The organism is Arthrobacter sp. Cza30 (assembly GCF_059090765.1).
The window spans coordinates 1-229121 of sequence record NZ_JBNHGA010000005.1 but is presented as its reverse complement, the minus strand read 5'-3'; the positions used below and the strand labels follow the sequence as shown (position 1 = coordinate 229121).

General features: G+C 67.3%; 203 protein-coding genes and 5 tRNA genes (1 of these 208 running past the window's edge). 120 read left to right on the top strand and 88 right to left on the bottom strand.

Features of this window, described 5'->3' with window-relative positions; all coding sequences use genetic code 11:
* The 5 genes from AC5RVZ_RS18320 to murA (AC5RVZ_RS18300) form a co-directional block, all read left to right on the top strand.
* Positions 1 to 695, top strand: the 3' portion of a protein-coding gene (locus tag AC5RVZ_RS18320) for a F0F1 ATP synthase subunit gamma (protein ID WP_494067179.1). 199 nt of this gene lie to the left of the window's left edge; the window shows 695 of its 894 coding nt (coding positions 200-894); its start codon lies beyond the left edge, outside the window; it ends in the stop codon at positions 693 to 695.
* A 59-nt stretch (positions 696 to 754) separates the two neighbouring features.
* Positions 755 to 2218, top strand: coding sequence for a F0F1 ATP synthase subunit beta (gene atpD / locus AC5RVZ_RS18315; RefSeq protein WP_494000119.1), 1464 nt, complete (start codon positions 755 to 757; stop codon positions 2216 to 2218).
* Between the two features lie 5 nt (positions 2219 to 2223).
* Complete coding sequence (locus tag AC5RVZ_RS18310) at positions 2224 to 2520, top strand: F0F1 ATP synthase subunit epsilon (RefSeq protein ID WP_493979723.1); 297 nt, start codon at positions 2224 to 2226, stop codon at positions 2518 to 2520.
* A 6-nt stretch (positions 2521 to 2526) separates the two neighbouring features.
* Complete coding sequence (locus AC5RVZ_RS18305) at positions 2527 to 2958, top strand: DUF2550 domain-containing protein (RefSeq protein WP_493989254.1); 432 nt, start codon at positions 2527 to 2529, stop codon at positions 2956 to 2958.
* 104 nt (positions 2959 to 3062) lie between these two features.
* Positions 3063 to 4343: a UDP-N-acetylglucosamine 1-carboxyvinyltransferase gene (gene murA, locus AC5RVZ_RS18300; RefSeq protein ID WP_494067178.1), complete on the top strand. Its 1281-nt coding sequence runs from the start codon at positions 3063 to 3065 to the stop codon at positions 4341 to 4343.
* 103 nt (positions 4344 to 4446) lie between these two features.
* Here murA (AC5RVZ_RS18300) and AC5RVZ_RS18295 read toward each other — a convergent pair whose 3' ends face one another.
* Both AC5RVZ_RS18295 and nucS read right to left on the bottom strand, forming a co-directional pair.
* The gene (locus AC5RVZ_RS18295; protein ID WP_136787594.1) at positions 4447 to 4650 is read right to left on the bottom strand and encodes a cold-shock protein; all 204 of its coding nucleotides are present in this window, start codon (positions 4648 to 4650) and stop codon (positions 4447 to 4449) included.
* 324 nt (positions 4651 to 4974) lie between these two features.
* On the bottom strand, positions 4975 to 5670 hold the full coding sequence (nucS, locus tag AC5RVZ_RS18290) for an endonuclease NucS (protein ID WP_494000115.1): 696 nt from the start codon (positions 5668 to 5670) through the stop codon (positions 4975 to 4977).
* A 98-nt stretch (positions 5671 to 5768) separates the two neighbouring features.
* Here nucS and AC5RVZ_RS18285 point away from each other — a divergent pair, with 98 nt between their 5' ends.
* Complete coding sequence (locus AC5RVZ_RS18285) at positions 5769 to 6095, top strand: Rv1322 family protein (RefSeq protein ID WP_494000114.1); 327 nt, start codon at positions 5769 to 5771, stop codon at positions 6093 to 6095.
* Between the two features lie 7 nt (positions 6096 to 6102).
* Here AC5RVZ_RS18285 and AC5RVZ_RS18280 read toward each other — a convergent pair whose 3' ends face one another.
* Positions 6103 to 7422, bottom strand: coding sequence for an AI-2E family transporter (locus AC5RVZ_RS18280; RefSeq protein WP_494067177.1), 1320 nt, complete (start codon positions 7420 to 7422; stop codon positions 6103 to 6105).
* A 349-nt stretch (positions 7423 to 7771) separates the two neighbouring features.
* Here AC5RVZ_RS18280 and AC5RVZ_RS18275 point away from each other — a divergent pair, with 349 nt between their 5' ends.
* The 8 genes from AC5RVZ_RS18275 (at position 7772) to AC5RVZ_RS18240 (ending at position 17931) form a co-directional block, all read left to right on the top strand.
* The gene (locus AC5RVZ_RS18275; protein ID WP_494067556.1) at positions 7772 to 9535 is read left to right on the top strand and encodes a DUF8094 domain-containing protein; all 1764 of its coding nucleotides are present in this window, start codon (positions 7772 to 7774) and stop codon (positions 9533 to 9535) included.
* A gap of 78 nt (positions 9536 to 9613) precedes the next feature.
* Positions 9614 to 10576 carry a tetratricopeptide repeat protein gene (locus tag AC5RVZ_RS18270; RefSeq protein WP_494067176.1) on the top strand — a complete coding sequence of 321 codons (963 nt, stop codon included), beginning with the start codon at positions 9614 to 9616 and terminating at the stop codon, positions 10574 to 10576.
* On the top strand, positions 10577 to 11689 hold the full coding sequence (locus AC5RVZ_RS18265; RefSeq protein ID WP_494067175.1) for an NADH:flavin oxidoreductase/NADH oxidase: 1113 nt from the start codon (positions 10577 to 10579) through the stop codon (positions 11687 to 11689). It abuts the gene before it with no gap.
* Positions 11690 to 11737: 48 nt separating this feature from the next.
* Entirely contained in the window at positions 11738 to 12676 is a 939-nt protein-coding gene (locus tag AC5RVZ_RS18260; protein WP_494067174.1) for an ABC transporter ATP-binding protein, read from the top strand.
* Positions 12658 to 14229, top strand: a complete 1572-nt coding sequence (locus AC5RVZ_RS18255) for a transporter (RefSeq protein WP_494067173.1) — start codon at positions 12658 to 12660, stop codon at positions 14227 to 14229. The genes AC5RVZ_RS18260 and AC5RVZ_RS18255 overlap by 19 nt, the downstream gene beginning before the upstream one ends.
* A gap of 91 nt (positions 14230 to 14320) precedes the next feature.
* Positions 14321 to 14629 carry a DUF3039 domain-containing protein gene (locus AC5RVZ_RS18250; RefSeq protein ID WP_493979734.1) on the top strand — a complete coding sequence of 103 codons (309 nt, stop codon included), beginning with the start codon at positions 14321 to 14323 and terminating at the stop codon, positions 14627 to 14629.
* A gap of 87 nt (positions 14630 to 14716) precedes the next feature.
* The gene (locus AC5RVZ_RS18245) at positions 14717 to 16147 is read left to right on the top strand and encodes an MFS transporter (protein ID WP_494067172.1); all 1431 of its coding nucleotides are present in this window, start codon (positions 14717 to 14719) and stop codon (positions 16145 to 16147) included.
* Positions 16144 to 17931 (top strand): DEAD/DEAH box helicase, encoded by a 1788-nt coding sequence (locus AC5RVZ_RS18240; RefSeq protein WP_494067171.1) that lies wholly within the window; start codon positions 16144 to 16146, stop codon positions 17929 to 17931. Before AC5RVZ_RS18245 ends, AC5RVZ_RS18240 begins: the two co-directional genes overlap by 4 nt.
* A 326-nt stretch (positions 17932 to 18257) precedes the next feature.
* Here AC5RVZ_RS18240 and AC5RVZ_RS18235 read toward each other — a convergent pair whose 3' ends face one another.
* Positions 18258 to 18878 (bottom strand): isochorismatase family protein, encoded by a 621-nt coding sequence (locus tag AC5RVZ_RS18235; protein WP_493979737.1) that lies wholly within the window; start codon positions 18876 to 18878, stop codon positions 18258 to 18260.
* Complete coding sequence (locus AC5RVZ_RS18230) at positions 18875 to 20206, bottom strand: nicotinate phosphoribosyltransferase (protein WP_494067170.1); 1332 nt, start codon at positions 20204 to 20206, stop codon at positions 18875 to 18877. Before AC5RVZ_RS18230 ends, AC5RVZ_RS18235 begins: the two co-directional genes overlap by 4 nt.
* A gap of 201 nt (positions 20207 to 20407) precedes the next feature.
* Between AC5RVZ_RS18230 and clpS the strand changes: the two genes are divergently transcribed.
* From clpS to AC5RVZ_RS18170, 12 genes are all read left to right on the top strand, one after another.
* Positions 20408 to 20740, top strand: a complete 333-nt coding sequence (clpS, locus tag AC5RVZ_RS18225) for an ATP-dependent Clp protease adapter ClpS (RefSeq protein ID WP_493979739.1) — start codon at positions 20408 to 20410, stop codon at positions 20738 to 20740.
* Positions 20741 to 21316: a DUF2017 domain-containing protein gene (locus tag AC5RVZ_RS18220; protein ID WP_494067169.1), complete on the top strand. Its 576-nt coding sequence runs from the start codon at positions 20741 to 20743 to the stop codon at positions 21314 to 21316.
* A 207-nt stretch (positions 21317 to 21523) separates the two neighbouring features.
* Positions 21524 to 22480 (top strand): glutamate racemase, encoded by a 957-nt coding sequence (gene murI, locus AC5RVZ_RS18215; RefSeq protein ID WP_494067168.1) that lies wholly within the window; start codon positions 21524 to 21526, stop codon positions 22478 to 22480.
* Positions 22477 to 23271, top strand: a complete 795-nt coding sequence (locus AC5RVZ_RS18210; RefSeq protein WP_494067167.1) for an MBL fold metallo-hydrolase — start codon at positions 22477 to 22479, stop codon at positions 23269 to 23271. Before murI ends, AC5RVZ_RS18210 begins: the two co-directional genes overlap by 4 nt.
* Before the next feature lie 137 nt (positions 23272 to 23408).
* The gene (gene rph, locus AC5RVZ_RS18205; protein WP_493979743.1) at positions 23409 to 24197 is read left to right on the top strand and encodes a ribonuclease PH; all 789 of its coding nucleotides are present in this window, start codon (positions 23409 to 23411) and stop codon (positions 24195 to 24197) included.
* 52 nt (positions 24198 to 24249) lie between these two features.
* Entirely contained in the window at positions 24250 to 24861 is a 612-nt protein-coding gene (gene rdgB / locus AC5RVZ_RS18200; protein ID WP_494067555.1) for an RdgB/HAM1 family non-canonical purine NTP pyrophosphatase, read from the top strand.
* A 514-nt stretch (positions 24862 to 25375) separates the two neighbouring features.
* Complete coding sequence (locus tag AC5RVZ_RS18195; RefSeq protein WP_494067166.1) at positions 25376 to 26908, top strand: HNH endonuclease; 1533 nt, start codon at positions 25376 to 25378, stop codon at positions 26906 to 26908.
* 126 nt (positions 26909 to 27034) lie between these two features.
* Positions 27035 to 27694, top strand: a complete 660-nt coding sequence (locus AC5RVZ_RS18190; protein ID WP_494067554.1) for a DedA family protein — start codon at positions 27035 to 27037, stop codon at positions 27692 to 27694.
* A gap of 452 nt (positions 27695 to 28146) precedes the next feature.
* Positions 28147 to 28536 (top strand): GntR family transcriptional regulator, encoded by a 390-nt coding sequence (locus tag AC5RVZ_RS18185; RefSeq protein ID WP_494067165.1) that lies wholly within the window; start codon positions 28147 to 28149, stop codon positions 28534 to 28536.
* Entirely contained in the window at positions 28533 to 29459 is a 927-nt protein-coding gene (locus AC5RVZ_RS18180) for an ABC transporter ATP-binding protein (protein ID WP_494067164.1), read from the top strand. The genes AC5RVZ_RS18185 and AC5RVZ_RS18180 overlap by 4 nt, the downstream gene beginning before the upstream one ends.
* 23 nt (positions 29460 to 29482) lie before the next feature.
* Positions 29483 to 30145: a hypothetical protein gene (locus AC5RVZ_RS18175; RefSeq protein WP_494067163.1), complete on the top strand. Its 663-nt coding sequence runs from the start codon at positions 29483 to 29485 to the stop codon at positions 30143 to 30145.
* A gap of 110 nt (positions 30146 to 30255) precedes the next feature.
* On the top strand, positions 30256 to 31272 hold the full coding sequence (locus tag AC5RVZ_RS18170; RefSeq protein ID WP_494067162.1) for a 3'-5' exonuclease: 1017 nt from the start codon (positions 30256 to 30258) through the stop codon (positions 31270 to 31272).
* Positions 31273 to 31312: 40 nt separating this feature from the next.
* Here the strand turns inward: AC5RVZ_RS18170 and AC5RVZ_RS18165 are convergent, their stop codons facing one another.
* Both AC5RVZ_RS18165 and AC5RVZ_RS18160 read right to left on the bottom strand, forming a co-directional pair.
* Positions 31313 to 32239, bottom strand: coding sequence for an SDR family NAD(P)-dependent oxidoreductase (locus AC5RVZ_RS18165; RefSeq protein WP_494067161.1), 927 nt, complete (start codon positions 32237 to 32239; stop codon positions 31313 to 31315).
* A 4-nt stretch (positions 32240 to 32243) separates the two neighbouring features.
* The gene (locus AC5RVZ_RS18160; RefSeq protein ID WP_494067160.1) at positions 32244 to 33458 is read right to left on the bottom strand and encodes an ADP-ribosylglycohydrolase family protein; all 1215 of its coding nucleotides are present in this window, start codon (positions 33456 to 33458) and stop codon (positions 32244 to 32246) included.
* A gap of 146 nt (positions 33459 to 33604) precedes the next feature.
* On the opposite strand from AC5RVZ_RS18160, the gene AC5RVZ_RS18155 reads away from it, so the two are divergent.
* The 4 genes from AC5RVZ_RS18155 to AC5RVZ_RS18140 all read left to right on the top strand — a co-directional run bounded on the left by AC5RVZ_RS18155 (position 33605) and on the right by AC5RVZ_RS18140 (position 40340).
* Complete coding sequence (locus AC5RVZ_RS18155) at positions 33605 to 34657, top strand: MIP/aquaporin family protein (RefSeq protein ID WP_494067159.1); 1053 nt, start codon at positions 33605 to 33607, stop codon at positions 34655 to 34657.
* Between the two features lie 91 nt (positions 34658 to 34748).
* The gene (locus tag AC5RVZ_RS18150; protein ID WP_494067158.1) at positions 34749 to 35909 is read left to right on the top strand and encodes an exonuclease SbcCD subunit D; all 1161 of its coding nucleotides are present in this window, start codon (positions 34749 to 34751) and stop codon (positions 35907 to 35909) included.
* Complete coding sequence (locus AC5RVZ_RS18145; RefSeq protein ID WP_494067157.1) at positions 35906 to 38944, top strand: AAA family ATPase; 3039 nt, start codon at positions 35906 to 35908, stop codon at positions 38942 to 38944. Before AC5RVZ_RS18150 ends, AC5RVZ_RS18145 begins: the two co-directional genes overlap by 4 nt.
* Positions 38945 to 39026: 82 nt before the next feature.
* The gene (locus AC5RVZ_RS18140; RefSeq protein WP_494067156.1) at positions 39027 to 40340 is read left to right on the top strand and encodes an MFS transporter; all 1314 of its coding nucleotides are present in this window, start codon (positions 39027 to 39029) and stop codon (positions 40338 to 40340) included.
* A gap of 86 nt (positions 40341 to 40426) precedes the next feature.
* Here the strand turns inward: AC5RVZ_RS18140 and AC5RVZ_RS18135 are convergent, their stop codons facing one another.
* A complete protein-coding gene (locus AC5RVZ_RS18135; protein ID WP_494067155.1) occupies positions 40427 to 41140 on the bottom strand; it encodes an IclR family transcriptional regulator in 714 nt (237 codons plus the stop codon).
* A 341-nt stretch (positions 41141 to 41481) separates the two neighbouring features.
* Between AC5RVZ_RS18135 and AC5RVZ_RS18130 the strand changes: the two genes are divergently transcribed.
* Positions 41482 to 42864 (top strand): MFS transporter, encoded by a 1383-nt coding sequence (locus tag AC5RVZ_RS18130; RefSeq protein WP_494067154.1) that lies wholly within the window; start codon positions 41482 to 41484, stop codon positions 42862 to 42864.
* Positions 42865 to 42960: 96 nt separating this feature from the next.
* On the opposite strand, the gene AC5RVZ_RS18125 is transcribed toward AC5RVZ_RS18130, so the two are convergent.
* Positions 42961 to 43629 (bottom strand): phosphoribosyltransferase, encoded by a 669-nt coding sequence (locus AC5RVZ_RS18125; RefSeq protein ID WP_494067153.1) that lies wholly within the window; start codon positions 43627 to 43629, stop codon positions 42961 to 42963.
* Positions 43630 to 44072: 443 nt separating this feature from the next.
* Between AC5RVZ_RS18125 and AC5RVZ_RS18120 the strand changes: the two genes are divergently transcribed.
* Positions 44073 to 45614: an MFS transporter gene (locus tag AC5RVZ_RS18120; protein ID WP_494067553.1), complete on the top strand. Its 1542-nt coding sequence runs from the start codon at positions 44073 to 44075 to the stop codon at positions 45612 to 45614.
* 5 nt (positions 45615 to 45619) lie between these two features.
* On the opposite strand, the gene AC5RVZ_RS18115 is transcribed toward AC5RVZ_RS18120, so the two are convergent.
* The 5 genes from AC5RVZ_RS18115 to AC5RVZ_RS18095 form a co-directional block, all read right to left on the bottom strand.
* Positions 45620 to 46468: a Rieske (2Fe-2S) protein gene (locus AC5RVZ_RS18115; protein ID WP_494067152.1), complete on the bottom strand. Its 849-nt coding sequence runs from the start codon at positions 46466 to 46468 to the stop codon at positions 45620 to 45622.
* Between the two features lie 180 nt (positions 46469 to 46648).
* On the bottom strand, positions 46649 to 47746 hold the full coding sequence (gene hpaD / locus AC5RVZ_RS18110) for a 3,4-dihydroxyphenylacetate 2,3-dioxygenase (RefSeq protein WP_494067151.1): 1098 nt from the start codon (positions 47744 to 47746) through the stop codon (positions 46649 to 46651).
* Between the two features lie 31 nt (positions 47747 to 47777).
* The gene (gene hpaE / locus AC5RVZ_RS18105) at positions 47778 to 49307 is read right to left on the bottom strand and encodes a 5-carboxymethyl-2-hydroxymuconate semialdehyde dehydrogenase (RefSeq protein ID WP_494025654.1); all 1530 of its coding nucleotides are present in this window, start codon (positions 49305 to 49307) and stop codon (positions 47778 to 47780) included.
* Between the two features lie 110 nt (positions 49308 to 49417).
* Entirely contained in the window at positions 49418 to 50107 is a 690-nt protein-coding gene (locus AC5RVZ_RS18100) for a GntR family transcriptional regulator (RefSeq protein ID WP_494067150.1), read from the bottom strand.
* The gene (locus tag AC5RVZ_RS18095; RefSeq protein ID WP_494067552.1) at positions 50083 to 51555 is read right to left on the bottom strand and encodes a fumarylacetoacetate hydrolase family protein; all 1473 of its coding nucleotides are present in this window, start codon (positions 51553 to 51555) and stop codon (positions 50083 to 50085) included. Before AC5RVZ_RS18095 ends, AC5RVZ_RS18100 begins: the two co-directional genes overlap by 25 nt.
* Positions 51556 to 51878: 323 nt before the next feature.
* Between AC5RVZ_RS18095 and AC5RVZ_RS18090 the strand changes: the two genes are divergently transcribed.
* Positions 51879 to 53699: a DUF222 domain-containing protein gene (locus AC5RVZ_RS18090; RefSeq protein WP_494067149.1), complete on the top strand. Its 1821-nt coding sequence runs from the start codon at positions 51879 to 51881 to the stop codon at positions 53697 to 53699.
* A 93-nt stretch (positions 53700 to 53792) separates the two neighbouring features.
* Here the strand turns inward: AC5RVZ_RS18090 and AC5RVZ_RS18085 are convergent, their stop codons facing one another.
* From AC5RVZ_RS18085 to AC5RVZ_RS18060, 6 genes are all read right to left on the bottom strand, one after another.
* Positions 53793 to 54788 (bottom strand): serine/threonine-protein kinase, encoded by a 996-nt coding sequence (locus AC5RVZ_RS18085; protein WP_494067148.1) that lies wholly within the window; start codon positions 54786 to 54788, stop codon positions 53793 to 53795.
* 87 nt (positions 54789 to 54875) lie between these two features.
* Positions 54876 to 55682 (bottom strand): alpha/beta fold hydrolase, encoded by an 807-nt coding sequence (locus tag AC5RVZ_RS18080; protein WP_494067147.1) that lies wholly within the window; start codon positions 55680 to 55682, stop codon positions 54876 to 54878.
* Between the two features lie 2 nt (positions 55683 to 55684).
* Positions 55685 to 56017 carry a biotin/lipoyl-containing protein gene (locus AC5RVZ_RS18075; protein WP_493979765.1) on the bottom strand — a complete coding sequence of 111 codons (333 nt, stop codon included), beginning with the start codon at positions 56015 to 56017 and terminating at the stop codon, positions 55685 to 55687.
* On the bottom strand, positions 56010 to 56984 hold the full coding sequence (locus AC5RVZ_RS18070; RefSeq protein ID WP_494067551.1) for an alpha-ketoacid dehydrogenase subunit beta: 975 nt from the start codon (positions 56982 to 56984) through the stop codon (positions 56010 to 56012). The genes AC5RVZ_RS18075 and AC5RVZ_RS18070 overlap by 8 nt, the downstream gene beginning before the upstream one ends.
* Before the next feature lie 118 nt (positions 56985 to 57102).
* The gene (locus tag AC5RVZ_RS18065) at positions 57103 to 58149 is read right to left on the bottom strand and encodes a thiamine pyrophosphate-dependent enzyme (protein WP_494067146.1); all 1047 of its coding nucleotides are present in this window, start codon (positions 58147 to 58149) and stop codon (positions 57103 to 57105) included.
* A gap of 181 nt (positions 58150 to 58330) precedes the next feature.
* A complete protein-coding gene (locus AC5RVZ_RS18060; protein ID WP_494067145.1) occupies positions 58331 to 59737 on the bottom strand; it encodes an amino acid permease in 1407 nt (468 codons plus the stop codon).
* A 100-nt stretch (positions 59738 to 59837) separates the two neighbouring features.
* On the opposite strand from AC5RVZ_RS18060, the gene AC5RVZ_RS18055 reads away from it, so the two are divergent.
* Positions 59838 to 60311 carry an Lrp/AsnC family transcriptional regulator gene (locus AC5RVZ_RS18055; protein ID WP_493979767.1) on the top strand — a complete coding sequence of 158 codons (474 nt, stop codon included), beginning with the start codon at positions 59838 to 59840 and terminating at the stop codon, positions 60309 to 60311.
* Here AC5RVZ_RS18055 and AC5RVZ_RS18050 read toward each other — a convergent pair.
* The gene (locus AC5RVZ_RS18050) at positions 60250 to 60825 is read right to left on the bottom strand and encodes a hypothetical protein (RefSeq protein ID WP_494067144.1); all 576 of its coding nucleotides are present in this window, start codon (positions 60823 to 60825) and stop codon (positions 60250 to 60252) included. The two genes, AC5RVZ_RS18055 and AC5RVZ_RS18050, sit on opposite strands and share 62 nt — an antisense overlap.
* A gap of 73 nt (positions 60826 to 60898) precedes the next feature.
* Positions 60899 to 61696 carry a hypothetical protein gene (locus tag AC5RVZ_RS18045; protein ID WP_494067143.1) on the bottom strand — a complete coding sequence of 266 codons (798 nt, stop codon included), beginning with the start codon at positions 61694 to 61696 and terminating at the stop codon, positions 60899 to 60901.
* 258 nt (positions 61697 to 61954) lie between these two features.
* Here AC5RVZ_RS18045 and AC5RVZ_RS18040 point away from each other — a divergent pair, with 258 nt between their 5' ends.
* The 6 genes from AC5RVZ_RS18040 (at position 61955) to AC5RVZ_RS18015 (ending at position 68716) form a co-directional block, all read left to right on the top strand.
* Positions 61955 to 62662: an NUDIX hydrolase gene (locus AC5RVZ_RS18040; RefSeq protein ID WP_494067142.1), complete on the top strand. Its 708-nt coding sequence runs from the start codon at positions 61955 to 61957 to the stop codon at positions 62660 to 62662.
* 106 nt (positions 62663 to 62768) lie between these two features.
* Complete coding sequence (nadA, locus tag AC5RVZ_RS18035) at positions 62769 to 64097, top strand: quinolinate synthase NadA (RefSeq protein WP_494067141.1); 1329 nt, start codon at positions 62769 to 62771, stop codon at positions 64095 to 64097.
* Complete coding sequence (gene nadB / locus AC5RVZ_RS18030; protein WP_494067140.1) at positions 64094 to 65800, top strand: L-aspartate oxidase; 1707 nt, start codon at positions 64094 to 64096, stop codon at positions 65798 to 65800. Before nadA ends, nadB begins: the two co-directional genes overlap by 4 nt.
* Entirely contained in the window at positions 65797 to 66699 is a 903-nt protein-coding gene (gene nadC, locus AC5RVZ_RS18025) for a carboxylating nicotinate-nucleotide diphosphorylase (protein ID WP_494067139.1), read from the top strand. Before nadB ends, nadC begins: the two co-directional genes overlap by 4 nt.
* Positions 66696 to 67838 carry a cysteine desulfurase family protein gene (locus AC5RVZ_RS18020; protein ID WP_494067138.1) on the top strand — a complete coding sequence of 381 codons (1143 nt, stop codon included), beginning with the start codon at positions 66696 to 66698 and terminating at the stop codon, positions 67836 to 67838. The genes nadC and AC5RVZ_RS18020 overlap by 4 nt, the downstream gene beginning before the upstream one ends.
* A gap of 98 nt (positions 67839 to 67936) precedes the next feature.
* Positions 67937 to 68716, top strand: a complete 780-nt coding sequence (locus AC5RVZ_RS18015) for a hypothetical protein (RefSeq protein WP_494067137.1) — start codon at positions 67937 to 67939, stop codon at positions 68714 to 68716.
* 91 nt (positions 68717 to 68807) lie between these two features.
* Here AC5RVZ_RS18015 and AC5RVZ_RS18010 read toward each other — a convergent pair whose 3' ends face one another.
* The 6 genes from AC5RVZ_RS18010 to AC5RVZ_RS17985 form a co-directional block, all read right to left on the bottom strand.
* Positions 68808 to 69266, bottom strand: a complete 459-nt coding sequence (locus AC5RVZ_RS18010) for a MarR family winged helix-turn-helix transcriptional regulator (RefSeq protein WP_494067136.1) — start codon at positions 69264 to 69266, stop codon at positions 68808 to 68810.
* Positions 69259 to 70368: an LLM class flavin-dependent oxidoreductase gene (locus tag AC5RVZ_RS18005; RefSeq protein ID WP_494067135.1), complete on the bottom strand. Its 1110-nt coding sequence runs from the start codon at positions 70366 to 70368 to the stop codon at positions 69259 to 69261. Before AC5RVZ_RS18005 ends, AC5RVZ_RS18010 begins: the two co-directional genes overlap by 8 nt.
* A gap of 120 nt (positions 70369 to 70488) precedes the next feature.
* Complete coding sequence (locus AC5RVZ_RS18000; protein ID WP_494067134.1) at positions 70489 to 71628, bottom strand: FUSC family protein; 1140 nt, start codon at positions 71626 to 71628, stop codon at positions 70489 to 70491.
* Between the two features lie 32 nt (positions 71629 to 71660).
* Positions 71661 to 74963, bottom strand: a complete 3303-nt coding sequence (locus AC5RVZ_RS17995) for an efflux RND transporter permease subunit (RefSeq protein ID WP_494067133.1) — start codon at positions 74961 to 74963, stop codon at positions 71661 to 71663.
* A gap of 42 nt (positions 74964 to 75005) precedes the next feature.
* Positions 75006 to 76499, bottom strand: a complete 1494-nt coding sequence (locus AC5RVZ_RS17990; RefSeq protein ID WP_494067132.1) for a malate:quinone oxidoreductase — start codon at positions 76497 to 76499, stop codon at positions 75006 to 75008.
* A 231-nt stretch (positions 76500 to 76730) separates the two neighbouring features.
* Positions 76731 to 78410 (bottom strand): ABC transporter substrate-binding protein, encoded by a 1680-nt coding sequence (locus AC5RVZ_RS17985; RefSeq protein ID WP_494067131.1) that lies wholly within the window; start codon positions 78408 to 78410, stop codon positions 76731 to 76733.
* Between the two features lie 127 nt (positions 78411 to 78537).
* Between AC5RVZ_RS17985 and AC5RVZ_RS17980 the strand changes: the two genes are divergently transcribed.
* Both AC5RVZ_RS17980 and AC5RVZ_RS17975 read left to right on the top strand, forming a co-directional pair.
* Positions 78538 to 80268 carry an ABC transporter ATP-binding protein gene (locus AC5RVZ_RS17980; protein ID WP_494067130.1) on the top strand — a complete coding sequence of 577 codons (1731 nt, stop codon included), beginning with the start codon at positions 78538 to 78540 and terminating at the stop codon, positions 80266 to 80268.
* Positions 80258 to 80569 (top strand): hypothetical protein, encoded by a 312-nt coding sequence (locus AC5RVZ_RS17975; protein WP_494067129.1) that lies wholly within the window; start codon positions 80258 to 80260, stop codon positions 80567 to 80569. Before AC5RVZ_RS17980 ends, AC5RVZ_RS17975 begins: the two co-directional genes overlap by 11 nt.
* Before the next feature lie 13 nt (positions 80570 to 80582).
* Here the strand turns inward: AC5RVZ_RS17975 and AC5RVZ_RS17970 are convergent, their stop codons facing one another.
* The 5 genes from AC5RVZ_RS17970 to bcp all read right to left on the bottom strand — a co-directional run bounded on the left by AC5RVZ_RS17970 (position 80583) and on the right by bcp (position 85310).
* Entirely contained in the window at positions 80583 to 81548 is a 966-nt protein-coding gene (locus AC5RVZ_RS17970; protein WP_494067128.1) for an ABC transporter permease, read from the bottom strand.
* Entirely contained in the window at positions 81549 to 82550 is a 1002-nt protein-coding gene (locus AC5RVZ_RS17965; RefSeq protein ID WP_493979914.1) for an ABC transporter permease, read from the bottom strand.
* Positions 82551 to 82700: 150 nt separating this feature from the next.
* A complete protein-coding gene (locus AC5RVZ_RS17960; protein WP_494067127.1) occupies positions 82701 to 84392 on the bottom strand; it encodes an ABC transporter substrate-binding protein in 1692 nt (563 codons plus the stop codon).
* Positions 84393 to 84666: 274 nt separating this feature from the next.
* Positions 84667 to 84751, bottom strand: a tRNA-Leu gene (locus AC5RVZ_RS17955).
* Positions 84752 to 84836: 85 nt separating this feature from the next.
* Positions 84837 to 85310: a thioredoxin-dependent thiol peroxidase gene (bcp, locus tag AC5RVZ_RS17950; protein WP_494067126.1), complete on the bottom strand. Its 474-nt coding sequence runs from the start codon at positions 85308 to 85310 to the stop codon at positions 84837 to 84839.
* A 113-nt stretch (positions 85311 to 85423) separates the two neighbouring features.
* Between bcp and AC5RVZ_RS17945 the strand changes: the two genes are divergently transcribed.
* Together AC5RVZ_RS17945 and AC5RVZ_RS17940 are read left to right on the top strand one after the other, a co-directional pair.
* Positions 85424 to 85882, top strand: coding sequence for a MarR family winged helix-turn-helix transcriptional regulator (locus AC5RVZ_RS17945; protein ID WP_494067125.1), 459 nt, complete (start codon positions 85424 to 85426; stop codon positions 85880 to 85882).
* 102 nt (positions 85883 to 85984) lie between these two features.
* The gene (locus AC5RVZ_RS17940; protein ID WP_494067124.1) at positions 85985 to 86395 is read left to right on the top strand and encodes a hypothetical protein; all 411 of its coding nucleotides are present in this window, start codon (positions 85985 to 85987) and stop codon (positions 86393 to 86395) included.
* A 68-nt stretch (positions 86396 to 86463) separates the two neighbouring features.
* Here AC5RVZ_RS17940 and AC5RVZ_RS17935 read toward each other — a convergent pair whose 3' ends face one another.
* From AC5RVZ_RS17935 to AC5RVZ_RS17895, 9 genes are all read right to left on the bottom strand, one after another.
* Positions 86464 to 86868 (bottom strand): GlcG/HbpS family heme-binding protein, encoded by a 405-nt coding sequence (locus tag AC5RVZ_RS17935; protein WP_494067123.1) that lies wholly within the window; start codon positions 86866 to 86868, stop codon positions 86464 to 86466.
* Positions 86869 to 86894: 26 nt separating this feature from the next.
* Positions 86895 to 87938: an aldo/keto reductase gene (locus AC5RVZ_RS17930; protein ID WP_494067122.1), complete on the bottom strand. Its 1044-nt coding sequence runs from the start codon at positions 87936 to 87938 to the stop codon at positions 86895 to 86897.
* A 132-nt stretch (positions 87939 to 88070) separates the two neighbouring features.
* Positions 88071 to 88844 (bottom strand): cysteine hydrolase family protein, encoded by a 774-nt coding sequence (locus AC5RVZ_RS17925; RefSeq protein WP_494067121.1) that lies wholly within the window; start codon positions 88842 to 88844, stop codon positions 88071 to 88073.
* Between the two features lie 11 nt (positions 88845 to 88855).
* Positions 88856 to 89647, bottom strand: a complete 792-nt coding sequence (locus AC5RVZ_RS17920) for a gluconate 2-dehydrogenase subunit 3 family protein (protein WP_494067120.1) — start codon at positions 89645 to 89647, stop codon at positions 88856 to 88858.
* A gap of 52 nt (positions 89648 to 89699) precedes the next feature.
* Positions 89700 to 91355, bottom strand: a complete 1656-nt coding sequence (locus AC5RVZ_RS17915; protein WP_494067119.1) for a GMC family oxidoreductase — start codon at positions 91353 to 91355, stop codon at positions 89700 to 89702.
* Positions 91356 to 91392: 37 nt separating this feature from the next.
* The gene (locus AC5RVZ_RS17910; protein ID WP_494067118.1) at positions 91393 to 92577 is read right to left on the bottom strand and encodes a sugar ABC transporter substrate-binding protein; all 1185 of its coding nucleotides are present in this window, start codon (positions 92575 to 92577) and stop codon (positions 91393 to 91395) included.
* Between the two features lie 64 nt (positions 92578 to 92641).
* Positions 92642 to 93679, bottom strand: coding sequence for an ABC transporter permease (locus AC5RVZ_RS17905; protein WP_494067117.1), 1038 nt, complete (start codon positions 93677 to 93679; stop codon positions 92642 to 92644).
* A 3-nt stretch (positions 93680 to 93682) separates the two neighbouring features.
* The gene (locus AC5RVZ_RS17900; protein ID WP_494067116.1) at positions 93683 to 94780 is read right to left on the bottom strand and encodes an ABC transporter permease; all 1098 of its coding nucleotides are present in this window, start codon (positions 94778 to 94780) and stop codon (positions 93683 to 93685) included.
* Complete coding sequence (locus tag AC5RVZ_RS17895; RefSeq protein ID WP_494067115.1) at positions 94780 to 96360, bottom strand: sugar ABC transporter ATP-binding protein; 1581 nt, start codon at positions 96358 to 96360, stop codon at positions 94780 to 94782. The genes AC5RVZ_RS17900 and AC5RVZ_RS17895 overlap by 1 nt, the downstream gene beginning before the upstream one ends.
* A gap of 299 nt (positions 96361 to 96659) precedes the next feature.
* Between AC5RVZ_RS17895 and xylA the strand changes: the two genes are divergently transcribed.
* Genes xylA through AC5RVZ_RS17880 form a run of 3 tightly spaced genes read left to right on the top strand, consistent with a single transcriptional unit; the run spans position 96660 to position 100377 of the window.
* A complete protein-coding gene (xylA, locus tag AC5RVZ_RS17890; protein ID WP_494067114.1) occupies positions 96660 to 97847 on the top strand; it encodes a xylose isomerase in 1188 nt (395 codons plus the stop codon).
* Positions 97848 to 97897: 50 nt separating this feature from the next.
* Entirely contained in the window at positions 97898 to 99337 is a 1440-nt protein-coding gene (locus AC5RVZ_RS17885; protein ID WP_494067113.1) for an FGGY family carbohydrate kinase, read from the top strand.
* Complete coding sequence (locus AC5RVZ_RS17880) at positions 99334 to 100377, top strand: aldose epimerase family protein (RefSeq protein ID WP_494067112.1); 1044 nt, start codon at positions 99334 to 99336, stop codon at positions 100375 to 100377. Before AC5RVZ_RS17885 ends, AC5RVZ_RS17880 begins: the two co-directional genes overlap by 4 nt.
* A 49-nt stretch (positions 100378 to 100426) precedes the next feature.
* Here the strand turns inward: AC5RVZ_RS17880 and AC5RVZ_RS17875 are convergent, their stop codons facing one another.
* Positions 100427 to 101644, bottom strand: a complete 1218-nt coding sequence (locus tag AC5RVZ_RS17875) for an ROK family transcriptional regulator (protein ID WP_494067111.1) — start codon at positions 101642 to 101644, stop codon at positions 100427 to 100429.
* A gap of 131 nt (positions 101645 to 101775) precedes the next feature.
* On the opposite strand from AC5RVZ_RS17875, the gene AC5RVZ_RS17870 reads away from it, so the two are divergent.
* A complete protein-coding gene (locus AC5RVZ_RS17870) occupies positions 101776 to 102843 on the top strand; it encodes a Gfo/Idh/MocA family protein (protein ID WP_494067110.1) in 1068 nt (355 codons plus the stop codon).
* Between the two features lie 102 nt (positions 102844 to 102945).
* Here the strand turns inward: AC5RVZ_RS17870 and AC5RVZ_RS17865 are convergent.
* From AC5RVZ_RS17865 to AC5RVZ_RS17845, 5 genes are all read right to left on the bottom strand, one after another.
* A tRNA-Lys gene (locus AC5RVZ_RS17865) sits at positions 102946 to 103018 on the bottom strand.
* A 111-nt stretch (positions 103019 to 103129) separates the two neighbouring features.
* Positions 103130 to 104206 carry a PQQ-dependent sugar dehydrogenase gene (locus AC5RVZ_RS17860; protein ID WP_494067109.1) on the bottom strand — a complete coding sequence of 359 codons (1077 nt, stop codon included), beginning with the start codon at positions 104204 to 104206 and terminating at the stop codon, positions 103130 to 103132.
* A 3-nt stretch (positions 104207 to 104209) separates the two neighbouring features.
* Positions 104210 to 104779 carry a hypothetical protein gene (locus tag AC5RVZ_RS17855; protein WP_494067108.1) on the bottom strand — a complete coding sequence of 190 codons (570 nt, stop codon included), beginning with the start codon at positions 104777 to 104779 and terminating at the stop codon, positions 104210 to 104212.
* A gap of 156 nt (positions 104780 to 104935) precedes the next feature.
* On the bottom strand, positions 104936 to 105361 hold the full coding sequence (locus tag AC5RVZ_RS17850; protein ID WP_494067107.1) for a hypothetical protein: 426 nt from the start codon (positions 105359 to 105361) through the stop codon (positions 104936 to 104938).
* A gap of 144 nt (positions 105362 to 105505) precedes the next feature.
* Positions 105506 to 105661: a hypothetical protein gene (locus AC5RVZ_RS17845; RefSeq protein WP_494000036.1), complete on the bottom strand. Its 156-nt coding sequence runs from the start codon at positions 105659 to 105661 to the stop codon at positions 105506 to 105508.
* A 72-nt stretch (positions 105662 to 105733) separates the two neighbouring features.
* On the opposite strand from AC5RVZ_RS17845, the gene AC5RVZ_RS17840 reads away from it, so the two are divergent.
* The 8 genes from AC5RVZ_RS17840 (at position 105734) to AC5RVZ_RS17805 (ending at position 117814) form a co-directional block, all read left to right on the top strand.
* Complete coding sequence (locus AC5RVZ_RS17840) at positions 105734 to 106651, top strand: LysR family transcriptional regulator (protein ID WP_494067106.1); 918 nt, start codon at positions 105734 to 105736, stop codon at positions 106649 to 106651.
* Between the two features lie 141 nt (positions 106652 to 106792).
* A complete protein-coding gene (ilvD, locus tag AC5RVZ_RS17835) occupies positions 106793 to 108496 on the top strand; it encodes a dihydroxy-acid dehydratase (RefSeq protein WP_494067105.1) in 1704 nt (567 codons plus the stop codon).
* Positions 108497 to 108850: 354 nt separating this feature from the next.
* Positions 108851 to 110752, top strand: coding sequence for an acetolactate synthase large subunit (locus AC5RVZ_RS17830; protein ID WP_494067104.1), 1902 nt, complete (start codon positions 108851 to 108853; stop codon positions 110750 to 110752).
* A 2-nt stretch (positions 110753 to 110754) separates the two neighbouring features.
* The gene (gene ilvN / locus AC5RVZ_RS17825; protein WP_493979937.1) at positions 110755 to 111267 is read left to right on the top strand and encodes an acetolactate synthase small subunit; all 513 of its coding nucleotides are present in this window, start codon (positions 110755 to 110757) and stop codon (positions 111265 to 111267) included.
* Between the two features lie 35 nt (positions 111268 to 111302).
* Complete coding sequence (ilvC, locus tag AC5RVZ_RS17820; RefSeq protein ID WP_493941723.1) at positions 111303 to 112328, top strand: ketol-acid reductoisomerase; 1026 nt, start codon at positions 111303 to 111305, stop codon at positions 112326 to 112328.
* 219 nt (positions 112329 to 112547) lie between these two features.
* The gene (gene serA / locus AC5RVZ_RS17815; RefSeq protein ID WP_494067103.1) at positions 112548 to 114137 is read left to right on the top strand and encodes a phosphoglycerate dehydrogenase; all 1590 of its coding nucleotides are present in this window, start codon (positions 112548 to 112550) and stop codon (positions 114135 to 114137) included.
* A gap of 165 nt (positions 114138 to 114302) precedes the next feature.
* The gene (locus tag AC5RVZ_RS17810; RefSeq protein WP_494067102.1) at positions 114303 to 117116 is read left to right on the top strand and encodes an ABC transporter permease; all 2814 of its coding nucleotides are present in this window, start codon (positions 114303 to 114305) and stop codon (positions 117114 to 117116) included.
* Positions 117113 to 117814: an ABC transporter ATP-binding protein gene (locus AC5RVZ_RS17805; protein ID WP_494067101.1), complete on the top strand. Its 702-nt coding sequence runs from the start codon at positions 117113 to 117115 to the stop codon at positions 117812 to 117814. Before AC5RVZ_RS17810 ends, AC5RVZ_RS17805 begins: the two co-directional genes overlap by 4 nt.
* Positions 117815 to 118090: 276 nt before the next feature.
* On the opposite strand, the gene AC5RVZ_RS17800 is transcribed toward AC5RVZ_RS17805, so the two are convergent.
* Positions 118091 to 118987: a type IV toxin-antitoxin system AbiEi family antitoxin domain-containing protein gene (locus AC5RVZ_RS17800; protein ID WP_494067100.1), complete on the bottom strand. Its 897-nt coding sequence runs from the start codon at positions 118985 to 118987 to the stop codon at positions 118091 to 118093.
* A 376-nt stretch (positions 118988 to 119363) separates the two neighbouring features.
* Between AC5RVZ_RS17800 and metG the strand changes: the two genes are divergently transcribed.
* Positions 119364 to 120923 carry a methionine--tRNA ligase gene (gene metG / locus AC5RVZ_RS17795; RefSeq protein WP_494067099.1) on the top strand — a complete coding sequence of 520 codons (1560 nt, stop codon included), beginning with the start codon at positions 119364 to 119366 and terminating at the stop codon, positions 120921 to 120923.
* A gap of 2 nt (positions 120924 to 120925) precedes the next feature.
* On the opposite strand, the gene AC5RVZ_RS17790 is transcribed toward metG, so the two are convergent.
* Together AC5RVZ_RS17790 and AC5RVZ_RS17785 are read right to left on the bottom strand one after the other, a co-directional pair.
* Positions 120926 to 121444 carry a hypothetical protein gene (locus AC5RVZ_RS17790; RefSeq protein WP_494067098.1) on the bottom strand — a complete coding sequence of 173 codons (519 nt, stop codon included), beginning with the start codon at positions 121442 to 121444 and terminating at the stop codon, positions 120926 to 120928.
* A gap of 228 nt (positions 121445 to 121672) precedes the next feature.
* The gene (locus AC5RVZ_RS17785) at positions 121673 to 123079 is read right to left on the bottom strand and encodes an APC family permease (protein WP_494067097.1); all 1407 of its coding nucleotides are present in this window, start codon (positions 123077 to 123079) and stop codon (positions 121673 to 121675) included.
* Positions 123080 to 123262: 183 nt separating this feature from the next.
* On the opposite strand from AC5RVZ_RS17785, the gene AC5RVZ_RS17780 reads away from it, so the two are divergent.
* Positions 123263 to 123589: a cupin domain-containing protein gene (locus AC5RVZ_RS17780; RefSeq protein WP_494067096.1), complete on the top strand. Its 327-nt coding sequence runs from the start codon at positions 123263 to 123265 to the stop codon at positions 123587 to 123589.
* Between the two features lie 49 nt (positions 123590 to 123638).
* On the opposite strand, the gene AC5RVZ_RS17775 is transcribed toward AC5RVZ_RS17780, so the two are convergent.
* Both AC5RVZ_RS17775 and AC5RVZ_RS17770 read right to left on the bottom strand, forming a co-directional pair.
* Positions 123639 to 126155, bottom strand: coding sequence for an ABC transporter permease (locus tag AC5RVZ_RS17775; protein WP_494067095.1), 2517 nt, complete (start codon positions 126153 to 126155; stop codon positions 123639 to 123641).
* A 2-nt stretch (positions 126156 to 126157) separates the two neighbouring features.
* Positions 126158 to 126931, bottom strand: a complete 774-nt coding sequence (locus AC5RVZ_RS17770; protein WP_494067094.1) for an ABC transporter ATP-binding protein — start codon at positions 126929 to 126931, stop codon at positions 126158 to 126160.
* Between the two features lie 223 nt (positions 126932 to 127154).
* On the opposite strand from AC5RVZ_RS17770, the gene AC5RVZ_RS17765 reads away from it, so the two are divergent.
* On the top strand, positions 127155 to 128276 hold the full coding sequence (locus AC5RVZ_RS17765) for an LCP family protein (protein ID WP_494067093.1): 1122 nt from the start codon (positions 127155 to 127157) through the stop codon (positions 128274 to 128276).
* 210 nt (positions 128277 to 128486) lie between these two features.
* On the opposite strand, the gene AC5RVZ_RS17760 is transcribed toward AC5RVZ_RS17765, so the two are convergent.
* From AC5RVZ_RS17760 to AC5RVZ_RS17750, 3 genes are all read right to left on the bottom strand, one after another.
* Complete coding sequence (locus AC5RVZ_RS17760) at positions 128487 to 129311, bottom strand: DUF2382 domain-containing protein (protein ID WP_494067092.1); 825 nt, start codon at positions 129309 to 129311, stop codon at positions 128487 to 128489.
* A gap of 240 nt (positions 129312 to 129551) precedes the next feature.
* Positions 129552 to 130253, bottom strand: coding sequence for a response regulator (locus AC5RVZ_RS17755; protein WP_494067091.1), 702 nt, complete (start codon positions 130251 to 130253; stop codon positions 129552 to 129554).
* 87 nt (positions 130254 to 130340) lie between these two features.
* Entirely contained in the window at positions 130341 to 131522 is a 1182-nt protein-coding gene (locus AC5RVZ_RS17750; RefSeq protein WP_494067090.1) for a sensor histidine kinase, read from the bottom strand.
* 124 nt (positions 131523 to 131646) lie between these two features.
* Here AC5RVZ_RS17750 and AC5RVZ_RS17745 point away from each other — a divergent pair, with 124 nt between their 5' ends.
* From AC5RVZ_RS17745 to AC5RVZ_RS17735, 3 genes are all read left to right on the top strand, one after another.
* Positions 131647 to 132711, top strand: coding sequence for a 3-isopropylmalate dehydrogenase (locus AC5RVZ_RS17745; protein WP_494000022.1), 1065 nt, complete (start codon positions 131647 to 131649; stop codon positions 132709 to 132711).
* A gap of 64 nt (positions 132712 to 132775) precedes the next feature.
* Entirely contained in the window at positions 132776 to 133879 is a 1104-nt protein-coding gene (locus AC5RVZ_RS17740) for a branched-chain amino acid aminotransferase (protein ID WP_494067089.1), read from the top strand.
* A gap of 126 nt (positions 133880 to 134005) precedes the next feature.
* Positions 134006 to 134380 (top strand): DUF1304 family protein, encoded by a 375-nt coding sequence (locus AC5RVZ_RS17735; RefSeq protein ID WP_494067088.1) that lies wholly within the window; start codon positions 134006 to 134008, stop codon positions 134378 to 134380.
* 82 nt (positions 134381 to 134462) lie between these two features.
* On the opposite strand, the gene AC5RVZ_RS17730 is transcribed toward AC5RVZ_RS17735, so the two are convergent.
* Positions 134463 to 135083, bottom strand: coding sequence for a hypothetical protein (locus AC5RVZ_RS17730; RefSeq protein WP_494067087.1), 621 nt, complete (start codon positions 135081 to 135083; stop codon positions 134463 to 134465).
* Positions 135084 to 135146: 63 nt separating this feature from the next.
* Positions 135147 to 135545, bottom strand: a complete 399-nt coding sequence (locus AC5RVZ_RS17725; protein WP_494067086.1) for a DUF7793 family protein — start codon at positions 135543 to 135545, stop codon at positions 135147 to 135149.
* Positions 135546 to 135774: 229 nt separating this feature from the next.
* On the opposite strand from AC5RVZ_RS17725, the gene AC5RVZ_RS17720 reads away from it, so the two are divergent.
* Together AC5RVZ_RS17720 and AC5RVZ_RS17715 are read left to right on the top strand one after the other, a co-directional pair.
* The gene (locus tag AC5RVZ_RS17720) at positions 135775 to 136566 is read left to right on the top strand and encodes an MBL fold metallo-hydrolase (RefSeq protein WP_494067085.1); all 792 of its coding nucleotides are present in this window, start codon (positions 135775 to 135777) and stop codon (positions 136564 to 136566) included.
* Between the two features lie 63 nt (positions 136567 to 136629).
* Positions 136630 to 137403, top strand: coding sequence for a fumarylacetoacetate hydrolase family protein (locus tag AC5RVZ_RS17715; RefSeq protein WP_493986890.1), 774 nt, complete (start codon positions 136630 to 136632; stop codon positions 137401 to 137403).
* Positions 137404 to 138022: 619 nt separating this feature from the next.
* On the opposite strand, the gene AC5RVZ_RS17710 is transcribed toward AC5RVZ_RS17715, so the two are convergent.
* Positions 138023 to 139336, bottom strand: coding sequence for a UDP-glucose dehydrogenase family protein (locus AC5RVZ_RS17710; protein ID WP_494067084.1), 1314 nt, complete (start codon positions 139334 to 139336; stop codon positions 138023 to 138025).
* Positions 139337 to 139693: 357 nt separating this feature from the next.
* Between AC5RVZ_RS17710 and gltX the strand changes: the two genes are divergently transcribed.
* The 7 genes from gltX to AC5RVZ_RS17675 all read left to right on the top strand — a co-directional run bounded on the left by gltX (position 139694) and on the right by AC5RVZ_RS17675 (position 146227).
* Positions 139694 to 141193: a glutamate--tRNA ligase gene (gltX, locus tag AC5RVZ_RS17705; protein ID WP_494067083.1), complete on the top strand. Its 1500-nt coding sequence runs from the start codon at positions 139694 to 139696 to the stop codon at positions 141191 to 141193.
* A 142-nt stretch (positions 141194 to 141335) separates the two neighbouring features.
* Positions 141336 to 141407 (top strand) — tRNA-Gln (locus tag AC5RVZ_RS17700).
* Between the two features lie 63 nt (positions 141408 to 141470).
* Positions 141471 to 141543: transfer RNA gene (locus tag AC5RVZ_RS17695), tRNA-Glu, on the top strand.
* Positions 141544 to 141593: 50 nt separating this feature from the next.
* Positions 141594 to 141669, top strand: a tRNA-Glu gene (locus AC5RVZ_RS17690).
* 99 nt (positions 141670 to 141768) lie between these two features.
* Positions 141769 to 143559 (top strand): dynamin family protein, encoded by a 1791-nt coding sequence (locus AC5RVZ_RS17685; RefSeq protein WP_494067082.1) that lies wholly within the window; start codon positions 141769 to 141771, stop codon positions 143557 to 143559.
* Positions 143556 to 145166, top strand: coding sequence for a GTPase (locus AC5RVZ_RS17680; RefSeq protein ID WP_494067081.1), 1611 nt, complete (start codon positions 143556 to 143558; stop codon positions 145164 to 145166). Before AC5RVZ_RS17685 ends, AC5RVZ_RS17680 begins: the two co-directional genes overlap by 4 nt.
* Before the next feature lie 23 nt (positions 145167 to 145189).
* Positions 145190 to 146227 carry a thiamine-phosphate kinase gene (locus AC5RVZ_RS17675; protein ID WP_494067080.1) on the top strand — a complete coding sequence of 346 codons (1038 nt, stop codon included), beginning with the start codon at positions 145190 to 145192 and terminating at the stop codon, positions 146225 to 146227.
* Here AC5RVZ_RS17675 and AC5RVZ_RS17670 read toward each other — a convergent pair whose 3' ends face one another.
* The 3 genes from AC5RVZ_RS17670 to rfbB form a co-directional block, all read right to left on the bottom strand.
* Positions 146228 to 147733 carry a sugar transferase gene (locus AC5RVZ_RS17670; protein WP_494067079.1) on the bottom strand — a complete coding sequence of 502 codons (1506 nt, stop codon included), beginning with the start codon at positions 147731 to 147733 and terminating at the stop codon, positions 146228 to 146230.
* Positions 147734 to 148238: 505 nt separating this feature from the next.
* A complete protein-coding gene (locus AC5RVZ_RS17665) occupies positions 148239 to 149663 on the bottom strand; it encodes a sugar nucleotide-binding protein (RefSeq protein WP_494067078.1) in 1425 nt (474 codons plus the stop codon).
* Positions 149660 to 150658 carry a dTDP-glucose 4,6-dehydratase gene (rfbB, locus tag AC5RVZ_RS17660; protein ID WP_494067077.1) on the bottom strand — a complete coding sequence of 333 codons (999 nt, stop codon included), beginning with the start codon at positions 150656 to 150658 and terminating at the stop codon, positions 149660 to 149662. The genes AC5RVZ_RS17665 and rfbB overlap by 4 nt, the downstream gene beginning before the upstream one ends.
* 91 nt (positions 150659 to 150749) lie before the next feature.
* Here rfbB and rfbA point away from each other — a divergent pair, with 91 nt between their 5' ends.
* The 5 genes from rfbA (at position 150750) to AC5RVZ_RS17635 (ending at position 156450) form a co-directional block, all read left to right on the top strand.
* A complete protein-coding gene (gene rfbA / locus AC5RVZ_RS17655; RefSeq protein ID WP_494067076.1) occupies positions 150750 to 151610 on the top strand; it encodes a glucose-1-phosphate thymidylyltransferase RfbA in 861 nt (286 codons plus the stop codon).
* Positions 151611 to 151740: 130 nt separating this feature from the next.
* Positions 151741 to 152745: a glycosyltransferase family protein gene (locus AC5RVZ_RS17650; RefSeq protein WP_494067075.1), complete on the top strand. Its 1005-nt coding sequence runs from the start codon at positions 151741 to 151743 to the stop codon at positions 152743 to 152745.
* Positions 152742 to 153860: a glycosyltransferase family 2 protein gene (locus AC5RVZ_RS17645; protein WP_494067074.1), complete on the top strand. Its 1119-nt coding sequence runs from the start codon at positions 152742 to 152744 to the stop codon at positions 153858 to 153860. The genes AC5RVZ_RS17650 and AC5RVZ_RS17645 overlap by 4 nt, the downstream gene beginning before the upstream one ends.
* 61 nt (positions 153861 to 153921) lie before the next feature.
* Positions 153922 to 155136, top strand: coding sequence for an O-antigen ligase family protein (locus AC5RVZ_RS17640; protein WP_494067073.1), 1215 nt, complete (start codon positions 153922 to 153924; stop codon positions 155134 to 155136).
* A 345-nt stretch (positions 155137 to 155481) separates the two neighbouring features.
* Positions 155482 to 156450: a polysaccharide biosynthesis protein gene (locus AC5RVZ_RS17635; RefSeq protein WP_494067072.1), complete on the top strand. Its 969-nt coding sequence runs from the start codon at positions 155482 to 155484 to the stop codon at positions 156448 to 156450.
* 557 nt (positions 156451 to 157007) lie between these two features.
* Here AC5RVZ_RS17635 and AC5RVZ_RS17630 read toward each other — a convergent pair.
* From AC5RVZ_RS17630 to AC5RVZ_RS17615, 4 genes are all read right to left on the bottom strand, one after another.
* On the bottom strand, positions 157008 to 157868 hold the full coding sequence (locus AC5RVZ_RS17630) for a glycosyltransferase (protein WP_494067071.1): 861 nt from the start codon (positions 157866 to 157868) through the stop codon (positions 157008 to 157010).
* A gap of 357 nt (positions 157869 to 158225) precedes the next feature.
* Positions 158226 to 159353 carry a glycosyltransferase gene (locus AC5RVZ_RS17625; protein ID WP_494067070.1) on the bottom strand — a complete coding sequence of 376 codons (1128 nt, stop codon included), beginning with the start codon at positions 159351 to 159353 and terminating at the stop codon, positions 158226 to 158228.
* A gap of 114 nt (positions 159354 to 159467) precedes the next feature.
* Positions 159468 to 159920 carry a VanZ family protein gene (locus tag AC5RVZ_RS17620; RefSeq protein ID WP_494067069.1) on the bottom strand — a complete coding sequence of 151 codons (453 nt, stop codon included), beginning with the start codon at positions 159918 to 159920 and terminating at the stop codon, positions 159468 to 159470.
* 80 nt (positions 159921 to 160000) lie between these two features.
* Entirely contained in the window at positions 160001 to 160720 is a 720-nt protein-coding gene (locus tag AC5RVZ_RS17615) for an IclR family transcriptional regulator (protein ID WP_494067068.1), read from the bottom strand.
* A 148-nt stretch (positions 160721 to 160868) separates the two neighbouring features.
* On the opposite strand from AC5RVZ_RS17615, the gene leuC reads away from it, so the two are divergent.
* The 7 genes from leuC (at position 160869) to AC5RVZ_RS17580 (ending at position 168948) form a co-directional block, all read left to right on the top strand.
* A complete protein-coding gene (gene leuC, locus AC5RVZ_RS17610) occupies positions 160869 to 162335 on the top strand; it encodes a 3-isopropylmalate dehydratase large subunit (RefSeq protein ID WP_494067067.1) in 1467 nt (488 codons plus the stop codon).
* A 15-nt stretch (positions 162336 to 162350) separates the two neighbouring features.
* Positions 162351 to 162950, top strand: a complete 600-nt coding sequence (gene leuD / locus AC5RVZ_RS17605; protein WP_494067066.1) for a 3-isopropylmalate dehydratase small subunit — start codon at positions 162351 to 162353, stop codon at positions 162948 to 162950.
* Between the two features lie 303 nt (positions 162951 to 163253).
* On the top strand, positions 163254 to 164363 hold the full coding sequence (locus AC5RVZ_RS17600) for a hypothetical protein (RefSeq protein ID WP_494067065.1): 1110 nt from the start codon (positions 163254 to 163256) through the stop codon (positions 164361 to 164363).
* Positions 164364 to 164660: 297 nt separating this feature from the next.
* Complete coding sequence (murA, locus tag AC5RVZ_RS17595; RefSeq protein WP_494067064.1) at positions 164661 to 165977, top strand: UDP-N-acetylglucosamine 1-carboxyvinyltransferase; 1317 nt, start codon at positions 164661 to 164663, stop codon at positions 165975 to 165977.
* 6 nt (positions 165978 to 165983) lie between these two features.
* The gene (locus AC5RVZ_RS17590) at positions 165984 to 166769 is read left to right on the top strand and encodes a lysophospholipid acyltransferase family protein (RefSeq protein ID WP_494067063.1); all 786 of its coding nucleotides are present in this window, start codon (positions 165984 to 165986) and stop codon (positions 166767 to 166769) included.
* Positions 166766 to 167800 carry an NAD(P)H-dependent glycerol-3-phosphate dehydrogenase gene (locus AC5RVZ_RS17585; protein ID WP_494067062.1) on the top strand — a complete coding sequence of 345 codons (1035 nt, stop codon included), beginning with the start codon at positions 166766 to 166768 and terminating at the stop codon, positions 167798 to 167800. The genes AC5RVZ_RS17590 and AC5RVZ_RS17585 overlap by 4 nt, the downstream gene beginning before the upstream one ends.
* An 11-nt stretch (positions 167801 to 167811) precedes the next feature.
* Positions 167812 to 168948, top strand: coding sequence for a D-alanine--D-alanine ligase family protein (locus tag AC5RVZ_RS17580; protein WP_494067550.1), 1137 nt, complete (start codon positions 167812 to 167814; stop codon positions 168946 to 168948).
* Positions 168949 to 168988: 40 nt separating this feature from the next.
* Here AC5RVZ_RS17580 and AC5RVZ_RS17575 read toward each other — a convergent pair whose 3' ends face one another.
* Positions 168989 to 169333 (bottom strand): DUF3515 family protein, encoded by a 345-nt coding sequence (locus tag AC5RVZ_RS17575; RefSeq protein ID WP_494067061.1) that lies wholly within the window; start codon positions 169331 to 169333, stop codon positions 168989 to 168991.
* A 269-nt stretch (positions 169334 to 169602) separates the two neighbouring features.
* Here AC5RVZ_RS17575 and AC5RVZ_RS17570 point away from each other — a divergent pair, with 269 nt between their 5' ends.
* The 4 genes from AC5RVZ_RS17570 (at position 169603) to rsmD (ending at position 174500) form a co-directional block, all read left to right on the top strand.
* Complete coding sequence (locus AC5RVZ_RS17570) at positions 169603 to 170634, top strand: LCP family protein (protein WP_494067060.1); 1032 nt, start codon at positions 169603 to 169605, stop codon at positions 170632 to 170634.
* Positions 170635 to 170782: 148 nt separating this feature from the next.
* Positions 170783 to 171721 (top strand): DAK2 domain-containing protein, encoded by a 939-nt coding sequence (locus AC5RVZ_RS17565; RefSeq protein WP_494067549.1) that lies wholly within the window; start codon positions 170783 to 170785, stop codon positions 171719 to 171721.
* A complete protein-coding gene (locus AC5RVZ_RS17560; RefSeq protein ID WP_494067059.1) occupies positions 171711 to 173906 on the top strand; it encodes an ATP-dependent DNA helicase RecG in 2196 nt (731 codons plus the stop codon). The genes AC5RVZ_RS17565 and AC5RVZ_RS17560 overlap by 11 nt, the downstream gene beginning before the upstream one ends.
* Positions 173907 to 173909: 3 nt before the next feature.
* A complete protein-coding gene (gene rsmD, locus AC5RVZ_RS17555; protein WP_494067058.1) occupies positions 173910 to 174500 on the top strand; it encodes a 16S rRNA (guanine(966)-N(2))-methyltransferase RsmD in 591 nt (196 codons plus the stop codon).
* Here rsmD and AC5RVZ_RS17550 read toward each other — a convergent pair.
* Positions 174483 to 175253 carry a spermidine synthase gene (locus AC5RVZ_RS17550; protein ID WP_494067057.1) on the bottom strand — a complete coding sequence of 257 codons (771 nt, stop codon included), beginning with the start codon at positions 175251 to 175253 and terminating at the stop codon, positions 174483 to 174485. The two genes, rsmD and AC5RVZ_RS17550, sit on opposite strands and share 18 nt — an antisense overlap.
* Before the next feature lie 3 nt (positions 175254 to 175256).
* Positions 175257 to 176498 (bottom strand): aminotransferase class I/II-fold pyridoxal phosphate-dependent enzyme, encoded by a 1242-nt coding sequence (locus AC5RVZ_RS17545; RefSeq protein WP_494067056.1) that lies wholly within the window; start codon positions 176496 to 176498, stop codon positions 175257 to 175259.
* A 63-nt stretch (positions 176499 to 176561) separates the two neighbouring features.
* Here AC5RVZ_RS17545 and coaD point away from each other — a divergent pair, with 63 nt between their 5' ends.
* The 6 genes from coaD to mutM all read left to right on the top strand — a co-directional run bounded on the left by coaD (position 176562) and on the right by mutM (position 180644).
* Entirely contained in the window at positions 176562 to 177044 is a 483-nt protein-coding gene (gene coaD, locus AC5RVZ_RS17540; RefSeq protein WP_494067055.1) for a pantetheine-phosphate adenylyltransferase, read from the top strand.
* Between the two features lie 59 nt (positions 177045 to 177103).
* A complete protein-coding gene (gene galU, locus AC5RVZ_RS17535; protein WP_494067054.1) occupies positions 177104 to 178036 on the top strand; it encodes a UTP--glucose-1-phosphate uridylyltransferase GalU in 933 nt (310 codons plus the stop codon).
* Positions 178037 to 178155: 119 nt separating this feature from the next.
* Positions 178156 to 178719, top strand: a complete 564-nt coding sequence (locus tag AC5RVZ_RS17530) for a YceD family protein (RefSeq protein ID WP_494067053.1) — start codon at positions 178156 to 178158, stop codon at positions 178717 to 178719.
* Positions 178720 to 178721: 2 nt separating this feature from the next.
* A complete protein-coding gene (rpmF, locus tag AC5RVZ_RS17525) occupies positions 178722 to 178925 on the top strand; it encodes a 50S ribosomal protein L32 (RefSeq protein WP_127511582.1) in 204 nt (67 codons plus the stop codon).
* A gap of 11 nt (positions 178926 to 178936) precedes the next feature.
* A complete protein-coding gene (rnc, locus tag AC5RVZ_RS17520) occupies positions 178937 to 179656 on the top strand; it encodes a ribonuclease III (RefSeq protein WP_494067052.1) in 720 nt (239 codons plus the stop codon).
* On the top strand, positions 179649 to 180644 hold the full coding sequence (mutM, locus tag AC5RVZ_RS17515; protein WP_494067051.1) for a bifunctional DNA-formamidopyrimidine glycosylase/DNA-(apurinic or apyrimidinic site) lyase: 996 nt from the start codon (positions 179649 to 179651) through the stop codon (positions 180642 to 180644). The genes rnc and mutM overlap by 8 nt, the downstream gene beginning before the upstream one ends.
* 4 nt (positions 180645 to 180648) lie before the next feature.
* On the opposite strand, the gene AC5RVZ_RS17510 is transcribed toward mutM, so the two are convergent.
* The 6 genes from AC5RVZ_RS17510 to AC5RVZ_RS17485 form a co-directional block, all read right to left on the bottom strand.
* Positions 180649 to 181464, bottom strand: coding sequence for a serine hydrolase domain-containing protein (locus AC5RVZ_RS17510; protein ID WP_494067050.1), 816 nt, complete (start codon positions 181462 to 181464; stop codon positions 180649 to 180651).
* 9 nt (positions 181465 to 181473) lie between these two features.
* The gene (locus AC5RVZ_RS17505; protein ID WP_494067548.1) at positions 181474 to 182439 is read right to left on the bottom strand and encodes an NAD-dependent epimerase/dehydratase family protein; all 966 of its coding nucleotides are present in this window, start codon (positions 182437 to 182439) and stop codon (positions 181474 to 181476) included.
* 44 nt (positions 182440 to 182483) lie between these two features.
* The gene (locus tag AC5RVZ_RS17500) at positions 182484 to 185126 is read right to left on the bottom strand and encodes an alpha/beta fold hydrolase (protein WP_494067049.1); all 2643 of its coding nucleotides are present in this window, start codon (positions 185124 to 185126) and stop codon (positions 182484 to 182486) included.
* Complete coding sequence (locus AC5RVZ_RS17495; RefSeq protein ID WP_494067048.1) at positions 185120 to 186145, bottom strand: 3-oxoacyl-ACP synthase III; 1026 nt, start codon at positions 186143 to 186145, stop codon at positions 185120 to 185122. Before AC5RVZ_RS17495 ends, AC5RVZ_RS17500 begins: the two co-directional genes overlap by 7 nt.
* Before the next feature lie 128 nt (positions 186146 to 186273).
* Positions 186274 to 187671, bottom strand: coding sequence for a hypothetical protein (locus AC5RVZ_RS17490; protein ID WP_494067047.1), 1398 nt, complete (start codon positions 187669 to 187671; stop codon positions 186274 to 186276).
* Between the two features lie 155 nt (positions 187672 to 187826).
* Complete coding sequence (locus tag AC5RVZ_RS17485) at positions 187827 to 188837, bottom strand: glycosyltransferase (RefSeq protein WP_494067046.1); 1011 nt, start codon at positions 188835 to 188837, stop codon at positions 187827 to 187829.
* A gap of 214 nt (positions 188838 to 189051) precedes the next feature.
* On the opposite strand from AC5RVZ_RS17485, the gene smc reads away from it, so the two are divergent.
* From smc to AC5RVZ_RS17455, 6 genes are all read left to right on the top strand, one after another.
* Positions 189052 to 192663, top strand: a complete 3612-nt coding sequence (smc, locus tag AC5RVZ_RS17480) for a chromosome segregation protein SMC (protein WP_494067045.1) — start codon at positions 189052 to 189054, stop codon at positions 192661 to 192663.
* 19 nt (positions 192664 to 192682) lie between these two features.
* Positions 192683 to 193459: an alpha/beta fold hydrolase gene (locus AC5RVZ_RS17475; protein ID WP_494067044.1), complete on the top strand. Its 777-nt coding sequence runs from the start codon at positions 192683 to 192685 to the stop codon at positions 193457 to 193459.
* Positions 193456 to 194157 carry an esterase/lipase family protein gene (locus AC5RVZ_RS17470; RefSeq protein WP_494067043.1) on the top strand — a complete coding sequence of 234 codons (702 nt, stop codon included), beginning with the start codon at positions 193456 to 193458 and terminating at the stop codon, positions 194155 to 194157. Before AC5RVZ_RS17475 ends, AC5RVZ_RS17470 begins: the two co-directional genes overlap by 4 nt.
* A 213-nt stretch (positions 194158 to 194370) precedes the next feature.
* Positions 194371 to 195354: a 1-phosphofructokinase family hexose kinase gene (locus AC5RVZ_RS17465; protein ID WP_494067042.1), complete on the top strand. Its 984-nt coding sequence runs from the start codon at positions 194371 to 194373 to the stop codon at positions 195352 to 195354.
* On the top strand, positions 195351 to 196133 hold the full coding sequence (gene surE, locus AC5RVZ_RS17460) for a 5'/3'-nucleotidase SurE (RefSeq protein ID WP_494067041.1): 783 nt from the start codon (positions 195351 to 195353) through the stop codon (positions 196131 to 196133). Before AC5RVZ_RS17465 ends, surE begins: the two co-directional genes overlap by 4 nt.
* Positions 196134 to 196170: 37 nt before the next feature.
* Positions 196171 to 196677 (top strand): flavin reductase family protein, encoded by a 507-nt coding sequence (locus AC5RVZ_RS17455; RefSeq protein WP_494067040.1) that lies wholly within the window; start codon positions 196171 to 196173, stop codon positions 196675 to 196677.
* Positions 196678 to 196699: 22 nt separating this feature from the next.
* Here AC5RVZ_RS17455 and AC5RVZ_RS17450 read toward each other — a convergent pair whose 3' ends face one another.
* Complete coding sequence (locus AC5RVZ_RS17450; protein ID WP_494067039.1) at positions 196700 to 197167, bottom strand: GatB/YqeY domain-containing protein; 468 nt, start codon at positions 197165 to 197167, stop codon at positions 196700 to 196702.
* 49 nt (positions 197168 to 197216) lie between these two features.
* The gene (locus tag AC5RVZ_RS17445; protein ID WP_494067038.1) at positions 197217 to 197951 is read right to left on the bottom strand and encodes a glutamine amidotransferase; all 735 of its coding nucleotides are present in this window, start codon (positions 197949 to 197951) and stop codon (positions 197217 to 197219) included.
* Positions 197952 to 198063: 112 nt separating this feature from the next.
* On the opposite strand from AC5RVZ_RS17445, the gene ftsY reads away from it, so the two are divergent.
* Entirely contained in the window at positions 198064 to 199272 is a 1209-nt protein-coding gene (gene ftsY / locus AC5RVZ_RS17440) for a signal recognition particle-docking protein FtsY (RefSeq protein ID WP_494012982.1), read from the top strand.
* Between the two features lie 87 nt (positions 199273 to 199359).
* On the opposite strand, the gene AC5RVZ_RS17435 is transcribed toward ftsY, so the two are convergent.
* Positions 199360 to 200625: an MFS transporter gene (locus AC5RVZ_RS17435; protein WP_494067037.1), complete on the bottom strand. Its 1266-nt coding sequence runs from the start codon at positions 200623 to 200625 to the stop codon at positions 199360 to 199362.
* A gap of 251 nt (positions 200626 to 200876) precedes the next feature.
* Between AC5RVZ_RS17435 and AC5RVZ_RS17430 the strand changes: the two genes are divergently transcribed.
* From AC5RVZ_RS17430 to AC5RVZ_RS17415, 4 genes are all read left to right on the top strand, one after another.
* Positions 200877 to 202181 carry an ammonium transporter gene (locus AC5RVZ_RS17430; protein ID WP_494067036.1) on the top strand — a complete coding sequence of 435 codons (1305 nt, stop codon included), beginning with the start codon at positions 200877 to 200879 and terminating at the stop codon, positions 202179 to 202181.
* Positions 202178 to 202516, top strand: coding sequence for a P-II family nitrogen regulator (locus tag AC5RVZ_RS17425; protein WP_493999973.1), 339 nt, complete (start codon positions 202178 to 202180; stop codon positions 202514 to 202516). Before AC5RVZ_RS17430 ends, AC5RVZ_RS17425 begins: the two co-directional genes overlap by 4 nt.
* 321 nt (positions 202517 to 202837) lie before the next feature.
* Positions 202838 to 204097, top strand: a complete 1260-nt coding sequence (locus AC5RVZ_RS17420; protein WP_494067035.1) for a DUF222 domain-containing protein — start codon at positions 202838 to 202840, stop codon at positions 204095 to 204097.
* Positions 204048 to 204548: an HNH endonuclease signature motif containing protein gene (locus AC5RVZ_RS17415; RefSeq protein ID WP_494067034.1), complete on the top strand. Its 501-nt coding sequence runs from the start codon at positions 204048 to 204050 to the stop codon at positions 204546 to 204548. The genes AC5RVZ_RS17420 and AC5RVZ_RS17415 overlap by 50 nt, the downstream gene beginning before the upstream one ends.
* Positions 204549 to 204591: 43 nt before the next feature.
* Here AC5RVZ_RS17415 and AC5RVZ_RS17410 read toward each other — a convergent pair whose 3' ends face one another.
* Positions 204592 to 205986, bottom strand: coding sequence for a glucose-6-phosphate dehydrogenase (locus AC5RVZ_RS17410; protein WP_494067547.1), 1395 nt, complete (start codon positions 205984 to 205986; stop codon positions 204592 to 204594).
* Positions 205987 to 206294: 308 nt separating this feature from the next.
* Between AC5RVZ_RS17410 and ffh the strand changes: the two genes are divergently transcribed.
* The 15 genes from ffh (at position 206295) to AC5RVZ_RS17335 (ending at position 217915) form a co-directional block, all read left to right on the top strand.
* A complete protein-coding gene (gene ffh, locus AC5RVZ_RS17405) occupies positions 206295 to 207881 on the top strand; it encodes a signal recognition particle protein (protein WP_494012310.1) in 1587 nt (528 codons plus the stop codon).
* Positions 207882 to 208239: 358 nt separating this feature from the next.
* On the top strand, positions 208240 to 208797 hold the full coding sequence (locus AC5RVZ_RS17400) for an NUDIX hydrolase (protein ID WP_494067033.1): 558 nt from the start codon (positions 208240 to 208242) through the stop codon (positions 208795 to 208797).
* Positions 208798 to 208807: 10 nt separating this feature from the next.
* Positions 208808 to 209521: an alpha/beta hydrolase gene (locus AC5RVZ_RS17395; RefSeq protein WP_494067032.1), complete on the top strand. Its 714-nt coding sequence runs from the start codon at positions 208808 to 208810 to the stop codon at positions 209519 to 209521.
* A gap of 24 nt (positions 209522 to 209545) precedes the next feature.
* On the top strand, positions 209546 to 210796 hold the full coding sequence (locus tag AC5RVZ_RS17390) for an eL24 family ribosomal protein (protein ID WP_494067031.1): 1251 nt from the start codon (positions 209546 to 209548) through the stop codon (positions 210794 to 210796).
* 64 nt (positions 210797 to 210860) lie between these two features.
* Complete coding sequence (locus AC5RVZ_RS17385; protein ID WP_494067030.1) at positions 210861 to 211748, top strand: VOC family protein; 888 nt, start codon at positions 210861 to 210863, stop codon at positions 211746 to 211748.
* 69 nt (positions 211749 to 211817) lie between these two features.
* Positions 211818 to 212303 (top strand): hypothetical protein, encoded by a 486-nt coding sequence (locus tag AC5RVZ_RS17380; protein WP_494067029.1) that lies wholly within the window; start codon positions 211818 to 211820, stop codon positions 212301 to 212303.
* Between the two features lie 229 nt (positions 212304 to 212532).
* Positions 212533 to 212961: a 30S ribosomal protein S16 gene (gene rpsP / locus AC5RVZ_RS17375; RefSeq protein ID WP_494067028.1), complete on the top strand. Its 429-nt coding sequence runs from the start codon at positions 212533 to 212535 to the stop codon at positions 212959 to 212961.
* A complete protein-coding gene (locus tag AC5RVZ_RS17370; RefSeq protein WP_493977361.1) occupies positions 212961 to 213200 on the top strand; it encodes an RNA-binding protein in 240 nt (79 codons plus the stop codon). Before rpsP ends, AC5RVZ_RS17370 begins: the two co-directional genes overlap by 1 nt.
* Positions 213201 to 213310: 110 nt before the next feature.
* Positions 213311 to 213859 (top strand): ribosome maturation factor RimM, encoded by a 549-nt coding sequence (gene rimM / locus AC5RVZ_RS17365; RefSeq protein WP_494067027.1) that lies wholly within the window; start codon positions 213311 to 213313, stop codon positions 213857 to 213859.
* Positions 213860 to 214723: a tRNA (guanosine(37)-N1)-methyltransferase TrmD gene (gene trmD / locus AC5RVZ_RS17360; RefSeq protein WP_494067026.1), complete on the top strand. Its 864-nt coding sequence runs from the start codon at positions 213860 to 213862 to the stop codon at positions 214721 to 214723.
* 210 nt (positions 214724 to 214933) lie between these two features.
* Positions 214934 to 215293, top strand: coding sequence for a 50S ribosomal protein L19 (rplS, locus tag AC5RVZ_RS17355; RefSeq protein ID WP_493941266.1), 360 nt, complete (start codon positions 214934 to 214936; stop codon positions 215291 to 215293).
* A 113-nt stretch (positions 215294 to 215406) separates the two neighbouring features.
* Entirely contained in the window at positions 215407 to 216036 is a 630-nt protein-coding gene (gene lepB / locus AC5RVZ_RS17350) for a signal peptidase I (RefSeq protein ID WP_494067025.1), read from the top strand.
* Positions 216037 to 216041: 5 nt separating this feature from the next.
* The gene (gene lepB, locus AC5RVZ_RS17345) at positions 216042 to 216863 is read left to right on the top strand and encodes a signal peptidase I (RefSeq protein WP_494067024.1); all 822 of its coding nucleotides are present in this window, start codon (positions 216042 to 216044) and stop codon (positions 216861 to 216863) included.
* Positions 216860 to 217558, top strand: coding sequence for a ribonuclease HII (gene rnhB / locus AC5RVZ_RS17340; RefSeq protein WP_494067023.1), 699 nt, complete (start codon positions 216860 to 216862; stop codon positions 217556 to 217558). Before lepB (AC5RVZ_RS17345) ends, rnhB begins: the two co-directional genes overlap by 4 nt.
* A 33-nt stretch (positions 217559 to 217591) precedes the next feature.
* The gene (locus AC5RVZ_RS17335) at positions 217592 to 217915 is read left to right on the top strand and encodes a DUF2469 domain-containing protein (protein ID WP_493999960.1); all 324 of its coding nucleotides are present in this window, start codon (positions 217592 to 217594) and stop codon (positions 217913 to 217915) included.
* Between the two features lie 4 nt (positions 217916 to 217919).
* On the opposite strand, the gene AC5RVZ_RS17330 is transcribed toward AC5RVZ_RS17335, so the two are convergent.
* The 8 genes from AC5RVZ_RS17330 to AC5RVZ_RS17295 form a co-directional block, all read right to left on the bottom strand.
* A complete protein-coding gene (locus AC5RVZ_RS17330; RefSeq protein ID WP_494067022.1) occupies positions 217920 to 218282 on the bottom strand; it encodes a cupin domain-containing protein in 363 nt (120 codons plus the stop codon).
* Between the two features lie 74 nt (positions 218283 to 218356).
* Entirely contained in the window at positions 218357 to 219760 is a 1404-nt protein-coding gene (locus AC5RVZ_RS17325; RefSeq protein WP_494067021.1) for an NAD(P)/FAD-dependent oxidoreductase, read from the bottom strand.
* Positions 219761 to 219771: 11 nt separating this feature from the next.
* Positions 219772 to 220884, bottom strand: a complete 1113-nt coding sequence (locus AC5RVZ_RS17320; RefSeq protein ID WP_494067020.1) for an ABC transporter ATP-binding protein — start codon at positions 220882 to 220884, stop codon at positions 219772 to 219774.
* A complete protein-coding gene (locus tag AC5RVZ_RS17315) occupies positions 220874 to 221671 on the bottom strand; it encodes an ABC transporter permease (RefSeq protein WP_494067019.1) in 798 nt (265 codons plus the stop codon). Before AC5RVZ_RS17315 ends, AC5RVZ_RS17320 begins: the two co-directional genes overlap by 11 nt.
* The gene (locus AC5RVZ_RS17310) at positions 221668 to 222597 is read right to left on the bottom strand and encodes an ABC transporter permease (RefSeq protein ID WP_494067018.1); all 930 of its coding nucleotides are present in this window, start codon (positions 222595 to 222597) and stop codon (positions 221668 to 221670) included. Before AC5RVZ_RS17310 ends, AC5RVZ_RS17315 begins: the two co-directional genes overlap by 4 nt.
* Positions 222597 to 223718 carry an ABC transporter substrate-binding protein gene (locus tag AC5RVZ_RS17305; RefSeq protein WP_494067017.1) on the bottom strand — a complete coding sequence of 374 codons (1122 nt, stop codon included), beginning with the start codon at positions 223716 to 223718 and terminating at the stop codon, positions 222597 to 222599. The genes AC5RVZ_RS17310 and AC5RVZ_RS17305 overlap by 1 nt, the downstream gene beginning before the upstream one ends.
* A gap of 70 nt (positions 223719 to 223788) precedes the next feature.
* Positions 223789 to 224352 (bottom strand): helix-turn-helix domain-containing protein, encoded by a 564-nt coding sequence (locus AC5RVZ_RS17300; protein ID WP_494067016.1) that lies wholly within the window; start codon positions 224350 to 224352, stop codon positions 223789 to 223791.
* A gap of 164 nt (positions 224353 to 224516) precedes the next feature.
* On the bottom strand, positions 224517 to 225137 hold the full coding sequence (locus AC5RVZ_RS17295) for a TetR/AcrR family transcriptional regulator (RefSeq protein ID WP_494067015.1): 621 nt from the start codon (positions 225135 to 225137) through the stop codon (positions 224517 to 224519).
* Positions 225138 to 225280: 143 nt separating this feature from the next.
* On the opposite strand from AC5RVZ_RS17295, the gene AC5RVZ_RS17290 reads away from it, so the two are divergent.
* Complete coding sequence (locus AC5RVZ_RS17290) at positions 225281 to 227755, top strand: GcvT family protein (protein WP_494067014.1); 2475 nt, start codon at positions 225281 to 225283, stop codon at positions 227753 to 227755.
* Positions 227756 to 227821: 66 nt separating this feature from the next.
* On the opposite strand, the gene AC5RVZ_RS17285 is transcribed toward AC5RVZ_RS17290, so the two are convergent.
* The gene (locus AC5RVZ_RS17285) at positions 227822 to 228970 is read right to left on the bottom strand and encodes an FAD-dependent oxidoreductase (RefSeq protein ID WP_494067013.1); all 1149 of its coding nucleotides are present in this window, start codon (positions 228968 to 228970) and stop codon (positions 227822 to 227824) included.
* Positions 228971 to 229121: the final 151 nt, after the last annotated feature.

The window sequence follows — 229121 nt, the reverse complement described above, 5'->3', positions numbered from 1 at the left end:
TGACCACCGAGCCGGAGCAGATCCGCAGGGCCGCCGTGCTCGTGCTGACCTCCGACCGCGGTCTGGCGGGATCGTACTCCGCGTCCGTGCTGAAGCAGGCCCAGGCCCTGACCGAGCTGCTTCATGGAGAAGGCAAGGAAGTCCGCCACTACCTGGTCGGCCGCAAGGCGCAGGCCTACTTCGACTTCCGGAACATTCAGTACCAGCAGGTCTGGACGGGCGGAACGGACGCTCCTGAGTTCGCGACCGCCCGCGAGATCGGCGAGGCACTGCTCTCCGACTTCAACACGCCGTATGAGGACGGTGGCGTAGACGAGCTCCACATTGTCTACACCCGCTTCAAGTCCATGGTTACCCAGGAGCCCGCGGTCATCCGACTGCTGCCGCTGGAAGTCGTGGAAGAAGAGGCCACCGCAGAGACCGATCTGCTGCCGCTGTACGAGTACGAGCCGGAGCCCGAGCAGGTTTTGGATGCACTGCTGCCGCGCTACATCGAGTCGCGCATCTTTGCCGCGTTGCTCCAGGCTTCTGCCAGCGAGCTGGCGGCACGACAGCGCGCGATGAAGTCGGCCAGCGACAATGCCACCGACCTGATCGAGAAGTACACCCGTCTGCGCAACAACGCGCGGCAGGCAGAGATTACGCAGGAACTCACCGAGATTGTCGGTGGCGCGGACGCCCTGGCAGCGTCCTGATAAGTCCCTGCAGCAACAGCACACATAAACCACGCCATCGAAACTGAGAAGTGAGAAAGATGACTGCCCAAACCATCGAGCACGGAGCCGGTTCCGTCGCTACGGGCGCTACCGGCCGTATCGCCCGTGTCATCGGCCCGGTTGTCGACGTCGAATTCCCGGCGGACGCAATCCCCGCAATGTACAACGCCCTCACCGCTGAGGTCACCCTCAACGGCGAGACCCGCACCATTACCTTCGAGACCGCGCAGCACCTGGGCGACAACATGGTCCGCGCCATCTCGCTGCAGGCCACCGACGGACTGGTCCGCGGCACCACGGTCCAGGACCTCGGGTCCCCGATCACCGTGCCCGTGGGCGACGGCGTCAAGGGCCACATCTTCAACGTCCTGGGCGAGCCGCTGGACGTCGAGGCATCCCAGCTGGAGATCACCGAGCGCTGGCCGATCCACCGCAAGGCTCCGAACTTCGCCGAGCTGGAAGGCTCCACCGAGATGCTGGAGACCGGCATCAAGGTGATCGACCTGCTCACCCCGTACATCAAGGGCGGCAAGATCGGCCTGTTCGGCGGCGCCGGCGTGGGCAAGACCGTGCTGATCCAGGAAATGATCACCCGTGTGGCCCGCAACTTCGGCGGTACTTCCGTGTTCGCCGGTGTTGGCGAGCGTACCCGTGAGGGCAACGACCTCTGGGTGGAAATGGAAGAAGCCGGCGTGCTCAAGGACACCGCCCTGGTGTTCGGACAGATGGACGAGCCGCCGGGAACGCGTCTGCGCGTGGCCCTGTCCGCCCTGACCATGGCGGAGTACTTCCGCGATGTGCAGAAGCAGGACGTGCTGTTGTTCATCGACAACATCTTCCGCTTCACGCAGGCCGGTTCCGAGGTCTCCACGCTGCTGGGCCGCATGCCCTCGGCCGTGGGCTACCAGCCGAACCTGGCCGACGAGATGGGCGTGCTTCAGGAACGCATCACCTCCACCAAGGGCCACTCGATCACCTCGATGCAGGCGATCTACGTCCCCGCGGATGACTACACCGACCCGGCTCCGGCGACGACCTTCGCCCACCTGGACGCGACCACGGAATTGTCCCGTGAAATCGCCTCCCGTGGCCTGTACCCGGCTGTGGATCCGCTGACCTCGACGTCGCGCATCCTGGATCCGCAGTACATTGGGCACGACCACTACAACACCGCGGTGCGTGTGAAGCAGATCCTGCAGAAGAACAAGGAACTGCAGGACATCATTGCCATCCTCGGCATTGACGAACTGGGCGAAGAGGACAAGATCGTCGTCGCCCGTGCCCGCCGCATCCAGCAGTTCCTGTCGCAGAACACCTACACCGCCAAGCAGTTCACCGGCGTCGAGGGTTCCACGGTCTCCATCAAGGACACCGTGGAGGGCTTCCGGGCCATCTGCGACGGCGAGCTCGACCACATCGCCGAGCAGGCCTTCTTCAACGTGGGCGGCCTGGACGACGTGGAGCGCCAGTGGGCCAAGATCCAGGAACAGACCGGGAAGTAAGGCCTGTGGCTAATATTTCTGCTGAACTGGAAGTTGAGATTGTTGCCGCGGACCACTTCGTGTGGTCGGGGCCGGCAACAATGGTCAGGGCGCGGACCAGCGACGGCGAGATCGGGATCCTGCCCGGGCACAGCCCGGTGCTGGCGGTCTTGGCCGCCGGCGAGCTGGCCATCGAGCCGGTCTCCGGTGAGCGCATCAACGTGAATGTCGACGGCGGGTTCTTCTCGGTCGACAGCAACCGGGTCGTCATCGTCGCAGACAATGCGACGGTTGGCGACGAGGCTACGGCGGGAACCCGCTAGCCGCCGGTGAACGGTCTCGACGTCACGTTCGCCATACTGGCCGCAGTCTTCCTGCTGCTGGTGTTGGCACTGGTCGCCTTCGGGGTGCGCCGCTACCAGCTGCGGCGCGCCCTGGGCACCTTCGACGCCTCCATCGCCATGCTGCCCGGCAGCTGGCAGATGGGGGTTTGTCGTTATACGGACACGCACCTGGAATGGCTGCGCCTGCTGTCGTTGAGTCCCAAACCGCGCTACCGGTTCCGGCGCAGTTCGCTGGAACTACAGGGCTGGCGGCAGCCGACCGAAACCGAGCGGGCCAAGATCCAGCCCGGTGCGATCGTCGTGATGCTCACGCACGAAAAACAGGATCTGTCGATGGCAATGACCTTCGACGTCTATGCGGGTCTCTCGTCCTGGCTGGAAGCCGGGCCGGTGATCGGCATCGGCACCTGGCGCTGAGATTCCTCTGCGGCGCGGCTCTTCCGGGAGCCGCGCCGTCCGTCTTTAACCGGCACAGCCGTTCATAACCGGCACAGTCCCGCCCCAACCGTAGGATGGTTTCCATGGAGAACGTGATCGTGGTGCACGGCCCCAGCTCGCTCAACGGGCGGGTGGAGGTTCCCGGCGCCAAGAACAGCGTCCTGAAGCTGATGGCCGCGGTGCTGTTGGCCCAGGGCCGTTCCACGATCACGAATGTGCCGGACATTCAGGACGTCTGGATCATGTCGGAACTGCTGCGCCGGCTCGGCTGCGCGGTGGACTACGACGTCGACGCCGCCAGCGTCCACATCGACGTCCCGGCCGCGCCGGCGCACCAGGCAGACTACGACCTGGTCCGCGCCATGCGCGCCTCCATTTCCGTGCTCGGCCCGCTCGTGGCACGCTGCCGGCAGGCGGAAGTGGCACTGCCCGGGGGAGATGCCATCGGCAGCCGCGGCCTGGACATGCACCGGGCCGGGCTGGAACAGATGGGCGCCCACATCAGCATCGATCACGGCTACCTCGTGGCCAAGGCGCCGCAGGGGCTGCACGGGACCCACCACCGCCTGCCGTATCCGTCGGTCGGCGCCACCGAAAACCTGATGATGGCCGCGACCCTGGCCCGGGGAGTGACGGTGATCGACAACGCGGCGCGGGAACCGGAGATCACCGACATCGCGGACCTGCTGGTCTCGATGGGCGCCCGGATCGAAGGGATCGGCTCGCCCACGCTGGTCATCACCGGTGTGGAGAGCCTGCAGCCCGTGAGCCACAGCACCGTGCCGGACCGGATCGTTGCCGGGACGTGGGCCTTCGCCGCTGCCGTCACCGGGGGAACCGTGGACGTAGCCAGGTCCAATCCCGGCCACCTGGCCGTGGTCCTGGACAAGTTGGAACAGGCCGGCTGCCGGATTACCAGCAGGGACGACGGCTTCACGGTGGAAGGACCGGAGCGCCCGCGGCCGATCAACGTCTCCACGCTGCCGTACCCCGGATTTCCCACGGACCTGCAGCCGTTCGTCGTCGCGCTCAATGCCGTCGCGGACGGGCACGGCATGGTGACGGAAAACGTGTTCGAGGCGCGCTGGGGCTTCACCTCCGAACTGGCCCGGCTGGGAGCGGTGGTGCGGCTGGACGGGCACCATGCGCTGATCAAGGGGGTGCCGCAGCTCTCCGGCGCCCCGGTCGAGGCCAACGACATCCGAGCCGGCGCCGCGCTGGTGATCGCGGGGCTGGTGGCCGACGGCACCACCGAGGTCCACGGCGTGGAGCACATTGACCGGGGATACGAGCGGTTCGACGAGCGCCTGCGCGCATTGGGCGGAGACGTGGTCCGGCTGGGACCGCCGAAGCTGCCCGCCTGACGCCGTAAGATCCGACGCCGGAAAACACAGAACCCCTCCGAACGCATCGGAGGGGTTCTGTGAGCGGTGCGGTGCCGTGGACGGCCCGCCTGCCAAGCCGAAGCTAGATGACAGTGACGCCGGTGGCCTGGGGGCCCTTGGCGCCCTGGCCGATCTCGAAGCTCACGCGCTGGTTTTCGTCGAGGGTCTTGAATCCGCCCGACTGGATTTCAGAGTAGTGAACGAAGACGTCGCCGTCGGCCTCATCCGGTGTGATGAAGCCGAAGCCCTTTTCCGCGTTAAACCACTTAACGGTCCCCTGTGCCATTTACATCTCCTCATCGTGGAACAAAAACAAGCCGGCACACCTCGTACCAACCCGGTTACTCCGTGGAAGATCCAAACGACACGGCCTGCGGGCCGGACGCCGTGGAGCTTCACACTCGCAACACGTCTTGCGAGCATGAAAACCACACCTACACAAAGACTGAGTTAAGCATCACACAAGCCCCATGGGCGGTCAACGGTACAAAGGACAATTCAATCTTTTATTAAGCGAGAGTTCGACGCGGGGTTAAGTACCGGCCCGCGGGCGCCGAACCCGGCACCGGCGGCGGGAAAGCGGGCGCTGTTGACACGCCCGCCCGGGGCGTCAGAACAGGCGGGAGTCGGCGTCGTCCACGCCGCGCATCTCGTCGTAATCGAGGGTCAGGCATTCGATGCCCCGGTCGGCGGCAAGCACGCGCGCCTGCGGCTTAATCTGCTGGGCCGCGAAAATGCCCTTGACCGGAGCCAGCAGGGGATCGCGGTTGAGCAGCTCCAGATAGCGGGTCAGCTGTTCCACGCCGTCGATGTCGCCGCGCCGCTTGAGCTCCACGGCCACGGTCCCGCCGTCGGCGTTGCGCGCCAGGATGTCCACCGGCCCGATCGCCGTCATGTATTCGCGCCGCACCAGCGTGTGGCCGGGGCCGAGGCGGTGGATCTGTTCGGCCAGCAGGCGCTGCAGGTCGGCCTCCACGCCGTCCTTGACCAGCCCCGGGTCCACGCCGAGGTCGTGGCTGTACTCGTGCAGGTGCTCGTGGATGCTGATCACCAGGCGGTCGTCGCTCTTGGCATGCTGGACGTGCCAGACTTCGCGGACGCCCGACGAGGCGTCGTCGGCCTCCGGCTCCGCCACCCGGAGATTCGCCGGCGGGCTCATCCAGTTGAGCGGCTTGTAGGAACCGCCGTCGGAATGGATCAGGACGGAGCCGTCCGCCTTCACCATCAGCAGGCGCGTGGCCAGCGGCAGGTGGGCGCGGAGGCGGCCGATGTAGTCAACGGAGCAACGGGCAATGACAAGACGCACAGTAGGCCACTTTACCGGTGCATGCTGCGTGGTCGGTCCGGTGCCGCGGCGGGCGGGCTCGTTCGGTCCGGGCCGCGCCGGTGGGGCAGAATGGTGGCATGCCCCGTTCCAACCGCCCGCGCCGCCGCTCAGGGGCCGGCAGCAGCAAGTGGACGCGGGCCAACGAGCTGGACCTGGACCGCGCCCGCGCGGGCATCCCGGAGCGCCAGAACGCGCCCGACGGCGAATGGAACGTGCGGCGCATCACCCCGTCGAACGCCGCCAAGGAGTACACCTGCCCGGGCTGCAACCGGACGATCGGCCCGGGGATCGAACATCTGGTCGCCTGGCAGGCCGACTCGCTGTTCGGCGGCGAGACGGCGCTGGCCGAGCGGCGGCACTGGCATCCGCGCTGCTGGCAGACCCGCAGTTTCCGCTACCGCTGAGCCGGCCTCAGTTCCGGTCCTGCCGGACGATGAAGACGTCCTTCAGCAGCAACATCACCGATGCCGCGGCCGGAATCGCCATCAGTGCACCCAGAACGCCCATCAGGGAACCGCCGGCAATCACGGCGATCACTGCCACGGCGCCGGGGACGGCCACCGCACGCTGCATGATGCGCGGCGACACGAAGTAGGCCTCGATCTGCAGGTAGGCAAAGTAGATGACGGCGAACAGCAGCGCCGGCTGCCAGCCCACGGTCAGGGCAACCAGCGAGACGAAGCCGCCGGCTATCACGGCCCCGATCAGCGGGATGAAGGCCAGCAGGCCGACGACGAAGGTCAGCAAGGCCGTGAACGGCACCTGAGCAATGGTCATGGCGATGAATGCCACCGCGGCGTTGATCAGCGCCACGCAGGCCTGGCCGATCACGTAGCTGCCCACGCTGCCGGTGATCTCCTCGGACAGGCGCTGCACCTGCCGCCGCTTGGACCGCGGAGCCAGCCGGTAGGCCCAGACCTTCAGCGCCGGGAGGGACGCCAGGAAGTACAGCGTGAGCACCAGCACGATCAGCGCCCCGAACGCGCCTTGGAGCACGGCGCTGCCGACGCCGAGGACGCCGCCGAAGATGCCCGTGACGTTCTCGGAACTGGCAAAGAACCGTTCCAGTTCGATGTCGATCCGCTCCCGGACCTGGAACTGCGCATCGATCGTCTGGAAGATGGCCGAGTTCAGGATGTCCTCGACGTAGCGCGGAGCGTTGGCCACGATCTGCGTGGTCTGGTTGACGATGGTCGGGATCAGGGTGGAGATGAACGCCGCGATCAGCCCGGCCAGGATCAGCACCACAATGATGACGCCGGCCGGACGCGGCAGCCCCTTGCTTTCCAGCCAGCGGACGATCGGATCGAGCCCCAGGGCAATGAAGAGCGCCGCCGCGATCCACGCCAGCAGCTCACCGACGTTGGTCAGCACAAAGTAGAGCAGCAGCGCGAAACCGACGCCGACCGTGGCCATGAATCCGAAGTGGATCGGGTGCCGGGCGGGGGAGAAGTCGGTGCCTGCGGCGCCGTCGCGGGCGGCGGCGGCGGGGGAATCGTCCTCGGGCGGCATCTGAAAGCGGACGCGCGGCCGGGCGCGGGGCATCGACGCGCCGAGGCGCCCGAGGGCGCCGAGCACCGCGTGTCGGCGCGCCGCCATGACCGGCGCAGAGGCCGGGGAGCCGGCCGGCGCGGCGGGATCCGGGACCGGTGCCGCGAGGTCGGCCGGCTGGCCCTCGGCCGGCGACCCGTTGCCGGCGGCGGGCGTGGGGGCATCCCGGGGTTCGCTCACGCAGCATCCTCTCTTCCGCCTGCAGCCGCTGAAGCAGCGGGCGGGCGCACTTGTCACGCGCTAAGCAACAACGGCGCAGGATAGGGGCAATTCTGAGCGAAAGACTACCAGTCCGGTATGGTGTGGCAGCGGATGCCGACGGCAAAAAGGGCAAAAGGCCGTCCGCGGCGGACCACACGGTTCGGCCGCGCACGGACGGCCGAGAGGGTTCGTTACCATAGGGTTATAAAGCATGACCGATGGCGGGCACCCCGGCCGGCCCTGGAGGCTTGGGCGTCCCTGCGGCCCTTCCTTCCTGCAGCGATCGACGATTGGTATTTTTGTGCGTCTTAAGATTTCAGTGGCCCTGATGGTGATCGGCCTACTGGCCATCGCGCTGGGCATCGCCCAGCGGACCGTGTGGGCACCGCCCGAGCGCGCCTCGGCCACCTACACGGCAGCCGATGCGACCGCACCCGTGACCGTCATCGAACCGGAAGTCTTCGGTGTCCACGAAGAAGAAGTGGACGTTTCGGTGGAGGCCGACGGCGAGTTCCTGCTGGCCGTCGGCCGCGCGGGCGACGTCGAGGCCTGGGTCGGAGAGGCGGCGCACACCTCCCTGACCGGCATCGAGGACGGGCAGCTGCAGGGAACCGTGACCGAGGGCGAGGCCAAGGTGCCGAACCCGGCGGGTTCCGACCTGTGGGTGAGCCAGCAGCAGGCCGAGGGCAGCCTCGAGCACCGGTGGCTGGCCCCGGCCGACGGCGAGTGGTCCATCCTGCTGGCCGCGGACGGCACCGAGCCGGCGCCGACGACGGTGACCGTCACCTGGCCGAACGACACCTCGGTGCCGTGGTCGCTGGCCCTGATGATCATCGGCGCCCTGCTGCTGGTGCTCGGGGTGGCGCTGGCCGTGGTGTCCCGCCGTCCGAACCGGCCCGTCCCCGGCGGCGACTCCGACCCCCGGGGCGGCAGCGGCCGGCCGAACGCAGGCGGCCCGGAAACGACCCCGCTGGCTCAGTCCGGCGGCAGCGTTCCGGCTGGCCGTCCCGGCCAGTCCGTGCCCGGGGGCGCGGGCCTGGAGAAGCCCGAACAGGGCGACCGGTCAGCGGGCCGCCGTTCCCTGATGGAACGCCCGAAGCTGGGCCTGCGCGCCGCCGCCGCGGCGGGCGCGGCCATGCTCCTGGCCTCCGGCGCCGTGCTTCCCGCCCACGCAGCCTCGCCGGCCGCCCCGTCCCAGGACGCCGGGGGAGCCGCCGGCCACCCGGTGGTGCTGGAGGGCCAACTGACCCGGATCATGGACTCGGTGGCAAAGGCGGTCTCGGACGCGGACTCGGCGCGGGATTCCGGCAAGCTGAAGCCGCGGGTCGCCGGGGCCGCCCTGACCGTCCGCGAGGCCAACTACAAGGTGCGGGCCGAAAACGGCGAGGCGGCGGCTCCCGTCCCGGTGGCTGCCGGGCCGATCCTGACCTCGATGGTCAGCACGAGTGCCGACTGGCCGCGGACGGTCGTGACGGTCACGGAGGGCGAGGACAATCCGGTGCCGCAGGTGATCGTGCTGGTGCAGCAGGATCCGCGCTCGAACTACCGGATGGTGGGCGCGCTCCAGATGCTGCCGGGCACCACCTTCCCGCAGGTCTCCACCGAGAGCGGCGGGACGCCGGCCGTGGCGCCGGACGCCGGGGAAGGTCTGCTGCACTCGCCGCAGGCGGCGGTGAAAATGGTCGCGGAGAATCTCGACGACGGCAAGCACAAGGACGCGATCGGCAAGAACACCTTCTCCGAGCAGATCCGGGCGTTCCAAAAAGACCAGGTGGAATCCAACGAAAACGCTGACATCTCCTTCAGCCGCAGCGTCGACGACGGCTCGCTGCGGGCGCTGCGCACCGCCGACGGTGGCGCCGTGGTGTTCGGCCACATGGAGTCGGTGATGAGCAGCGTGCCGGCCGAAGCCGGTGCCACCGTGGAACTCTCGCCCGAGTTCGCGGCGCTGGCCGGGGAGGACTCGACCACGGAAGGCGTGGACGTGACCTACGGCGAGTCCGTCTTCCTGTACGTGCCGCCGGCCGGTTCCGACGACCGGCTCACCCTGGTGGGCGTTGCCCAGGGCCTGGTGGACGCCGAGCTGAAGTAGCCCCGGGCCGACCGGGCCGCGCCCGCCGGCCCGGTCGGGAAATTCCGGACGCCGACCGAGACGTATTAGTGTGATGTCATGACCACTCCAACTCCAGGACAGGGCCCCGCGCCGTCTTCCGTCAGCCTCCGCGGCGCCGTCGACCTGTCCGCGCTGAAAAAGCCGCAGCCGCCGGCGGGAGGCATGCCGGCCGCCGCCAACGCGCCGGCAGCGGGTGAAGGCGAAGCTCCGGGCTACATCGTCGAGGTCAACGAGCAGAGCTTCCAGCCGCTCGTCCAGCTGTCCGCACAGGTCCCCGTGATCGTGGAACTGACCGCGTCGTGGAGCGACCTGGCGCAGCAGCTGGCCTCCGCCATGGTGGAGGTGGCGAACGAGTTCGCCGGCCGCTTTGTGCTGGCCCGGGTTGACGTCGATGCCAGTCCCGGCATCGCCCAGGCCTTCCAGCTGCAGAGCGTGCCGGCCGCCGTGGCGCTCCTGAAGGGGCAGCCGATCCCGCTGTTCCAGGGGGCGGCGACGGCCGACGAGCTGCGGCAGTTCGTCAACGAGCTGCTCAAGGTGGCACAGGCCAACGGCGTCACCGGCACCGCGCCCGGTGCGGGGGAGGCCCCGGCCGAGGAAGAGAAGCCGCTGCCGCCGTTGCACCAGGAAGCGTTCGAGGCCATCGAGGCCGGCGACTTTGATCGCGCCGCCGCGGCGTACCAGAAGGCGCTGGCCGAGCAGCCGGCGGACGACGAGGCGCGCACCGGCCTGTACCAGGTCCAGCTGCTGCAGCGGCTGCAGGGGGCCGATGCGGCCGGGCTGCGCGCCGCTGCCGCCGACCGGCCCGACGACCTGCAGGCCCAGCTGGCCGTCGCCGACCTGGACGTCTCGGGCGGCCACGTCGAGGACGCCTTCGCCCGCCTGGTGGGTTTCATCAGCCGCCACGCCGGGGATGAACGGGAGGCCGCCCGGGCCCGCCTCGTGGAGCTGTTCGACGTGGTGGGCAGCACCGACCCGCGGGTGTCCAAGGCACGCCAGGCTCTGGCCAGGGCGCTCTTCTAAATGGCGCAGGCTGTGGCCGGCGGTTTGTTCGAGCCGCTGAAACTGCGCGGTCTGCAGCTCCTGCACCGCGGCTGGGTGGCGCCGATGTGCCAGTACTCGGTGCGGCGCGGGGACGCGCCCGGGACGCCTAACGACTGGCACCTGATGCATCTGGGCCAGTTCGCCGCCGGCGGGGCCGCGCTGATCCTCACCGAGGCGACAGCGGTTGACGCGGCCGGCCGGATCAGTCCCGAGGACACCGGCATCTGGACCGACGACCAGGCCCAGGCGTGGGGCAGGATCACGGAGTTCGTGCACAGCTACGGCTCGGCGGACACCAAGATCGGGATCCAGCTGGCCCACGCTGGGCGCAAGGCGTCGACCTACGCGCCCTTCGCCCCGAAATCCGGCTCCGTGCCGCCCGCCGAGGGCGGCTGGCGGACCGTGGGCCCGACGGCTGCCGCCTTCGGCCGCTACTCGGCGCCCGACGCCCTGGACGAGGCCGGCATCCGGCAGGTCATCGCGGACTTCCGCGACGCGGCGGCGCGTGCCGTCTGGGCCGGCTTCGACACCGTGGAGATCCACGGCGCCCACGGCTACCTGCTGCACCAGTTCCTCTCGCCGCTGGTCAACACCCGCACCGACGGCTGGGGCGGTACGGCCGCCGGGCGTGCCCGTTTGCTGCTGGAGGTGGTGGAGGCGGTCCGCGGCGTCATCCCGGACGCCATGCCGCTGCTGCTGCGAGTCTCTGCCTCCGACTGGTCGGACGGCGGCCTGGAACCGGAGGCCGTGGCCGACGTGGTGGAACAGGCCGCTGCCCGCGGCGTGGACCTGGTGGACGTCTCGAGTGGCGGCGCGGTGCTCGGAGCGAACATCCCGCTGCGGCCGGGATACCAGGTGCCCTTCGCGGCCGCCATCCGGCGCCAAGCCGGCATCCCGACCGGCGCCGTCGGACTCATCACCACGGCCGCGCAGGCCGACTCCATCATCAGGGAAGGCTCGGCGGACGCGGTACTGCTCGCCCGGGCGGCGCTGCGCGACCCGCACTGGTGGCAGCGCGCCGCCGTCGAACTGGGCCACGAACTGGCGTGGGCGCCGCAATACGAGCGTGCCGCGGTGGCGGAGAAATATTAGTCCTTGCGGATGACGTCCCGGTGAACCCCCGGTTGTTAGCGTGGACACATGACTTCGCACCCATCACAACCACCGGTCCAGCAGCCGGACGAGCAGAACAGCAGCGCGGTACCGGTGCCGGGCGGCGCCGCCCCGCACGGGTACCCGGCGCCCGGCCCCACGGCCGCGGCGCCGGCTGCCGCGCCCGCCCAGGCCCCCGTTCCCGCCCAGGCCCCCGTTCCCGCCCAGGCCCCCGTTCCCGCCCTGGCGGTGCGCGGCCTGGCCAAGCGCTTCGGCGACAAGATCGCCGTCAACGGCGTCAACCTGGACGTGCCCGCCGGATCCTTCTACGGGTTGGTCGGGCCGAACGGGGCGGGCAAGACCACCTCGCTCTCCATGGCCACCGGGCTGCTGCGGCCGGATTACGGCCAGGTGTGGGTGCACGGCGTGGACGTCTGGGCCGAGCCGCTGACGGCCAAGCGCCTGATGGGCGTGCTGCCCGACGGCGTCCGGCTGTTCGACCGGCTGACCGGCGAGCAGTTGGTCACCTACGCCGGGCTGCTGCGGGGCATGGACCGGGAGACCGTGGCCGCCCGCGTACCGGACCTGCTGCGCGCCATGGACCTGACCAACGACGCCGGCACCCTTGTGGTGGACTATTCCGCCGGCATGACAAAGAAGATCGCCCTGGCCACCGCACTGATCCATGCGCCGAAGCTGTTGGTGCTGGATGAACCGTTCGAGGCCGTAGACCCGGTCTCCGCGGCGAACATCCGCGACATCCTCCACGATTACGTGGACTCCGGGGGCACGGTGATCGTCTCCAGCCACGTCATGGACCTGGTCCAGCGCATGTGCGACCACGTGGCGGTGATCGCCGGCGGCAACGTGCTGGCCGCCGGCACCGTGGACGAGGTCCGCGCCGGCGCGAGCCTCGAAGAGCGTTTCGTCCAGCTGGTCGGCGGACGGACCCAGGCGGAGGGGCTCGAGTGGTTGCGCACCTCGTAAGGCTGAAGCTGGCGCTGCTGCGCAACGGCTTCAAACGCAGCCCGTGGCAGCTGGTGGGCGTAATCCTCGGCGGCCTGTACGCGATCGGCATGCTGACCCTGCTGATTTCCGGACTGTTCTTCCTCAGCTACACGGAGCCGGACATGGCCCGCATGGTGGTGGTGCTGGGCGGCTCCGCGGCCTTCCTGGGCTGGGCGCTGATCCCGATGATGGCCACCGGCGTGGACATGACACTGGACCCGGCCCGGTTCGTGACCTACGCCGTGCCCATGCGCCAGCTGCTGCTCGGGCTCGCCATCGGCGGCCTGGTCGGCATCCCGGGCGTGGTGACGCTGGTCGCCGCGCTCGGGCACGCGGCCGCCTGGTGGCAGCACCCGGCAGCGCTCGTGGCCGCCGTCCTGTGCGCCCTGGTCGCAACGCTGACGTGCGTGGTGCTCTCCCGCGTGACGACGTCGGCGTCCACAACGCTGGCCAGCTCGCGCCGGTTCAAGGACCTCAGCGGCGTCATCGGCATCATCCCGCTGGTGCTGCTGGGACCGATCATGGTCGGCATCGTCGAGGGGTTCCGCAGCTCGCAGGACTTCCTGCCGGCCCTGACCGAGGGGCTGGCCTGGTCGCCGCTGGGCGCGGTCTGGGCCGTCCCCGGCGACCTGGCCCTGGGCAACTGGGGCGCGGCCGGGGCCCGGCTGCTCATCGCGGTGGCCTTCCTGGCCGTGCTGGCCTGGCTGTGGAAGCTCAGCCTGGCCCGTGCACTGGTCACCCCGCCGTACAACGCCGTGTCCCGGAAAGCCGGCGGCAAACTGGGCTGGTTCTCCCGGATGCCCGGCACCCCTGCCGGAGCCGTGGCGGCGCGCGCGCTCATCTACTGGTTCAAGGATCCCCGCTACGGGGCGTCCCTGGTGTCCATTCCGCTCATTCCGGTGGCGGTCTTCTTCGGCCTCTCGCAGACCGGCGATTTCACCTTCATGCTGTGGCTGGGCCCGATGATCGCCTTCCTGCTGTCCTTCGGCATCTCCGCGGACATCGCCTACGACAACACGGCGTTCGCGCTGCACGTCACCACCGGCGTGAGCGGTCGGGCCGACCGGATCGGCCGGGCCGCGGCCTGCGCGGTGATCGCGCTGCCGGCCACCGTCGTGCTGACCGTGCTGCCGTTCGTGTTCATCGGCGGGTGGCACCTGCTGCCGCCCGTTTCCGGGGTGGCCCTCGGCGTGCTGCTGACCGGCCTGGGCCTGTCCAGCGTGGTCTCGGCCCGCTACACCTACAACGTGCCGCTGCCGGGGGAGAGCCCGTTCAAGACCCCGCCCGGGTCGACCGCCCGGATGATGCTGGTCCAGCTCGGGGGCCTCGGCGTGCTGGTGCTGCTCTCGCTGCCGGAACTGGTGCTGGCGCTGATCGGCGTCTTCACCGGCGACGCGCTGTGGGGCTGGCTGGCGCTGGCTGTCGGCCTCGTGCTCGGGGCGGTCCTGCTGGTGGTCGGCATCGAGCTGGGCGGCCGCTGGTATGACCGCCGGACGCCGGAACTCCTCCAGGCCGTGGCCAAAAACAAATAGCACGCCGGCGCAGCCGCAGCGGCGGGCGACGACGACGGGGGAGCCGGGCTCCGCCGTCGTCGTTCCCGTTTCAGGGGTTAAGATGGGAGGCATGAGTCTTCCCCCGGATCCTTTCGAAAACGACCCCCGCGCGCCGCAGACCCCGGGCGGGTCCACCGCGACGATCGAGCGTGAAGAACTCCGCGAAGAGCTTGAGCCCGGCGACCGCGAACGCTTTGCGCACTACGTCCGCAAGGAAAAGATCATGGAGTCGGCGCTGTCCGGCGAACCGGTGATCGCCCTCTGCGGCAAGGTGTGGGTGCCCGGCCGCGACCCGAACAAGTTCCCGGTATGCCCGGACTGCAAGGCCATCTACGAGGGCCTGCGCCCCGGCGGCGACGATTCCGGCAAGAAGAAGTAGTAACCTTTTCCTCCCCACGTGCGCGGGCGCGTCCGGTGCCCGCCGCGCTTCCCCCTGCCTGCCAAGAAAGTCAGCCCTGGTTTTTTGATGCCCGAATCCACCGCCATCCGCGCGCCCGGCGCCATGTCTGCTGCCTACCGGCCGCTGACCATCGGCCTGCTGACGGTGATCACGCTGGCGGCGTTCGAGGCGGTGGCGGTGGCGACGGCGATGCCCGTGGTGGCGGCCGACCTGGAGGGCAAGTCCGCCTACGGGCTGGCGTTCTCCATGTTCCTGACCGCTTCGCTGCTGGCCAGCGTGGTGGCCGGAGTCTGGTGCGACGCGAAGGGCCCGCGCCCGGCGCTCGCCGCGGGGCTGGTGCTGATGGTCGCCGGCCTGGTCCTGTCCGGGGTGGCCGGGGAATTTTGGATCTTCACCGCGGGCCGCGCCGTGGCCGGGCTGGGCGGCGGCTTCGCGATCGTGGCCGTCTACGTGATCATCGGGCAGGTGTATCCGCAGCGGCTGCAGCCGGTGGTCTTCGGCTGGCTGGCCGCCGCCTGGGTGGTGCCGTCGCTGGTGGGGCCGCTGGCCGCCGGCGTCGTCGCCCAATACATTTCCTGGCGCCTGGTGTTCTACGGCGTGGCGCCGATCTTCCTGCTGGCCGTGCTGGTCATCTGGCCGCAAACCGGCAGCGTGGGAGCCCCGGAGAACCCGACCACGGACAAACGCGGCGGGCGCCTGCAGGCGATGCGGGGCCTGATGCTGGCCGGCGGCGTCTTCCTGGCGCAGTGGGCCCTGTTCGAGGCGGTCGCCGGCGGGTCCGCCGGGAAGCTGGTGCTGATGTACGCGCTGGCGGCCGGCGGAGTGGTGCTGGCGCTGGCGGCGCTGCCCAAGCTGATGCCGCCGGGCACCTTGCGGCTGCGCCGCGGGCTGCCCAGCGTGATCGCCACCCGCGGGCTGATCAACCTGGCTTTCTTCGGCGCCGAGGCGTTCATCCCGCTGATGCTGGTGGCGGCGCACGGCATCTCGCCGGCGACCGCGGGCCTGGCCCTGACGGCCGGTGCGGTCGGCTGGAGCATCGGCTCCTGGCTGCAGGCGCGCGTCGAGACCGCCCGGCATCGGATGCTGGTGATCGGATCCGGTATCCTGACCGCCTGCATGGGGCTGATGGCGCTGGTGTCCGCGCCGTCGGTGCCGCTCCCGGCGCTCATCGTCGTCTGGGCGCTGGCCGGGTTCTCGATGGGCATGGCCTTGTCCACCACGTCCGTGATGGTGCTGAAGCTGTCCGCCCCCCAGGAGCGCGGACGGAACTCCGCGTCGCTGCAGCTGGCCGACCAGCTGGGCGGCGTGGTGGGTACCGCCGGGGCGGGCGGACTGTTCGCGCTGCTGCGGGATCCGGACAACCCGGACTCGGTGGGCGTCTACGTGGTCATTTGGCTGGTGCTGGCCGTGGTGGCGGCAGGCGGGATCGCCACCGGCTGGCGCAGCGCGGAACGGATTGACAACGGACAGGAACAACGGGAGGAGGCCAGCAAATGAGCAACGACACACTATTCGGCGCCGGACCGGTGCTGCCGCCGGCTTACCCGGAACGGGCCGCCTGGGGCACCGCCCCCAAACTGCGCCAGTGGCAGGCCGAGGCCCTGCAGAAGTACTTCGACATGGCCCCGCAGGACTTCCTGGCCGTGGCTACACCGGGCGCGGGCAAGACCACCTTCGCGCTGCGCGTGGCCACCGAACTGGTGGACCGGGGGATCGTCAACCGGATCACCGTCGTCGCCCCCACCGACCACCTCAAGCGCCAGTGGGCGGACGCCGCGGCGCGCGTGGGGCTGGCCATCGATCCGAACTTCAAGAACTCGGACGGTTCGCACGGCCGCGATTTCATCGGCGTCGCCGTCACCTACGCGCAGGTGGCCATGAAGCCGCTGTTGCACCGGGCCAAGACCGAGGCCGCCAAGACGCTGGTGATCCTCGACGAGATCCACCACGGCGGCGACGCCCTCAGCTGGGGCGACGGCATCCGCGAGGCGTTCGAACCCGCCGCCCGGCGCCTGGCCCTGACCGGCACCCCGTTCCGCTCGGACACGGCGGCGATCCCGTTCGTGGAGTACGCCGAGGACAAGGACGGCATCCGCCGCTCGCGGGCCGACTACACCTACGGCTACGGCAGCGCCCTGCGCGACCACGTGGTGCGCCCGGTCATGTTCATGGCCTACTCGGGGCAGATGCGCTGGCGCACCAGTTCGGGGGACGAGTACGCCGCGTCGCTCGGCGAGGCCGCGGTCACCAAGGACATCACGGCGCAGGCCTGGCGCACGGCGCTGAACCCGCAGGGGCAATGGATCCCGTCGGTGCTGGCGGCAGCCGACAAGCGGCTGACCGAGGTCCGCCGGGCCGTGCCCGACGCCGGCGGGCTGGTGATCGCCACCGACCACGAGGACGCGCGGGCCTACGCCGGCCAACTGAAGAAGATCACCGGGGAATCCGCCACCGTCATCCTCTCCGACGACGCCGGCGCCTCCGAAAAGATCGAGACGTTTTCCGCCGGCGACAGCCGCTGGATGGTCGCCGTCCGCATGGTCTCCGAAGGCGTGGACGTGCCCCGGCTCTCGGTCGGGGTCTACGCCACCTCGACGGCGACCCCGCTGTTCTTCGCGCAGGCCGTGGGCCGCTTCGTGCGCGCCCGGAAGCGCGGCGAAACGGCGTCGGTGTTCCTTCCGTCGGTGCCGAACCTGATGGAACTGGCCAACCAGATGGAGCTGGAGCGCGACCACGCGCTGGACCGGCCGGACAAGGACAACGACGAGGGCTTCATTCCCGAAGAGGCCCTGATGGAGCAGGCGAACCGGGAAGAGTCGGCATCGGACGCGCTGACCAAGCAGAAGTTCGAGGCGCTGGATTCCCAGGCGTCCTTCGACCGCGTGCTGTTCGACGGCGCCGAGTTCGGCACCGGCGGAGAGCTCGGCAGCGAAGAGGAACTGGACTTTTTGGGCATCCCGGGGCTGCTGGACGCGGAGCAGGTGGGCATGCTGCTGCGCCAGCGCCAGCAGGAACAGCAGTCGCGCAAACGCAAGCGTTCGGGCGGGGCCGCGGAACCCGAGCCGGCCCCGGCCGTGGTTGACCACCGGCAGCTGACCGAACTGCGCAACCAGCTGGCCAAGAACGTGTCCGCCTGGTCGGCGCGCTCCGGCATGCCGCACGGCGTGGTCCACTCCGAGCTGCGCCGGGTCTGCGGCGGCCCGCCGGTGGCCCAGGCCAACGAGGAGCAGCTGAACAGGCGCCTGAAGAAGCTCCAGGACTGGTTCATCGGCCGGAAGTAGCCGTGTGCGGGCAGCCGGCCTGGCTGCCGGTCGTGGTCGACGCGGGTTTCGGTCGGGGGCCCGCATGGCCGTGGGGCAGCCCGACGCCAGTGACGGCGCAGCGTCCCGCCCGGCCTAAGGCCGAGGTCGGGGGATGGCTGCGAAGTCAGGGCGTATAAACGGTGATCTCGCAGCCCGGCCCTGACCTCGTGGCCTGGACGCCGAGCCTGGCCCGGGAAGGGCCCCTCGGGAGGCTCCGGCCCGAACCTGGGGGTCCCTCGTGGAGGCACGGCGAGAATTCCCGGCGTCCCAGGGGGGACTCCGGGCAGAATCCCCGCGCGAGCCGGTTACTGCTCGATGACGTCGATGCCGTAGTCACTGAATTCGGCCAACGTCTTCTCGACGCGCCCAGCATTGATGCCCGCCGACAGTGCCAGGTTGACGGCGGTGGCGTACCCGGCCTGCGCGGCATCAAGGGCGGTCTGGCGGACGCAGTAGTCGGTCGCCAGCCCGGCCACCACCACCTCGTCCACCCCGTGCTCCTGCAGCCAGTCGTCGAGGCTGGGCATCTCGACCTGCTCTTCCTCCTCGTCGCCCTCGCGCTCCCCGGTGGCCACCTCGTCCGCCGGTGCCAGCAGTCCGTCGAAGCCGGAGTAGCCGGCGTCGTACTGGCCCTTCCGGAAGTAGGCGTCGATCCGGTCGGTGTCCAGGTCGGGATGCAGGTCCGCCCCGCGGGTACCGGCGACGCAGTGCCGCGGCCAGCTGTCCACGAAGTCCGGCTCGTCGGAGAAGTGGCTGCCCGGATCCACGTGCCAGTCTTGGGTCGCGACCACGACGTCGTATTCGTCCGGCCGGGTCTCCAGGTGCTCGCTGATGTCGGCGGCAGTTTTCGCTCCGCCGTCGACGGCCAGGGCGCCTCCCTCGCAGAAGTCGTTCTGGACGTCAACGATGATCAGTGCGCGTGTCATGGCTGCTCCTCGAATTCGGTGGGGATGGCGGCCTCGCCGCGCTGCAGCCGGTTCACGGCGCCGGGCAGCTCGGCCATGGAAGCGGTGTGGCGTTCTGCGGCGCGGCGGACGCCCTCGGCGCCGGTCCAGCCGTCCGCCAGCTTGCCGTTCGTGACGAACTGCTGCAGCAGCGGGCGGTCGTTGCCGTCGTCGAAGGGCGGGTGGCGGATGCCGACCACCTCGGCCGTGGCGGACCCGTGCCCGTCCAGCCGGCGCAGCGCGTATTTGCGTCCGCCGACGGAAATCTTGTTCTTCGAGGCCTTCGCCACCGATACCTGCTCGCCGTTGCTGCCCTCGCGGCTGACCAGTTTGTAGACCATGCTCGCGGTGGGGGCGCCGGATCCGGTGACCAGCGCGGTGCCGACGCCGTAGGAGTCCACCGGAGCCGAGGCGAGGGCCGCGATCGCGTATTCGTCCAGGTCCGAGGTGACGGTGATGCGGGTGTGGTGGTTGCCCAGGTCGTCCAGCAGCTGGCGCACCCACTGGGCCTGGGCGATCAGGTCGCCGGAATCCAGCCGCACGCCGCCCAGCTCCGGACCCGCCAGGTCCACGGCCGTACGGACGGCGGTTTCGACGTCGTACGTGTCCGCCAGCAGGGTGGTACCCACGCCCAGCGAGGCCAGCTGCGCCTCGAAGGCCTGCTGCTCGGTGTCGTGCAGCAAGGTGAAGGAATGGGCGGCGGTGCCCACCGTCTTGACGCCGTACCGGTAGCCGGCTTCCAGGTTGGAGGTGCTGGAGAAGCCGCCGATCACCGCGGCCCGGGCGGCAGCGACCGCCGATTCCTCGTGCGTGCGCCGGGACCCCATCTCGATGCACGGCCGGCTGCCGGCCGCCCCGGTCATCCGCGAGGCGGCGGAGGCGATGGCGCTGTCGTGGTTCAGCACGGAGAGGATGAAGGTCTCCAGCACGCAGGCCTCGGCGAAGCTCGACTCCACCACCAGGATCGGCGAGTACGGGAAGTAGGCCTCGCCCTCGGCGTAGCCGTAGATGTCGCCGGAGAAACGGAAATCGGCCAGCCAGTCGATGGTGCGCGCGTCCACGACGTCGGTGCGGGCCAGGAAATCCAGCTGGTGCTCGGAGAACGTGAAGTGTTCCAGGCCCTCCAAAATCCGGCCGGTTCCGGCCACCACGCCGTACCGGCGGCCTTCCGGCAGCCGCCGGGCGAACGCCTCGAAGACCGAACGCCGGTGCGCTGCGCCGGAGTGCAGGGCGGCCTGGAGCATGGTCAGCTCGTAATGGTCGGTGTACAGGGAGGTGCTGGGGTGCGCCCAGCCGGCTGCAATGTTCACATCCCCGACTCTAATCCTGTTTCGCCCTCCGGGCAGTTTCGTGCCGACGTCGCCGACCGGGCAGTTTCGTGCCGCCGTCGCCGACCGGGCAGTTTCGTGCCGCCGTCGCCGACCGGGCGGTTCCGTGCCGCCGTCGGGCCGGCCGGGCGCTTCCGTGCCCCCGTAAGGCCGGCCGGGCCCGCCCTGCCTACAATGGAAGCCATGACCGTGAGCATCCTTCCCTCCTGCACAACCGTGCTGGACTCGGATATCGAGACGTCCCGCCGCGCGGAATCCGCCGAACTTACTGCTAAGGACACCCCGTGGGTGGTGATCGTGTGGAACGATCCGGTCAACCTGATGAGCTACGTCAGCTATGTCTTCCAAAGCTACTTCGGCTATTCGGAAACCAAGGCCCGCAAGCTGATGCTCGAGGTGCACCAGCAGGGCAAGTCGGTGGTGGCCACGGGCAGCCGTGAGCAGGCCGAGCGGGACACCGTGGCGATGCATTCGTTCGGCCTGTGGGCCACGTACCAGAAGGCGGACCAGGCGTAGATGGCCAAGGCATTCAAGCACACACGCAAGGGAATCACCGGGTTCCTGGAACCCGCCGAGCGGGACCTGATCCGGAAGCTGTTCGCCGACGTCGTCGCCATGCTGGAAGTCGACCGGCAGGACGAGGACCCCCTCGCGGCGATTGTGGGTCTGGACATGGATGCCGCCAAGCCGCGGGACCCCGCGCTGCTCCGGTTGCTGCCGGATGCGGTGGAGAACGACGACGGCGAGGCCCTGGAGTTCCGCAAGCTCACCGAACGCTCGCTGCGGGAGGACAAGCTCGGGGCGCTGCGCGCCAGTGCGCTGCTGCTCGAACAGACGCCGCTGCACCTGACCGACGAGCAGGCCCGGCTGTTCGCCCGGGCCGTGAACGACGTCCGCCTGGTGTTGGCCGAGCGGCTGGAGCTCCGCACCGACGAGGACGCCCAGGCCCTGCATGAGATCGACGACTGGTCCCAGGCCGAGGACCTCGAGACCTATCTGGCGCTGGTCTACAACTTCATGACCTGGCTTCAGGAGACCCTGATGCAGGCGCTGCTGGACGGGCTGGACCACCCGTCGGGCCGGCACCGCTGAGCTGCGCTCCAGCACGCCCATAGGCACCTGTAACCCGAGGCCCCGGAAACGCAGCAGGCCACGCCTTGCTGCGTCCCGGTCGGGAGGCCGCCGCCGCTGGAGTAACACTGTGAGATGGCTAACAGAAGCCGTACGGAAGTTCGCCCAAGCGCCCGCCGACGCCTTATCCTCTAGAGAAATATGAGCCCGGAAGGCAGTGACATCCCGATGTTGATCCAACCCGCAGCTCCGATCGGCATCTTTGATTCCGGGGTGGGTGGGCTGACCGTGGCCCGCGCAGTGATAGACCAGCTGCCCAACGAATCCATCTTGTACGTCGGCGACACCGCAAACGGCCCCTACGGACCGCTGCCGATCGCCGAGGTGCGCGCGAACGCGCTCGGCGTGATGGATGAACTCGTGGACGCCGGCGTGAAGCTCCTCGTGATCGCCTGCAACTCCGCCTCCGCCGCCGTTCTGCGCGACGCCCGGGAGCGCTACACCGCCCGCTACGGCATCCCGGTGATCGAGGTGATCCAGCCGGCCGTCCGCCGCGCGGTCGCGTCCACGCGGAGCGGCAAGATCGGCGTGATCGGCACCTCGGCCACCGTCGGTTCCCGCGCCTACGAGGACACCTTCGCCGCCGCACCGCACCTCGACGTGACCTCCGTGGCCTGCCCACGGTTCGTGGAATACGTGGAGGCCGGCGTGACGGCAGGCCAGGAGCTGCTGTCCACCGCCGAGGAGTACCTGGAGCCGCTCCGGCGCGCCGACGTGGACACGCTGGTGCTCGGCTGCACCCACTATCCGCTGCTGACCGGCGTGATCTCCTACGTCATGGGCGACGGCGTGACACTGGTTTCCAGCGCGGAAGAAACCGCGAAGGACGTTTACCGGTCCCTGGTGTCCCACGATCTGCTGCGGCCGGAGGGGACGCCGGGCCGGCACCACTTCATTGCCACCGGCGACGCCGCGTCCTTCGAGGTGCTGGCGCGCCGGTTCCTGGGGCCGGAGGTGATCGCCGTGGAGCATGTGGAGCACGTGGCGGCGCACTATCCCACCGGCAGCATGGCCAGGATCACCCCCGAGATGGTCGCCGCCGCGCGCGCAGGAGGGCAGGCAGGCCCGAAAGTTTCGCCGTTTGCCGGTGCGTCCGGGCAGTACAACCCGGGGGAGCGGGCATGAACCTGACCATCATCGGCTGCAGCGGCTCGTTTCCCGGGCCGCAGTCCCCGGCGTCGTGCTATCTGGTCAGCGCCCACGACGGCGAGCGGACCTGGCGCATCCTGCTGGACCTGGGCAACGGCGCCCTGGGCACCGCGCAGCGCTACATGGCGTTGGAAGATATCGACGCCGTCTTCCTGAGCCACCTGCACCCGGACCATTGCATGGACCTGTGCGGCCTGCACGTGGCGGTGCGCTGGAATCCCGACGGCTGGACCAAGGGCCGCATCCCCGTGTGGGGGCCGGCCGCCACGGCGGACCGCATGGCCACCGCCTACGGGCTGGAATTGGATCCGGGCATGAAAGAGGAGTTCGACTTCCACGTTTGGGCGGAACGGGAACCGGTGAAGCTGGGCCCGTTCACCATCACGCCGTATCCGGTGCGCCACCCCGTTGAGGAGGCCTACGCGATCCGGGTCGAGGCTACGGAGCCCACGCCCGAGGGGCCGGTCACGCGGGTGCTCGCCTACTCCGGTGACACCGACAGCTGCCCCGAACTGGTCGAAGCGGCCTTCGGGGCGGACATGTTCCTGTGCGAGGCTGCCTTCCACGAGGGACGCGACGACGCCGTCGACGGCGTGCACCTCACCGGAAAGCGGGCCGGCGCCGCTGCCACCGAGGCGCAGGTCCGGCGGCTGCTGCTGACCCACCTGCCCGTCTGGAACGACTCGGTGCGCACCGTCGAGGAGGCCCGCGAAACCTATGTCGGCGATCTCGCGGTCGCGGTGGCCGGCGTCAGCTACGTCGTCTGAGCGGCGGCGGGGCGGTGGCGGCGACGTCTTACGAGCGGCTGCGGCAGAGTCGGCCGAAGACGCCTGAGCGGCAGCCAAGCGGTGGCGGCGGCGTCTTACGCGCGGCCGCGGCCACCGCGAGCCGATAGGGTGGACTCATGATTGATGTTGATCCCGGTTCCGCCATGCCCGCTGCCGCCGCCCGCGCCGACGGCCGGACGCCCGAGCAGTTGCGTCCGATCAGCATCACGCGCGGCTGGTCCAACCAGGCCGAAGGATCGGCGCTAATCGAGTTCGGCAACACCCGCGTGCTCTGCACCGCATCGGTGACCGCGGGCGTGCCGCGTTGGCTGAAGGGCGAAGGACGCGGCTGGGTGACGGCCGAATACGCGATGCTTCCCCGCGCCACCAACACCCGGTCCGACCGCGAATCCGTCAAAGGCAAGATCGGCGGCCGCACGCACGAAATTTCCCGGCTGATCGGCCGCTCGCTCCGCTCGGTGATCGACACCAAGGCGCTGGGGGAGAACACCATCGTCTTGGACTGCGACGTGCTCCAAGCCGACGGTGGCACGCGCACCGCGGCCATCACCGGCGCCTTCGTGGCCCTTGCCGACGCCTTGCACTGGGCGAAAGAGCAGAAGCTGATCGCCCGTTCCGCCCGCCCGCTCACCGATACCGTCGCCGCCGTGAGCGTCGGCATTATCGACGGCGTGCCGATGCTGGATCTTCCCTACGTCGAAGACGTGCGCGCCGAAACGGACATGAACGTGGTGGTCACCGGATCCGGCCAGTTCGTGGAAGTCCAGGGCACCGCCGAGGGCGCGCCGTTCGACCGTGCGGAACTCGACGCGCTGCTGGACCTGGCTCTTGCCGGCACCGCCCAGTTGGCCCAGATCCAGCGGGACACCCTGGCGGAGACGCTGGGAGAAGTCATCCGTGGCTGACACCGGGGCCGCAGGCGCCGGGCCCGGCGGAGCGCCGGACGCCGGGCAGAGGATCGAGCCCCGGCTGGTCTTGGCCACCCGCAACCAGGGCAAGCTGCGTGAATTGCGCGACCTGCTGCGCGGCCAGATCCCGGGGCTGGACGTGGATACCCAGGTGATCGACGCTGCCACGGCAGGGGTCCCGGACGTTGCCGAAACCGGTCTGACCTTCGCAGAAAACTCCCTGTTGAAGGCACGCGCCGTGGCCGAAGCCACCGGACTGGTCGCGGTGGCCGACGACTCGGGCCTGGCTGTTGACGTACTCGGCGGGGCACCCGGCATCTTCTCGGCCCGCTGGGCCGGCAAACACGGCGACGACGAAGCGAACCTGCGCCTGCTGTTGAACCAGTTGTCTGACATCGCGCCCGAGCACCGCGGCGCCGCTTTCATTTGTGCAGCAAGCGTCGTGTCGCCGCGCCTCGAAGCCGTCGAGGAGGGCCGGCTGGCCGGTACCCTGCTGGCAGAACCGCGCGGCGCCGGTGGATTTGGTTACGACCCCATCCTGCAGCCGGTAGGAATGGATCGCAGCTGCGCCGAACTGCGGCCGGAGGAAAAGAACGCCATCAGCCACCGCGGCCAGGCGTTCCGCGCGCTGGTGCCGCACATTGTGGCGGCACTCGGCTAGAAATCGGAGGGCCGTGCCCGCAGGGCAGTCCGGGACCCGCCGCAGCGGAGGGGCCACTATCGGCGGCTTGCGGCGACCGCACACCTGCGGCCTGACCGCATTTGGCGGAGGGTTCTGCATTGTCCGTAACTGTCAGTGGCGGCCGATAGTCTGTTTTCAGTAGCAGTTCAGCACCATCGTTGGCCGCCGGGCAGTGGGTTTGCCGGTGGCGTCTGCGGATCCGTTCAGGGTTCGTGACCGCTCGTAGTCGAGGCCATGCAGTGCGCATGCTGAAGATTGAGACGCTCAGATGTTTGACCCGGCCGTACCCGAACCTCCCGCCGCGGCAGCGCTTGCGCCAAGATCGTCCGTCGCAGCGCCGGGCGCCGCAGCATCACCTCTCACCGCATCGCGCGCCGCAGCCTCGCCCGCCGCAGCCTCGCCTGCAGCCGGTCCGTCTGCCACAGCCCCACCCGCCCCGGTATCACCTGCCGGTAGCGGTTTGTTGCGGGACGCCCGGCCTGCGGCGAGTCCGATGGGTTCTGCCGCCGTTCGCGCTGCGGCCGCTGCCCTCGAGGGCATCGACGTGGGTGCGCCGGACCGGGAACTGGTGGAGGAGCTGACGGCGTTGGAGGGTTTGAAGGCTGCCGCCGCTGCCGCGCAGGCCAGGGTCCAGGTCGCCTTGGAGGAATCGGTGCGTGCCCGTCGTGCCGCCGCCGGGATCCCGAAAGACCGGCAGGGCGCCGGGGTGGCCGCCCAGATCGGGTTGGCCAGGCGCGAGTCCCCGCACCGTGCCGCGGTCCTGCTGAACCTCTCCCGGACCCTGGTGACACAGATGCCGCACACCCTGGCCGCCCTCGCCGCGGGGAGCCAGAACGAATACCGGGCCGAGATCCTGGCCCAGGAGACCGGCTGCCTGTCCCCGGAGCACCGCGTGCGCCTGGACCGGGAACTGGCCGGCAACCGGGAGCGGCTGCACGGGCTCGGGAACCGGGCGCTGCGGGCCGAAGCCAAGCGCCTGGCCTACCGGCTCGATCCCCGCTCGGTGGTGGAGCGGGCGGCGAAGGCCGAAGCGGGCCGGCATGTGTCTTCCCGGCCCGAGCCCGACACCATGGTCTCGGTCCGGACTCTGCTGCCGGTGGTCCAGGGGGTGGCGGTGATGGCCGCCCTGCACCGGGAAGCGGACCGGCTGCGCAGCATGGGCGACCCCCGGTCGCGGGGCCAGCTGATGGCCGATACCGTGTTCGAACGCGTCACCGGGCGCAGCACCGCCGACCCGGCCCGGCTGGAAATCCAGCTGGTGATGACCGACCGCGCCCTGCTCCACGGCCGGAACGAACCGGCCTGGCTGACCGGGCACGGCATCGTCCCGGCCCAGTACGCCCGCAACCTCACCCGCCCGCCACAAGAACCGCCGGCACCGGCACAACCATCGGCCGCCACCACTGGGGGCAGCCCGCCCGGCCGGATCGGGCAGCAGGCGCCGCCGGCCGGGACCGAGCTGGGGTGGAAGACCGCCCGCGAGCAGGCTCAACGCAACAAGGTGTTGAAACAGGCCGCCGTGGAGGACATCTGGGTCCGCCGCCTCTACACCGCGCCGGGGACCGGGCAGTTGTTGGGGATGGATTCGGCCGCACGGAAGTTCCCCGACGGGATGCGCCGGATGATCCAGGCCCGCGACGCGGTCTGCGCCAGGCCCTGGTGCGACGCCCCGATCCGGCACATCGACCACATCGTGCCCTGGGCACACGGCGGTAAAACCACCATGGCCAACGGCCAGGGACTGTGCGAACAATGCAACCAGTCAAAGGAAGCCGAAGGCTGGTCCAGCCGCCCTATTGAGGGAACGCACCACGCGGTGGAGACCACCACCCCCACCGGACACACCTACACCTCCACCCCGCCACCACTACCAAGGACACTCACTGCAGGTGGTGCCTTTAGGTCCGCGTTCGCCGTCGAAGCGGCTCTAAGGGAGTCGACAGGGCGGGCACGGCGTCGTCGACGCTTCCGACTGATGTGTAGGCGCAGTTCCCCACATCCAGCAATGACGGCAATTAACTTATAGCTGCGCGGTTTACGAGCGATCTGCACCTCTTCGGGTGCTTGACCGCCCAGACCCGACCCCCGGTTCGGTCTTGATGGGGGCGGTAAGGCAGACTTGTACACGATGAGCACGCTGATCCCCTCCTTGATGTCCGGTCCCCGCCCTGCCCAGTCCGCAGACGATACCTCTGCCCTCACCGGGGTGGCCGAATGGGCCGTGGGGCTGATGGAAGGCATCGGGGCACCAGGCGCGGGTCTGGCGATCGCGCTGGAGAATCTTTTCCCGCCGCTGCCTAGTGAAGTGGTGCTTCCGCTGGCAGGCTTCACGGCCAGCCGCGGTAACTTCAGCCTTGTCGAGGCGCTGATATGGACCACGCTGGGTTCGATTATCGGCGCGTGGGTGCTTTACGGGCTGGGCGCTTGGCTGGGCCGAGGGCGCATGCGCGCCATCGCCGACAAGCTTCCGCTGATCGATTTGGAAGACGTGGACAAGGTGGAAGCCTGGTTCAACCGCCACGGCTACAAGGCAGTCTTCTTTGGCCGCATGATCCCGATCTTCCGCAGCCTGATTTCCATCCCCGCCGGCATCGAGCGCATGCCCTTGGGCAAGTTCCTCTCACTGACCGCAGCCGGGAGTCTGATCTGGAACAGCATCTTTGTGCTGGCCGGCTTCTACTTGGGGGAGAACTGGCACATCGTGGAGGAGTACGCCGGCGTCTTCCAGAAGATCGTGATTGTTGTCGTTGTTGTTGCGGGTCTGTACTGGTTGACCACCAGGATCCGCAAGCTCAGGAACCGGCGGGCGTAGCCGTAGCTGCTAGGGGCTGATCCTCCCATCGGTCAGCTTTGCTGCCGGCCCTGTAGACCGTCCGCTCCGCCGCCAGCTCCTTCGCACCAGAACTCCTGCCCTAGCCGTTGGTGGCCCACCGGTCCTTAGGGCGACGGACGCCACTCCGCTAACACCCCGCTGCCCTCATGCCATTGGCGGGCAACCGGTGCCAGGCGTCGCCCTCACACCCCTTGACGGGCCCCGCGCCGCCACAGTGGTGCCCTTGAGGTGCACCGCCGCGTGTTGACGAATCCTGCCTGACATTCCCCCCTCGAGCTCGCCTCCGAGCTCCGGGCCGAGCCGGCCGGAAGCCGGCGCCGCACGCCATCCTCGCGTATTGACACGTGCTCCACCCGTTGTATGGTTAACTACATGAGTAATGAACCCCTTCACCGACCAAGCGGTGCAATGGGCCGGGAAAAGAAGCGGCCGTGATCGACGACTCGAAGCCGATCTTCCTCCAGATCGCCGAACGCATTGAGAACGACATTGTGGACGGGACGCTGGCCGAGGAAGGCCAGGTGCCGTCCACCAATGAGTTCGCCGCCTTCTACCGGATCAATCCCGCCACCGCGGCCAAAGGCGTCAACCGCCTGGTCGATGACGGGATTCTGTACAAAAAGCGGGGGATCGGCATGTTCGTAGCCGCCGGAGCCCGCTCCCGTTTAGTGGCCCGCCGGCGCGACGACTTCTACCGCGAGTACGTTCAGCCGATGGCCCGGGAAGCACGAAAACTGGGTATCAGCACCGAACAGCTGACCGCAATGCTCCACCGCACCGAGTCCACCAGCGACATGACAGAGGGAAGCGTGTCCCCATGAACTACCAGAACACACCCGCCATCGAACTGAGGCAGGTGAGCAAGTCCTACCGTGATGCCAAGGCACTGGACAACGTCAGCCTGCGTCTGGAGGGCAACCGGATCTACGGGTTGCTGGGCCGAAACGGCGCCGGCAAGACCACCCTGATGTCGGTGCTCACCGGCCAAGGTCTCCAGAGCAGCGGCGAAGCGCTGGTCTTCGGGCAGCACCCGTATGAAAACGACGCCGTGCTGTCCCGGATCTGCTTCATCCGGGAATCACAGAAGTACCCGGACGATTTCACCCCCCGGCAGGCGTTCAAATCGGCCGCCCTGTTCTTCCGGAACTGGGACCAGGCCTACGCGGACCGGTTGGTCGAGGATTTCCAGCTCCCACCCAAGCGGCGGATCAAGAAGCTTTCCCGCGGCCAGCTCTCCGCCGTCGGCGTGATCATCGGGCTGGCGTCCCGCGCGGAGATAACATTCTTCGACGAGCCGTATCTGGGGCTCGACGCCGTGGCCCGCCAGATCTTCTACGACCGGCTGGTTGAGGACTTCGCCCATCATCCGCGCACCATCATCCTTTCCTCGCACTTGATCGACGAGGTGGCGAACCTGCTGGAGCACGTCGTGCTGATCGACCGCGGCCGGATCGTCATGGACGACGACGCCGAAGCGGTCCGCGGGACGGCCTTCACAGTGTCCGGCAGCGCCGCAGCCGTCAGGTCCTTCGCGGCTGGGCGGGAAGTGCTGCACCGTGAATCGCTGGGCTCGCTGGCCTCGTGGACCATCGACGGCAGGCTGTCGAATGCCGAACGCGTCCAGGCTGCGGAACTCGCTGTGGAGCTGGCGCCGGTGTCGCTCCAACAACTGGTGGTGCGGAAGACCACTGCTGCAACCGATGCCGTCGCCAACGCCCACTCCGAGCTGGAGGTCCTGAAATGAACCGCGTCATCAACGTAGCGCGCATGCAGTTGATCAATAAGTGGACCTTCCTGGGCATCCCCGCCGTGATCCTGCTGGGTTCGTTCCTGGTCACCCTGGCCATCTGGGCGATGATCCCGGCCAGCGGCCAGACGCTACACTCCGGGACGGCGCAAGCGGTGATGTGGTACTTCTTCGCGCTGGGCATCCAATCGCTGACCATGACGTTCCCGTTCTCGCAGGCGATGAGCGTGAGCCGCCGTACCTTCTACCTCGGCACCGTCGGCCTGTTCGCCGTGGTCGCCCTTGCCGTCAGTGTCCTGTACTACCTGCTGGGACTGCTGGAAGTTGCCACCGGCGGCTGGGGCTTCAACGGCCGGCTGTATGCCCTGGGCTGGATCGCCGACAGCAGCCCCGTGGTGCAGATCCTGTTCTACTTCATCGTCATGGTGGCGTTGTTCATGATCGGTTTCTGGTTCGCCACCATCTACAAACGCTGGCAGGCGACCGGGATGTTAATCACATGGGTCGCGATCGCCGTGGTCCTGATCGGCCTGCTCGGCCTGATCGCACGGCAGGGCTGGTGGCCGGCCGTGGGCGGGTGGCTGGTGGCCCAGACCCCGCTGAGCACCTCCGGCTGGACGGCGCTGTTCTGCGCGGCCCTGGCGGGCGGGTCCTACCTGACCCTCCGCCGGGCCACCCCCTGACCCAGCCCTGACCAGCCGGCAGGACGGCGGCCCCAGCGCTCGTGCCGGGGCCGCCGTCGGCGCGTGTTGCGGGCGCAGAACCGTCCGTGCCGTCGCTTAGGGTTGAACGCGTGGCAGTTGACTTCACGGCAATCGATTTCGAGACGGCAAACGGGTTCCGGGGCTCACCATGCTCCGTCGGCTTGAGCAAGGTCCGTGATGGCCGGATCGTCGAGGAAGCCTCCTGGCTGATGCGGCCGCCGGAGGGCTTCGACAACTTCGACCGGCGCAACGTCCAGATCCACGGCATCACCGCGGGCATGGTGGCGGGTAAGCCGCGTTTCGGCGAGATCTTCGCCGACCTGGCAGCCTTCATCGGCTCCGACGTGCTGGTCGCCCACAATGCCGCCTTCGACATGGGCGTGATCCGGTCCGCTCTGGAGGTCTCGGAACTCTCCGGGCCGGCCTACGACTACGCCTGCACCGTGATCCTGTCGCGGCGCAGCTACTCGCTGGTGTCCTATTCCCTGCCGTTCGTGGCCGAGGCCGCAGGCGTGCCGCTGCACAACCACCACGACGCCGTGGCGGACGCGCGGGCCTGCGCCGGCATCATGATCGACATCGCCGGCCGCAACTCGGCCGGCAGCATTCCCGAGCTGCTGACCGCGATGCAGTTGCGCGCCTCGCGCCTGGAGGCCTACCTCCACGGCAGTGCGGCGGTGTCCAAACCCACCCGGACCGCGCTCGAGCGGCAGTCGATGAGTGCGGCCGGGGGTGCGGCGCCGTCGTCGGCCTGGACCTACTGGCCGGACGAGGGGGAGAACCCCGAGCCCAACCACGCTGCCGACGATTCCCACCCGCTGTACGGCCAGACCGTGGTCTTCACCGGCAATCTGGGCCTGTCCCGGCAGGAGGCGAAGAACCGGGCGGCGGAGCTGGGGGCCCGGCCGGCCAGCAACGTCACCCGGAAGACCACCGTGCTCGTCGTCGGCGACGGTTTCGTCGCCTCCGACCTCAAGAGCGGCCGCGTCACCGCCAAGGCCCACAAGGTGCTGCAGCTGCACAGCAAGGGCCAGCAGATCGAGGTGCTCTCCGAAGGCGAGTTTTTGCAGATGATCGGGGGACGCTGGCCCGCGCACAGCGCCTGACCCGCCGTCGTCGACCGGCCGCCCTCGACGGCCGCCGGAGTCAGAGCCGGAGGCGTACCCCGGTGAGTTCCTCGGACAGGTCGATCAGCCGGGAGACGGCGTTGCGCTCGCGGGCGTGCCTCCGCGGCGCGACGACGGCGGTGCGTCCGGTCAGCTGGAACGGTCCGTCCGGTCCCCAGTAGTCGCCGTTGCGGACCTCCTCGCCGGCCGCCGCGTGCACCAGCGGCCGGGCGCCGGCGTCCTTGCCCTGCGCCACCAGCCCGAAGAGCACCCGTTGCCAGCCCGCGGCCGGACGCGACAGCTGCAGGCCCGGCCGGTCCGGGGTGAAGTATTTCCGCGCGTACCCGGGGTGGGCCACCACGGAAGAGACCGGCGACCCCGCCGCCTCCAGCCGGTTCGCCAGCTCGAATCCGAAACTCATCACCGCCAGTTTGGACAGCGCATAGGACCGGTAGCTGGAGTACCGGGCCGGCAGAGCGGCCCGGGAAAAGTCCGGCCGGACCCAGCGGTGACTGATGCTGCCCACATGCACCACGCGGCCGCGGCTGCGGCGCAGCACGGGCATCAGCCCGGCGACGAGCGCGAAGTGGCCCAGGTGGTTGGTGCCGAACTGCAGTTCGAAGCCGTCGGCGGTGAACTGCAGTTTCTGCGAACCGATCACCCCGGCGTTGGCCAGCAGGGCATCGATCCGCCCCCGCTCGGCAAGCTCGCCTGCCGCTTGCCGGACCGAGGCCAGATTGGCAAGATCCAGCTCCTGGAAGTGCACGTCCGCGCCGGGCACCGTGCGGCGGATGGCTTCCATGGCTGCCCGGGCGCGTGCCGCATCACGGGCAGCCATGACCACCGTGGCTCCCGCCGCGGCCAGCTGTTCGCTGGCGAAGTAGCCGAGGCCGGCGCTGGCACCGGTCACGAGGATCGTCTTCCCGTCCTGGCGGGGCAGCGCGGGGGCAGTGCGGCCGTGGTGCACGGGCTCAGCCCTGGGTTTGCGCCAGGAAGCGCTCCGCCATGCCGAGGATGACGTCGGGGGCCTCCAGCGCGGCCAGCCATTCGGCGGGGAGCGCCGCCTCGCCGTAATGGGCGCCCAGGAGGTTCCCGGCGAGGCTGGCGGCCGAGTCGCTGTCGCCGTCGTGATTGATGGCCGCGGCGACGGCCCGGCGGAAGTGGTGCTCCGCCGTCGTGCTGTCCGCCGTCGCCAAGACGGCGTAGAGGGCGATGGCCAGGGCTTCCTCCGCCACCCGGCCCAGGCCCAGCGTGGCGGTCAGCACGGCCGGCTGCACGGGGCCGCGGGCCGACAGCTCGATGGCGGCGCGCAGCCGCCCGGCCAGCTCGGCGGCGGCCGGGTCCTGCTCGGTGCGGGCCAGCATGGCCACGGCGGCGCCGGGCAGCGTGGCCTGTTCGTGCACCAGCAGCCGGATCAGCGTGGCGAACGTTGCCGCGCCCTGGTGCGCCGTCGGATGGCCGTGGGTGAGCGCCGAGCCGTCCGTGGCCAGCCGCTGGACCGTTTGGTCGTCGACGAACGGCAGCAGCCCGAACGGAGCCGACCGGACCACCGTGCCGCAGTCTTTCGAGTCCCGGTTGACCGGGCGCGCCCGCGTTCCCATTTCCCCGGTGGCCAGGCCGGACAGGCAGTCGGCGCCGGGGTCGCGGCGGGCGTGCAGCACCTCCTGTTCGTCGATCCAGCGCGGCTGGGGTTCCGGCGCGTTGTCCGGAAAGCGGCCTTCCTGGGTGGCGTACCAGCGCAGGTAGGCCAGCCAGAGACAGGCGGCTTCGTCGGCGGCGGTACCGGCATTGGCCCATTCCAGCGCCTCGGTCAGCCCGTCGAGGGTATACAGCGTCAGCTGCGTGTCGTCGGAGAAGTGGCCGGGCTCCGCCAGCTGGGAGAAGTCCCGCAGCCCGTCCGCCCCGAAGCGCCCGGCGATCGCGTCGAAGGAGTCGAATTCGACGCCGGCGCCCAACTGGTCCGCCAGGGCGCCTCCGAGCAGGCAGCCGCGCACCCGCGAGGCGAAGTCCGGCACCGCGTGGGCCGTCGTCTCCGGCTGGGTCTCGGGCGGCGGCGGCACGGCGCCGGGAGCCGGCTGGATGGCGCCGGGAGCGGGCTGCATGGTGCCGGGAGGGGGCGGCGCGCTGCCGGCGAAGTCCGGTGCGTCGGCGGAGGGGGAACCGGGGAGCGGGGCATCGTTAGTCACGACTACCAGCTTAGGCGCGGGACCGGGCCTTTCGCCGGGCATCCTTCCCGGGCAGCACCCAGCGTTTTCACAGACCCCAATGCCAGAGTGGAGTAGTTTTGAGTAACCCGCCGGCTGCTGGCCGGCCCTGCAGAAGGACAGTATCCATGGCAGCAGCCCACTCCGCGTCACCGGCTCCGGCCGTCCACGCCGCCCCGCCCCGGCTCGGCGAGGGGCGCAGCTACTCGGCCCGCATCGGCGCCGAAGTGGCAGGTTCGTTCCTGCTCTTTTTCGGCGCCCTGGGGATCGGCATGTTCAATCCGCAGGGCGGCTTCAGCGTTCCCTTCGGCTTCGGCCTGGCCGTCGTTGCCGGCATGCTTGCGTTCGGCCACGTCTCCGGCGGGCACTTCAACCCGGCCATCACGCTGGGCAGCGCGCTCGCGGGCCGGACCTCCTGGAAGTCGGTGCTGCCCTACATCCTGGCGCAGCTGGCCGGCACCTCGCTGGCCGCGGTCGTGCTCTGGGTGATCATGGGCAGCCACCCGGTCAGCGCCCAGTCGGCCGGCGTGTTCACGTCCATCTCCAACGGTTACGCCGGCGGCGACGAACTGGGCTTCTCGATGGCGGGGGTGTTCCTGGCCGAGACCATCGCCACCGGGCTGCTCGTGGCGGTCTACCTCGGTGCCACCTCGTCCCTGGACCGGCTCCGCAGCGCCCCGTACGCGGTCGGGCTTGCGTTCGGCGTGCTGACCGCCGTGATGCTTCCGATTTCCAACGCCGGGCTGAACCCCGCCCGCTCCACGGCCGCGGTGTATTTCGCGGACGGCAGCCCGCTGGCCGAACTGTGGCTGTTCTGGGCTGCCCCGCTGCTCGGTGCGGTGATCGCCGGGCTGCTCTACCGCAGTGCCGAGCTGGTGCCGGGGCCGCGCAAGGCCACCAACGACGGCGATGCACGGGCTGCGTCTTCCGGCGAGCTTGTGGAGGGGAAGACTGCCGCCGGCGGCGGGGCTTCCGCCGGCACGGTGTCGGCCGGATCCGCGGCCGCCGGCTCCGCGGCCACCGGCCCGGCCCCCGGCGGGTCCGCCGCCGGACGTGAGGTTCCTGACGTTGCGGTGGAGGACCAGCCGGACGAGCCGGTGCCGGCGGACGATCAGGGCGCCGCCGAAGCCCGCGACTTCTTTGACCGCAAGCCGAACCGGACACGCCCGGACGGCGAATAACCACACAGCCCCGCGCAACGGCACGTCCCGATTTCGGGACGTGCCGTTGCGCTTGTCCGAAACTGTCCCAGCCGCCGGATAGTTTGGAAATATGAGGTTACTGCACACGTCCGACTGGCACCTGGGCCGTTCTTTCCACGGCGTCGGGATGCTGCAGGCGCAGCACGCATTCGTGGAGCAACTCCTGCAGACAGTGCGCGAGGAGAGCATCGACGTGGTGCTCATCGCGGGCGATGTGTACGACCGCGCGCTGCCCGGTGTAGATGTGGTCAACCTCTTTTCCGATGCCTTGTCGCGCATCCGCGGTGCCGGGGCAACGGTGATCATGACCAGCGGCAACCACGATTCGGCCACCCGGTTGGGCTTCGGCTCCGGCATCTTGGCCCACGGCGGGGTCCATATCCGCGCCCGGCTGGACCAGCTTGCGGACCCGGTGGAGCTGGACCTGGACGGTGCGACCCTTGCCGTGTACGGGATCCCGTACCTTGAGCCGCGGCTGTGCGCGGAGGAGCTGGGCGCGGAGGCTCCCAGCCACACCGCCGTCACGCGGTCGGCGCTGGACCTCGTCCGAGCGGACCTTGAGCAGCGGAGGGCCGGCGGCGCCGTGCATTCCCTGGTCATGGCGCACACCTTTGCCAGCGGCGGCATCACCTCGGACAGCGAACGGGACCTGAGCATCGGGGGAGTGGGAGCGGTCCCGCTGGATTTGTTCGACGGCCTCGACTATGTGGCGCTGGGCCATCTGCACGGGCGCCAGGCGCTGAGCGAAACCGTGCGCTATTCCGGCTCGCCGCTGCCTTATTCGTTCTCCGAGGCCGGACACGAGAAGGGCGGCATCATCCTCGAATTCACCGCGGACGGGCTCGCGTCGGTGGAAAACGTCAGCTGGCCCTCCCCGCGCAAGCTCGCCGTGCTCAAGGGGACCATGCAGGACCTGCTCGAATCGGCGGACCACGCCTGGGCGCAGGACGCCTATTGCCAAATCACGGTCACCGACGACGAACGCCCGGCGAAGGCGATGGAACGGCTGCGGGCGCGCTTTCCCGACACGCTGGTGCTCAACTTCGAACCCGTCTCCGGGCCGCGCCGGGACACCATGAGCTACAGCCAGCGCATCGCCAAGGCCCAGGACGACCTGGAGGTCTGCTGCGGCTTCCTGGACCACGTCCGCTCCCGGCCGGCCGGCGAAGCCGAACGCGCGCTGCTGGCCGATGCGTTGGCCGCCGTGCAGGCAGCGGAGGCCGCGGCATGAGGATCCACCGGCTTCAAATGCAGGCTTTCGGGCCGTTCGCCGCGCGGGAAACCATTGACTTCGACGAGCTGGGAGCGCAGGGGCTGTTCCTGCTCAACGGGCCGACCGGGGCCGGCAAGACCAGCATCCTGGACGCCATCTGTTTTGCGCTGTACGGGTCCGTCCCCGGCGCACGCCAGCAGGGCAAGCGGCTGCGCAGCGACCACGCCGAACCCGGGACCGAGCCGGAAGTCGTGTGCGAATTCTCCGCCCGCGGCAGACGGTTCGAAGTGACCCGCAACCCGCAGTGGGAACGGCCCTCGTCCCGGGCCCGGTCCGGGTCGGTGACGGAGCAGGCGCGCACGCTGTTGCGCGAGAAGATCAATGGGGCCTGGGTCCAGAAAAGCGGCCGCAACGACGAGGCCGCGGCCGAACTGCTGTCCGTCCTGGGCATGAGCCTGGAACAGTTCACCAAGGTAGTCCTGCTGCCCCAAGGCGACTTTGCGGCGTTCCTGCGCGCCGACGCCAGGGAACGCCGGCCGTTGCTGCAGCGCCTGTTCGCGACCGACCGCTATGAGGCGGTGGAGCAGGTCCTGGCGGACGAAGCGGCCAAGGCCCGCTCGGATTACCAGGCCGCGGTGGCAGGATCCGACCACCTGCTCGCGCGGGCAACAGAGGAAGCAGCCCGGCATCTGGCCTCCGACGACATGCCGGACCAGTCAATGCCTGCCGCGGACCTGCTCGCCACGCTTGAGTCCTCGATGGCGTCCGCAGCCGGCTCCGTCCGCGACTTGGCCGAGCGCGGACAAGATGAGCTGGGCCGGCTGCGGGAAACCATCGCCCGGCACGAGCGGGCGCTGGCCGACCACGCGGAATTGGCGGCGCTGGAGAAACTGGCAGCCGGGCACCGCAACGGCGCCGACGGCCACGCCGCGCTGACCGAAACCCTGGCGTCGCACCGGTCCGCGGAACTGCTGGCGTCGCCCATCCGGCACCGGGATCAGGCTGCACTCGCTGTGGAACGTGCCGGTAAAGAATTTTTGGACCGGATCGACGAGGCCGAAGCCCATCCGCTCTTCCCAACATTCGTTTCCCGCCGCCCCGACCCCGATGCCGCGGGACAGGCGCTGCTCGAGGAGGCGGCGGCACAGCTCTCCGCCGAGCTCGGACGAATCCGCGCCCTGCTGCCGGAAGAGCAGCGGTTGCAGGCGGCCGCTGCCGACGTGCGGCGGTTGGAACAGCACGCGGGCCGATTGGCCAAGGACATCGGTGCCGCGGAAACAACCCGGGAACGGCTGGCTGAAGTCGGCCACGGGCTGCAGGAGGAACTGGCCATGCTGTCGGCAGCCTCCGACGACGTCGGCCTGCTCACCGAGCGGCTGGAACAAGCCCGGCAGCTGCGCGACACCGTGGCCGACTACGGCGCCTGCCTGGCCAAGACCGACGAGGCCCGGCGGAACCGCGATGCGGCGCACGCCAGGCAACTTCGGCTCAAGGAAGCCTGGTTGTCGCTGTTGGAACAGCGCCTCGATCAGGCCGCAGCGGAGCTCGCCGCCAACCTTGCAGAGGGAGACCCCTGTCCGGTGTGTGGCGGAACAGAACATCCGCAACCGGCCGCGGCCGCCGGCGGGCATCTGGTCACCCGCGAACAGGAAACAGCAGCCCGGGAGGACCACGCGGCGGCGGAAGCCACGTACTCCAAGGCCCGCGAGGCGTGCGCGGCACTGGAACAGCAACTTTCGGCCCTGGCCTCCCGCGGCGGCGCGACCGACGCCGCCGAAGCGGCCGCCGCCGTCGCCGCCGCCCGTGCCCGTTTGGACGAAGCCGTCGCGGTGAGGGAACGGCGCACAAAACTGCAGGAACGGGCGGCCGCCACGACCGAGCAGCTCGACGAGAACGGCCGGCAGCTGTCGGCTCTGGCCGTGGCCAAGGCCTCCGCCGATTCCGACCTCAAGGCCGGGAGGGAACGCGTGCAGGAACTCGAGCAGAAGCTGCGCGAGGCCGGTCCGGCCGGAGGCAGCCTGCACGAACATGCGGCCTCGCTGTCCCGCCTCGACCAACTGCTGGCCGCTGCCCTGGACGTCTTGGGACAGCACCGCCACTGTGGCAACGCGTTGGAGCAGGCCGACGCCGATCTGGCCTCGGCCATCGGGCAGTCCAGCTTCGCCTCCGAAGACGAAATCCGGGTGTCCCTGCTGGCACCGGCACAGCTGCAGGAACTGCAGCGGCGCCACACTGCCTACGTCGAAGCAGGCCAGCGGCTGCAGGTGCTGGAGTCCTCCGAAGCCGTCGTCCGTGCCCGCACGGCGCTTGAGAAGGGCGAAACGCTGCCGGGGACCGCGGAACTGGACGCGGTACGCGGGGAAGCCGCGGTCCTGGACGGGCTGGTGCAGGAGCACCACGTGCGGCACGGTGTGCTGACTGCGTCGCAGCAACAACTTGCCAGCTACCGCCGGCGTTTCGACGAGGAACAAGTCCGCTTGGCCCCGATCGCGGAACGGCACGAGCTTCTGCAGTCAGTGGCGGACACGGTCAGGGGACTGGGCGAGAACGAACGCAAGATGACGCTCACCACCTACGTCCTGGCTGCGCGTCTCGAGCAGATTGCGGCGGCGGCTTCCGAACGCCTGATTGCCATGACCGACGGGCGGTACACGCTGGTCCACGACGACTCGAAGTCCGGCAACAAGAAGTCGGGCCTGGGATTGCACGTCAGCGACGAATGGACGGGGCAGCGGCGCGACACCTCCACCCTGTCCGGCGGCGAATCCTTTATGGCCTCGCTCGCGCTGGCACTCGGCCTGGCCGACGTAGTGCAGGCAGAGGCAGGCGGCGTGGACATCGAGACGCTGTTCGTCGACGAGGGATTCGGCAGCCTGGATGAGCAGGCGTTGGAACAGGTCATGGATGCGTTGGAGGGACTGCGCGACGGGGGCCGGGTCATCGGCCTGGTCAGCCACGTAGCGGAGATGAAGCAGCGCATCGGCGCTCAGCTCCAAGTCACGAAGGGGCGCCACGGCTCCTCCGTCCGCACCGTGCTCACCGGGGCCGCCTGACCACCGGTATGATGGTTGTGTTATCCGGGTTGTGCGCATCGGGAGGCGGGACGATGCGCGGTTCGAACCAACGGAAAAACCGATGACTGCTTCTGATTCCGGCGCGCCCGCCCAGCAACAAGCCCCCGGCAACGACACCTCCGGCCGCCGACGTCGCAAAACCCGAAACCCCTTCGGCCGCTACGCGCGGCTGGCACGGATGGCCGGAACCTCTTTTCTGGCCATCGGGTTCCTTGCCCGGCTGCCGCTGGCGATGCTCACGGTCGGCGCCCTGACACTGGTCACCGTCAGCACCGGATCCTACGCCTCGGGCGGTTTCGCCGCCGGTGCCGTCGGCATCGGCTCGGCCGCCGGCGCGCCGCTCTTCGGCTATCTTGCCGACCGGGTCGGTCAGCGGCCCGTGCTGCTGGTCGCGGCTGCCGCTCACACGTGTGCCATCGTCGTGCTGCTGACCTGCGTCTACATCGGAGGCAGTGGAGCCGGCCCCGTGGCCGTACTTGCCGCGTCCTTCGCCGTCGGGGCCACCTGTCCGCAGGTCGGCCCGCTGGCGAGGGTGCGCTGGATGGCGATGACCCGCAAAGACAAGCCGGTATTGGACACGGCGCTGTCCTACGAGAGCACCGCCGACGAACTGACGTTTGTGCTCGGACCGGCCCTGGTCGGGCTGCTCGCGGCGCTGATTGCCCCGTGGCTGCCCTTCGTGCTGGCCGCCGCCCTGACCGTTACGATGGTGACCGCCTTCGCCGTCCACCCCACCTACCGTGTGGTCGTCCCGGTGACGCCCGGACTGGTCAAGGCACATCCCGGAGCCGCCGCGGCGGCCTCGCCGGTGCGGATCAACTGGCCGCTGGTCGCCATCCCCGTGCTGGGGATGGTGGCCATGGGCGTGTTCTTCGGCGCAACCCAGAACGCCCTGAGTGCCTTCGGCGGCAGCTTCGGCGCGGCCGACACCGCCGGTTTGCTGTATGCGCTGCTGGGCCTGACGTCGGCCTTCGGTGCGCTGTCCGTGGCCTACTGGCCCGCACGGTGGAAACATTCGAGCCGCTGGGTCGTGTGCGCGGCGGCGATGACGGCGTTCTGCGTCCTGCTGCTGCTGCCCGCCGAAGTGCTGCCGATGATTCTCGTGCTGCTGGTGGTCGGCGTGCCCGTCGGACCCACCATGGTCACCATCTACGGCATCGGAAGCCTGGTCGCTCCGGATGAGCGGCTCGGCACGGTGATGACGCTGCTCGCCAGCGGCGTCGTCCTCGGCTCTGCCATCGGTTCGGCGGTAGCCGGTGCGCTGGCCGAGAACCTGGGACACTCCGGCGCGTTCCTGGTGTCGATTGCCGCCTCAGCCATGCTGCTGGTGCTTGGCTTGGTCGCTGCCGCCGTCGTCCGGCGCCGGGACGCCTGACCGCCGGGACGCCAGACCGCCGCCCGCCTGCTGCCGGGCCGCCCGCCTGTTGCCGCAGCCATCCGCCGCCGCGGGGCGTGGCGGGCTCAGTGCAGCTCCGCCTCGATGACCGCGGCTGAGCGCTTCAGTGCCTCCGCAATTTGCTCATCCGGTGTGTCGGTCCGGATATAGACCACGGCCACGGCAGCCGGGAGCTGGCCCGGGACGGTGACCGGCACGGCCACCGACGAGACGCCGGGGATGACCTCGTCATGGCTGATGGCATACCCGGCGTCCTTGGCGAGCCGCGCCTCCGGGCGGATCGGCTGTCCCGGAGCATGCTGCTCCCACTGGTCCCGGGTCAGGGCCGACTGGATGGCGATGCCCGGGGCTCCCGCCGCGAAGGAATGCCGGGTGCCCGGACGCTGCACCAGCGCCGTCGTATGCCGCGGCTCCACGGTCAGCAGCGTCACGCAGTCGTGCTGGTCCCAGACCGCGATAAAGGCCGTCATCATCAGGTCGTTGGCCAGTGCTGTCAGCTCCGGCAGCGCCGCCGACTGCAGGTCCCGCGAAACACCCCGGGCGAGCGCGGCCAGGCCCGGCCCCGCCTGCACCCTGCCAGCCGAATCGCGCATCAGCAGCGAATGGTCCTCGAGCGTGCGCAGGATCCGGTAGGCGACCGACCGGTGCACCCCCAACGCGTCGGACAACTCGGCGATCGTCATCGGCGACGGCGCCTCCGCCAGGATCTCCAGGGCCCTGATGCCGCGCGACAGGGTCTGCGAGTGGGCCGGGGCGGGTTTGATGGGGGTCTGGCTCATCGGTACATCCTCTGGAAAAGTCCTGCACGGGAGTTGCTCCGGGAACCGGCCAAAGTGTCCTGTGCCGGCCCTCACGACCCATTGTTCTATATCGGGACAAAGCGTCCAACTATAGAACGCGACGGGCGGTGCTGCCCGCTACCGCTAGGCCTGCGGCTGCCCGTGGTCCGCGCGGGGGGCGCCGTTCCTGCAAGGGGGAGCGGTTCTGCCGCAATCCGGTAGACGGGGCGTTATGGAAATGATATGGCGGCGCTATGTGTGGCCCGTCACTGTCCGGTAGTATGGCTCCAGTCACATTACCGACCGTTCGGTAACCGTTCTGTGAACTCAACGGAGAAAATATGTCAACGTCAGAAGAGCTGGCAGGCAACCTCAGCCCAGCAGCCCGCCGTGAAGAGCGCAAGGTGCTCGCCGGCACCTTGGTCGGTACCACCATCGAGTGGTACGACTTCTTCATTTACGCGCAAGCCGCCGGCCTGGTGCTGGCTACGTTGTACTTTGCGCCGCTGTCCCAGGAGAGCGCCGGGCTGGCGCAAATCGTAGCCTGGGCGTCGCTGGGTATCAGCTTCCTGTTCCGCCCGCTCGGCGCCATTGTCGCCGGCCATCTCGGCGACCGAATGGGTCGGAAGCTGATGCTGGTCTTTACGCTGATGCTGATGGGCGTAGCGACGGCGCTGATCGGCCTGCTGCCGACCTACGACCAGATCGGCATCACCGCTCCGATCCTGCTGGTGGTGCTCCGTATCCTGCAGGGCTTCTCGGCCGGCGGTGAATGGGGCGGCGCTGCCCTGATGTCCGTCGAGCACGCGCCGATCAACAAGCGCGGCTTCTTCGGCGCCTACCCGCAGATCGGTGTTCCCTGCGGCATGATCCTGGCCACCGGCGTCATGTGGCTGCTCACGACCGTGATGAGCGAGGAGCAGTTCCTGGCCTGGGGATGGCGTATTCCGTTCCTGTTCTCGATCGTGCTGATCGTGGTCGGCTACATCATCCGGCGCGCCGTGGACGAGTCCCCGGTGTTCAAGGAGATGCAGGACCGCAAGAAGGAATCTGCCGCCCCGCTGCGCCTGCTGTTCCGGCACAACTGGAAGCAGGTCATCCTCACCGCGCTGATCTTCATTGCCAACAACGCCGCCGGCTACCTGCTGATCGCGTTCTTCGCCTCGTACGCCACCAAGGATGTCGAGGCCGGCGGCCTGGGTATGCACCGCCCGTCCGTGCTCCTGGCGACGACCCTGGCGGCCTTCGGCTGGCTGGCCTTCACCATGTACGGCGGCATCCTCTCCGACAAGATCGGGCGAATCCGCACGTTCCAGATCGGCTATGTCTGGGTGCTGCTGTGGCAGATTCCGATGTTCATGCTGATCGACACGGCGAGCATCCTGCTGATGGGCATCGCCATGTTTGTCCTGACCATCGGCCTGGGCCTGTCGTACGGTCCCCAGTCCGCCCTGTACGCGGAGATGTTCCCGGCCAACGTACGTTACTCCGGCGTCTCCATCGGTTATGCCATCGGTGCCATCCTCGGCGGCGCGTTCGCCCCGATGATTGCCGAACTGCTGCTGGGCCAGACCGGCAGCACGATTTCGATCGGCATCTACATCATGGTGCTGTGCGTGATCTCGCTGGTCGCGGTGTCCGTTGTCAAGGAAACCAAGGGCGCGAACCTTCGGGCCATCGACCCTGAGATCGAGCACCTCAAGCGGCATCCCGAGGCGCACTGACCTCTTCCAAGCAGCGCCAGCTCAGGGCAGCGGGCCGCCGTCGGGTAATTGCACCTGGCAGCGGTCTGCTGTTCTTTAACCTGCCGGCGGCAGCCGCTACCGGGGCAGCGCTGCCAGGACCTCGTCGTCGCTGACCTGGCCGAAGTATTGGTAGGCCTCGCCGACGGCCCTGAAGTTGTGCGGCTGGCGCAGGCAGATCACGGCATCGGCCAGTTTCTCGAGCTCGGCACAGGCCTGCGGCGGACCCACCGGCACCGCGACGACAATTTCGCGGGGGTCGCTCTGCCGCACGGCGTTGATCGCGGCCTTCATGGTGGCGCCGGTGGCCAACCCGTCGTCGCAGAGGATCGTGGTCCGGCCGCGGACCTCTGCCGTCCGGCCCTGGAGATACGCTTCCTGCCGCCGCTTCAGTTCCGCACGTTCCCTGTCCTGGACCTCCTGCAGCCGCTGTTCGCTGTAATTGCGGCGGCGCAGTTCTGCCAGTATCGGTTCCACCATGACGACGGCGGTGTGCCCCCCGTGGGCGGCCAAGGCACCGAAGGCGACCTCCGGCTGGCCCGGAATGCCTAGTTTGCGGACGATGAGCGCGTCGAAGTCGGCGGCCAGTTCTTTCGCCAGCACCGCGGCCACCGGGACGCCGCCGCGCGCCAGGCCCAGCACGGTGACGTCATCGCGGCCGCGGTATGCTGCCAGTTCGGCCGCCAGTTGCCGGGCGGCATCGGGTCGATCGGCGAAAGGGGCAGGTGCTCCGCTCAACAGTCCCACGGTTTCAGTATCCTCTTGCGTTTCCCGGGTCGCGAGGGGGAGCGGACGCCCGCCGCGGCGGCGGAACGCAACCTGGCGGGAGATCGGCCGACCCAATGGAGCGGCTATAGCTCAACAGCTCTGAGAGACCGCTTAACCTGCATGGGTAGTTCTCCCCATCGCGGGCCGGTTGTCCGCGGGATATGCTCGTGACAACGGTGGGGCTCGGAACGGGGGCCCGCATCGCTTCGGCCGGACTTGGGTCCGGGCGTGGAAGAGCCGGACCCGCAGGATTCCCCCAACGCCTGCCGCTCCGGCTCTTTCGTTTAACGCGGCTGTCGCCGCGGTTTGGCAGCGGACCCGTCCCGGCGTATGAATGGTAGGTGACCCAAGCCTCCGACTCCGTTCCAGATAACCGTTCCGCGCCCCGACCGGCCAGCCCCGACGGCGTCGAGGCCGGCTTCGTGCCGGACCCCGGCCGTTGGCGGATCCTGGCCGTGCTGCTGGTGGCCATCTTCATGTCGCTGGTGAGCGTCAGCATTGTCAACGTGGTGCTGCCGTCCATCCAAATCGGGCTGGGCGCGTCGGACTCGGACCTGCAGTGGGTGCTCTCCGGCTATGCGCTGACTTTTGGCGTGGTGCTGGTGGCCGCCGGCCGCGCGGGCGATATTTTGGGCCGCGGCCCGCTGTTCATCGCCGGCGTCGCACTCTTCACGCTTTCCTCGGTGGCCGCCGGACTCGCTCCGGACCCGCTCACGCTGAACATCACGCGCTTCGTGCAGGGCCTGGGTTCGGGCCTGCTGAATCCGCAGGCCGTGGGGATGATCCAGCAGTATTTTCGCGGGGCGGAACGCGGCCGTGCCTTCGGGGCGCTCGGCAGCGTGATTGGCGTTTCGGTGGCCATCGGGCCCCTGTTGGGCGGAATGATCATTGAGTTCGCCGGTGTCCAGGACGGGTGGCGCTGGACCTTCCTCGTGAATGTACCGGTCGGGATCCTGGCCATCGTGCTGGCGCTGATGTGGTTCAAGCCGCGGCACACTGCCGTTGACCCTCCCGGGGGAGAAGACCGCGAAGGCGCCGTCGGCGGACGCCGCACCGCCGCGGCCGGAACCGCCACATCCGAAAGCGCCGCACCCGAAAGCGCCGCACCCGGAACCAGGGGGCCCCGGGCAGCCAAGGCCGAACGTGACCTCGATCCCGTCGGGGCCGTGCTGCTGGGCCTGGCCGTGCTGGCGCTGCTGCTGCCCTTCGTCGAACGCGGGACCGGTGCATGGATCTGGCTGCTGCTTCCCGGCGGCGCGGGACTGCTGGCGCTGTGGGCGTGGTGGGAACATTCCTACCGCCACCGCGGGCGCAGCCCGATGGTCGACCTGCGGATCTTCCGCACCCACAGCTTCTCCGCCGGCTCGCTGATCGCCGGCCTGTACTTCATGGGCGTGACCAGCGTCTGGGTGTTGGTGGCGCTCTACATCCAGCAGGGGCTAGGCGGCACCGCACTCGAGGCGGGGTTGATCGGGCTGCCTGCCGCGCTGCTCGGCGCCTATTCGTCGCACTGGTCCGGCAAGCGGGTGCTGGAGCGCGGACGGCAGATGATCGTCGTCGGGATCCTCTGCGCCTTGCTGGGGCTGGCGCTGACCATCGCCGTCATCCAACTGGAGGCAGCCGGGCTGCTCAGCATCTGGTGGATGCTGCTGACGCTGTCCTTCATCGGCATGGCGCAGGGCCTCATTATCACCCCCAACCAGACGCTGACCCTGGCCGACGTGTCGTTGGAGTACGCGGGGAGCGCCGGGGGAGTGCTGCAGACGGCCCAGCGCATCGGCACCGCCGTGGGCATCGCGGTGATCACCGCCGTCGCCTTTTCCGTCCAGGCCCGGTCAGGCTGGACCGAGGCGATCACCGCGGGCCTGGCTGTCACCGCCGCGTCGGTTGTCGCCACGCTCGTCATTGCCGGATCCGACGCCCGCCGGGTCTCCCGGTCCAGGCCGCGGTCTCCGCGGGGCTGAGCCGGTCAGCTCAGCCGGACCTCGACCTGCCCTTCGCGGACGCGTGTTTCGTACGACGGCTGCTCGGAGCTGGCGGGTCCCCTGACGATGCTGCCGTCCACCAGGCGGAACTGGCTGCCGTGCCAGGGGCAGGTGATGCACCCGTCGTCGACCTGTCCTTCTGCCAGCGGTCCGCCCATGTGGCTGCAGACGCTGTCCAGCGCCCTGACGGTGCCATCGCTGCGATACAGGACCAGCGACACGACTCCGGCGTGCGCCAGCTGCGGCCGGCCGTCGGCCAGTTCGCTCTCCGCCAGGACAGGGGTCCACTGGACGGGACCTTTCCGCCACGCTGTGTGGTTGACGTTGACGCCGCGCGCGTAGCTCAGGTGACCGCCCAGGTAGCCGCCGGACATCACCAGCCCGAAGCCGCCCAGCGCGAGCACTTTGGCGAGCCCCCGGCGGTCGCCGCGGCGGGCCAGGAAGGAAGCGGCGAAGCACACGAGCGCCGCCGAGTTTGATGCGGCGTGCACGATGCCGAGCCGGCGGTCCTCGCCCTGGGTATACGACCAGTCGTTGAGCCCTGCCCATGCCGTGGGTGCGGCCGTGAGGATTCCGGCGGCGACCAGGAGGTCGGCCGCGGGCTCGGCACGGCGGCCGCCCACCGTGTCGAGCAGCGTGGACATGGTCCAGGCGCCGATGGGAAAGTCGGTCATGAGCGGATGCAGCGGATGGCCCACGAAGCTGCCGCTGAGGATGTTTCTGACGGGCCGGGGATTAACCAGCCTGCCCACCAGTCCGGCCACGGGCTCGGCAACCTTGTCCAGAGCCTCGGTTCGTTCTATCCGTGCAACGACGGTGCGCAGAATGTTCACGCCGTCCCCCCATCCCCTTGAACGGTCGGCAACCGGGGCCGCCCTGTCGGCCGGGCGCCGGCACCGCGTTTAGGTGCCAGTGTGGCATCCCGCGGCAGGGTGGGCAAGGCTGCAGACGCCGCTGGGCGGCTTCCCTGCGGAAGCCGCCCAGCGGCGTCGTCATGTGGTCGAAGACCGGGACTAGACCTGGTTGCCGATCTTAAAGCCCTTCGACGCCTGGCCGCGGAAGGTGCCGTCCTCGTCGTCTTCCCGGGTGAAGGAGAACCCGTCGGCGCCGATGGTCACCTCCATCTCGGAGTTGTCGGTGCGCTCGATGACTTCCTGCGGGTTGCCGTCGAGGTCGAGGACCAGGGACGCCTCGGTGTACCAGGACGGGACCACGGGGTTGCCCCACCAGTCGCGGCGCTGGTTGTCGTGGACGTCCCACGTGATCACGGGGTTGTCCGGGTCGCCGGTGTAGTAGTCCTGGGTGTAGATCTCCACGCGGTGGCCGTCCGGATCCAGGATGTACAGGTAGAACGCGTTGGACACGCCGTGGCGGCCGGGGCCGCGTTCGATCCGGTCGGACATGCGCAGGGCGCCCATCTTGTCGCAGATCTGGATGATGTTGTGCTTCTCGTGGGTGGAGAAGGCCACGTGGTGCATGCGCGGGCCGTTGCCGCCGGTCAGGGCGGTGTCGTGCACCGTGCCCTTGCGGTGCATCCAGGCTGCGTAGGTCACGCCGTCGGAGTCCTTGATGTCCTCGGTGACGCGGAAGCCCAGGTCTTCCAGGTACTTGCGCCCGCGCGGGACGTCCGGGGTGACCTGGTTGAAGTGGTCCAGGCGCACCAGCTCGCCGGCCGAGTAGAGGTCGTAGCGCATGTGCAGGCGCTCCACGTGGTCCACCTCGTGGAAGAACTCGTACGGGAAGCCCAGCGGGTCTTCCACGCGGAGCGAGTCGCCGATGCCCTTGACGAAGCCTTCCTTGCGGCGCTCGGTGCGGCAGCCCAGCTCCTGGTAGTAGGCCTCGGCGCGGTCCACGTCCTCCGGGGACCGCACGCGGTAGGCGAAGGCCGCCACCGCGGCGATCGGGCCCTTGCGCAGCACCAGGTTGTGGTGGATGAACTCTTCGAACGAGCGCAGGTAGATCGCCTCGTCGTCTTCGTAGGTCACGTGCAGGCCCAGCAGGTCGACGTAGAAGGCGCGCGACTTGGCCAGGTCGGTGACCACGATCTCCATGTAGGCGCAGCGCAGGATGTCCGGGGCCGGAACCGAGGGCTTGGGGATTTCGTTGCTCATAATTCTCTCCTTCGAGCGGTAGGGGTAGGTGTTAGGCGTCCGGGATGGCGGCGGCGTCCTCGGCCTTGCCGAAGACCGGGTTGTGCACCTCGCCGAGGTTGATGTGCACGGCCTGCTGGTCGGTGTAGAAGTCGATGGAGCGGTAGCCGCCCTCGTGGCCCAGGCCGGACGCCTTCACGCCGCCGAACGGGGTGCGCAGGTCGCGGACGTTGTTGGAGTTCAGCCACACCATTCCGGCCTCGACGTTCTGGGCGAAGTTGTGGGACCGCTTCAGGTCGTTCGTCCAGATGTAGGCGGCCAGTCCGTACTTGGTGTTGTTGGCCAGTTCGAGGGCCTCCTCGTCCGTGTCGAACGGGGTGATAGCCACGACCGGCCCGAAGATTTCCTCCTGGAAGATCCGGGCGTCCGGTGCCACGTCGGCGAAGACGGTCGGCTGGATGAAGTTGCCCTCCGGGAACTCCGCGGGGCGGCCGCCGCCGGCGGTCAGGCGGGCCTCCTGCTTGCCGATCTCCACATAGGACATGACCTTCTCGAAGTGCTCCGGGTGGACCAGAGCGCCGACCTCCGTCGTTTCCTCGTGGGGTAGGCCGACCTTGACCCGCTTTGCCTGGGCGGAGTAGCGCTCGACGAATTCGTCGTAGATGCTCCGCTGCACCAAGATGCGCGAGCCCGCAGTGCAACGTTCGCCGTTGAGGGAGAAGACGCCGAAGATCGTCGCGTCGATGGCCGCCTCCAGGTCGGCATCCTCGAAGACGACGGCGGGGGACTTGCCGCCCAGCTCCATGGACAGGCCCTTCAGGTACGGGGCCGCGTTCGCGAAGATGATCTGGCCCGTGCGGGACTCGCCCGTGAAGGAGATCAGCGGAACGTCCGGGTGCTTGACCAGGGAGTCGCCAGCGAAGCCTTCCTCGCCGTAGCCGTGGACGATGTTGAAGACGCCCTCGGGCAGGCCGGCCTCTTCGAAGATCCCCGGCCACAGGGACGCGGAGAGCGGGGTGAACTCGGCCGGCTTCAGGACTACGGTGTTGCCGGTCGCCAGCGCCGGGCCGAGCTTCCAGGACTCCAGCATGAACGGCGTGTTCCACGGCGTGATCAGGCCCGCGACGCCGATGGGCTTGCGGTTGACGTAGTTGGCCTGGCGGCCGGGAACCTTGAAGGCGTCGTCGTGCTGGGCGACGATGAGGTCGGCGAAGAAACGGAAGTTCTCCGCCGCACGCTGGGCCTGCCCCAGGGCCTGCTTGATGGGCAGCCCGGTGTCGAAGCACTCCATTTCGGCCAGTTCCTGGCCGCGGGACTCGACGATGTCGGCGACCTTGTGCAGCACGCGGGAGCGCTGGCGCGGCAGCATGGTGGGCCAGGGGCCGTTCTCGAAGGCGTCCTTGGCGGCGGCAACGGCCGCGGCGACGTCGGCTACCTTGCCGGAGGCAGCCTTGATGTACGGCTTGTTGGTGACCGGGTCCAGCACGTCGAAGGTGTCGCCGTCGATGGAGTCGACAAGCTTGCCGCCGATGTAGTGCTGCAGGTGGGTGGGCAGGTTGTCCGGGACAAAGTGCTCGGCCATGATGGTCCTTTCCATGGGGGTTGAATGGTCGGTAGTCGGTGAGGTCTGGGCTGTGTGTGGTGCTTGGCCGCCGACGACGGCGGGGTGTCGCCGTCGGCTGCGGGTACGGCCTACAGGGGCGAGGGCGGCAAGCCGTCCGCGGCCAGGTAGGCGTTGAGCGTGTTGGTCCGGTGTGCCCGGGCCGCCTTCTCCACCTCGCCGGTGCTGGCACCGGCGTCGATCAAATCCAGCAGATGCTCGTGTTCCTCGACGGAGGAGCGGGCGCGGCCGGGGATGTGGCTGAAGCTGGAGGCCCGCATGGCGTTGAGCCGGTTCCAGCCCCGGTGCACCAGGTCCAGGATGTGCGGGTTCGGGCAGCGTTCGTACAGCCCGGCGTGGAACCGGTCGTTGAGCTGGGTAAACCGGCGCGGATCGAAGTCCTCCAGGCAGCGGCGCAGCTCGGCGTTGACCGCGCGCGCCTCGGCCAAGTCGACGGCGGAGAGCAGCGGCGCGGCCAGGGCCGTCGCCGCGCCCTCGATCACGGCCAGCGTCTGCATGGTGTGCAGGTACAACTCGGCGTCGACGGCCGCGACCGTCGCCCCGATGTTGCGCTCGAACGTCACCAGGCCCTCTGCCTCCAGCCGCCGGATCGCCTCGCGCACCGGCACGGTGCTGCAGCCTAGCTCCGCGGCGATGGTCCCGAGGACCAGCCGGTAGCCGGGCACCAGCTCGCCCTTGGCGATCCGCTCGTGCAGCAGCTCGTAGGCCTGTTCCGACTTGCTGGGGGCCAGGGTGGTCACTTCGGCTGCTCCGCGACCCATGCCTCGTAGCGTGCCCGCCATTCGGCGTTCATCGGGAACAGGCCTTCGATCTTGTGGCCTTCCTTGACCATCTCGAAGACGAAGCTGTCCTGGCGTTCCTGTTCGACGACCTCGTCCGCGATCTCGGCGGCCAGGGCCGGCGGGATCACGAGGATGCCGTTGTCGTCGGCGACGATGATGTCACCGGGCTGGATGGTGGTGCCGCCGCAGGCGACCGTCACGTCGGTGTCCCAGGGCACGTGCTTGCGTCCCAGCACCGCCGGGTGGGCGCTGTTGTAGAACGTCGGGATGTCCAGCGCCGCCACCTCGGAAAGGTCGCGGACGCCGCCGTCGGTAATGATGGCCTCCGCGCCGCGCACCTGGGAGCGCAGGGCGAGGATGTCGCCGAGGGTGCCGGAGCCCTTCTCGCCGCGGGCCTCCATGACCAGGATCTCGCCCGGGCCAAGCGCGTCGATGATGCGCTTCTGCGCGTTGTAACCGCCGCCGTGTGACTTGAACAGGTCCTCGCGGTTGGGCACGTAGCGCAGCGTACGGGCGGTGCCGATGACCTTCTGGCCCGGCTTGGTGGCCAGCAGGCCGTCGACGCTGACATTGTTCAGCCCGCGCTTCCGCAGCGCGCCGGAGATGGTGGCGGTGGCGACCGACAGCAGCTTGGCCTTGACGTCCTCGGTCAGCGCGGACTTGCCGGTGATTGCCGGCGCCAGCCCGGCCGCTTCCTCGCTGCCGAAGGCATCGATCCGGTCGGTGTCGGTGATCTTGGGGGTGTTGCCGAAGGACGCGAATTCCGCCTCGCCCTGGGTGACCGTGGTCGACAGGCGGCCGGTGCTCAGCCCGGCGGCTTCGTCCGAGACCTCAACCTCGACGACGTCACCCGGCACGATCACGGAGGAGCCGGCCGGAGTTCCGGTGAGGATGACGTCCCCCGGGTGCAGCGTCATCAGCTGTGACAGGTCGGCGACAATCCGGGCGAAGGAGAAGATCAGGCCCGCGGTGGTGTCGTCCTGGACGACCTCGCCGTTGACCCAGGTGCGGATTCGGAGGGTGTCCGGGTTGACCGACGCCGCGGGCAGCAAGGCCGGGCCGATCGGCGTGAAGCCGTCGCCGGACTTGGAGCGGACGTTGGAGCCCTTGTCCGCGTACTTGATGTCGTAGACGCCCAGGTCGTTGCTGGCGGTTACATGGCCCACATGGTCCCAGGCCTCCTCAACGCTGACGCGGCGTGCCGGCTTGCCAATGATCAGGGCGATTTCGCCCTCGAAGGCCAGCAGTTCGGTGCCCGCGGGGCGCTCCACGGTGCCGCCTGAGAGGGCCAGCGAGGAGGAAGCCTTCATGAAGTAGGAGGGGTGCGCCGGAACCCGTCCGCGCTGTGCCGCCCGGGAGTTGTAGGACAGGTGTACGGCCAGCACCTTGCCGGCGTCCTCCAGGATCTGGGTATCCACCGTTTGCAGCGTGCCCGCGGACTGGGTGACGTTGGCTTCGGACAAAGCATCCTCCTGTGAAGTACGAAATCGTATATGATCCATCATGGCCTGTGGCGGGGGCCACGTCAAGGTACGTGGGTTTTGTTGTTGGTCGGCGGACTCTCGGTCGTTGGTGGCTGTGCCGCGCGCCTTGGTTGGCGCCGCAATGATCAGCGCTCCTTGCCAGTCGGGGCGCACGCCGATTCCCGGCTGGCCGGTTTTCCCTGCCGTTCTTCAAATGTCGTGCCACTATTCCTACACAATGGGCCCTTTTGATGGCTATCGAATGTTTGTACGAATAAAATTGTGGTATGGCTCTTGCACCGTTGGACCGCACCGGGGAGATGGAAGCATCTCTGGACCAGGCGTGTGTCCTGCTGCAAGATGTCGCCGACCGGTTTCCTGCCGAGTTGTCGTCCCTGTCTACCCGGGATCTGGCCAACACGGTGGCGGCGGTCGAGGGCGTTTCGAAGCTGGTGGAGTTCCTGCAGGCGGTCGGCGCCCAGGCGGTGGAGCGGGCGGACATCGCTGCCAACGGGGAACACGCGACGGCAGGACTCGGAGCCAGTACAGGGGCCGGCACAGAGCCCGGTGACGCAGCTTCGGCGACGGAGGGGGCGGGGGAGTGGGCGGACCCGGCGGCGGCGATCAGCACCGGGAGCGGGGACGCCGCTGCCCCGGAGGGGTCCGGGTCGCAGCAGGTGCGGCGCGGCCGCAAGACGGAGTTCGCGAACGCGGCGGAGTATCTGCGCTCCCGGTTGGGGATCGGGATTGTCGAGGCGCGGCGCCGGCTGCGGGTCGGCAAGGCGATCACCGCGCCGGTGCGGTTGGACGGGGAGCCGGGTGCGCCGGCGTTGCCGGTCTTGGCCGAGGCCATGGCCGGCGGGGAGGTCAGCGGCCAGGCCGCGGCCCTGGTGGTCGATTCCCTGGACCGGGCCCGCCACGCCGGCAGCTCGGAGGCGTTGCAGGCGATGGAAGCGTCGCTGGTCCGGCAGGCCGTGGACGCCGATGCCGACACCTTGGTGATGGTGGCCAGGACGTGGGAAACCGCTGTCGACCAGGACGGTGCCGAACCGTCCGAGGAGGAGTTGCGGGCCCGGCAGGGCATGTTCTACCGGGGCCGGCGCCGCGGGCTGCACCAGTTCGTCATCAACACCACCGACGCCCAGTACGAAGCCCTCGCCACCGTGATGAACAGCGCCGCGAACCCGCGGATCCGCCCCGACGCCATCGAAACCGCCGCCAACACTCCTGCCGCGGACAGCCCGTCCGACGCGGGCCCGGCCGGTTCTGGGGAGTCCCGCACCGAAGGTGGCGGAGCCACGGTCGCCGGCACGGCCCGCGGCGGCGGTAACCACCCTGTTTCCGGCACCGGAACCGGCACCGCGCCGAGAGGCAGTGGCGGGGCCGATGCCGCCGATGCGGATGGGACGGACGGGGCCGTTGCGGAGGGCAGCGCGGCTGCCGGATCCGGTCGCCCTGGCGTGGATGGTTCCGCCGGTGTGGATCCGGCCGTGGTGCAGGCGATGGATGATGCGACCCGGGCGCAGAAGCTGCTCGCGGGCCTGGTCGGGGCCTGCCGGATCGCGCTGAACACCGGCAGGCTTCCGGACTCGGGCGGGCACCGGACCCAGGTGATCGTTACCACCGGATACGAGCAGTTGGCCGGGCTGCTCTCCGGCGGCGGCAGCGCGGTCTTCAACGGCCCGGTCTCGGCCACCACGGTGCGCCGGATGGCCTGCGACGCCGAGATCATCCCGGCGGTCCTGGGATCCGAGGGCGAAATTATGGACCTGGGCCGGTCGCAACGGTTCTTCAACCGCGCCATCCGCCGGGCACTGGTCGCCCGGGACAAGGGCTGCGCCTTCCCTGGCTGCAGCATGCCCGCGTTCTGGACGGAGGCGCACCACATCATCCCGTGGTGGGCCGGCGGCCGCACCGACGTGAACAACGGGGTGTGCCTGTGCTTGCTCCACCACGACGTGATCGAGCAAGGCAACTGGGAGATCAACGTCGTCGACGGCATCCCGTGGTTCACCCCGCCGGACTACATCGACCCCCGCCGCAAACCGCTGCGCAACTCCTACTGGCAAACCCACATCCCACCCCAACCACTGCAAGCTGCAACATGACGGCTTGGGCCCTGCGGCGGTGCCAGCTCAACCCATGGGGAGCCGGTTCAACCCTCGCTGTGAGCGTGGTTACCCCACGCTGGGAGCGCAGTTTTAACCGACGCTGGGGGCGCGGTTCGGCGGCGCGGGGATTGCCACGTTCCCGGTGGTGTGCCCACCGGTACGCTCTTCGGTTGCCCCGGCCGTGTCCGATCCGATCACACCGTTCACCAGTGCTGCAGGGGAGGAAAGCACGGAGGCGGAGGCCACAATTTGGTCGGGCAGCGGCCCTTCGGCCAGGTTCCGCAGCCTCAGGGCGACCTCGTGCGCGGTAGGACGAGCCTCCGGGTCACGGCGGGTCATCCGGGTCAGAAGGTCCGCCCACTCGGCGGGGAGGGCGTCCGGAATCTCGGGGTCGCGCAAGAGCCGGGCAAGGGCCGCTTCCATCGGTGTACCGGAGAATGCCTTCTCGCAGGTAAGGCATTCGAGCAGGACCAGCGCCAGCGAGTACACGTCACTGGCCGCGGTGACGGGGTTGCCCAAGGCCTGTTCGGGGCTGAGGTAGTTCGCGGAGCCGATGGTCGCACCCTGGGCGGTGGCCATGGTGGCTTCGACCATCCGGGCGATGCCGAAGTCGGTGAGCTTGGGGTGGTGCCGCGTATCTTCTGTGTGGCCGTTGGCCAGCAGAATATTGGCCGGCTTCACGTCCCGGTGCACGACACCCTGACTGTGGATGTAGTTGAGCGCGTCGGCCAAATCTGCCCCGATCTGCGCGGTCTCCACCTCGGAGAAAGGCCCGCCTTTCAGCCGCCGCCGCAGGTCGGACCCTTCAATCAGTTCCATCACCAGGTAACTGGTGGTCGCGCCATCGTCGGCTGTGTGCAGGCCGGCATCCAGCAAGGTCACCAAACCGGGGTGGTTCAGCGTGGCCAGCAGCAGGGTTTCGGTGTGCTGCCGCCGGTACTCGTCATCGTCCGGCGTCGTCGGTGCGAACATTTTGACCGCCACGTCGCGGCCCAAAGATTCGTCCACGGCCCGGTACACGGACGCTGCCCCGCCGGTGCCTATGAGCTCCCGTGTCCTGTAGCGCCCGCCCAGGAATACCTCCATCAAGCCTCCACGCCCCAGGAATTTACTCTCATCGAGAATTGTACCGACCAAAAGCTCCGTTGACGGCACCGAAAGATGCGCGAACGGTTAATCAGCGAGGAATTCGATGGCGGCGGTCTTGAAGGCCCGGGAGGTCACGGCATTGGCGTGCGTGCGCGCGGGCAGCCACATCAACTCCGCGGCGTCGGAAAGCGCAGCCAACTCCGGCGCGGTGACAGCCAGGTCGTCCTTGTCGCCGGCGACCAGGAGCACCGGCATCCTCGGCACGGCCTCGGTCGGTACGAAGGGTTCGGTCTTGATCGCCTCGATCATGGTCATCAACGCAAAGATGTCGTTCGACGGCACCAGCTTGGCCATCCGCAAGAGCTCAGCGGTGTTGACGTCCTCGATGGGCGTCCCGTCGGCCAGGAAGCGCTGGGCGGCGTGCAGGTCGAAGTCCGCCAGGGGGTCGCTGCTGCCGGGCCCGCCGAGCACCATCCGCCGGACCAGTTCCGGCTGGGTGGCGCCGAACTCCCAGGCCAGCCGAGCTCCCAGGGAGTACCCGATCAGGTCAACCCCGGTGTCGGGATCGTTCTCTTTCAGCGGACGGACCCTGGCGTCCTGGACCAGCTGCAGCAGGTCGGCGCGGATCCGGCTGGGGGCGTAGGCATCCATTTCTTCCGGAGCGGCGCTTTCGCCGTGGCCGGGAAGGTCCACCGTGACCACGCGCCGGCCGGCCTGCGTGAGCGCCGTGATCCACCCGGCGTCCTCCCAGTTGAGCTTGCTGGAGGAGGCGAAACCGTGCAGCAGGATCACCGGACGGCGGGGGCCCTCGGTCCCTTCGGCGGCCTCGTGCACCTGGACGTGCAGGCGCGGGTCGAGGCCTTCTACGGTGTGCTGCGGGTTGTTTCCCATGCTCAGTCCTCGTCGTCGAGCGCCGCCGTCAGGCGGACGCGGCGCTTGGGCGCTTCTTCCTTCGGTACGGTGCCCACAATACCGGCGGTGTCATCGGGAACCTCGAAAACGATTAACGGTTCGCCCACCTTGATGATGTCGCCGGGTTCTCCATGGATTTTCACCACTTTGCCCGCCTGCGGGGAGGGCAGTTCGACGGCGGACTTGGTGGTCTCTACCTCGACCAGCGGGTGGTTGCGCTCGATCTGCTCGCCCTCGGAGACGAGCCATTCCAGCACGGTTGCCTCGATCAGGCCCTCACCAAGATCCGGCAGGGGGAATGTAATTTCAGCCACGGCGATACTCCAATATTCGCTGGATCCCGAACAGGATGCGGTCAATGTTGGGTACGTACTCGTCTTCCAGGTCTCCCGAAGGGTACGGTACGTCGAATCCGGTCACCCGCTCAACAGGTGCCCGCAAGGTGTTGAAGCAGCGCTCGGTAATCAGCGATGCCACTTCCGCACCCAGGCCGGAGGTCAGCGGTGCCTCGTGCACGACGACGGCGCGGCGCGTCTTGGCCACGGAAGCGGCCAGTCCTTCGGCATCGATGGGCTTCAGCCAGCGCAGGTCCAGCACCTCGAGCTCGATGCCGTCCTCGGCGGCGAGCTCGGCGACCTGCAGGCAGCGGGCGACCATGGCGCCCCAGGCGACCAGGGTCAGGTGCTTGCCTTCACGGACGATCCGCGAGCCTTCGGGGGAGTAGCCGTCCGGCTCCGGGGAGGTGTCCACAGGGCCCTTCTGCCAGTAGCGGGACTTCGGCTCCATGAAGATCACCGGGTCGGGCCGCGTCGCCGCGTGCTTGAGCAGGTGGTACGCCTCGTTCGGGCTCGACGGCGAGACCACCTTCAGGCCGGGGACGTGGGCGAACAGCGATTCCAGCGACTCGCCGTGGTGTTCGGGAGCGCGGATGCCGCCGAAGCTGGGTACCCGCAGCGTGATGGGCATCGGCATGGAGCCGCGGCTCCGGTAGTTCATCCTGCCCACCTGGCAGACAATCTGGTTGATCGCCGGGTAGGCGAACCCGTCGAACTGCACCTCGGGGATCGGGTGGTAGCCGGCCATGGCCAGGCCCACCGACATGCCGAGAATGCCGGATTCGGCCAGCGGGGTGTCGAAAACCCGTGCCTCGCCGAACTTCTTCTGCAGGCCATCGGTGATGCGGAAGACGCCGCCGAGCAGTCCGACGTCCTCGCCCAGGACCAGTGCCTTGGGGTTGTCCTCCAGCACCTCTGCCAGCGCGCGGTTCAATGCCTGCTGCATGGAGAGCTGTTCGACGGCGGTGACATGGCCGGGTTCCACCACGTCCACGGATTCCTGCTGGGCGCTGGTTTCTGTGGTGTTGTCGATGGCGGCTTCAAGGTCGCTCAGGGTCTTGTGCTCAGACATGCTCGGACTCCTCCCGCCAGGCGCGTGCCTGGGCCTTCAGCGCGTGTGTGGGTTCCTGGTAGACGAAATCGAACATCTCCGTGCCGGGACGGGAACCAAGTGCCGCCACGCCTTCCCGGATCTGTTCCTCTTCCGCCTTGGCGGCCGCGAGCACCTCGGCGAAGAAGTCCTCGCCGGCGATGCCGTCGGCTTCCAGCCGGGCCCGCATGCGCAGCAGTGGATCCTCGCCGCCGTCGGCGCGTTCCTCGGCCAGGGTGCGGTAGCGGCCGGGGTCGTCGCTGGTGGAGTGCGGGCCCCGCCGGTACGTCATGGCTTCCACGATGGCCGGCCCGTGGCCCGCCCGTGCATGGCCGAGGGCGGCGGCCGTCGCCTGGTAAACCGCCACGGCGTCGTTGCCATCCACCTGGAGGGACGGCATGGCGTAGCCGGCGGCGCGGGCGGCAACGGAACCGCCGGCCACCTGGCGCTCGGTCGGCACTGAGATCGCGAAGCCGTTGTTCTGGATGAAAAAGACGACGGGAGCCTTCATGACTGCGGCGAAGTTCATGGCTTCGTGGACGTCGCCCTGCGAGCTGGCGCCGTCGCCGAAGTAGGTGATGGCCACGCCGAGTTCTCCAGCCGGGGCGCCGGAAAGCGTCTGCCCGTGCGCCCATCCGACGGCGTGCAGCACGGAGCCTGCCACGACGGCTTGGATCGGGGCAAAGCGGGTGGCCTGGGGATCGTAGAGCCCGCCGTGCCAAGTCGCCTTGTGGGTGGACATGTACTCGACCATGTCCACGCCCACCGTCCGCGCCACGCCCATCTCGCGGTAGGTCGGGAAGACGAAGTCGCGGGACATGTCCAGCGCGTACCCGCTGCCCACCTGGGCGGCTTCCTGCCCGAGTTCCGGCGCGTAGCCGGGAATCAGGCCCTGGCGCTGCCACCGGATGGCCGATTCGTCCAGGTGGCGGACCGACACCATCAGCCGGTAGAGCTCCTTGAGGTCCTCGGGGGACAGGTCGGACTGTGCCGACGGGTCCAGGGAAAGAACGCTGCTCATGCCTGCTCCTCCACGTAGTTATGGTGCCGCCGCGTCCCCCGAGGGAGGAGCGCGACGGCGTCAATTGCTTACGGTGACACTAGTCACCCTACGTGGAGTGTGCAATCTGCCATGTAATCACCAAACAGTGTGCACAGTTAGTTGCCCCCGCTGGCGATAGCTATAAGCAAAATGCTTGCTGCTAGCGGCGAGGTGAACTCTCGGCAGGTGTTCGGCGTGCGGCGATTTTTGCAGCTGCAGCTATCGCGGCGATCAGCACCAGGGTCGAGAGCAGCTGGATTCCCGTTGTCGGGGAGAAGAAGCCAAGCACCAGGATTGCGGCCAGCAAGGCAAGGCCCGCGTACGTCATTGCCGGGAAGCCGCGCATCCGGAACGGCAGCTCCGTGCCTTCGCGGTCGGCCCGGCGGCGCAGCACCAGTTGGGACAGCAGGACCATCCCCCAGACCACCAGGCAGGTGGACCCGACGACGTTCAGCAACACCGGCAGGACGCGTTCGGGGAACAACAGCTCGAGCACGGCCGCCACAAAACCAAACGCCACGGACGCCATTACCGCCCTGACGGGAACCCGCCGGGTGCTGAGCCTCCTGAGGGAAGCGGGCGCCTCGTTCCGTTCCGAGAGGGAAAAGATCATCCTGGATGCACCGTACAGGTTGGCGTTGAGCGCCGAGAGCAGCGCTACCGCGGCGACCAGGGTGATGGCCACATCCGCGCCGGGGATCTGGGCGATCGAGAGCACCGCGGCAAAGGGCGATGCCAGCGCCTCCGAATCCCAGGGCACCGTCAACGCGATCACCAGCACCGAGCCGAAGTAGAACACCAGGATGCGCCAGACGACGGTCCGGATGGCCTTCGCCACGCTGACTCCCGGGTTTTCCGTTTCCGCGGCCGCAACGGCGACGATCTCGGTCCCGCCAAAGGCGAAGATCACCACCAGCAGCCCGGCGCCGATGCCGGCGATGCCGTTGGGGGCGAAGCCGTCGTCACCGAAGATGACGCCCAACCCGGGCGACGGGACATTGGGCAGCCAGCCGAACAGCAAGGCGGCGCCGATGGCGAGGAACGCCAGGATGGCGATGACCTTGAAGATGGCGAACCAGAACTCGAATTCTCCGTAGTTGCGCACTCCGAACAAGTTGACCACGGTGAAGACCACCATGAACACCAGCGCGAGCAGCCAGACGGGCAGCGCCGGCCAGACCGTGGCCAGCAAGCCCGCGGCGCCCACTGCCTCGGCCGCGATCACCACCACCAGCTGCAGCCACCAGAGCCAGCCGATGGTGGCGCCGGCGGTGCGGCCCAGCGCCCTCTCGGCGTACGTCGAGAAAGCGCCGCTGCTGGGGTTGGCGGCGGCCATCTCGCCCAGCGCCCACATCACGATGATCACCAACGTGCCCGCGAGCAGGTAGGAGATCAACACGGCCGGACCGGCGGCCTGGATGCCCGCTCCGGAGCCCAGGAAGAGCCCGGCGCCGATGGCGCTGCCCAGTCCCATCATGATCAGCTGGCGCTGCTTCATCCCGTGGCCGAGCCCGGCGGGCGGTCGGGCGCTCGGGTCGCGGTGGTGAGTGGCGGTAAAACGCGGCATCGACTGTCCTGTCGTTTGGCGAAAGCAGCCCGTAAGCTGACAATTTGTCTAGCAGTGTCCCACAACTGGCGGCACCGAACCCGAAAGGACGCACGTCGTCATGCAGATCGACTCTCTCGATGCCGACATCGTCACGCTGTTCACGGAGGACCCGCGGATGTCTGTCCTGGAAGCGTCGCGGGTGCTGAAAGTAGCGCGTGCCACAGTACAGGCCCGGCTGGACAAGATGCAACGTGCCGGCGTGACGGCGGGCTGGGGGCCCCGGCTTTCGCCCGAGGCACTGGGATACGTGGTGCGGGCCTACTGTTCGTTCGTGATCCGCCAGGAGTCCGGGCACGACGCCGTGGCTGCCGCGCTCGCCGACATTCCCGAGGTGCTGGAACTGCACACCGTCTCCGGTGAAAGCGACCTGCTGGCTTGTGTCGTCGCCCGGTCGAACGCGGACCTGCAGCGGGTCCTCGACCAGGTCATGGCGACCAATACGGTGCTGCGTTCGTCGTCCGTGATCGTGCTCAACAGCCACTTCCGGGAGCGAACCCTTCCGTTGGTCCAGGCCGCCGCCGATCCTCGCTGACCCCGGCGGAAAGGGAGGCGCCGCCGTCGTCGACGTCGACGTCCCGGATGACCGCAGCGCGGCCGAGCCCCGCAGCGGTTCCGGCGATCACCGCGAAAATGGCGGGCAGCGGAGCCGTGCCCGGAGCCAGCAGGGCGACGGTTCCCCACGTGAGTGCGGCCAGCCCTGCGGCAAATGCGAGCACGTGCACCCACTGCCGGCGAACAGGGCGCAGCAGCATGCCCAGCAGCAGCGCGAAGGGGGCGCCCAGCAGGGCGGCGAAGAAAAAGCCGATCGTCAGCAATAGGCCCCAGAAGCTCAGGGCAGCGGAGTTCGGCGACGACAGCTGGTCGATGATGCTCAGGGCCAGCGAGATGACGAACCACGCGCCGACGGCGACCAGCCAGCCCTTGATGAAGGCGTAGCGGCCAAGGATGACGCGATGGTGCGGCGGGCGTTCCTTCCTGCCATACCTGCGCCTGAGGATTTCGTTGTTGTCCGGTGGTACGAACCGCCGCCGTCCCCGTGGGTGCATGGCTGAAGCCTAACCCGGGGAGGCCGGCGCCACGCGGGCACGCCGGAATGCCGCTGTGCCTCCATTCGTGGTGTCAGTCGGAGGTTGTCGGCTCCGGCTTTTCCAGTCCGGCGAACGGCGCAAGGTCCCGTCGGAAGTTCTCGATGTCGCGTTCCGACAGCGCGGTGGCGCCGTAACCCAGCGTGATCGATCGAGGTGCCCACCCATGCTCCGCAGCTTCTGCGGCTGCCTTGCCGGACGGGTCGCGGGACACATCCAGCAGGGTGATCGACAGCCACTGGGAATCTGTGTGTGCCGCTCCGCTCCACACCCAGTACTCGTCCGGATCATCGGTTCCGAAGCGCTCACGCTGTTCCCGCTGCCAGGTTTCTTCGTCGCCGTGCGGCGATGACTGGTGATCGAGAACCAGCGCATCGAAACCATGGTTTGCGAGTATCCCGTTCACTATGTCAACGATGCGCTGCCAGTCTTCAGGCGCCGGGGGAGCCGAACCGCTGATGCGGTTGGCGGAGTTGTAGGTGGAATACGCGGACTTGCCGCCGTACCCGTTTCCTTCCTGCGGATACCACCCCGCTTCCCCGTCGCCCCGCCAGCGCAGCCCGTACTCCCTGCCGAGCGCGGATTCCACGTCGGACAAGAGGGCTTCCGCCAGTGATTCGGCCTGCTCTCGGGTAGGCCCAGACAGTATTTCTTCGGCTGAAATGTGGGCGTGGCCCGGATAATCACGCCAGTCCACAGTCGACTCACGACCGCTCGTGTCGATGTAGGTGGTGGTGGGCGAGGCCGAACAACCAACGAGCAGGGCGACGGTCAAAAGCCAAAGACCCATGCGCCCGGGCTGCGCCAGCCGCGTGGGCCGTGCTGTCTGCATCCGAACCCTTCGAACGAGAGTTGCCAATGGCTTCCACGGTAGCGGGGGAGAGAGCAGTTGCGGTACGGACACGCGTTCAGTCGGTGGTCGGTTCCGGCTGGCGGCGAGAGGAGGGCGGGAAGCTTATCCGTGCCGCCATGACCTCGGTGTCGTCACAATTCGCCGACATCGGGATGCGATTGGGTCAACATGACCATAACCCGCTAGGATGAGTTCTAGTCAAAGTGACTTTTACTAGTCTTCAGGGAGGAGAGAGCCATGCCGATCCACGCGGCCAACGTGTCGGAGCGGGCGCAGCAGCCCCCCGAGCTGGCCATTTCCACGGTGATCTTCGCCCTCCGTCCGGACCCGGAGGCGGGTCGTCCCACCTTGTGGCTGCCGCTGGTCCGCCGCACCCGGCAGCCGTTCCGGGACCTGTGGGCGCTGCCCGGCGGACCGTTGAGTGCGGCCGAATCCCTCCAGGACGCCGCGGCCCGGAACCTGGAGGAGACCACCGGCCTGCAGCCGAGCTACCTGGAGCAGTTGTACGCCTTCGGCGGCTTGAACCGCTCACCGGCGCAGCGGGTGGTCTCCATCGTCTATTGGGCGCTCGTGAAGCCGGACGAGGCGGCGCTGGCCCGCGAAACGGAGAACGTGAGCTGGGTCCGCGCCGATGAACTTGGCCAACTGGCGTTCGACCACAACCAGATCGTGGATTACGCGCTGTGGCGGCTGCGGAACAAGGTGGAATACAGCTCCATCGCGTACGCCTTCCTCGGATCCACCTTCACGCTGGCCCAGGTCCGCGAAGTGTACGAGGCCGTGCTGGGCAAGCAGCTGGATCCGGCCAACTTCCGCCGCCAGCTGCGGGCGACGCCGGACATCGAACCGACCGACGAGTACCTGCAGGGCGGCCGACACCGGCCGCCCCGGCTCTACCGCTACACCGGGAGCGCCGCGCAGCTCAGGGGGAGCCCGCCCGCCTAGCCAGCTCGCCAGCCGCCCGCGGCAACCGCCGCCGCACCCGGCCCCAAACCCACAGTCCGCCCCGGAACCCCCCGAACTGACCACCTGCCCCACAACGGAGAACACCATGTCATCGGTCAACAGCACCATCCAGCTGATCACCCGCGAGGAAGCCCTTGCCGGCTCCCGCGCGCCCGCCGCCTCCACCTGCACGCCCGATCTGGCCAAGGGGCCGTGGGCCTTGGACACCGCCGCGGGCAGCGGTGCCTGGGCTCCCTCCTACGGGCCGGGCGCGTCGATGGCCGATCCGGCGCCGGCCGCCACCCCGCGGCAGGGCGAAATCCCGGCAGAATACCGGCTGGCCGGCGACGAGGAGCTCGAGGAGCGGATCCTGGCCGCCAAGGCAAAGCTGGGCGACAAGCTGGTCATCCTCGGCCACTTCTACCAGCGCGACGAAGTGGTCAAGTACGCCGATTTCGTGGGCGACTCGTTCCAGCTGGCGCGGGCCGCCAAGGAAAAGCCGGAGGCCGAAGTCATCGTGTTCTGCGGCGTGCACTTCATGGCCGAAACCGCCGACATGCTCTCCGGAGGAGACCAGGCCGTGATCCTGCCGAACCTGGCCGCCGGCTGCTCCATGGCGGACATGGCGGACATCGACTCGGTGCAGGCCTGCTGGGACCAGCTGGCCGGCGTGCTTGGCACCGGTCCCGATGCCGACGGCAAGGTCCCGGTCATCCCGGTCACCTACATGAACTCGTCGGCCGCGCTCAAGGGCTTTTGCGGAGAAAACGGCGGGATCGTCTGCACCTCCTCCAACGCCGAAACCGTGCTGGAGTGGGCCTTCGAGCGCGCCCACCGGGTGCTCTTCTTCCCCGACCAGCACCTGGGCCGCAACACGGCCAAGGCCATGGGCGTGCCGCTGGAGCAGATGCCCATGTGGAATCCGCGCCAGCCCCTCGGCGGCAACGACGAGGCGACGCTGCAGGAATCGCGCGTGATCCTCTGGCACGGATTCTGCTCCGTGCACAAGCGCTTCACCGTGGACCAGATCGAGAAGGCGCGCGCCGACTACCCGGGCGTCCGGGTGATCGTGCACCCGGAATGCCCCATGCCGGTGGTGGACGCCGCGGATGAATCCGGTTCCACCGACTACATCCGCAAGGCCGTGGCTGCCGCCACCGAAACGACCGTCTTCGCGATCGGCACCGAGATCAACATGGTCAACCGGCTGGCCGCCGAGTACCCGCAGCACACCATCTTCTGCCTCGACCCGGTGATCTGCCCGTGTTCCACGATGTACCGGATCCACCCGGGCTATCTGGCCTGGGTGCTCGAAGCCTACGCCGGAACCGGCCAACTGCCCGGCGGCGAAGTCCTCAACCGGATCACCGTGCCCGATTCGGTGGCCGTCCCCGCCCGCGTGGCGCTGGAACGGATGCTGGCAGCCAGGCCGTGAACCGCGAACCGGTCCGGCGCGTGGCGGTGGTGGGGTCCGGCATCGCCGGACTCTACGCCGCCGCGCTCGCCGCGGAACGCCCGGACACTGCCGTCACCCTGATTACCAAGGGCAGGCTGGCCGAGTCCAACACCTGGCACGCCCAGGGCGGGATCACCGCGGTCACCGCGCAGGGCACCGCGGCCGGGGATTCCGTGGCGGCCCACATCGACGACACCCTCACCGCCGGTGCCTTCATGAACGACGACGACGCCGTCCGCCTGCTGTGCGCAGGTGCGGCGGCGGAAATCGCCACCCTGGAAGAGTGGGGCGTGGCCTTCGACCGGCACGGCGGTGAATTGTCGCTCGGGTTGGAAGGGGCCCACTCGGCGCCGCGGATCCTGCACGCCGGCGGCGACCGCACCGGGGCCGGCATCGCCGACGTGCTGATCTGCGTGGTCCGCCGGCTGGCGGAGGCCGGCAGGCTGGAAATCCTTGAGCACACGATGGTGCGGCGGCTGCTCACGGCCGGCGCGCGCGTGGCGGGCGTAGAGCTGCTGCACGCGGGAGCAGGCGCCGTGCCCGCGCAACTGGACACCGACGTCGTGATCCTCGCGACCGGCGGTGCCGGGCAGCTGTACCCGGCCACCACCAACCCCGCCGCCGCCACCGGCGACGGCGCGGCGCTGGCCTGGGAAGCGGGTGCGGCGCTGGCCGACCTGGAGTTCATCCAGTTCCACCCCACCCTGCTGGACCCCGCGGCGACCGGCGGCAGGGCCTTCATGATCTCCGAGGCGGTACGCGGCGAAGGCGCCGTGCTGGTGGACGCGGCGGGGGAGCGGTTCATGCCGGCGCTGCATCCCGACGCCGAGCTGGCGCCCCGCGACGTGGTCTCGCGCTGCATCCACACTCAGCTCCGGCTGCAGGAGGAAAACGGGCTGGTGCCGCAGGTCTTCCTGGACGCCACCGGGATAGAGCGGGAGAAGGGCGCCGGTTACCTGGCCGCTAGGTTCCCGATGATCGACGCCACCGTCCGGTCGCTGGGCTTCGACTGGACGCGGCAACCGCTGCCGGTGCGTCCGGCCTCGCACTACTGGATGGGCGGCGTGCGGACCGACCACGACGGCCGGACCTCGGTGCCCGGGCTGCTGGCGGTGGGCGAGGTCGCTTGCACCGGCGTGCACGGGGCCAACCGGCTGGCCTCAAACTCGCTGCTGGAGGGCCTGGTTTTCGCCCGCCGCGCCGTGCACGCGCTGGACAGGCCGGAGGCCGTGCCGGTGTTCGGTGCCGTCCCGCTGGACGTCGGGACCCCGCCAGGCCGCACGATGCCTGCCGGGGCACGCGCCGGCCGGCAGGACGCACCGGCCGGAACCACTGCGTGCACCCGGCGGCAGATCCAGGCCGTGATGGCGGCCGCCGCCGGCGTGGTCCGCGACGGCCCGACGCTGCGGGAGGCTGCCCGCCAGCTGGCGCGGTGGCATGTGCCGGTCACGGACGCCGCCTCGGCCGAGGACGCCGCACTGCTGACCGTGGCCCGGCTGGTGGTGGCGGCCGCCGCCGCGCGGCGCGACAGCATCGGCGCCCACTACCGCAGCGATCACACCCACGCCCCGACGCACCGCCGGCACCTGGCCTATGTGAACGCCGCCGCGGTCCCCGCCTCCGCCGCCTTTTCCCCAACGTCTTCCCCCACGTCCCAGCCAGTCCTGCAGGAGCAGCCATGAACCATATCCAGCCGATCGACCGGGCCGCCATGGAGCGGGTCGTCGCCGGGGCGCTCGCCGAGGACGCGCCCTGGGGTGACGTCACCTCCGCCACGCTGATTCCGGCCGACGCCACCGCCACGGCGGAGCTGGCCGCCCGCGAGCCCGGCGTGCTCTCCGGCGGTCCGGTGCTGGCCGAGGTCTTCCGCCAGGTGGATCCGGGCGTGCGGGTGGAGCTGAAGACCGACGACGGCGCCGCCTTCGGGGCCGGGGAGGTGCTGGCCGTCCTGACCGGAAACGCCCGCTCCCTCCTGCTGGGCGAACGGGTGGCCCTGAACCTGCTGCAGCGGCTGAGTGGCATCGCCACCCAGACCGCGGCCTTCGTCCGGGAAGTGGCCGGTACCGGGGCCCGGGTGGTGGATACGCGCAAGACCACCCCCGGCCTGCGGGCGCTGGAGCGCTATGCCGTGCGCTGCGGCGGCGGACACAACCACCGCTATTCGCTCTCGGATGCCGTGATGGCCAAGGACAACCACCTGGCCGTGCTCACCGCCGACGGCAGCCGGGACCTGACCGAGGCGCTGCTCGAGGCGAAGGCCAGGCTCCCGCACACCGTCCACTTCGAGGTGGAGGTGGACAGGGCCGAACAGATCGAGCAGGTGCTGGCCGCGGGCGTGGACACCATCATGCTGGACAACTTCAGCGTGGACGAACTCAGCGCCGGCGTTGCCCAGGTGGCCGGCCGCGCCATCGTCGAGGCCAGCGGCAACGTGCGGTTGGACACCGTCGGCCGAATTGCGCGGACCGGCGTGGACGTCATCTCGTCCGGCGCGCTCACCCACAGTGTGCGGTCGCTTGACCTGGGCCTGGACATCCGCATCGCCGCGGGGCAGACGGCCGGAGGGGCATCGTCGTCGTGATCTATCTGGACGCTGCGGCGACCGCCCCCGTGCGCCGCGAGGTGCTGGAGGCCATGTGGCCGGCACTGACGCAGGACTTCGGCAACCCCTCGAGCCACCACACCGTGGGCGAGGCGGCGCTGCGGGCACTCGATTATGCCCGGGGCAAGGCCGCCGAGGTGCTGGGCTGCCGCCCCGGCGAGATCATCTTCACGTCCGGCGGGACCGAGTCCAACAACCTGGCGGTCAAGGGCATTGCGCTCGCCTCCCCGCGGGGCAGGCATGTGGTCACCAGCGCCGTGGAACACCCCTCGGTGCTGGAGGCCGTCGACTACCTGGCCCGGTTCCATGGCTTCGAGGTCACCCGGGTACCGGTGGACTCCGCGGGCATGGTCCGCGTGGACGAACTGGAAGCGGCGCTGCGCGACGACACCACGCTGTGCACGGTGATGTATGCGAACAACGAGGTTGGCACCGTCCAGCCGGTCGGCCGCATCGGCAGGCTCTGCCGGGCCGCCGGGGTCCCGTTCCATACCGATGCCGTGCAGGCGGCCGGCTGGCTGGACCTGGACGTCGCGGCGCTCGGGGTGGACGCGCTCAGCGTGTCCGGCCACAAGCTGGGCGCGCCCAAGGGCTGCGGGCTGCTGTATGTCTCCGGCCGCGTTCCGCTGGAGCCGGTGCTGCACGGCGGCGGGCAGGAGCGCGGCCGGCGGTCCGGCACGGAGAACGTTGCCGGCGCGGTCGCCGTCGCCACCGCGCTGTCGCTGGCCAACGGCGACCGGGCGGCCGACGCCGACCGGCTCACGGGCTACCGCGACTACCTGATCGACACCGTCCTGCGGGAACTGCCCGGCACCGTGCTGACCGGTCATCGCACCGAACGGCTGCCCGCCAGCGCCTCCTTCTGCTTCCCGGGAACCTCCGGCGAGGCCGTGCTGCTGGAACTGGAACGCCGCGGCGTGGTCTGCTCCAGCGGGTCGGCCTGCGCCGCCGGCTCGGACGAGCCGTCCGCGGTGCTGCTGGCGATGGGAATCGAACCGGCCGTGGCGCAGACCGCGGTGCGGCTGACCTTCACGGCCGGCGTGAAGGAAGCCGAGATCGCCCTGGCGGCCCGCTCCGTCGTCGCCGCGGTCCAGGAGGTCCAGGCGCTGCGGCGCTGAGGTTCGCGCGATGCCCGGGACACGGGGCGCGGTCCTATACCGGACCGGTCCTCCCGCTGGGTACGGTGGAGTCCTCACGGACCTGAGGGGAGCGCAGCATGATCACGCAAAGGATGCTGGGCCGGGGTGCCGCCGCGGCGCTGTGCGTGGCGCTCGCGTCCGGCTGCGGCCTGCTGCCCGTCGACGACGGCGGCGCGTCGGCCGGCGCGAGTGCGTCGCCGTCCGGGGCGGCCGGCGGGAATGCCGCCGGACAACACGCGCCGCCGCCCGGCAAGGACCCCGTGCGGAAAGCGACGATCGACGGCTGGAAGGTATACACCGATCCGGACCGCGTGATCAGTTTCGAGGTTCCCGGCGAGTGGGTGGTGCAGCGGCAGGTCAAGCCCACACAGCCCTCGGACGACGGGCTGCACCTGGACATCCGGGACTCTTCCGGCAAGCTGGCCGCCGAACTGCACACCCGGCTCAAGCTGCCAAAGGCCGCCTGCGAGGGCGGCGTCACCGAACTGCGCGTGCTGGTCAGCGAGCCGGCGAAGGTGCCCGCCGTGGCGTCCGACGACACGGTCGATCCGCTGTTCGTCTACCGGACCCTGCTGGGCCACCGGTACTTCGGGTCGATGGGGCTGACCGACAAAACGGCCGGCGACGGCTTCCAGGCCTGCCTGGTGGAAAACACCGTCAACGGACCGGAACCGGTCGGCACCTACTCCTTCGGCACCGCCGTCCGCCACGGCACCCCGGCCCCCGGCGACGAGACCGGGCTCCTGGATGCCTACGGCCTCATCGCGGAGGCGGAGAGCTACGTCTCCGGCAAGCACTTCAAGACGCTGCAGCAGGTCATCATGACCCTGCAGATCGCCGAAGACCCGCCAGCCTGAGCCGGCCGGAATCCCGCAGGGGGTCCCGGCCGGTGCGCCCGGGCGGCAAAAAACCCGGAGGCCAGCGCGGCAGCGGCAGCCTCCGGGTTTTTCAGTCGTTCGCCAGGCCGGCCCGCAGCTTGTCGGTCAGCTCCTGGAGTTGTCCGAATTCCTCCTCGGACAGCAGCGGGGCGAGCATGGCATGCAGCTGCTTCACGTGCTGCCGGCCGATCTCCTTCTGCAACGCGCGTCCCTCGTCGGTCAGCGAGATCTCGATGCCCCGCTGGTCGTTGCGGGCCGTGCGCCGGAGGACCAGGCCCTTCTTCTCCAAGCGGTCGACCATCCGGCTGAGGCTCGGCTGGCTGATCAACAGCGCCTCGTTCAGCTCGTTCAGCCGGCTCCAGCCGCCCGGGCACCGGCTCAGGTTGAACAGGACGTCGTACTCGCGCATGGCGAGCTTCCTGAACTCGGGCAGCTGCTGCATCCTGCGCATCACCGCCACCTGCGTGCGGAACAGCGATTCCCAGGCCGCCGCCGTCGTCCTGATCTCAGGACCGGACGGATCAGCCATGGGACACCGACTCTCCGGCAGCTTCCCGGGCGTCGCGCGCGGCCTTGCGGCTGGCGTGGGTCGGGGCTTCCGGAACATGCGCCGGCTTGCGGGCGGCGAACTCCTTCTTCAGCACCGGGAGCACCTCTTCGCCGAACAGGTCCAGCTGCTCCAGCACGGTCTTCAGCGGCAGTCCCGCGTGGTCGATCAGGAACAACTGGCGCTGGTAGTCGCCGAAGTAGTCCGCGAAGGCCAGGGTCTTCTCGATCACCTGCTCCGGGCTGCCGACGGTCAGCGGGGTCTGCGCGGTGAAGTCCTCCAGCGACGGTCCGTGGCCGTATACGGGGGCGTTGTCGAAGTAGGGGCGGAATTCGTTGACCGCGTCCTGCGAGTTCTTGCGCATGAAGAATTGTCCGCCCAGGCCCACGATCGCCTGGTCGGCGGTGCCGTGGCCGTAGTGCTCGTAACGCTCGCGGTACAGGCCGATGAGCTGCATGTAGTGCTCCTTCGGCCAGAAGATGTTGTTGGCGAAGAAGCCGTCGCCGTAGTAGGCCGCCAGTTCCGCGATCTGGGGCGTGCGGATCGAGCCGTGCCAGACGAAGGGCGCGACGCCGTCCAGGGGTTGGGGCGTGGACGTGTAGTTGTGCAGCGGGGTGCGGTGCTTGCCCTGCCAGTTGACGACCTCCTCGTCCCAGAGCTTGCGCAGCAGGGCGTAGTTCTCCACCGTCAGCTCCAGCGAGTCCTGGATGTTCTTGCCGAACCAGGGGTAGACCGGGGCGGTGTTGCCGCGGCCCAGCACCAGGTCCACGCGGCCGTCGGCCAGCTGCTGGAGCATGGCGAAGTCCTCGGCGATCTTCACGGGATCGTTGGTGGTGATCAGCGTGGTGGCCGTGGACAGCGTGATCCGCTCGGTCTGCGCGGCGATGTACGCCAGCAGCGTTGTGGGGGAGCTGGAGAAGAACGGCGGGTTGTGATGCTCGCCGATGGCGTAGACATCCATGCCGATGTCTTCGACCTTCTTGGCAATGGCGACCGACGCCTTGATCCGCTCGCGCTCGGTGGGCATGCGGTTGGTGGTCGGGTCCAGGGTGACGTCGCTGACGCTGAATACGCCGAGTTCCATAATGTACCTTTCGTGGTGCTTGCTGCGATCAGTTTACATGCATTTGCATTCACTGGTGTTAACGGCAGGCACGCGGATACATTCCGGGACAGCTTTGTCGGTTCGGTCACCCCGCCCTGGTTACCGCGCCTGGCCGCCCGAGGGGTCCTTCACATGCCGGCCAAGCGCGGCCAGGATGCGTTCCAGGCTGACCGCCACGGATCCCGCCGCCGTCGCGGGGGACTCCGAAGTCACCGAGCCCGCGACTACCCCGGTGAGGCGGTGCTGTGCATCGCGCGCGGCCTCCAGCTTGTCCGGCAGGTCCTCCGCGGTCATGCTCCTGATTGCCTCGGCCGTGGCATCCAGGGCGTTGGCCATCGGCGCCAGCACGGGGTCCGGAAGATGCAGTGTCTCGTCCCAAATCACGGCGCTGAGCACCTCGGTCATGTCCTGGGTATGGAAGGCGGCACGCTCCAGCGTGCGTAAATTCCGCCAATCGGTGTCCAGATCCCGGTCGTGGAACTTGCGCCGCGGATTGGCCTTGCGGCTGCGGTCGGCGGCCTGCACGGCCTGCCGCACCTGGTTGCCCAGGCGGGTGATGCTCTCGCCGTTCGTGGCCCAATCCTTGTGTTCCGGCGGCCAGTTCTCCCGTAGCGCCTCGGCCATGTCCTCCAGCTGCCGGGCGAGGTCGGACTGCAGCTGCTGCAGGCTGCGTCCCACCGCGCTGAAATTCAACGGCGGGAACAGCAGGAAGTTCACCGCGATGCCGACGGCCACCCCCACCGCCATCTGCACCGCATAGCCGAGCGAGTAGTCGCCCGCATTGGACCCGCCCACGAGCAGGACGAACAGCGCGGCCATGGGAACCCATTCCCTGCCGGCCCCGAGCCGCGGCAGCCCCGCGACCAGCACGCCCAGGAACACCAGCAGGCCCACGGTGACGAAGTGCGGGCCGACCGTCAGGAGCAGGAGCATGGCCAGGCCGATGCCCAGCAGCAGCCCGGCCAGCGTCTCCACGGAGGTCTTGACGGAGTCGGCGACGGTGGAATACATGCTGATCAGCGCGCCCAGCGGCGCGTAGTAGGGGTACTGGTCCACTCCGCCGGGCAGCCGCAGGGCGATGAACCAGGCGATGGCGCACGCCAACGCGGTCTTGAACGCCAGCTGGACCCGGCGCCACCCGCCCATCTGCTGGCCGTATTTGCGCAGCGGGGCGGGGAGCCGGTCGGTGAGCCGGTCCAGGCGGCCCGGCCCGGCGGGCATTGTTTCCGGTTCTGGCATGTAAAGCACCTCCAGGTTCCGGGTTAGCCGGATCAGCGTCCGGCCGGAACCAGTTCTGCCTCGAGTGTATTGCGCTGGTGTTCCCGGCGCTCGCGCCGGCCTTCGACCAGCCGGTACAGCACCGGCACCAGCACCAGCGTCAGCGCGGTGGAGGACACCAGGCCGCCGATTACCACCACGGCCAGCGGCTGCGAGATGAAACCGCCCTCGCCGGTCAGTCCCAGCGCCATCGGCGTGAGCGCGAAGACCGTGGCGAGCGCCGTCATCAAGATGGGCCGCAGCCGGCGCCGCGCCCCGTGGGTGATCGCGTCCGCCACGTTCATGCCGGGCCGGCCGTCGTGCGGGCGCCGGTACTGGTTGATCAGGTCGATCAGCACGATCGCATTCGTCACCACGATGCCCACCAGCATCAGCATGCCGATCAGCGACGGCAGCCCCAGCGGGATCCGCGTGATGACCAGCAGCCCGATGGCCCCCGTGGCCGCGAACGGAATGGAGACCAGCAGGATCAGCGGCTGCACCAGGGACTTGAACGTCGCCACCATGATCACGTAGACGATGGCGACGGCGGCCAGCAGCGCCCAGCCCAACTGTTCGAAGGACTCGGCCTGCTGCGTGGCCGCGCCGCCCAATTCCGCCGTCACTCCGGCCGGCAACTCGGTGCCGTCCAGGGCGGCCGCCACCTCGCCGCTGAGGGCACCCAGGTTCTCTCCCTCCGGGGTCACGGAGACGACGGCGGTGCGTTCGCCGCCGCTGGCGCTGATCGACGTCGGCACGTCGGTTTCCTCAACCGTGGCCAGGTCCGTCAGCGGCACCGGCCCGGCCGCCGTGGGCACCTCGACGCCGCGCAGTTCCTCGACACTGGAGAAGTCGCTGCCTTCACCGATCAGCACCGGGAAGTCGGTGGTGCCGATGCGCACGGTGCCGCCGGGCAGCGGGCTGATCGTGGATGCCAGCAGGCCCGCGACCTGCTCCTCGTCCAGCCCGGCGGCCACGGCCTCGGCCCGGTCCACGGACACCTGGACCACCGGCTCGGCCGCCGAGAGGTTGCTGGAGACCTCTGCGGCCCCCGGCACCTCCCGCAGCAGCTCCACCAGCCGGTCGGAGGCGTCCCTCAGCTCCTCCGGCCCGTTCGCGGAGATCTCCACGTCCACGGTGCTGGAGGTGCCGAAGCCCCCGCCCTGGGTGCCGAGCGTGAATGTCGCGTCGCCGGGCAGCTTTTCGACGGCGGAGCGGACCCGGTCGCGCAGCGCCGCCTGGTCGATGCCTTCCTCGGTGATGACGGTGTACTGGGCCACCGAAGCACCCGCGGAGAGGAACGTCCCCAGGCCGCCGCCGGCGTTGCCCATGGTGACCTGGACCGCCTCGATCCCGTCCATCCCGGCCAGCAGCTCCTCGACCGGGGTGGCCGCCTCGTCGGTGGTCTCCAGGCTGGTCCCGGCCGGCATCTCCTGGCGGAGGCTGAAGCTGTTCTGTCCGCTGTCGCCGAGCAGGTTGGTCTGCATCAGCGGCACCATGGCGGCGGTGCCGGCCAGCACCAGCAGGGCGGCCACCGTGGTGATCACCGGGTGCCGCTGCGTGCCGGCGAGCACCGGCAGGTAGCCGCGCTGCAGCAGCGAGCGGCGTTCCTTCTCGGAGGCCGCCGCACGCACTGCGGACGTGTCGGGGTGTCGCTCCGCCGCGGGGGATTTCACGAACCAGTAGGCCAGCACCGGCACGATGGTCAGCGACACCGCCAGCGACGCGAGCAGGGCCAGCGCGGTGGTGATGGCGAACGGCCGGAACAGCTCGCCGGCCAGATTGCCGACGAACGCGATCGGCAGGAACACCGCAACGGTCGTCAGGGTGGACGCGGTGATGGCCCCGGCGACCTCGCGGACCGCCGCCAGGATGGCGTCGCCCTTGGGCTCGCCGTAGTTCAGGTGCCGTTTGATGTTCTCGACCACTACGATCGAGTCGTCCACGACGCGCCCGATGGCGATGGTCAGCGCGCCGAGGGTGAGGATGTTCAGTGAGTAGCCCAGCGCATTGAGGCCGATGAACGTGGCCAGCAGCGACAGCGGGATGGAGATCGCCGTGATCAGGGTGGAGCGTACGGAGAGCAGGAAGACCAGGATGATCAGCACCGCGAAGCCCAGTCCCAGCAGGCCCTCGGTGGTCAGGTCCTTGATGGACGTCTCGATGAACGGGGCCTGGTCGAAGACCGTGGTGATCTGCGCGCCGTCGCCCAGTTCGGCCTCCAGCTCGGGCAGCAGCTCCCCGATGGCGTGGGAGATGGCCACCGTGTCGCCCTCCGGCGTTTTGGTGACGGCCAGGGCCAGCGTGAGCTCGCCGTTGGTCCGGGTGATGGAGGTCTGCTCGTCGTCGGCAATTTCGACGTCGGCCACCTCGCCGATGGTGGCCGGGTCGGCCGGCGCGGGGTCCGGCACCTGGCCGGGCTGGTTCGGGGCGGGCACCGTGTCGGGCACGGGCACCTGGCCCGGCTCGGTCCCGCTGCCCGGCGGGGCGGGCTGGCCCTCGCCGGGGAACTGCCCGGGTGCCCGCCCCGCCTCCGGTGCGGTGGGCGCGGAGGGCTGCTCCGCCGTCGTCGTTTCGGCGGGGGAGAGCGGCAGGTTTTCGATGGCCGCCAGGCTGTCCAGCGGGCTGCCGATCTGCACGGAGAGGCTTTGGCCGTCCTGCTGCACGGCGCCGGCGGGGACCAAGCCGCCGCTGTTGGCCAGGCTGTCCACGATGGCGGAAACGCCGACGCCGGCCTCCGCCATGGCATCGTCGTCCGGCACGATGGCGATGTGCCGGCCCGGGCCGCCGGAGACTTCGGCCCCGCGCACTCCGGGGATGTTCTGCAGCCGGGGCACCGTGAGCCGGTTCAGCTCGGCGCTCAGCTCGCTCAGCGTCAGGTCGGAGGAGACCGCCATGAAGACGATGGGGAAGTCATCGATGCTGCCGGCCAGCGACAGCGGCGAGACGTCGTCGGGCAGTTGCTGGCGGACGTTGGAAATGGCACGGTCCACCTGGCTGCGCGCCCGGTCCAGGTTGGTGCCGTAGACGAACGTCAGGTTGACGGTGGAGAATCCGTTGCGCGACACCGCCGAGGAGGACTCGAGGCCCTCGACGGCGGTGAGCGCGCGTTCGAGCGGTTCGCTGACCTGCTTGTCCACCACCTCCGGCGACGCGCCGGGCATGGAACTGACAACGGTGATCCGCGGGAACTCGAGCGAGGGGATGAGTTCCTGCTTCAGCGAACCCATGGTGATCACGCCGAAGACGGCCACGAAGACCGTAATCAGCGCGATCAACGCACGATTCGCCAGGGACAGCGTTGCCAGCTTGTGCATGGCTTGAAGCTTAGTTCAGCGGTCGTACGGGGCGGACGGGGATCATGCCAGTTCGAGTACCCGGTCGGTGTCGGCGGTGATTTCGGCCAACAGCGAGGGGTTCTCGTTCAGGTTCACGCCGTAGCCGGGGAGCATGTCCTTCAGCTTGGGTTCCCAGCTCTTGAACTCCAACGGGAAGCAGCGTTCCAGCAGGCTGATCATGATCGGCGCTGCGGTTGACGCCCCGGGGGAGGCGCCGAGCAGGGCGGAGATGCTGCCGTCGGCGGACGCGATGACCTCGGTGCCGAACTGCAGGGCGCCGCCCCGCTTCGGGTCCTTCTTGATCACCTGGACACGCTGGCCGGCGGTGATCAGCTCCCACTGGTCTCCGGCAACCTCCGGGTGGAAGGCGCGCAGGGCCTCGTTCTTGCCTTCGCGGGTCTTGAGCACCTCGGTGACCAGGTACTTGACCAGGCCGAAGTTGTCCTTGGCCACGGCCAGCATGGGGACCAGGTTGCCCGGGCGCACGGACGTGGGCAGGTCCAGCAGCGAGCCGGTCTTGAGGAACTTCGGCGAGAAGCCGCCGTACGGGCCGAAGAGCAGGGAGCGCTTGCCGTTGACGAAGCGGGTGTCCAGGTGGGGCACCGACATGGGCGGGGCGCCCACGGAGGCCTGGCCGTAGACCTTGGCGTTGTGGGCGTTGATGACGGTCTCGTCGGTGCAGCGGAGGAACTGTCCGGACACCGGGAAACCGCCGTAGCCCTTGGACTCGGGGATGCCGGAGCGCTGCAGCAGGTGCAGGGCGCCGCCGCCGGCGCCGATGAACACGAAGCGGGCGTTGACCTTGGTTTTTTCGCCGGTGGCGTTGTTCCTGATCTCCAGGGTCCAGCGGCCGTCGGTGTTGCGGGAGACGTCCAGCACTCGGTGGCCGTAGTTCAGTTCCACGCCATGGGCGGTCAGGTAGCCCGCGAGCTTCCGGGTCAGGGAGCCGAAGTCCACGTCGGTGCCGCCGGCGACGCGGGATGCGGCCACGCGCTGCTGCGGATCGCGGCCTTGCATGATCAGCGGCGCCCACTCATTGATGGCGGCGTGGTCTTCGGAGAACTCGATCTGCTCGAACAGCGGTTCCTGCTTCAGCGCTTCGTGGCGGCGCTTGAGGTAGTCCGCATGGTCATCGCCCCAGACAAAGCTCATGTGCGGCAGCGGGTTGACGAATTCGCGGGGCGACGAGATGTGGCCTTCGCGGATCATGTGCGACCAGAACTGGCGCGAGACGTTGAACTTCTCGTTGATGCCCACGGCCTTGGCGGTGGGAACCGAACCGTCCGCCGAGGCGGGCGTGTAGTTCAGCTCGCAGAGCGCGGCGTGGCCCGTGCCGGCGTTGTTCCACGGGTCCGAGGCTTCCAGACCGACCTCGTCCAGGTTCTCGAACAGGCTGATGCTCCAGTCCGGCTGCAGCTGCTTGATGAAGGAGCCGAGGGTGGTGCTCATGATGCCGCCGCCAATCAGCGCGACGTCGACGTTCTTGGATGATCCCGAGGGAATGTTTGCAGTCAACTTCAATCTCCAATAGCAGCTGTGCCAGCAGTTAGAAGCCTAGCGCCCTGCGCCAGCGAGACTAAAATCTGCCGTCATCGATGTGACCCAACAGACAGACGCGGCGGGACCGGCAGCGTTACAATTTTCCGCCGGCCGCGGCCCGTCACCCGCGCACCGGGCGCCGCCGTGCCGGCCCTGTGCGGCCGTGTCGGCCCTGCGCGGCCACACAGCGCGGGCGCCGTCGCCCCGTCAATCCTGCCCCAGCTCGATCTTGTTGTAGACCTCGTCGAGCATCGGGCTGGCCGGGTAGCTCACCACCCGGGGCCCCATGGCCAGGGCGGAGATGGGGAACGCCAGCGGCACCGCGGGGACCGCCCGCGCCAGCTGCTCGTTGATGCTGTGGTAGGCCTGCACGCGGTCCTCGCCCTCGGGGAGGGTCTTGGCACGGGCTATCTTGCTGCGGATCTGCGCGCTGTCGTAGCCGAACTCCATCGACTTGCTGCCGAAGAGCGGGCCCACAAAGTTGTCCGGGTCGCGGTAGCTGCCGCTCATGCCGGACAGGTGGAGGGCATGGCCGGTGGAGCTTTGGATCGTGTCGAGGTAGCCCTCGTCCCAGGGGATCGGCACCGGCTTGATATTGATTCCGACGGCGGTGAGCTGGCGGCTCAGCTCCGCGTACACCTTTTCGGGGGTCGGCAGGTAGGCCCGCGTGACGCCCAGCGGATAGTAGAAGGTGAGTTCGGCGCCGTCGTACCGGGCGTCGGCCAGCAGTTCGCGCGAACGCTCCGGGTTGTACGCGTAGTAGGGGATGGTCTCATTGGTCACGCCCAGGCTGCGCGGGATGAACTGCATGGCCTCCTTGGTGCCCTGCAGGAAGAAGCTGTCGATCAGCGCCTGCCGGTCGATCGCGTGGGCGATGGCCTGGCGCATGGTGATGTCGTCCAGCCCGTCGGCCGCCTGGTTCATGCCGAGGTAGACCACGGAGAACGGGTCTCGCTGCAACACCTGCATGCCCGCCCGCGCCAGGTCAGCGTAAGTGGCCGGGGTGACCAGGTCGTAGCCGTCGATGTCCCCGGCTTCCAAGGCGCGCAACCGCGTCATCGGATGCGGGAGCGCCTCGAACACCACGGTGCGCACGTCGCCGGCGGCACCCCAGTAGCCCGGGTAAGCGGAGAGCACCACGCGGTCCCGCTCCCAGTTGGCAAACGTGAACGGGCCGGTCCCCACCGGGGCCAGGCCGTAGCGGGATACTTTATGGCCGCCGCGTTCCTCCGTCAGCCGGTCGGCCGCCCCGGCCTTCAGCGCCGCCGGCGAGGAGATGGCGAAGGCCGGCATGGCCAGCGATGCGACCAGGCCGGTGAACCGGCGGGTCAGGTTCAGCTGCACTTCCAGCGGGCCCACCACCTCGCAGCTGTGGTAGAGCGATTCGTCCTCGTCCTCTGCGAACGCGCCGAAGACCGACCGGAAGGCCAGCCCGCCTTCCACCGGCCGGGCGCCGCCGGGGAGCCGGTACCAGCGTTCGAAATTGGCGCGGACCGCTTCGGCGTCGAACGCCGTGCCGTCATGGAAGGTGACACCCGGGCGCAACCGGAAGCGGTAGGAGCGGCCGTCGTCCGCCTCGGTCCATTCGGAGGCCAGCCGCGGCGCCGGAACCCCGGTCGCCGGGTCCACCCCGACGAGCGTTTCGAGGATTTGCCGGGTCACCCGGTAGGACTCGGTGTCCAGGGCCAGCGCCGGATCAAGGGTCACCGGGGCGGCGGCAATGCCCATGGTGAAGGTGGTGTCCGCGGGCGAGGCCGTCGGCGGCTCGCTGGCCGGGGCGGTTGACGGGGCGGGCCTGCCCGGTTCCGGGGTGCAGCCGGTGAGCAACACAGCCGCCGCCGCTGCGCCTGCCTTCAGCACGGTGCGGCGCGCGGTGGGTGGTGTCACGCTTCAGGCTCCTCGGGGCAGGCGGGGATGATCCCCAAGTCTAATCGACTCCCGTCCTGGGCCCTGCGCAGCGAATTCCCGATGAGAGATAGGCCACATCCGCAGGTGTTTGGGGCAGGATGGGACCATGACCGAACATGCCGACGACGCGGCCCTGCTCGAGGTACGGGACCTGGCCGTTGCTTTCCGCACCACCTACGGGCAAGTCTCCGCGGTCGAGGGCGCCTCACTGCGCCTGGAACCGGGCAAGACACTGGCGATTGTGGGCGAATCCGGTTCCGGGAAGTCCACCACGGCGATGGCCGTGATTGGGCTGCTGCCGGACAACGGACGCGTGACCGCCGGGAGCATCCGCTTTGACGGCCAGGAGCTCGTGGGGCTGTCGGAGCATCGGATGCGCACCATCCGGGGCCGCCAGATCGGCCTGGTCCCGCAGGACCCGATGTCCAACCTGAATCCGGTCACCAGGATCGGCTCGCAGGTGGCGGAGACCCTGCTGGTTCACGGCATGGCGACCAGGCGGGACGTGGACCGGAAGGTCGTGGAGGTCCTGGAGGCTGCCGGACTGCCCAACGCCAGGGAACGCGCCAAGCAGTATCCGCATGAGTTTTCCGGCGGGATGCGCCAGCGCGCCCTGATCGCCATCGGCCTGGCCTGCCAGCCGCGGCTGCTGATCGCCGACGAGCCGACTTCGGCGCTGGATGTCACGGTCCAGCGCACCATCCTGGACCAGATCGAGTCGATGACCCATGAATTGGGGACGGCGGTGCTGCTCATCACCCACGACCTGGGGCTGGCGGCCGAACGGGCGTCGGAGCTGGTGGTGATGCACCGCGGCAAGGTGGTGGAGACCGGGCCGGCACGGCAGCTGCTGGAGGATCCGCAGCACCCCTACACTCGGGCGCTGGTGAAGGCGGCGCCCAGCGTCGCCGCGGTGCGCCTGATGCCGGGGGCGTTCACCGGCAACGCGGCCGTGCGGGCCGAACGGGCGGAGAAGGTCTTCCAGGAGCATGTCACCGAGGCTCCCGCGGCCGCCGAGGCGCGGAAGACGGACAACATCGTGGAACTGCGCGACCTGACCAAGGTGTACAAGATCCGCGGCCAGGCCGAAGACTTTTACGCGGCGAAGAACGTGACGCTCGATATCCCGCGCGGACACACGGTCGCCATCGTCGGCGAATCGGGCTCCGGCAAGACCACTACCGCCCGCATGCTGCTGAAGCTGATCGAACCGACCAGCGGCACCATGACCTTCGACGGAATGGATGTGGCCAACCTGACCAAGGCGCAGCTGCGGGACTTCCGCCAGCGGGTCCAGCCGGTGTTCCAGGATCCGTATTCGTCCCTGAATCCGATGTTCACCATCGAGCGGATTGTCGAGGAGCCGCTGTCCACCTACAAGCGCGGCAGCGCGAGGGAACGCTCGGTCCGCGTGCGCGAGCTGATGGACGAGGTCGCGCTGCCGCAGAACATGCTGCGGCGCTACCCGTCCGAACTCTCCGGCGGCCAGCGCCAGCGCGTGGCGATTGCCCGCGCCCTGGCCCTGAAGCCCGAACTGATCATCTGCGACGAGCCCGTCTCCGCGCTGGATGTGCTGGTGCAGGCGCAGATCCTGAAGCTGCTGGGCGACCTGCAGGCGGAGCTGGGCCTGAGCTACCTCTTCATCTCCCATGACCTGGCCGTGGTGCGGCTGATCTCCGACTATGTCTGCGTGATGAAGGACGGCGAACTGGTGGAGGCAGCCAGCTCGGAGCAAGTGTTCACCAACCCGCGGCACCCCTACACGCGGCGCCTGCTGGCGTCCATACCGGGCAACGAACTGGACATTCAGGCGGAGGATCCGGAGATTGCGTCCTGAGAACACCGGGCCCGGGGCCGCCCCGGAGCCCGACGACCACCGGCCGGAAGGCTTCGGCTTCCGGACCGGGGTGCGCAGCGCCGCGGTGGCCATCGGCTTCGCGGTCTTCGTGCTGGTGATCGGCACGGTGCTGCTGGCGGTCGGCGCCGTCATCTTCATCGGCGAGGGCAGGTGGGGCGCCCTCTGGTGGCTGGCGGCGCTGGAAGTGCTGTTCATCGCCGGCTTCGCCGCCATGATGCACATGGCGCGCCAGCGACGGCGGCACGACGGCGGGGCCCCGCCGGCCACCCTGGCCGGCTGACCCGCACCTGCCGCTACTTGGCCCGGGTCTTGGGGTCCAGCGCTTCCCGCAGGGATTCGCCCAGCAGCGTGAAGCCCAGTGCGGTGACGGCGATGCACAGGCCGGGCAGGAACGCCAGCTGCGGCGCGATGCCCAGTTCGGCCTGCGCGTAGGTGAGCATGCGGCCCCACTCGGCGGTCTGCGGGCGCCCGCCGCCCAGGCCAAGGAAGGAGAGCGCGGCGGCGTCGATGACGGCGGTGGCCAGCGTCAGCGTGGCCTGCACGATGACCGGTCCCACGCTGTTGGGCAGCTGGTGGTTCATGATGATGGTGCCCCGGCTCAGGCCCAGCGTCTGCGCCGCCAGCATGTAGTCCGCGCTGCGCTGCGAAATCATCGACGACCGCAGCAGCCGGGCGAAGATCGGCAGCTGGGCCACGCCGATGGCGATCATCACCGCGTACGCCCCCTGCCCCAGGATGGCCGCGATGGACACCGCCAGCAGCAGGTTCGGCACCGAGAGCAGGATGTCGACGCCGCGCATGATCACGCTGTCGATCCAGCCGCCGAAGCCGCCGGCGAGGATGCCCAGCAGCATGCCCCCGGCCAGCCCCATCGCGGTCGAGACGACGCCGATCAGCAGCGAGGCCTGCGCGCCCCAGATGAGTTTGCTCAACAGGTCCCCGCCGAAACGGTCCAGTCCGAGGGGAAAGCCTTCCACCTCGCCGAAGCCCGGAATGTGGGTGGGGGTGATGTACGTGCGGCCGGGCAGGTCCTGGCCGCCATAGGGTGCCAGCACCGGCGCCAGCACGGCGGTCAGCACGAACAGGCCCACGATGACGGCGCCGGCGATGGCCTGCGGATTCCGGCGGAGCCGGCGGAACGCGTCCTTCCACAGGCTGGTGCCGCCGGGTCCGACGCTGGCGGGAGCGCCGGGTGCGCCCGGTGGCTCGGGGGTGGTCCGGAGGTCGCCGCCTGACTGCGGCGGAAGTGTTGTGCTCATTTAGACACGCACCCTCGGGTCGATGATGCTGTAGGACACGTCCACGACCAGGTTGATCAGCGAATACAGCACGGCGATGAAGATGATGAATCCCTGCAGGACGGGGTAGTCCAGGTTGAAGATCGCGTCGCGCAGGAACCGCCCGATGCCGTTGAAGGCGAACACCGTCTCGGTCAGCACGGCCCCGGAAATCAGCAGCCCCAGCTGCAGGCCGATGGTGGTGGTCACCGGCAGCATCGCGTTGCGCAGGATGAACCGGTTGCGGATGGTCTTCTGCAGCAGCCCCTTGGCGCGGGCGGTGCGCACGTAGTCGGCATTCTGCACCTCCAGGACGGAGGCCCGGGTGATGCGCACGATGATGGCCAGCGGGATGGTGCCCAGCGCGATCCCGGGCAGCGCAAGGTGCAGCAGCGCATCCCAGGCGGCATCCCATTCGCGGGTGAGCAGACCGTCGAGCACATAGAAGTCGGTGACGTGCGTGGCGTTGATCCTGGGGTTCTGCCGGCCGTCGGTAGGGAACCAGGGCAGCTGGATGGCGAACAGCCACTTGAGGATGAAGGCCAGGAAGAAGACCGGCACGGTGATCCCCACCAGCGACAGCACGACGGAGGAGTGGTCCGGCCATTTGCCGTAGTACCTGGCGGCCTGGTAGCCCAGCGGGATGCCGATGCCGACGGCGATGATGAGGGCGACGATCGTCAGCTCGACCGTCGCCGGGAAGCGGGTGGCGAACTCCGTCAGCACGGGCCGGCCGGTGAGGATCGAGGTGCCGAAATCGCCCTGGAGCAGCTTGCCCATGTAGACGAAGTACTGCTCGATCAGCGGCCGGTCGAAGCCGTAGAGCTCGTTGATCCGTGCCACCGCCTCGGGCGTGGCACGGTCGCCGAGCAGCGCCGTGGCGGGCCCGCCGGGCAGGCTGCGGACCCACAGGAACAGCAGCAGGGAAAGCCCGAAGAGCGTCGGGATGAGCAGCGCGATGCGCTTGATAATGACTCTGAGCACAGCGTCCTTCCGGATCCCGGTCCCGGCGTTGCGCCGGATGCAGTGGAACTTGCCTCTTCGGCAGCAGGCCCGGCGCCGCCCGCGGTTTATTCGGGCCGGGGCGGGCCTGCCTGCCGGGATCCGCGGTGTGCGGACCCCGGCAGGACGGGGCTACTCGCTGAGCTCGATGGCGTTGAACACCTCGTCGTTCACCGGGCTGGCCGGGTAGGAGGTCACCCGCGGGGCGAAGGCGAGCGACGGCGCCGGGTGCGCCAGCGGGATCGCCGGGACGTACTGCGCGATGTCCTCGTTGATCTCCTCGTACAGCGGCGTCGCTTCCTCGATGCTGCTGGTCTCGCGTGCCTTGGACAGCTTGTCGAACAGCTCCTTGTTGTTGAAGCCGAACTCCGGCTTCTCCTGGCCGAAGAAGACCCCGACGAAGTTGTCCGTGTCGTTGTAGTCGCCGGTCCAGCCGAGCAGGTGGATATCGTGATCCGCGCTGGCCTGGATACGGTCCAGGTAGTCAGGGGACCACTTGTCCGGCTGCGCCTCGATGGTGATGCCGACCTCCTCGAGCTGGGCGCTCAGGTTGGTGAACACCTGTTCCGGCGTCGGCATGTACGGCCGGGACACCCCGGTCGGGTAGTTGAACATCAGCTCCAGGCCGTCGCCGAAGCCGGCCTCTTCGAGCAGTGCCCGCGCCTTCTCCGGGTCGTACTCGTAGGTGGTGACGTCGTCGTTGTAGCCGTTGACCGTGTCCGGGACGAACTGCGTGGCGACCTTGGTGCCCTCGGGCAGCGTCTGGCGGACCAGCGCGTCCTTGTCGATCGCGTGGGCGATCGCCTGCCGGACCTTGAGGTCCTTCAGCGCCTCCTGCTCCTGGTTCATGCCCAGATACAGGATGGTGAACGGATCGCGCGCAATGACGTTGAATCCGGCGTCGGCCAGCGACTGCGTGTCGGCCGGCGCAACCAGGTCGTAGCCGTCGATGTCCCCGGCCTCCAGCGCCTGCCGGCGGGCATTGGGGTCTTCGATAATGCGGAAGATGATCTCCTGGACCTGGCCCTGTTCGCCCCAGTAGCCGTCGAATGCGGAAAGCTGCAGGGACTCGCCGACCGACCAGCTGTCGAACTTGAACGGGCCGGTGCCCACCGGGTGGCCCATGGCATATTCGCTCAGCTCCGGAGCCTCCTCCGAACCTCCGACGTCGTCGGCGTTGAACTCCTCCAAGGCGGTGGGGCTCTGCATCGCGAAAGCCGGCAGCGACAGCGCCGGAATGAAACCGGCGAAGGGCTGCGCCAGGTTCACCGTCACCTCGGTGTCGCTGACCGCCTCGCAGGAGTCGTAGACGGCGGTCTCGGGGGAATCCGAGTAGCCGCGGAACAGCGAGCCGTAGTAGTAACTCACCGACTGGGACTGCTGGATCCCCTCGAAGTTGTACCAGCGGTCGAAGTTGAAGCAGACGGCATCGGCATTGAAGTCGGTGTCGTCGTGGAACTTCACGCCCTCCTTGAGCTGAAAGGTGTAGGAGAGCCCGTCGTCGGACATCTCCCAGGATTCAGCCAGCAGCGGTTCAGGGTCCGGTGTTCCTTCCTTGACGCCGACCAAACCCTCGAAGATCTGGCGGCTGACGCGGAAGGACTCGCCGTCGCTGGCGAAGGCCGGATCCAGCGACTTGGGATCCGACGACGCGGCGAACACGAAGGCCGGATTAACCCCCTCCGTCTCGCCCTGCGCTCCGCCGCCGCGCTCGCTCTCGGCACAGCCGGACAGGACGAGTGCGCCGGCGGCCAAGCCGGCAATGACCGCTCCGGCGCGCCGGCCGCTTCGCTGGCCTCCGGAAAAGATGTCAGTAAATGACATGGACTGCTCCTCGGGGACGTGAGGTGTGACGCCGACTTTATGTACGGCAGCCGGCGGAGGCGCGGTGGCGCGTCCGCTTGATGAGAGCTTAGTCACATGTCTGATCGAAAGCATCGGTTTCAGGTTCGGCGGTTGGCCAAAAGCATCACAATTTGGTGACAGGTCCCGCGCGGGATGGCGGTACGACGGCGGTGGAGGCCTCTGCGGCCCGGGACCCGGGGCGGGCCGTGGAACGCCCGGAGCCCCGCAACTGACGCTGCGGGGCTCCTGTTGATGGTGCGCAAGGCGGGACTTGAACCCGCACGTCCGAAGACACTGGAACCTAAATCCAGCGCGTCTGCCAATTCCGCCACTCGCGCATTCGTTCCGGGCAGGCCGGAACAGGAATCAGTCTACCGGCACGGCGGCACTCGTTTGGCGGGGTCTTATACCTCCGGCGGACGCCTAATTGTCCAGGCCGAGGTCGCGGCGCAGCTTGGCCACGTGGCCGGTGGCCCGGACGTTGTACTGGGCGAGCGCTACCTTGCCCTCGGGGTCCACCACGACAGTGGAACGGATCAGGCCCTCGTAGACCTTGCCGTAGTTCTTCTTTTCGCCCCAGGCCGCATACGCCTCGGCTACGGCATGGTCTTCGTCGGCGAGCAACGGGAAGTTCAGCTCTTCCTTCTCCGCGAACTTCACCAGCTTCGGCAGCGGGTCGGGGGAGACTCCCAGCACCGCGTATCCGGCGCCCTTCAGCGAGTCGAGGCTGTCGCGGAAGTCGCAGGCCTGCTTCGTGCAGCCCGGTGTCGAAGCTGCGGGATAGAAGTAGACCACAACGTTTTGGCCACGATAATCGGCCAGCGAGACGGTGTTGCCCGCCGAGTCCTGCAGCGTGAAATCCGGCGCGGTGTCGCCGGTCGACAGTCGTTCGGCCATGGGGGAGCTCCTTAGGGATCCGGGGTTTCACACCAGCATAGCCAAGACAGCCCTCCGGCCGTTCCGACGACGTACGTATACTTGAGTGCATGCCGGATTTGAAGAATTGGCCGATGCCACGGTTGCTCTCCACCGCCGCCCGGCTCGTCGAGCACGAATGGAACGACAAACTGGCCGGCCTTGGCCTGACCCACGCCGGCGTCATTGCCCTTGAGGTGCTGGCCGCCGAGGGGGAAATGACGCAGGCGCAGCTGGCGACCCGCGTCCGGGTCCAGGCGCAGACCATGGGCAAGACCCTGGGCAGGCTGGAAGTCCACGGGCACATCATCCGTGCCCGCAGCGATGTGGACCGCCGGCGGCAGATCGTGCAGATTACCGACGAGGGCAAGCGGGCCCTCAAGCACGCCGCCGAACTGGAGCGGCTGCTCAGCAGCGGCAGCGGCGACCAGATGGATGAGCTCAAGGAGCGGCTGACCGTGATCATCCGCAGGTTGGGCAACAGCCGCTTCGGTATCGGCGCGGCGGAAACCATCGACATCGCCGAGATCGACGGCTACGAGGACGGCGACTGACCCGCCGGCGTCCCGGTCGGCCGGAACCCGGCATCCTAACGGCGTAGCCGGCGCTGCACTAGGCGCTCCGTTGCTGCCAACCGGACGCGGCAGAGCAGGGCCATGGAAAACGCTGCCCCCTTGGCAGGCAGGATTGCCTTGGGCGGAGCTACACGCGGTGCCGGACGGGGATCGCCGTCGAACCCGCAGCCGTTGGCCGACACTTTGACCGGCTACGCGAAGAAGATATTCGGCGTCAAGGCAGACAGCGCGCGGCTGCTGGTCAAGGACGACGACTGCGCGTTCTATGCCGCAATACCGAGCGATCCCGATAAAGGTGATACGTGTGTGGCCGTCAAGAACCCGACATCCGACACAGCTGCTGCCAGCTGTGGTGGCGTCCCCAGTGTGGAGCGGGGCGCCGCTGGCGTAAAAGCGAAGCTGGTTGTCGATGACTACGACGCCGGCAAGGAACTGGCTGAAGGCTGGCGCCGGCTGCACAAAAACCTGCTGGTGTATCCCCTGATCAGGTGACGCCGCGGCATTGATTTGTCCGGTGGTCGGCCGACGCGGTTATCCGGCAGAGGTGAGTCGCAGCGGGTTTAGGAAATGGTGCGGGGTGAAGTAAGAGCGGTCTTGAGGATATGAATGTCTTGTTCAGTGGTTCCTCCCGAGATCCCGACACCGACTCTTTCGCCTCGTTGGAGCTGTACAGGTGCTCCACCGCCGAAGGCGATGAGTTGGCTGCCCGAGTTCACGGCCAGGCCGTAAAGGGGCTGCCCTGGTTGTACTTGCGACGTGAGTTCTTCTGTTTCCACGTTGAACGAGGCGGCGGTGTAGGCCTTGCGGAAGGCCATGTCCAAAGAGTGGAGGGGTGCGCCGTCCATGCGATGGAGAAGCACCGGGTTGCCGTGGATGTCAACGACACTGACGACGATGCGGATTGCCAGTTGTTCGGCTGCTTCTTCGGCGATGGCGGCGATCTTGATGACTTCGTGCAGCATCATGGGGGCCTTCCTGAATATGCTGATCCTTAGTTGTCCTTTTGGGAGGTTTCGGGTGTGGGGGAGGCGGAGCTAATGAGTTGCTGGTGCTTCAGTTCCTGCCACACCTCGACGGGGATCCTCTGACTCAGCCATTGGTAGTTCTGCTCTTGTTGAATGATGGTGCGGGCGCCGAGGCAGACGTTGGTGACGGCAGGGTGGGCGGCGCCAAATTGCAATGCCACCGCGCCCAGAGGCACTCCGTGTCGGTCGGCTACCTCTTGGTAAGCACGGATCTCGCTGAGGGTTTCACGCGTTGCCGGAGCGTAGTCCTTGCGGGCTCCGGGTTTAGGGCCGGTGGCTAAGATGCCCGATCCAAAGATTCTGCCGTTGATGACGGCGATCCCGCGTCGCAGGCAGAGTGGGAGAAGCTCGTCCTGCGCCTCGGTGTTCAGTAAGTTGTAAGTACCGGCGATAAGAATGCAGTCAATGTCGGCTGCTTCTGCCGCTGCCATGCAGACATCGACCTCGTTGACGCCTATGCCCACGGCCCGCACTACCTTTTGGTCCCGCAGGGAAAACAAGGCTTTGAACGCACCGTTTAGGGCTTCCTGAAATCGGCGGGGTTGGTCGGCGCCGTGAGTCCAACGGTCCGTGTCGTGAACCAGGAGCACGTCGAAGTAATCTGTCCCCATTCGCTGCATGCTGTCTTCGACCTGGCGCATCACACCGTCGTAGGAGTAGTCGTATTCCATGCGGAACGGCGGGGTGTTGCACCAGGGGGCGGTACTGAAGGTCCCCGGGCTTGCGGGTTTTAGGGTTCGCCCGACTTTTGTGGCCAAGACGAACGCTTCTCTGTCCTCATCGGCGAGGACATCGGCCAGCCGGTATTCGGCAAGGCCATGGCCGTACATGGGTGCAGTATCGAAGAACCGGACGCCCGCGTCCCAGGCATGACGTACCAGTGCCCGGGCATCCTCTGTGGGCATGGGGGTGCGCATGTTTCCAAGCGCCACTGAACCGAATCCGGCAAGTGTGCAAGACCAGTCGAGCCGACCGAACCTGCGCCATTGCGTGGGATCGTACGGTGCCATGGGTGTCTTCCTCAAGGTGGATCGAGGTGCCGGGTGCCCGGGGAGGTGGTGCCGCGTCGTTGGTCGTGGGGAACCTTTACCGGTTCCTTAGGCGGCGCATTCATAACGGTCCCACCTCCCCTGTACCGCGGTTTAGCGGGCTGAGGCGTCTGCACTTACTGAGGCTTCCTGTCCCGCCGCCAGGGATGAGCGTTCGACGAGGGCAGCGAATTCATCGCTCGACATCACGTCCGCGTACTGAGCCTGGATGTTGCGCAGGGATTCCCAGTACTGTCCGTATCCTTCAGGGGTTTCGTGGTCGAACTCCGGGTTGCGGCCATGGGTATTGAGGGGAATGGCCGTGCCGGAATCGGCCACGACTATCACTTTGTATCCCCGGTCGAAGCCGTCGCGTGCCGTGGTCGGTACGCAGTTGGCCGTCGAGGAGCCGACGATCACGAGGTACTCGGCGCCGTCCTGCTGGAGGTATTCGTTGAAGGCCGTCCCGTAGAAGCTGCTGTTGCGGTGCTTTTGGAAGACGGGTTCGCCCTTTTGGGGCTCGAATCCTTCGCAGAGTGCGCCGTTCCACGTTCCGTGATTGAAAGGCGAATCGGGCTCTCTCCAGGACGGGTACTTCAGCCCCCAGATGCCGATGTCGTAACCCTCGGGGTGCATGCCCCACATGGACCAGACGACTTTGATTCCCTTTTCCCGGGCGAGTTCGATCATTCTCTTGGCCGGCCCGAGGGATTCCTGCCCGGAGGGCGCTCCACCGACACTCTGGATGTAGTCTGCCCCCTCCGGGTCGAGGCAGAGATTCTGGATGTCGAGCGCGTGGACCACGGTCTTGCTCAGATCGATGGTCTCGGGGATGAAGGTGTAGGAGCGGTCGACGTACTTGTTGAGCTTGTCTTCGTAGGCGGTCATTGTCTTTCCCCTTACTTACTGGATTCCTCGGTACGGTCCGATGCCGAAGCCGTGTCGGCGGCTTGGCTGCCGGCGGCGTCTTCGCCACCTTCAGTCACGTTTTGTTCCGAGCCGTGCTTGAAGCCCGGGATCAGTTCTTCCCAGTCGTATTCCTGGACGAAGTACTTGGCCGTGCTGTAGGTGCCGTCCATGGTGTCGCGCAGGTTCTGCGGCCCGTCGAAACCGAGCATCTTCCAACCCATCTGGTCTTTGTTTCCGCCGTAGACCGGGTCAGCGTAGAAACCTTGGCGGACATGCAGGCACAGCGTGTCGAAAAAACTCTTGTCTTCATCGGTGTTTCCCTGGAGCCGCGAGTAGTACACCTCCATGGAGGTCAGCGAGAGCGGCACCGGTTTGGGAGCGCCGCTGACCTGTTCGAGCACCTGGTCCTGGACCTCTGCGGTCGCGTCCTTGAAGGACTCTGCCCGCAACTCGCGCGACCGTCGGTCGAGTTCACGAACCCCTTCGCGGTAGAGCCGCTGCAGATCGGCGATGCGTGCCCGGGCAGACCGCGCTTCTTGACCGGCCAGGGCCAGGAAGCCGGAACCGTCCGCTGCCGCGTAGAGGTAGTCGATGCCTGAGAGGTAACGGTCGATGAAGACAATTACCCTCGCCTCACGTGCCCCGGGATCATGGTCCGTGGGCATCACCCGCGCCGCGGCGGCTTCGATGGTCTCCCACTCGTGGTCGGTGAAGAACAGTTTCTCGTCCGAGTCCGGGTCTATGCGGATGGGGACGATTTCCCAGTCGGCTTTCGAAACCATCTTGTCTTCCTTTCTGTTCTGCGATTCTCTTTACCGGCGGTAGTTTCAGCCGCTAGCTGCGGCCCTTGAGGTAGGTGCCGGCGATGTAGTCGGCGCAGCGCCAGGAGTGGGCCATGATCGTGAGCGTGGGGTTGACGCCCATGGCGGTGGGGAAGCCCGCGCCGTCAACCACGAAGAGGTTGTCCACCGAGTGGGCCTGGCCCCATCCGTTCAGCACCGACTTGCCCGGGTCGGTTCCCATCCGGACAGTGCCCTGCTGATGGCACGCATTGCCGGTGAACTCCTCTCCCAGGTAGACGGGGGTGGTTTTTGTTGCCCCGGCCGCCTGGAGGATTTCCACGTTTTTGTCGATCTGCCATTTGCTCATGGCAATGTCGTTGGCGTGGGGCTTGTTCGTGATCCGCGCTACCGGCAGCCCCCAGGCGTCTTTGACGTTCGGGTCGAGATCGACCCGGTTGGTCTCCTGGGGCATGTCCTGCAGGATGAAGCCGATCTTCATCGAGTAGTCGAAGTAATTCCGGTCGGCGTCTTTCATGGCCTGCCCCCAGGTCGGGCGGCCGGGCATGATCGCGTTGATCGCCTGGCCGATCTGAGTGGTGGCGATGATGCCGCCGCCGATGTGGCCCCTGCTTTCGTCGGTCTCGTAGAAGTGGGTGGAACCGCCGCTTTGGTAGTTTCCCGTCCAGCCGCGCAACGGCTCCTCGATGTCCTTGTCGAACAGTCCGACCGCGAAGATGTATTCGTGGAAGGTGGCGTTCTTGCCGACAAGGCCGGAGTCGTTCGCGAGTCCCTCGGGGAACCGGTTCGATGCGGACAGCAGCATGAGCCGCGACGACTCGATGGCCCCGAGCGCCAAGACAACGACGGCGGCGTCCTGTTCCACCTCATGGCCTTCGGGGTCGATGTAGACGACGCCGGTGGCTCGGCCGTCCTTGCCCAGTTTGACTTCCCGGACGTAACTGTCGGCCCTTACCTCCAGGTTGCCGGTGGCGAGGGCTTCGGGAATGTAGGTCGTCGCCACGCTGGAGCGGGTTTGGGTGGGGTCGCCGTACTGGTTCCAGAAACTGGTCCGGTTCACCGCAGCCCGGCCCAGGGCGTTGCCTTCGGTCAGATGCGACATGGGCAGCGGGAACGAATTGATGCCCAGTTTGTTGGAGCCTTCATAGAATTTCATGCCGAACCTGGTCGGCGGCAACGGGCCGCTGGGGTACGGCTTGCTGCGGAAGCCTTCCCCCCGGTCCGCGCCGGTCAGGCCCGAGATGCCGTAGCTCCACTCAACCTTGGTCAGGTACGGTTCCAAATCCTCGTAGCGGTACGGCCAGTCGGCCAGGCTCGCGCCTTCCAGATCCCCGTGGAGGGAGTGGAAGATGAAGTCCGACTCCCGTGGCCTGGGCATCCAGCCGGCCATGTGGCTCGTCCCGCCGCCGACGTTCGAGGGCACCGGGGAGAAATTGAAGATCCGGGCTTCGGAGTTATCGTCCTGGCGCACCGTTCGTGGCATCAGCTTCACGTCCGGCCACAGGTAGCTGCGGTTCTGGAACTTCAACTCGTCACCGGAGTAGTGCTCCTCCGGGCGTAGCCACGGTCCCTTGTCGAATCCGACGACTTTGTAGCCGGCTTCGCTGAGGACCTTGACGGCGGGTCCACCGCCCGCTCCGAGTCCGACGACGACGGCGTCCACCGGGTCCATTTTTCGATTGCTGCTCACGGTAGAACCTCTCAGTTCGGTGGTTATTGGGAAAGGTTTAGTAGCTTCCCTGGCCCTGCTGGCTCTCCTGCAGGACGGACTGGTGCCACTCGACGTTCGACGCGTCGACGACATCGGTCGGGATGCGGACGAACTGGTTGACTTCCATGCCCAGGACCTCATGCGCGAAGAGGGTTTCGATCATGCTGTGCCCCATCTCGACGCTGTTCACGTCGACGGTGGCGGTGAGCTTGCCGGCCTTGATGGAGTCCATTCCCGAAATCAGGCCGTCGGCACCGATAGTGATGATGCCGTCCTGCCCGTCCCAATGCTTCAGGCCCCGTGCGTCGATGGCCTGGGACGCACCGAGCGCCATGTCTTCGTTTTCGCCGTAGATCGCGTTGACATCGGGGTTCTTGGTCAGCAGGTCCTGCGCGGCCCTGAGACCCTTGTCCCGGACGTAGCCGCCGTCGGCCTGTCCGACGATCTCGATACCGGGGTACTCGGAGATGGCTTTCTTGAAGCCCTGCTGGCGCAGCTTGGTCCAGTCCGATCCGGAGGGCCCCATGATCTGGATGACCTTGCCTTCGCCCTTGAGCTGGTCGCCGATGTACTTTCCAGCGATGTAGCCGGACTGCCAGCGGTCGTCATAGCCGATGTTCGAGACGGTGTTGAGGCCACCGGTGGGGTCCTCAGCCTGGGAAGGATTGGCCAGCTCTTCGGTGGAATTGAACTGGTAGAAGTCGACGCCTTCTTCCTGCCCGCGGCCGTACAGTTCCTGCATGGTGGCGGCGTTGGCGGCCGAGCAGACGAAGACCGCGTCGAAGTCGCGGGCTATATACCCTTGCACGATGCCAAGGGTTTCAGTGCCTGAATGGGCGTCGTTGAGGGCACCCTGGCGCTCCCAGGTCCATTTCACACCGAACCGGTCCTCGTATTCCTTCATCTTGTTGAAGGCAGCTTTTTCGACCTGGGTGTAGAACTCGGAGAGGATCGGGGGAGCAAAGCCGACTTTGATTTCCCGGCCGTCCACCAATTCGCGGATGGCGGCATCGGCGGCCGAGTCCGGGTTGACCGCGGCACCGGCGCCTCCGCCGCCGCCTCCACCGGTGCCGGCCGGCGTCTCGACCGTGGTGCAGCCGGTGAGGATGAGGGCTGCCGTGACTGCTCCGGAAGCGAGGGCGCTGCGGGTCCGGGCGTACCGACGGCGGCCTGTCGGCCGGGTGGTGTCAGTTGTGGACATTGTCTTGCCTTTCATTTTTTGGTGGTCCCCGCAGCAACGGGGAGATCGGGGAAGCTGGTTTCGGCTACACGGTGGCGACGTCGAGCACAACGGCCCGCCGCTGCCGGACGCGGGCGTTGATGATGGCGCTGATCCGGTTGGCGAGGACGGCGACGATGAGAATCGAACCGATGACGATTTTTTGGTAGCTGGACGGAACGCCGGCAAGGTTGATGATGTTGATCGTCGCCGCCAGCGTGATGGCGCCGAGGATGGCTCCCAGGATGCGGCCCCTGCCGCCACTGAGTGCCGCACCGCCGATGACGGCGGCGGCGATGGCTTGAATCTCGTAACCGACGCCGAGGTCCGCCGGGACGTTGGTATTCCGGCCGGCCAGGATGACGCCGGCGATCGCGGCGCATAGCCCGCTGATGACGTAGGCGATGATCCGGACCCGGTCCACCCGCACGCCGGACTGTACGGCACCGGTCCGGCTGCTGCCGACTGAGAAGAGGTGCGTCCCGAGGCGGGAGGATCCCAGGATCCCGCCAAGGAGCAGCGCCACGATGAGGGCGATGACCATGGGCAGCGTGAGCGCTCCGGCCAGCGGGCTCAGCCCGCCGATGACATAGAACTCGGGGACCATGTAGCCGATGATGGGCACGCCCTGGGTCCAGATGTAGAGGATGCCGCCGGCGAAGCCGAGCATTGCGAGCGTGGCAATGAAGTCCGGCAGCCCGACCCGGGTGACGAGCAGGCCGTTGCCGATCCCGATCAAGGCACCGGCAAACAGCGCGGCGAGGATCGCGGCGAACAGTGGCATTCCTGATTTCATCGTCTGGGCCGCTACTCCCGCGCAAAGTGCCATGGCGGCCCCGATGGAGAGGTCGATGCCTCCGGCGATCAGGACGACGGTCATGCCCATGGCCAGGATCATCACCGTAATGCTGCTGTTGAGGATGTTGAACAGGTTTGACGGAGCCAGGAACACCGGCAACGTGAACGCCGCGATCAAACAAGCCAGGACGAGCATGGCCAGCACGCCCAAGGTGGGGTCCAGCAGTATCCGGTCGACGATGCGGCCGATCAGGCTGGTGTTGCGGGTAGGTGTTGAAGTGCTCATGGGTCAGTCCTGCTGCTGTTTGGTCACGTACGGGCGCTGGCGGGCGGCGGGTTTCTGTGCCTGCTGCTGAGCCTCGGCGGGGGGAGCGTCGTGCCGGGGCGGAGCGTCTTCGGGGGGTACGTCGCGCCTTGAGCGTTTGCCCATATTGAGGGCGTATTGCTGTACGCGGCGGTCGAAGACCACCCCGGCGACGATGCAAAGGCCGGTGACGATGCTGAAATAGACGGGGTCGACGCCGTTGAGGCGCAGGCCTTGCTGCAGGGTTGCCAGCAGCAGGCCACCGACGACGGCGGCCCACACGGAACCGCGGCCGCCGGCAAGGCTTACGCCTCCCAGGACGGCACCGGCGATGGCAATGAATTCGTACCCTCCGCCCAGGAAAGCCTGCACAGCGCCAAGGCGGGAGGCAATGAGGACGCCGGCGGCACCGGCCAGCATCCCGGAGACAACGAAAGTGCCCATCCTGACGCGGAGGACGTTGACGCCGGCCACGTTCGCAGCGTCGGCTCCGATGCCGATGGCGTATATGCGCCGGCCGAACACCGTCTTGGCCAGGAAAAGCTGCATGATGACCAAGAGGATTGCGGCGATCCAGAAGGCGCTCGGGATGCCCAGGAAGCGGCCGTAGACGATGTCTGAAAAGCCCGGCGTCGTCACCCCTTGGAGGGGTACCTGTTCTGTCAGGACGATGAGCAGTCCACTGGCGATGTTCAGGGTGGCCAGCGTGACGATGAAGTCGTTGATGCCAAACTTGGTGATAAGCCACCCGTTAAACAGGCCGAATACCGTGCCGGTGGCGACCCCCACGAGGACGCCCACCAGGGTCGGCGCACCGCTAATCAGCGCCCACATGGTCGTACCGGCGCTTAGCCCGGCTACCGTGCCGACGGACAGATCGATGCCGCCCGCGACGATGACGATTGCCACCCCCACGGTAATCAGCAAGACGGGGATGGCGTTGTTGATGTAATCCGTGAGGCTCCCCGGTTGCAGGAAGACAGGCGACATCAGTTGGAAAACGATAACCAGGACGACCAGGGCGACTGCAATGGGAACGCCGCTGGTCGACAGTGTGCGGGACACGGTCCGTTGGAGATTCATCACTCGCTCCTGCCGGCGGATAGCGCCAGAATTCTGTTCTTCACGCCCTCAAAGTTCCCGGCGGCCAGTTCCTGCGGCAACGAGGCCACTGAACCCACGAGCCGGCCTTTTTTCATGACCAGCACACGGTGGCTCAGCTCCAAGAGCTCGGCGATTTCCGAGGCGATAACGATCGCCGCCCCGCCCGCGGCGACAAAATCACGGATGAGGTTGTGAACCTCCACCTTGGCCGAAACATCGATGCCCTGGGTCGGTTCGTCGAAGATCAGCAGTGACGGCTTGGTGTTCAGGCAGCGGGCCACAATGGCCTTCTGCTGATTGCCGCCGCTGAGGTTTCGAATCTTCTCCTTGACGCTTGGGGCGCGGATCGCCAGGCGCTGCCGGTAGTTTTCGGCCTGGGCCATTTCATCGCGGCCCTTAAGCAGGAAACCCAGCTGCGTGACCCCGCCCAGACTGGAGATCGAAATGTTTTCGGCCACGGAAAATTCCGGCAGAATACCCAGCTGCTTGCGGTCTTCCGGGAGCATGGCCAACCCGTGGCGGTATGCCGAGCTGGAATCGCGGAGGCGGAGGGGTCGCCCGTTGAGGTGCATCGTTCCGCTGCTCATCTTGTCCAAGCCCATGATCACCCTGGCCAACTCGGTCCGCCCGGCACCAGCCAGGCCCGTTATGCCTAGAATCTCGCCCTTGCGAACCGACAGCGAGATGTCCTTCAAGACGTGGCTGCGGTGCACATTCTCCAGCCGCAGCACTTCCTCGCCGGCGTCGGCCGCAGTGTGCGGCGGCGTGCCGCTGGCCGCACCGAATTCGCCGGCTGCGACTCCAAACATCATGCCCAGCAGGTCATCGACGTCCGTTTCTGCGATGGCGGCAGTTCCGGCGTTGGCCCCGTCGCGGAAGACGGTGGCGGTGTCCGCCAGACCGAACAGTTCCTCCAGGTGGTGGGTTACCCACAGCAGCGGTACGCCCCGCGCCCTGAGCTTGCGCATGTGCTCGAACAGGTGCCGCTTCTCTTCTTCTTCGAGCCCGGAGGTCGGCTCGTCCAAAATCAGGACGCGGGGGTCGAAGGCCAGTGCCTTGACGATCTCCACCACCCGCTTTTTCAAAGCACCGAACTCCCCAACGGGAAGCTTCAAGTCCTCCCGGGTGAGCCCGAAGTCGGCGGCCAGTTGCTGTACGCGCTCTTCCATGCCCTTGCGGTCAAGCCTGACCTTCAAACCGAGGAATCGGGCATTGACCTCGCGGCCCAGGAAGATGTTGTCCAAGGCCGTGAGCGCCGGCACGAGCGACAGCTCCTGGTGGATGGTCGTGATGCCTGCGTCGAGGGCGTCGCTGGGATGGCGGAACCGCACTTCTTCCCCGGCCAGGGTGACAGTGCCCGCATCCGGGGAGACCACGCCCGACAGCACATTGATCAGCGTGGACTTGCCGGCCCCGTTGCCTCCCAGCAGGGCATGGATCTCGTCGGGCCGGATGTCCAGGCTCACCCCGCGCAGGGCGGTCACGCCTTGGTACTGCTTCACCACGCCTTCAACTTTCAGCAGCGGAGAATGACCGGCAGGTTCGGTGGGGTGCGCCATGGGATCGCTCCTGTTCGTCGCTGGAGGTGAGGCGGCACGTGAAGCTCGGTGTGTGAGCAACATCATGTGAAAACTCAATATAGTAATCAGTCACAACAAATGCAATAGCTTTTTTCCGCTGCCGGGGATGACACGGCTCGTGCCAGCGGCCCGCGCAGGGGCCGCGGGCGATGTCGGGCCGGAGGCGTCGGCGGCTTAGCAGGGTGCGAGCGGCCCGTGCGGCCGGTGACCCGTTGACTTGGGCCGCCGCGGCTAATATGTTGTTGCTCACTATTATTGCTTCATGATGGGAGAGGGCAATGAGGCAGCCGAGCCGCGAAGACAAGTTTTCCTTCGGCCTATGGACGGTGGGATACACGGGGGCCGATCCCTTTGGCGGTCCTACCCGGTCGCACGTTGATGTCGTTGAAGTGGTCGAACGCCTGGCCGGTCTCGGGGCGTACGGCTTGACGTTCCACGACGATGACCTCTTCGCCTTCGGCAGCAGCGAGGGAGAGCGGCAGAAGCAGATTGACCGCCTGAAAGGTGCCCTCGAGGACACGGGCCTTCAGGTTCCGATGGTCACGACGAACCTTTTCAGCCCCCCGGTTTTCAAGGACGGTGGGTTCACCTCCAACGACAGGGCCGTCCGGCGGTTCGCGCTCCGAAAGGTCCTGCGGAACATTGATCTGGCCGCAGAGCTCGGGGCCCGGACTTTCGTCATGTGGGGCGGCCGCGAGGGCGCAGAGTACGACGCCGCCAAGGACGTCCGGGCAGCCCTTGAACGGTATCGGGAAGCGCTGGACGTTTTGGCGGCCTTCGTGACCGATCAGGGGTACGACCTGCAGTTTGCGATCGAGCCCAAGCCCAACGAACCCCGAGGCGACATTTTGCTGCCGACGGTCGGCCATGCGCTGGCGTTCATCGAAACCCTGGAACGGTCCGAACTTTTCGGTGTAAACCCTGAGGTCGGACATGAACAGATGGCGGGCCTGAACTTCACCGCCGGCGTTGCCCAGGCGCTGTACCACGGCAAGCTGTTCCACATCGACCTCAACGGCCAGCGGGGGGTGAAGTACGACCAGGATCTGGTCTTTGGCCACGGCGACCTGCAGAACGCTTTCTCTTTGGTGGACCTGTTGGAAAACGGCGGCCCGAACGGCGGCCGGGCTTACGACGGTCCGCGCCACTTCGACTACAAGCCGTCGCGGACCGAGGATGCCGGGGGAGTGTGGGATTCGGCTGCGGCGAACATGCGGATGTACCTGCTGCTGAAAGAACGGGCCGCCGCCTTCCGCTCGGACCCGGACGTACAGGAAGCGATGAGCGCTGCCCGCGTCACCGAACTGGCGCAGCCGACCCTAGGCGAAGGAGAGTCCTACGCCGAGCTGCTCCAAGACCGTTCCTCGTATGAGGATTTTGCCCCGGAGGGGTATTTTGACGGCTCCGGGTTCGGGTTCGTCAGGCTTCAGCAGTTGGCTATGGAACATCTGCTCAACGCGCGCTGATCTGCCGGAACCGGTGAGGTTTAGGCTCGGCCAACGTATCTGGAGGCATCGTGGCGCTTGTCGCGGGTGTTGATTCTTCGACGCAAAGCTGCAAAGTGGTGTTCCGGGATGCCCGCTCCGGCCGGGTGGTTTCCGCGGGGCGGGCCACCCATCCGGCGGGCACCGAAGTTGACCCGGAGGCCTGGTGGAGTGCGCTGCAGGCGGCGCTGGCCGAGGCGGGAGGTCTTGGCTCGGTCAGCTGCCTTGCCGTAGCAGCACAGCAGCACGGGATGGTGGCCCTCGATACGGAGGGCCGGGTGATCCGGCCGGCTTTGCTCTGGAACGACACTCGCAGCGCGGGCGCTGCCGCTGCCCTGGTGCGCGAAGTGGGCGCCGATGAATACGTGCAAAGGACGGGGCTGATTCCGGTAGCGTCTTTCACCGCGAGCAAACTGCGGTGGTTGCGTGACGCCGAACCCGCCAATGCAGCAAAGGTCGCCGCGGTCGCTCTTCCCCACGACTGGCTCACCTGGCGGCTGCGTGGGTATGGACCGGCCGCTTCAAGTCCGCTTGGGCCGGTCCTTGAAGAACTCAGGACAGACCGGTCGGATGCCAGCGGTACCGGCTATTGGGATCCGGAGGCGAACCGGTACGACATGGATCTGTTCACTTTGGCCCTCGGACATGCTGCCATCGTGCCCCGTGTCCTCCGCCCCCATGAGCCAGCTGGAAAGACACCCGGGGGAGTCATTCTGGGCGCGGGAGCCGGAGATAATGCCGCTGCGGCGCTGGGCCTGAACGCTTCCGGCCAGGAAGCCATCGTTTCGATCGGCACCAGCGGAACCGTGTTCGCCTCGTCCACCGAACTCCACCGGGACAGGACTGGTTCCGTGGCCGGCTTTGCGGACGCTGCAGGCGCCTTCCTCCCGATTGCGACCACGCTCAATGCAGCCCGCATCCTGACGTCGGTCGCCGAGGTGCTGGGCGTCGACAACGACGAGCTCTCGCGTCTCGCCCTGGAGGCACCCGCCGGGGCCGGGGGAGCCGTCTTGATCCCCTGGTTCGAAGGGGAACGCACCCCAAACCTGCCCACTGCGACGGGCAGTCTTCACGGGCTGTCGCTGACCGCAATGACAAGGCCCAACCTTGCGCGCGCTGCCGTTGAAGGGATGCTGTGCAGTCTCGCCGTCGGGCTTGATGCCCTGCGGAAGGCCGGTGCCCGTCCCGAGCGGGTCCTTCTGATCGGCGGGGGCGCGCAGAACCGGGCCGTACGGTCGATTGCCGCACAGGTCTTCGACATGCCGGTCTCGATTCCGGTACCCGGCGAGTACGTGGCCGAGGGTGCCGCGGTGCAGGCCGCCTGGGTCCTGGGTGGAGTACGCCCTGACTGGCCGCCGCACTTCGATGCGGAGCTGCGACCCGATCCGCGGCCTCTTATCCGGGATCAGTATCGCAGCCATGCCGAACCGCAAGAGACGTGGTTCCGCCGTCACAACGAGGGCGCGGCGTGAAGAAGCAGGTGGGCTTCGGCAGGCAGGAGACGGGACTGGTCCTCGCCAATGCGCGCAGCACCCGACTGACGGTGGACCCTTACGGAGCCAGGATCGTCGAACTGCTCCTGCCGGACAGGGGCGGCAGGCTCGAAAACGTGGTGCTGGGATTCGACTCGGTGGACGACTACCGCCGCCACGCGAACTGCTACCTAGGCGCAACGATCGGCCGGACAGCGGGCCGCATTGCGGGCGGCCGTTTCTCCTCAGCAGGGGTCACCTTTCCCGTTGCCGCGAACGAGGGACGGAACCATCTCCATGGCGGACCCAGCCGAAGTTTTGACCGCGTCCTGTGGTCCCGATCGGATACGTCCCCGGAGCCGGCGCAGGACGACTTTGTCAGTTTTGAATACCGCAGCCCCGAAGCCGAAGAAGGCTATCCGGGAAACCTCTCCGCGCGGGTCCGGTACTCACTCTCCGACGCCAACGAGCTGTCGATCCTCTTCACGGCCAGGGCGGATGCGGACACCCCGGTGAATATGACCAATCACGCTTACTGGAATATGGACGGGGACGGGGCGGGGCCCGTCACCGATCAGCAGTTGATGGTTGACGCGGATTACATCCTGGCTACGGATTGGGAGCTCATTCCGACCGGTAGCCACCTGCCGGTCGCCGGGTCGGCTTTCGACTTCCGCAAGCTGAGGCGGATCGGAGCCTTCCTGCCGAAGTCGGGCACCGAGCCGTGGCCGGGCATCGATAACACGTTCCTGTTCAATCCCGGCAGGGACAGCGCCAAGCCCGCGGCAGTACTTTACTCTCCCAAAACCGGACGCATGATGGAGCTGTACACCACGGAATTCTGTCTTCAGATCTATACAGCGAACCGGCTGCCACCGCTGGCCGGCCGCGGCGGAACCGTCTACGGGCCCGGCAGCGGCATATGCCTTGAGCCCCAAAAAATTACCGATTCCAGCCGTTTCCCCGACTTTCCCTCAGTCGTCCTTCCGGCCGGAACGGAGTACCGGCACCTCAGCCGATACCGGTTCTCGACAACATGAAACCGGTCGAGCAGGAGCAGCGCCCCCTCGTCGCGGGACCCGCGCCAGGTCAGGCGACGAAGGAGTAGGCAGCCGGGTCGGCCAGGAGGTCTGCGAATACCAGCTCAGCCGCGCCGACCATGAGAAGATTGGCGCCGAGCTGCGGCCGGGAAATGTGGACGCTCTGGTGTGAAACCGGCAGTGATTCCCGGGAAACGAGGCGCTCCAGCCGCTCCGGATCAGCGGCGTGCAAGGAACCCAGAAAGCCGCCCAGGATGATCAACTCCGGATTCAGGATGTTGATTGCATTGCCAAGGGCAATGGCGAGGTACTCCTGCTGCCGGTCCACAACAGCCCGAACCTTGGCAGAAGTGGACGAAAGCAGCGCCTCCTCCAGTTCGTCCACGTCTGCGGATGCCAATCCGAGGGCGGCAAGCAGGGCATCGCGGGTAACTTCGGACTCCAGGGTGCCTCGGGCGCGGGCAGTATCAAGCCCTCCGCCGCTTCTAATCCGGGTGTGGCCCAGCTCTCCGGCATGACCGGCGACGCCCGTCAGGGCGTGGCCTCCGCTGATGATCCCGCCGCCGATGCCGCTCGCCCCGCCATTGAGATAAATCAGGTCGCTGACCCGCCGGGCGGCCCCAAAGGTCCTTTCGGCAAGAGCACCAAGGCTCGCATCGTTGGCCGCTTTCACGGGATACCCGGTGGCAGTGGCCAGCATTTCGGCAATCGGTTCATCCGTCCACTCCAGATGCGGGGCCAGCCGCACGAGCCCGTCCCGGGTCCGCACCAAACCCGGTACCGCGACGCCGATCCCTGCGATTCGGGTCCCGTCGGTCTTCATTCCCTCAATGATCGCCGCACTGATGTTCACTGCCTCCCGGACGCTGGGAGCCTTGTCCGTCTCGTAGCGGATCCGTTTTTGGACAACCCCGCCCAGGCTGACGGCACCGACGGTCACCGCGTCGATCTCGGGATTGACCGCGATCGCCACCGTCGCCGGGTTGGGGCGCACGACGGCACTCGGCCGCCCGACACCGTTACTTGAGTCAGGGCTGGTTTCCAAGACCAGTCCGAGCTCGGCCAGCTCGCCGACCAAGGCGCCGACTGTCGACCTGTTCAGCCCTGTTTTCCGTGTCAGCTCGGAGCGTGGGACGGGGCCGGCATGATGCACGAACTGAAGAATGGTGGAGAGGTTATGCCGGCGAATGCTGTCGAGGTTGTTCCCCGCCCGCTGGGCCGGCAGCCGCCCGTGACTGGTGCGCGCCGGCGCGTCTGCTGAATTCAACCAAGCCTCCCTGGATTATTGTGGACAAGAAACAACTGCGTAACTTATCGTTCAACCGCAGGCTACTCCGTCCCGCTGCCATCAATTGTTAATTCCTTGAACAAATTATGGCACAAGAGTAATCTTCCGGTATGTCTTACGCCGAAGGTCCTCTGCGGCCCGTCCGGACCGGTTTGGTGGGCTACGGGCTGGCCGGCAAAGTCTTCCATGGGCCCTTCCTCGGTGCCCTTCCGGAGTTCTCCTTGGACGTCATCGCGACGGCCAACCCGGAACGCAGGCTTCAGGCCGCCAGGGACCATCCCGACGCGGAGATTGTTGCAGACGCCAACGAAATGCTGACCGGGGGCCTGGATCTGGAACTGGTGGTGCTTGCCGGCCCTCCCCACACCCATGTGGACCAAGCGCTGGCGGCTCTGGACGCAGGCCTGGCCGTGATCGTGGACAAGCCCTTCGTGCCGACGGTCGGCGACGGCGAGCAACTGATCGAACGGGCAGAACGCGTCGGGAAACCCCTGATCGTGTTCCAGAACCGCAGGTGGGACGGGGACTTCCAAACCGTGCGCAAGGTGCTGGCCGAGGGGCATCTGGGCCGGGTCTATCAGTTTGAATCGAGCTTCGAGCACTGGGCACCCAAAGTCGTCGACCGCTGGCAGGATACGACGCCTCCGCAGCTGGCCGGCGGGATCACCTTTGATTTGGGCAGCCACCTCATCGACCAGGCCCTGGTGCTGTTCGGTCCGGTTGAAGAGGTGCGTGCCGACGTGCGCACCGTACGCGATGGCGGCGGCAACGACGACGTCAGCCTCGTTGAGCTATTCCACTCGAACGGCGTGCGTTCGCGGCTCTGGATGAGCCGGGTGGCGGCACAGGCCGGGCCCCGCTTTCGCGTTCTGGGGACCGAAAACGCCTACGTCAGCTACGGCCTGGACGGCCAGGAGCCTGCCTTGGCGGCGGGTGCAGTCCCAACTGATCCAGGGTTCGGCACCGAGCCCGAAAGCACGTGGGGCACGCTCGGCATCCGGGCGCCGGGCCACCCGGCACCCGTTGCTGTGCCGACCGAACGAGGCGACTACCTTGGGTTTTACCGGGCCGCGGCTCAGTCGATTCGGGGAAGCGGGCCCATCCCGGTCGATCCCAGGGAGGCTTTGGAGGTCGTCCGGGTGATCGAACGGATTCATGAACTCGTGGGGCCTGGCTAGGGAGGCTGCGGCCTGTCACTTCTCCGGACACGTTGCTCAGCCGTCCGCAGAACGGAAAACCCCGCCTGACCAGGCTTGCGCCGGTCAGACGGGGTTTGTCTGTGCACCCCCCGGGACTCGAACCCGGAACCCATTGATTAAGAGTCAATTGCTCTGCCAGTTGAGCTAGAGGTGCAGCTGTCGGTGAGGGTCAGGCGGCGGTCTCCCGGAAGCTTTTTCCCTCGCAACGACATGTAACTCTAGCAGGACATTTCCGCGAATGTGAAATTGAGGCGGCCTTTGTCGCCTACTTCACAGAAACGGCCAGCATCCGGTCCTCGTCGGTGCCGTTGGTGAGCACCCAGAGCCGGCCGTCCGGGGCAGCGGCCACGTCACGCAGCCTGCCGTATTCTCCTTCGTAGAAGGCCTCGGGCTCTCCGGCCTCGGTGCCGTCGAGCTCTACCCGCCACAGCCGCTGGCCGCGCAGCGCAGCGATCCACGCCGTCCCGTCCACCAGTGCCATGCCGCTGGGGGAGGCATCGGCCGTGGACGGCCAGACCACCTTGGCGTCGATGAACCGCTCGTCGCCGGGGGCTCCGGTAACGTCGGGCCAGCCGTAGTTGCCGCCGGGCTCAATCAGGTTCAGCTCGTCGTCCCGGTCGGGGCCGAATTCCGTTATCCAGAGCCGGCCGTCGGCGTCCCACGCCAGCCCCTGCACATTGCGGTGGCCGAAGCTGTAGACCGGGCTGTCACCGAAGGGGTTGCCGGGGGCAGGGTTGCCGTCGGGCGTGACCCGCAGGATCTTGCCGCCCAGGGAGGAGAGATCCTGGGAGCGGGAGGAATCGGAGGCGTCGCCGGTGGCGATGTACAAGTAGCCGTCCGGGCCGAACTTGAGCCGTCCGCCGTTGTGGATCCCGGCTTTGGGAATGCCGGTGACGATTTCCTGCCCGTCGCTGAGCCGGCCCTCGTCCCAGCGGTAGCTGAGTACCCTGTTGTCCTCCGGCGAGGTGAGGTAGACGTAGAGCCGGGCATCGGCGTCGAAATCCGGGCTGGGCTCCAGCCCCAGCAGGCCGGCCTCGCCGGTGGTTTCCAGCGCAGATTCCACGGGCACGGCGGCAACCGTTTCGCCGTCGACCACGTGTTTGATCAGGCCGGTGTCGTTCTCGGAGATGAGTGCGCTGCCGTCGGGCAGTACGGCTATGGACCACGGATCGGCCAGGCCCGAGGCTGCCGCCTCCACGTCCGGGCTGGTCCCGGCGCCGCCGCCGGTGTCCGGCCGGCCGCTGCCGCCGCTGCAACCGGCCAGGACGGTGGACAGCGCCACGGCCAGGGCCAAGGGGGCAAACCGAAGCGGCAGGATGCGCCGATCCGCTTCGTCGTCCATCCGTCAGCCTCGTTTCCGGTTCGCTCCGTCTCCATCCTCGGCCTCGACGGACGGTTCGATGACCGCCTCGCCCGCGTAACCGAGCCATTCGGTCTCATCGTAGAGCGGTTTGTCCGTGACGGCCGCCTGCTCCGCTGCCGCGTCCTCGACATCGGCCGGCACCGGCTCATCGGCGCCGAAGCCGCCGGCGGCCGCCGTGCCGGTGTCGCCGGGGGACTCCGGCATGGTCTCCTCCACCATCAGGTCCTCGTCGGCGGCCGGCGCCGTGCGGCCGCTCGCGGGGTTCCCGCTCGCCGTGCCGGAGGGGGCGGGCGCTAGGTTCAATGGCGTGGTGGCGGCCTCGGAGGGGGCGTGCGTCAGGTTCGCAGGCGTCGATCCCGCCTCGGACGGGCCGTGTGCCAGGTTCGACAGTGCGGGGGCGGCCTCGGAGGCGGCGCGCGTCGGGTTAGTGGGGGTGGGGGCGGCCGGGGAGCCGGCCTCCGGGGAGCGGGACTTGCGGCTAAGCAACCGGCACAGCAGGGCGGTCACGATGGTGGCTGCGAGGGCGGTCCTGATTCCCCATCTCCGGTCCATGGCCTTCACCTTCGGTTGATGGTTGTGCTGCATCCGGTCCCGACGTTACGTGCGGGACAGGGCAGTGTCCATAGCCGCCCGAGGCCGTTCCCGGTGGCGGATCCGTGAGGCGGACCGGGAGGTCGAGGCGATGCTTTGCGGGCCCGGGGCGAGCGGCTAGGCCCGGAAGATCAGCTCCGCCATGAAGCTGTGGAAGTCGGGCTGGTCTTCGGACTGGTCGATCGTGTGGCCCTCGGCGGGCAGCCGGCCTTCGGCCTGGACACCGAACCGGAACGTCCTGCCGGTGCTGGTGCCCACTTCGTATTCCCCGCCGCCGAGCTGGACTGCATGGGACATGTTGGTCATGTTGATCGCGACGGGGGTGCCGCCGGCCGTCAGCGCGGAGCCGTCGAATGGCGCTATGACCAGCTCTTGCGGCCGCCAGCGGTAACCGATCACGTAAAAGTCGCCGGTCCCGCCCTGCGCCCGGTGCGTATCGTCCTGGCGGCCGCTGGCGAAGACGAGGTTGTAGTCGCCGTAGTTGGGAATCTGGGAGTCAAAGATGGCGCTGAGCGCGTCCTTGAGTTCGTCGCTGGTGGGCATGTGGCCTTCGGAAGTGCGTGATCGGGCGGGGGAGCTGGCGCCTGCGGCGCCGGAAGCGCGGGGCGCTGCCGTCAGTCTAAGGAACCGGGCCCACAAAAAAGCGCCTGGCCCATGTGGTGCCCGGCGCTTGAATGAAGGGGGAAGTCAGACGGCGTCGACCGCTTTCACCGGCATGGCCGAGTGGTCGGTCTCCCACGTGTGGCTACGCGGCACCGGGCCGTGGTCGCGGCGGACGACGACGGCGAGGCGCGCCAGGACGGCCGCCATCCCTACTGCGGTCAAGGCAACTGAGACTGTCATGCCACTATTGTCAACCGGGGCAACCGTCAAGTTCAAGCTAATGTTACTTACCTCACTATGTAGTATCTCTTTATGGACATGAGGCGGCTGCAGATTTTGCGGGAACTGGGCGACCGCGGGTCCGTGGTCGCCACCGCCGCTGCGACGAAGATCACATCGTCGGCCGTCTCGCAGCAGTTGAAGGCGCTGCAGCGGGAGGTGGGCGTCACGCTGGTGGAGAAGGCCGGCAGGGGAGTGCGGCTGACCGAGGCCGGGCTGGCCCTGGCCGCAGCCGCCGCGGACGTCTCCGCGGCGATGGAGCGGGCGCAGGCCACCGTGGACGGCTACCGCAGCGGCTGGCAAAACCAAATCCGTGCCGCGTTCTTTCCCAGCGCGGCGGAAATGTTCCTGCCGGGCCTGATGTACCGGCTGCAGGAGATCGAGGGGCTGCACTTCGACCCCTGCCTGGAAGACCCGTCCGTCGAGGGGTTCCTGCCGCTGGCGGCCGACTACGACCTGGTGCTGGCCCACAGCCAGCAGGGCGTCGAGGCCTTCGCCCGCAGCGGCATCACCGTGCTGCCGTTGCTCGACGAACCACTGGACGTGGCCATGCCCGCCGGCCATCCTTTGACGGCACTGGACGTCCTCAGGCCGGAGGACGTGGTGGACCACCCGTGGATCGGCGTCCCGCAGGGCTTTCCGTTCGAGCAGGTGCTGCGCCAGATCGAAGCACGCACCGGCAGGCTCGCCAAGCGCACCACACGCTACGCCGACCTGCGCGTGATGGAGGCCATGGTGGCCGCCGGTCACGGGCTCGCCGTGGTGCCGCGGTTTACCTCCCGGAAGGCGCAGTCCACCCGCGGCTTCGTGATGCGCCCGCTGGAGGGGATCCGCGCCAGCCGGACCATCGTGGTGCTGGCCCGCAGCGACGTGGCCGAGCGCAGCAGCGTGCACCGCGTGATCGGAATGCTGCAGCAGGAAGCGGCGGCGATCGCCAGCCAGCAGGGCTGATGGCGGCCGGAACCGGGCAGCCCGGACCAGGGCTGAGGGTGGCCGGATCCGGGCAGCCCGGGCCGCGGTCGCCGGGCCGGGCGAGGCACCGCCGTCGTAATATGGCCCTGCCATGGCGGCGCGGGTCATAGAATCGATGCCATGAGTGCGGACGCAACCCCAGACATCAAGCCCCGTAGCCGGGTAGTAACCGATGGCATCCACGCCGCTCCGGCGCGCGGCATGCTCCGAGCCGTAGGGATGGGCGACGAGGACTTCGTCAAGCCGCAGATCGGCATCGCCAGCTCGTGGAACGAAATCACCCCCTGCAACCTGTCGCTGAACCGGCTGGCCCAGGGCGCCAAGGAAGGCGTCCACGCCGGCGGCGGTTTCCCGATGCAGTTCGGCACCATCTCCGTCTCCGACGGCATTTCCATGGGGCACGAGGGCATGCACTTCTCGCTGGTCTCCCGCGAGGTCATCGCCGACTCGGTGGAGACGGTCATGATGGCCGAGCGACTCGACGGTTCCGTGCTGCTGGCCGGCTGCGACAAGTCGCTGCCGGGCATGCTGATGGCCGCCGCCCGCCTGAACCTCTCCTCGGTGTTCCTCTACGCCGGCACGATCATGCCCGGCTTCGCGAAGATGGAGGACGGCTCGGAGAAGGAAGTCACCCTGATCGACGCCTTCGAAGCCGTGGGGGCCTGCGCCGCCGGCAAGATGAGCCGCAAGGACCTGGACTCGATCGAACGCGCCATCTGCCCGGGCGAAGGCGCCTGCGGCGGCATGTACACGGCCAACACCATGGCCTCCATCGGCGAGGCCATGGGCATGTCGCTGCCGGGCTCGGCCGCGCCGCCCTCGGCGGACCGCCGCCGCGACAACTTCGCGCACAAGTCCGGCGAGGCCGTGGTGAACCTGCTGCGCAAGGGCATCCGCGCCCGCGACATCATGACCAAGAAGGCCTTCGAGAACGCCATCGCGGTCACCATGGCCTTCGGCGGCTCCACCAACGCCGTGCTGCACCTGCTGGCGATCGCCCGCGAGGCGGAGGTGGACCTGACGCTGGACGACTTCAACCGGATCGGCGACAAGGTCCCGCACCTGGCCGACATGAAGCCCTTCGGCCGCCACGTGATGTTCGACCTGGACAAGATCGGCGGCGTCCCGGTGGTCATGAAGGCGCTGCTGGATGCGGGCCTGCTGCACGGCGACTGCCTGACCGTGACCGGCAAGACCGTGGCCGAGAACCTGGCGGCCATCAACCCGCCGGACCCGGACGGCAAGATCCTGCGCGCCCTGGACAACCCGATCCACAAGACCGGCGGCGTGACCATCCTGCACGGTTCGCTGGCTCCCGAAGGCGCCGTGGTTAAGTCCGCGGGCTTCGACGCCGACGTCTTCGAGGGCACTGCCCGCGTGTTCGAACGCGAGCAGGGCGCCCTGGACGCGCTGGACAACGGGCAGATTAAGGCCGGCGACGTGGTGGTCATCCGCTACGAGGGCCCCAAGGGCGGCCCGGGCATGCGCGAGATGCTGGCCATCACGGGTGCCATCAAGGGCGCCGGGCTCGGCAAGGACGTGCTGCTGCTCACCGACGGCCGGTTCTCTGGCGGCACCACCGGCCTGTGCATCGGGCACGTGGCGCCGGAAGCGGTCGACGGCGGCCCGATCGCGTTCGTGCGCGACGGCGACGTGATCCGCGTGGACATCGCGGCCCGCAGCTTCGACCTGCTGGTCGACGAGGCCGAGCTGGAAGCGCGCCGGGTGGGCTGGGAACCGCTGGCGCCGAAGTTCACCACCGGCGTGCTGGCCAAGTACGTCAAGCTGGTGAACTCCGCCTCCACCGGCGCGTACTGCAGCTGAACCACGACGGCGGGCGCCTCCCTCCGCGGGGCGGGCGCCCGCCGTCGTGCCCCTCCCCGGGCGCAGAGTCCATCCTTTGGACTCAGGTGCCCAAATAGTGAGACGGCGATGTCTCAGGTTGACACTGATATCCGCGTGGCACGAGACTGAAGCCATGCAAAGCGTATCCGTGGTCGTCCTTACCAAGCGCGTGGCGTAACCGCCCGTCTGGCACGACCACGTCACGCGCGAAACCCCATCGGAGCCAACCGGCTCGACGGGGTTTTTTTATTTGCAGAAGAGAACAGGGCCTTCCCCCGCTCGCGGAGGACGGCAAGCACATCAGAGAACATAAAGATCCGCAAAGGAAATCCGATGACTAAGGGATCGCCAATCAGCCCCTCGCTGATGGCCAATAAGGCGCCGGCCTCGTCCGACGCCCTCAAAACCAAAGATGTAGCTGCCTCTGTCTCTTCCGTCGTGGACGGCCTCGGCCCGGTAGTCGGGCCGAACAACATCGTGCCGCCCACGGAAATGACCGGCTCACAAGCCGTTGTCCGTTCGCTGGAAGAACTGGGCGTCGATGACGTCTTCGGGTTGCCGGGCGGGGCCATCCTCCCCACCTACGACCCGCTCATGGATTCGGCCAAGATCAACCACGTCTTGGTCCGTCATGAACAGGGTGCAGGCCACGCCGCACAGGGTTATGCCATGGTCACCGGCCGCGCCGGTGTCTGCATTGTCACCTCCGGCCCGGGGGCCACCAACCTGGTCACCGCCATTGCCGACGCGCACATGGACTCGGTGCCGATGGTGGCGATCACCGGGCAGGTCTCCTCGGCCGTGATCGGCTCGGATGCGTTCCAGGAAGCGGACATCGTCGGCATCACCATGCCGGTCACCAAACACTCCTACCTGGTCACCAAGGCGCAGGAGATTCCACGCGTGCTGGCCGAGGCGTTCCACATTGCCACCACCGGCCGCCCCGGCCCGGTGCTGGTGGACATCACCAAGGACGCCCAGCAGTCCACGATGAGCTTCTCCTGGCCGCCGAAGATCGACATCCCCGGCTACCGCACCGTGGTCCGCGGGCACTCCAAGCAGGTCCGCGAGGCCGCCAAGCTGATCGCCGCGGCGGAGCGCCCGGCGTTCTACGTGGGCGGCGGCGTGATCAAGGCCCACGCGTCGCAGGAGCTGCGCGAGCTGGCCGAACTGGTGGGCGCCCCGGTGGCCACCACGCTGATGGCCCGCGGCGTGTTCCCGGACTCGCACCCGCAGCACGTGGGGATGCCGGGCATGCACGGCTCCGTCTCGGCGGTGACCGCGCTGCAGCAGGCCGACCTGCTGATCACGCTCGGCGCCCGCTTCGACGACCGCGTCACCGGCGTGCTCAGCACCTTCGCCCCGGGCGCCAAGGTGATCCACGCGGACATCGACCCGGCGGAGATCTCCAAGAACCGCACCGCCGACGTGCCGATCGTGGGATCGGTCAAGGAGATCATCCCGGAACTGGCCGAGGCCTGCCGCGAGCGGTTCGCCGCCGAAGGAACCCCGGACCTCTCCGCCTGGTGGGCCACGCTGCACCGGCTGCGCGAGACCTACCCGCTGGGCTTCGCCGAGCCCGACGACGGCCTGATGGCCCCGCAGCAGGTGATCCAGCGGATCGGCGAGCTGACCGGGCCGGAAGGCGTCTACGTTGCCGGCGTGGGCCAGCACCAGATGTGGAGCGCGCAGTTCATCAAGTACGAGCGCCCGCACGCCTGGCTGAACTCCGGCGGCCTCGGCACCATGGGCTACTCGGTGCCGGCCGCGATGGGCGCCAAGGTGGGCAACCCGGACCGCGTGGTCTGGGCCATCGACGGCGACGGCTGCTTCCAGATGACCAACCAGGAACTGGCCACTTGCCGGCTGAACAACATCCCCATCAAGGTCGCGGTGATCAACAACTCCTCGCTGGGCATGGTCCGCCAGTGGCAGACCCTGTTCTACGACGGCCGGTACTCCAACACCGACCTGAACACCGGCCACGACACCGTGCGCGTGCCGGACTTCGTGAAGATGGCCGACGCCTACGACTGCGTGGGCCTGCGCTGTGAACGTCCGGAGGACATCGACGCCACGATCCAGCAGGCGCTGGCGATCAACGACCGCCCCGTGGTGATCGACTTCGTGGTCAGCCCCAACGCGATGGTGTGGCCGATGGTCCCCTCCGGCGTGAGCAACGACCTGATCCAGATTGCCCGCGACATGACCCCCGAGTGGGAAGAGGAGGACTAGGAATGTCCCGCCATACCCTTTCAGTGCTGGTGGAGGACGTCCCGGGCGTGCTGACCCGCGTCGCCAGCCTCTTCGCCCGCCGGGCGTTTAACATCCATTCTCTGGCCGTCGGCCCCACGGAAGCAGACGGGTTTTCCCGCATCACCGTGGTGGTCGAGGCCGAGGGCGACCTGCTGGAGCAGGTCACCAAACAACTGAACAAGCTCATCAACGTCATCAAGATTGTCGAGCTGGTTCCCGAAACTTCCGTGCAACGCGACCACATCCTGGTCAAGGTCCGCGCGGATGCCGCAACACGGCTGCAGGTAACCCAGGCAGCAGACTTGTTCCGCGCCTCCGTGGTCGACGTGTCCACCGACTCGTTGGTCCTGGAGGCCACCGGCACCGCCGATAAGCTCGAGGCCCTGCTTGCAGTGCTGGAGCCGTTTGGCATCCGCGAAATAGTCCAATCCGGAACGCTGGCCATTGGCCGCGGCTCCCGCTCCATGAGCGACCGCGCGCTGCGTTCCGCCTGATTCCTTTCCACGCAATCCCAACAGGAGAAACCTAAGTGACTGAGCTGTATTACGACGACGACGCCGACCTTTCGATCATCCAGGGCCGCAAGGTCGCCGTCATTGGCTACGGCAGCCAGGGCCACGCCCATGCCCTGAGCCTGCGCGACTCCGGCGTCGACGTCCGCGTCGGCCTGGCCGAGGGCTCCAAGTCCCGCGCCAAGGCCGAGGCCGAGGGCCTGAAGGTCCTCTCCGTCGCCGACGCTGCCGCCGAGGCCGACGTCATCATGATCCTTACCCCGGACCAGGTCCAGGCCAAGGTCTACGCCGAGTCCATCGCCGACAAGCTCGAAGAGGGCAACGCGCTGTTCTTCGGCCACGGCTTCAACATCCGCTACGGCTTCATCCAGCCGCCGGCCAACGTCGACGTCGCCCTGGTCGCCCCGAAGGGCCCGGGCCACATCGTGCGCCGCGAGTTCGAGGCCGGCCGCGGTGTCCCGGACCTGATCGCCATCGAGCAGGACTTCACCGGCAACGCCAAGGCGCTGGCGCTCTCCTACGCCAAGGGCATCGGCGGCACCCGCGCCGGCGTCATCGAGACCACCTTCACCGAAGAGACCGAGACCGACCTGTTCGGCGAGCAGGCCGTGCTCTGCGGCGGCGCCTCGCAGCTGGTGCAGTACGGCTTCGAGACCCTGACCGAGGCCGGCTACAAGCCGGAGATCGCCTACTTCGAGGTGCTGCACGAGCTCAAGCTGATCGTCGACCTGATGGTCGAGGGCGGCATCGCCAAGCAGCGCTGGTCGGTCTCCGACACCGCCGAGTTCGGCGACTACGTCTCCGGCCCGCGCGTGATCACCCCGGAGGTGAAGGAGAACATGAAGGCCGTCCTGGCCGACATCCAGAACGGCTCCTTCGCCAAGCGCTTCATGGACGACCAGGCCAACGGCGCCAAGGAGTTCCTGGAGCTGCGGCAGAAGGGCGAAGACCACCCGATCGAGGCCACCGGCCGCGAACTGCGCAAGCTGTTCTCCTGGATTAAGTCCGACGACGACTACACCGAGGGCGTAGCAGCCCGCTAGGTCCATCCGACGGCCGGCGCCCACTGCGGGCGCCGGCCGTCGCGTTTCCGGAGGCGCCGCCGTCGTCGTCACGTTTCCCATGACCCGCCGTTTCACCGGGCCGTGCCGGCCGGCCGGTACCGGTAACAACTGGGGGACAGGGCCGCAGCCGTTCTAGACTGGACCTACCCCCATCTATACGCACGGCCATCACCATGCTTGCAGCGAAGGAACATCCCTGTGGAAAAACCAGTAGTCCTCCTGGCGGAGGAACTCTCCCCAGCGACCATCGAAGCCCTCGGGCCTGACTTCGAGATCCGGCAGACCGATGGAGCCGACAGGTCCCAGCTGCTGACCGCGATTGCCGACGTCGACGCCATCCTGGTCCGCTCCGCCACCAAGGTGGACGCCGAGGCCATTGCCGCGGCCAAGAACCTGAAGGTCATCGCCCGCGCCGGCGTGGGCCTGGACAACGTGGACATCAAGGCCGCCACCCAGGCCGGCGTGATGGTCGTGAACGCCCCGACCTCGAACATCGTCTCCGCCGCCGAGCTGACCGTCGGCCACATCCTAGCCCTGGCCCGCCACATCCCCGCCGCCAACGCCTCGCTCAAGGGCGGCGAGTGGAAGCGCTCCAAGTACACCGGCACCGAGATCTACGAGAAGAAGATCGGCATCATCGGCCTGGGCCGCATCGGCGCCCTGATCGCCGCGCGCATGCAGGCGTTCGAGACCCAGATCCTCGCCTACGACCCGTACGTGACCAGCGCGCGCGCCGCCCAGCTGGGCGTGCAGCTGGTGAGCCTGGACGAGCTGCTGGAGCAGTCGGACTTCATCACCATCCACATGCCGAAGACCCCGGAGACCGTGGGCATGATCGGTGCCGCCGCCTTCGAGAAGATGAAGCCCACCGCGTGCGTGGTCAACGTGGCCCGCGGCGGCCTGATCGACGAAGCCGCGCTCTACGACGCGCTGAAGGAAGGCAAGATCGCCGGCGCCGCCATCGACGTCTTCGTCACCGAGCCGAGCACCGACCTGCCGTTCTTCGAACTGGAGAACGTGGTGGTCACCCCGCACCTGGGCGCCTCCACCGAGGAAGCCCAGGAGAAGGCCGGCATCTCCGTGGCCAAGTCCGTGCGCCTGGCGCTGGCCGGCGAGCTGGTGCCCGACGCCGTGAACGTGGCCGGCGGCGTGATCGCCCCGGACGTCCGCCCGGGCATCCCGCTGATCGAAAAGCTCGGCCGGATCTTCACCGCGCTGACCCACGACTCGGTGACCCAGATCGACGTCGAAGTGGCCGGCGAAATCGCCGAGCTGGACGTGAAGGCGCTGGAACTGGCCGCGCTCAAGGGCGTGTTCAGGGACGTCGTCTCCGAGCAGGTCTCCTACGTCAACGCCCCCGTGCTGGCCGAGCAGCGCGGCATCAACACCCGCCTGATCACCACCACCGAGTCCGAAGAGTACCGCAACGTGCTCACCATCCGCGGCGCCCTGTCGGACGGTTCGCAGATCTCCGTCTCCGGCACGCTGACCGGCCCCAAGCAGATCCAGAAGATCGTGGCGATCAACGGCTACGAGGTGGAAATGCCGATCAGCGAACACGTGATCGTCTTCCTCTACGAGGATCGTCCGGGCGTCATCGGCACCCTGGGCCGGCTGCTGGGCGAGCAGGAGATCAACATCGCCGGCATGCAGGTGGCCCGCAACGACGCCAGCAAGCAGGCGCTGGCCGTGCTGACCGTGGACAGCGCCCTGCCGCAGGACCTGCTGGACCGGCTCAGCGCGGAGATCGGCGCCGTCGTCGCCCGGGAGGTCGACCTGCAGGACTGACCGGCGCCGCACCGTAAAGCCCGCCCGGGGCCTTGCTCCGCGCCCGGGCCGGGCGGGCTTTACGCCTACGCGCGGGTCGATTCCTCGACTGCGCTCACCTCGTGAGAACCTTAATGCCGGGTCAATTCGACCTCTGGCCTTTTTGCTGCCGTATGGAGTGATTCTGTGGAAATCCGGTTCAACGCTGCGTCACGCTTCATGCGCAGCCGTTCGCTCGTGGTGACGGTCGCCGTCCTGATCGCGGCAATGGTGCTTTCCATTTTCGTCCAGGGCCGGGCACAGGCATCGCTGACCCGGATTGTCGACGCCAACACCCGCGGCGTGTACGACATCCTGGTCCTGCCCGAGGGCACCGCCGGCGACGAACTGCGCCAGCCGGACTTCCTCAGCGGCAACGGCGGCATCGGTGCGTCGGATCTGGAGCAGGTCAGGGGGATCGACGGCGTCTCCGTCGCCGCCCCGATTTCGCTCGTGTCCAAGGTGGTCCAGGACATCGAGTTCCCGCAGCTGAAGGCCACCGACTACGTCGGTTACAACCCGAACATCGAGCAGTACCTCAAGGCCCAGGGCATCAAGGACGCGGTGCCGAAGGAAGAGTGGCCGGCTCCGGATTCCGTCTTCAACGAAGAGCCGACCAACTACCGGATCACCGCCAAGGCGGTCAGCTCCGACGGCCTGACGGACACCGTCCTCTTTGAAACAGCCGCCGAAGGCTCCCTGGGCCAGGCGAAGCTGGAGGAGCTGAAAGTACCTGGCGGCACCAGCCTGCGCACCGTGGCGCCCAAGGGCGAAACCGGCATCAAGTTCCCGGACCCGGCCGGCGGCAGCATGCACGGTGACTTCGACACCACCATCGCGCTGCCCATGCTCCCGCAGATCACCGAGACGGTGGTTGCCGTGGACCCGGCGGCCGAATCCGCGCTGCTCGGCGAGGCCGGCGACTTCCTGGCCCCGCTCAAGCAGGCACCGGAACCCACCGACCGCAACGCCCAGGAACTGGGCCAGCACTTCTCCTCGCAGTTCGGCATGGGCATGTTCTCCGAGGGCGGCGAAGGCGCCACCATCGACGGGCACCCGTTCGAGTTCTGGAGCCCGTTCTTCGTCCAGTACCAGAACGCGGTGGAAGCCGGCACGCTGGACGAGGAATCCCAGGTCATTCCCATGGTGGTCCGCTCCGGCACCGACCTGGACCTGACCTACTCGGTCACCATCGAACAACTGGACGACGCCGGCAACACCGTCTCCGAGGTCGGAACCGTCAGCAAGGAGCTGGGGGAGGGCTACCTGCCCTTCGCCTCCAGCAAGCCCTTCCAGCTGCGCTGGCCCGGCGGCGAGGACTACAACTACCTGCTGGGCTCCGGCGGCGTCCAGATGGTCGCCGGCCTGCACCAGCCGCCGGTCTGGACCACCGACTTCATGTCCAACCCGGAGTTCACCGCCGGGGACGCCGCCAGCGACGGGAGCGCGGAGCAGACCGCCACGCCGCAGGGCTGGATCCAGGTCAACAAACTGCCGGAGAAGACCCTCCAGTGGCAGCTGGAACCGGACCAGAGCCAGCGGGAACCGGTGGAAGAGCAGTCCTACCGCAGCACCGTGGATTCCGGCGGCGAATCCGCCACGCCGCTGCCCTTCGTCTACGGCACCTTCGACGCCTCCGCCGTGCGCGAGGCCGCCGGCGACGTGAACTACCTGCCGCTGGGCGGGTACGACCCGACGCCGGTGACCATCACCGAAGACGCCGAGGGCAAGAACGTCGACGACACCGTGATGAAGCCGGGCCTCAGCGGCGCCGGCCTGTCCGTGCAGTCCGCCGGCGCCATCACCGACTTCGCCGGGCTGGCCGCCGTCCGCGGCACCGGCGCCGAGGAGCCGGTCATCGACGCGGTCCGCGTCCGCGTCGACGCCGCCGGCTCCTGGGCCGACGCCGAAGACCAGATCAACGCCGTGGCCGCCGCGATCGAGGACCTCGGCCTGCAGACCCAGGTGGTGGCCGGCTCGGCCCGCGAGGACGTGTCCATCTACGTGCCGGACTACTACAAGGACGCCTCCGGCACGGTCAGCGACCTCGGCACTGTGCAGCAGTCGTGGGTCCGCCAGGGCGCGGCCGGCGAGGTGCAGGGCGCCCTGAGCGCCTCCAGCGCGGCGCTGCTGGCCCTGACCGTCGGCGGCGCGGCACTGCTGACCGCCGCCAGCGCCGTCGCCTTCACCCGCTCCCGCCGGACCGAAGCCGTGACGCTGCGGGCGATGGGATGGAACCGGCGGCGCATCCGCTCCTGGTTCCTGAACGAACTGCTGGTCGGCGGCGTCGCCGTGCTGGTGGTGGCCATCGTTGCCAGCGCCATCAGCCGCAGCGCCGTGACCCTGTGGGTGTCGCTGATCGCGCTGGTCGTATACGGTGCCGCCGCCTTCCTCTCCGCCGCCATGCTCAAGCCGCACCCGGCGAAGGACGTCGAACCGTCCGGGGCGGCCGGCGTGCCGTCGGTGAAGACCCCGCTGCAGTTCGCCGCCCGGCAGCTGAGCACCAACCGGTTCAACACCGTGGCCATCGCGCTGGGCGTCGCGGTGCTCGGTGCCGCGGCCGGAGCCCTGGTGGCGGTGCTGGCGGACATCCCGCGGGCCGCCGGCAGCACGGCGCTCGGTTCGCTGGCCGCCGCACAGCTGAGCGGCCTAAACATCGCGCTGGCCCTGCTCGGCGTGGTCACGGCGCTGCTGCTGGCGCTGATGACCACCCGGTTCGAGGCGCGCCGCAAGCGCGAACAATTTGCCATCCTCGGCGCCATGGGCTGGACGCCCACGCTGCTGCTGCAGGCCCGCCGCGGCGAGGCCGGCATCACCGCCGCCGTCGCCCTGCCGCTGGCGGTCATCGGCGCCGTCGTGACCGCCCTGTTTATTGCACCCCATACCGCGGTGTGGGCCGCTGCCGCTGGCATCGCGGCCGTGCTCCTCTGGTTTGTTTTGATGACAAGGACCCGGAAATGATTGAAGAACCCCTGACCCGCGCCGCCACCAAGGAGCGCACCGCGGACCACGCCATGCCGGTGGAGCTGCGCGGCATTACCATCCGGTACGACGGCGGTGCCGAGCCGCTCGTGATTGCCGAGGACTTCGACCTCGGCCTGGAAGCCGGCACCATGCACTGCCTGGCCGGCCGCAGCGGCTCCGGCAAGACCAGCATCCTCACCGTGGCCGCCGGGCTGCAGCAGCCCACCGCCGGCGAGGTGTTCTGGCAGGGCGACGCCCTCAGCACGATGGACGACGACGAGATCTCCGACCGCCGCCGGGCCCTGATTGGCTACGTGGACCAAGGCGGCGCGCTGATCGACGGCATGAGCGCGCTGGAGAACGTCCTGCTGCCGGCCGTGCCCGACGGCAAGGTGGAAGAGCGCACCGAGATGGCCAAGGACCTGCTGGACCTGGTCGGGCTGGGCCGCCGCATGCGCCACCGTCCGGGCCAGCTCTCCGGCGGCGAACGCCAGCGGGTGGCCATCGCCCGGGCGCTGATCCTGGGCACCAAGGTCCTGGTGGTGGACGAGCCCACCGCCAACCTGGACCGCGAACAGGCCAACAAGATCATCCACATCCTGAAGGACACCACCAAGGACGGCATTGCCGTGCTCGTGGCGTCCCACGACCAGGAACTCATCAAGGCCGCAGACAGCAGCACTCGGATGAACTAGGCGTCCCGCGCAACGTCCCAGGCGGGCCGGCGGCCCGAGGGAACAGGGCACGTCCAATCCTCCGCGCGCGTAAACATGCTGGCGGGCCGGGACGCCGGGAGACCCTGACGTGCCGGCCCTACGATCCAGGCCGGCGCCCGTTCGCCACCGTCACGCGGCCGGATTCCAGGCTCGGTGCCTCCGGTGCAGGGTAAATCCTTCAGTGCAGGGTCCATGCCGCCTGCACTGACCGAAAAACCCTGCACCGGGCAACGGGACGCGCCGTTCGCCGTTGTCCTAAGCAGCCGGGGGCCGACCGCTTGCGTAGACGGCCCGGTTGTATGCCCTGGCGATGCGGTTCCTCAGGGTTGCCTCGTGGTCCAGCTCCGGCCAGCGGACGCGGACAAAGCTCCAGCCGCATTCCATCAGGGCAGTTTCTCGTTTCCGCTCCTCCAGCAGCACAAAGTCAGTCGGCGCCCGGCCGTACTTAGTGTCGCCGTCGAACTCCAGGATCAGCATCAGTTCCGGCCATGCCAGGTCTGCTCGATACCGTCCGCCGGCTGTGTCGATCTCATGCTGCAAAACCGGCGGCGGGAATCCCCATTCGATCACCTTGAGCCGGAGCCTGGTCTCGCCTGCGGATTCGCTCAACTGACTCGCGGCGGCCAACACTCGTCGGGCTTTACGGACATTCGCGTAGCCGGTCTGTTTGTCGAGGATTGCAGCGATTCCATCCCGGCTGGCGCCGCCATGCAGCGCCGAATCTGCAATGACCGTCGCCATGTCAAAAGGCAGAAGCTTGGCACAGTCGACGACGGTGCGTTCCTTGCTGGTCAAGCGGAGGCCGTCCAGCGCCGCCACTTCATGATCGGCAAGCGTCAGCTGGTGCCGAACCGCGCCGGCGGAATTGTCTCCGTGCCTCGTTCCCTGGGCCACGTGGATTTCACCGGGCGCGTTCCAGACATCCATGCCCCACAGCCGGGCAGCCGAGACGTGGGTGTAGACCAGCTCGGAGCGTGTACCAAGATGATGGGCGCGGATCATCCAGACATCGCGATCCCACGGCCTCAAGGTCCGCCAGTACGCTGCCGAGGCATAGACACCGTGCCTTACTCTCACGATGTTCCGCACCCGGAGCGCTGTAGCTATCTCGCTCTCCTCGTAGTTTGAGTGACGCAACTCTGAAAAGGTCATCAGCCTGGCTGGAGGGATCTCCACCAACCGGGGAGCAGAAGGGGCAGGCATGGCACCAACGTGCCCCAACTCCCGCCCGCCGTCGATCCCGGCGGCCCATCTGTGGATAAAGCGCGACGGCGGCGCTGCCGGCGCCCCGGCGGCGGCGCGCCTCGCCTGGCGGCGCTGCCGGCGCCCGGCGTCGGCGTGCCACGCCTCGCCGGGCGCGGCACTGCCCGTGCCCGGCCACGGCCCGCGCTGCTTGCCTGCTTACGGCACCGCTCCAGGCCAACGCCGGCCCCCGCCCCGCGTTCCACTCAGAGCCACGGCCTACCACGCACCCACCGCGGGCGTCGCACATTTCGACACCGCCGAACGCAGAGGGTAATTTCATAGGGTGACCGCATCCGAGCCCAAGCCCCCGTTCTACATCACCACGGCCATCACGTACCCCAACGGCGTGCCGCACATCGGCCATGCCTACGAGTACATTGCGACCGACGCGATGGCGCGCTTCAAGCGCCTGGACGGCTACGACGTCATGTTCCTGACCGGCACGGACGAGCACGGCATGAAGATCGCCCAGACCGCCGCCAAGGAGGGCATGACCCCCAAGGAATTGGTGGACCGGAACACTGCGGCCTACAAGTCGGCCCATCAGGTACTGGAGATCTCCTACGACCGGTTTATCCGTACCACCGATGCCGACCACTACGCCGCCTCGCAGGCCATCTGGAAGAAGATGGAAGAGGCCGGGGACATCTACCTGGGCAAGTACGAGGGCTGGTACTCTGTCCGCGACGAGGCCTACTACGCCGAGGACGAGACCGAACTCCGCGACGACGGCAAGCGCTACTCCATCCAAACCGACACCGAACTGACCTGGACCGAGGAGGAGAGCTACTTCTTCCGGCTCTCCAACTACCAGGACAAACTGCTCAAGCTCTACGAAGAGCACCCCGATTTCGGCGCCCCGCGCAGCCGCTTTAACGAGGTCATCAGCTTCGTCAAGGGCGGCCTGGAAGACCTGTCGATCTCCCGGACCACCTTCGACTGGGGCGTGCCGGTCCCCGGCAACGACAAGCACGTCATGTACGTCTGGGTCGACGCCCTGACCAACTACCTCACCGGCGTCGGCTACCCGGACACGGAGTCGGAGGCGTTCAGGAAGTTCTGGCCGGCCGATGTCCACGTGATCGGCAAGGACATCTCCCGCTTCCACGCCGTCTACTGGCCCGCCTTCCTGATGTCGGCCGGCCTGGAACTGCCTAAGCGCGTCATGATCCACGGCTTCCTGAACAACAACGGCGTGAAGATGTCCAAGTCGCTGGGCAACGTGGTCGCTCCCGCCGAATGGGTGGCACAGTACGGCCTGGACCAGGTGCGCTTTTTCCTGCTGCGCGAGGTTCCCTTCGGCGCCGATGGCTCCTACAACCACGACGCCGTGGTCGGCCGGATGAACGCGGACCTGGCCAACAACCTGGGCAACCTCGCCCAGCGGTCGCTGTCCATGGTGGCGAAGAACTGCGAGGGCAAGGTCCCGCAGCCCGCGACGCTCGCCGCCGAGGACCACGAACTGCTGGCCCGCGCCGAGCGCCTGCTCGAGAAGTCCCGGGCGGCCTACGAGGTCCAGGATTTCCACGGGTCGCTCGAAGCCATCTGGACCGTGCTCGGCGACACCAACGCGTACTTCGCGGAACAGGCCCCGTGGGTGCTGCGCAAGACCGACGTGGAGCGGATGAACACCGTGCTCTACGTGACGCTCGAGGTGCTGCGCATCGTCTCCATCCTGGTCCAGCCGGTCATGCCCACCGCGGCGGGCAAGCTCCTGGACGTGCTGGGACAGGACGACGACGGCGCCCGCGACTTCGCTGCCATCGGCACGGCTTTGGTGCCGGGCACCCCGCTGCCGGCGCCCACGCCGATCTTCCCGAAGTACGAAGAACCGGCCGGGTAGCCTTACCCGCCCGGCAGGAAGCGGCGGGCCGCAGTAGCGGCCATGATCCGCTCCACCCGCTTCTGCTGGTCCACGGCCTTGGCTTCCAGTTCTTGGAAGCGGGTGGCGTCAAGCCGGTGGTCCTTGGGCGCCAGGAGGGTCAGGACCTGCCACATGCACTGCTTGCCGCGCAGGGCGGACAGCAGCGATTCGAGTTCCAGCTGGGCGCCCACCCCGCCCGAAGCGCGCGTGGGGTTGAGCGGGTTCACCTTGCTGGCGATGGCGGCGGCCATCGAGCCGAGCTGCTTGAGCTTGTTGCGCCGGTAGCCGAGGCTGCGGTGCAGGGCCTTCAGTTCCTTGCGCTCTGCGGACACCTCGTCGCGCAGCTTCCGGAACTCGGCCTCCTCCGGTGTTCCCGCCCACGCTTGCCGGACCGCGTCGAACAACTGCACGCCCGCAGCCGAACCCACCAGGTGGTAGTCCAGATAGGCGGCGAGGTTCTCCTGGTCCAGGGTCCCGGTCCGGTGTTTCTTAGCGGCCATGGCCTTCCTTCCTGCTGGCTCTCATCACGCCCGCGGCCGCTCTCATCGGGCCGCCGGCGTCGTCGTCACGGGGACGGCCTCCGCCGTCGTTGTTTCACTGTCCTTACCCACCCATGCACCGGGTCAATCGCCCGAGCGCCGTCAATCGGCAGCTCCGGTCCATCGACTGCTTCGGTCAGGTGCCCGGTGCGGCCAAGCGCCCGGTTCGATCCGTACGCCCCGGTCCCGTCAACCGCCCAGTTCCTCCGGGCTGCGGAACCGCGTCTTCCTGCCGTACGCGCCGCGGTTCCAGAGCCACGTGAGCAGCCAGAGCACCAGGCCGAGGCCGATCAGCACGCCGGCAATCTGGTATTCGATGGGATCCTGCGCCCACGGGCCCACCAGGAAGAGGCAGGTGGCCATGCCGAGGTAGGGCAGCACGGTGGGGGTGCGGAAGTGTTTGCGGCCGACCGGTTTGCGGCGCAGGACCAGCACCGCCAGGTTCACGATCGTAAAGACGCCCAGCAGCAGCAGGGCGGTGGTGCCGCCCAGCGCGGCGACGGTGTCGGTGCCCATCAGGTTGGTGACCACGAAGATCAGGACGAACGCAATGAGCGTGGTGAAGATGATCGAGGCCCAGGGCGAGCGGCGGTTGGGGTGGACCTTGCCCAAGAACCGCGGCAGCACGTCCTGGCGCGCCATGCCGTAGAGCAGGCGGCTGGCCATCAGCATGTTGATCAGCGCCGTATTGGCCACGGCGAACATGGACAGGAACGGGTAGATGACGTCCACCGGGAAGCCCGGCGCGCCGACTGACACGACTTCCAGCAGCGGGGTCGGGCTTTCCGACAGCTGCCCGATCGGCACGATGGCCACCGCGGTGATGGACACCAGCACGTACACGATCACGGTGATGCCCAGGCCGGTCAGCATGACCTTGGGGAAGGTCGTGACCGGATCCTTGGTCTCTTCGGCCATGTTCACCGAATCCTCGAAGCCCACGAAGGAGAAAAAGGCCAGCGAGGTTGCGGCGGTGATGGCCAGGAAGACGCCCTTGTCCTCGGAGGTCTCGAACACCATGACCCGGCTGAAGTCGACATTGCCCTGGCTCATGGCCCAGAAGCCGATGAAGATCACGATCAGCAGGCCGGTGAACTCCACCACCGTCAGGACCACGTTGAACTTCACCGACTCGCTGACGCCGCGGAAGTTGATTCCCGCCAGGACCGCCATGAAGATGATCGCCACCCAGGTCACGCCGGTCTGGTTCCAGTCCAGGTTGAACCCGGCGATGAAGTTCTCACCCAGGAACTTGGCGGCGGTGGAGGCGGAGGTGATGCCGGAACTGAGCACGGCGAACGTCACCAGGAAGGTGAGGAAATGGACGCCGAAGGCCTTGTGCGTGTACAGCGCGGCCCCGGCGGCCTGCGGGTACTTGGTGACGAGCTCCAGGTAGGAGAACGCGGTGATGGTGGCCACGACGAACGCGAGCAGCAGCGGAGCCCACGCCGCGCCGCCCACCTCGCCGGCCACCTGTCCGGTCAGCGCGTAGACGCCCGTGCCCAGGATGTCACCCACAATGAACAGCAGCAGGAGTTTGGGTCCTATGGCCCGTTTCAGCTCCGGTTGCTTTTCGGTTGCGGTGGAACCGCTCATGCCCTTTCCTCCGTCCACACGGCACTCTGCACTGGTCTTGTGCGGCCAACGTAGCATCAGGGCCCGCCGATGTCTCCGCCGCGGCGTCCACCTGTGGGAACGGGAGGCTGTATTGCCGTTCCCCAGGCCTGCGGGTGCGCAGTGAGTAGAGTGTCGCTACCCGCCGACCGGAAGGCCGCTTCGATGACCTACAAGGCCCTGTCCCTTGCCAGCCTGCGTCCCGCCTCGGGAGCCGCCGTCTTCCATGGCAGCGAACACGGCGCCCACGCATCCTTCTTCGTGAACTCGCGCGGTGCCGAACGCCACCGCCATCCCTACGAGGAAATCTTCGTACTGCTCGACGGCGAGATCGACTTCACGATCGACGGCCAGTCCGGCCACGCGGGCGCGGAAACCGTGGTCGTCATCCCGGCGTACGCCTGGCACGAGTTCACGGCCACCACCGCGGACGGCGTGAGGATGGTGAACATCCATCCCGTCGCGGAAGTGCAGACCGAATGGGCCAGATAGCCGCCGTCCCGCGCCGGCCGAAGCCCGGGCTGGGACGGCGGCGTCCCGGCTATACCGTCGCCAGGCCTTCCACGGGGGAGAGGCGGGCCGCGCGGCGGGCCGGCAGCATGGAGGCCAGCAGGCCGGCCACCACGGCCACGGCCAGGACGCCGAGCAGCTGTAGCCATGGGACGTCCGGAACCACGGTGGCGAACGCACCGAGCGCCGACTGCGCGCCCAGCCAGCCGTAGACCACGCCGAGCGCCGATCCGATCAGCGCGGCGACCCCGGCGATGAGCACGGCCTCCAGCGCCAGCATTCCGCGCAACTGCGACGTGGTCAGCCCGAGCGCCCGCAGCAGCGACGACTCCTGCGTGCGCTCCAGCACGGAGAGCGAGAGCGTGTTGGCCACACCCACCAGCGCGATCAGCACCGCCACGCCCAACAACCCGGTGACCACCAGCAGCAGCACATCGATCACCTGGTTGAACGCGGCACGTTCCACGGCGGCGCCGGACACCTGGTATTCGTCCACGTCCAGCCCGGCCGCCAGCTCGGTCCGCAGCTCCAGGAGCGCCCCGGCATCCAGGTCCCGGTCCACGGACACCCACAGCTGCGGCAGCGCGGAGTAGTAGTCCGGGGAGTCGGCGGCGGGCGGCTCCGGCACGCCGATCTCGGCGGCCATGGCGGCGGAGATCAGCGGCGGCAGCGTGCGGCTGTCGGCCTCCACCACGGTCAGTTCCTTCGACCCGCGGCTGCCGGTCACGGTCAGCGTCTCCAGGCCCGAGCCCTGCGGCATCAGAACGGTGTTCCCGTCCAGCTCCAGCGAGCCGTCCTGCAGCAGGCCCAGCTGCTCCGGCGCCAGCTGGTACACGCCCGTCCGCTGGCCGTGCACGTCGGCAAAGCCGCCGTTCGTGACCAGGCCGGCGGCAGCGACGCCGTCGTACGTGACGGCGGTGGCCGCGGCGGTGCCGTCCAGCGGTTCCCCGCCGAGCGTGAGGTGCCCGACCGCCAGGTCCACGGGATACTCCGCGCCCAGCTGCGCGTCGAACGCGGTGCGGGCGGTCTGCGCGCCGGTCATCATCATTGCCACCAGGGTGACGCCGATCAGCAGGGCGGTGGCCGTGGCGGAGGTCCGCCCCGGGTTGCGCACCGCGTTCACCGCGGCCAGCTTGCCCGGCACTCCCGCGGGCCTCGCGAGCGTGCCGACGGCGGTGACCAGCGGCGGCACGAACAAGGTGGCGCACAGCAGCAACCCGATGAAGGAGAGCATGCCGCCGGGCAGGGCGGTCAGCAGGTTCGCGGACAGCGCTCCGAAGGCCAGCAGGACGGCGCCGCCCACCGTGAGCGCGACGCCGATCGCGAGCCGGACCTTGCCTTTGCTGTTGCCGGTGCGCGCTTCGTCGGCCGGGCGCAGGGCGGCCAGCGGTGCCACCCGGGTGGCGGCATGTGCCGGAGCGAGGGCGGCCAGCACGGTCATCAGGACGCCCGCCGCGAGGCCGACGGCGACGGCCGACGGCGGCACCGCCAGCGCGGCGAACTCGGTGTCCGGTTGCCCCTGCAGCACGGCGATGACGCCGGCCATCAGGGCCACCGCCCCCAGCACGCCCAACACGGAGGCTCCGACACCGACCAGCAGGGCCTCCGCCAGCACGGCGTTCCGGATCTGCCCGCGGTCCGCGCCGATGCAGCGCAGCAGCGCCAGCTCGCGGGTCCGCTGGGCGATCAGCACCGAGAAGGTGTTGGCTACCACCAGCGCCGAAACCAGCAAAGCCACCAGCGCGAACGCCAACAGCACAATGGTCAGCTGGTCGCTGCCGCCGGTGAGGCCGGCCACCACGGCCTTGGTCTGCTCCGCGGCCGTGTTCACGGTGGCGTCGCCGAAGCCGGCCTCCGCCAGTGCCGCAGCCACCGAGGCCTGCACCGCGCCGGCAGCGGCGCCCGGGGCCAGATCCAGCTGGATGTTGTGCAGCTGCGCTCCGGCCTCGCCGGCCAGCTGCCGCACCAGGGCGCCACCGGCGAAGAACTGCGCCTGGCCCATCATGAACGGGTCCTTGGACGGCTTCACGATTCCGGAAACCGTCAGCCCGGTCCCTGCGGCGGCGAGGTCCTCGGCGGCCACCATTCCGGCGGCCGGCGCCAGCTCCAAGGTGTCGCCGACCGCCAGCCCCTGCTTCCCGGCCGTTCCGGCGTCCACGGCCACCTCACCCTCCGCCGGCAGGACGCCTTCCACCAGCTCCAGGTGGTTCAGTCCGTCGGGGGCCGTGTTCTGCAGAACCCCGTAGCCGGCGTCGGCCGGGGCTCCGAACGCGACCGGTGCCATCTCCTGCGCGTACACCTCGCCGATGCCCTCGGCGGCAGCCACGGCCTCGACGGCCGCCGCGTCCAGCGGCCGGTCCGGAGGGCCGGACACCACCAGGTCGGCGTTCCGGAAACCGGCGCCGATGCTGTTGCCCAGCGACGCTTCGGTGGACGCGTTGACCATCAGCGTGGCGGTCAGGAACCCCACCGCCATCACCACGGCCAGCCCGACGGCGATGAACCGCCGCGCGTGCTGCCGCACCTGTGCAAGCGCAACCTGCAGCATGGTCAGGCCCCCAGCTTGGCCAGGGCGGCCAGGATCGCGTCGGTGTCGGGCCGGTCCAGTTTGCCGACCAGCGCGCCGTCGTTCATCAGCACCACCCGGTCCGCGTAGGAGGCGGCCACCGGATCGTGCGTGACCATGATGATGGACTGGCCCATCTCCCGGCAGGACCGGCGCAGCAGCGAGAGCACCTCCGCGCCGGACTTCGAGTCAAGGTTGCCGGTGGGCTCGTCGCCGAACACGACGTCGGGGCGGGTCAGCAGCGCCCGCGCCACGGCCACGCGCTGCTGCTGGCCGCCGGACAGCTCGTGGGGCCGGTGCGCGAGCCGGTCGGTCAGGCCGAGCGTTGCGGTGACATAGCGGAACCACTCCTGGTCCACCGAGCCGTTGGCCAGGGAAATCGGCAGCGTAATGTTCTGCTCCGCGGTCAACGTGGGCACCAGGTTGAAGGCCTGGAACACGAAGCCCACGCGCTCGCGGCGCAGTCTGGTCAGCTGGGAGTCGTTCAGCGAGGTAATCTCGGTCCCGCCGATCCAAATGTTGCCCGCATCAGCGCTGTCCAGCCCGGCCAAGCAGTGCATCAGCGTGGACTTGCCGGAGCCGGACGGGCCCATGATCGCGGTGAACGAGCCGGCCTCAAAAGTGGCGTCCACCTCCTTCAGGGCGTGCACGCGGGTGTCGCCGGTGCCGTAGGTCTTGTTCACGCCGCGGGCCGCGGCCGCCGGGGTGGCGCCGCCCGGGGCAGCGGCGGCGGGGGTTTGCTCAGTACTGGTCGTCATACCCTTACGCTATGGAAACGGCGCCTGGTGCGGATCAGCCGCAGGTCTGGTCTCCGCTGCCCGCCGGCTCATACCCAGGGTGGAGGGCACCCGCCCCAGGGTGGAGAACAGCCGCCCCGGTGAGGAGAGCACCCCGCCGACGGGAGGGGCTGTCTGAGCGGGCGCAGCGCTGTCATGCGGTGAAACCTTTGCGCAGCGGTCGGGTAAGCGGGAACATAAAGCCATGAAACTTGCCCGCCTCGCAGCGCTCCCGCTCGTCTCCCTTCTCCTCCTGACCGGCTGCGCGCCGAAGGCCGAGCAGCCCCGCCCGCTGCACTCGGCAACTCCCAGCCCCAGCAAGGTCGAGACCGGTAAGATGCCCGAACCCCTGGCCGAGCTGGCCACGGCCATCTACGAGGGCGGTGACGTGGCGGCCAACAAGATGACTGCCGGTGCGCTCGCAGACCGCACCCCGGTCGAAGCCAAAACCACGGTCAAGGCCGCAACCGGTAAATGGAACGGGCAGGAGATGGCCGTCCTGACCTCCGGCGACGACGTGACCCTCGCCGTCGACAAGGACGGAACGTGGACGGCGGTGGGCGGCTGGTGGCCCTCGCTCGACGTCGACAAAACCGTTCTGGGCGGCAAGCGGCACGTGCTGCTCATAGGCTCCGACGCGCAGAAGAGTAAGGGCGAGAAGGTTCGTGAAGCGCGGGCCGATGCCCTTCAGGTGATCGGCGTGGACGGCAAGGGCGGAGGCGGCATCCTGGGCATCCCGCGGGACCTCTGGGTGGACATGCCGGGCGGCGGCCAGGCGAAGATTAACGCGGCCATGATGCGGGGCGGGCCCAAGGCACAGCAGAAGGTCGTGTCGGACGTGACCGGCCTGAAGGTGGAGGGCTACATCCTCACCGGTTTCAGGCAATTCGAGGACCTGGTCGATGAAATAGGCGGCGTCACCATTGACGCCCCGATCCCGGTGCTGGACGTCAAGGCGGGCAAGGGCAAGCTCGACGGCGAGACGGCGCTGGACTACGCCCGGGAGCGGAAGACCCTGCGCAACGGAGACTTCGGCCGCTCCGCACACCAGGGGGTACTGTTGCTCGGATTCGCCGCCGTGGCCAAGATGAGCGGGCCGGCCGGGCTGGTCGACCTGCTCACCGCCGCCGATCCGCTGGTCGAAACCAACCTGAGCGCGGAGCAGGCGCTGACGCTGGGCGCCTGGGTCTACAAGACCAAGCCGGCCAAGGTAGGGCACCAGGTCCCCGAGCCCGGCTTCGGCTACAGCGCCGACGGCCAGTACATGCTGCCCATGGATGCCAAGACCCGCAAGATCTTCGGTTCCTTCGCCGACGGCAATTTGTAAGCACGCCGTCGAACGGACTTTTGCATCGGACTGGAACAGCTGCTCAGCGATCTCCTGACCGGACAGCCCTGAGGCGATGAGAATGCCTCGCGCTCGCAGTGCTACGGCAGGGGGCTGCCGGCGGCAGGTGGCGCCCCTACTGCCCGGGCAAACGAAAGGCCGGGGCGGGAGTGCTCCCTGCCCCGGCCTTTCGCGTCGGCCAGCCCTGGGCTAGCGACGACGGGTGTCGTTGTCTGTGCCGTCGGTCTCGATGTTTTCCTTACGCACCTCTTCGTCGACCCTGACCTCGTCGGTGACGGTGTCCTTTTCGAGCCGGACCCGTTCCACCGGGACGGTCTCCTTCTCCACAACCGGCCGTTCCTCGTGGAGCGTGACCTCGTGTTCCTCTTCGCTCAGATCGGGGCCCGCCATGGCGTCACCGCGGTTGGCGTCGGTGATCGGTTCGCGTTCGATGCGCACTTCCTCGCGCTGGACCGGAACGGTCGTGGTGACATTTTCGGTGGTGACGTACTTGCGCAGCCTGGCCCGGCCGGTCGCCTGCTTCTCGGTGCCGACATGCAGGCGCTCCTCGGAGCGCGTCATGGCGTCGTCGGTCGTGGGACCGGAGGTGTCCCGGCCCACCGTGCCCGGTGCGTCCTCGGTGTACGTGCCGCGGGCATCGTCGGTATTGGTGTAGTCGGTGTCCCGGCCGCTCGTGGCGTCGGTGTAAGTCCGGCCGCCGCCCAGCTGATAGTGCGCGTAGAGCCGGTCCTCCTCTGCGGGCTCAAGGTAGCCGTCCACGTCAACCCGCGGGGCGTCCTTGATCTGGTCCTTGGTGTAGGGGACCACAATGTCGTTGCCCTCCACGCGGGCGGCTTCGAGCGGGACGAACGATTCCGAGGAGCCGAACAGGCCGGTCTTGGCCGTTACCCACGTGGGGCGGCCGCTGTCATCATCGGCGTAGACCTGGCCGATGGAGCCGATCTTGTCTCCGTCAGTCGAAACGACGTTTCCGCCGCGGCTGAGCAGGTTGTTAATTTGTTCTTGGGCGAGCATGGTATCTCCTTCTCGATCGATGTCTTTTGGAGGGTACGGACGCCCGTGTTGAGCGCTATCCGTGCGGCCCTTAACGATTTAACCTAAGCATGCTTATTAATCTTTGGCAAGGCCTCGGAAGTGTGCAGCCGCAGGCGGGGCAAAGGCTTTCGTAGCCGCCCTGGGCAGGGCGCCGCGGCCGGTCCCACCGCAAGGACGGATGGGAAATCACGTCCGTGCAGGGGCGCGGGCCGGAGCCCGCTACGGGCTGACCACTCCGGTTTCGTAGGCGATCAGCACGGCCTGCACCCGGTCGCGGGCGTTCAGCTTGGCGAGGATGTGCCCCACGTGCGTCTTCACCGTGGCCTCCGACAGGAAGAGCCGTGCGGCGATCTCCGGGTTCGACAACCCCCGGGCGATCAGCGTGAACACCTCGCGTTCCCGCGGGGTCAGCGACTCGACCGCCCGATGGTTCCGGCTGAGGGACGGACTGGGGGTGCGCAGCAGCGGGACCACGTGGTCCAGCAGCCGCCGCGTGGTCGACGGGGCGATGACGGCGTCTCCCCGGTAGACGGTGCGGATGGCTTCCAGCAGCTCCTCCGGCGGCGCGTCCTTGAGCAAAAATCCGCTGGCCCCGGCCTGGATGGCGGCCAGCGCGTATTCGTCGAGGTCGAACGTGGTCAGCACCACCACCTTCAGCTCGGCCCGGTCCGAGCCGCCGGGCTGCGCCGCGGCGTTCTCGAGCAGCCTGGCGGTCGCCTCAATCCCGTCCATCCCCGGCATCCGCACATCCATGAGCACGACGTCGGAGCGCACCGTGGCGAGCGCGGTCACCGCTTCGCGTCCATCGCCTGCCTCGGCCACCACCTCGAGGTCGGGCTGGGAGTTGATCAGCATTTTGAAGCCGCCGCGGACCAGCTGCTGGTCGTCCACCAGGGCAACGCGGATAGGGGAATCGGTCATCGGGATCTTTCTGGGTCGGCGGTCCGGCCGGCTGGCTGCGAAGGCTCCGCCGAAAACGGCGGCCCGGTCCGGCGGGCGTGCCGGGGCTCAGGCTTCGGTGTAGGGGATGAAGGCGCGGACGCGGAATCCGCCGCCGGTTTGCGGAACGGCCTCCACGGTTCCATCGTAAAGCGCCAGCCGTTCGGCCATTCCCGTCAGGCCCTGTCGGCTGCCGGCGGTGGCGGGATCGGCGGCGGCGCCTCGACCGTCGTCGTCAATGTGCAAGCCGAGCCCGCGGGCGGTCCAGTGCAGGTGGACCCGGGCGGAGGCTTCCGGACCGGCATGCTTGAGGACATTGGTCAGGCCTTCCTGCACCACTCGGTAGGCCGTCAGCTCGGCGCCGGCCGGCATCGGGCGCCGTGGCTCGCCGGACTGTTCCAGCTGCACCGTGAGCCCCGAGCGCCGGACGGTTTCCACGAGGGTTTCCACGTCGGCCAGGGTCGGCAGCGGCCGGGTGGACGCGACCTCGTCCCCGCGCAGTACCCCCAGCAGCCGGCGCATGTCCCGCAGCGAGGTTCGCCCGGTGTCCGCGATGGTCGCCAGGGTATTCGTGGCCACCGCCGGGTTCTGCACGCTGGCGTACCGGGCGCCGTCGGCCTGGGTGATGATCACCGAGAGCGAGTGCGCCACAATATCGTGCATCTCGCGGGCTATGTGGCTCCGCTCGTCGGCGGCGGCCAGGTCCCGCTCCTGCTGCCGCTCCACCTCCAGCCGGCGGGCCCGGTCCTCGAGCGCCCGCACCGTGAGCCGGCGGTTTCGCACCAGGTCGCCGAAGGTCCAGCAGACCAGCACGACGGCATCAATGGCCACGAGCGCGATCAGGTAGAAGGGGGCGGTGCCGGCAGTGAGCGGCTCGGTGATCATGTACCGCACCACGTAGAGGGCACCGCCCAGCAGCGCCAGCACCAGTCCGCCCAGGCTCGCCCAGCGCGGCCCGTAGGCTGCCAGCGAGTACACCGTGGCCAGGACAAAAATGTGGGCCGGGACCGGCTCGGCCAGGAGCGCGACGTTCAGCAGTGCGGCAACGGCCATGGCCACGCCGGATTGCCACGGGCGCGTCCGCCGCCAGGCCAGCGGAATGATGAGGAGGGCGGAGAGGGTAAACGGTGCCAGGCTGCCCATCGCCACGTAGGACAGCGGCAGCACGGCGAACGCCGCCAGCATCAGGATCAGGTCGACCTTGCCGGTGTTGGCCTGGAGCCAACGGTAGATGTTGTGGTGCATGCCCATGACGGAAAACTCTAGGCTGTGAAGACCGCGGTCCGCGTCATGCCCAGGTCTGAGCTCGGGCACGAATGTTCACATTCTGGGACGGTTTGCCCAGAATGTGGAATGGTTTCCTAAACTTGAAGCCATGAGCGCAGCAGCGAAGGCATTCTCCCTGGCAGTCATTCCCGGCGACGGCATCGGACCGGAGGTCGTGGCGGAGGCGGTTAAGGTCCTCACGGCGGCCACTGCCGACGGCGGCGCCACCTTCGACCTGACCGAATACCCGCTGGGCGCCGAGCACTGGCTCGCCACCGGCGAGACCCTGCCCGAGGAGACGCTGGAGCGGCTCCGCAAGCATGACGCGATCCTCTTTGGCGCCGTCGGTGCCGCCCCCGGCGACACCCGGATTCCGTCCGGCGTCATCGAGCGGGAAATGCTGCTCAAGCTGCGCTTCTCCCTCGACCACTACGTGAACCTGCGCCCGGCGAAGCTGCTGCCCGGCGTCCCCAGCCCGCTGGCGAACCCGGGCGAGGTGGACTTCGTCGTCGTCCGCGAAGGAACCGAAGGGCCCTACGTGGGCAACGGCGGCGCCCTGCGCGTGGGCACCCCGCACGAAATCGCCACCGAGGTCTCGGTCAACACCGCCCACGGCGTGGAGCGCGTGGTCCGCGATGCCTTCCGCCGCGCGTCGGGCCGACGCAAGAAGCTCACCCTGGTGCACAAACACAACGTGCTGGTCCACGCCGGGCACCTGTGGCGGCGCACTGTGGAGACGGTCGGCGCCGAGTTCCCGGACGTCGCCGTCGACTACCTGCACATCGACGCGGCCACCATCTTCATGGTCACGGACCCGGCCCGCTTCGACGTGATCGTCACCGACAACCTGTTCGGCGACATCATCACCGACCTGGCCGCCGCCATCACCGGCGGCATCGGCCTGGCGGCGTCGGGCAACATCAACATGGACCGCACCGCGCCGTCCATGTTCGAGCCGGTCCACGGCTCGGCGCCGGACATCGCCGGCCAGCAGAAGGCCGACCCCACGGCGGCCATCCTGTCCGTGGCCCTGCTGCTGGAGCACCTGGGCCTCGCGGACGCGGCCGCCCGCGTGCAGCAGGCGGTGGAGCACGACGTCGCAACCCGGGGGAGTGCCTCCCGCACCACTGCCGAAATCGGCGATGCGATCACCGCCGCTTTGGCAGTAGGGTAGTTAACGGTTACTAACCAGAATCATTATTTGACGCACAAGGGCGTGCCCTCACCGCGGAGGAACCATGACTGAACCCCTCGAATTTAGCCAGCAGCTCTCGGAACGTCCGAAGAGCGCCGAGGAGCGCGCCGCCATCTTGGCGAACCCGGGCTTCGGCAAGCACTTTACGGACCACACGGCCGTCGTTGACTACAAGGTCGACGCCGACGGCAAGGGCAGCTGGTCGAATGCGCGGATCGAGCCGTACGGGCCCATCATGATGGATCCGGCCGCCGCGGTGCTGCACTACGGCCAGGAGATCTTCGAGGGCCTGAAGGCCTACCAGCACGACGACGGATCCGTCTGGACCTTCCGGGCCGAGGCCAACGCCGCCCGCCTGAACACGTCGGCGCGCCGGCTGGCCCTTCCGGAGCTGCCGGAGGAAACCTTCATCGAGTCCCTGCGCCAGCTGGTCACCACCGACAAAGCCTGGGTTCCCTCCGGCGACGGCGAAGCGCTGTACCTGCGTCCGTTCATGATCGCCACCGAGGCGTTCCTGGGCGTGCGCCCCGCCCACGAGGTGTCCTACCGCGTGATCGCCTCGCCGGCCGGCAACTACTTCGGCGGCGAGCTCAAGCCGGTGTCCATCTGGCTCTCCGACCGCTACTCCCGCGCCGGCGAAGGCGGTACCGGCGAGGCCAAGTGCGGCGGCAACTACGCCGCGTCCCTGGCCGCGCAGCTGGAAGCCGAAGCCAACGGCTGCCAGCAGGTGCTGTTCCTGGACAAGTTCAACGACAACGCCATCGAAGAGCTCGGCGGGATGAACGTGTTCTTCGTGTTCAAGGACGGCAGCCTGGTCACTCCGGAGCTGAACGGCCACATCCTGCACGGCGTCACCCGTTCCTCGGTGATCGAGCTGGCCAAGGACCGCGGCCTGGACGTGCAGGAACGCAAGATCACCATCGACGAATGGCGCGACGGCGTGGCGGCGGGGGACATCACCGAAGCCTTCGCCTGCGGCACGGCCGCGGTGATCACCCCGATCGGCGAGCTGAAGGCCGACGGCTGGAGCATCGCCTCGCCGAGCGCCCAGTCCGGCGACGTGTCCATGTCCATCCGCCAGGAACTGCTCGGCATCCAGACCGGCGCCGTGGAGGACTCCCGGGGCTGGCTCACCCGCTTGGCCTAACCGCCCCTTGGCCTGACCACCCGTCTGGCCTGACCGCCCGTCTGGCCTGACCGCCCGCCTGGCCTGGGCACCCGCCTGGCTTAAACGCCGCTTCCGTTCGGGCACCGGCCGGGCCACACTGGGTCCATGACGGTGGCGGCGTACGTCCTGGCGGCGCTCTTCGGAGTGATGTTGATTGCCGTTGGCGCGGCGGAGGCCTTCTTCTACCGCGACCAGCGCTTCCACCGTTTGTTCCTCATCCGGCAGGAGGACGTGGGGGCGGTGCGGCTGTGGACCATCAACGTGGGCTTTTACAACATGGTCTGGGGGCTGGGCGCCCTCGCCGGCGTGATCATCGCCGCGGGCGGCAGCCCGGCCACCGGCGAGACCATCATCGTCTTTACGTGCATCGCCCACGTGATCCTCGGGGCCGTGCTCTGGTTCTCGGAACGACGCCTGTGGCAGAGTGCGCTGGCCCAGTCGGTCCTGCCGCTGGTGGTCCTGCTCTTGTTGTACCTCTGAGTCGGGACCACGACGGCGGGGGACACCGTCCGGGCCCGCCCACCTTTCGGGGCCCCTCGGGGAGCCCCGGAAGGTGCTGCGGCTAACGCTTCCGGGCGGCGGCCTTGCGCTCGGCGGCCTTCCGGGCCTTTTTCGAGACCGGCTTCAGCGACTTACGCTCGGCCTCTTCGGCGGCGATCCGGTTCTTGCGGGCGTCCACCAGGTCGTTCCACAGCGCGGTGGCAAAGCTGCCGCCGTCCCGCGCGTAGACCTCGTACGGGAACGAAGCGAAGATCCCGGCCGGCGTCGCCGTCCCCGGGAGTTCCTTCCCGCTCTTGAGCGCGTAGGCGTCGCCGAGCGCCCAGATTTCCGACAGAAAACGGGCCAGGTTCTCGCGGATAAACACATTGGCGTCCGGGGCGTCGGCAGCCTGTTCCAGCAGGGCCTGCAGCCGGGAGGACGCCAGGGCCGTTGCGGCTTCGGCGGCATTCGCGCCGCCCCCGGCGGCGGCCTCGAGTTCTGCGGAGAACTCTTGGACGGCGGTTTCCCAGTCGGTCGTCTCGCGGTTTTTCTGCCAGGTGGGGAACCACACAATGTCCCCGTTGGCGTGGTTATGGATGTGCTGCATCCCGCTGTTGCGCTCGGCCACCGCATGGTCGTGCTCGGCCACGTCATATTCGGCCAGCAAATCGGCCAGGGACGTGGTGTTCTGGGTATCCGCCATGAAGTTTTCCTATCCTGCAGCTGCAAATGGTTCCATCAAGGGCAACCCAGCCGCAGCCCGGACTTATTCCGTCTCCACCGTGGCAAGGCGTCCGGCATGTGTCGCCAGCCACTGACGCGCCTCGGCCTCGCCGTCGAAATATCCCGTCGGGAAGTCATCTTTCGCGAAAATCCGCACGAAGAAGCTGGCGAGCACCCGGTCGACCGCCCCGTTGCCGAGCACCGCGAGGGCAACGCACGGCGTGAAGGTATCGGCGATCAGCCGCGCCTCCGGAGTCACCCAGCGCACGCCGGCCATTTTCAGCAGCACCGCTACCTGCCGGTCTCCGGCGACGTTGAGGAGGTGGTCGACGATGTGCTGCGCGAGCTCGGCTCCGACGCTGAGGCCGCGCCGGACAGTCAGCACCAGGAGGCCATCCCGGCCAAGCTGCACGTCGTACTCTGAGTGGACTTCCGCGAGCACTGATCCCCCATCCGGCCGGGAAGATGCGCGCATCGCCCAGCCCTCGTCCGGCCGCCGTTGGCGGGACTGCAGGTGCCTAGCGTAGCGAACATCGTCAAGCCGCCGGTATTGGCCCGGCAAGTGTGACGGCCGCCATTCGGCCCGGCGCGAATGACGATGGCGGCGCCTTGCCTCCCGGCGGCCGCCTCCCCGGGGCGCCGGCCTGCGGCGCCGGGCGGGGAGTGCGAGGATGAATCCTGTGACCGCTGAACTGAATCCCTCCCTTGTCCGCAGCAGTGAACTGACCCAGTACCGGCTGGCCCCCAACCCGGGGCCGATGAGCCTGGACGGAACCCAGTCCTACCTGATCGCCGCCCCGGGGAACAGGGGAGTGGCAGTTGTCGATCCCGGGCCGCTGGACGAGCAACACTTGGCTGAGCTGGCGGCGGCGGGGGAGGTGGAACTGGTCCTGATCACCCACCACCACATCGACCACACCGAAGCGAGTGAACGCTTCCATGAACTGACCGGTGCTCCCGTGCGTGCCCTGGATAAAGCACTCTGTTACTCCGCCGAACCACTGCGCGACGGCGAGGTGATTCGGGCGGCCGGGGTCGACATCCGCGTGCTGGCCACGCCGGGCCACACGGCGGATTCGGTGAGCTTCCATCTTCCCGACGACGGGCCCCATGGCTCGGTGCTCACCGGCGACACGATCCTGGGCCGCGGCACCACCATCATCGCCTACCCGGACGGCAGGCTCGGCCCGTACCTGGATTCGCTGGCCCGGCTGGAACTCCTTGGTCCGGCGAAGGTCTTGCCCGCGCACGGCGGCACGCTCCCGGACCTGTCGGCCATCTGCCGCGAGTACGCCGACCACCGCAGGCTCCGCCTGGACCAGATCCGCGCCGCCCTGGAGCACCTCGGGGCCGACGCGACCGTCGGCGCGGTCACCGACCATGTCTACGCCGACGTCGACCCGGCCGTCCGCTTCGCGGCCGAATCCTCCGTCGCCGCCCAGCTCGAGTACCTGCGCGGCTGAGCGGTGCAGGTTCGGGCCCGTCCCGTTTGAAACCCGCGGGCAGGAAACCAGTAGGCTGAACCCATGCGCATAGCCCGGTTTGTCCTTGAATCCGACCCCCAGTACGGCATCGTCGAAGGCGAGGAGGGGAGCGAACAGATCACCGTCATCGCCGGCGACCCGTTCTTCAACGGCATCCAGCCCACCGGTGCCCAACACAAGCTTGAGGACGTGCGGTTGCTCGCCCCGATCATTCCGCGCAGCAAGGTGATCGGCATCGGCCGCAACTACGCCGACCACATCCAGGAAATGGGCAACGAGACGCCGGCCGCCCCGCTGATGTTCCTCAAGCCCAACACCTCGGTGATCGGCCCGAACGAGCCGCTGGTCCTGCCCGAATTCTCCGACGAAGTCTCCTACGAGGCCGAACTCTGCGTGATCATCGGCCGGATCTGCAAGGACGTCCCGGTGGAGCGCGTGGACGAGGTCATCTTCGGCTACACCTGCGGCAACGACCTGACCGCCCGGGACGCGCAGCGCACCGACAACCAGTGGGCCCGCGCCAAGGGATTCGACGGCTCGGCCCCGCTCGGCCCGTGGATCGAGACCGAACTGGACACCGAAGACCTGGCCATCCGCGGCCGGCTCGACGGAGAGCTGAAGCAGGACGGCAATACCTCGCAGATGATCTGGGGCGTCAAGGAACTGGTCTCCTACGCCTCCCAGGCCTTCACCCTGCTCCCCGGCGACGTCATCATGACCGGCACCCCCTCCGGCGTCGGCACCATCGAATCCGGCCAGCGCTACGAGGTCGAGATCGAGGGCATCGGCACCCTGTCCAACACCGCCCGCCGCTGATCCCATGCCGGCACGCCGCCGCTCCTTCGGTGTCTTCGCGCTTGGATCGCTGGCCACGTTTTCCGTGGCGGCCCGGGCCACCCACTACTGGGGCGGCCCGGACTGGCTGGCCGGGACGTTCCTGGCGGTCGGCATCCTGTTGGCGCTCTATTACCTCTACCGATACATCCCTAGGGGGCACAGGGCTGGGCGGAGCAGGCGTAGAGAGTCGTGAATCCCGTACGACTTCGTAGGGACTCAGAGATGGCGCGTTAAATGGAGTCCTGGATGTAGTAGTCCTCGCACTCATCAGAGCACCATCTGCGGACCCTGTGATCAGCCAGTGGTCTCTTGCATTGCAGACAACGGTTGCGGTGCTGCCGCCATCTCTTAACTATCGTTGCAGCCAATTTCGATCCCCCAGATCTTTGGCGCTCCCCTGTAGACAGAGCATAGTCAATCGGAGCCAAAAAAGAACCGGTGCGGCGTCAACAGAATTGATCGAAACAAATAATGCTAATTGGACCCGGTCGACCTGATTTGACCCCGGGTACTGCAAGGCAGGTGGGCAGTGACGGAAACCCAGCACTGCTTCAGTGACACGACTGCGGTCGTCAGCCGCCTCGACGAGAAAGCCAGACTACGGCCGTCCGATGCCTTGATAGTTCCACCCCGCCTGGCGCCAGAAGGCCGGCCCTAAGACGTTTCGCCCATCAAGGATGTTCTGTTCGTCAACCAAGCTGCCGATCTCCTCGGGATCCATGCTTCTGTATTGCTGCCACTCAGTCAGCAGGATCAAGGCGTGGGCGCTGTAGACGGCCTTCTTCAGATCTGGTTCGTAGCCAAGTTCAGGGAAGCGTAGCTGCGCTTTAGCCAGGGCCTCAGGATCTGTCACGGTGACAGTCGCTCCCTGCAGTTGCAGTTGTGCCGCGACAGAGAGAGCTGGGGAATCACGGACATCATCCGAATCAGGCTTAAAGGCCGCACCAAGGACGGTGATCCGTTTTCCGATCAGTGATCCGCCACACAGTTCCCGGGTGAGCTCGACGACCCGTGATCGCCGGCGCATATTGATGTCATCAACCTCGCGAAGGAACGTCAGGGCCTGATCGGCGCCAAGCTCGCCAGCCCGGGCCATGAAAGCGCGAATATCCTTCGGTAGGCAGCCACCTCCGAAACCAACGCCAGCATTGAGAAACTTGCGTCCGATCCGGTCATCCAAACCGATAGCATCGGCGAGGGCAGTCACGTCCGCACCTGTTGCAGCGCAGATTTCGGCCATCGCGTTGATGAAGGAAATTTTCGTGGCAAGAAATGAGTTTGCCGCCGTCTTCACAAGCTCGGCCGTCGCGTAGTCCATGACTAGGCGAGGAGTTTTATGGGACAGTGGCGTTGCGTATACCTCATCAAGTGCTTCCGTCGCTGCCCGACCTGCGTCGCTATCGGGCACGCCGTAGACAAAACGATCCGGTGCAAGGGTGTCCTGTACAGCATGCCCTTCACGCAGGAACTCAGGATTCCACGCTAATACTGCACCGGGAGCACCGACGGCGACGTTATCGGCCAATCGAGCCGCGGTTCCGACTGGCACCGTAGACTTACCCACCGCGATGTCGCCCTCGTGCAGGTAGGGAATTAGTTCTGCGAAGGCTGCATCCACAAAGGTGAGGTCCGCGGCATACTCGCCCTTCCGCTGAGGCGTCCCAACACAGACAAAATGGACCTTGGAGCCCTCGGCGGCTGCCATGTTTGTGCTGAAAGTGAGGTTTCCGGTCTCCTGAGCCTCGGCGAGAAGCTCAGGTAAACCGGGTTCAAAGAAAGGTGCACGGCCGCTCTGGAGATCGGCAATTTTGCGTTCATCCACGTCGATGCCCACTACTTCGTGGCCTAGTTTAGCCATTGCAGCAGCGTGGACCGCGCCGAGATAACCGCAGCCAATGACCGATATACGCATGACTTTCCTTAAGAATAGGAAGTTGGGATTAAACCGTTGACAGTATCGCCGCTCCACGCACATGTTTCCAAAACGGACGTTCTGGTCGAATCTGTCCCTAGAACATCGGCCGCTGCCGGCCTTGACTTGTTCAGGCTTCAATTCCTGCGCGAATTGCTTAGATTGTGACAAGCCGCGGCTCCGCAATCTTGACTGCAACCGACGTCTATCAGCGCTGTACGCTTCTGGTGCCTGGCTTGACTACGAAGCTGGTGGGGGACTCCGCGAACGCTGGCCCCTTTACTCAGCACGGGCGAACGCGGGAGACTTTGACCTCGGGCTTCGGCAGCGGCTCGGCAGACTAAACTGGAGCACATCATGACTACTGCTGCTGCCATCCCCACTGTCGACGACGAAACTCCTGTCCGTGTGCGCTTCTGCCCGTCTCCCACGGGCACGCCGCACGTAGGACTGATCCGCACCGCCCTGTTCAACTGGGCCTATGCCAAGCACACCGGCGGCACCATGGTGTTCCGGATCGAGGACACGGATGCCGCCCGCGACAGCGAGGAAAGCTACCAGCAGCTGCTGGAAGCGCTGAAGTGGCTGGGCATCACCTGGGACGAGGGCGTGGAGGTCGGCGGACCGCATGAACCGTACCGCCAGTCCCAGCGCGGCGACATCTACCAGGACGTCATCGCGAAGCTGAAGGAGGCCGGCCACCTCTACGAGTCCTATTCCACCCCGGAAGAAGTCGAGGCCCGGCACAAGGCCGCCGGCCGCGACGTCAAGCTGGGCTACGACAACTTCGACCGGGAGCTGACGCAGGACCAGATCGCCGCGTTCAAGGCCGAGGGACGCGAACCGGTGCTGCGGGTGCGGATGCCGGACGAGGACATCACCTTCACCGACTTGGTGCGCGGGGAGATCACCTTCAAGGCCGGCAGCGTGCCGGACTTCGCCGTCGTCCGTGCCAATGGCAAGCCGCTCTACACCCTGGTGAACCCGGTGGACGACGCGCTGATGGGCATCACTCACGTTCTGCGCGGCGAGGACCTGCTGTCCTCGACTCCTCGCCAGATCGCGCTCTACCGGGCGCTGGTGGACATCGGCGTGGCCCGCTACATGCCGCTGTTCGGCCATCTTCCGTACGTGATGGGACAGGGCAACAAGAAGCTTTCCAAACGCGATCCCGAGTCCAACCTGTTCCTGCACCGGGAACGCGGGTTCATCCGCGAGGGCCTGCTTAACTATCTCTCCCTGTTGGGCTGGTCGCTGTCCGCCGACGAGGACATCTTCACCATCGACCAGATGGTGGAAGGCTTCGACATCCACGACGTGCTGGCCAACCCGGCGCGCTTCGACCTGAAGAAGGCCGAGGCCATCAACGGGACCCATGTGCGCCTGCTTGAGCCCGGTGACTTCAAGCTCCGGTTGATCCCCTATCTGCAGCATGCCGGCCTGGTCGGGGAGTCGTTGACGGAGCGCGAGCAGATGATCCTGGCCGACGCCGCGCCGTTGATCCAGGAGCGGATCACCCTGCTGGGCGAGGCGCCGGAGATGGTGGCGTTCCTCTTCAAGAACGACGACGAGATCGAGATTGCCGACGACGCGCGCAAGGGCCTGCCGGAGAACCTGACGGAGGCCCTGGACGCCGCGCTGGCGGCGCTGGAGCCGCTCGAGGAGTGGACGGCAGAGAACATCCAGGCGGCCCTGCGGTCGGCCTTGGTCGAGGGCCTGGGGCTGAAGCCGCGGCTGGCCTTCGGGCCGGTGCGCACCGCCGTCTCCGGCCGTCGGATTTCGCCGCCGCTTTTCGAGTCCATGGTGATCCTGGGCAAGGACTCCTCCCTGGCGCGGATCAAGGCCTTCCGCGGCTGAGCGCCGCCCGAGCGGCGCGCGGCGGCACTGCCGCGCGTTGCTCGTTTTGCACTTTCGAGCAGGCATCCGGTAAAGTAATTACTCGTGCTGAGGCGCTAGGGAATGGGCAAGAGGCCGATTCCAACGGCTCCGAAAGTGCCAGTGGGATATGGTGTAATTGGCAACACAACGGTTTCTGGTACCGTCATTCTAGGTTCGAGTCCTGGTATCCCAGCGCTACAGTCTCCGCTTCGGCGGAGACTGGATTGTGTGGAGCGAAAACTCCACGCAAACCTACGGCCCCATCGTATAGCGGCCTAGTACGCCGCCCTCTCACGGCGGTAACGCGGGTTCGAATCCCGCTGGGGTCACGGTCCGGCAAGGACAAGGCAGTGCAGGCCTTCAACTGTGCAAGCTATGCGGCCCCATCGTATAGCGGCCTAGTACGCCGCCCTCTCACGGCGGTAACGCGGGTTCGAATCCCGCTGGGGTCACCAACAGCCGGTCCCGGACATCCCGTCCCGGACCGGCTTTTTGTATGCCCCGAAGAATCAGGCCTACGGCCCGTCGTGGCAGGGTTGGCGGCTCCTGCTGGCATGATAGGAACCGTGACAAGCAGGTTGCCCGAGGGCCAGGACAGGGGAGCGGCGGACGCCGTCGTGCTCCTGGAACAAAGCCGCGGCTCGCTTGAAGCGATCCAGCTGCCGCTGGACGTTCCCGGTGCCGCCACAGCCCGCGGCTCCATCGCGGCGGCCATTGCCCAGCTGAACGACTACATCCTGCCCCGCTACCGCACGCTGGAAGCCCCGCTGCTGGCAGTCGTGGGAGGATCCACCGGCGCCGGGAAATCGACGCTCGTGAACGCGGTGGCGGGCTTCCCGGCCACCCGTGCCGGGGCGATCCGGCCCACCACGCGCCAACCCGTCCTGCTGCACCATCCGGGCGACTCGGCCTGGTTTTCGGATCGGCGGATCCTGCCCGGCCTCAGCAGAATCACCGGAAGGCCGGCGACGGACGCCGCCGACAGGCAAGTCCCCAATCCGGAACCGGCCGGAGAACCTGCCGGAACTTCGCTGGTGTTGCTCGCCGACAGCAGCATTCCGGCGGGCATAGCGTTGCTCGATGCACCGGATATCGATTCGATTGCCGACGAGAACCGGCGCTTGGCGGGACAACTGCTGGCCGCCGCCGACCTGTGGATTTTCGTTACCACCGCCAACCGGTACGCCGATGCCGTGCCGTGGGCGCTGCTTCTGGACGCCGCACAGCGGGACATCGAAGTGGCGGTCGTCCTGGACCGGGTGCCGGAAGAAGTTGAGCGTGAAGTCCGCGCCGACCTGGCCGGTCTGCTGCAGCGGCAGGGTCTCGCAGCGGCCCGGCTGTTTGTCATCCTCGAGTCCAAGCTGGACGAACAGGGCATGCTGCCCGCCGGCGCCGTCAACCCCCTCCGGGAGTGGCTCCAAGAACTCGCCGCGGACGCCTCCGGCCGCGCCGCCATCGCCCGGCGCACCCTCGGCGGGGCGGTGCGCTCACTGGCCGCGACGGTCGGGGCGGTCGCCGATGCCGCCGATGATCAGCATGCCGCCGGCCAGCGACTGCGCACGGTCGTGGAAGACGCCTACGAGGCGGCGACCACGCGGGCACTCGCCGCCACGGAGGACGGAACGCTCCTCAGGGGCGAGGTGTTGGCGCGGTGGCAGGACTTTGTCGGCACCGGGGAATTCTTCCGCGGAATCGAGAGCGGCATAGGCCTGCTGCGGGACCGGATCGGCGCGTTCTTTTCCGGCAAACCCGCTCCCTCCGTCGAAGTCGAGGAAGCCATCGAGTCCGGGCTGCAGGCCGTCGTCGTCGAGGCAGCGGCCGCCGGGGCGGAGGAGGCCGACACGCGCTGGCGGACGGACCCGGCCGGGCAGGGGCTGCTCGGACGCGAAGACCTGTCGACCCCCAGCGCGGGCTTTGCGGATGAGGTAGCGCGTGAAATCCGGGCGTGGCAGGCAGACCTGCTGGACCTGATCCGCAGCGAGGGCGAAAGCAAGCGCTTCACCGCACGCATGCTCTCCTTCGGAGTTAACGGCCTCGGGGTAGCGCTGATGGTGGTGATTTTCGCGGCCACCGGAGGGCTGACCGGTTTGGAAATTGGCGTGGCGGGCGGAACGGCCGTGGTGGGCCAGAAGCTGCTGGAAGCGGTCTTCGGCGAGGACGCCGTACGCAGGCTGGCGCGCAAGGCCCGCGCCGAGCTGCAGGAGCGCACGCGCAGGCTCATGCGCGCCGAAGCGGAGCGCTTCCTGTCCCGGATCCCGGACGTGCAGGAGGCAGGGACCCTGCGCGAACTGGCAGGGCGGCTGCAGGCCCTGGGGGCAAAGACGGACATGGGAGCCCCGGATTGAGCCGCCACCGGGGCCAGCCCGAAACCTCCCTGTTGCAGGCACGGCTGGATGCCCTGAACACGGCCGCCGAGCTCGCCGCGGGGGTGCTGCCGGAAGCGGAACTAGCACCCGTCACCGAGGTCCTGGAACGGGCCAGCGCCCGCCGTTCCCTGTCTGCCGAGCACACCGTGGTTGGGTTTTTCGGTGCGACCGGCAGCGGAAAGTCTTCCCTCTTCAATGCCGTATCCGGCACGCGCCACGCCACGGTGGCGGCACGTCGCCCCACCACGTCGGAAGCAATGGCGGGAATTTGGGGAACGGCCGGCAGCGAACCGCTGCTGGACTGGCTGCAGGTGGCCAACCGGCACGTCGTGGAGGACGGGTCCTTCGCCGGGCACGGCGGCCTGATCCTGCTGGACCTGCCGGACTTTGATTCCACCGCCGTCGAGCATCGCGCCATCGTGCAACGGTTCGCGGGCCAGGTCGACGTACTGGTCTGGGTGCTGGATCCGCAGAAGTACGCCGATGCCGCCGTGCACCAGGGATTCCTGCGCCCGCTTGCCTCCCACGATGCGGTGACGCTGGTGGTGCTGAACCAGGTGGACCGGCTGGCCGAGGGACAGCTGCAACCGGTCCTGGGTTCGCTGAGGGAGATTTTGCTGCGGGACGGGCTCGCCCGGGTGGATGTTTACCCGGTCTCCGCGAAGACGGGGACCGGCCTCGACGAGCTAACGGCAGCCATCACGACCTTCGCCGACAAGCGGCAGGCCGCGGCCGAGCGGCTGCTCGCCGACGTCAGAAAGGCAGCCCAGGCCCTGGCCGTCGAACCCGAGGCGGAGCCGGCAGGCGTCAGCAAGGCGGCCAGGAGCGTGTTGGCCGAGCAGTTGGCGCAGGCGGCAGGCGTGGATGCGATCAGCGACGCCGTGGCGACCTCGTACCGGCGGCGGGCGCATGCCCGGACCGGCTGGCCGGCGGTTCGCTGGCTCGGAAAGCTGCGCCGCGATCCGCTCAAGCGGCTCAACCTGGACCGCAAGGACGTGAATCCGCTGCTGAACCGCTCGTCCATGCCGGCGCCGGGCCCCGCCCAGCGGGCGCAGGCCGACAAGGCTATCCGTCAGTTCGCCGACCGCACCGGTGAAGGCGCCGCTGCCCCCTGGCGCGCGGCCATCCGCCGGGCGGCACGATCCGCGGAGGCGACGCTTCCGGACGACTTGGACCAAGCCCTGGTGGGCACCGACCTGCGCTCCGACCGTGCGTCGTGGTGGTGGCCGGTTTTCGGGCTGCTCCAGTGGCTCGCCCTCGCGGCCGCCTTGGCCGGAGCGCTCTGGCTCCTTGGCATCGCTGCCCTGGGCTACCTGCAGTTTGCGGTCCCTGAGACACCAACGGTCGAAGGCTTCCCGGTGCCGACCTTATTGCTGGCCGCCGGGATTCTCGCCGGGGTGGTGCTGGCGCTGGCATCGGGCGTGATCGCTCGGTTCGTGGCCCGTGCCCGGGCCGCAAACGCACGGCGGCGGCTCCGCGACGCGGTTGCGCGGGTGGCGGAAGAGCGGGTGGTCCGGCCGGTCGAAGAGGCGGTGGCCCGGCACCGGGACTTCAGGCAGGCAGTGCTGACGGCGTCCGGCGAATGACGTCCCGGGGAAACCCGCGGGGCATGGAGCCGGCAACAGATGAGATACAAGGGAGAACGCAAAGATTGACCGCTGAACTGACCGTCAACGAGCTGGACGAAGGCTCGCTCCTGGACAGGATTTTCCCGCGCCTCGGCCGCGCCCACGTCCCGGTCGGCCCGGGCGATGACGCTGCCGTTATCGAGGCACCCGATGGGCGCACTGTCATCTCGATCGATACGCTGGTCCAGGACCAGGACTTCCGGCTTGAGTGGCCCTCCGGGTACCGGACGACGGGCTACGACGTCGGATGGAAGTCCGTGGCGCAGAACCTCTCGGACATCAATGCCATGGGAGCCGTGCCGACGTCCCTGGTCATCAGCCTGACCCTGCCCGGAGCGACGCCGGTGGCATGGGTCGAGAGCCTGGCCGACGGCGTGGCTGATGCCCTGAGGAAACTGGGTGCGGACCGGTGCTCCGTCGTCGGCGGTGATCTTGGCCGCGGCGACGCGCTCGTGGTCACCGCTGCCGTCACCGGGGATCTCGAAGGCCGCAGCCCGGTCCTGCGCAGCGGTGCGCGTGCCGGCGACATTGTGACTGTGACCGGCCCCCTTGGTCATGCCGCCGGGGGACTTGCGCTTTTAGAGCACCATGATGGCACGGCCGACCGTTCTAAGCAGTTCAGATCGCTTATTGAACGTCAGGCTAGGCCACGGCCACCTCTTAACCTCGGCCCGCAGGCTGCCAACAACGATGCGACTGCGATGATGGACATCTCCGACGGATTGATCCGGGATGCACTGCGCATCGCGAAGGCCAGCAGGGTCGCCATCGACTTCAATGTTGAAGCATTGCGAAATATGACAGGTCCACTGGCCGCTGCAGCCCAAGCCTTAGACGAGGACCCCATGACTTGGTTACTAGGTGGGGGAGAGGACCACGGCTTGCTGGCGACATTTCCCGCCATAAGACCCATCCCCGAGGGCTTTACTGCGGTTGGCCGAGTGTTTGACGGGGCCCCCAAGGTCACGGTGGCAGGATCACACTCCCAAGCCATCGGGTGGGATCATTTCCTGCGGTGACTAGTAGGCGCCGTCGCCGCCCACGACAGCGCGGGCAGTCCGCCACAGGACCTGGATGTCGCCGGTGAGCGACCAGTTCTCAACATAGAACAGATCCAGCCGAACGCTTTCTTCCCACCCCAGATTGGAACGCCCGCTGACCTGCCAGAGACCCGTCATGCCTGGCTTGACCAGGAAGCGGCGGTGAACTTCGCTCTCATACTGCTCCACTTCCCGCGGGAGAGGTGGCCGCGGGCCGACAAGCGACATATGACCAAGGAGGACGTTTACAAGCTGCGGCAGTTCATCGAGAGAGTATCGACGGATGAATTTTCCAGGTTTGGTCACCCTAGGGTCATCCTTCATCTTGAAGAGGACCTCATTGCCCTCACTGCCCCGGTCCCTGACGAGCTGAGCCAACCGTTCCTCGGCGTCGACGTGCATGGAGCGGAACTTCAGCATCTTGAATGTCTTGCCCCGCAGTCCAACCCGATCCTGCATGAAGAAAACAGGTCCTGGGGAGGCGAGCTTTATTACACCGCCGAGGACGATGAAGACCGGCGATAGGACCAATAGCAGGAGCGAGGAGCCTACAACGTCAAAGGTGCGCTTGGCGGTTTTCTGCCCCGCTTCGTAAGAGGGTGCTTCCACCCCGATGAGGGACAGTCCCGCGACGGGACGGGTATGGATTCGTGGACCAGCAATATCGACCATTGTGGGAGCAACAACCACGTCGACTCTCGTTGGTTCCAGTTCCCAGGTAATGCGCTTAACTACCTTCGCCGGAAGATCATCACTTCCGGTCAAGGCAACGGCGTCTACGTCGTGGGCAAGAACCAAGTTGCTCACGTTTCGCATAGACCCGAGTATCGGGACACCCGAAACGGAAGCCATGTGCTCGTAACGCTTGGGCACACAGCACCCAACGACCGCGAAACCAGAAGCCGGGTTGGCAGACATCTCGGAGGCAACATGTTCAACCGTTCCCGGCGATCCGATGAGGAGTACCCGGCTGCAGAATAGGCCTTTTTGGCGTTTCATCGTCAGCCATCTCCGCCATACAGCGCGACTGAGGAAAAGAGTCAGTAAGCCGAGTGGCAAGGCAACGATCAAGTAACCCCTAGCCAGCTCCAAGCGCAGGAGAAGGGCAGCAATCGCCACGAGCCCGAAAAGCCGCAGAGTGCAGTCAGTTATACGCTTGTACTCCGCGACGGCGTCACCTATCACCCGCTCGTCGTGCGTGCCGTAGATGCTTAGCAACGCGATCCACGTGACAATGAGGACGATGGAAAAAAGTGTGTAACTAATTGCCGCGTGTTCCGGGCCGGGGCGCAACGAAAGGTCTCTGTCTTCAACCCCAAGCCAGAGAAGTTGTGCCCCGAAGACCGACCAAATGATGCATACGCAGTCGGTTGCAAGGAGTCGACGAGCGTATATGGACTTCCATTGCTGTCGTACAGTACGAGCTTTGTTGCTTTTCTGAATTTGCGACGGAGCGGGATGCGCCTCGCCTAACCTCTGGAGCATTCCGCTACTTCGCATACATCAGTTCTCGTCTGCAGAGGAAGCAAGGATGGTGGGTGCGCTGCTGTGTGCCGTATGCTGCGACGCATCATCCACAAGCCTGAGAGCGCAACCAGGAGGCCCAAGGCAAGCCACGATACGACCAAGGTCTGGTGGACGGCCGTGGCGGTTAGGAAGAAACGGTCAAGTTGGTCATCGGATAGACCAGCTTGCCGGCTGGATAGCGAATCTGTAAGGGCAGTGCCGAGCAGTGGTACGAGAATGCTGACCGAGATAGCTCCGCTGATGACGATCTGAAAGATCCGTTTTGTTCTACCTAGCAAGTGCTCCCCCGTGATTTGGTCGTCTAACCCCGTCAGCGGTTAATTTCAAGGTGCGGTTGAACAGCTGACGCCAGTTGAATTTTATGCTGTAGGGGGTGATTTTTACAAAAACGTATAACCCACCCGAGTTTTAATTTAGCTGCTCCAGCCTCCGAGCGCCGTGATCATCCCAAATCCGGTAAGGATCAGGTCTGTAAGTAGGCGCGAAGCGCCCTGGCAGCTGACTGAGCATGAAACCCGGCTTCCTCAATTTTGGTGAGTTTGAGTGTGCTTCTGAGTGGTCGGGGGGCGGCCTTTTTGCCCTGAAAGTATTCTTCCGTGCTGGTGCCGGTGATATCGGTCCGGTTGCGTCCGGTTAGTTCGAAGACGTCGGCGGCGATGTCGGCCCAGGTTTGTGTGGGGCCGGTATTGGTGAGGTTGTAGGTCCCATAGGGTGCACCGGTGTCGAGGAGGTGGCGGATGCCGGCGGCGAGGTCTGGGGCGAACGTCAGCCGGCCTTTTTGATCATTGACCACGGTTGGTCTGATGCCTCTAGCGGCGAGGCCAGCCATTGTGGTTACGAAGTTATTGCCGTCGCCGATGACCCAACTGGTACGCACGATGTAGTGCCGGGGTGTGGTAGCTGCGGCGGTGTCACCGGCGGCTTTCGTCTGTCCGTAGACCCCTAGGGGTGTGAGTGGTTCTTCCTCATCGTGTTCGTCGCGGCTGCCGTCGAAGACATAGTCGCTGGAGATGTGGACGAGGGTGATGTTGTGGTGGGTGGCGATTGCGGCCAGTCTGGCCGTAGCAGTGGCATTGACTGCCCAGGCTATGGCGCGTCCCTCTGGCGTTTCGGCATCGTCGACGGCTGTGAAGGCGGCGGCGTTGATGACGGTTGAGTAGGCCGACCAGTCGCGGCCCGTCATGGCGCCGGTGCTGGCAAGGTCAAACTCCGCCCTGCTAACGAACTCCATGTGCGCATTATCTGCATAGGTGTCTCGCAGGGCACGACCGAGCTGGCCGTTCGCGCCAGTGACGAGGACCTTTTTAGGCAGCATCGGTGCCACCTCGGCCAGTGGGGGATGCGTCCGGTCAGCGTTCGAGACTTCAGCTTGCTCGAGCGGGATGGGCCAACGGATGGCTGCTGTTTCGTCGGCCAGGTTCAGAAAGGTGTACTGATCCCGCGCCTGGGCGGACCAGTGGGCGCTGACCAAGTAGGTATAGGCGGTGCCGGGTTCCAGGGTCTGGAAGGCGTTACCTACACCGCGTGGGACGTACACTGCTTTGGAAGGGCCAAGCTCGGTGGTGTAGACGGTGCCAAAGCTTGGGCCTTGGCGTAGATCAACCCAAGCGCCGAAGATCCGCCCGGTCGCCACGGAGACGTATTTGTCCCAGGGTTCGGCGTGGATGCCGCGGGTGGTGCCGGGCTTTTCGTTGTAGGAGATGTTGTTTTGGACAGGGCCGAAATCCGGCAGGCCGGCGGCAAGCATCTTTGCACGTTGCCAGTTCTCCTTAAACCAGCCGCGGTTGTCGCCGTGGACGGGCAGGTCCAAGACCAGCAAGCCCGGGATCGCTGTGCTCGAGACCGTCAAGGCTTTGCCAAAATCGACGCCGGGAGTCTCCTGGGTCATTGGCCCTGCTCCTGGTAACGAGCCTCCGCGGCGGCCTTTTGCGGCCGCCACCAGGACTCGTTATTCCGATACCAATCGATGGTCACAGCGAGCCCGTCTTCGAAGTTCCCAAAAGACGGAGTCCAGCCCAGTTCGGTACGAATCCGAGTCGAGTCGATCGCATAACGCAAGTCATGGCCGGGACGGTCGGTGACTTGGTCGAAGTCGTCGGAGGCTCGGCCCATCTCCTTGAGGATCAGGGAGATGACCTCCTTGTTGTCCTTCTCGCCGTCGGCGCCAATTAGGTAGGTTTGTCCGGTCTCTCCCTTTTCAAGAATCGTCAGGACGGCGGAGGAGTGGTCGTCGGCGTGAATCCAGTCGCGCACGTTTTCGCCGGAGCCGTAGAGCTTGGGCCGGATTCCGTCGATGATGTTGGTGATCTGCCGGGGGATGAATTTTTCCACGTGCTGATAAGGCCCGTAATTGTTCGAGCAGTTGCTGATAGTAGCTTGCAGTCCGAAGGAACGAACCCAGGCACGGACGAGCAGGTCTGAGCCGGCCTTTGTGGACGAGTACGGGCTGGACGGGTTGTAGGGGGTATTTTCCGTGAACCGTTCGGGGTCGTCGAGGGCGAGGTCGCCGTAGACCTCGTCCGTGGAAATATGATGGAACCGTTTGGCGTGCTTCCGGGCTGCTTCGATCAGCGTGTAGGTGCCTATGATGTTCGTATCCAAAAACGGCCGCGGATCATGTAGGGAATTGTCATTGTGCGACTCGGCTGCATAATGGACGATCGCATCAACCCCGGCGACCAGCGTGTCCACCAAAGTGGTATCAGATATATCCCCCTGCACGAACGTCAGTCGGTCCCCGCCTAGTCCCGCCAATGACGCCCGGTTCCCTGCATACGTCAATTTGTCTAGCACTGTTACGCACAGATCCGTAGCGGAGATCACATAGCGGACAAAATTCGAACCGATGAACCCGGCGCCGCCGGTAACAAGTATCTTCTGCACGTGTCCCAACGATAGTGCATCCGGTGCCAAACCCTGGCCGCGGCAGCATACCGATTTTGATCTGCTGCCAACACAGAAGATCATAGGGAACATGCGAGGAATCATTCTGGCCGGCGGAACCGGATCAAGACTCCACCCGATCACACTTGGAATCAGCAAGCAACTTGTACCGGTTTTCGACAAGCCGATGATCTACTACCCTCTATCAACTCTGATACTGGCCGGGATCAGAGATATTCTGATCATCACAACGCCTCACGATGCAGATCAATTCCAGAGGCTCTTGGGCGACGGTTCACAATTCGGTGTTTCGTTGACGTACACGATTCAGCCTACTCCCGACGGCCTCGCCCAAGCTTTCATCCTCGGCCAAGAGCACATTGGTATTTCCAACGTCGCCCTCATCCTCGGAGACAACATCTTTTACGGTCAGGGTATGGGCGTTCAACTACGGAGATTCGCTGCGATTGAGGGCGGCGCGGTTTTCGGATACTGGGTTGCGGATCCGAGCGCATACGGCGTGGTCGAATTCGACTCGTTAGGCAGAGCAATTTCTCTTGAGGAAAAACCTCAGAATCCCAAGAGCAACTATGCAGTACCTGGTCTCTATTTCTATGACAACGATGTCGTTGAAATTGCCAAGCACCTTGAGCCTTCTGAGCGTGGTGAGCTTGAGATAACAGATGTTAATCGTACATATCTCGCGAACGGCAAGTTAAGTGTCGAGGTATTGCCGAGAGGGTCCGCCTGGCTAGACACTGGTACCTTCGAATCTCTAAACGACGCGTCAAACTACATTCGAACAATTGAGGCCCGCCAAGGACTGAAGATAGGGGCGCCAGAAGAAATCGCCTGGCGCTCAGGCTTCCTCTCGGATGACGACTTGCGGGAACGCGCTGAGCCGCTTGTGAAGAGCGGATATGGATCATACCTTCTAGGATTGCTTGGATAGATATAAGAGTTGGTATTAGCCTGCCTGCCGGAATGTCGTGCTACCCGAGGGGTTTCCATTTCTTACTTATACCAAAGCACCAACAGTCACAGAGAGACCGCAGGCTGCGACGTCTGCTGAAGGAATTTAAATGGCTTCCACTATTGAAACGGTTGCTTGGGGTGTCCAGCCGGGCAGTACTTCGCTAAATCGACCGCAGAAACTTTTTGCCGAGCTATCTCGATTAGGGGTTGTCCAGCAGGGGCCGCATTTCATTTATCATGGCCGAACCCCTGAAGTGGACAATCAAACTAAGGCGTCGTTTCTCAGGCCAGGTCGAGCACTGGATGGCCGGAAACGCGTTGGGGCTATGTCGCCTGTGTTTCTGAACGCTCGCCATGCAGACATAGTATGGGCAGACCTCTACGATGATTGGTCGATTGCTCCCGACATAAGAATAAATTACCGACTGGAAGCCCGTGCCGCGTACCGCAGGGTGGCTTCTTCCCGTCCCGGCGAGCACGGAATAATCACCGTCAATACTGACTATATGGCCCGTAGACTGCGGGGACGGGTAACTGCTGTCGTGCCCAATGGAGTAGACGAGGAGCTCGGGACAATGCGGTTGGGCGGGGACGATCGGGCAAGACTGGTGGTATTGGGAAAACTTTTCACCAACAGAACTGACATCTCGCTGCTCGATAGGCTGATCAACAATCCACTCTTCGAAGAAGTTCTCGTCGGCGGTCCCGGGACAGATCCCGATGTTCTCCGACTGTTACGAAGGGCCCAGGCGAACGCACCTCATAAATTCAAAATTCATGATTGGCTTTCCGAAGCGGAGCTCGCGGCTGCCTGCGGCGAGAGAACCGTGGGCCTAATACCCCATGTAGTTAGCGACTATACCCTCAGCCAAGATCCCATGAAGATTTATACTTTTTTGGCATTGGGAATTCCTATCATTTTGCCCCGAATACTGTGGCCCGAGCACCTGTCAGATGAGTTTGTTTATCGGTGCGGAGTGGGGGACCGCATGGAAAAGCATTTGAACACTTGGCTTGATACGTCTCGTCCCTCGCCGGCTTGGCGCGAGGACTTCGCTCAAGTTAACTCGTGGCGAGCGCGTGGAGAAAGAATTGCGGATCTACTATCGTGAAGCTCGATATCACAATCGTCTTATATGGATATAAGCGGAGCGACTTTCTGAAGACGCTGTACGACGTGCGCGCGGCAGCTGAGCTCATACGAAGAGTGCATGTATTCCTGTCGGCAGATCAGGCGGACTATGAGCAGATTCAGGCGGACATTTCCAGCGCCGAGGTGTTCGTTCCTTTTGATATTGAGCACCGATACGACAACCTGGGCTTCGCGACTGGGCATAACAGACTGCTACGACGCGCTTTCGATAACGGCGCTGCGGCGTGTTTGGTCCTCAATCCCGACGTTACATTCAGCCCGGAAGCCCTGGCATCTCTGCTGGAGAAGACCGCGCAGTACAACGGTGCATTGATGGGGCCCACGCTGGCCCGACTGGAACACGTCGACGACGACACCAAGCCGAGATTCACTGACAGCCTTGGAATCGAGTGGACTTCTAGTGGGAGACATTTTGACATTGGGCAGGGCACACCTTGGAATCTAGATGGGAGCATGACTCGGCGAGTCTCAGGGGTGACGGGTGCATGTATGTTCGTCTCTCGCGCCGTCTACGATCACATCGTGGAAGAGACCGGTCATTTCTTCGATGATCTCTTCCTTGCCTATCGGGAAGACGCTGAGCTTGGAGTGCGGGCTGGGATATGCGGCGTCCCGTCTCTAATTGTCCCGGTCGAGGGCTTCTGCCATGTGCGATCGTCAAGAGGATTCAGTCGGCATAACCCTCTGATCAATCTCTTGGGCGTCCGGAATAGATTTCTTATACTCTGGACCCTAGGTCGAGATCGTCCTGGGAACTGGCTTGTAAGCCGAATCAGGGATGTTGTAGTAGTCGCGGCCACACTTCTTATCGAGCGTGACAGTATTCCTGGTCTGGTGGAAGCACTGCGTATCCGCAGGTATGCCGGCGGCAGCCACCCGAGAGGACGGCACCGAACCTCGATGAGTGTGGACACAAGTGCCAAGGATTTGTCATGGAGTGGAAGAGATGGTTTCAAGGAGAAGGAGTGGAACAGTGATGATAAAGCCACGCTCCAATCCATGATCACTAGGCTTGTGCCAAGAGGATCCAATTTGGCTCCGCGTCTTCAATCACCCCCTAGAAGAAACAGCTAGAATATTGCCTACGACTCAAGAGAATTTGACCGGAAGCGTTTACTCGCGAGCCAGGCTAGCTGTGGCTTGGCTATGGGGCCGCGCAGCAACCGTAGTGTTTTGGAGCAGCACAGTTGCCGTTCTGATCATGCTGCTTGTCCCCTTGATCCGACTTTCAGCCGCCTTCAGCACAATGCGAGTCATCGCGGCGGGAGCTTTTGTAGCATTGGTGCTTCTGTCCGTTCTGCGAAGCGGTTGGATTAGGGCTCTGAACGAACCAATAACAGCAGCCAGCATCTTTACGATTCTCGGAGTTGTCGCGACTGCAAATGCGCCAGATGACAACGAGTGGAAAATCCTCGCGCTTACCTCCAGTGTTATGCTCGGAGGTCTAGCTATGGGCGCAATACTAGCTTCTCAAGGACTCTGGCATCGGATACGAGCGGTCCTGGTAGTGATAGCGATTTTGCAGTCGTTGTATGCCGTTGTTGAGGCGTTAGCTGGCCTCCCTCCTCTTTGGGCAAGTACAATGGAAAGCAGAAGTGGAGAGACTTCTGCCAGCGTTTCACTGCTATTCGAAGGCGCATATCGCGCACAAGGCACGTTCGGGCATCCGCTTCCTCTCGCTTTTCTTATCCTCGTAGCCTTCGCTTTCACACTGCTCAGCGGTTCTGCGGGGTGGGTAAAGGTAGCTGCCACCATCATATTTTTCTCTGGCCTGCTTGCTTCTGGTAGTAGAAACGCACTCCTACTTGCGTGCGGCCTTCTGATACTGCATATCTGTTCGTATTTGTCCCGCAGAACCGTTGTGATTGTTGGTCTTTCCGTGCTGGCCCTTGTAGGCGCCGGCGCTGTAACGCTCATGGCTCCGGCACTCCATAGATTCTTGGAAAGCGGCTCAGTTACTCATCGTCTTGGCGCCCTCAGTGCAATCGAAAAATTGATTCACCGTGATGGGTTTCAGCTATGGCTCGGCGATGGGGCGGGTTCTAGTCCTCGTCTCTATGCCCAGGGTCTCTTGCAATCAGATGGCCTGCAAGCCGTCGACAATCAAATAGTTCAAACTCTTGCTGAGAATGGGGTACTAGGTTTACTTCTTCTCGCCTCGCTGCTGGCTCGTGCTTTATATCGTGCCCGGGGTGAGGTGCGCGTTGCGCTCGTAATATGTGTTTCGCAGTTCTTTATTTTTGATATTATCGTATGGCCTGGTTCTGCAATAATTTTATGGCTGTTAGTTGGGGCCGCTTTTGTTCTTCCTAATGACAAGGTTAAGCCTTTTGACCGAGTTCGTAAGTAGCGCTCCATCTTCATTCGGGGGTTGCAGGTGAGGAACCTCGTCAGATTACGGCGTACGCTCGGTTTGACTCTCGTTCCCATGGCGGGTTTCGCTAGCCCGTTGTTGGCCCTGCCGGCAGTAACCTCTCAATTCGGGGCTAGCGCTTGGGTGGCAGTGGCAATCGGACAGTCGGTGGGGGCAGCGCTGTCTGTCGTGCTCGAACTAGGGTGGGGACTCGTCGGTCCTCAGCGGGTTTCTCGATTGAGGAGGGAATCGCGCCGCCGGGTCTTGGCAGTTTCTCTGTCTAGTAAGGCGATTCTACTCCTTCCAACAATAAGCGTTGCAGCTATTCTGAGTTACAACCTCGTGGACGAATATGAGACTGAATCAGCGATGGTAGCGGTAGGTTCAGTAGCCTTAGGTTTAACTTCGATCTGGTTCTACCTGGGCACTGGATCGGTATCCAAGATATTTCTGGCCGATTCCCTGCCGAAACTGGCATGTGTTACTGCCTCTGCGGTGCTGATTCTCATGGGGGCCCCATTCGCCATCTATCCCCTTATTGGCATTATTGCACCTGCTTTCGTCTCCCCTGTAGTAGTAGCAGCCCTCGAAGGGGTGAAGCCTCGGCACTTTAGGGGCTTCAGCTTAGGGGGGTTTGCCCGTGTAATGCGTGCGCAAAGATCTGCAGTTATTGGACGATCGATCAGTGCGCTTTATATTTCGCTTCCTGTTACTCTCGTGAGCTTAGTTGCTCCGCCAGTAGTTGCATTGTTCGCTGCCGTTGAAAGACTACAGCGCATATATCTGCAGATCGCAGCAGCAGTCCCTAATGCCATGCACAACTGGGTGGGCAACGCGCCGCAGATGACGGACCGCTTGCAGCGAGCGCGAACCGCTATCTGGATTAACGCAGCATTTGGGTTATTTGCAGGAATACTTTTCGCCGTCGCTGCCCCCTATTGCGCTGATTTCGTCTTTGCTGGAACTGTCCATGTTCCCATCGCGTTAAGTGCCATATCAGGTTTCCTTATTTGGATTGTGTGTACGTCAAGGGCCACGGGTTCGTTGGCTTTGGTCGCGACCAACAGGGTTCGCATTATTGCGATGAGTGCACTAGTCGGCGCTTGTGTAGGGATTCCTGGTATTCTCGTCGGGGCAGAATTTTTTGGTGCTGGAGGCGCATTGGCCGGCGAAGTGCTGGCTGAGATGATAGTACTTTCCATCCAACTACACTGGTGTTTGAGACGTCTGACAGGTGCATCCAGCGCATCCGACTTGCCGATCCCTCGCCGGGACCGGGGATCACGCCGCGGGGCTTCGGCGGCCTCGTAGCCGGCCTCCGTGACTTAGCCGCGCGTCCCGGGCGTCGGTCTCGGCTTCGCCCGGCTGTAAGTCCGCGATGCCGCGCATCGCCGCGCCGGGCAGATAACCGACGAATGCCTTCGGGCTGGGCCACGGCGACCGGCTGCGCCCTGGTCATGGTCAGCTGATCGACCGCCAAAAGCAGGGACCCGTGACGTGCGAGGGAGGAAATGATTTCGCGCGATTCGCCCGCCCTGGGCAGTGCCTTGCCTCGTCCAGTAATACGCCGCCTCCAGACATCAAACTAGTACGAGGTGCTGGCATGTCTTGCGGCCGCAGAGTCTGACATCCACGTTACGGCGGACCTGCCGCCGTCTAAGCTCCGGCTAGTCTTGTCCGCATCCGCGATCCTCTGGCGCCCATTGAACACCGGTGACCACACCACGCCCGGATTATGAAGGACGGGGGCAGACATCATGCCGTCCGGCAGGCCAGCAGCCTTTGATTCTTACCTACTCAGGGCTTACGAAAAGGTCCTGGAAGGCACTACTTTGAAGAACCGGGGCACTGCAGCAAGGTTATAGACTCTATTTCGAGTATGAGCTCAGAATCTCGTGGAAGACCTCAAACTGCGACTCCACGTAGGTTTCCAGTTTGTTGTGGGTCTCGGCGAACGATTTAACGTCCGGTTGGCATGCGTGTTCCTTGATGGTCATTCCTAACCGGACAGGATCAGCGTTACTAATGCTTGTCAGTTGATTGTGCACGATAGATTCAATTTCTTCTAGAGCGGGGCTGGTTCGAGTTATGACCCTTCTTCCACAAGCAAGCCCTTGCCACACCTTATTTGCAATTACGGATGCCGCTTTCGGAGAGGATCCAAATATTCCTAGAACGATACTATGATCCCAAATTATTTCGGACAAAAGCTCTTGACGGACCGGGTCCCTAAAATCAATGAGGTGCGAGAGACCCAGATTTGCGGCCTTTTCCTCTATCCTTTTCCTGTCTTTTCCGTCGCCCACAAACGTAGCTAACAGTCCGGAGTCTTTAATGCTAGCTAAGGCATCGAGCACGAAGTCGAGACCGTGTAGGGGAATGTAGTTACCGTAGTAGAGAACTGTCTTTTGCGGAGTTTGTCGCTCATTAGGTACAGCCCATGCGGGTGCACCAACTGGCAGGCTTAATATCTTGGTTGAGCCTATACCTTCAATTTCCTTCGCCCTGTGTCTCGTGTCTATGAGCGCCAAATCTGCCAAGCGTATTGCAATACGATCCAACATGCGATATACACGGGCCTTCAGAGATGAAGGGGAAACTTCCCGCCAGTCCTCGACATTTGTCTCGTACATCCCAACGAATGCGTCGACTACCAGTTTCGCCTTGAAACGTCGTGCTAGGAGCCAGGCAACGGGCGTGTACTGGAGGCTCAACTCGGCCAGAAGCACGACGTCGTAGTCTCCTGGTTTCTTAAGGCTACCGAGTAACAGGTCTACGCTTTGACGGATGAATGATGGGCGATCGTGGCGGCTAACCATGGTGACTTGGTGACCGTGTGCGGCCAAGAAACTACGAATTCGAGCATTGCGCGGATAGCCAGTATCCTCAATGTTGAGGTACAATATCGAAGCCATACAGTCCTACCTTATAGAAAAATTGCAATTTGCAGGCGTGCTTAAGAGAGACTCTGTGTATCGGCGCCAATAAAGTCCTTGAACTACTCATTCCTAAATCGGCTAACACCATTGAGTATCAGAAGGTCCGTAAACGCAGCGAGCGGCCGGTTGGCGCTCATTTCGCTACCATCAATTCTGCGCAAGTCCGTTGCTGACTGCGGCGGCAGCCAGTTGCTCGTAGCTGTTTGCTACTAAGCTCCAAGTGTATTCGCTCTGCGAACGGGTAAAACTTAGATTTGATAATCGAACCTGCAAATCAGGCGTGTTAACTACGTTATCCAACGCTGTTGCAATAGCTTCTGGCGACGGTTCCACAAAGAGCGACTCATCTGACAAGACTTCTCGGTTGTAGACCGTATCCCGCGCGACAACTGGCGCCCCTAAAGCCATAGCTTGAACCAAGGCCGGATTTGTGCCTCCGACGCTATGGCCATGGAAATAGACCCCGGCATGTTGCCAAAGCGAATACAGGCGGTCATCGTCTGAGACGTGTCCCAGCCAGTGTACGTTCTCGCACTTCACATCAAGGTCGCGAGCTCTTTCCTCAAACTCTCCTCCGTATCCAGATGAACCAACTATGACTATCGGGTGGCGCTGAGCTAGGATTTCAGCAGCGGCCAAAAACTCACTGATTGTATTCTCTGGAACGAAACGAGCAACAGCTAAAACGTAGGATCGGGACTTCAAACCGGGCTCAACGGGGAGGAGGTCGGAGGGGTCTCCGCCGTAGGGAATAAAGTGTCCGGACCGATGAAACTCTTGTCTCCATCTTTCTCCTATGGCACGTGCGTCATATATGACGTCGTCTGCAAATTTAGCTGTGAGTCGCGCACCAAGTTTGAAGACCGCTTTCGCAAGCTTTCCCCATTTAGCTCGATCCCATTCTATTCCGTCGACGTTGACTATGGTCGGAATGCCGCGCCATCGCAGCAATGGCAGCCAAAAACCGTTGGCTACGTTCATGATCAAAGCCACATCGGGCTTTTTCCAAGCAGCGTGTAAGCAAGAAGTAAGTCCGTACGTCAATGTGCTTAGAGACTTGGTATCGATGCCGGAGGTCTCTAACGTGCGTATTCTTGAATCAGCTCCAGGGTCACCCTTTTTGGATGCGCCAGGCCGTCCGTAGACAGTGACATCCCATCCACGATCGGCAAATACAGGTGCTATCTTACGGACGGCGGTCTCAAAACCTCCGTAATAGCTAGGATAACCGCGCGTTCCGATGATGGATACGGATGGGGGATTGGCGTGAGTCAACGGCTTTGCTCCTAGGCGCGCAGTAGTGAGGCGGAAGCGCCGCTCTGCAGAAAATTGGTCCCGTACATTCTATGGCAATTCCAGGCACATCTCACGCGTTGCACGTGTATGTAATCACCTGCTCCACTGTGACCCCATGTGTTGCCTCTCGGTTGAGACACTGCGCAGAAGTGACGCAACCACCAACTGGCCTATGATTGCGCCTGTCGTATTGGCCATCACGTCGTAGAGGGAAGCCACTCGGTCCGGAAGGAAATAGTGCTGGCTCAGCTCGATTGCACCCGACACGGCGAAGGTCACGAGCGTGACGAGGTACCACCGACGCAGTGGAATAATCATGGCCAGAAAAAGCCCTAGAGGTATGAACAGGAGGACGTTCGTGCCGAACTCTATTGACGTGTAGTTCACCCACTCGGGAATGCCGTGACCGTGAAGCTTCTGTATGGCCTTGTCCAACAGATCCCGCAATGGGCGGTCGACTTGCGTAGGCCACAGCGCAATGAATGCCAAACCTGCCACATAGATCAGAATGAAGAATGCCGCAGATCCCTTGCGCGTTTCGTACACTCGTTCCGCCTGTACCCTCTAGGAAACCGCCCTGCTCGTATGACGCCGGGCACCGGTAGTCGAATCTACTAGACGTCCTATTAATCTGCAGTTTTCCGCAAGGCTTCGGTCAGTTGGGCGGCGGCGTTGCAGACCACCTCGGCATGCAGCCGGCCGGGTTGCCGGGTGAGCCGCTCGATCGGCCCCGAAATGGAAACGGCGGCAATGACCCGCCCGGACGGACCGCGGACCGGGGCCGAAACCGACGCCACACCGGGTTCGCGTTCGCCCAGGCTCTGGCCCCAGCCGCGGCGGCGCACGCCGGCCAGGACCGTCGGCGTGAAACGCGCCCCATGGAGTCCTTCGAGCAGCCTCTCGTGGTCTTCCCAGGCCAACAGCACCTGGGCGGCGGAGCCGGCCTTCATCGAAAGCTGCGTCCCCACCGGAATGGTGTCCCGCAATCCGATCGGCCGCTCGGCCGAGGCGACGCATACCCGCGAATCGCCCTGCCGGCGGAAGACCTGCGCGCTCTCACCCGTGGCATCGCGAAGGTTCATGAGCACCGGGCCGGCGGCGGCTATGAGCCGGTCTTCGCCGGCGGCCGCGGCCAATTCGACCAGCCTGCTGCCCAGGACGAACCTGCCCTGCATGTCCCGGCTGACCAGCCGGTGGTGGACCAGCGCCAAAGCTAGCCTGTGGACGGTGGGCCGGGCCAGGCCGGTGGCGGCCACCAGTTGGGCCAGGGACGTGGGTCCGGCCTCCAGGGTGTCCAGCACCATGGCCGCCTTGTCAATGACGCCGACACCGCTAGGATTGTCCATAAGCTGATATTCGCATCTCAATATGTGAGATGCAAGTCGATTGACTGGCGGGCGGGCAGCCGCGCTGGAAGAGTTAAAGCACACACTTAGTGCGGGCCTCCCGGCGGGAGAAAAAGCCCGCGTTGGTATTGATGGAGGAGATCTGGCCATGGCCGGTAACACTGCGGGCAAGACGCTCGCCGAAAAAGTCTGGGATGCACACGTGGTGCGCCACGGCGACGGTGAAGGCGCTGCGCGCCAGCCCGACCTCCTCTACATCGATCTTCACCTCGTACATGAAGTCACGTCGCCGCAGGCCTTCGAGGGCCTGCGCCTGGCGGGGCGCGGGCTGCGCCGCCCGGACCTGACCATCGCGACCGAGGACCACAACACCCCCACGCTGGATATCGACAAGCCGATTGCCGACCCGACCAGCCGCACCCAGATCGAGACGCTGCGCACCAACTGCCGTGAATTCGGGGTCCGGCTGCACTCGCTCGGGGACGCCGAGCAGGGGATCGTGCACGTGGTGGGTCCCCAGCTGGGACTCACCCAGCCCGGCATGACGGTGGTGTGCGGCGACTCGCATACCTCCACCCACGGTGCCTTCGGTGCGCTGGCCTTCGGCATCGGGACCTCCGAAGTTGAGCACGTCATGGCGACCCAGACGCTGTCGCTGAAGCCGTTCAAGACCATGGCCATCAACGTCGAGGGCACGCTGCGCCCGGGGGTCACCGCCAAGGACATCATCCTGGCGGTCATCGCCAAGATCGGAACCGGCGGCGGCCAGGGCTACGTGCTGGAGTACCGTGGCTCCGCCATCCGGGCGCTGAGCATGGAAGCCCGGATGACCATCTGCAACATGTCCATCGAGGCGGGCGCCCGCGCCGGCATGGTCGCGCCGGACCAGACCACCTTCGACTACCTGAAGGGCCGTCCGCACGCCCCGGAGGGTGTCGACTGGGACGCCGCCGTCGAAAACTGGCAGACCCTGCGGACCGACGACGACGCGGTGTTCGACGCCGAGGTTTTCCTGGACGCCGATACACTGGAGCCGTTCGTCACGTGGGGGACGAACCCCGGACAGGGCGTTTCCCTGTCGGAAGCCGTGCCGTCGCCCGACGACTTCGCCGACGAGAACGCCAAGGCCGCGGCGGAACGTGCGCTGGCCTACATGGGGCTCGAAGCCGGCACCCGCATGAAGGACATCCCGGTCGACACCGTCTTTCTGGGCTCCTGCACCAACAGCCGGATCGAGGACCTGCGCATCGCCGCGGACATCATCCGCGGCCGGGCCAAGGCGCCGAACGTGCGCATGATGGTGGTGCCCGGATCTGCCCGTGTCCGCCTGGAAGCAGAGGCCGAGGGCCTGGACAAGGTGTTCAAGGAGTTCGGCGCCGAGTGGCGGTTCGCCGGCTGCTCCATGTGCCTGGGCATGAACCCGGACCAGTTGGCGCCGGGCGAGCGCTGCGCGTCCACGTCCAACCGGAACTTCGAGGGCCGGCAGGGCAAGGGCGGGCGGACGCACCTGGTATCGCCGGTAGTTGCGGCGGCCACCGCGGTCAGGGGCACGCTGAGTTCGCCCTCGGACCTGGACCCGGTCAACAACGACGCCGTCTCGCGGCCTGCCGCCTAAGGAGCCTGAAGAATCATGGAGAAGTTCACCACCCATACCGGCATCGGGGTCCCGCTGCGGCAGTCCAACGTGGACACCGACCAGATCATCCCGGCGGTGTACCTCAAGCGAATCACCCGGACAGGCTTCGAAGATGCCCTGTTCGCAGTTTGGCGCAAGCACGAGGACTTCATCCTCAACCAGGAGCCGTTCAGCCGCGGGTCCGTCCTCGTGGCCGGCCCGGATTTCGGGACCGGTTCCTCGCGCGAACACGCTGTCTGGGCGTTAAAGGACTACGGGTTCCGTGTTGTCCTCTCCTCCCGGTTCGCCGACATCTTCCGGGGGAACTCCGGCAAGCAGGGGCTGCTGGCCGCCGAGGTCGCCCAGGATGACATCGAGCTGATCTGGAAGGAACTGGAGAACCACCCGGGCACCGAAATAACGGTGGACCTGGAGTCGAAGACCGTCACCTGCGGAACCATCACGACGCCGTTCGAGATCGACGACTACACCCGCTGGCGGTTGCTCGAAGGCCTGGACGATATCGGGCTGACTCTGAAGCATGAGGCGGAAATCACCACCTACGAGGCCACTCGCCCATCCTGGAAGCCGAAGACCCTTCCCGAAAAGGTCTGAAGGCGATGGCCTGCGCAGCTGGCTCCGTTCCTAGCGCAGGCCTAGAGAATTACATAAAGCGAGGAATCATTGCCGCGGACCGAAGAGCGAATCTCGAGAGCAAGACGGACGCTGTTCCGACTTGAAGAAGCTGTTCCCGTTGTCTCTTGGTCTTTGCTAGTCGTCGTATTGGCCGGTACGAGTTGGGTGTTCTTAGTAAGCCCACTCCAAACCTTAAGCGATGCATGGGAAACTTTTGCAGCTGAGTTGGGTGCAGCGCTCCTCGGATCCGCGGTAACCGCCTTTACGGCAATGGTTCTAGCAATGGTCGCGTTCAGCAGCAAGAGAAAGCGTAGGCGAGCCGAACGCAAGTATTCAGATATGGTTCTACGCTCGCAAGAGCGACGTCGTCTCCACGTGGGAAGGTTCGTTATTGATGAAGTGCTGGTTGTGGCCGCCTGCAGGGAACAGCAACCCTATACACGCCACGTAGAATTCGAATTCGACCAGCTTGATCGGTCGAACCGGCGGGCAGATCCAATTGCATACCCGGTCCTGGCCGCCGGGCGGCTACAGGAGATGATCACGTCTGCGAGACACGCCTCGGTGGCCTTCGTGGACCAGCCTGCCGTTGATCTTCTTAATGCTGGAACAGTGCCCGTCGGGCAACGTGAAGGCGTTACCCGAACCAAATACCGTCTGACACCCGCAGTCACCAATTACTATCTTTGGGCGGCTACAAGTAATTCCTTGGACCGTCCGTTCACAGTGTCCGAAGCGCCCGCGTTCCCAGCTTCGAGTTCTCTGCGGAAAGCATGGGGGATCAGCCCTGATCGACTGGAAGATGTCAGCAAGTTGCCGGCTCCGGCGAAAATCGGCGTCGGTACAGCCGTTATCACAAAAGACAACCAACTTGTTCTCAGCCAGCGGGGCAAGACGTACGCCGCCAGCCAGCATGACTTGTCAATAGACGACTTGCGGAAACCGGTACATTTCGTAGCCGAGGGCATGCTCCCCAGCGACCAAAATCTTATGGGGCGCCTAGATCCGCGTGTCACTGCGCTACGGGGGATGGCCGAGGAGCTTGGCCTGGATTCCAGTGGGACCGGAACTGGAAACGTGATTGATTTGATTGACACCGGCGTCTTCCTTGACACTAAGCGCTGGCAGCCATGTTTCGCGTATCTAGCCCGGATCGACCGGACATTCGATGAGCTAAATACTTTGGTGCATTCAGCCACCGACTACTGGGAGTCTGATCAGCTTGTGCCAATACCCATGGACATACGTGATGGCAACTTTCAGGCCCTTCTACTAGGCCGGCACGAGGCGTTCCGATGGGCATCCAACCACGCACAAGCGGTAGCCTATTTCGCTTGTCTTCACGAGTTCGGGTTCGAAGACTTCAGGACCTTCGTGGCGTCTTACCGCTAGCGGCCAACGTGATTCTGCGCATATCGTGATGAACCAGCAGTGCTGGGTCCCTTCCGAACCAAGATGCATGTGAGCTCCACGACGTCAGGCTGCTTGGGGGTGTGACGAGCGCCGACAGGCGGAACCCTACGCGGTCGCGTCTGCCGGCGCGCCATGCCTCGCTGGGTCCACCCAGGCACTCGACCGGACACTCATGCACACCACCCGTTTATTTCAGACTGGTCACGGATTGCCAATATGCTTAGCTGAGGCCCTGGCGCAGTTCGGCGCTAAACTAGCTTGAGGAAACAGGTATTCATGGCAAGTGTTTTGACCATTCGTGGTGGCGTTCCGTTGGCGGGGAAGGTGTCCGTCCGCGGTGCCAAGAACCTGGTTCCCAAAGCGATGGTCGCGTCCTTGCTCGGCAGTAATGCCTCGGTCCTGCGGAATGTGCCCGAAATCCGGGACGTGGAGATCGTCACCAGCCTGCTCCGCCTGCACGGCGTCGAGGTTTCCAAAGACCCGGTGACCGGTGACCTGACGCTGGATCCGACGAACGTCAAGACCGCCCAGATGAAGGACATCGACGCGCACGCGGGCGATTCCCGCATTCCGATCCTTTTCTGCGGGCCGCTGATCCACGCGATCGGAGAGGCCTTCATCCCCGACCTGGGCGGCTGCCGGATCGGCGACCGTCCCATCGACTACCACCTCGACGTGCTCCGCCAGTTCGGAGCCATCGTGGACAAGCGGCCCGGTGGCATCTCCATCTCCGCACCCAGGGGACTGAAGGGCGCGAAACTCACGCTGCCGTATCCCAGCGTGGGCGCCACCGAACAGGTTCTTTTGACGGCAACCCGGGCCGAAGGCATCACGGAATTGAGCGGCGCCGCCATCGAGCCGGAGATCATGGACCTGATCGCCGTGCTGCAGAAGATGGGTGCCATCATTACGGTCCAGACCGACCGTGTGATCCGGATCGAGGGCGTCACCGAACTGGCCGGCTTCAACCATCGCGCGCTGCCCGACCGCAACGAGGCCGCGTCCTGGGCATCCGCGGCGCTGGTGACGCAGGGAGACATTTACGTCGAAGGTGCCCATCAGGGCGACCTCACCGCCTTCCTGAACACCTACCGCAAGATCGGCGGGGCGTTCGACATCGACGACGACGGCATCCGCTTCTACCACCCGGGCGGCAGCCTGTCGCCGCTGGTGCTCGAGACCGACGTGCACCCGGGCTTCATGACGGACTGGCAGCAGCCCCTGGTCGTCGCGCTCACGCAGGCCGAAGGCGTCTCGATCGTGCACGAGACCGTGTACGAGAACCGGTTCGGCTTTACTGAGGCGTTGATTCGAATGGGCGCCAACATCCAGGTGCACCGCGAATGCCTCGGCAGCATTCCCTGCCGCTTCGGGCAGCGGAATTTCCTGCATTCCGCCGTGATTTCCGGACCCACCCAGCTCTCCGGCGCGGAAATAGACATCCCCGACCTCCGCGGCGGCTTCAGCCACCTGATCGCCGCCTTGGCGGCGGCCGGAACCTCCCGCGTGACCGGCATCGAACTCATCAACCGTGGCTACGAACGCTTCCAGTCAAAGCTGGAGGGCCTCGGCGCGGACTTCGACGTCGAGTAGGCGGACATGGGAGCAGACTCCAAAGAGCGGGTGGTCATTGGTGTCCTCGCCGGCGTTATCCGGCCATTCCTGAACCTGGTCCTCCGGCGCAACTGGACGGGAACGGAGAATTTCCCCAAGGACCGGGGATTCATCGTCTGTCCGAACCACACCACGGAAATCGATCCACTCGTCGTCGGCCATTACGTCTACAACCAAGGCGCCCTGCCGCACTTCCTGGCGAAGGCTTCCCTGTTCAAGATTCCCGTGGTCGGTCAACTGCTGACGGCGGCCCGGCAGATACCGGTGGAGCGGAGCAGTTCGGGCGCAAACCGTTCCCTGGACGTCTCACGCGAGGTGCTCGACGAAGGCGGTGCCGTGATCATCTACCCGGAGGGGACGCTGACCCGGGACCCGGCCCTCTGGCCCATGCGCGGGCGCACCGGGGCGGCGCGGCTCGCGCTGCAGACCGGCGCACCCGTGATTCCGGTGGCGCACTGGGGGGCCAACGAGCTGTTGCCCCGGTATGCGAAAAGGCCCAGCCTTTTTCCGCGCAAAACCGCACACGTCACGGCCGGACCTCCCGTGGACCTGAGCGAATTCAGCGGCTTGCCGATCACCAGGACCGTTCTCGAGGCGGCAACGAATAGGATTATGGACAGCATCACGGCGCTGCTGGCCGAAGTACGCGGCGAGGAAGCGCCTGCCGTCCGCTGGGATCCTTCTGCTCACGGTCAAAGCGCCATAGGCCGGGACTTTGGTTCCGGCGAACCGGTGCATACAGAAGAGCTACCGCCTGAGGAGAAGTCGTGACAGCACGCCCCGACCTGCCTGCCAACATCGCCGTTCTCGGCGCAGGAAGCTGGGGCACTACCTTTGCCAAGGTCGTCGCGGACGCCCATCCCGACGTCGAGGTCAGGCTCTGGGCCCGGCGCGCCGAAGTGGCGGCGGAAATTAACTCCCGGCACCGGAATGCCACGTACCTCCAGGACATCGCGCTGCCGGAGAACATCGTCGCTTCGGAGGACGTAGCCGAAGTCCTCCGCGGCGCTCCGCTGGTGGTGCTGGCTGTTCCCGCCCAGACCCTTCGACCGCAGCTGGCATCCTGGAAGCCGCTGCTCGATCCGGAGGCGGTGGTCGTCTCGCTCATGAAGGGACTGGAGCGCGGGACCGACGCCCGCATGAGCGAAGTCATCAAAGAAGAGCTCGGCCTGTCCGACTCCCACGTAGCCGTCATTTCCGGCCCCAACCTGGCGCTCGAGATCGCGCGGAAGGAACCGACCGCCTCGGTGGTGGCCTGCACGGACGACGACACCGCGCAGTGGATTGCGCGGTTGTGCACCGCCAGCTACTTCCGCCCCTACACGAACTCTGACGTGACGGGGGTGGAGATCGGCGGGATCGTCAAGAACATCATCGCCCTGTGCGTGGGAATCTGCGACGGCAAAGGCATGGGAGACAACACCAAGGCGACGGTCATCACCCGCGGACTGGCCGAGACCACCAGGCTTACCCTCGCCCTCGGGGGAGAGGTCCAGACCATGGCCGGGCTGGCCGGACTCGGCGACCTGGTCGCCACCTGCGCCTCGCCGCTGTCGCGCAACCACACGGCCGGACGGCTCTTGGGCGAAGGCCTGACCCTGGACCAGGTGACGGAACGAATGACCCAAACGGCCGAAGGCATCAAGTCCGGCCGCGCCGTGCTGGATCTGGCCACCAAGATGGGCGTCGACATGCCGATTACCGAGGCAGTGGTTGCCGTCCTGGAGGGGCAGGTCTCCGTTGAGGCGCTGGCGCCGCGCCTGTTGACCCGTGAACTCAAATCCGAAGGTGAACTCCAGTGAACGACGAGACCATGCCCGCCGCTAACGCCCCGTCGCCGGGCCGCAAACCCCGCGTTGCCGTCCTTTTCGGCGGGCGGTCCAGCGAACATTCCGTGAGCTGCGTCACCGCGGCCGGGGTGCTCGGGGCCATCGACAAGGACAAGTACGACGTCGTTCCCATCGGGATTGCGCGTAACGGCCAGTGGGTGCAGGTCGCCGATGATCCGGCCCAGTGGTCGCTCGCCTCGGGAAAAATGCCGGAGATCAGTACGTCCGCCGAACCCGTCGTGCTGGCCAGCAGGCGGGACACGCCGGAACTCATGGTCGCGCCGGCCGCGAAGGTTCCGCAGAGCCTGGGCAACGTGGACGTCGTGCTGCCGCTGCTGCACGGGCCGTTCGGCGAGGACGGAACGCTTCAGGGGCTGCTGGAGATGGCCGATGTCCGCTACGTCGGCGCCGGCGTACTTGCCTCTGCCGTCGGCATGGACAAACACTATATGAAAGTGGTCTTCGAATCGGCCGGCCTCCACGTCGGCCCCTACCAGGTCATCATGGACCGTCAGTGGCAGCAAGACCCGGACGCGGTGCTCGAACGCCTGGGCACCCTTCAGTTCCCGGTCTTCGTCAAGCCGGCCCGGGCGGGTTCTTCCATGGGGATCACCCGGGTGGCCGAGCCAGGCGGCCTCCGCGCCGCCGTGGAAGCCGCCCGCGAACACGATCCCAAGGTTGTTGTCGAAGCCGGCATCATCGGCCGCGAGATTGAAGTAGCGGTGCTGCAAGGCCGGGGAACAGAACCGACGCGCACCAGCCTTCCCGGGGAAATCGCCGTCCAGCCCGGCGAGCACCAGTTTTACGATTTCGAAGCGAAATATCTGGACGGTACGGCCGCCGCCCTCAGCTGCCCGGCGGATTTGCCCGCCGACGCCACGGAAAGGGTGCGCGAACTCGCCGCACAAGCGTTCGACGCGCTCGGCGGAGAGGGGCTCTCCCGGGTTGACTTCTTCTACACACCGGACGGCGAGCTCATTATCAATGAGATCAACACCATGCCCGGGTTTACGCCGATCAGCATGTATCCGCAGATGTGGGCGAAATCCGGACTGCCTTACACCGAGTTGATCGACGAGCTGCTGTACCTGGCCCTCAACCGCAAGACCGGCCTCCGCTAGACAGGCAGGGCGGCCGGCGCGGCGTCGCCGGCCGGGCTGCCTACAGGACGTCGGAAATGCTCAGGCACTCGCGACCCTGCGGAATCTCGGCCGCCGCCGCCGAGATGTCCATCAAGACGGAGCTCTCTGCCACGTCGTCGGGCTTGAACAGCAGTTCGGTGGCAGGGGTGCGCCCGTAGGTCGTGGCCGTCCAGTAGCCGTTCTCGCCTTCGCGCAGGACCCAGTCGACGCCGTCGACCGAGACGCACTGGTCCGTCGTCGGGCCGGGAACCGGCACGCCGCACCGCAGGATCACCTGCGAAGGGTCCCCCCAGGCGGCGGTCGCCTGGCTGCTCGTCTCACGGCGCGGGAAATCAGCGACGTACTGGGGGAGGATGACCATCATCGGGGCGCATCCCGGGTTTGCCGCGTCGGGAGCAGCGTCAACATCGACAACAGGGGAGCAGGCGGTGAGAGTCCCCAGCATTCCCAGCAACAACAGGACAGGCAAATTCCGACGATGATTGGGGAAAACGCGGGTCATGCTGCTAGCGTATCCCGGGCTCTGCAGACCCTTGGGCGGTCCGTGACCCGAGCCACGCCCGATGGTCCTGCGCCGGCAAGCAAGCCGCGGGCTTTATCCTTTAGATAGCCCCTCCCTAGGAAGTGACCTCAATGACTGCTGACCTCGACCAAGAATATCGTCCCCGCCGTGCGAGCAAAAAGCGTAAGAAGGACCCGATTCGTACCGCGTTCTTCGTCTTGGTGGGACTGGTCGTAGTGGCGGTCATTGTCGGTGGTGGCTACATCTTCAATCTCGCCAACACGTTCGACAACAAGTCGCAGGCAATCGAGAGCGCTTTTCCTGAAGACCGGGTGGAAAAGGCCGCAGGCGACAAGTCGATAAACATCCTGCTGCTGGGGTCTGACAGCCGGGGAGATGCTGGAGCCCAAGGTCTGGAAACGTCGGATGGCAGCAGGTCAGACACGATGATGCTGATGCACATCCCCGGGGATCGCGAGGGCGTCTACGTGATGTCGGTGATGCGCGATACCTGGGTCAATATTCCGGGGCAGGGCGAACACAAGATCAATGCGGCCATGTCGTTCGGTGGCGTCCCGCTGGTCGTTCAAACGCTTGAAGGAATGTTTGAAGCGCGGATCGACCACGTAGCGATGATTGACTTCTCTGGTTTCAAGGAGCTCACAGACGCTCTCGGCGGGGTGGAGATCAATAATCCGATCGCATTCACCTCCAGGCATTCTCCGCAGTATTTCCCCGCGGGAACCCAAACGCTGAACGGTGAATCCGCCTTGGCATTCGTTCGTGAGCGTTACGCGTTCAGTGACGGCGACTACCAGCGCGTACGCAACCAGCAGTTGTTCGTGAAGGCCTTACTGTCTAAGTTCTTGACTGCGGAGACTTTGACGAACCCGGTCAAAATCAACAACGTCGTTAACGAATTTTCCCCGTTCGTGAGCGTTGACAGCGAATTCGACGCCATGGCAGCGGGCTCGCTGGGTGTTTCGCTTCGGGATGTACGGTCCAGCGACGTGCAGATGTTTACCCTTCCGACCCTGGGCACCGGCACCTCAGCCGACGGCCAGTCGATCGTCCTGCCGGACGAGGCGGCCATCGCCGAAATTGCCGGCGCGCTGCAGAATGACAGCCTCGGCGAATATCTGAGTACTGCGGACCTCGAGTGAGCCGCGACGCAACCGTTAGCCGGTGAGCGGAGCCGGCTGCGGTAGGCTCAGGTAACGCCGGAGGACTGAGATTGATCGTTGGCGGGCATCGCCGGCGCATGCAGATGGGACCCCTTTGCAGACGAAAATTGCTGCCAATGCCGAAGCGCTGCGCCGCTGGCTGTCCAGGGCCGAGGTCGTCCTCGGCAACCACAGCGACCGCCTGAACGCCATCAACATCTTCCCGGTGGCCGACGGCGACACGGGGACCAACCTCTATCTGACCATCCGGGCGGCGGCGAAGTCGGCCGCCGAAAACCGGACGGCGGACATCGGCGAACTCCTGGCCGGGGCAGGCCAGGCCGCGATGGAAGAAGCGCGCGGCAACTCCGGCACCCTGCTGTCGGTTTTCCTGGCCGCCTTGGCCGAACCCTTGCGGGGAACGACCCGGTTGACGGGGCCGCTGCTGGCCGCGGCCCTCCAACGTGCCGAAATCCGGTGCTGGTCCGCGTTGAGCGATCCCGTTGAGGGAACCATGCTCTCCGTCATCGCCTCGGTCTCGCGGGCGGCGTCGGCGGTACATGCGGCGAAGAACGGCGACGACAGCAACCACGGCCTGGCGGCAACGCTGGAAGCGGTCGTGGAAGAGGCCGTGGCCGCGGTCGTCAGGACGGAGGCCCAGCTCGGGGCACTCGAATCGGCGCACATCGTCGACGCCGGCGCCGTCGGGTTCCTGCTCATCATGGACACCCTGCGGGCCAGCGCCCTGGGCGTGGAACTGCAGCCGGAATTGCTGGACGGCCTGCACGGCTACAACGTGCAGGATCCGCACCTGCACCTGGACCACGTGCACGAAGGCGTCGAGGTGATGTGCACCGTCAACCTCAGCCCCCTCGACGCCGCGACGCTGCGCCTGAAGCTGGATGAGCTGGGCGACTCGGTCATCATGAGCGCCGTGACTGAAATCGAGGGCGGATACCGCTGGCGCGTCCACGCGCACGTGCCGGACGGCGAAGCGGCTTTGGACGTTATCCGGGAGCTGGGTGAACCGATGAACGTCAGCATGACGGAGCTGGCCGGCCCGCCGGAGCAGAACCATGGCGGTTGACCCGGCTGACGAGCTGAGCGTCCCGCTGGAGCGGCGGCTCGGCCAGCGCTCGGCCTCGGCACTCGAAAAGCACCTGGGCATGACGGTGACCGGGGAACTGCTCAACTACTTCCCGCGGCGATACATGAAGCGCGGAGAGCTGACCATGATCGCCGAGCTGCCGATCGACGAGGACGCGACCCTGGTGGCCCGGGTACTGAGCACGAGTTCCCGCAAGATGCGGGCCCGGCGCGGTTCGCTGACCGAGGTCGTCGTGACCGACAATTCCTCGGACATCAGCCTCACGTTCTTCAACGGCTATCAGGCCGAACGGGAGCTGCGGCCGGGGACCATCGCCATGTTCTCCGGCAAGGTGACGTCCTACCGCGGAAACCTCACCTTGACCAACCCCGACTACCAGTTGCTCGAAGACGCCTTCGACTTCGACGCCGAGGAGGCCCTGCGCCCGGTGCCCATGTACCCGGCGACGGCGAAACTGGGCAGCTGGCGCATCAAGGCCGCCGTTGACCTGTTGCTCGACGCCGTGGACTTCGGCCGCCTGGGGGACCCCATCCCGACGGATATCGCCGTCCGGGACGGAATGCTTTCGTTGGCGGAGGCCTACGAACAGATCCACCGGCCCGCAACGATGGAAGCCGCCAACGCGGCCCGGGACCGCTTCCGCTATCAGGAAGCGCTGGTCCTGCAGGCGGCTCTCGGACGGAAGCGGGCCATCGCCGCGGCCGAACAGGCGACCGCACGCCCGGGCCGGAAGGGCGGTATTGCCGACAAGTTCGACGCCCGCCTGCCCTTCGACCTGACCTCGGGACAGCGCGAGGTCGGCGCGACGATCGCGGCGGAGCTGGCCGGAGATTCACCCATGAACCGGCTGCTGCAGGGGGAAGTCGGGTCGGGGAAGACCTTGGTTGCCCTTCGGGCCATGCTGCAGGTGGTCGACTCGGGCGGCCAGGCCGTCCTGCTCGCGCCGACCGAGGTTTTGGCGGGCCAGCATTTCGCATCGATCACCCGGACGCTTGGCCCCTTGGCGCAGGGCGGCATGTTGGGCGGCGACCCCGACGGCACCAAGGTAGTGCTGTTGACCGGCTCGATGACCGGAACGGCCAAGCGCAGGGCCTTGCTCGATGTGGCGGCCGGAGAGGCGGGCATCGTCGTCGGCACCCATGCCCTGCTGTCCGACACGGTGCAGTTTTTTGACCTCGGCCTCGTGGTGGTGGACGAACAGCACCGCTTCGGCGTGGAACAGCGCGACCGCCTCCGGAGCCGCTCGGCCACGCCACCGCACCTGCTGGTCATGACCGCCACGCCCATTCCCCGGACGGTGGCCATGACCGTCTTCGGGGACCTGGAAACATCGGTGCTGACGGAGCTGCCCGCGGGCCGCGCGCCGATCACCACTCACATGGTGGCTCTCCAGGAACATCCTGCCTGGGAGGACCGGATCTGGGAACGTGCCCGCGAGGAGGTCGCCGCCGGCCGGCAGGTCTACGTCGTGTGCCCCAAGATCGGGGATGACGAGCTCGAAGAGGCCGATCCGCCGGACGAGTTGTCAGGGCAGCCGGAGCAACAGCGGCCCATGGCATCGGTGGCCGCCCTGGTCGAGCACCTGAGCGGGCTGCCGGTCCTGGACGGCATCCGGATCGGCATGCTGCACGGCCGGATGGAGCCGGACCAGAAGGCTGCCGCCATGGCGGCGTTCAACGACGCCACGCTGGACATTCTGGTGTCCACCACGGTCATCGAGGTCGGCGTCGACGTGCACAACGCCACCATGATGGTGATCCTGGACGCCGACCGCTTCGGCATTTCGCAGCTCCACCAGCTCCGCGGACGGGTGGGCCGCGGCGGCCTCCCCGGCACCTGCCTGCTGGTCACGCAGCTGGAGCCCGGGCACCCCAGCCGGGAGCGGCTGCAGGCGGTCGCCGCGACCACCGACGGGTTTGAACTCTCGCAGGCAGACCTCCAGCTGCGTCGCGAAGGCGACATCCTCGGGGCGTCCCAGTCCGGCGGCAAATCCACCCTGAAGCTGCTGCGCGTGATCAAGGACGAGGCCGTTATCGCCCGTGCCCGGGAAGACGCCACGGCCATCCTGCAGCGGGACTCCACCCTGGCCCGGTATCCCGAGCTGGCAGCCGCCATCGAGCTGTACCTGAACCCCGAGCGGGAGGCCTTCCTTGAGCGCGGGTAGCCGGTGAGCCGCATCGTGGCCGGCGTGGCCGGGGGACTGACCCTGGCCAGCGTGCCGGGGGAGAACACCCGGCCGACGACGGACCGGGTCAAGGAGGCGCTGTTTTCCCGGCTGGAGTCCTACGACGTGGTGGCCGGCGCCCGGGTGCTGGACCTCTTCGCCGGCTCCGGGGCGCTGGGAGTCGAGACCGCCAGCCGCGGCGCCGCCACGGTGGACCTGGTCGAAGCAGCCGATAAAGCCGCGGGGGTGTGCCGCCGCAACGCCGAGCTGGTCAACGGCAAGCTGGGCCGGAAAACGGCCAAGGTGCACCGCATGAAGGCGGAGCGGTTCCTCGAGGACCTGCCGCCGGGGCACCATTGGGACCTGGTGCTGATGGACCCGCCGTACCCGCTGGCCGAGGACGCGCTCGCCGGCATCCTCGCCTCCTTGTCCGGATTCCTCGCCGACGGCGCGGTCGTCGTCGTCGAACGCTCTTCGCGGTCACCCGAACCAGGATGGCCCGAAGGCCTCGTCCGGTTCGCCGTCCGGAAGTACGGCGAGACCCAGCTCTGGTTCGCCGAACCTGCGGCGGACCCGTCAGCTGCGGGCGAATGAATCGAGCTCCGGGCCGGTGAGGACGGCGGCCGGGTGCGGGCCCGCCGCCAGCAGGGCGGCCGACCATTCCGGCGGCCACGAACCGTTGCGGGCGGCCAGGACGATGTTGCCCGCCCTTCGGCTGCCGAACATGCCGGCCTCGCCCAGCGCCGCCACCGAACCGGCGACCGACGCGAGCTCGGCGATCTGCCGCTTGGCGAACGCCAGCGGCGGATCGTCTCCGACGTTGACCAGCAGCACCCCGTCCGGTTCCAATGCCTCCAGCATCTCCTGGTAGAAGTCCGCCGTGGTCAGGTGCTCCGGGGCATCGTCGCCTGCGAAAACATCCAGCACGATCACGTCGAAGGTGCCCTCGATGTCTCCGAAGGCCAGTTCATGCCGCGCATCGCCGAAGTGGACCGTTAGCTCCGTGCCGTCGGGCATGGGAAGGTGCTCGAGGACGAAGTCCAGCAGCTCCCGCTCCAGCTCGACGGCGACCTGCCGCGAACCGGGCCGGGTGGCCTGCACATACCGGGCCAGCGTCAGGGCCCCGGCGCCCAGGTGGAGGCAACGCAGCGGGACCCCTGCATCGCCCGCCAGGTCGACGACGTTGGCGATCCGGCGCAGGTATTCGTAGAACACGTCGTCGGGATGCCGCAGGTTGACGTGCGATTGCTCCGCGCCGCCTATGCTCAGGACGTAGGACCCCGGCACCCGGTCGTCCTTGTCGATGCCGGCGTGGAGGCCGCTGCCGCGCAGGTAGCGTTCGGCCACGGCTCAGATCCTGTCCGGCAGGGAGGCGAGGCGTTGCGCGGCGTCCTGCAGGACCTCGGTCCGCTTGCAGAATGCGAAGCGCAGCAGCGAGCGGGTGCGCTCGGCGCCCTCGGGGTGGCAGAAGACCGGCACCGGGATGGCGGCCACGCCGATCAGCCCGGGCAGCCGGCGGGCCAGGTCGAGTGAGTCGGTGATCCCCAGCGGCGCCGTGTCCACGTTGACGAAATAGGTGCCCTGCGGTGTGAAGACATCGAAGCCGGCCTGCCGCAATCCGTCGCTGAGCAGGTCCCGCTTGGCCTTCAGGCCGGCGGCGATCCCGCCGTAAAACGAGTCCGGCAGCCCCAGTCCCGCCGCCACCGCGTCCTGGAACGGTGCGCCTGAGCTGTACGTGAGGAACTGCTTTACCGTGCGGACGGCTGCGACGAGGTCCGCCGGGCCGGAGAGCCAGCCGACCTTCCAGCCGGTGAACGAAAACGTCTTGCCGGCCGACGAGATGGTGAGCGTCCGCTCGGCGGCTCCCGGCAGGGTGGCTATGGGGATGTGCGGTGCATCGAAGGTCAGGTGCTCGTAGACCTCGTCGGTGACGATCAGCGCGTCGTAGCGCTCGGCCAGCTCGACGATGCGCAACAGGGCCTCGCGGGAGAAAACGCTGCCCATCGGATTGTGCGGGTTGTTGACCAGGACCATGCGGGTGCGCTCCGAGAAGGCCGCTTCGAGTGAGTCGAGGTCCGGCTGGAAATCGGGTGCGAGGAGCGGGGCCGTGGTGTGCCGGGCTCCGGCCAGGCCGATGATCGCCCCGTACGCGTCGTAAAAGGGCTCGAACGTCAGCACTTCGTCGCCCGGTCCGGTCAGGGCCAGCAGCGTCGCGGCCAGCGCCTCGGTGGCTCCGGTCGTGACGATGATCTCGGTTTCCGGGTCCGGTGACAGGCCGTAGAACCGCTGCTGGTTGGCGGCAATGGCGCTGCGCAGTGTGAGTGTTCCCTTGCCCGGAGCATACTGGTTGGCTCCGCCGCGGATGGCGTCGATGGCGGCGGCGGCGATTTCCGCCGGGCCGTCCTCGTCGGGAAATCCCTGCCCCAGATTGATGGCGCCGGTCCGCGCGGCGAGGGTCGTCATTTCCTCGAAGATGGTGAGGCCGAGGCCGCCGTCGTCGCCGAGGAGGTTCGATCCTGCCGCCGTCCGCTGCCACGGCGCCGGAACGCCGGCCCGCCGGCCGTGGACGAGTTGCCGCATAGCTGTGCTCATGACTCCCAGTATTACCACCGAAGCGTGGTGCACCGCCCGCCCGGATCGACTAGATTCGACTCTATGCGCCGTGCCGTCTGCCCAGGATCCTATGACCCGCTCCACAAAGGCCACGTGGAAATCATTGCCCGTGCCGCCAGCATGTACGACGAGGTCATCGTCGCCGTCTCGACGAACTATGCCAAGAAATACCGCTTCAGCTTGGACGAGCGGCTGACCATGGCCCGCGAGACGCTCTCCTACCTCCGCGGCGTGAGCGTTGAAGCGATGGGTGAAGGCCTGCTGGCCGAGTACTGCCGCAGCCACGGCGCCGGCGTCATCGTCAAGGGCCTGCGCTCGTCGCAGGACTACCACTACGAACTGCCGATGGCCCACATGAACCGGCACCTGGCCGGCATCGAGACGGTTTTCCTCGCCGCGGAGAGCAGCTACACGCACCTGTCGTCGACCTTGATCAAGGAAATTGCCGCGCTGGGCGGGGATATCTCGGAGTTCGTGCCGAAGGCCGTGCTCGCCGGTTTCCGCGCCGCGGAGCAGCCCCGGTAGGCCTGCCCGGATCGCTGCCGGCGGTTGCGGCGGGGCCCGCGTTTGCTAACGTTTGACCCATGCCTCAAGCTCAATCCGTACGAAAAGCCGTTCTGCCCGCCGCCGGGCTGGGGACCAGGTTCCTGCCGGCCACCAAGGCCATGCCGAAGGAAATGCTGCCCGTCGTCGACAAGCCGGCCATCCAATATGTCGTCGAAGAAGCGACGCGCGCCGGCTTGGACGACGTCCTGATGATCACCGGGCGCAACAAGCGGTCCCTCGAGGACCACTTCGACCGGGTCCCGTTTATCGAGCAAACCCTGGCGGACAAGGGCGACGACGACAAGCTGGCCGCGGTGCGGGAATCTTCCCAGTTGGCCGACATCCATTACCTGCGCCAGGGCGACCCCAAGGGGCTCGGGCACGCCGTTCTCTGCGCCAGGCAGCATGTGGGCAACGAGCCCTTCGCCGTCTTACTGGGCGATGACCTGATCGACGAGCGCGACGAGCTGCTCACGGAGATGATCGCGGTCCAGCAGGCGACCGGCGGCTCCGTCATTGCCCTGATGGAAGTCGATCCGGAAGCGATCAGCGCCTACGGGTGCGCGGACATCAGCCGCATCGACGGCGCGGCCCACGTGAAGGTGAACGGCCTGGTGGAAAAGCCCGCCGCCGCCGAGGCGCCGTCGAACCTGGCCGTGATCGGCCGTTATGTCCTGCATCCCGCGGTCTTCGACGTGCTGGAGGAGACCCCGCCGGGCCGCGGCGGAGAAATACAGCTGACGGATGCGCTGCAGGTGCTGGCCGGCTCCGAGGAGGCCGGCGGCGGGGTTTATGCCGTGGTCTTCAAGGGTCGCCGCTACGACACCGGCGACAAGCTCAGCTACCTCAAGGCCGTCGTCTCCCTGGCCACGGAGCGCGAGGACCTGGGACCCGAGTTGCGTTCCTGGATCGTGGACCTGGCAGCACGGATCCAGGCCGAGAGGCCGTTGGAGCTCGCCGGACGGGACTGACGGCCGCGTAGCGCCGCCGGTTTGGGCCCGCGGGAGATCCGGGCTAAGATGATACGTCGGTCGTATGTTCTTTAGGAGTTCTCAGTACTGTGGTCTTGAACCATGATCAAAGTTCGGCCTTGACCCTTGCGGTCAAGGACCTCGGGCGCAGCCCGGGCACCATGCGGACTCTTGAAGAACGTATCGCTGCACCGAAGGATTTCGGGGCAGCACTCATTGGCGTTCAGGAAGGCTCCGACATGGAGTTGGACCTGAAGCTTGAGGCCGTGCACGAGGGAATCCTGGTTTCCGGCACCGTTTCCGTGGCTGTCACGGGCGAGTGCGGGCGTTGCCTGGATCCCATCGCGTACGACCTCGACGTCAAGGTGCAGGAACTCTTCTACTACGAGGAAGCTGAACTCCTCGAGGAAGAAGAACAGGACGAACAGCGGCGGGTTGAGCGCGATCTGATCGATCTCGAACCGGCGCTGCGGGACGCAGTGGTGACCGCCCTGCCGTTCCAGCCGGTGTGCCGGGAAGACTGCCAAGGCTTGTGCCCGGAATGCGGGATGCGCCTTGAAGAGGATCCGGGTCACCACCATGAGGTCGTGGATCCTCGCTGGGCAGCCCTTGCCGGGTTGGCCGGTACGGCCGCCGACGAGGCGTCCGAAAGTAAAGAGTCAGACGAGAGAGAAGAGAGTTAGCCGTGGCTGTTCCCAAGCGGAAGATGTCCCGCTCGAATACGCGCGCACGCCGGTCCCAGTGGAAGGCCACTGCGCCCAACCTGGTCAAGACCGTTGAGAACGGCCGTGTCACCTACAGCCTGCCGCACCAGGCCAAGGTTGTCACCGACTCGGCAGGCACCGCGCTGTTCCTTGAGTACAAGGGCCGCAAGGTAGCCGACGCGTAACAACGTCCGGTATGCCTTCAACTGAAGAGCTTTTGGAGCGTCTCGGCGTTGATATCGACGCCGAGACGCTCCGTCTTGCTTTAACCCACCGTTCCTACGCCTACGAGCACGGCGGACTGCCGACCAACGAGCGCCTGGAATTCCTCGGCGACTCGATCCTGGGCTTTTCCGTGACCGACGCGCTGTACCGGGACAACCCGGACCTGCCCGAGGGCGAATTGGCCAAGCGGCGCTCCGCCGTCGTCTCCACCCGCGCGCTGGCCGGCATCGCGCGCAGCCTGGACGTCGGCCGGCACGTGCTGCTCGGGCAGGGCGAAAAGCTCACTAACGGGGCCGACAAGTCATCGATCCTGGCCGACACGATGGAGGCCCTCTTCGGCGCCGCCTACCTGTGCCAGGGCATCGAAACGGCGCGCCAGCTGGTGATGCGCCTCGTCGGGCCGCTCCTCGCGGACGCCGACGCCTTGGGCGCGGGCACGGACTGGAAGACCAGCATCCAGGAGTTGGCCGCCGCCCGGAAGATGGGCACCGTGACCTACCGGGTGGAGGGATCGGGCCCGGACCACGCCCGGACCTTCGTGGCCACGCTGCTGATCGGCACCACCGAATACGGTCGCGGCACCGGACATTCCAAGAAGGAAGCCGAGCAGGAAGCCGCCGCCACCACGTGGCGGGCGCTGCGTGCCTCGCTGCCCGCATCGGTGACGGAGACCGCCGACTCCGATGCCTGAACTGCCTGAGGTGGAGGTTGTCCGCCGCGGGCTCGCCCAGTGGGTCCGCGGGCGGACGATCACCGGAGTGGACGTCCTCGACGAGCGTTCCATCCGGCGCCACGCCCTCGGAGCCGACGACCTGCGCGGCAACCTCATCGGCGCCCAGGTGGCCGACGTGGCCCGGCGCGGGAAATTCCTCTGGATGCCGCTGCTGGAGACCACGCCGGCCCCTTCGCCGCACCCGGCCGCCGTTGAGGCCGTGCCCGACGAGCCCAAACTCGCCCTGATGGCACACCTCGGCATGAGCGGGCAACTGCTGGTCGAAGACAGCGGGCAGCCCGACGAGAAGCACCTGAAGGTCCGGTTGACGCTCGGTCCGGCCGGCGGGCCCGATGGCCCGCCGATGCCGGCCGAGCTGCGCTTCGTGGACCAGCGGATTTTCGGCGGCATGTTCCTGGCGGACCTGATGCCCACCCCCGACGGCCATGCCGGCGGCATGTCCGAGACCGGCCTGCCGCTGATCCCGGTCGAGGCCTCGCACATCGCCCGCGACCCGCTCGACCCCGCGTTCTCCTTCGAGGCGTTCTACCAGCGCCTGCGTGCCCGCAAGACCGGCATCAAGCGCGCCATCCTGGATCAGGCCCTGGTCTCCGGCATCGGCAACATCTATGCCGACGAAGCCCTGTGGGCCGCGAAGCTGCACTACGCCCGCCCGACCGACACCCTGCGCCGCAAGGAAGCGGAGCGGCTGCTCAGCGCGTGCCGGGACGTCATGGGCAGGGCGCTCGACGCCGGCGGCACCAGCTTCGATTCCCTCTACGTGAACGTCAACGGCGCCTCCGGGTACTTCGAACGGTCGCTGAACGCCTACGGCCGGGAGGGCGAACCCTGCCACCGCTGCGGCGACCTGGGGCTGTCCACGAAGATCCGCAGGGACACCTTCATGAACCGGTCGTCCTACACCTGCCCGGCCTGCCAGCCGAGGCCCCGGAACGGCCGCTGGTAACGGGCTACCGTCCCAGCTCCGCCAGCACCGCGTCCGTGTAGGCGGGCCACGCGTCGGCGGCCCAGGGCCCGAAGTCGCGGTCGGTGAGCGCGATGCAGGCGGCGCCGGCGTCCGGATCCACCCAGAGGAAGGTGCCGGACTGGCCGAAGTGGCCGAACGTTTTCGGCGAGCTCTTGCTGCCGGTCCAGTGCGGCTCCTTGTGGGCGCGGATCTCGAAGCCCAGGCCCCAGTCGTTGCCCTGCTGGCGGCCGAACCCCGGCAGGACGCCGGCCAGGCCCGGGTAGGCCACCTGCGTCGCTTCCTGCACCGTGGCGGCGGCCAGCAGCGACGGCCGCTGGAGTTCGGCGGCGAAGCGGGACAGGTCGTTGGACGTGGAGGTCGCCCCGGCCGCGGGGGAGCCGTTGAGGCTGGTGTCCTTCATGCCGAGGGGAACGAGAACGCCTTCGCGCAGGTAGTCCGCGAAGGCCATGCCCGCGGCGGCCTCGAGCGTCTCGCCGAGCACCTCGAAGCCGGTGTTGGAGTAGAGCCGCCGGTCGCCGGGGGCGAACCTGACGGTGCGGTCGCCGAAGTCGTAGCCGGCGCTGTGCGCCAGCAGGTGGCGGACGGTGGCGCCCTCGGGGCCCGCCGCCTGGTCCAGTTCCAGCGCGCCTTCCTCCACGGCCAGCAGCACCGCATAGGCGCTGAGCAGCTTGGTCACGGACGCCAGCGGGAAGCGCCGCTGCTGGTCGCCATGTGAGGCAACGACGGCGCCGTCTGCCCCGACGACGGCGGTGGCCGCGTTGTCCACCGGCCAGGATTCGATCAGCTTCACGCTTTCCAATGCTTGCTCCTACCTCGTCGTTCCGCCGTAGTGGGCTGCCAGCCGTCGCAGCCCTTCTTCAATGCTGACCTCGGGCACCCAGTCCAGCACCTCGTGGGTGCGGCGCTGGTCGAACCAGTGCGCGGTCGACAGCTGCTCCGCCAGGAAGCGCGTCATGGGCGGTTCGTCGCGGACCAGCCCGCGGGCTCCGGCGGCCGTCCAGGCCCGTTCGATAACGGAGCCGGCACCGCGGGCCAGCCAGCCGGGAACCGACCAGGCGGGCGCCTTCACGCCGGCGGCCCGGCAGATGCCGGCGATCAGTTCGCCGACCGGCCGGGGCTGGCCGTTGGTGATCACCAGGGCCTGGCCGTGGGCGTGGTCCATCCGTTCGAGCGCACGGACAATCGCGGCCGCGGCGTTGTCGATATAGGTGGTGTCGATCAGGGCGGCGCCGTTGTCCAGCAGCGGCAGCCGGCCGGCCCTGGCCCGCGCAATGACGCGTTCCACCAGCTGGGTGTCGCCGGGGCCCCAGACGATGTGGGGGCGCACGGCGGCGACCCGGAAGCCGGGGGAGTCCGCGGCCAGCGCGAGCAGTTCGGCGGCGGCCTTGGACCGGGCGTAGTTGCCGCGGGCCCGGTCCGGGTCCGCCGACCCCGCGCCGGCGCCGGCAATCGCCTCGCCGACATGCGCGACCGAGGGGGAGGACACGAACACCACGTCGCGCACGCCGGCGGACCTCGCCGCCTCGAGCAGGGTGCGCGTGCCGTCGATGTTGGTGGCGACGAACTCGCTCCACGGGCCGGTGAAGGAAACTTTCGCGGCCAGGTGGATGACGGCGTCGACTCCCTCGACGGCCCGGGCGACGGCGCCGGCGTCCGTCAGCGAACCGAGGACGGTCCCGACGGCGGAGCCGACGCCGGCGGCGGGGCGGCGCTGGAAGGTGCGGACGCCGTGGCCCTCCGCCAGCAGCAGCCGGGCCACGGCGGCGCCGAGCATCCCGCTGGCACCGGTGACGAGGACGGTCCGGGTTTCGGCGGCGCTCACGGTGTGGTGATCCGTCCGCCGGCCAGCGCCTTGCCGGCCCACTGGGCCAGGCCGGCGCGGTCGATCTTGGAGTTGTGCCGGATGTCGGTGGGCAGCTCGGGCAGCACCAGGACGGCGGCCAGCTCCAGGCCCGTGGCGCGGGCGACGGCGGTGCGCACCTCATCGCCGAGTGCGTACGGCGCGGTGTCCGGCTTCGAGGACGGCGGCACGGTCTCCAGCACCGCGACCGGGACCTGGGCGCCCGCGGGACCGACGCCGACGACGGCGGCCAGCCGGACGCCGTCGTGCGTTTCCGCGGCCTGCTCGGCGGCCACCGGGGTGGCGACGCCGTTCGCCGTGGTGATGATGTGTGCCAGCCGGCCCTCGACCCACAGGCGCCCGTGGGCGTCGAGGTGGCCCACATCGCCGGTGCGGTGCCAGCCGGGCACGGACGCGCTGTGCCGCTGCGTGATCCAGAGCCGGTCGTACCGGTCCTTGACGTGCGGGGCGCTTACGAGGATCTCCCCGGTGACGTTGGGGTCGGTGGTGGGGAGCTCCGCCACGCTGCCGTCCGGGGCCAGCGCCGCGATGGCCACCGTGGCCCCCGCCACCGGGGTGCCGACGCAGACGCCGTTTCCGAAACCGGCCGCGCGGATTTCCGCCAGGCTGATGTCCGTCACGGGCAGCGCCTCGGTCATGCCGTAGGGGGTGTGCAGCTGGGCCGACGGCATCAGCGACTGCATCTTGGCCAGCAGCGGTTCGGGGATCGGCGCGCCGGCCGAGAGCAGCAGCTTCACGTCGGCGAGGGCCACCCGGTGTTCGTCCGTGAGGCCGTCGGCGGTGGCGAGCACGTTCGCGAGGGCGGCGGGCGAGGCGAAGACGGCGGTGGCGCCGACCGCCGCGGCAGCATCGGCCAGGGCCGCGGCGGTGAGCGTCTTGGGCGCGGTGACGTCCATGTCCGGGGTCACCGAGGTGGCGCCCAGTGCCGGGCCCAGCAGGGCGAACGGCGCGAAGCCGGCCACCAGCGAGGTGCCGGCTTCCAGCCCGTAGGTGTCCTTGAGGGTGTCCCGCATGGCGGCCAGCCGGCGGTGCGTATAGACGACGCCCTTCGCCGGTCCGGTGGAGCCGGAGGTGAAGAGGATGGCGGCGTCGTCGTCGGGCCCGGGGGCGGCGCTCCCGGCGCGGCCGCCGGCCGGGGTAGCGGCAGAGGCGGCGGCGGATTCGAGCAGTTCGGGTACGGTGTGGGCGACGCCGTAGAGCCTGCGCTTGGCCCCGCCGATTTCGGTCACGCTGATCCGCTCGCCCGGCCAGCCGAACAGCCGCGCGGCCGCGAAGGCACGTTCGATGCCGATGATGAACCGGGGACCGGCGCCCTTGATGGCACGGCTCAGGCCGGCGGGTCCCAGCCCGGCGTCGGCCACCACGATGACGGCGCCGAGCTTCAGGCAGGCGTAGATCAGGCTGGTCAGTTCGATGCCGGGCGGCACCAGCAGGTTGACTCGGTCGCCTGCCCGCACGCCGATCCCGGCCAGGCCGTCGGCGAGCAGGTCCACCTGGCCGGCGAGCTCGGCCCAGGACAGCGTCCGCTTTCCTGCCGCCGCGGCGCCCAGCGGGGCCATGTCGACGACGGCGGGGGAGTCGTCGTTCCGGCGTTCGTCGAGTTCGGCGAGCATGGAGCGGAAGGGAGCCGCGACGCGGGGCTCTTGGGCGGCGGCCGCGTGCCCGCCGCCGGCCACGGCGGCGTCGAGCCAGGTGAAAACGGGGCCGGCGATGTCGCGGTCTTCGGGGAGCAGATGTCCGGCGCCTTCGAAGCGGTGCACGTCGGCCTGCGGCAGCCGGTCCAGCAGGTCGCTCAGGTAGCGGTCGGAGAACACCGGGTCCTTGGGGCCCCACAGGATCAGCGCCGGAACGTCCAGGCCGCGGATGCCCTCGGCCACCCCGTTCAGCGCCTCCCAGCTGGGCGCGGCCTCGTCGGCCGGGATGTCGGCCACGAAGTTGCCCACCCCGGTGCGGCGGGCCGCGTGCCGGTAGGGGGCCATGAACGCGGCCCTGACGTCCTTCGCCAACGGAGGATGCGCCAAGGCGTGCGTGACGCGCAGGAAGGCGGCCGACGTCGTCGTGCCCCAGCGGTGCACGGCGGGGTGCAGCGCCAGTTTGAGCGGGGCGGGCAGCCCGAAGCCGGCGGGGTGGACGGCGGTGTTGGTCAGGACGATGCCGGCGAGCTGATCGCGGTGCCGGGTGGCCCAGCCCAGCGAGATCACGCCGCCCCAGTCGTGTCCGACGGTGACGACGGGCCCGGTGATGCCCAGTCCGGCGGTCAGGTCGCCCAGGTCGGTGATCCGGTCCTCGAGCCGGCGGAAGCTGCCGGTGCGTTCGGAGAAACCCATGTCCAGCTGGTCGACGGCGACCACGCGCCACGGCGCCGCGGCGTCACCGGCGGCGTCCAGCAGGCTGCGCCACAAGTAGGACCAGGTGGGGTTGCCGTGTACACACAGCAGCGTGCCAACCGGCTCGATGCCGCGTTCGGCCAGTTGCGGGCCGTTGTCCAGAAGGTGCCAGGCGTGCGCGCTGCCGGCCGGGTCCACGGCGGCGGTGGACGGGACGCGGACGCGGCGGGACCAGGCCGGGTCGACGCCCGGCCAGAGGGGGGTGTCTACCACGCAATCTCCATCATGGTGGTGTTCAGGCCGGAGCCCACGCCCATGCAGAGCACGCGGTCGCCGCTGCCCAGGGTCTGGGCCTCCTGGGCGAGGGTCATCGGCAGCGACGCCGGCCCCACGTTGCCCCACTTCGGGAAGGTGATCGGCACGCGCTCGCGGACCAGGTTGACGGCCTTGATGATCGCGTTGGTATACGAGGTGGAGACCTGGTGTGTGACGTACCGGTCCATGGCGGTCCAGTTCCAGCCGTCGCGGTGGGCCTCGTGCCAGGCGTTGACCACCAGTTCCAGCCCGTTCTCCAGCAGGCCCTTGGTGTCCGTGAACATGCCCGCGGGCCCGCCGACGCACAGCTCGTGGTGTTCGGTGCCGGCGCGGGAGACGCCGCCGAGGATCCGGTGCGAGCCGGGGTGGGCGTCGGCGGGGCCGATCACGGCCGCGGCGGCCCCGCACCCCAACGTCAGCGTGGCGAATTCGCGCAGGTAGTCGGCGCGGGTGGAATCCGGGTGGTTCAGCCGCTCGAAGGTGGTTTCCTGGGTCGGCTGCGCGTCCTCGCCCGCGACGATCAGCGCGTACTTGATCTGCCCGGAATCGATCATGTTGGCGGCCAGGGTTATTCCGTTGACGAAGCCCAGGCAGGCGTTGGCCAGGTCGAAGTTCATGGCCGACGACGGCAGGCCCAGCCCGTGGTGGATTTTCACCGCGACGGACGGCTCGAGGTTCTTGCGGGTGACGGAGGTGTTGATCAGCAGGCCGATCTGGCCCGGCTCGACGCCGGCCTCGGCGAGTGCCTTGGCGCCGGCCTCGATGGCGGCGTCGTCGAATGATGAACCGGGCGACCACCAGCGGCGTTCGGTCACGCCGGCAACACGTTCCAGCAGCTTCCGGGAGAGCTTCAGGCGCTTCAGGCTGGGAGCCAGCCGGTCGTCGAAGTCGGCGGAAGTGACGGCTACCGGGGCCTCCACGCTGGAGACGGCCAGCAGCGCCGTGTTGTCATGTCGAAACGTCGCGTTACCGATCAATATCCAGCCTTTATTCGTCTTCGGGGACGGTCACCTGTAAACGGAAAATCCCCCATTGGTACCCGAACTCTTAACTATGCACCCCGAACCAGCGTTCCGCACATGCAGAGAAGGGCATGCGTGTGTGGTCATTGTCTCTCCGGCTGCCTGTCCCCGTGCCTCGGATCGCCTTGCACACGTTGCTCAGGGGCGCTAAAGCGCGATCCGGGGGGCCGTTCGGATCCGCCTGGCTGCGGGCCGGAATCTCTTGCAATTCCCTTGTTGTTTAAGCGGCGGTCCGCCAGGAAGAGCACCCCGGCAAGCGTGCAGGCGACGGCGGGCCAATAGCTGTAGCGGTAGTCGGCTGCCGGGACGATGGGGAAGTATCCCACCAGGTAGAGGAGCGCCGACCAGCCCAGGGCGGCGACCTGCGGCCCCAGGTACCGTGCCTTGGGGAGTGCCACGATCAGCGCTATCGAGGCGGCGAGCCAAAACCAGGCCTTAAAAAACCAGGGAAAAGTCTTCAGCCCCAACTCAACGACGTAGTCATAGAGAATGTTGTCCGCCTTCGACGGCTCCACGCGGTACTCGGCGGGGACGACCTCCGCGCCGGTACCGACGAATTCCAGCTTGCTGGTGAAGAGGAACCGGGCGTAGGTCTCGGCGCGGTAGTACAGGTAGCGGGCCGGATGCGTCACCACTTCATCAATCCACAGGTCCCGGACCTCCGACTGATAGGCGATCGGTTCAAAGGATTTGCCGGTTGCCCCGCGGCCGTAGCACTTCCAATAAGCATCCCAAATAGCTTCTTCAGCCTGGCATTTTTCGCGGGCGGCAAGCAGTTTGTCTTCCAGTTCCCGGGGGATATCCGCATCCCGTATTTCTTCGGCGGGCACGGTGAAGATGATGTCGTCGAGGAAGACTTGGGATAGCTGGCCGGTGGCTTTGGGCTGGAATGCGGCGTTGAACGCCGCGCCCGTGCCCAGCATCAACACCAGGAACGCCACGGCGGCCATGACATATCCGCCCTGCAAGCGTTGGCGGTTGGCTGTCAGCCGTCTGCGCCGCGTCGGGGATGCGTTGCGCCAGGCCCGGTAGAGGAGGAAGACGAGGGGAAGGATCGCAAAGAACGCGTTTTTTCGAACCATCGCCCCGTACAGCAGGAACAACAGCGACAGGGCGAGCAACGGATACCGGAGCCTGGGGAAGCGCTCGGCGAGCAGGATGAGGACGGTCCCGCTAAAGAACGCGATCATCATGTGCACGTCCTTCCACATCACGCCCAGGAACGTGATGGTGAACGGCAGCAACGGAATCGCGAGGGCGAGCGAAGACATGAGCCGGCTGCGGGTGAGATCGTGAAGGTAGATGGCCAGCAGCAGCGCGGCGATGAACGTCAAGCAGATTTGCATCAGAACCAGGGAGCCGACTTCGCCGGTCAGCTGGTACAAGCCTGTCCAGCCGACGGTCATGACGGCGGGGTGCCAGTCGTCCAGCGGAATCAGGCCGAGGACCTGCTTGAGCTGATGGGCGGAATCATTCGTCATGCGCCCGGGGTGGTTCGCCACCCACAGAAAGGCCGTGGCCAGGAAAGCGGCGGCGCCCAAGACTGTAAGCCACCGGTAGTCCGCCGCAGTCCAAGCGGTGCGCACACCCCTCGGGCCGCCGGCCCGGGCACGGGGGGAACGGGCCGATGAACCGCTCACGTGTTCGTCCCGTTCAGACGCGCGTGGGCCGGGTCCGCCCCCGCCCCGCCTGCATCCTGCCGGTGCTGCGGCGGCTCCAGACGCAGGTATGCCAGGCGCGCTGCTTCATGCCGTCCCCGCTTCAAGCCGTCGAGGATGATGCCGATACAACCCACCAGAACCGCCAGGCCCATCACGGCCGCAGCCAGGATCGCCGTCGGGAAGCGGGGCACCAGGCCGGTCTGGAAGAACTCGGCGACCACGGGCACCCCCAACCCCAGCGAAACCAGCGCCAACACTGCGGCGATGATGCCGTGGAAGAGGGCCGGCCGTTCATGGCGGACGAGCTGGAAGATGAGGGACAGGATTTTGAAGCCGTCCGAATAGGTATTGAGCTTGCTTTCGCTCCCCTCGGGCCTTTGGCGGAATCCGACCTCGACCTCGGCCTGCGGCAGCCGCAGGGACGTGACGTGCACCGTGAATTCGGTCTCGATTTCGAATTCCTTGGACACGGCGGGGAATGACTTGACGAAGCGGCGCGAAAAGACGCGATATCCCGACAACATGTCCGAAACCTGGGATCGGAAGAGGACGCTGACAACCCGGTTGAACATCCGGTTCCCCATGGCGTGCCCCGGGCGGTACGATCCGGTTTCTGCCGTGTCGGCACGAACACCGAGCACATGATCGTAGGGTCCGTCCAGCAGGGCGTCGATCAGGCGTGGCAGGTCCGCTGCCTCGTACGTGTCGTCGCCGTCGATCGTGACGTAGATATCGGCGTCAATATCCGCAAACGCCCGCCGGATGACGTTGCCCTTGCCCTTGCGCGTTTCCGTCCGGACGATGGCGCCGGCGGCCCGCGCCAGCTCGGCGGTCCGGTCGGAACTGTTGTTGTCGTAGACATAGACCGTTATCCCCGGGACTGCGAGCCTCAGGTCCCGGATTACGGTGGTGACTGTCTGTTCTTCGTTGTGGCAGGGGACAATGGCGGCAATGCGCTGCCCTGGATGACGGGCTGGATCTGACACGGGCGAAAGCACTCCTAACCGGACGTGGCCTGGCCTTTAGGGTAGTTCTCCGTGGCCCTTATACAAGGTTGCCACCCCGCCCGCCGGGATGGCCGCACCTGCACACGCCGGCCGCTCCACACGTTTGCCACCGCGACAAGCCCGTCGTGCCCGTGTATCCGCGGCGGGCACGGTAGATTGAGGCAAGGAAAACGTCCGCCGCGGGAGACACAACGTGCATCTTAAATCTCTGACTGTGCGGGGCTTTAAGTCTTTTGCGTCGGCGACGACCTTCGACTTCGAGCCCGGCGTCACCGCCGTGGTCGGTCCGAACGGGTCGGGAAAGTCCAACGTGGTGGACGCCCTCGCCTGGGTGATGGGGGAGCAGGGCGTCAAGACGCTGCGCGGCGGCAAGATGGAGGACGTCATCTTCGCCGGCACGGCGGGCCGCCCGCCGCTGGGCCGGGCGCACGTGTCGCTGACCATCGACAATTCCGACGGCGCCCTGCCGATCGAATACTCCGAAGTCACCATCTCCCGCACCCTGTTCCGCACGGGCGGCTCCGAATACGCCATCAACGGCAGCAGCTGCCGGCTGCTGGACATCCAGGAACTGCTCTCCGACTCCGGGCTGGGCCGGGAGATGCACGTGATCGTCGGCCAGGGGCAGCTGGACAAGGTGCTGCACGCGACGCCGGAGGACCGCCGGGGCTTCGTGGAGGAAGCCGCCGGCATCCTCAAGCACCGGCGCCGCAAGGAAAAAACGGTGCGGAAGCTGGAGTCCATGCAGGCCAACCTGCAGCGGCTGACCGACCTCACCGGCGAGATCCGCCGGCAGCTGACACCGCTGGGCAAGCAGGCCGAGGTGGCCCGCCGGGCCCAGCAGGTCCAGTTCGAGGTACGCGATGCCCGCGCCCGGCTGCTCGCCGACGAGCTGCTGGAGCTGAGCACCTCCCTGGCCCAGGAAGTGGCGGACGAGGCCGCGCTGAAGACCCGGCAGGCCGAGGTGGAGAAGACCCTGGAGTCCGGGCGCCGGCGCCTGGCCGAGCTGGAGCGGCTCGCGGCCGAAGCCACTCCGGAGCTCAACGCCGCGCGCGAGCGCTGCTACCAGCTCTCGTCCACCCGCGAACGCTTCCGCGCCCTCGCCAGCCTCGCCAACGAACGACGGCGGCTGCTCGGCTCCGCCGACCGGGAACCGGACGGCGGGCGGGACCCGGAGGTCCTGGAACAGCAGGCGGCCGAGGTCCGCGAGGAGCAGGCCGAGCTGGAGTTCGAGCTCGAGGACCGCCGGGCCGCGCTCGACGACGCGATCGAAGGCCGCGCCGCCGCCGAGCGGGCTGCCGAGGACGAGGAGAAGCGGCTGACCGGCATCCTTCGTGCCGCAGCCGACCGGCGCGAGGGACTGGCCAGGCTGGCCGGCCAGGTGGGGGCAGCCAGGTCCCGGGTGGAGTCCGCCGAGGCCGAGCTGGGCCGGCTCCGCGCCTCGATCGGCGAGGGCGAGGAACGCCGGCGCCAGGCGCAGGCCGAATTCGCCGCGCTTGAGTCGCAGGTAGCCGGGGTGGAAGAAGGCGAAGAAGGGCTGGACGCCGCGTACGAGGACGCCAGCGACGAGCTCGCCGAGATCGAGGCGGAGCTGGAGCGGCTGCGGGCCGACGAACGCGAGGCCGAACGCGAACGCGACGCCCTCGCCGCGCGCAAGGAGGCGCTGGAAGTCGGGCTGAACCGGCGGGACGGCAGCGAGGTGCTGCTGGCCTCCGGCACCGAGGGCGTGCTGGCCCCGCTGGCGGACCTGATTACGGTGGAGCCCGGCTACGAGGCGGCGATTGCGGCAGCCCTGGGGCCGCTGGCCGAAGCCGTCGCCGTCGCGGACCCGGACGCCGCCGTCCGGGCGCTGGAACTGATGAAGGCCGACGACGCCGGCCAGGTGGACCTCCTCATCGCCGGCACCGCGGTGCCGGAGGTCGAAAGCGCAGGCGGCAGGGCGGAGCTCCCGGACGGCGCGATCCCCGCGGCCGGCCTGGTCCAGGCCAAGCGGGGCGTCGAAGGAACGGTCCGCACGCTGCTGGGCTCCGCCGTCGTCGTGGCCGACCTCCCGATGGCGGCAGGGGTCATCGCGGCCGACCCGGCGCTGACCGCCGTCACCCGCGACGGGGATATTTTCACCGCCTGCTCGGCGCGCGGCGGGTCCGCCGGCGGCCCCAGCCTGCTGGAGGTCCAGGCTGCGGTGGACGAGACCATGCAGAGGCTCGAAGCGGCCACGGCCCGGGCCGAGCGAACCAAGTTCGCGATCGCCGGCGCCACCTCGCGCCGCGACGAGGCCAGGCTGCGGGCAGAGGCCGCCCTTGAGCAGCTGCACGAATCCGACGCCCGGCTGGCCGCGGTCGCCGAACGCTTGGGGCAGCTGGGCTCGGGGCTGCGCTCGGCCACCGGGGAGAGCGAACGGCTGGCCAAGCTGGTGGAGGCCGCCGAGGCGAACATCGTCACCGAACAGCAGAAGCTGGCGGACATCACCGCGCGGCTGGCCGCGGCACAGGCCGCCGAGGATGCCCCGGCCGACGCCGAACCGTCCACCGAACAGCGCGACGCGCTCGCCGCGGCGGCCGCCCGGGCACGCCAGGTGGAAATGGAGGCGCGGCTGGCGCTGCGCTCGGGCGAGGAGCAGCTGACGGCCATCGGCAACCGGGCGGCCTCGCTGGAACGGGCCGCCGCCACCGAACGGCACGCCCGGGCGCAGGCTGCCGAGCGCGCCCGCAAGCGCCGGCTCCAGGCCGCCAAGGCCGCCGCCGTCGCACAGGGCGCCCGGGAGGCTCTGGCTTGGCTGGACGTCTCGGTGGACCTCGCCGAACGGGAACGGGACGAGGCCGAGGAGGTGCGCGCGGCGTGGGAGGCTGAGCTGTCCACGGTGCGCTCGTCGACAGACGCGCTCGCCGCCGAACTGCGCGACCTGACGGACACGGTCCACCGCGACGAGCTGGCCCGGGCCCAGCAGCAGCTGAAGATCGAGGCCCTGCAGACCCGGTCCATCGAGGAGCTGGGCCTGACCCCCGACCACCTGATCGCCGAGTACGGGCCGGACCAGCCGGTACCGGTCGCCACCGCGGCGTCCAACGACAAGTGGGCGGCGCTGCGGGCCCCGGTGGACGAGGACGGAAACGCCGTCGCCGAGGGTGTGCCGTTCGTGCGCGAGGAGCAGCAGAAGCGGCTTAAGAAAGCGGAGCGCGACCTGGCCGCGCTGGGCAAGGTCAACCCGCTGGCGCTGGAGGAGTTCGCGGCGCTGGAGGAACGCCACCAGTTCCTGAGCACCCAGCTGGAGGACCTCAAGGCCACCCGCAAGGACTTGCTGGAGATCATCAAGGAAGTCGACGAGCGGGTGGAACAGGTCTTCACCGAGGCCTACCGGGACACGGCCGTGCAGTTCGAGCGGGTGTTCGGCCGGCTCTTTCCGGGCGGCGAGGGCCGGCTCGTGCTCACCGACCCGGAGGACATGCTCAACACGGGCATCGACGTGGAAGCCAGGCCGGCCGGCAAGAAGATCAAACGCCTGTCGCTGCTCTCCGGCGGCGAGCGCTCGCTGACCGCGGTGGCCCTGCTGGTGGCGATCTTCAAGGCCCGGCCGTCCCCGTTCTATGTGATGGACGAGGTGGAAGCGGCGCTGGACGACACCAACCTGGGCCGGCTGATCACCATTTTCGAGGAGCTGCGCGAATCCAGCCAGCTGATCGTCATCACCCACCAAAAGCGCACTATGGAAGTGGCCGACGCGTTGTACGGTGTGACGATGCGCGGCGACGGCGTGACCACCGTCATCTCGCAGCGGCTGGAACATGCAAAGGCCTTGGTCGACTGAGGCAGGAAGGCAGGCAATAGTGGCGACAATCCCGGGCGAAACCCCCCGGTTGCTGACCATCGACGGATGCGAGGTCCGCATCCGGACCGTCGGCTCCGGGCCCACGGACTTCGTGCTGGTACACGGCATCGGCGTCTCCGGACGCTACTTCGAACCCCTCGCGGCTGAACTGGCCCGGCACGGAACGGTACACCTGGTCGATTTGCCCGGGCACGGCGGAACCGCCAAACCGGAACGCGCACTGGGGCTGGTGGACTTCGCCGGGCTGGTCGACGCGGCCATGGACCGGCTGGGCGTCGGCCCCGCCGTGCTGGTCGGCCACTCGATGGGCTGCCAGGTCGTCGTGGAGATGGCGTTGCACCACCCGCACACCGCTTCCGCGCTGGTGCTGCTGGCGCCGACGGCGAACCGCCGCGAGCGCACGGCCTGGCAGCACGGCCTCCGGCTGCTCCAAGACGGGTTCCGGGAACCGCTGACCGTGGACATGATCGAGGCCACCGACTATCTTCGCTGCGGGCCGCGCTGGTTCCTGAAGACACTGCCGGCCATGCTCGACCAAAAGCTGGAGCAGCGGATCGCCGGGGTGCAGGTGCCGGTGCGCATCGTCCGCGGCGACCGGGACCCGATCGTGCCGCTGGACTGGTGCCGCGAACTGGCCGATGCCTGCCCGGACGCCACAGTGGACAGCATCCCCGGCGAGGCGCACGTGATGATGTTCCGTTCGCCCGGTCCCGTGGCCCGGCTGTGCCTGGCCACGGCCGGATTCGACGATGCTGCCGTCATAGACCGGCAATGAACAGTCTGCTCCCTCGACTGCGGCTGGGCCGGGCCTGGCTGCTGGACTACGCCTACATCGGCCGCCAGCAGGTCCGCGGACTCTTCGACCGGACCGGCCCGGCGCGTTACCGGGAGGCCGGAACCCGCGCGGCGGACCCCGTCGTCGTACTTCCGGGCATCTACGAGTCCTGGAAGTTCATGCGCCCGCTGATCGAGCACGTCCACGGGCGCGGGCATCCGGTGCACGTGATCGAGCCGCTGGGCTACAACGTGGGCAGCGTCGAGCGGATGGCCGGGCTGGTCGCCGACTACCTGCGCGGGCAGGACCTGGACAACGTGACCATCATCGCGCACAGCAAGGGCGGACTGATCGGCAAATACGTGATGACGGGCGCGGAGTCCGGGGCGCGGGTGAAGCGCATGGTGGCGATCGGAACGCCGTTTTCCGGGTCCCGCTACGCGTCCTTCGCGGTGACGCCGATGGTCCGGGCGTTCGCGCCGAACAACCGCGTCCTGCGGCGGCTGCTGGCCAACCTGGAGGTCAACCACCGGATCGTGTCCGTCTACAGCGCGTTCGACCCGCACATTCCGGGCGGCTGCCGGCTCGACGGCGCAACCAACATCAGGCTCGAGACCAGCGGGCACTTCAAGATCATTGCCGAGGACCGCGTCCGGGAAATCATCGACCGGGTGCTGGACGGCGCGGCGCCGGAATAACCGGCCCGGTCATAACCGGTCCGATCCGCGTGGCCGCGGGGCTGGGAGGACTTTCGCGCCGGAGGCGGCCATTGTCGGGCTCGCGACGGGCCGTTAGTGTCGAAACCAAGGACCACTTCAGAAGGAAACCGGGCAGCCGCGCAGCCGTGACGGCGGTCCGAGGCAACAAAAGGAGGCAGTCATGACCGGACGCCGGTTCGATGGAGGTTCGCGATGGGCTCCGTAGTTATTTTCGCTCCCTCGCCCGTTCTCACCGTGACGGTGGAGGACGTCGAGGGCACCGCCGATGTCCACCTCCACGCCGGTGGCCAGGGCGTCTGGCAGGCGCGGATGCTGACCGCCCTCGGCGCGTCCGTCACGATGTGCGCCGCGTTCTCGGGCGAAGCCGGCGGCGTGATCCGGCACCTGATCGCCGATGAGGGAGTCAAGGTCCTCCCGGTAAAGGGCCAGGGCAGCAGCGCGGCGTACGTCCATGACCGGCGCGGCGGCGAGCGGGAGGTCATCGCCGAGAGCCCCGGGGAAAAACTGACGCGCCACGAACTCGACGAACTCTACGGCCTGACCCTGCAGGCCGGGATCGAGGCGGGCACGGCGATCCTCAGCGGCGCGGTCCGCGAAGACGCCGTACCGCACGACGTCTACCGTCGGCTTGCGGCCGACCTGCGCACCGCCGGCTGCCGGGTGATCACCGACCTCACCGGCGACCGGCTCACCGCCGCGCTCGCCGGCGGGGTGAGCGTGGCCAAGATTGCCGATGACGAACTGACCGAGAGCGGGCGCGCCGCCTCGGACGAGCCCGAGGCGATCATCGGGGCGATGCGCGCCCTGCACGAGGAAGGAGCCGGCACGGTGATTGTCACCCGCGCGCATCTGCCGTCCCTGATGCTGCACGACGGCGCCCTCAGCGAGATCCGGGTCCCCGAGATGCAGAGCGTTGACACCCACGGGGCGGGGGACTCTCTGACCGCCGGGGTGGCCGCCACCCTGGCCGACGGCGGCACCATCCACGAGGCGGTGGTGCTGGGTACGGCCGCCGGCGCGCTGAACGTGACCCGCCACGGCCTGGGCACCGGGGAAGAGGGCGCCATCCGGAACCTGACCAAACTGGTGACGGTCTCGCCGTACGACGGCGGCGGGAAGGCAACAGGACGGCAAATCAGTCCCGACGAGTTGGCGCGAAAGGTTCAAGAACAATGAGCAAGCCGAAGATGGTCCTGATCACCAACGACGACGGCATCGACTCCCCGGGCCTGCACGCCCTGGCGGCGGGAGTCCTGGAGGCCGGCCTGAATGTGACGATCGCGGCGCCGGTCGCTGAAGCCAGCGGCAGCAGCGCGTCCATTACCGCACGGGAGGACGAGGGCCGCATCCGGATCGAGCGGCGCACGTTGAAGGGCCTGGAGTCCGTACCGGCGTTTGCGGTGCACGGCACGCCGGGCTTCATAGCCATGATCGCGCCGCACGGTGCCTTCGGGGACGCCCCGGACCTGGTGCTCTCCGGCGTGAACCGCGGCGCGAACGTGGGCCGGGTGATCCTGCACTCCGGCACGGTCGGCGCCGCGCTGACCGCGGGCGTGAACGGCGGCCGCGGGATGGCAGTGTCGCTGGACACCGGGCTGGAGCCGGCGCAGCTGAACTGGGACACCGCGGCCCGGCTGGCGACCGGGCTGCTGCCGTACCTGATGGACCAGCAGGCCGGCACCGTGCTGAACCTCAACGTGCCCAACGTGGACGGCACCCGGCTGCCCGAATACCGGTCGGCGACGCTGGCCGAATTCGGCATCGTGCAGACCACGCTGGCCGAACGCGGAGACGAGGACCTGCGGCTGGCCATCGCGGACAGCCAGGAGGAAGCCCCGCCGGAGAGCGACTTCGCGCTCCTGGCCGCCGGCTTCGCCACGGTCACCGGCATCCAGCCGGTCACCGAGAGCAAGATCCCGGAGCTGTCGGCCACCATGGCCAGGCTGCAGTGGTAATCGCGAAAACCCCTTGAAGGTACGGCATGATGTGGGAATGGCGCAGAAACAGGCAACGTCCGGGCAGCTGATGAACGACTTCGTGCGGGGCTTCGACTATCCGATGTACGTCGTCACGGCAGCCGGGGCCGGAGGCGAGCGGTCCGGCTGCCTGGTCGGCTTCGCCACGCAGTGCAGCCTGAAGCCGGCCCTGTTCCTGGTGTGCATCTCGCAGCAGAACCGCACGCATCCCGTGGCGCTGGAGGCGGGCGTGCTGGCCGTGCACGTGCTCGGGCGCGGCCAGCGGGCGCTCGCAGAACTGTTCGGCACCGCGACGGGCGACGACGTGGACAAGTTCGCGCACTGCGACTGGGTGCCCGGACCGGAGGGTGTGCCGCTGCTGGCTGACGCCGCGCGCGTCATGGTCGGGCGCGTCGTGAAAAAGGTCGATCTCGGCGACCACACCGGCTTCCTGCTCTCCCCGCTCGAGACGCACGGGGACGATGCCGCCGGACTCCTGGCCTTCGGCGACGTCGGGGATCTCGAGGCAGGCCACCCGGCCTAGGAGCCGGCGGTCACCGTTTCAATTACTGCCCCGCCAGCCGCCCGCGGACCATCTCGCTGACGGCCTTGCCGTCGAAGCGGCCGGCCACCTTCTCGGTGACCGGCTTCATCACCGCTCCCATCTGCCGCATGGACAGCTCCACGCCGTCGGCCTTAAGTCCGGCGATGGTGCTGTCCACGATCTCCGCGACCTCGGCCTCGGTGAGCGGCTGGGGCAGGTACGCCTCGATGACTTCGGCTTCCGCGGTTTCCGCGGCGGCCCGCTCCGGCTCTCCAGCTTCCGTGTAGATGCGGGCAGTGTCGCGGCGCTTGGCGGCTTCCTTCTGCAGCAGCGCGGTGGTCTGGGCGTCGTCCAGCTCCACCGGCGTCTTGCCGGACTTTTCCTTGGTCGCGATTTCGCCCAGGACGTTGCGCACGGTGGTCAGGGCCGTCTTGTTCCCTGCCTTCATGTGGGCGACGACGTCGGCCTGCAGCTGCTCTTTCAAACTCATTCGGCTCCTCGTTCCGGTGGGGTGCGGTGGGTGTGCGGTTGGTGCTGTGTCAGTCGGTGGCGTAGCGGGTGACGAAGTTGCGAAGTATCCGCTGCGGGATCGTCACGGTGCGTCCGCGCACCCGTTCCATGACGGCATCGGCTTGGTCCGGCGGGAAATAGCCGGCGTCGCGGTAGATCCAGATCCGGGTCAGCAGGCCGTCGACGTCCAGTTCGGCGTGGAACTGGGTGGCGTAGAGGTTTTCCTGCAGCCGGAACATCTGGTTGGGGCAGTGCGCGGACCCGGCCAGGCGGACCGCGCCCGCGGGCAGCACGGAGCAGGCTTCCTTGTGCCCGACGAAGGCGCCGAACTCCCGGGGCAGGCCGGCGAGCAGGGGATCGGCGGCGCCGTCGTCGGTCAGCATGATCTGCGCCTCCCCGATCGGCTCGCCGTACCGCCGGTCCACCACGCCTCCGCCGTACCGGCCCAAGGTGCCGACGCCGTAGCAGGCTCCCAAAAACGGGAAATCGTGGGCGACGACGGTGTCCAACAGCTGCTCCAGCTCGGCCTCGACGCGCAGCTGGGCGGCGGACTTGAACGCGTCGTCGTCGCTGGAGGTGTACGGGCTGCCGCCGAGGATGATCCCGCTGTAATCGTCCAGATCGATGGCCGGCATCGGTCCGGCCTCCAGCCGCACGCGCTGCAACTGGCCCGGTTCCAGGCCGCCAAAACGGGCGAAGGCCGCGTACTCGTCATCGGCTGCGGTGTCTTCGGCGCGCGTGGCCAGCAGCAGGAACGGCTTCATGCGTTGATCGTACAGTCGCTGCGCCGGGCCTTGGAACGTCGTTGTCCGGCCGCGCCGCCCGACCCGTGACGCGGAACGCTCAGCGGCTAGGCTAGGAACCGTGGACGCAACCATGATCATCATTTACGTAGTTATCGCCATTGTCGTCATCGGTTTGGTGGCAACGCTGCTGCTGCGGGGCCGCAGGACCCCGCCCGGCACGTACACCACCACCCGGGACGCGAACGACCCGGCCATGCCGCCGACCGGGGGCGGTACCGGCACGCTGGAAGCGCCCCGCGGACAGACGGCCCCGGCACCGCCCCTCGGCGCACCGACGGAGGAGGAACTGCCGCCGGCCGACGTCGAAATTCCGGAGGACGCCGCCGCGCTGGAGACCATCCCGGTGGAGACGCCGGCGCCGGTGCAGGGCCGGCTGTCCCGGCTGCGCGCCCGGCTGGTCAAGTCCAACAACGCCCTCGGCAAGGGGCTCCTGGCGCTGCTGGCCAGCGACAAGATCGACGACGACGTCTGGGACGAGATCGAAGAGACGCTCCTGCTGGCCGACCTGGGCACCGAGCCCACCATGGAGCTGGTGGACGCGCTCAAGGACCGGGTGAAGGTGGAGGGCAGCCGCAGCCCGGAGCAGGTCAAGGCCATGCTGCGCGAGGAACTGATCAAGCTGGTGGACCCGTCCATGGACCGCTCGCTGGCCGTGATGCGCCATGCCGACCGCCCCGCGGTGATGATGGTGGTGGGCGTCAACGGCGTCGGAAAGACCACCACGGTGGGCAAGCTGGCCCGCGTGCTGGTGGCCGAAGACAAGGACGTGATCCTCGGCGCCGCGGATACGTTCCGTGCGGCCGCGGCCGAGCAGCTGGCCACCTGGGGATCGCGCGTGGGCGTGCCCACCGTGAAGTCCGACGTCGATGGCGCGGACCCGGCGTCCGTCGCCTTCGAGGCGGTGAAGGCCGGCATCGAGCAGGAAGTCGATGTGGTGATGGTGGATACCGCCGGGCGCCTGCAGAACAAGGTCGGCCTGATGGACGAACTGGGCAAGGTCAAGCGCGTGATCGAGAAGCAGGCCACCGTGGACGAGGTGCTGCTGGTGCTTGACGCGACCACCGGCCAGAACGGCCTGAACCAGGCCAAGGTGTTCGCGGACGTCGTCAACATCACCGGCATCGTGCTGACCAAGCTGGACGGCACCGCCAAGGGCGGCATCGTCGTCGCCATCCAGCGCAGCCTCGGCGTCCCCGTCAAACTGGTGGGCCTGGGCGAAGGCGCCGACGACCTGGCTCCGTTCGAGACCGAGGACTTCGTGGACGCGCTGCTGAACTAGCGCCAGCCGGGCCGTCCGCGCGGCGGTTCCCGGGGCCGCCTCGCCGGCCCCGGAAACCGCTGGGGACCGACCACCCGCCGTCCGGCGTCAGCCCTTGGCCGGCTCCTCGAGGGGCTTCACCAGCGTCTCGCGGCCGAAGAGCAGCCAGAGCAGTGCGGCGCCCAGCATGATGGCTCCGGTGGTGCCGAAGGCCCAGGCGTAGTTGAGCCGGTCGGCCAGCGCGCCGGCCAGCACCGGTCCGATGATCGCCCCCGCGTCGGTGCCCATCTGGAAGACGGCCAGAACCTTGCCGCCGCTGCGGTCATTGCCGATGATGTCCGCGACGGCGGCCTGTTGTGCCGGCCCCAGCAGCCCGGACCCGAAGCCGGCGATGACCGAGGCCGCCACGAACGCCGGCACGGATTCGGTGAAACCGATGGCAGCGATCGCCAGCCCGGCGACGGTCAGCCCGGCTATCACCAGGGGGCGGCGCCCGGCGGTGTCCGAGAGGCGGCCGGAGAACGTCAGCGCCAGCGCATTGCCGACCGCGAAGACAGCCAACGCCAGCCCGGCGGTCTCCGGGCCCGCGCCCAGCACGGCAGCGGCGAAGAGCGGAATCAGCGCCATGCGGACCCCGAACGTGGCCCAGCCGTTGGCGAAGGCGGACACGACGGCGGCACGGTAACCCGGGTCCGAGAGTGCCTCGCGCAGGTCCATCGGCACGGGCGCGTGCGCGTCGTCGCCGGTCCGGGCGGCGGGCTTCTTGAGCATGACCGCGACGACGGCGGCCGCCACCAGCAGCGCGAGCGCGTAGACCACGAAGGGCATCCGCAGCCCGAATCCGGCCAGCAGGCCGCCGGCCACCGGGCCGAGGATGCCGCCCATCAGGAACGTGCCGGCATACAGGCTGGAGACCCGGCCGCGGCCGTCCGGCGGGGCCAGCCGCAGGATCAGCCCCATGGCCGACACCGTGAACATGGTCGATCCGAGGCCGCCCAAACCCCGGAAGATCAGCAGCTGCCAGTAGTCCTGGGCCAGCGCGCAGGCCCCGGTCGAAGCGGCGACGATCAGCAGCCCGGTGAGATAGACCCGGCGCTCACCCCAGCGGCCCACCAGCGCGCCGCCCGCGGGCGCGAAGACCAGCCGGGCGAGGGCAAACACGCTGACGATGATGCTGGCGGCCGCGACACCGACGTCGAAACTCGCGGCGAACTGCGGCAGGACCGGCGCAACCAGCCCGTACCCCAACGCGATGACGAACGCCGCGGCGACGAGGACCTTGATGTCGCGCGGGATCGGAGTCGGCGCCGGCTTGCCCGGACGCTGGAGGCCGGGCAGGCGGAACGGGCGCGCCGTGCGGCGGAAGTCAGGCATGCCAACCAGCGTAGCCCGACCCGCGCGCCGGCTCGGTGCCACCGCCGGGCCGCACACCGCCGTCGTCCTCTATGCGGCTCTCAGTGCCTCGGGCCGAAACAATGCCGAAACACGCCGGAAAAGCCGGTTTTACCTGCGGGCGTTTCTTGTAACGCGGCCGCAATGAAGCGCCCGGCTGGCCGAAACACGCCGTCGTCAGTCTTGGTTCATCGGTGGGAATTCACCCGCCAACGAACGAGGGGACGTGAAACATGGATCTGTCGGCAGGTCACGTCTGGGTAATGATTTCGGCGGCCTTGGTGCTGCTCATGACGCCGGGACTGGCATTCTTCTACGGCGGAATGACGCGGGCCAAATCGGCCCTGAACATGATGATGATGAGCTTTTCCGCCGTCGCACTGGTGGCGGTGGTCTGGGTGTTGTGGGGTTACTCGATGAGCGGGGGCGAGGGCGTGGCCCAGCTCTTCGGCAATCCGTTCGCCGCGTTCGGCCTGGAAGGGCTGCTTAACACCGGCGACCTGATCAGCGCCGGCTACGGTGCCACGTTCGCAATCATCACGGTGGCACTCATCTCCGGCGCCATCGCCGACCGGGCAAAATTCAGCGCCTGGGCGGTCTTCGTGCCGGTCTGGGTCACGCTGGTCTACTGCCCGCTGGCCTTCATGGTCTGGGGCGGCGGATTGCTGGGGGCCGAGGGAGCCATCGGCGCCTGGGCCGGAGAGGCGATCGATTTCGCCGGCGGCACGGTGGTGCACATTAATGCCGGCGTGGCAGGCCTGGTCCTGGCCCTGATTCTGGGCAAGCGCAAAGGCTTCGGCAAGGACCCGGCACAGCGCCCGCACAACATCCCGCTGGTGATGATCGGCGCCGCGATGCTGTGGTTCGGCTGGTTCGGATTCAACGGGGGAGCGGCGGGCACGGCGGAGGAAGCCGGCCTGATCTGGGTCAACACGATGGCCGCCCCGGCAGCCGCCATCGTGGGCTGGCTGGTGACCGAGCGTCTCCGCGACGGCCGTCCCACGTCCCTCGGGGCGGCTTCGGGCGTGGTCGCGGGGCTGGTTGCCATCACCCCGGCCTGCGCCAACGTTTCCCCCCTGGGGGCGGTCGGCCTGGGCCTGGTGGCCGGAGTGCTGGCCGCGCTGGCGGTGGGGCTGAAGTACAGGCTGGGCTACGACGACTCGCTGGATGTGGTGGGCGTCCACCTGGTGGCCGGCCTGGTCGGAACGCTGGCCCTGGGCTTCATCGCCCTGCCGGTCGAGGGTGCAGGAGGCGGCCTCTTCTACGGCGGCGGCGTCGCCCAACTCGGGGCGCAGGCCGTGGCGGCGGTGGTCTCCATGGTGTTCTGCGGGGTGCTGACCCTGATCATCGGCTTGGCCATCCACAAGACCCTTGGCTTCCGGGTGACCGCAGAGGATGAGGTCGCTGGCGTGGACCTCGCCCAGCACGCCGAATCCGCCTACGAATTCGGCGGCCTGGGCACCGGGGGAACATTCATCCCGCACCCGGCAACCGACCCCAGCGCCCGCAGCACGATCAAGGAAGAGGTCAACGCATGAAACTGGTCACCGCAATCATCCGGCCCGAAAAGCTGGAGGCAGTCCGCAACAGCTTGGAAAGCTACGGAGTCCAAGGGCTGACCGTGAGTGAGGCCAGCGGGTACGGGCGGCAGCGCGGCCACACGGAGGTTTACCGCGGCGCCGAATACACGGTGGACCTGCTGCCCAAGGTCCGCGTTGAGGTCCTGGTGGGGGACGACCTGGCCGACGACATCGTCGACGTCCTCGTGGCCACGGCCAACACCGGCCGCGCGGGTGACGGCAAGGTCTGGCTGGTGGATGTGCAGGAAGCGGTCCGCGTCCGCACCGGCGAACGCGGCGAGGCTGCCATCTAGGACGGGAACCTTCGGCTGATTCCCACGACCCGGTTGTTCCGGCCGCCCCTGCGGCATCCGGAGCAACCGGGTCTTCCTATGGGTGGGTGCTCCGCGTTCAGCCGTTCGCCCTGCTGAGTTGTCCTGCACAGGCAGGTGTCGATGGCGGTGCCGCGGTTTCTTCGGTTAAGGTGGGCCGGTTTCCCCTCCTGACACATTCGTCGGCTCCGCGTTCAGCCGTCCGCCTGCTGAGTTGTCCTCCACAGGCAGGTGTCGAGGGCAGATATGCACTTTCCTCGAAGACCCGTTCTACCCGGGGCGTGGGCTGCGTAGCGTTGAAGTATGGCAGCGGAACCGTTCGACGAGGCGCAGGAGCCGGAGGAATCCTCCGGCACCCCTGCCGCGCCCGACGACGGTGCCGCGCCCGAGGATGGTTCCGCCGAGCCGGTACCGGTGCCGCGGGGCTGGGCGGACGATTGGCAGGACTTGGGACCGGCGGAACTGGCCGGCCTGCTCGCCGGCACCGACCCCGCGGCCCTGGACGACTGGTCGACCCTCGATTACCTCCAGGCGGTGCGCAAACACGAGGCCTGGACCCAGTCCCGCCGGCTGCGGGCCGTGCACCGCCTGGTGGTACTCCGCCCGGCCACAGGGCCCGACGCCGGGGCACCGGACGGGATCTGCCGGCACGCCGCGAACGAGCTCGCACCCATCCTGGCCCTGCCCCGCCAACGCGCTGCCGCGGAACTGGCCGACGCACACCAGATCGCCACCTGCCTGCCCGCCACCCTCGCCGCCCTCGACAACGGCGACCTCGACCTGCCCCGCGCCACCGCCATCGCCCGCAAAGGCGCCGACCTGCCGCCCGAGGTCCTGGCCGGCTACGAAGCCCGCGTTGTTCCCGGCGCCGGGACCATCACCCTGGAATCCGTCCAGGCCCGGGCACGCACCGTCCGCGACCGGCTACACCCCGAACCCCTCGAGACCCGGCACCGGGCCGCGATGGAACGCCGCACCGTCCACTACCAGCCCCAGGACGACGGGATGGCCGAACTCTACATCCGCACCAGCGCCGACAAAGCCCTGCTCGCCTACAAACTGATGCAGGCCCACGCCCGCAAACTCCAAACCGTTGACGAAACCCGCACGCTGGGCCAACTCCGCGCCGACGTGTTCACCGACATGCTCCTGCGCTACCCCGGCCACGCCTACCAGCCCGCCCCAGCCACAGCCACCGCCAGCGGAACCGCCGCCGGCGACACAGCCGCCGGGACCCTACCGGGCACCACCAAAGAAACCGGCCCCGAGATCCCAGACCCGGAAGTTGCGGCGGACACCGCCCGGAACACCGCGGCCACCGCAACGGCACGGCAGGGGCGCTGTACCTGCGGTGCCGGGAACGTGACCGCGTCCGTCGCCGTGACCGCGCCCCTTGCAACCTTGCTGCGGCTTTCCGGAGAACCCGGTGACCTGACCGGGTATGGACCCATCCCGCCCGACATGACCCGCGACCTTGCCGTGCTGGCCAAGTCCTGGTTGATCGTGCTAACCGATGACTATGGCAAGGCAGCCGCCGTCGCCAAGGACTTGCCACCCGCCTGAATGGCTCAAACGCCTCGTCCGGCTTCGCGACCGGCACTGCCGGGACTTCGGTTGCACCGTCCCTGCGGACCAATGCGAGATCGACCATACGATCGCATGGGAAGACGGCGGCCAAACAGTCCTGGAAAATCTCAGCGCCAGGTGCAAACCCGGGCACAAAACCAAACACAACGGCGGCGGAACCGTCACCCAATACCCCGACGGGACCCTCCACTTCACCACCCGCTCCGGCCACACCCACACCACCACCCCCGACGAAGGGTGGACACTCACGCTCCCCTCGGCACCCGGGGGAGAAGAAGCCACGGAAAGCCCGGGCAACGGGGCCGACAGTCCCCGGGACGACACGGGCGACACGCGCGACACCGGCGACGGTGGCGACGGTGGCGACACCGGCGGCGGCGATGGAGACACGGACGGCCCATGGGACAACGCCCCGCCGCCGTTCTAGACACCCGCCACCGTTCTGGATAGCTGGTTGGTCTAGATACCCGTCAGGGGAGCGGTCTGTCGCTTCGGGAAGTATCCCAGCCGGACGGACCGTTGCTGCCCGCTTCGTATTCTTCCAGCGGCACTTCGTCTTTCTCCCAGGCCTTCAGCACGGGCTCGACTATCCGCCAGCACTCCTCGGCGGTGTCCCCGCGGACGGACAGGAGCGGGTCGCCACGCAGCACGCCTTCCAACACTTCGCCGTAGGGCAGCAGGTCGGCCGAGTGCAGGTCGGCGCTCATGACCGCCCGGTCCAACGTGAAGATGTCGCCCGGGCCGTTCACATCGATCTCCAGTTGGAGGGTTTCCGGGCCGAGCCCAATCCGCAGCCGCGTCGGGGCGTCGATGCCCTTGAAGCCCGTTGGCAGGTGGTTGACCGGTTTGAAGGTGATGATCACTTCCTTCTGCGGCTTGCCCAAAGCCTTGCCCGAGCGGAGGATGAACGGCACACCGGACCACCGGGAGTTGTTGATCGAGACTTCAACCTCGGCCAAGGTTTCGGTCTTCTTGGCTGGGTCCACGCCCGGTTCGGCGGCGTAGTCCGGAATGTCGCGGTCGCCGATCCTGCCGGCGGTGTAGCGGGCACGCCGCGTGCTCTTGGCGAAATCCGGGCTGACGCTGCTCGCGCGCAGGACGCTGCCGATATGGTCGCGCAGGTCCCGCTCCTTGATGGTGGCCGGGGCGTTCAGGGCGGTCAGCGCCATCACCTGCAGCAAGTGGCTTTGAATCATGTCACGCAGCGCGCCGGCCCCGTCGTAGTAACGGGCACGACCCTCCAAAGCCAGCGACTCATCGTAGAAGATCTCGACTTTCGCCACATGTTCATTGCTGAGCAGCGGCTCCAGCAGGCGGTTGGCGAAGCGCAGGCCGAGGATGTTAAAGACCGTTGCCTTGCCCAGGAAGTGGTCCACCCGGTGGATATGGTCCTCCGGCACCAGCTTCAACAGCGTCTTGTTCAGCGATGCGGCCGATTCACGGCTGAAGCCAAACGGCTTTTCCAACACCAGCCGGGTTCCCTCCGGCACGTCCTCGGGCCGGAGCATCTCGCAGGCTTTCTGGCTGACCGCGGGCGGCAGGGCAAAGAACACGGCCACCGGGCCATCTAAAGAGGCCAGCAAGTCCGCCAGTGCACCCTCCGACGTCACGTCCACCGAGTGGTACCGGGTGTTTTCCTGGACGTCGAGCAGTTGCCGCCGTCCGTCGTCGTTAGCGTTCACCGCGCAGGAATCAAAGGCGCCGCGGACGCGTTCCTGCCACCTGCCCTCGTCCCAGTCATCCGAGCCGGCGCCCACCACTTTCAACCCGCTGGTCCTGCCTTGCGCAATCAATTTGCCCAGCCCGGGCAGCAGCAGCCGGCCGGTCAGATCGCCGGAAGCCCCCAGGATCAGCAACGTCCGGATCTGCAGCGGCCCGTCGGCAGCGGTGGCGGACACGTCCTCGGGCTGGGTCTTTTCCTGTGTCTGGGTCTGTTCAGCGCTCACGTTCCCACCTTGCCACGGCTGTACCGCAGGGGGAACGGTGCATGGGACGTGCGACGTACGGAACCCACCGGCGTTCCTCCTTACCGCGGTTCCTCAACGCAATACGAGCCGGCGGCCGCCTCGTCGCGATGGCGCGACTGCCGGCACCGCCAGTTGATACCCTTAAGTGCTGAACTCCGGCGCGGCCCGGGGACTGTGAACCAGATCGACGAAAGTAGACACGGCGCGTGTTCAATTCACTCTCTGACCGGTTGGCCTCAACCTTCAAGAATCTGCGCGGCAAGGGACGGCTGTCCGAGGCCGACGTCGACGCCACCGTACGCGAAATCCGGCGAGCCCTGCTCGACGCCGACGTCGCGGTGCCCGTGGTGCGCGAGTTCGCGGCCCACGTGAAGGAACGCGCGCTCAGCGAAGAGGTCTCCGCGGCGCTGAACCCGGCCCAGCAGGTCGTCAAGATCGTCAACGACGAGCTGGTCAACATCCTCGGTGGCGAGACCCGGCGCATCAAACTGGCCAAGACCCCGCCGACGGTGATCATGCTCGCCGGCCTGCAGGGTGCCGGCAAGACCACCCTGGCGGGCAAGCTGTCCAAGTGGCTCAAGGGCCAGGGCCACAGCCCGCTGTTGGTGGCCGCCGACCTGCAGCGCCCCAATGCCGTGACACAGCTCCAGGTCAACGGCCAGCGCGCCGGCGTGCCGGTCTACGCCCCGCACCCCGGCGTGCAGTCCGAGTTCGACGCCGTTACCGGCGATCCGGTGGCCGTGGCCCGCGACGGCGTGGCCGAGGCGCGGCAAAAGCTGTACGACGTCGTCATCGTGGACACCGCCGGACGGTTGGGCGTCGACGCCGAGATGATGCAGCAGGCAGCTGACATCCGCGCCGCCGTCAACCCGGACGAAGTCCTCTTCGTGATAGACGCGATGATCGGCCAGGACGCGGTCAACACGGCGCAGGCCTTCAACGAAGGCGTCAATTTCACCGGCGTGGTGCTCTCCAAGCTCGACGGCGATGCCCGCGGCGGCGCGGCGCTCTCCGTCGCGTCGGTGACCGGCAAGCCGGTGATGTTCGCCTCCACCGGCGAAAACCTGGACGACTTCGAGATCTTCCACCCGGACCGGATGGCCAACCGCATCCTGGACATGGGCGACATGCTCACCCTGATCGAGCAGGCGGAGAAGTCCTGGGACAAGGGCGAAGCCGAGCGGATGGCGCAGAAGTTCGCCGACCAGGAAGACTTCACCCTGGACGACTTCCTCGCCCAAATGCAGCAGATCCGCAAAATGGGCTCGATGAAGAAGATGCTCATGATGATGCCTGGCGCCGCCAACATGCGCCAGCAGCTGGAGAACTTCGATGAACGGGAAATCGACCGCGTGGAGGCCATCGTCCGGTCGATGACCCCGCACGAGCGCGTTGCCCCGAAGATCATCAACGGCTCCCGCCGCGCCCGCATCGCCAAGGGCTCCGGCGTGCACGTGTCCGAGGTCAACGGCCTGCTGGAGCGCTTCGGCCAGGCCCAGAAGATGATGAAGAAGATGGCGCAGGGCGGTGGCATCCCGGGCATGCCGGGCGTGGCCGGGCCGGGCGGCTTCGGTGGCGCCCGGAAGAAGCAGCAAACCGCCAAGGGCAAGAAGAAGGCCCGCTCCGGCAACCCGGCGAAGGCGGCACAGGAGCTGCGCGAGGCCGAGGAACGCCGGAAGAACAAGGCCTCCGTTCCCGCCGGAAGTGCCTTCGGCGTCCCGCAGGACGGGCAGGACTTCGACCCGTCGGCGCTGAACCTGCCCAAGGGCTTCGAGAAGTTCCTCGGCAAGTAGCAGCGAAGCTGTAGTCGCGAAGGCCTACCGCGAAGGCTGTATCGCTGCAGGTAAGTGCCCTGTCGTTTCCGGCGGGGCATTTTCCGTGCGCCGGCGAGGGACCCCGGCACCCGCGGGGCGCCTGCCGTCGCCGACGGGGGAGCTTTCGATGGGCGGCGAGGCGCTTGCCTGCGCCGACGGGGGGCCTGCCCTGCGTCGGCGGGGCACTTGCCCCGCGCCGGAAGGTAAGCTGGTTGTCGAATCGTTTCAACGGGGGACACGGACCGGCGGATTACGTGGCTCCTCGGCACGGGCGGCATTCGCCCGGCGACAACCGGCCGCACCGACCGCGACGGCGGCAGCGCAGCGAAGGAGTTTTGTGGCAGAGCAGGCACGCGGCGACGACGACGGCCAGCCCGGAATGCGGCGGGACACCGTCGCGGTGATCGTGCGCAGTGTCGGCGGCTCCGTGGTGCTGCTGGATAATCCCGGCGGGCCCCGGCTGCCCGCGGCGCCGGTCCGGCCCGGCGAAGACCCGCGGGCGGCCGCTGCCCGGGTGCTCGCCGAGTCCTCCCTGCTCGTACCGCCCGGGCGCATCCTCGTCCTGGATTACCAGCCGCTGGACGGCGAAGCCGCAGAAGCCATCACCTTCGTGTACGACGGCGGAACGTACGACGGCGGTGAACTCGCCGCCGGTGCCGGGGGACAGGCGGTCTTCCTGCCCGTCGAGCAGGCCGAAGCCGTCCTGGACCCGGCGCAATCGGCCCAGCTGGCCGCGGGGCTCCGGGCCCACGAACTGCTCACCGTGGTTGAACTGCGCCACGGGCAGCAGCTGCGGACAGGACAGCTGCGCGTCCCGGAACGAGAACTGGCGCCCCACGTCTGGGCGACGGAGGCCGCGGGCGACTCCAAGGGAACCGTGGGTTCCGGCGTTTAGTATTTCTCCCATGGCAGTCAGTGGCAGCGGAGAGCGGGTGGTCTTTGTCCACGGCACCGACAGCTTCGGGGCCGCCGCCTGGCCGCGCCAGCACCGCCTGGCCGGACGCTACGACTGCCTGTTCCTGCGCCGCCACGGGTTCGACCCGCAGGCAGAACCCCGGCCGACCGACTTCGACGAGGACGCCCGGATCGTCGGCCGGCACCTCGGCCCGGGTGCCCACGTCGTCGCGCACGCCCAAGGTGCCGTCGCGGCGATGATGGCCGCGGTCGAACACCCCGGCAGGGTGCACTCGCTCACGCTGTTCGAACCCGCCTGCCTGTCCCTGACCGCTGACCTGCCGGCCACCCGTGCCTACCGTGAACGGCTGGAGCCGTTGTTCGACGCGCGGCGGGAGCTGACCGACGAGGAATACCAGCGCGCCTTCGTCCGGCTGGTGGTCGGGGCCGAAGCGCTGCCGCTGGCCACCGCGGCGGACCGGGCACAGGCGATGCGGGTCCGCCTGCAGGCGCCGCCCTGGCAGGCGCCGCTGCACATCGTCCCCGGGCTGCCCACCCTGGTGGTCACCGGCGGCTGGGAACCGCTGTACGAGGAAGTCGCCGAATACCTGGCCGCGACCGGCGCCGTCCACCGCCACGCCGGCGGGCACCACCGCCCGCAGGACACGGACCGCGGCCATGCCCTGCTGGCGGCCTTCCTGGCCGGGGCAACACTGCCGGACTGATCAGAGGTTGCTAGCGTTGAGGTTATGAATGATTCAGCCTGGGAACCGGCGTCAGGACAGCTGTGGTGGCCGTGGCCGCTGGACGAAGCGGGCGTGGCCGCCCTGCAGCAGCAGCTCACCGACCGTTCGCTGCTCGGTGCCTTCGCCGGCGGCGCCCCGCAGGCCGGCGACAGCGTGGTCTCCGTGCTGCTGGCCGTGAACGGCGAACAGCGCGCCGCCGTCCTGGATCCGGCCGGCCGGGCAGTGCCCGGGCCCGACGTCGCGGCCCTGGTCCGCGGGCTTTCCGCCGACCTGGGGGCGGCCGTGGAGATTGACGGCGTCGAATACGAGGCACCGGCACCGGACGCGGCGCTGGAAGTGGAGGAGATGCCGGAACCGGACGAGGCCGAGGAGCTCGAAGCGCCGGACGCGGCCGAGCTGCGCACCGTGCTGGTGGGCAGGTTCCGGCGCGAGGACCTGATGATGTTCGGAGCCCTCAACGGCGTGGAACTCCACGTCTTGGAGCCCGATGCGGGCAGGCCGGGCGCGTCGGACGGGGCCGCACCCGGACAGCGCATCGTGTTGGTTTACGGGGAGGCAGCGCCCGGGCTCTACAACTGGCCGGCCTCGGCCAAACCGATCGTGGCGCTGATGGACCTTGACGGTTTCCGCGCCGTCGAGGCGTGGCTGCCGGGCACGCGGAGCGACCCGGACACCAGCTTCTGGCACGCCTGGGAGGCTCCGGCCAAGCCGTTCCCTTCGGCGTCCCGGGCCGACGCCGAGGCGCTGCGGCTGCTCGGCCGGATCGTGCACCCGGAAGGCCCCGACATGCAGCGGCTCAGCGATGTGCTCGGCCTGGAACCGGGCGCCGTCGAGGGGCTGCGGGACCTGATGTCCTCCCCGGACGAGCCCGGAATCCTGGCCCGCGCCGGCCAACTGCTGCAACTGCCGCCGATCGCCGCCCGGCTCGCCGAAGGGTCGCTGCAGCCCGACCGGGTCCCCGGGATGGAATCGATTCCCGTCCAGTCCATCGGCAAGGCGCTGCTGGAACTGGCCAGCACCCCGGCCGAGGGCAGGGGCCCGTTGGCGGCGTGGCAGCGCGCCGTCGTCGCGCGCCCGGCCCTGCTGGCCGGCAGCGCCGCCGCCGCAGCCACCGGCGCCGCCCTGCTGTTCCGCGCCGCCGGACGCCGGCCCGCAACCTCCCGGTTCCTGCGGGCCGGCGCGCTGGGGCTGGTGTTGCAGGCCGCCGGAGACGTGGCGCTGGGCAGCTACCTGGCCTACCGGCGCCGCCGCTGACCACGGATATACCGGCAGGCGCCCGGACTGGAATAAACGTGAAGCTTCAAGTATTGTTAATTGCATGAACATTCAAGTAAACCCCCAGGACCTGCTCTCGGCCGACCTCAGCATGGGCACCGTGATGCTCAAGGTCGGCGACATGAAGAACATGACCAACTACTACCAGCAGGCGCTGGGGCTGGACCCGGTCTCCGAGGGACTCGGCGGGGTTTACCTGGGCCGCGGCACCACGCCGCTGCTCCACTTGGCCCCGGCCAACGGGCTGCAGCTGCCGTCCCGCGGCGAGGCCGGCCTCTTCCACACCGCCTTCCTGTTCGAGAACCAGTCGGATCTGGCCGCCACCGTGGCCACCGCGGCGCAGACCGACCCCTCCCGGTTCGCCGGCAGCGCCGACCACCTGGTCAGCGAGGCGTTCTACTTCACCGACCCGGAGGGCAACGGCATCGAGCTCTACTGGGACCGCCCGCGCGACCAGTGGTCTTGGAACGAGACCGCCGACGGCAAGGAGGTCCACATGGACAGCCTGGCCCTCAACCCCCAGACCTACCTGCAGAGCCACCTGACCGAGGAGTCGCTCTCCAGCCAGCGCGAGGCCGGCGCCGGAATCGGCCACGTGCACCTGCAGGTCGGCGACACCAACGTCGCCGAGGAGTTCTACGTGAAGACCCTCGGCTTCGAACGCACCGCCGGCTGGCACGGCCAGGCTCTGTTCGTCGCCGCCGGCGGCTACCACCACCACATGGCCATGAACGTCTGGAACAGCCGCGGGGCCGGGCCGCGCAAGGACACCCTCGGCCTGGGCGAGGTGCTGATCCACGTGCCGACCGAGGACGAGGTCGGCGCCCTGACCGAACGCCTCACCAGCGCCGGCATCGCCCACCACCACACCGGCGCCGAGCTGCGCTTCGAGGACCCGTGGCGCAACCAGCTGCGCGTCGCCGTCGGCTAAGACGGAATCCCGCCCGGTGCGGCTAGGCTGAAGAGGTACCACTCGGTCTAGCCGCGGAAGGACCTGCAGATGTCCGGAACCACCGAAATCTTCGTCGCCACCCACGATGCCGCCGTCCGGCGCGCCGCCGAGCTCGAGGCCAGCGTCGACTCCCGCGGGGATGCCGACGGGCCGATGACCGAGGTCGGGGATGCGCCCAGCCTCCGCCTCAACGGAGTCACCGACCTGGAAATCGAAATCCTCGGCGGCCTGGCTGCCAAGGCCGTCGGCGCCGCCGGCGGCGAAGCGCTGGACATGGCCGACGTCTCCAGCGACTACCTGATGGTGGCCCCGGATGCCATGGTCCAGTCGCTGGCCGAACTGTTGACCTACACCGACGACGACGGTGCCTCCCTGATCCCGGAGGTCGCCTCGCGGTGGGCCGCCGAAGAGGACATGCCCTTCAGCGGCGCCATCGCCGAAGACAACGTGCGCCGGATCGCACAGCTGGCGTCGCAGGCGGAGCAGGCCGAACGCCAGCAGCTCTACGTCTGGTCCACGACCGCCGAAGCCTGACGTTTCCCGGGTCGGGCGGCCTGAAGTGCCTGCCGCCGAACCGGTGGCAACGCGCCGCCGTCGTCAAGTCGCGCGGATTGGTTCCTGTCTGGCACAATAGACAGGTACTCGATCTGCGCGGCCCCTCTCTCCGCGTGTGTATCTTGTCCTTTGAACCCCAACCATGGCCCGCCCCACGGGAGCAGACATACGGGTTCGCCCATTTTCAGAACCAGGAGTGACCACAACAGTGGCCGTAAAGATTCGCCTTAAGCGCTTCGGTAAGAAGTTCTCTGCCCACTACCGCGTCGTTGTCATGGATGCCCGCGCCAAGCGCGACGGCCGTGCCATCGAAGAGATCGGGCAGTACCACCCGACCGAAGAGCCCTCGTTCATCGAGATCAACTCCGAGCGTGCCCAGTACTGGCTCGGCGTCGGTGCCCAGCCGACCGAGCAGGCCGAAGTTCTGCTCAAGATCACGGGCGACTGGCAGAAGCACAAGGGCATTGAGGGCCAGGAAGGCACCCTCAAGACCAAGGCTGCCAAGGAAGCCTTCGTGGCTCCCGAGAAGGATTCCGTGATCGTCCCCGAGGCCATCACCCCGAAGGCCAAGAAGGAAGAAGCTGCCGAGGCTCCGGCCGAGGAAGCAGCCGCAGACGAAGCCGAAAAGGCTGAGTAATGCTGGCCGAAGCGCTCGATCATCTGGTCCGCGGGATCGTTGACAGTCCTGACGACGTCAAGGTCACGCAGAAGAGCAACCGCCGCGGTGACATCATCGAGGTGCGTGTTCATCCGGAGGATCTGGGCCGCGTCATCGGCCGCCAGGGCCGCACCGCCCGCGCACTGCGCACCGTGGTGAACGCCTTGGCCGATGACCAGGTCCGCGTGGATGTGGTCGATACCGACCGCCGCCGCTGATCCGGATCGGCGCCTGCCCGGCACCGAGCCGGGCACCCATTCCATAACCTCCGGCCCCTGTACCAGATAATGGTCCAGGGGCCGGACGTTTTTCTTCCATAGGAGTCTGCATGCAGGTACAAGTTGCCCGGATCGGCAAGCCGCACGGCATCCGGGGCGAGGTCACGGTCCAGGTGCTGACGGACGCCCCGGCCGATCGCTTCGTCCCCGACGTCGAGCTGACCGTGGAGCCGGCCGGCCTTGGGCCGCTGACGGTGCGCAGTGCCCGCTGGAACAAGGACATCCTGCTGCTGGGTTTCCATGAAGTCGCCGACCGCAACGGCGCCGAAGAACTCCGCGGCGCCAGGCTCTTCGTCGACACCGAGGACGTCGAGGACGACGACGACGCCTGGTACGAGCACGAACTCGTCGGCCTCGACGTGCGCATCGGGGAAGACGTGGTCGGCAAGGTCTCCGGCCTGAACACCATGCCCGCCCAGGACCTGTTGATCGTGGAGGACCTGAACGGCGGGGAAGTCCTCGTGCCGTTCGTCGAGGAGATCGTGCCGGAAGTGAACGTGGAGGCGGGCTATGTTCGGCTCACGCCGCCGGCCGGGCTGTTCGAACTGAACTCGCCGGATACGCAGGAGACCCCCGACGACGGCGAGGGGGAGCGCTAGGTGCGCATCGACGTCGTCAGCATCTTCCCGGAGTACCTGGCCGCGCTGGATCTGTCGCTGATCGGCAAGGCGCGCCAGGACGGGCTGCTGCAGCTGCAGGTCCACGACCTGCGCGACTTCACCACCGACCGCCACCGCACCGTCGATGACACCCCGTACGGCGGCGGCGCCGGGATGGTCATGAAGCCCGAACCCTGGGCGCAGGCGCTCGAATCGCTTGTTGCCGCGGGCCCCGGCGAAGAGCCGCGTCCGGACCCCGTCGCGGACATGGTCCCCGAACCGGCCGCCGCCCGGCCCGTCCTGATCGTCCCGTCCCCGGCCGGCGAAGTCTTCAACCAGGCCCTCGCCTACGAGCTGGCCGCCGAGGACCACCTGGTGTTCGCCTGCGGCCGCTACGAAGGCATCGACGAGCGCGTCCTCGACTGGGCGGGCGGGCATTTCCGGGTCCGCCCGGTCAGCCTCGGCGACTACGTGCTCAACGGGGGAGAGGTGGCCGTGCTGGCGATGGTCGAGGCCGTGGGCCGGCTGGTCCCCGGCGTCGTCGGCAACCCCGACTCGCTGGTGGAGGAGTCCCACTCGGACGGGCTGCTGGAGTATCCGGTCTACACCAAACCCTCCGAGTGGCGCGGCCGCGGTATCCCGGACGTGCTGCTGAGCGGCAACCACGCCAAGATTGCCCGGCACCGCCGCGACGAACAGCTGCGCCGCACCGCCGAGCGCCGCCCGGACCTGGTCCTGGCCCTGGACCCGGAGACCCTGGACAAGCAGGACCGCGCCACGCTGGCCGGACTCGGCTACACCGTCACGCCCGAGCGGGTCCTGCCGGAATCGGCGCACCCGGAGCTTCAGCCGCGGCGGAATTAGAGCCTGGGCCCTGCCGTGTGGCAAAATAGAGGATTGTGTCCGCTGGGCGCGTTCCTGCCACAGGGGGAGCGTCGCCAACAGCCGGACTCTCCGGCCGCCGATTCCCGGATGGCCGGTTCTTGAATTTCGGCAGCGACTGTTGCAGGCATCCGCCTGACCGTCCTGCCGTGACCAAAGTGAATGACCTGTGGCGTTCACCAGGAGTGAGAAATGCATATCCTCGACTCTGTTGACGCAGCATCGCTGCGCAGCGACGTTCCCGAGTTCCGCGCCGGCGACACCGTCAAGGTGCACGTGAACATCATCGAAGGCAAGACCGCCCGTATCCAGGTTTTCCAGGGTTTCGTCATGGGCCGCCAGGGCCATGGTGTCCGCGAGACCTTCACCGTCCGTAAGGTTTCCTTCGGCGTGGGCGTGGAGCGTACCTTCCCGGTACACTCCCCGATCATCGACCACATCGAGGTCGTGACCAAGGGCGACGTGCGCCGCGCCAAGCTGTACTACATGCGCAAGCGCCACGGCAAGGCTGCCCGCATCAAGGAGAAGCGCGACTTCGGCACCGCCAAGTAAAGTTGCCCACCGGCAACTTCTTGACCTAACCAGTGCAGCACCTCCCTGGTTCCCCCGAAGCCTCGGGGGAACAACCAAGACGCCGGCCCGGACTTCCGGGCTGGCGTTTTGTGTTGGCCGTCGTCGCCTGCGCCGTGGTGCTCAGCGCCGTCGTGCGCGCGACGCTGCTGGACGTCTACTACATCCCGTCCGGCTCGATGGAGCCGCTGCTGGAGACCGGCGACCGTGTCCTGGTGTCCCGCACCGACTACCACTTCGGCGGGATCCGGCGGGGCGACCTGGTGGTCTTCGACGGGCGGGGCTCGTTCGCGCCCTTCAACAGCGGCCAGTCCCCGTTCGTGGACGCCGCGCAGCAGGCCGGCCAGTGGCTGGGCATCGCCGGCAGCGACACCATCTACGTGAAGCGCGTGATCGGCCTGCCGGGCGACTCGGTCGAGTGCTGCGGCCCGGACGGGCGGCTGCTGGTCAACGGCGAGCCGATCGAGGAGGATTACCTCTTTCCCGGCGACGCGCCCAGCGAGGTGGAGTTCTCGGTCCAGGTGCCCAAGGATAGATTGTGGCTGATGGGGGACCACCGGTCGGCCTCGGCCGATTCGCGGGCCCTCCTCGGCGCGCCGGGCGGCGGCATGGTCCCCGTCGAGCGCGTCATTGGCCGCCCGCTGAGCATCATCTGGCCGCTCGACCGGGTGTCCGGGCTGGACCGGATACAGTTGGATGCCCAGCCAGCGGAGAATCGAGGATAGTGAGTATGGACCAGGACCCGAAGGACACTGGCGGGTACCAGCCGGATGCCTCCGGGCCGCGGAAGCGCGAACGCCAGCGCGAACGCCAGAGCGACGGCAAGAGCGCCGGGCGGAACTCCCTGTTGTCGTGGCTAAAGGAAATCGCCACGATCGTCGCGGTCGCCGTCGTCCTTTCTTTCCTGATCAAGACCTTCCTCTTCCGCGCCTTTTTCATTCCGTCCACCTCCATGGAGGACACGCTGGAGGTCGACGACCGGATCTTCGTGAACCTGCTGGTCCCGCAGCCGTTTGAGCTCAGCCGCGGCGACGTGGTGGTTTTCCAGGACGAGCTCAGCTGGCTGCCGCCGAACGGGGTGGATGAAGGCAACTGGTTCCAGCAGATCCTCACCTTCGTCGGGCTGATGCCGGATGCGTCCCAGCAGCACCTGGTCAAGCGCGTCATTGGCCTCGGCGGCGACCAGGTGGTCTGTTGCGACGCCGATGGCCGCATCTCGGTCAATGGGGAGCCGCTGGACGAGGATCCCTACCTGGCGCCGGGCTCGGACAACACCCGGATTCCCTTCGACGTGACGGTGCCCGAGGGTAAAATCTGGGTCATGGGCGATAACCGGAACCATTCCGCGGACTCGCGCGAACACCAGGACGAGGCGTCGAGGGGCTTCGTGGACCTCGAGTCCGTCGAGGGCAAGGCCAGCGTCATCGCCTGGCCGCTGGACCGGCTGGGCTTCCTGGGCAATTACCCCGAGGTCTTCGACGGCGTCCCGGAACCGTCCGAAGCCTCCGGCAGCGGGAAGCCGGCCCTGGCCCGGCAGGACGGGACACCGTGACCGGCAGGAACCCCACGCTACGCTTCGAGCGGTCCTTCGCGGAGGCGGGACACCGGCTGGTAGCCGGCGCGGACGAAGTGGGCCGCGGGGCCCTCGCCGGACCGGTCAGCGTAGGGATGGTGGCCATCGACGCGACCTCGGCCAAGCAAATTCGCGGCGTCCGCGACAGCAAACTGCTCAGCCCGGCGGACCGGGTGGCCCTGGTGCCCAAGATCCACAAGTGGGCGACGGCCTATGGTGTGGGGCATGCCAGCGCGGCCGAAATCGATGCGCTGGGCCTGATGGCGGCCCTGCGGCTGGCCGGCGCGCGGGCCTGGGGCCAGGTGCTGGCCACCGCGCGCCCGGACATCGTGATCCTCGACGGCAACCACGACTGGCTGTCGGCGGGGGAGCCGTCGCTCTTCGACGACGTCGCGCAGCCCGGCTGCGACGCGCCGGTCCGGACCAGGATCAAGGCGGACCTGCAGTGCCTCAGCGTGGCCGCGGCCAGCGTGCTGGCGAAGGTGGAGCGCGACGCGATGATGACCGGCTACGCCGCGGACTATCCGGACTACGCCTGGGACATCAACAAGGGCTACGCCACCGCCGCGCACCGCGCCGCCCTGCAGGGCATCGGTCCCTCGGAGCTGCACCGCCGAAGCTGGCGGCTGACCCCCGAGGAACCGCTGATGCCCGCCGTCGAACTCGCGGAGTAAACGCCGCGGGGCAATCTGGGGCAGGATGGATACATGAGCGCCGAAGACCTTGAGAACTACGAGACCGACATGGAGCTGCAGCTCTACCGGGAGTACCGCGATGTCGCCGGCCTGTTCAGCTACGTCGTGGAGACCGAGCGCCGCTTCTACCTGGCCAACCACGTGGACCTGCAGGCGCGCTCTGCCGACGGCGAGATCTACTTCGACCTGACCCTGCAGGACGCATGGGTGTGGGACGTCTACCGTTCCGCCCGGTTCGTGAAATCCGTCCGCGTGATCACGTTCAAGGACGTCAACGTCGAGGAACTGGCCAAGAACGACGACCTCACCCTGCCCAAGGGCGGGCTCGGCGGCTGACCGGCTACTGGCCGCCGACCCCGTCCAAGGTGATGTAGGTCTTGCGGACGGTGTCGTGGACTTCCCACGTGCCCTTCCAACCGGCGGGCATGACGACGGTGTCGCCGGCGGCCGCTTCCACCGGATTCTGCCCCTCGGCGGTGATGGTTACCCGCCCGGCCAGGATCTGGCAGACCTCGTGGTAGCCGTCCCGCACCGCGGTGAACAAACCGGGGGAGCACTCCCAGATACCCACGTTGAGGCTGTCCGCGCTCCAGAGCTCCCGCGATGCCTCGTGCTGGCCCTTGGTGACCGCCGTGGGCTTGGGCTCGGGTGTTCCCAGCGCGACGTGGGGTGCCGCTGGCAGGTGAATGGTGTCAATGGACATGGTTGATCCTTTCATCAGGCGAGCGCGCTGGTCGGGCGGGGCATGCTCGCGCCGCCCGACCGGCGCGGAGTACTTCAGGCGCGGCCGGAGATGAGGTCTGCGGCCTTGGCGATCGGGGAGGTTGAGGTGCGGCCGGAGTTTTCCGACTTGTCCGCGGCGTAGTACGCCGCGTACATGGCCTGGACGGCAATCCAGCGCAGGGGTTCCACTTCCCAGGTGCGCACCCGGCGGTTCACCCACGGCATGGTGGTCAGTTCGCTCTCCGTGTCCAGCACCAGATCGCGCAGCGTGCGGCCGGCCAGGTTTGTCGCGGTCACGCCGGTGCCGACATACCCGCCGGCCCAGCCGATGCCGGTCTCCCGGTCCAGCCCGACGGTGGCCTTCCAGTCGCGCGGGACGCCCAGCACGCCGGCCCAGGCATGGTCGATCCGTGCACCGCGGGTGGCCGGGAACATGTCGTGCAGGATCGCGGCCAGGTTCTGGATGGTCTCGGGCTGGGTGGCCCCGTCCGTGTCCGTCTTGGAGCCAAACCGGTAGGGCACGCCGCGCCCGCCGAGCGCAATCCGGTTATCGGCCGTGCGCTGGGCGTACATGTAGGCGTGCGCCATGTCGCCCACGGTGTCGAACTCATTCCATCCGATCGCCGCCCAGACGTCGTCGCCGAGGGGCTCGGTGGCGATCATCGACGAATTCATCGGCAGCCATTCGCGGTGCGAGCCCTTCAGGTTCGCGGTGAAGCCCTCCGTCGCCCGCAGAATGTACTCGGCCCGGACGTCACCCTTCTCCGTCCGCGCCAACCGGGGGCTGATCTCGGTGACGGTGGTGTCCTCGTAGATGCGCACGCCCAAGGCTTCCACCCTCTCCGCCAGGCCGCGCACCAGCTTGGAGGGATGGATCCGGGCGCAGTGCGGCTGGTGGACGGCACCGAGCGTGCCGGCAATCCGGACCCGCTCGTTGCTTTCCGCCGCGCTCAGCAGGCGGACGCCGGCCTCGGGCCACTCGGCCTCGGCTGCGGCCAGGGCCTTGAGCCGTTCCAGCTGGGCCTGGTTCCGGGCCACATTCAGCTCGCCGCCCTTGCGGACACCTGCGTCGATGCCCTCCGCGCCGGCGACCGCGATGACCTCGTCCACCGTCTCGTTCAGCAGCGTCTGGAACCGGCCCACCAGCGCACGGCCGTGCGCCTTGACGTACTGGCCGCGGCCGCCGGTGATGCTGTTGGTCAACCAGCCGCCGTTGCGGCCCGAGGCACCGAAGCCGGCGAAGCGGCTCTCGAGCACGACGATATCCAGCTCCGGCCGGGCCTTCTTGAGGTAGTAAGCCGTCCACAGCCCGGTATAGCCGGCGCCGACGATGGCGACATCGGCCGTCCTGTCGCCGGCGAGGGCCGGCCGGGGCGCGGGCAGCCCGTCCTCGGCAAACCAGAAGGAGACGTTGCCGTTGACCGTCGAGGCCGTCTCGTTAATCAGTTTTTTGCTCATGGTGGGGTTTCCTAGGTCGTGGAGACGAGGTCGGAGTCTTCGAGCAACACGCCGTCCCGGGCGGACCAGTAGACGACGGCGTCGTCCCCGGGCCGCAGGCCGTTGCTTTCGGACAGCGGGGTGCGGACGATGCCGGTTGAGCCGTCGGGCAGCTGCAGTTCGTACTTGTGGCCGGAGCCCAGATAGATGTTCTGGACCACCTTGACCGGGACGGTGACGGCGCCGCCGGGGGCTTCCTCTGCCTTCGGGGCGACGCGCAGCTGTTCGGGCCGCAGGACCAGGGCGCCCTTGCCGGAGACGTTCCGGCCGGCGGGGCCGCGGAGCCTGGCCCCGTGGAAGTCCATGGACCACTCCGGGCCGGTCGTATCGACGTCGGAACGGAAGATGGTGGACTCGCCCATGAACTTGGCCACGAACAGGCTGGAGGGGCGCTCGTAGAGCTCGGCGCTCGTACCGACCTGCTCGATCCTGCCGTTGTTGAAGATGGCGATGCGGTCGCTGAGGATCAGGGCTTCTTCCTGGTCATGGGTGACGAAGACGAAGGTGCGGCCGACCTCCTGGTGGATCCGCTTGATCTCCAGTTGCAGCTTCTCGCGCAGGTTCTTGTCCAGCGCGCCCAGCGGCTCGTCCATGAGCAGCGCCCGGGGGTTGAAGACCATGGCGCGGGCGAAGGCGACGCGCTGCTGTTGGCCGCCGGAGAGTTCGCGCGGGTAGCGGTCCTCATAGCCGGACAGGCCGACGGTTTTCAAGGCCTCCGCGATCAGCGTTTGCTGTTCGGACTTGGGGGTCTTGCGCTGCTGCAGCGGAAACGCGATGTTCTCGGCGACGCTCATGTGCGGGAACAGGGCGTAGTGCTGGAAAACGACGCCGAGCCCGCGCTTGTGCGCCGGCACGTTGTCCACGCGCTGGCCGTCGATTTCGATCGAGCCGCTGGTCAGGTCCGTGAAGCCGGCCACGAGGTTCAGTGTGGTCGTCTTGCCGCTGCCGGACGGGCCCAGCAGCGTGATGAATTCACCCGGCTCGATGGTCAGCGAGACGTCGTCGACGGCGGTGGATTTGGCATAGCGCTTGGTGACATTCTGGATGTCGATCCGGGTGCCGGCCCCGGTGAGCTTACTGGACACGTTTCCTCCTACGCATACTGAGCAGCCCGACGGCAATGATGATTGTCGTCAAGAGCATGATCAAGGTTGCTGCGGCCGCGATGGTCGGGTCCGTGTCCCTGGTGACGGACGAATACATCTTGACGGGCAGCGTTTCCAAGTACGGACTTTTAATGAAGATGGACAGCACGACCTCGTCGAACGAGGTCACGAAGGCGAAGAGCGCGCCCGAAACGACGCCGGGCAGGATGGACGGCAGGATGACCCTCAGGAACGTGGACCACCGGTTCGCGCCCAGGCTGGCGGCCGCCGTCGCCAGCCGCTGATCGAAACCGCTGAGGGCCGCCGTGACGGATACCACCACGAACGGCACGGCCAGGACCGTGTGGGCGAGCACGAAGCCGGTCAGGGTGCCCAGCATCTGCAGCCGCAGGAAGATCGCGTAGACGCCGATGGCGAGGATGATCGCCGGCACCACGATCGGGGCCAGCAGCAGCGCCTGCAGCGTCTTGGCAGCCCGGCGCCGGACAAACTTTTGCAGGCCCATCGACGCCGCGGTGCCGATGACGGTCGCCGCGACGGCAACGATGACGGCGATCAGTATTGAATTGCCGAGGGCGGACATCCACGCCCGGTCGGTGAAGAAATTCTCGTACCAGCGCAGCGACCAGCCCGACGGCGGGAAACTCAGCGAGGCCTTGTCCGTAAAACTGAGCGGGATGACGATCGAGGTCGGCGCGATCAAGATGGCGGCCACCAGGCCCGCGTAGACCAGCAGCAGTGACCGGGTCAGCACGGAATGTTTCACAGCAGTCCTCCTTCATCGCCGGCGGCACGTTTGCTCTTGCGCAGCAGCAGCGCCAACAGGCCCAGCAGCAGCAGCGTGGCAAGAAGCAGGATGACGCCCAGTACGCTGCCGCGACCCCACTGGAGCTGGCCGTTGACCTGCACGTAGATGTATTGCGAGATCAGCATCTCGGACGGCGAGCCGAGCAGCGCCGGGGTGATGTAGAAGCCGAGCGCCTGGATGAAGACCAGCAGGGAGCCGGACACCACACCGGGCATGGCCAGCGGTATGAAGATCCGGGTGAAGGAGACGAAGGGAGCGGCGCCCAGGCTGCTGGAGGCCTGCAGCAGCCGCAGGTCCACGTTCCGCATCGACGCATACAGCGGCAGCACCATGAACGGCAGCAGCACCTGGACCATGCCGATCAGGACGCCGGTGGTGTTGCGGATCAGCTCGAACGGCCCCAGCCCCAGGAACCCGAGCATGCCGTTGATCAGGCCGTTGTCCTGCAGCAGGATGATCCACGCGAAGCTGCGGATCATCAGCGACGTCCAGAACGGTATGAGGACAATGACCACCAGCGCGGCGCGCACTTTCGGGCCCGAAATCACCATGAAGTACGCATACGGGTAAGCCAGCACCAGGCAGATGGCCGCGGACAGCAGCGCGACCCACAGGGTCCGGCCGAGCACGGCCCAGTTGCCGGCGTTGGCGGCAAACCACTCGTAGTTCTGCGTGCCGGGCACGGGGTCCGCCACGCTGCGCCACATGGCCTCGGCCAGCGGATAGGCGAACACGCCGGCCATCAGCGCCAGCGCCGGGAGCAACAATAACAGCGGACTTAGCCGCGGGCGCCTTCCGGCCGCCGGGGCCGCGCCGGCCTCGCCGTTCCCCGTCCGGCCGGCCGGGTCTGCCGGCCGGACGGGGTCTTTGACTGCATTGCTCATTAGGAGACCCAGGCCGTCCAGCGTTCCAGGGTCGAGGCGTAGTTCTCGCCCCACCATGCGAAGTCGGAGACCAGGACCTTGTCGGCGATCTCCGGCTCGGTGATCAGGAACTTCTTGCCGTTTTCATTCACCGCCGGCTTGGCGTCCACGTGGACCGGGGAATACGACGTTTCCTCCGTGAGCTTCTCCTGCTGTTCCTTGCCGAGCGCGTAGTTGATCAGGGCCATCGAGGCCTTCGGGTTCTTCGCGTTCGTGGGAACGGCCAGGACATCCATGACCACGACGCCGGTCTCCCAGACCGGCTCGAACGGGGCGCCGTTTTCCACGGCTCCGTAGGCGCGGCCGGACCAGACCAGGGCCATGTCCACTTCCTCGGCCTCAAGCATCTGCTGCGACTGGGCGCCCGTGGTCCAATACACGAGGCTGTCCTTGATGGTGTCCACCTTCTTCAGCGCCCGCTCGACGTCGAGCGGGTACAGGTCTTCCTCGGCCACGCCGTCGGCGATCAGGGCGCCCTCCAGGAGGCCGCCTCCGACGTCGGCGCCCTGGACGGCCCGCTTGCCGGGGAACTTCTCGGTGTCGAAGAAATCGGCCCAGCTTTGCGGTGCGTTGCTGAACTTCTCGGTGTTGTACACCATGACCGTGGCGTACTGCATGGCCGGCACGTAGCAGTCGCTGGTCAGGCCCTCCGGGACGTTGGACTTGTCGATGATCGAGAAGTCCAGCTTCTGCAGGAGCTTCCCGCACTGTCCGGCCGCCCAGTTCGAATCGGTGTCGACGACGTCCCACGTCACGTTGTTCGACTCCACCTGTGCCTGGATTTTTGCGTACTCCATGGGGCCATCGGACAAGATGTTCGCCCCGGACTCCTCGGCGAACGGCGTCACTGCCGCCGCCATCTGTCCGTCCTGGTACAGCCCGCCGTACGAGGCAAAGGTCATGTTCAGGCCGTCCAAGGCGCCGGGCTTGACCGTGCCGGCCTCCGCGGGACCGGTGCCCAGGTCGATGTCGGCGGAGGCGGCACTGCCCCCGCCGCCGCAGGCCGACACGAGCAGGGCAACTGCTGCCGCCATTCCGACCGGCACGGCCCGCCGGCGGCGGGATGTGGTAACTGCTGACATTATTTCTCCTCTTTCGTGTGGAACGCTGAGTGCGGAAGCGCCGGCTGTCGAATCGTCCGGACCGGCTGCCTCAGATGGTTGGAGGGCTGATGATCCACATGACCTCGGACGCACCGTGGGCCAGGTTCCGAAGGCCGTGCGGCGTGGACGAGAGGTACTCGACGCTGTCCCCGCCTTCCAGGACATGGGACTCGCCGGAGAGGCGGACCTCCACCCGCCCCTTCAGGCAGACGAGGACCTCCTGCGCATTTCCGTGGGCGTACAGCTCCTCGCCGGTCCCGCCGTGCACGTCAAGCTCGCCGGTGTAGACCTCCAGATTCCGCTGCGGGGAGCCGGTGAGCAGGTATTTGTTGAGGCCGTCGCCGGCATGGAAAACAGGCCGGTCGGCCTTGCGCAGTACCCGGCCCTCGGGCCTGGTGCCGTCGATCAGCTCCGCCGTCGTCGTTCCGAGGGCTTCCGCGATTTTCTTGAGCGTGGCGACGCTGGCGTTCGAGTGCGCGTTTTCCAGCTGGCTCAGGAAACCCGAGCTGACGCCGGTCAGCTGAGCCAGGCTGCGCAGCGAGATGCTCCGCAGTTCCCGGGCCGCACGAATGCGCTGGCCGATCGGCTGCTCGTTATCCGCTTTGCCGCTCATCGAACACCTCCTTTAGTCTTCCCTAACGCAGTGATTTATCTCACTTATCACTGTGTTTAGTAGACTTTAGCCCGGGTGTTCAGCCGAAACAAGCGTTTCACCGATCTTTTTGTGAGCCGCGTCTCGGACCGGCTCCGGAAAACCTGTCGGCGTCCCTGGGGCGCTCACTCGCCGAGGTCAGCGCCGAGCTGAAGGCGCGCCGCCGCCAGCAGCAGGGACTCGGTGTAGTCCGGCGTGATTTTGGGGTCCTTAGTGGCCACGGCCATGATCAGGCCGTCGATGAGTGCGACCAGGGTGTCCACGATCTGTTCCACCGGGATCGCGGGGGTGAAGCGGCCAGCGTCCGTGCCTTCGGCAATTGCTTCGGCCAGCGCCTTCCGCCACAGGGTGTTGGTGTGCAGCACAACGGGTTGCACCTCCCCGTGCCTGCTGGCGGCCGCGCAGGATTCCAGCCAGACGGTGCAGTGCTCCGGATCCGTGACCGCGCCGGCGAGGAGCGCCCGGACCTTCGCGGCCGGGTCCTCCTGCCGCAGTGCGGGCAGCTGCCACTCCGTCGCCCTGCGCTCACACGCGGCGACCAGCATGTCGCGGACCACGGCGTCCCGGCTGGGGAAGTAGTGCTGGATCATTCCGATGGAGATCCCGGCTTCCGTGGAGATGTCCCGCAGGCGGATTCCGTCAAATCCGCGGACCGCCAGCAGGCGTTCCGCCGCCTCGAGGATGCGCTTGCGCCGCGGCTGATCCTCGAGGGGCAGTGCGGGGCTCGGGGCGGCGACGGGGCTCATGTTTTCCCTTCGATGTGCTGTGATACCGTTCACAATAATTCATTATTAACGCGAAGGACAGCGGGCCGGGAGCCCCATCCACCGCGGCCCGGACGACCGTGCGGCGGGCCCGTGACCTGCCGCCAACAGAAGCGAGGAAACCCATGGACCGGCTCGTAGACCGCACCATCAGCGCGTCCGCCTTCACCGAAGAGGCCCGCGGGCCGCTGCCCGCCCGGGCGCGCACCGTCGTCGTGGGCGGGGGAATCATCGGGGCCAGCATCGCGTATCACCTGACGGCCTCGGGGGAGGCGGACGTCCTTCTGCTTGATGCCAACGTCCTGGGCAGCGGCACCACGTGGCACGCGGCAGGCCTGGTGACCGGCGGGAGGACGACGACGGCGATGACCAAGCTGGCCAGATACGGCCTCAAGACCTACGGCACGCTCGAAGAACGCTCCGGGCTCGACGTCTCGTTCCAGCCATCCGGCTCGGTGATGGTGGCGCGGACCGCCGGCCGGGTGGATGAGATGCACTACGCCTGCGACGTGGCCCGCCACAACGGCACCGAGGCGGAGATCCTGGATGCGGCCGGGCTGGGCCGGCTGTGGCCGCTGGCCCGGACCGACGGCGTGCTCGGCGCGCTCTATCTGCCGGACGACGGGCACATCAACCCCGGCTACGCGGCGCTGTCCTTCGCCAAGCTCGCCCACGGGCTCGGCGCCGGCCTGCGCGAAAACGTGTCCGTCACCGGCCTCCGCCAAAGCCGGGGCGGGGTGACGGGCGTAATCACAGATCAGGGGACCATAGAGGCCGAACGGGTGATCCTCGCCTGCGGGCTGTGGACGCGCGACCTCGCCGCGACCGCCGGGGCGCACGTGCCGCTGTATGCTGCCGAGCACGTGCACGTGCGGACCGAGGAGATCGACGGCGCCGTGCCCGAGCTGCCGGTCTTCCGGGACCTGGATAACAGCTACTACATCCGGCACGAGTCGGGTCGGCTGCTGGTCGGCGCCTTCGAGCCGGACGGGTTGCCGCGGCCGGTGAGCGGGATCGGCAGGGGCGGTTTCGCGGAGTTTGAGCCCGACTGGGAACATTTCGCGACCATCCGCGGCAAGGCCGAGGCGGCGGTGCCGGCACTGGCGCGGAGCCGGTACGACCGGTTCCTCAACGCCCCGGAAAGCTTCACCCCCGATTCCAACTTCGTCCTCGGGGAGACGTCCGAGGTGCGCAACCTCTTTGTCGCGGCCGGCTTCAACTCCCAGGGCATCATTTTCGCCCCCGGCGCCGGCCGGGAACTGGCCGAGTGGGTGATCTCCGGATCGCCCGGCTTCGATGCGGCCGCGGTGGACGTGCAGCGGTTCTCGCGGCACCAGAGCAACCGGCGCTACCTCCATGCCCGGACCCGGGAGGGGCTGGGACGCCTCTACGCCATGCACTGGCCGCAGCTGCAGCCGGCCACGGCCCGGAACGTGCGGCGCTCGCCGCTGCACGTCCGGCTCGCCGAACTCGGCGCCTGCTTCGGGGAGCTCAACGGCTGGGAGCGGGCCAACTGGTACGGCGACCCCGGGACCGCGCCGCAGTATGAGTACAGCTACGGCCGGCAGAACTGGTTCGACCGTGTCGGCGAGGAGCACCGTGGCGCACGGGAAGGGGTGGTGCTGTTCGACCTGAGCTCCTTCGCGAAGATCGAAGTGGCAGGTCCGGACGCGCTGGCGGTCTGTCAGCAGGCCTGCACGGCGGACGTCGACGTCCGCGTCGGCAAGGCCGTCTATACCTTGATGCTCAACGAGGCCGGGGGGATCGAGCTGGACGGCACCGTCACCAGGCTGGCGGAAGACCGGTTCCTCGTGGTGACGCCCGCCTTCAGCCAGGACAAGACGCTGGGGTACCTGCGGCGGCTGGCGCAGGGCAAGGCGGCCGCGGTCTTCGATGCGACGGCCGGCCTGGCGACGATCGGCGTTATGGGACCGAAGAGCCGGGAACTGCTCCGTCGGGTTTCGCCCGCGGACTGGTCGGACGAGGCCCAGGCCTACACCGAGGGACGGACGGTAGAGGTTGCGGACGGTTTCGCCTACGCCCTGCGGGTGAGCTTTGTCGGCGAACTCGGCTACGAGCTGTACCCGGGCGCGGACACGGCCCTCAACGTGTTCGACGCGTTGTGGGAGGCCGGCCAGGACCTCGGCGTACGGCTGGCCGGCTACCACGCCCTCGACTCGTTGCGCAGCGAGAAGGGTTTCCGCCATCTCGGGCATGACATCGGGCCCGCCGACGACCCGTACTCGGCGGGACTCGGCTTCACCGTGGCGCTGGACAAGCCGGGCGGCTTCGTGGGCCGGGACGCGGTGGCGAAGCTGGACCCGGCGGCGCCCGCGTACCGGACCGTGTACGTGGCGCTGGAGGACCCGGAGCCATTGTTCGTGCACGACGAGACCATGTTCTGCGACGGCGTGCCGGTGGGCCGCATGACCGGCGGCAGCTACGGCTACACGCTGGGACGCGCCGTCGGGCTCGCCTCGGTCGCCGCGGACGCGGACCTCTCCGGGAGTTTCACGGTCGAATGCAGGGGCCGGCTCGTCGCGGCCACGGTCTCACGTCGCCCGTTCTACGATCCGAAAGGGGAGCGGCTGCGCGGTTAGCAGCAGGCTTGCCGGTCGAGGCATGACCTGATCGACCGAGTGTGCCGCGGTGTTCCGACCGCCCGGTCAGCGGCCCAGCGCGGTCGGAACACCCCAGTCGGCGCTGTCCGCGCCCTCGAAGCGGCTCAGCCGAAAGGCGCTGATGTCAGCCTCGGGCTGCTTGTCCTCGGCCAGGTCGGCGACAATGATGCCCATCAGCGCGGAGTACTTGAAGCCCTCGCCGGCATCCCCACAGGCAACGACGACGCCGGGGATCGGCGAATCGACGACGAACCTGCCGTCGGGGGTGTCGGTCCACACGCAGACCTGTGCGTCGAGCACATCAGGGTGCAGCGACAACAAGTCGCGGCGCACCCGTTCGCGGATGATGCCGGTGCGCATCTCCTCCGGGGACCTGTCGGCGTCCCCCTCGGTGTAGTGTCGCAGCGGACTGTCGAGGCCGACCTTGTAGCCTATGCCGGGGCTGCTCATGGCGTAGATGCCGGGCGCTTCATCCGTGGGGCCGTCGAAGAAGCAGGGATAGTCGTCGGTGGCGCCCCGCCGTCGCGCGTCGCCGAAGTGGACCACCTGCTCCAGGTACGGCCGAAGCGGCGCGGGCAACCCAAGCTGTGCGAGCAAGGCGCCGCTCCCCGGACCGGCCGCAATCACCAACACGTCCGCATCGACGCGCCTGCCATCGGAGAGGGAAGCGCTGACGGTTCCCGAAGCTGCCGAAACCTCCGAGACCGTAACCCCGTGCAGGAAAATGCCGCCGGCCGCGGAAAACAGCCGAAACTGCGCCTGCAGGCTCACGTCGGCCAGGACCACGCCGGCGTCCCGCTGCCAGACGGCGTCCCGGCCGTCCGGCCTCAAGCCGGGCAGGAACTCTCCAACGTCGTTCGCGTCGACCTCCTCGAAGGGCACCTCTTCGGCGAGAAGGGTCGACCGCAGGCGCGGCAGCGACATCGTGTCTCGCCACAGCAGGCCCTTCCGGAGGAAAACGGGTGTCCCGGCCCTGCTCGAGAGCCGCTTCATGGCCTCCAGCCCCAGCCTGGACAGCCGGACCCGGCCGGGGTCCGGGTCGGCAATACGCCACATGCGGGTCGGTCCGTACGAGGATGACAGCGGGTTGGATACGCCGAAGCGGTCGATCAGGGTGACCTGATGGCCCCGGGCGGCCAATTCGGCCGCTGCCGGCAATCCCCACGCGCCGGCTCCGACGACAGTTATCCTCACTGCGAGTCCTTCCTGGTCCCTGAATCGTTCCAGTACCCTGCAGCGTGGGGGCCCCCCCCGGGCGGGGCCCCGGCGGATACCGGGGGTGTTATTGGGGCACACCCAGGGGTTGAGCGCCACCAAAAGTAAAACAAAACAGCGAGACCCCCCC

Excerpts from the sequence above, each read along its gene's own strand:
- AC5RVZ_RS18235 (WP_493979737.1), bottom strand. The coding sequence starts at position 18,878 with ATGACACGCGCACTGATCATCGTTGACGTCCAGAACGACTTCTGCGAG.
- AC5RVZ_RS18140 (WP_494067156.1), top strand. The coding sequence starts at position 39,027 with ATGACTGCTTCTGATTCCGGCGCGCCCGCCCAGCAACAAGCCCCCGGC.
- AC5RVZ_RS18065 (WP_494067146.1), bottom strand. The coding sequence starts at position 58,149 with ATGAGCAGCGTTCTTTCCCTGGACCCGTCGGCACAGTCCGACCTGTCC.
- AC5RVZ_RS17895 (WP_494067115.1), bottom strand. The coding sequence starts at position 96,360 with ATGGCGCACCCCACCGAACCTGCCGGTCATTCTCCGCTGCTGAAAGTT.
- AC5RVZ_RS17675 (WP_494067080.1), top strand. The coding sequence starts at position 145,190 with ATGGAGCCGGCAACAGATGAGATACAAGGGAGAACGCAAAGATTGACC.
- AC5RVZ_RS17385 (WP_494067030.1), top strand. The coding sequence starts at position 210,861 with ATGAACATTCAAGTAAACCCCCAGGACCTGCTCTCGGCCGACCTCAGC.
- AC5RVZ_RS17910 (WP_494067118.1), bottom strand. The coding sequence starts at position 92,577 with ATGTCCACAACTGACACCACCCGGCCGACAGGCCGCCGTCGGTACGCC.
- AC5RVZ_RS17920 (WP_494067120.1), bottom strand. The coding sequence starts at position 89,647 with ATGGTTTCGAAAGCCGACTGGGAAATCGTCCCCATCCGCATAGACCCG.
- AC5RVZ_RS17380 (WP_494067029.1), top strand. The coding sequence starts at position 211,818 with ATGTCCGGAACCACCGAAATCTTCGTCGCCACCCACGATGCCGCCGTC.
- AC5RVZ_RS17770 (WP_494067094.1), bottom strand. The coding sequence starts at position 126,931 with ATGACGACCAGTACTGAGCAAACCCCCGCCGCCGCTGCCCCGGGCGGC.
- AC5RVZ_RS17925 (WP_494067121.1), bottom strand. The coding sequence starts at position 88,844 with ATGACCGCCTACGAAGACAAGCTCAACAAGTACGTCGACCGCTCCTAC.
- AC5RVZ_RS17905 (WP_494067117.1), bottom strand. The coding sequence starts at position 93,679 with ATGAGCACTTCAACACCTACCCGCAACACCAGCCTGATCGGCCGCATC.
- AC5RVZ_RS18295 (WP_136787594.1), bottom strand. The coding sequence starts at position 4,650 with ATGGCACAGGGGACCGTTAAGTGGTTTAACGCGGAAAAGGGCTTCGGC.
- AC5RVZ_RS17330 (WP_494067022.1), bottom strand. The coding sequence starts at position 218,282 with ATGTCCATTGACACCATTCACCTGCCAGCGGCACCCCACGTCGCGCTG.
- AC5RVZ_RS18005 (WP_494067135.1), bottom strand. The coding sequence starts at position 70,368 with ATGGAACTCGGCGTATTCAGCGTCAGCGACGTCACCCTGGACCCGACC.
- AC5RVZ_RS17490 (WP_494067047.1), bottom strand. The coding sequence starts at position 187,671 with ATGACGAATGATTCCGCCCATCAGCTCAAGCAGGTCCTCGGCCTGATT.
- ftsY (WP_494012982.1), top strand. The coding sequence starts at position 198,064 with ATGATCATCATTTACGTAGTTATCGCCATTGTCGTCATCGGTTTGGTG.
- hpaD (WP_494067151.1), bottom strand. The coding sequence starts at position 47,746 with ATGAGCAACGAAATCCCCAAGCCCTCGGTTCCGGCCCCGGACATCCTG.
- AC5RVZ_RS17785 (WP_494067097.1), bottom strand. The coding sequence starts at position 123,079 with ATGAGCGGTTCCACCGCAACCGAAAAGCAACCGGAGCTGAAACGGGCC.
- lepB (WP_494067024.1), top strand. The coding sequence starts at position 216,042 with ATGGACCAGGACCCGAAGGACACTGGCGGGTACCAGCCGGATGCCTCC.
- AC5RVZ_RS18240 (WP_494067171.1), top strand. The coding sequence starts at position 16,144 with ATGAGCAACGACACACTATTCGGCGCCGGACCGGTGCTGCCGCCGGCT.
- hpaE (WP_494025654.1), bottom strand. The coding sequence starts at position 49,307 with ATGGCCGAGCACTTTGTCCCGGACAACCTGCCCACCCACCTGCAGCAC.
- AC5RVZ_RS18155 (WP_494067159.1), top strand. The coding sequence starts at position 33,605 with ATGGCAGCAGCCCACTCCGCGTCACCGGCTCCGGCCGTCCACGCCGCC.
- AC5RVZ_RS17855 (WP_494067108.1), bottom strand. The coding sequence starts at position 104,779 with ATGGACCGGAGATGGGGAATCAGGACCGCCCTCGCAGCCACCATCGTG.
- AC5RVZ_RS18090 (WP_494067149.1), top strand. The coding sequence starts at position 51,879 with ATGGCTCTTGCACCGTTGGACCGCACCGGGGAGATGGAAGCATCTCTG.
- nadC (WP_494067139.1), top strand. The coding sequence starts at position 65,797 with ATGAACCATATCCAGCCGATCGACCGGGCCGCCATGGAGCGGGTCGTC.
- AC5RVZ_RS18275 (WP_494067556.1), top strand. The coding sequence starts at position 7,772 with ATGGTGATCGGCCTACTGGCCATCGCGCTGGGCATCGCCCAGCGGACC.
- AC5RVZ_RS18180 (WP_494067164.1), top strand. The coding sequence starts at position 28,533 with ATGAACTACCAGAACACACCCGCCATCGAACTGAGGCAGGTGAGCAAG.
- AC5RVZ_RS18285 (WP_494000114.1), top strand. The coding sequence starts at position 5,769 with ATGCCCCGTTCCAACCGCCCGCGCCGCCGCTCAGGGGCCGGCAGCAGC.
- AC5RVZ_RS17290 (WP_494067014.1), top strand. The coding sequence starts at position 225,281 with ATGGACCGGCTCGTAGACCGCACCATCAGCGCGTCCGCCTTCACCGAA.
- AC5RVZ_RS17735 (WP_494067088.1), top strand. The coding sequence starts at position 134,006 with ATGACGGTGGCGGCGTACGTCCTGGCGGCGCTCTTCGGAGTGATGTTG.
- AC5RVZ_RS18210 (WP_494067167.1), top strand. The coding sequence starts at position 22,477 with ATGAACCTGACCATCATCGGCTGCAGCGGCTCGTTTCCCGGGCCGCAG.
- AC5RVZ_RS17560 (WP_494067059.1), top strand. The coding sequence starts at position 171,711 with ATGGCGGTTGACCCGGCTGACGAGCTGAGCGTCCCGCTGGAGCGGCGG.
- AC5RVZ_RS18100 (WP_494067150.1), bottom strand. The coding sequence starts at position 50,107 with ATGGGTCGCGGAGCAGCCGAAGTGACCACCCTGGCCCCCAGCAAGTCG.
- AC5RVZ_RS17445 (WP_494067038.1), bottom strand. The coding sequence starts at position 197,951 with ATGAAGCCGTTCCTGCTGCTGGCCACGCGCGCCGAAGACACCGCAGCC.
- AC5RVZ_RS17740 (WP_494067089.1), top strand. The coding sequence starts at position 132,776 with ATGACTGAACCCCTCGAATTTAGCCAGCAGCTCTCGGAACGTCCGAAG.
- AC5RVZ_RS17435 (WP_494067037.1), bottom strand. The coding sequence starts at position 200,625 with ATGCCTGACTTCCGCCGCACGGCGCGCCCGTTCCGCCTGCCCGGCCTC.
- AC5RVZ_RS17600 (WP_494067065.1), top strand. The coding sequence starts at position 163,254 with ATGGTCGCGTTCAGCAGCAAGAGAAAGCGTAGGCGAGCCGAACGCAAG.
- AC5RVZ_RS18070 (WP_494067551.1), bottom strand. The coding sequence starts at position 56,984 with ATGCAGCAGGCATTGAACCGCGCGCTGGCAGAGGTGCTGGAGGACAAC.
- AC5RVZ_RS17430 (WP_494067036.1), top strand. The coding sequence starts at position 200,877 with ATGGATCTGTCGGCAGGTCACGTCTGGGTAATGATTTCGGCGGCCTTG.
- AC5RVZ_RS17940 (WP_494067124.1), top strand. The coding sequence starts at position 85,985 with ATGGAAAACGCTGCCCCCTTGGCAGGCAGGATTGCCTTGGGCGGAGCT.
- AC5RVZ_RS17390 (WP_494067031.1), top strand. The coding sequence starts at position 209,546 with ATGAATGATTCAGCCTGGGAACCGGCGTCAGGACAGCTGTGGTGGCCG.
- AC5RVZ_RS18250 (WP_493979734.1), top strand. The coding sequence starts at position 14,321 with ATGAGTCTTCCCCCGGATCCTTTCGAAAACGACCCCCGCGCGCCGCAG.
- AC5RVZ_RS17840 (WP_494067106.1), top strand. The coding sequence starts at position 105,734 with ATGGACATGAGGCGGCTGCAGATTTTGCGGGAACTGGGCGACCGCGGG.
- leuC (WP_494067067.1), top strand. The coding sequence starts at position 160,869 with ATGGCCGGTAACACTGCGGGCAAGACGCTCGCCGAAAAAGTCTGGGAT.
- rplS (WP_493941266.1), top strand. The coding sequence starts at position 214,934 with ATGCATATCCTCGACTCTGTTGACGCAGCATCGCTGCGCAGCGACGTT.
- AC5RVZ_RS18040 (WP_494067142.1), top strand. The coding sequence starts at position 61,955 with ATGCCGATCCACGCGGCCAACGTGTCGGAGCGGGCGCAGCAGCCCCCC.
- AC5RVZ_RS17860 (WP_494067109.1), bottom strand. The coding sequence starts at position 104,206 with ATGGACGACGAAGCGGATCGGCGCATCCTGCCGCTTCGGTTTGCCCCC.
- clpS (WP_493979739.1), top strand. The coding sequence starts at position 20,408 with ATGACCGTGAGCATCCTTCCCTCCTGCACAACCGTGCTGGACTCGGAT.
- AC5RVZ_RS17470 (WP_494067043.1), top strand. The coding sequence starts at position 193,456 with ATGAACAGTCTGCTCCCTCGACTGCGGCTGGGCCGGGCCTGGCTGCTG.
- rimM (WP_494067027.1), top strand. The coding sequence starts at position 213,311 with ATGCAGGTACAAGTTGCCCGGATCGGCAAGCCGCACGGCATCCGGGGC.
- ilvD (WP_494067105.1), top strand. The coding sequence starts at position 106,793 with ATGAGTGCGGACGCAACCCCAGACATCAAGCCCCGTAGCCGGGTAGTA.
- AC5RVZ_RS18085 (WP_494067148.1), bottom strand. The coding sequence starts at position 54,788 with ATGGAGGTATTCCTGGGCGGGCGCTACAGGACACGGGAGCTCATAGGC.
- AC5RVZ_RS17960 (WP_494067127.1), bottom strand. The coding sequence starts at position 84,392 with ATGTCATTTACTGACATCTTTTCCGGAGGCCAGCGAAGCGGCCGGCGC.
- AC5RVZ_RS17420 (WP_494067035.1), top strand. The coding sequence starts at position 202,838 with ATGGCAGCGGAACCGTTCGACGAGGCGCAGGAGCCGGAGGAATCCTCC.
- AC5RVZ_RS18050 (WP_494067144.1), bottom strand. The coding sequence starts at position 60,825 with ATGCACCCACGGGGACGGCGGCGGTTCGTACCACCGGACAACAACGAA.
- AC5RVZ_RS17580 (WP_494067550.1), top strand. The coding sequence starts at position 167,812 with ATGCCCGCCGCTAACGCCCCGTCGCCGGGCCGCAAACCCCGCGTTGCC.
- AC5RVZ_RS17780 (WP_494067096.1), top strand. The coding sequence starts at position 123,263 with ATGACCTACAAGGCCCTGTCCCTTGCCAGCCTGCGTCCCGCCTCGGGA.
- AC5RVZ_RS17720 (WP_494067085.1), top strand. The coding sequence starts at position 135,775 with ATGAATCCTGTGACCGCTGAACTGAATCCCTCCCTTGTCCGCAGCAGT.
- surE (WP_494067041.1), top strand. The coding sequence starts at position 195,351 with ATGAGCAAGCCGAAGATGGTCCTGATCACCAACGACGACGGCATCGAC.
- AC5RVZ_RS17980 (WP_494067130.1), top strand. The coding sequence starts at position 78,538 with ATGACCGAACATGCCGACGACGCGGCCCTGCTCGAGGTACGGGACCTG.
- AC5RVZ_RS17750 (WP_494067090.1), bottom strand. The coding sequence starts at position 131,522 with ATGGGCATGCACCACAACATCTACCGTTGGCTCCAGGCCAACACCGGC.
- bcp (WP_494067126.1), bottom strand. The coding sequence starts at position 85,310 with ATGGCCGAACGACTGTCGACCGGCGACACCGCGCCGGATTTCACGCTG.
- xylA (WP_494067114.1), top strand. The coding sequence starts at position 96,660 with ATGAGGCAGCCGAGCCGCGAAGACAAGTTTTCCTTCGGCCTATGGACG.
- AC5RVZ_RS17335 (WP_493999960.1), top strand. The coding sequence starts at position 217,592 with ATGAGCGCCGAAGACCTTGAGAACTACGAGACCGACATGGAGCTGCAG.
- AC5RVZ_RS17300 (WP_494067016.1), bottom strand. The coding sequence starts at position 224,352 with ATGAGCGGCAAAGCGGATAACGAGCAGCCGATCGGCCAGCGCATTCGT.
- AC5RVZ_RS17790 (WP_494067098.1), bottom strand. The coding sequence starts at position 121,444 with ATGGCCGCTAAGAAACACCGGACCGGGACCCTGGACCAGGAGAACCTC.
- AC5RVZ_RS17745 (WP_494000022.1), top strand. The coding sequence starts at position 131,647 with ATGAGCGCAGCAGCGAAGGCATTCTCCCTGGCAGTCATTCCCGGCGAC.
- AC5RVZ_RS17395 (WP_494067032.1), top strand. The coding sequence starts at position 208,808 with ATGGCAGTCAGTGGCAGCGGAGAGCGGGTGGTCTTTGTCCACGGCACC.
- AC5RVZ_RS17760 (WP_494067092.1), bottom strand. The coding sequence starts at position 129,311 with ATGCTCGCCCAAGAACAAATTAACAACCTGCTCAGCCGCGGCGGAAAC.
- AC5RVZ_RS17755 (WP_494067091.1), bottom strand. The coding sequence starts at position 130,253 with ATGACCGATTCCCCTATCCGCGTTGCCCTGGTGGACGACCAGCAGCTG.
- AC5RVZ_RS17650 (WP_494067075.1), top strand. The coding sequence starts at position 151,741 with ATGGCTTCCACTATTGAAACGGTTGCTTGGGGTGTCCAGCCGGGCAGT.
- rph (WP_493979743.1), top strand. The coding sequence starts at position 23,409 with ATGATTGATGTTGATCCCGGTTCCGCCATGCCCGCTGCCGCCGCCCGC.
- AC5RVZ_RS18150 (WP_494067158.1), top strand. The coding sequence starts at position 34,749 with ATGAGGTTACTGCACACGTCCGACTGGCACCTGGGCCGTTCTTTCCAC.
- AC5RVZ_RS18145 (WP_494067157.1), top strand. The coding sequence starts at position 35,906 with ATGAGGATCCACCGGCTTCAAATGCAGGCTTTCGGGCCGTTCGCCGCG.
- AC5RVZ_RS17830 (WP_494067104.1), top strand. The coding sequence starts at position 108,851 with ATGACTAAGGGATCGCCAATCAGCCCCTCGCTGATGGCCAATAAGGCG.
- AC5RVZ_RS17505 (WP_494067548.1), bottom strand. The coding sequence starts at position 182,439 with ATGCTCGGCGCCGCCGTGGCCCGGCTGCTGCTGGCGGAGGGCCACGGC.
- AC5RVZ_RS17800 (WP_494067100.1), bottom strand. The coding sequence starts at position 118,987 with ATGACCTTTTCAGAGTTGCGTCACTCAAACTACGAGGAGAGCGAGATA.
- AC5RVZ_RS17715 (WP_493986890.1), top strand. The coding sequence starts at position 136,630 with ATGCGCATAGCCCGGTTTGTCCTTGAATCCGACCCCCAGTACGGCATC.
- murA (WP_494067064.1), top strand. The coding sequence starts at position 164,661 with ATGGCAAGTGTTTTGACCATTCGTGGTGGCGTTCCGTTGGCGGGGAAG.
- AC5RVZ_RS17465 (WP_494067042.1), top strand. The coding sequence starts at position 194,371 with ATGGGCTCCGTAGTTATTTTCGCTCCCTCGCCCGTTCTCACCGTGACG.
- AC5RVZ_RS17850 (WP_494067107.1), bottom strand. The coding sequence starts at position 105,361 with ATGCCCACCAGCGACGAACTCAAGGACGCGCTCAGCGCCATCTTTGAC.
- AC5RVZ_RS17730 (WP_494067087.1), bottom strand. The coding sequence starts at position 135,083 with ATGGCGGATACCCAGAACACCACGTCCCTGGCCGATTTGCTGGCCGAA.
- AC5RVZ_RS17900 (WP_494067116.1), bottom strand. The coding sequence starts at position 94,780 with ATGAATCTCCAACGGACCGTGTCCCGCACACTGTCGACCAGCGGCGTT.
- AC5RVZ_RS18130 (WP_494067154.1), top strand. The coding sequence starts at position 41,482 with ATGTCAACGTCAGAAGAGCTGGCAGGCAACCTCAGCCCAGCAGCCCGC.
- AC5RVZ_RS18055 (WP_493979767.1), top strand. The coding sequence starts at position 59,838 with ATGCAGATCGACTCTCTCGATGCCGACATCGTCACGCTGTTCACGGAG.
- AC5RVZ_RS17295 (WP_494067015.1), bottom strand. The coding sequence starts at position 225,137 with ATGAGCCCCGTCGCCGCCCCGAGCCCCGCACTGCCCCTCGAGGATCAG.
- AC5RVZ_RS17945 (WP_494067125.1), top strand. The coding sequence starts at position 85,424 with ATGCCACGGTTGCTCTCCACCGCCGCCCGGCTCGTCGAGCACGAATGG.
- AC5RVZ_RS17305 (WP_494067017.1), bottom strand. The coding sequence starts at position 223,718 with ATGTCAGCAGTTACCACATCCCGCCGCCGGCGGGCCGTGCCGGTCGGA.
- AC5RVZ_RS18195 (WP_494067166.1), top strand. The coding sequence starts at position 25,376 with ATGGGTTCTGCCGCCGTTCGCGCTGCGGCCGCTGCCCTCGAGGGCATC.
- AC5RVZ_RS17455 (WP_494067040.1), top strand. The coding sequence starts at position 196,171 with ATGGCGCAGAAACAGGCAACGTCCGGGCAGCTGATGAACGACTTCGTG.
- AC5RVZ_RS17805 (WP_494067101.1), top strand. The coding sequence starts at position 117,113 with ATGATTGAAGAACCCCTGACCCGCGCCGCCACCAAGGAGCGCACCGCG.
- AC5RVZ_RS17765 (WP_494067093.1), top strand. The coding sequence starts at position 127,155 with ATGAAACTTGCCCGCCTCGCAGCGCTCCCGCTCGTCTCCCTTCTCCTC.
- rfbA (WP_494067076.1), top strand. The coding sequence starts at position 150,750 with ATGCGAGGAATCATTCTGGCCGGCGGAACCGGATCAAGACTCCACCCG.
- AC5RVZ_RS17710 (WP_494067084.1), bottom strand. The coding sequence starts at position 139,336 with ATGCGTATATCGGTCATTGGCTGCGGTTATCTCGGCGCGGTCCACGCT.
- nadA (WP_494067141.1), top strand. The coding sequence starts at position 62,769 with ATGTCATCGGTCAACAGCACCATCCAGCTGATCACCCGCGAGGAAGCC.
- AC5RVZ_RS17775 (WP_494067095.1), bottom strand. The coding sequence starts at position 126,155 with ATGCTGCAGGTTGCGCTTGCACAGGTGCGGCAGCACGCGCGGCGGTTC.
- AC5RVZ_RS17930 (WP_494067122.1), bottom strand. The coding sequence starts at position 87,938 with ATGGCACCGTACGATCCCACGCAATGGCGCAGGTTCGGTCGGCTCGAC.
- AC5RVZ_RS17415 (WP_494067034.1), top strand. The coding sequence starts at position 204,048 with ATGACTATGGCAAGGCAGCCGCCGTCGCCAAGGACTTGCCACCCGCCT.
- AC5RVZ_RS17935 (WP_494067123.1), bottom strand. The coding sequence starts at position 86,868 with ATGATGCTGCACGAAGTCATCAAGATCGCCGCCATCGCCGAAGAAGCA.
- gltX (WP_494067083.1), top strand. The coding sequence starts at position 139,694 with ATGACTACTGCTGCTGCCATCCCCACTGTCGACGACGAAACTCCTGTC.
- rnc (WP_494067052.1), top strand. The coding sequence starts at position 178,937 with ATGCCTTCAACTGAAGAGCTTTTGGAGCGTCTCGGCGTTGATATCGAC.
- AC5RVZ_RS17325 (WP_494067021.1), bottom strand. The coding sequence starts at position 219,760 with ATGAGCAAAAAACTGATTAACGAGACGGCCTCGACGGTCAACGGCAAC.
- AC5RVZ_RS17590 (WP_494067063.1), top strand. The coding sequence starts at position 165,984 with ATGGGAGCAGACTCCAAAGAGCGGGTGGTCATTGGTGTCCTCGCCGGC.
- AC5RVZ_RS17545 (WP_494067056.1), bottom strand. The coding sequence starts at position 176,498 with ATGAGCACAGCTATGCGGCAACTCGTCCACGGCCGGCGGGCCGGCGTT.
- AC5RVZ_RS17870 (WP_494067110.1), top strand. The coding sequence starts at position 101,776 with ATGTCTTACGCCGAAGGTCCTCTGCGGCCCGTCCGGACCGGTTTGGTG.
- AC5RVZ_RS18045 (WP_494067143.1), bottom strand. The coding sequence starts at position 61,696 with ATGCAGACAGCACGGCCCACGCGGCTGGCGCAGCCCGGGCGCATGGGT.
- galU (WP_494067054.1), top strand. The coding sequence starts at position 177,104 with ATGCCTCAAGCTCAATCCGTACGAAAAGCCGTTCTGCCCGCCGCCGGG.
- coaD (WP_494067055.1), top strand. The coding sequence starts at position 176,562 with ATGCGCCGTGCCGTCTGCCCAGGATCCTATGACCCGCTCCACAAAGGC.
- AC5RVZ_RS17310 (WP_494067018.1), bottom strand. The coding sequence starts at position 222,597 with ATGAGCAATGCAGTCAAAGACCCCGTCCGGCCGGCAGACCCGGCCGGC.
- atpD (WP_494000119.1), top strand. The coding sequence starts at position 755 with ATGACTGCCCAAACCATCGAGCACGGAGCCGGTTCCGTCGCTACGGGC.
- AC5RVZ_RS17425 (WP_493999973.1), top strand. The coding sequence starts at position 202,178 with ATGAAACTGGTCACCGCAATCATCCGGCCCGAAAAGCTGGAGGCAGTC.
- AC5RVZ_RS18135 (WP_494067155.1), bottom strand. The coding sequence starts at position 41,140 with ATGAGCCAGACCCCCATCAAACCCGCCCCGGCCCACTCGCAGACCCTG.
- AC5RVZ_RS17615 (WP_494067068.1), bottom strand. The coding sequence starts at position 160,720 with ATGGACAATCCTAGCGGTGTCGGCGTCATTGACAAGGCGGCCATGGTG.
- AC5RVZ_RS18015 (WP_494067137.1), top strand. The coding sequence starts at position 67,937 with ATGATCACGCAAAGGATGCTGGGCCGGGGTGCCGCCGCGGCGCTGTGC.
- murA (WP_494067178.1), top strand. The coding sequence starts at position 3,063 with ATGGAGAACGTGATCGTGGTGCACGGCCCCAGCTCGCTCAACGGGCGG.
- AC5RVZ_RS17670 (WP_494067079.1), bottom strand. The coding sequence starts at position 147,733 with ATGCTCCAGAGGTTAGGCGAGGCGCATCCCGCTCCGTCGCAAATTCAG.
- AC5RVZ_RS18000 (WP_494067134.1), bottom strand. The coding sequence starts at position 71,628 with ATGCCAGAACCGGAAACAATGCCCGCCGGGCCGGGCCGCCTGGACCGG.
- AC5RVZ_RS17845 (WP_494000036.1), bottom strand. The coding sequence starts at position 105,661 with ATGACAGTCTCAGTTGCCTTGACCGCAGTAGGGATGGCGGCCGTCCTG.
- AC5RVZ_RS17995 (WP_494067133.1), bottom strand. The coding sequence starts at position 74,963 with ATGCACAAGCTGGCAACGCTGTCCCTGGCGAATCGTGCGTTGATCGCG.
- AC5RVZ_RS17450 (WP_494067039.1), bottom strand. The coding sequence starts at position 197,167 with ATGAGTTTGAAAGAGCAGCTGCAGGCCGACGTCGTCGCCCACATGAAG.
- AC5RVZ_RS18265 (WP_494067175.1), top strand. The coding sequence starts at position 10,577 with ATGGCGCAGGCTGTGGCCGGCGGTTTGTTCGAGCCGCTGAAACTGCGC.
- AC5RVZ_RS18220 (WP_494067169.1), top strand. The coding sequence starts at position 20,741 with ATGGCCAAGGCATTCAAGCACACACGCAAGGGAATCACCGGGTTCCTG.
- AC5RVZ_RS18010 (WP_494067136.1), bottom strand. The coding sequence starts at position 69,266 with ATGGCTGATCCGTCCGGTCCTGAGATCAGGACGACGGCGGCGGCCTGG.
- AC5RVZ_RS17575 (WP_494067061.1), bottom strand. The coding sequence starts at position 169,333 with ATGATGGTCATCCTCCCCCAGTACGTCGCTGATTTCCCGCGCCGTGAG.
- AC5RVZ_RS18270 (WP_494067176.1), top strand. The coding sequence starts at position 9,614 with ATGACCACTCCAACTCCAGGACAGGGCCCCGCGCCGTCTTCCGTCAGC.
- AC5RVZ_RS17370 (WP_493977361.1), top strand. The coding sequence starts at position 212,961 with ATGCTGGCCGAAGCGCTCGATCATCTGGTCCGCGGGATCGTTGACAGT.
- AC5RVZ_RS18260 (WP_494067174.1), top strand. The coding sequence starts at position 11,738 with ATGACTTCGCACCCATCACAACCACCGGTCCAGCAGCCGGACGAGCAG.
- AC5RVZ_RS18190 (WP_494067554.1), top strand. The coding sequence starts at position 27,035 with ATGTCCGGTCCCCGCCCTGCCCAGTCCGCAGACGATACCTCTGCCCTC.
- AC5RVZ_RS17970 (WP_494067128.1), bottom strand. The coding sequence starts at position 81,548 with ATGAGCACAACACTTCCGCCGCAGTCAGGCGGCGACCTCCGGACCACC.
- ilvN (WP_493979937.1), top strand. The coding sequence starts at position 110,755 with ATGTCCCGCCATACCCTTTCAGTGCTGGTGGAGGACGTCCCGGGCGTG.
- AC5RVZ_RS18245 (WP_494067172.1), top strand. The coding sequence starts at position 14,717 with ATGCCCGAATCCACCGCCATCCGCGCGCCCGGCGCCATGTCTGCTGCC.
- murI (WP_494067168.1), top strand. The coding sequence starts at position 21,524 with ATGTTGATCCAACCCGCAGCTCCGATCGGCATCTTTGATTCCGGGGTG.
- leuD (WP_494067066.1), top strand. The coding sequence starts at position 162,351 with ATGGAGAAGTTCACCACCCATACCGGCATCGGGGTCCCGCTGCGGCAG.
- AC5RVZ_RS17570 (WP_494067060.1), top strand. The coding sequence starts at position 169,603 with ATGACTGCTGACCTCGACCAAGAATATCGTCCCCGCCGTGCGAGCAAA.
- AC5RVZ_RS18080 (WP_494067147.1), bottom strand. The coding sequence starts at position 55,682 with ATGGGAAACAACCCGCAGCACACCGTAGAAGGCCTCGACCCGCGCCTG.
- mutM (WP_494067051.1), top strand. The coding sequence starts at position 179,649 with ATGCCTGAACTGCCTGAGGTGGAGGTTGTCCGCCGCGGGCTCGCCCAG.
- AC5RVZ_RS18175 (WP_494067163.1), top strand. The coding sequence starts at position 29,483 with ATGCAGTTGATCAATAAGTGGACCTTCCTGGGCATCCCCGCCGTGATC.
- AC5RVZ_RS17665 (WP_494067078.1), bottom strand. The coding sequence starts at position 149,663 with ATGACCCAGGAGACTCCCGGCGTCGATTTTGGCAAAGCCTTGACGGTC.
- AC5RVZ_RS18060 (WP_494067145.1), bottom strand. The coding sequence starts at position 59,737 with ATGCCGCGTTTTACCGCCACTCACCACCGCGACCCGAGCGCCCGACCG.
- AC5RVZ_RS17685 (WP_494067082.1), top strand. The coding sequence starts at position 141,769 with ATGATAGGAACCGTGACAAGCAGGTTGCCCGAGGGCCAGGACAGGGGA.